The sequence below is a fragment of the Prochlorococcus sp. G4PB17 genome (assembly GCF_059772445.1).
Window position 1 is genome coordinate 1,287,025 of sequence record NZ_CM186288.1, and the last position, 230,686, is coordinate 1,517,710.

Below are 230,686 nucleotides of genomic sequence, written 5' to 3' on the forward strand. Positions count from 1 at the left end.
TTTGAATAAGTTGCGGAATCCATAAGCTCTTGTAATTGATCAGGGTTATCAGGACGAATTATTAATAACCATCCTTCACCATGAGGATCATTTTGAAGTTCCTCTGGGCTTGCCAAAACAGAATTGTTTATATGGACAATTTCTCCACTAACTGGAGCATACATATCTTCTACAGCCTTTACTGATTCCACTGAACCAAAGCTTTCTCCCTTAGATATTGAAGTTCCTTCATCTGGTAGATCAACAAAAACGATATCTCCCAACTGATCCACAGCAAATTCACTGATGCCAATTCGTACTAAGGCATCATCAGCAAAAGCATATTCATGACTGTCAGCAAAACGAAAATGATCTGGGAAGGAAAAAGCCATTGCGTCAAAACGAAAAACGCTTAATCATTCTGGGGCAAGTTGACCAATCCTGCCTGAATTAAATTGGATAATGCATGAATCAAAGCAATTTTGACATGAGAGCGATGGGATCCTCCTTGAATAAATAAATCAAATGGAGGTTTCATAGGAGCATCTGCAGAAAATTCACTCGTACTACCATCTATGAAAGTTCCTCCAGCCATGACTAAGTTATTTTCATAACCTGGCATTGGAGCAGGTATTGGATCCAGAAAAGAACCAATAGGTGATTTTTCCTGAAAAGACCTACAAATAATCTGTAAAATTTCTGGATCGCCTATTCTTACTACTTGTATCAAATCAGTTCTCTTAGAACATGGTGTTGGCAAAACTTCAAAGCCCAATTCGCTAAACGTAGTTGAAATAATTTCAGCGCCTATAAGGGCCTCTGCGACCATTTGAGGGGCAAGAAAAAGTCCTTGCAAAATAGTTCTATTCAAATCAAAAGTAATACCACCATTAGATCCAATACCTGGGGCAGTCAAGCGGCAACATGCTTTATCAACTAAATCAGCTTTCCCCGCAATATATCCACCAGTAGGAACAATAGTTCCTCCTAAATTCTTTATTAAAGAACCTGCAATTAAATCTGCCCCGACTGAAGTTGGTTCCTTATTTTCGACAAATTCTCCATAACAATTATCAACGAAACAAATACAGTCAGGTTGAATCTTATGGCATAAATTACAAATCTCTTGAATAACTTCAATACTCAAAGATGAACGCCATGTGTAACCACAACTACGTTGTATAAAAATTAATTTTCTAGGTGTATTTAAAGCTTTTTCTAAAGCTGCGAAATCTATATTTCCATCATTATTTAGAGATATCTCTTCATAGTTAATTCCAAACTCAATCAAAGATCCTTGACCATTACCCCTCAATCCAATGACTTCTTCAAGTGATTCGTAGGGCCTTCCAGTGACAGATAACAAATCATCTCCTGGTCTTAAGATGCCAAACAAAGATGATGCAATAGCATGAGTACCGCTTACAAGCTGAAGCCTTACCACTGCTTTTTCTGCTTCTAAAACATCTGCAAAAATTTTATCAATTATATCTCTCCCTAAATCTCCATGCCCATATCCAGTTAATGATGCAAAATGTTGCACATTTAAATGAGAATTAGAAAAAGCTTTTAATACTTTTTCTAATTTAAATGTTACACTTTCAGTCTTTTCCTGAATTGATAAGTATAATTTTTTCTCTATATTATCAACAAACTTTTTAGCAGATTTTTGTAACATATTATTTTTCATTAAGCATAAGAAAGTTTCATAAAATTAATCTGAAAAAATAATTTCTAATTTTTCTTGATCTTTCAGTAATAACCCTCTTTGGCGAAGATTCTCCAAAAAGTCATCCGCACCTTGCAAATGATTTGTATTTAACAATTTATTTGTGGCATGTAAATCTAGCAATTCACCATCAAGTTCTTCGGCTGTGTAATCTTTTAAACCCGCCATAACTGCTTCAAATCTTTCTCTACGTTGCTTTTTACTGACTGGATATGCAGACATAACTTTTTCTCTACACATTCTCCACGACTTTCCTTTGCATAAATAGTCAGCCAAAGCAGCGCTGAGCACAGGGGCCTCAGCATCCTCAATAAACCAATCAAAGGAGGAAGGTAAAGACGCTAAACCAACAAAAATCTCAAAAAAGTCACCTGCAGAAAGAGGATGATTGTCGTTTCCTTCAACAGCAATAGCTGATTCTTGAAGCGATCTATGCAACTCGGGATGAACGCTCAATATTTGACTTTCTATATTTTCTAACCCACGAGAAAGTACTTGATTTACCTTCCCCAAAGCAAAAAATACTTCAGGACTTGGAGATACCAGTTTCCCATTTCGTAGATTTGAGATTTGAGAACTATGAACTCTCCCCAGATCCAAACATTCAGCCAAAGCAGGAAGAACTTTATGAGACCAGCCATTACGCTCATGCCATACATGCACTAGATGAGCCATCGCCCTTCTACCTGCAGTCAATTGGTCCCGAAAACTAGAGGTCACAAATCACATTCAAGATTGATAGATAGGCCTGATTAGGATCCTTATCGTATATTATATACACCAAGTAGACGGATCACTAATGGTTTCAAGTTTAATCGAGGCTTCGGCTCCATTAAAAAGACCAGTTGCTGCCGATAAAGCGATGGCTGCATCAAAGAAGCTCCAAGGGCATGTACCAAGAAGGGTTCACAACCAAAGGGCCAGAAGAAGATGGGGAACAGTCATATTCATGCTGACAATACATGCTCTAACAATATTTACCCTACAAGCTAAATTTTGGAGCTGGTTAGCATTCTCTGGATTTATTTTTTTATATTGGGTAACTGCTTGCTTGGGAGTCACTACAGGATATCATCGCCTTCTTTCTCATCGTTCTTTTCAAGTTCCAAAGTGGCTTGAACGATTTTTTGCAACTTGTGGAGCATTAAGTTGCCAACATGGACCAATTGATTGGGTTGGTCTTCATAGGCATCATCATACTTTTTCCGATACTGAAGCTGATCATCATGACAGTAATAAAGGGTTTTGGTGGAGTCACATGGGATGGATGTTTGAAGATGTACCTGCGATGAAAGCTGTTCCAAGACTCTCTGGCGATTTAATCAAGGATCCTTACTATCGATTCTTAAATAAAAATTTTTTACTTTTGCAATTACCCTTAGGCGCGACGCTTTATTTAATTGGCCAATCAGCTGGTGTTGGGGGATGGGCAATGGTTCTATGGGGAATCCCGCTAAGACTTGTTTTCGTTTATCACATCACGTGGCTCGTAAATTCAGCAACTCATTGCTGGGGAAGCATTGCCTATGAAAGTGGGGATAATTCAAAAAATAATAAATGGGTTGCGGCACTGACATTTGGAGAGGGATGGCACAATAATCATCATGCTTTCCCTAATTCAGCAAAACATGGACTTCAAAGAAACCAAATAGATTTAACTTGGCAACACATACGTTTTTTGAAAGCAATCGGATTAGCAAAAAAAATTCGACTCCCTATCGCATCGTAAGATTGTCAACAAGACTAAACAGTATTAATTTATTTTCGATCCATGGCTAAGAGAGTTCAAGTTGTTCTAAATGAAGACATCAAAAGTCTTGGTAAAGATGGTGACCTTGTTGAGGTAGCTCCAGGTTTTGCAAGAAACTTTTTATTGCCCAATAAAAAAGCATTGCCTGTAACTCCAACAGTTTTAAAACAAGTTGAATATAGAAGAGCTAAACAAGCGGAAAAAGAGGCTGCTAAAAAGCAAGAAGCAATTGATTTCCAAACAGCACTAACAACTATCGGAAGATTTACTGTTAAAAAACAAGTAGGAGAGGATGGAGTCTTATTTGGAACCGTTACAAATGGTGATGTAGCAGAAGCTGTAAAAGAAGCTACTAAAAAAGAAATAGATCGTCGTGACATTTCTGTCCCTGAAATCCATGGTGTTGGCAAATATAAAGTGCAAATCAAGCTTCATAGCGAAGTAAATGCTGAAATTAACCTTGAAGTTACAAGTTACTAATAGTTGCATCTTGGTCTGAACAAGCCAAAGTAGGTGTTCTTGGCTAACAAGCAATACATGATCAGCACCCCCTCATCAAATAACGGGGATTTTTCAAAACAAACTAGAGATTTTGGAGCCTTTAATAATTCCAAGATTGATAAACCTCGTTTTGAAGCTCAACCTGACCAAATACCACCACAAAATTTAGAGGCAGAAGAATCTGTTCTTGGTGGTATTTTGTTGGATCCTGATGCAATTGGACGCATAGCTGATTTATTACAAGCTGAGGCTTTTTATATATCTGCTCATCGAGAAATTTATCGAACTGCCTTAATGCTTCATAGCCAAGGCAAACCAACAGATTTAACAGCAATGAGTGCTTGGCTGGCAGATACAAATTCTTTAGAAAAAGTTGGAGGAAATAATCGATTAGTTGAACTAGTTGAGAGGGTTACCTCAACAGCATCAATAGAGCAAGTTGCTAAATTAGTTAGTGACAAATTTCTACGCAGACAATTAATCAAATCTGGAAATGATGTAATCAAATTAGGTTTTGATCAAAGTCTTCCCATGGAGGAAGCTATCGATCAAGCTGAGCAAAAGATTTTTGCAATTAGCCAAGAACAGCCATCCAAAGGTTTGACACCTACCGGGGAAATCCTCACAAGCACTTTTAATGAAATAGAAAGTAGATCTCTCGGCACATCAGTTGCAGGTATACCAGTCAATTTTTATGATCTAGATGCAATGACACAAGGACTTCAGAGAAGTGATCTGATAATTGTGGCTGGAAGACCAGCGATGGGAAAAACTTCAATTGTTTTGAATCTTGCTAAAAACGTAGCTCAACTTCATGACTTACCTGTTTGTGTATTTAGTCTTGAGATGAGTAAAGAGCAACTGACTTACAGATTGCTATCAAGTGAAGTAGGTATTGAAAGCAGTAGATTAAGAACTGGTCGTTTACAACAAGATGAATGGCCTCTGCTGGGGCAAGGGATTAATACTCTTGGGCAGTTACCCATATTTATAGACGACAAGCCAAATTCAAGTGTCCTTGAAATGAGGTCATTGTGCCGACGCTTAATGGCAGAGCAAGGTAAAGAACTTGGTCTTATTGTTATTGATTATCTACAACTCATGGAAGGTACTTCTCCTGATAATCGAGTTCAAGAAATCTCAAGAATTACTCGGGGTTTAAAAGGTATGGCAAGAGAGCTTAAAGTTCCAGTAATTGCGTTATCTCAATTGAGTAGAGGAGTTGAATCAAGAACCAATAAAAGGCCAATGCTTAGCGATCTGCGAGAATCTGGATCCATTGAGCAGGACGCTGACTTAGTACTAATGATTTATAGAGATGAATATTACAACCCAGAAACTACAGATAGAGGAATTACAGAAGTAATAGTGACAAAACACCGAAATGGACCTGTTGGAACAGTTAAATTACTATTTGAACCACAATTCACCAGATTTAGAAATCTTGCTGCTTAATTTTTTAAAAAAGTAATTCTCAATTGATGATTAATAAACAATCTTCAAATGAAAGTTTTGATGTAATCGTTGTAGGCGGTGGCCATGCAGGTTGCGAAGCAGCGCTGACTTCAGCAAGACTAGGATTGAATACAGCTTTGTTTACCCTCAATTTAGATCGTATTGCATGGCAACCATGTAACCCTGCAGTCGGAGGACCAGCGAAAAGTCAATTAGTGCATGAAGTCGATGCGCTTGGCGGAATAATTGGAAAATTAGCCGATTTAACTGCTGTTCAAAAAAGAGTTCTCAATGCAAGCAGGGGTCCTGCAGTTAGAGCATTAAGAGCACAAACAGATAAGCGCTTATATGCAAATGAAATGCTAAAAATCCTTCAAAATACGAAAAATTTGAAGATTAGAGAGGCAATGGTTACTGGGTTAGAAATTGAATATTATTCAAACAGTTTGAAAAAAGACAAATCAGAAATTCAAGAGAGAATTGGATATATAAAAGGAATTAAAACCTATTTTGGAAGCGTTTTTCATGGAAAAGCAGTTGTACTTACAACAGGAACTTTTTTAGGCGGCAGAATATGGATTGGTAATCAATCTATGAGTGCTGGTCGTGCAGGAGAGCAAGCCTCAGAAGGTTTAACGGAAGAATTGCAAAAATTAGGCTTTATCACTGATCGTTTAAAAACAGGAACCCCTGCTCGGGTTGATAGGCGAAGTATTAATTTTGATTCTCTAGAAGAGCAAGTTAGCGATGCTTCAGATAAATTCTTTTCTTTTGATCCACTTTCCTGGCAAAGCGGGGAACAAATGAGTTGTCACATAACTCGAACAACAAAAGAAACTCACAAACTTATTAGAAATAATCTTCATTTAACCCCTATTTATGGAGGTTTTATAGATAGTAAAGGTCCCAGATATTGCCCTTCAATTGAAGATAAAATTGTACGTTTTGCCGATAAAGATTCACACCAAATTTTCTTGGAACCCGAAGGAAGAGAAACTCCAGAAATCTATGTACAAGGTTTCTCTACCGGACTGCCCGAAAACTTGCAACTAGAACTTTTGCGAACTCTTCCTGGTTTAGAAAATTGCATAATGCTTAGACCTGCTTATGCAGTGGAATATGATTACATACCTGCCACTCAATTAGAGGCAACATTAGAAACAAAAAAAATAAGAGGCCTTTTTAGTGCAGGGCAACTTAATGGAACAACTGGATATGAAGAAGCTGCTGCTCAAGGTTTAGTAGCAGGTTTAAATGCTGCAAGATTAATCAACAATGAAGATGCAATTATTTTTGCAAGAGAAAGTAGTTATATAGGAACTATGATTGATGATTTAGTTACAAAAGACTTAAAAGAGCCATATCGAGTATTAACTAGTCGAAGTGAATATAGATTAATACTTAGAGGTGATAATGCTGATAGAAGGTTAACTCACATAGGTTATAAATTAGGTTTAATTGATCAAAGAAGATGGGAAATTTTTAATAACAAACAAAAATTGATAGATCAAGAGAAATCAAGGTTAGAAAAAGAGCGAATTAAAGAAAATGATAAGTGTGCAAAAGATATATATTCTTCAACAGGAACACCAGTCAAAGGTTCTATAACCTTGGCAAACTTTCTAAGAAGAACAAATATTCATTATAAGGACTTAAGCAACTATAATCTAACTAATAAAAATATACCTTTAGATGTTCAAGAAGGAGTTGAAATAGATATCAAATATAGTGGTTATTTAGAAAGACAGAAAGCTCAAATAAATCAATTAAAACAACAAAGTAAAAAAATATTACCTAGAAATCTAAATTATAATGAAATAAAAACACTATCTAAAGAAGCTAGAGAAAAATTGACCATTTCTCAACCCAAAAGCCTTGGGCACGCTGCGCAACTTCCAGGCGTAAGCAAAGCTGATCTCACAGCACTTCTTGTATGGTTAAAGATAGAGCAAATGAAAAAAACTGACAGCAAGGAACCTCTTCATATCAAAAGCTAATTCTCGTGAAATCAAAACAATCTCAATTATCTTCACCAGAAGTAATTTGGCAAGCATCAAAGGAAAATGTTCTTTCAGGAAAAGGAAATAATAATCTCTCTGGACCATGGCAATTAATGCTCTTAGGAGATGGCAGTCCGACAAGACATCTCAAACTATTAACAGGTCATGAAGTCGCTATCAAGGTTATCTCAATGGCTAGGGAAAAAAATATTGAAAATGGAGCGCCAGAAGAAGTCCATGAGCTAGAACCACCTTTGCTAAGAAGACAAGTATGGCTGACATGTGGCGATTTAACTCTGGCATGGGCTGAAAGCTGGTGGAATTATCAAGAGGCAGAAAAACATCTACGAAATAAAAATCAGCCAATCTGGAGAAGCCTTACCCAAGGACGTTCTGAGCTTTTTAGAGAGGTAGATGGATTGGCATTAGTAAATGCAAATTGGCTGAAATCAGAATTTCAAGAAGATGGCCCTTTCTGGAGCAGACACTATCGATTTTTTCGTCAACAAAAAGAATTAACTGTAATTAGAGAAGTTTTCAGCCCTAAAATAGAAAAATGGCTAGGACCAATACCAAGAAGGGCTGTTTAATAAAAACTAGTATTTTCTTCTACTAGATCTTGGAATATTTCTTCTGTTAGATTGATCAACTTCAGAAGATTCGCTTGAATTCTGTTCATTTTCTTTAATCAAAATATCTTTTCTTTCCCATTTGTTTAATTTAAAAGATTGATCATCTGGCCATTCATCCATTTCATTGGGGTTAGTTGTTTGTTTGTCAATTTGCTGAGGTAAGGCTTTAGGAGCTCTCAATGAAATAGCTCCTAAAGGCCTTTTTGCATGCTTTATGTTTTCTTGCAAAAGATCATCATCTAATTCTTCATTATCCAACCAATCTTCATCATCCTCAAAAAACCAATCAATTTTTTCTTCCATCCATCGACCAACCTTTTCAAAATTTGGAGCAGTAGTTTGATCCTGCCACCTTCGCCTTTTTTGACCAGGGCGGTTCCCTGAAACTCCATCCACTACTTGTTTACCAGTTTCTATCCATTTATCCATTCGGCGATCAAGCGGGTCTCGAGATCGCTGCCGACTTTGATTGCGATTTTTATATGAGCTCATCCCTTAAATTTAACGCTTTTAAACCAACTAATAAAAGACCTTAATAATGAAATTTTTTAAAAATTTCGACAAAAGCCAATAAAAATGCAAATTGTTTATTGAATATCAGAAAAAGGTTCATAAATAAGCAAACATTTTTCATCCCATCGGCCTCCAAAAAAATTATCACAACATCTTCTACATGCAGCTCCTTTGACAATACGTCTATAAGGAAAACTTTTTTTACATGAAGGACAAATTGCCTTCCATTTAGGAAGTTTTTTTAATATTGGGAAAGAATGTCGAACTGTTACCTTGAAATCAGTTTGAGAGGAATTGATCTCTTCCATGCGCTTGCGAAAATTAGGTCCATGTCCCTCTTCAATATTCAAAACAAGATCGATCCAGGCATGAATCATTTCGTGACATAAGGTGCTCATTAATGCTTTTTCAGGAAGATTCTCAAGTATTGGTTTAGATAAAATTATTTGACCAGATTTCATTCCAAAAAAATTAGTTTTACGTCTATACATGCCTGCCGTAGTTCGCATCCGACCATCACTCCATCGAATAGAGACTCTGGGAACTTCGTTCTCAAACAAAGAATTCTGAAAATGCTGTCTGTTGAATTTAAGAAATAATGGCAAAACAGGTATTAAAGACATTGATGCAGAAAACTCATTGGCTTTATTATTCCGATAACATTCTGTCTGACTATCAATAACAAACAAGCTAACCTCTTAGCTAGTAAGTCAGAATCTCTAATTAAACCGAGTTAAACACATGGATAGTGCTCTTATCAAAGCAATTGGATTAAAAGCTCTCTTAGTTGGAGTTGGTGCACTTCTCCTTTTTTGGACCTTTAATGCAATTAAACTTGTCATAAGTGCTAGAGGTATCAATCCTCTTGTAAAAAGATTTTTTGATCAAATTGCGGCTGGTCGAATAGATGGTGCATATAGACTCACTACAAAAGCTTATAAACAACATGTAAACAGACAAGACTTCATCAAATTTTTGGGCAGCTTGCAATTAAATAGATATAGAAATTTAAAGTCAGGGCGTCCAAGAATAGAAGATAATCAAATAATGCTAACGCTAAATTTGAAATCAGAAGACAAGAAAAATGAAATGCCACTTGACTTTACTTTTATTAAAATTGAAGAGAGCTGGCAAATCGATCGGATTGCTAAAGCAAATAGATAATCACAAAAATGTTATAAGTGAAATCAAACCTCAATCAATATTCTGAACGTGCCAAAGAGCTGAGAGCTTTAATTAATAAAGCAAATCACTCTTACTATGTATTAGATTCGCCAAAAATAGCAGATTCTATTTATGATCAGTTATATAGAGAATTAATTGAAATTGAAAATAATAATCCATCATTGATAACAGTTGATAGTCCATCTCAAAGATTGGGTGGTATCCCATCTAAGGGATTTAAAAGTATCTATCACAATATTCCTCTTTTAAGTTTAGACAATGCTTTCAATATTGACGAATTAAAAGCATGGTATTCAAAAGTAATTAAATTAATTGGGACAGAAGATAAAAGCACTAAAGAAATTAAAAAACCTGAATTAATATGTGAATTAAAAATTGATGGTAATGCAATTTCACTTCGCTATGAAAAAGGAATTTTAATTAGTGGTGCCACCAGAGGAGACGGAGAAACTGGAGAAGATATCACGTCAAACATCCGAACAATTTCATCAATACCTCTGCGCTTATTATTAAACAATCCACCTCCTTGGATTGAAATCAGAGGCGAAGCGTTCATGCCAAATGAAATATTTAATAAACTCAATCTCGAACGAAAAAAAACGAATCAATCACTATTTGCTAATCCTAGAAACTCATGTGCAGGAACATTAAGACAATTAGATTCAAAAATAGTTGCATCTAGAAAACTTGACTTCTTCGCTTATAGTGTTCATTTACCAGAAAATTGGGAGCCTATTGATAGTAATTTAAAAAAACCAATATCCCAATCTGAAGCAATTAAATTTTTAAAAAATATTGGTTTTAAAGTAAATACTACCTCTGAAATTAAAAAAGATTTAAACGGAGCAAATAAATATTATAAATACTGGAAAATTAAAAAAGATTCTTTAGATTATGCAACGGATGGAATAGTTGTAAAAATTGATCAATTTAATATTCAAAAAAATTTAGGGTCAACTAATAAAGCTCCAAGATGGGCAATTGCAGTTAAATATCCAGCAGAAGAGAAAGCAACTAAATTAAAAAAGTTAATTTTCCAAATAGGACGTAGTGGTGCTGTTACGCCTGTAGCAGAGTTTGAGAAAATAGAGCTAGCAGGAACATCTGTCAACAGAGCAACCCTTCATAACGCAAAAAGACTTACTATATTAGATCTTCATTATGGAGATACAATAGTTGTTCGTAAAGCTGGGGAAATTATTCCTGAGGTAATACGAGTTATCAAAGAATTTAGAAAAGTTGATAGTGAATTAGTTCAACTACCACTTAATTGTCCAGAATGTCATTCAAAATTAGTGCAAGAATCTAATGAGGCAATAACAAAATGTATGAATCCTAAATGCCCTGCGAAAATAAGAGGAATTTTACTTCATTGGGTAAGTAAAGGGTCTATGAATATAGAGGGATTGGGTGAAAAGATTATTAATCAACTAGTAAATATAGGATATGTGAAATCAATCCCAGATTTATACAAAATTAAAATTAATTCACTGTTAAGTCTCGAGAGATTTGGTAAAAAATCTGCAAATAATTTACTTAAAGAAATCAATGAGTCTAAAAACAAAAATTGGCATAAACAACTATACGGTTTAGGGATACCACATATAGGAGAGGCAAATGCTAAATCTCTCTCTAAAAACTTTCTAAGTATAGAGGAACTTATGATGACTGCAAAAGAATCTCCTGAAAATATCTCTAATATATATGGATTTGGGAGCGAGATTACAGATGCAATAATTAAATGGTTTGAAGATCCTGATAATCAAAATTTGATTAAAGAATTAAAATCTCTAGGGTTCTCTCTTAAAGACAATCTAGAGTCAAAAGAAATGAATTTAAAAGATAATTCCAAGCAGATAAATATTTTGAACAATAAGATTTTTGTCTTAACAGGAACTTTGGATTCACTTACAAGAGATGAAGCAAAAGAATTGATAGAAAGTGCTGGAGGAAAAATCAGCTCCTCAATTAGTAAAAAAACTGATTTCTTGTTATCAGGAGAAAAAGCGGGGAGTAAATTAAAAAAAGCAGAAGAGCTTGGAGTAAAAATAATTAACGAAAATGAATTTAGGCTATTATTATAAAAATTATTAGAAATTTAAAATGGATAAGAATCCAATCTTTTCTCTAATCAAAACAGAATGCGGACGTGCAAAATATGAGGTGCTAGCTTCTAAAAAAGGTATATTTAATCGAATAAGATTTTATTGGTTTATCCTATTTGCAGCGATTGAAGATTGGAATTTAAAAGCTGATGATTAATCTAGTAATTGAGAGTCCTGATTGAGTTTTTTTGTTGAACGTAAAACTAAAATAACAACTAAAATAGTCGACAAAATACTAATTAAGCTCCAAATAAATGAACTAGTATCAGATCTTCCTGAGAGTACTTCGCCGAAATTTGAAACTTTGAGTGCTAAAGAACCTAAGCTGCAATATAAAATTGTGCCAGGTAATATACCAATCATTCCAAGAGTAAAATCACGAACTTTCACCTCACTCAAGCCATATGTAAAATTAAGTAAGCCAAATGGAAAAAGAGGAGAAAGTCTTGTGAGAAGAATGACTTTTAGACCCTCGCGTTTAACAGCTTTCTCCATGATTTGAACTTTTGGAAAATTTGAGACCTTTTTTTGAGCCCATGCTTTTAAAAAAGTTCTACCTAAATAAAAAGTTAGATGAGCTCCAATAAAAGCACCTACAAAAACAACCAAACTTCCAAGCCAGGTGCCATAAAGAAAGCCAGACAACATGGAAAGCCATGAGCCTGGCAACAAACAAGATACCCAAAAGACATAAACCAAAGCAAAAACTAAAATTCCAAAAGGGCTACTTAAAAAAGGAATGAAATTATTAATCAGAGGTTCTAAGTTATAAGACATAGTTTAAAGAGTTCAATCCAATCCCATTAGACGCTCTTTGACTAGGCGCACTTGCGCTTCTGACTCCGTTAAGTTTGCTCTGCATTCCTGAACAACCTCTTTGGGAGCTTTGTCAACAAAATTCTTATTTGCTAGACGTCCAGAAAGACTTTCTATTTCCTTTTGTGCTTTATTTAAATCTTTTTCAAGCCTTGTTCGTAAAGAAGCTATGTCTATCAATCCTTCAATAGGAAGAACGACTTCTAGCTCCCCACTTACGCCTGCTAAAGCTTTCATAGAAGGTAATGATTTTGCTTGCTCTGGAGATATAATTTGGACGTCCTTAGCCCTAGCCAAAACAGCAATATCATTAACGGATGTTTTTAGAGTATTTTGCAAAACTTCCTTACCAGAAATCAACATGACAGGAACTTTTTGAGAGGGCTTCAAACCGGCAACTGCTCGTAGATTGCGAATCAATCTGATAGATGCAAATAAATCAGAGAAAGAACTCTCTAAATCAATATTCAGGTCTTGTTCATTTAATTTTGGCCAAGGCTGCAAAGCTAGAAATTGATCTTCAGCGGAACCTGTTAATCCATGCCAAAGCTCCTCTGTCAAATGAGGCATGAGAGGATGAAGCATAATCAACAGATCACTTAAAACTTTGTATAAGACACTTTTCGCTATTTTTTGATCTAATAATTCATCGGGAGATAGGTTTGCTGCACTGTTCAATCGACGTTTAATTAGTTCTAAATACCAATCACAAAAATCATTCCAAGCAAATTCATATAATCCCTTAGCTGCCTCTCCTAAAGCATAATTTTCATATCGATGAGAAGTCTCACGGTTGACTCGAGCAAGTCTTGATAAAATCCACTTATCTGATAATTGCAACTTCGATAAATCATATTTCTCCAAATTTTTATAATCTTGATCCTCAAGATTGATGAGAGCAAATCTAGTTGCATTCCAAAGCTTGTTAGCAAAATTTCTAGAGGCCTCAACCGTAGCTGATGTTTGATTTTTGCGATCAAAGTCAAGACGTATATCTTGGCCCGCGCCTGCAACTTCACGAACAAGAGCAAACCTCAAAGCATCAGTTCCATACCTTTCTATTAGTAATAAAGGATCAATACCATTTCCCGCACTTTTACTCATCTTTCGATTTTGCTCATCTCTAACAAGTCCATGAATATAGACGTCAGAAAATGGCATCTTTTCCGTAAAGACTCCAGCCATCATTGTCATTCTTGCTACCCAAAAGAAAATAATGTCAAAGCCAGTAACCAGGGTATTTGTGGGATACCAACGTTGAAAATCAGGATGAGTTTCATCAGGCCAACCTAAGGTGGAAAAAGGCCATAATCCGCTAGAGAACCACGTATCTAGAACATCTTCATCTTGCTCAATTTTGACTGCATCTCCATATTGTTCTCGTGCTAATTTCTTAGCTTCATCTTCTGTTCGAGCGACAATATACGGTGTTTCATTAACAACTTTATTATCTGTTTGACTAATCACAAACCAAGCCGGAATGCGATGTCCCCACCATAATTGTCTACTAATACACCAATCTCTAATATCAGTTAACCAATCTCGATAAACTTTAGACCATCTATTAGGAATAAATTTAGGTTGTCCTTTCTCAAAAAATTCAGAACAACTATTTGCCAAAGTATCCATTTTGACAAACCACTGAGTTGAAAGCAATGGCTCTACTGGGACTTTACCTCTGTCAGAGAAAGGAACACTGTGTTTATAGGCTTCAATTTTGGTTAAGAGACCAATCTCCTTTAAAGCATCAATAACTGCTTGACGAGCTTCAAAACGATCCAAGCCTTCAAATTGACCTGCATTGTGATTCATTGTTCCTTTTTTAGTCATGACGGTTATTTGAGGTAAGTCATGTCTCTGACCTATCTCAAAATCATTAGGGTCATGAGCTGGAGTAACTTTGACACATCCAGTTCCAAAATCTTTATCTACATGAGGGTCTCCAATAATGGGAATAGTTCTGCCAACTATAGGCAAAGTAAGTTTCTCCCCTATGAGATCTTTATACCTTTCATCTGATGGGTTCACAGCAACTGCAACATCACCAAGCATCGTCTCAGGACGTGTAGTCGCTACCTCTAAGTAACTGATTTGTTTAGCACTTGATACAGATGATGTGACTAGCGGATATCTAAAATGCCAAAGATGTCCATCTACTTCCTTCATCTCAACTTCTAAATCACTCACAGCCGAACCAGAGGCAGGACACCAATTCACTAAATATTCTCCTCGATATATCAATCCCTTTTCATATAAACGAACAAATGCCTCAGAAACAGCTTTACTAAGACCCTCATCCAATGTAAATCTCTCTCTACTCCAGTCTACGGAATATCCCAAACGCTTTAATTGATCAACAATTCTTCCACCACTTTTTTCTTTCCACTCCCAAGCTCTTTCAAGAAAGGAAGCTCTACCAAGATCACGACGATTTTTGCCTTCTTCCTTAAGTTGTCTCTCTAAAATAGTTTGAACCGCAATTGAAGCATGGTCTGTCCCTGGAAGACAAAGAACATTATTTCCTTTTAAACGCTTATATCGGACAACTGTATCGATTAAGGCAGTATTAAAAGCATGCCCCATATGCAGACTACCTGTGACATTTGGAGGAGGAATAACTACGGAGAATGGTTCTCCGGGGGCTGATGGATCAGGTTTAAAAGCTCCTTTTTCGTCCCAAGCTTTCTGCCAGCGATTTTCAGTACCAACTGGATCATATGTTTTAGGAAGCCCTGAGGCTTCAGATAATTTTGTAGTTTTTGCCCGCTCTATCACAGAAAAAAAATGTGTTTAATTTAATTTACTCATTCCGGACAACAGTTTTACATCATTCTTGCTTTTCCTAAATTCAAATGTCACTTTTCACGTTCCAAGGAATCGAAACTATTGCATCATGCCTTTCCCATTCAGCAGAAGATAAAGAAACCTTTTCACTTAAACCAATCTTTTGTATGGCTTGAACTACCTCTTTATCAAGAATTCTCTTATCTCCATCCATTGGCATTATCAAAACTTGCGCTTCTGCAGGATCAGCCATCACATGTAATGATAAATCTTCTAAAGCTCTTTCAAAAAAAATTTTTCTCATTCGACTTGTTAAAGGAGAACCCATCGCTTGAGCAAACAATTCCAGACTTTCTTTGTCTCCAGAAAGCCCACAATTTAAACTTAACCAAATTAAAAATTTGACCCAGCTATCTACACTCCACAGTGGCAGAAAGCTATCTCGCCTACTATAAATTAATTCCAACAATGCGAACTCAAATACTTTTGCTTGAATTGAAGTGCGCGATATTTGTTCCATAGAAGACATTTTCTCCAACTACAGTCAAACTAGTGTTTATTGTTCATTATCTGTTTATTTGTCATGGATCTGAACGACCCTGAACTTGAGTTTTCCGATCTTGTTTACGCATATCAAAGCTGGGTAATCGCTGTAATCAACGATGAAAAATTGAATAGTAAGGAACAGTTACTTACAGAGGAAATATCAGATGATGCTTTAAATGCTATGAGATTCTTACCCGGTGAAGTAACTAGCGCAATAGAGACAAGTTTAGCTCGTGTGTATGAAGTGGATTCTGATGAGCTCTCTACGATCTTGTTTCCAGAAGAATAAAATCATTTCTCCATTTATTGGATGAAATTATTGAACTTTTGTAAGTTTTCTAAAGCCTGATCCACATGGAGAAGCTTCTGCCCCTTTTGGCGTGCTAATCAAAAATCCACCTCCACTTAAATCACCAAAATAATTCAGCTTAAGACCCTGAAAAAATTGGATTTGATCTTGGCGTGCATACAAAGTAATTCCATCAGCTCTAGCAAGTGGAACACCATCATTTTTTCCTGGCCTAATTCTGAGAAATTTCCAGCCTTCTCCACACTTATCATCCAATAAATCAATATGCATAACTCCTGGAGTGCCAGTAAAAGCAGCTTGCCTGTTTAACTCTGCTACTGCTGTTGCTGAAATTTTTAATCCAGATCCATTTTGCATAAATAAAGAATAATTTAGATGGGCGATCCAGGGTTCGAACCAGGGACATCCTGCTTGTAAGGCAGGCGCTCTACCGCTGAGCTAATCGCCCATACAACTTTTAGTCCTTGGACTAGTTCATGTACTTTATACCTCAAGCTGCTTTGTTGCTGAGAATTAATCATAATTAGATCAACGATTCAAAAAAAATCGTTTTCTGAGCTTAGTTACAGCTCTCTTTAAACAACAAGAAATGACAAAAACAAACCAAATAAACTCAGAAAAAAAAATCAATAAACTTCTTGACGTAGTTTCAGACCTTCGAGATCCAATCAATGGTTGTCCTTGGGATCTCAAGCAAACTCATCTTTCTTTGATCCCATATGTTCTAGAGGAAGCCTATGAAGTTGCTTACGCAATAAGAGAAGACAACCCTGATGAATTAAAAGAAGAGCTTGGAGATCTCTTATTACAAATAATTTTGCATGCTCAAATAGCAAAAGAAAAAAACTTATTTGATATGACAGATATCATTGACATAATCACTGAAAAGCTAATTCGAAGGCATCCACATGTATTCCAAAAAAAAGAAGTAATTAGTATAAAAGAAGTGGAGGAATCATGGGAAAAAATCAAGCATAAAGAAAGACCAATAAATAATTCACAAACTCCAATTAGTGACAGGTTAAAGTTAAAGATACGACCCCAGCCTGCAACGAGAGCAGCACTAATTATCTCTAAAAAAGCTTCAAAAAACGGATTCGAATGGGAAAAAAGTGATCAAATTTGGGATAAATTGTATGAAGAATTAGAAGAATTAAAAGATGCATTAAAAAAAGAAAAAACTTCTGAAGCTGAAGCTGAAATTGGAGACGTATTATTTACTTTGATAAATATTGCAAGGTGGCATAAAATATCTATAGAACAAGGATTAGCAAAAACTAATCAAAGATTCCTTGAACGATTTACGTATATAGAAAAAAATATAGAGGGCGAATTATATTCCCAACCAAAAAAGAAATTAAAGCGATACTGGGAATTAGCCAAGATTAATCTCAAACATTAATATTATAATTATGAATAATAAACTAAAAACAAGGTCAGGTTGGCTTGACGAGTATCATCAAGGTGTTAGATATGGACTACAGGGAAAATTAATACTAGAAGAGTCTAGTCCTTTTCAAAAAATTACCATATTCGAAAGCAAAAGGTATGGCAAAGCATTATTACTTGATGATTGTTGGATGACAGCTGAAAAGTCTGAAAAGTGGTATCACGAATGTCTTATTCATCCTGCTTTATGTTGTTCTAAGCAAATAGATAATATTTTAATCATTGGAGGAGGTGATGGGGGTAGTGCAAGAGAATGTTTAAAATATAAAAAGGTTAAGTCTATAGATTTAGTTGAAATCGATCTAAGAGTTATTGAATTAAGTAAAAAGTATTTACCTACTATCGGAGAAAAAGCATGGTCTGATTCAAGATTAAATTTAAAAATTAAGAATGGTATTGATTGGGTAAAACATACAAAAGATAATTCATATGATGTAATTGTTATTGATGGCGCAGATCCTATTGGACCCTCCAAAGAATTATTCAGCAATTCTTTTCTCACTGATTGCAAACGAATACTTAAACCAGGAGGGGTTTTTGCAACACAAAGTGAATCGCCAGAATCTTTTCAGAAACTTCACATAAATATTGTCAATGTTCTTCGTGAAATTTTTGACTACGCAGATCCAATGTATGGATCTGTATCGATATACCCAAGCGGTTTATGGAGCTGGACATTTGCATCTATGGAAAAGCCAAAATATATGCATCCAAAAAAAAGTCGAGTAGAAGAGATCTCCAAAAATTGTCAGATTTGGAGTGAGCGATGGCAACGAGGTGCATTTAACACTATTCCTGCATTCATGGAAAGGAAGCTCGCAAAAACATGACCAAATCCAATCTCAAAGATCTATCACTATTTAATAATGACGGTGCAATATTTATGGGTGCACAAAGAGGTATCGATCAATGCAGAGTATCGCTCTTAGGAGTTCCTTATGATGGAACTTGTTGCTTTAGACCTGGTGCAAGATTTGGTCCTTCTGCTATTAGGGAAGATAGTTATGGAATTGAAACATATTGTCCACAATTAAATTTAGATTTAGAGGATATAAGCTTTGCTGATGTTGGTTCATTAGATGTTCCCCTTGGAGATGCAAAGCTAACACTTGATTATATAAGAGATGCTATCGATATTTTACTTAAAAATAATTTAAAGCCTCTTATTATTGGCGGAGAACATTCAATAACAAGTGGGGTTATTAAATCAATAATTACTAATTATCCTGATTTAATTATGCTTCATTTAGATGCTCATGCAGACCTTAGGGATGAATGGTTAGGTAGTAAATTTAGCCATGCATGTACTATGAAAAGATGTTTAGAAATACTACCTAGCCAAAAGATCTTTCAAATAGGAATAAGAAGTGGAACAAAATCAGAATTTCTTGAAATGAATAATACCAAACGATTAATTCAACATAGTTTGGGAGAGAATGCAAAATCTTTAGAAGACGCTCTGAAAAGTTTTAAAGGAACGCCAATCTATCTATCTTTTGATTTAGACTGGTTTGATCCATCCATAATGCCAGGAACAGGCACTCCAGAGCCTGGAGGTTATTTCTGGGGAGATTTTGCAGCAATAATAGATGTGATTAAATCTCATAACTTAATTGGTGCTGATGTAGTCGAATTATCTCCCAAACTTGATAACACTGGTATTAGTAGCATCCTGGCTGCAAAAGTTATACGTTCATTAATTATGTTATTGGACAAATCTTCCTTAAAATTTTGAATTTAAATTCTCATTCAACTAGTACCTTTCCAAAATCGAGTTGTTGATGAACAAATTTTTCAGAAATCTTTGGGAAATTAGGTTGTTTTTTTATCCAATGACCACAAGAAACAAATGAAGATATCTCAGAATGTATTTTTATCTTTCTAAGTTTGCACCATAAGAATGAATCAAAATGACTTGAACCACACTGATTGCAACTCCTACAAGATCTTTTTGCAGTCATTAAGTCTTAACCCAAGACTCATAGAGTAGTAAAACTTTCCGGATCGAGCCACAAAGCATTAAATTTAGTTTTAGAAATACTTATAGGTTCACGTTATTACTTGTGAATTGCTTTTAACGTTTAACAAAAAATGAAATTACTGCAAACTCCTCTTTATCAAGAATGCAAAAAATTAGGCGGTAAAATGGTCCCTTTTGCAAATTGGGAAATGCCTGTTAGTTTTTCTGGATTAATAGAAGAACACAATGCAGTAAGAAAAAATGTTGGAATTTTCGACATATCTCATATGGGTGTTATCCAATTAAAAGGTAAAAATATCAAAAGCGCATTACAAAATTTAGTTCCTTCAGACGTGTTTCGAATAGGACCTGGTGAAGCGTGTTATACAGTTTTTTTAAAAGAAAATGGAGGAATTCAAGACGATCTAATAATTTATGATCAAGGAATCTTAGATACACAAGAAGAAAGTATAGTTCTAGTGATTAATGCTTCAAGAAAAGAGTCTGACATTGAATGGTTGAGTTTAAATCTGTCTAAAAAGGAAATCACAATATCCGAATTCATGCCAGAGGGTGCATTAATTGCCCTCCAAGGTCCAGAATCAATCCATACGTTTGAGAAAATTCTTCAAGAGCCTTTATTGAATTTGCCACGTTTTGGTCACAGAACTATTACTACTAAACTCGAAATAAGCAATTCAAAAGAATCAATTTTTATTGCTCGAACTGGTTATACAGGAGAGGAAGGTGTCGAATTTTTATCATCGCCAGACACAGCAAAGTCCATCTGGAAAAATCTAATTGAATCAGGAGTCACTCCATGCGGGCTTGGAGCAAGAGATACACTGCGATTAGAAGCTTCTATGCATCTATATGGCAACGATATCAACTTAGATACAACTCCCTTTGAAGCTGGCTTGGGTTGGTTAGTTCATTTAGAAATGCCCCATGATTTCATTGGTAGGAAAGCTCTAGAAAAGCAGGCCGCAGATGGAACGCGAAAAAAACTTGTTGGTATAAAAATCCAGGATAAAGGAATTGCAAGAAAAGGATATTCAGTTTTATACAACAACCAAACTGTTGGAATTGTAACAAGCGGAACTTGGTCTCCAACATTGAAAGAACCTATAGCTCTTGCCTATGTGCCAAGCGAAATTGCAAAAGTAAATACTCAATTAGAAGTAGAAATTAGAGGGAAACGACATCCTGCGATAATCGTAAAAAAACCTTTCTATCGAAAAGATTTTTGAGCAAGTAGAAACTGTGTTGTGCATAAAAGCCGGTCTTTGTGGGAAACTCATTACTCATGATGATTGAGAGTTTCATGCGCGATAAGACTTGTGGAGAAATACGAGCTTCCGCAATAGGCGCAAATATTCAACTATGTGGTTGGGTAGATCGCAGAAGGGATCATGGCGGAGTAATTTTTATTGATCTAAGAGACCGCTCTGGAACGCTTCAAATCACAGTTGATCCCGATCAAGGGGCGGATCTTTTTAGCCTTGCTGAAAGTCTAAGAAATGAGACTGTTCTTCAAATCAATGGATTAGTAAGAGCAAGGCCTGAAGAAGCTATTAATACTAAAATCTCAACCGGTGAAGTAGAAGTCTTAGCTAAAAATATAAAAATTCTCAATCCTGTAACTACTACACTCCCCTTTTCCGTTTCAATTCATGATGAGGAGAGTATTAAAGAAGAAATCAGGCTAAGGCATAGATATTTAGATCTTAGAAGAGAGAGGATGAATAATAATCTGCGATTGAGACATAACACTGTCAAAGCCGCTAGAAGTTTTCTTGAAAATGAAGGATTTATAGAAGTTGAAACACCTATCTTGACTCGATCAACTCCTGAAGGAGCCAGAGATTACTTAGTCCCCTCACGTGTATGTGGTGGCGAGTTTTTTGCTTTACCGCAATCCCCACAATTATTCAAACAATTGTTGATGGTTGGTGGAGTTGAACGTTATTACCAAGTCGCACGTTGTTTTCGTGATGAAGATTTACGCGCAGACAGGCAACCAGAATTTACGCAATTAGATATTGAAATGAGTTTTATGGAGGAAAAAGAGATCATTGAATTAAATGAAAAATTAATCGTAACCATATGGAAAAAAATTCAAGGGATTGATCTCCAAACTCCATTTCCAAGAATGACTTGGCAAGAAGCTATGGATCGCTTTGGAACTGACAGACCTGATACTCGATATGGAATGGAACTTGTCAACACAAGTGATTTATTTTCGAAAAGTGGGTTTAAAGTTTTTTCAAATGCTATTTCCTCTGGTGGCTGCGTTAAGTGCATTACCATTGAGGATGGCAATAGTTTAATTAGTAATGTCAGAATAAAACCAGGTGGAGATATTTTTAGTGAAGCCCAAAAGGCTGGGGCTGGTGGACTGGCATTTATCAGAGTTCGAGATAATGAAGAAGTCGATACTATTGGAGCCATAAAAGATAATTTAACTACCTCGCAAATAAAAGAACTCTTATTAAAAACCCAAGCTAAACCTGGTGATCTAATCCTTTTTGGTGCAGGGCCCACAAACATTGTTAATAGAACTTTAGATAGAATTCGTCAATTTATTGCGAAAGATCTACAAATAATCTCAGACAACGAATTAAAAGCTCAATGGAATTTTCTTTGGGTGACTGATTTTCCTATGTTTGAATTCAATTCTGATGAAAATCGACTAGAAGCAATTCATCATCCTTTCTGCGCTCCTAAGCCTGAAGATATTGGTGAATCAGAAAGCTTATGGAAAGACAAATTACCCAATTCAAATGCTCAAGCGTATGATCTAGTTCTTAATGGATTAGAAATTGGTGGAGGATCTTTAAGAATTCACAACTCAGAACTTCAAAAAACCGTACTAGAAGTAATTGGTCTATCTAAAAATGAAGCAGAAGAGCAATTTGGTTTTTTAATTGATGCACTTTCAATGGGTGCTCCTCCACATGGCGGGATTGCATTTGGACTCGACAGAATAGTTATGCTCTTATCCAATGAAGATTCAATTAGAGATACTATTGCTTTTCCAAAAACACAACAAGCTCGGTGTTCCATGGCGAAAGCCCCTGCAAACGTTGAAAACAAACAATTAGAAGACCTCCATATAGCTTCTACTTGGATAGATCCTGATTGAATTGATAGAAATTAGCGGTAAACACATTATCGTAAAGAGAAAATATGTTAATTTCTTGGCGTTTACCTAGATCAAGGTAGCTTAAAGAATGATTGAAAAGTAAATGGCAAAATTTGTTTTCGTCACTGGTGGTGTAGTTTCAAGCATTGGCAAAGGAATTGTTGCCGCAAGTCTTGGCAGACTACTTAAATCAAAAGGGTACAGTGTTTCGATTTTGAAGCTTGACCCATATTTAAATGTTGATCCTGGGACCATGAGCCCTTTTCAACATGGAGAGGTTTTTGTAACTGAAGACGGGGCTGAAACTGATTTAGACCTTGGGCATTATGAGCGTTTTACCGATACGGCAATGTCAAGATTAAACAGCGTCACGACAGGTTCCATTTATCAAGCTGTTATTAATAAAGAAAGAAGAGGTGACTATGACGGAAGAACAGTTCAAGTCATCCCCCACATCACCCGTGAAATTCGCGAAAGAATTAAGCGTGTAGCAGACAATAGTAGTGCAGATGTAGTGATATCAGAAATTGGAGGAACAGTTGGAGATATTGAATCTCTACCTTTTCTAGAAGCAATAAGAGAATTTAAAGGGGATGTAAAAAGAAACGATGTTGTTTATATTCACGTCACATTATTACCTTACATAGGGACCTCTGGAGAAATTAAAACCAAGCCAACACAGCACTCAGTAAAAGAATTACGTTCTATAGGTATTCAGCCAGATATTTTAGTTTGTCGCAGTGATAGGCCCATTAATGATGATTTAAAAAATAAAATAGGGGGTTTCTGTGGAGTTAACTCTGATGCGGTCATAGCATCCCTTGATGCTGACAGTATTTACTCAGTACCATTAGCACTAAAAGATGAGGGACTTTGCAAGGAAGTATTAGATTGCTTGGATCTGACTGATCATGAAAGTGATTTAAAAGACTGGGAACGATTAGTCCATAAATTGCGCAATCCAGGACCTTCTGTCAAAGTTGCATTAGTTGGCAAATATGTACAATTAAATGATGCCTACTTATCAGTAGTCGAAGCATTACGTCACGCATGTATCTCGCAAGATGCATCTTTAGATCTTCACTGGATCAATGCGGAGAACATAGAATCACAGGGAGCTGAAAAACTACTTCAGGGAATGGACGCTGTTGTCGTTCCAGGAGGTTTTGGTAATCGTGGCGTCAATGGAAAAATAGCTGCTATTAGATGGGCAAGGGAGCAAAGAGTACCTTTTCTTGGACTTTGCTTAGGTATGCAATGCGCTGTAATTGAGTGGGCTCGCAATATAGCTGGTTTAGAAGATGCATCTAGTGCAGAACTAAATCCGAATTCAAAACACCCTGTAATTCACTTGCTTCCAGAACAACAAGACGTGGTTGATCTAGGTGGAACAATGAGATTAGGAGTATATCCTTGTAGACTTCAAACGAACACAACCGGACAAAGTTTATACAACGAAGAAGTTGTTTACGAAAGGCATAGACATCGTTATGAGTTCAATAATTCATATAGGACTCTCCTAATGGAATCTGGTTATGTAATTAGTGGCACTTCACCTGATGGTAGGTTGGTAGAACTAATAGAATTAAAAAATCATCCTTTTTTTATTGCATGTCAATATCATCCAGAATTTCTCTCTAGGCCAGGGAAACCACACCCTTTATTTAGTGGCTTGATACAAGCGGCACAATTACGCGTACCATCCTCACCAAATGAGGCATTCAATCCAAAATCAAAAATTATTGAAAAAAAATCTATAGAACAGCAATAAATGGAACCATCTCTACCAGTAGTGGAATGTTTTCATTCTCTACAAGGAGAAGGAGAACATGCTGGTAGAAGCGCATACTTCATTAGATTAGCTAGTTGTAAAGTTGGCTGTCCTTGGTGTGATACGAAACATTCATGGAATTCCGAACTTCACCCACAAAAAAGTTTGATAGATTTATCAATTAACACAGCTAAAGCCCAAAAAGAAGGTGCAGCTTTTGTTGTAATCACTGGAGGTGAGCCATTACATCATAATTTAGATCATCTATGCAGAGAAATTAGAAAGTCTACACTCAACCCAGAGAAAAAATCTATTCCAATTCATCTCGAAACCAGTGGCGTAGATAGATTAAGTGGCAACCCAGATTGGATAACATTATCTCCCAAACGGCATTCTCCTCCACGTCTTGATAATCTCTTGTCGTGCCAGGAATTAAAAGTTGTTATACAGAACGCTGAAGATTTACTTTTTGCTAAAAAAATGAATAATTTAATAAAAAATAATGGAAACATTAAACCTCAATTGTTTTTACAAGCAGGATGGGACAATGAAGAGGGGCAAACACTCGCAATTAAGTTTGTAAAAAATAATCCTGATTGGAGATTAAGTATGCAAACTCACAAATGGCTAGGTGTACTCTAACCATCTAGATAAATGAGATTTTGCCTCATTGGATTAAAAAAAAATAATGATTAAACAGACAACAATTGCATTACTTTCCGGAGGAATTGATTCGGCTACAGCTGCTTGTATCGCGATAGAAGCTGGGCAAAAAGTAATTGGTTTATCATTTAATTATGGCCAACGACATTTGAAAGAATTACAAGCAGCAGCTGATTTAGCAAAAGATTTAAATCTTGAAGATCATATAACAATCAAGATTGATTTATCTTCCTGGGGTGGGTCCTCCTTAACCGACACGTCACAAAAAATACCCACTAAAGGCATACAAAAAAATACCATTCCTAACACTTACGTTCCAGGTAGAAACACAATCTTTGTTGCTATTGGGTTGAGTCTTGCAGAGGCTCGTGGTGCAAATCGAATAGCATTAGGTATTAATGCAATGGATTATTCTGGATATCCAGACTGTAGACCGGATTATTTAAAGGCATATCAAGAATTAGCCAACTTATCCAGCAGAGTAGGGCGCGAAGGGAAAGGTATAAAACTGTGGGCTCCACTACTGAATTGGGAAAAAACAACAATCTTTAAAGAGGCATTACGCTTACAAATTCCTGTAGAAAAAACATGGAGTTGCTATAAAGGTGAAAGTCAACCGTGTGGTAAGTGTGATAGTTGTCGTATTAGAGATAGAGCATTAAAAGAAATAGGTCGCGAAGATCTATGTAATCAAGATATCTAGTGAATAAGATTAAACGACAACTATGTCAGTGGCAATCACCTGAGCTAGTAGCTCACAAATTGATTCAAGAATGGGGAGAGGCTGGATTTATATGGCTTGATGGTGATGGGAGTGATTTAGGTCGATGGGTTACTTTGGGAATTAATCCTTTAAAGCAGTTTTGTTCTAGAGAATTAGGAATTTCAAAAACAAATTCAAATCCTTTTAAAATTTTACGCGAATTACCACCAGGACATTGGACTGGTTGGCTGAGTTATGAAGCTGCATCTTGGACAGAACCACAAAATCCTTGGAAAGCAAGTTCTATGGCAACTTTATGGATAGCCTCCCATGACCCTATATTAAAATTTGATCTGCAAAAGCAAGAGCTATGGCTAGAGGGCCATGATCAAAAACGCCTATCAATAATGAAGAATTTTCTAAATAGCACTTTTCATAAAAAGCTTTCTAAAACAGACACTGAAACGACAGAACAAACAAAATGCCAGCATCAAATCCCCCTAGGATCCTGGGAATGGAAGTTAACAAGTCAAGAATATTCTGAAAGAGTTGATGAGATCAAAAAATGGATTGCCAACGGTGATATTTTCCAAGCTAATCTAACCACCTCTTGCCAAGCCCCATTGCCAGAATCCATGCGTCCAATAGACGTATACTCAAAACTAAAAAAATACTCTCCTGCACCATTTTCAGGAGTAATTATCGGAGATCAATTAGCAAAAGGAGAAGCTATTATATCCAGTTCACCAGAACGATTTCTGAAAGTTTTACCAAGTGGTGAGGTAGAAACAAGACCAATCAAAGGAACTAGACCCAGAGACAAAGATCCAGAAAAAGATGCTGATTGGGCAGCAGATCTTATTTGTAGCACAAAAGATCATGCAGAGAATGTGATGATTGTAGATTTACTAAGAAATGATCTTGGAAGAGTATGCCAACCTGGTTCAATTAAAGTCCCTCATCTACTTGTTTTAGAGAGCTATTCTCAAGTTCATCATCTAACTTCAGTAGTTAAAGGTACGCTAAATACAAATAAAACATGGGTTGACTTACTTGAAGCCTGCTGGCCAGGTGGATCAATAACAGGAGCGCCCAAGCTTAGAGCGTGTAAAAGATTGTATGAACTTGAACCAACAGCGAGAGGTCCTTATTGTGGATCAATATTAAATATCAATTGGAATGGAGTCTTTGATAGTAATATTCTAATTCGATCCTTAATGATAAAAGAATACTCCATCACTGCTCATGCTGGGTGTGGGGTTGTTGCAGATTCAGATAGTCAAAAAGAAGCTGAAGAAATGAATTGGAAATTAATGCCACTTTTACAAGCATTAACATGATTAAAAGTAAAAGAAAAAAATTAGGCTGGATTAATGGTCACTGGGGAATCTTCAAAGATTTAAAAGTACCAATTAATGATAGAGGACTAAACTTTGCGGATGGCATCTTTGAAACGATTTTAATTTTGAATGGCATTCCGCAGCTTCTAGATGAGCATTTAAATAGATGGGAAAAAAGTGCAATTATCTTAGGAATGAATTCCCCACCATCAAAAAAATGGTTGATTTCACTCATTGAAGATGGCATTAATCGAACAAAATTAAATAACATCGATGGAGTCATTAGAATTAATTGGACAAGAGGAGAATCCGGGCAACGTGGAATTGATATAAATCACACAAGCCATCATAATTTTTGGTTGGAAATAGATTCTTATCAACCAAATTTTGAATCTATATCTACAATGATTAGTCAAACTGAAAGAAGAAATTCTTTTAGCCGTTTAAGTCATTGTAAAACATTTTCTTATAGTCAAGGAATTCAAGCACGCTTAGAAGCAAAAAATGCAGGCTTTAATGACGCAATATTATTAAATAGTCAAGGTGAAATATGTTGCTCCACTACAGCAAATATATTAGTAAAAAGAGCAAATCATTGGTTGACCCCACCATCTAATAGTGGTTGTCTACCTGGCATAATGCGTCAACGAGGAATTGATTTAAATATAATAAAAGAGAACATCATTGAGACAATACCTCAAGATAATGATGAATGGTTCCTAATTAATAGTTTGAGTTGTCGGCCAATTAAACAGATAAATAAAAAAAAGTTGAGGGTCATAACAAACCCTAAAGACTTTTGGCTAAACCTATTGAAATCTACAGAGAGTGATTGACGCTTTTAACTAGATTGGAATTGGGAACGTAACATCAGCAGGTGGAGGAGAACAAGCCTCTACTTGGAAATCAACAACAGACCCTATTACAACGATAGAGGGAGAGATGAAATTTTCGGCTTCTACTCGATCAAAAAGAGTCTCTAATGTTGACTTTATGAAGCGTTGTCCAACAACAGTTCCCTGCTGAATTACAGCTGCAGGTGTGGTTGGATTCATTCCCCCAGCAATTAATTCTGTAGAGATAAACTTTAAATTATAAACACCCATATATATGACTAATCCATCAGTAGATTGAGCTAGAGAGCGCCAATCAACTGCTGGACGCTTTTTATCAATTCCTTCATGTCCAGTCACAAAAGTTACTGAAGATCCAGCAAGCCTATGAGTAATAGGTATACCTAAATAAGCTGGAGCAGCGATGCCAGATGTAACTCCGGGTACAACTTGAACTGGCACACCTTTTTTAGCGAGATAGGCAGCTTCTTCCGCGCCTCGACCGAATAAGAATGGATCACCTCCTTTTAATCGGACTATGCAAGAACAACTCTTAGCTAAATCATAAAGAATATCATTCGTTTTTCTTTGAGGAACTGAATGGTGACCACGTCTCTTACCAACTGAGTGAAGTTGGCAGTTTGCAGATACTAAGTTAAGCAACTCAACTGGAACTAAAGAGTCGTATACAAGAGCATCACATTGCCTAATTAATCTTTGTGCTTTAACTGTTAACAAATCAGGGTCGCCAGGCCCTGCTCCCACCAGATAAACAGTACCAAGCTGCTCTGTGGTCATGGCAAGTTTCCTAAGATATTTATAAGACCTCGATGAATCATTTCAATTTCAAGCAAAGATTTGAGCTGTTTCCCTTTACTATCAATTTCGACATTTTTATTTGGGGTTAAAAAATAAGGAATAGGAAAATAGTTCTTTTCACCATACAAAATATCTTGGTTCCATCTGGTCCATGAATATAATGGAATGTCTAAGACATTTTCCAATGATTTTACGAAAACACTAGAGGTCTCTGAAGAAACAGGATGATGAATCAATGCAGGTTTATCAAAAGAACTATGATTATTTATCCAATCACCTATTAATGATAGCCATGGGTGAAAAGAACCTAAAAAAGGAAACAATTTAATATTTTTACCATCGTCCTGAAAACGTTTGAATATTTTTGGAACGTCATTACAGACATGAGTGCCAGGTAACAAAAACAGAGGAACCAATAACATTGATTTTTTACCAATCTCAACTTTAGGTGGCACTTCTTGAGTCAAAGCCTCTATAGAAACAGATCTATTCTTATATCTTTTTAATTGTTCTATTGTGGAAATGAGAGATGAATGAATTTCCCCACCTTTAGAGCCATGCACAAGTAAATGTAAATGATGATGAGTCTTCAGATCAGTTCTGTTCGGTAACAAAGACAACCCTTCACTAATACCTGTCAATGTATTACTAATTCCAGTTAACTCATCAAAAGCCAAATCATGACAAACTTTAGACGCTTCAGAACTAATAGTTTCATTTGAGGAGGAAGTCCTTGTTGGAATACTATCAAGAACCAAAGAAGCAAAAGATTTAAAAGTACTTTTCATCGAGACCTATTTGCAGTGCAAGAAGTATGGAAAATGCTCAAAAATCAAACAATTAGGAGCATTAAAGAAAAATGGAAGATAATACTAAAAAAAATTGAGACCAATTGAGACCGATCAATCAAAGCGATAATCTTGCTTTAGATTTTGATAAAATTAAAAAAATACTCAACGCAACGAACTTGCATACAAAACTAAACTTTCAAAACACACACACGAATGTCATATAAATACGAAGAATTTAAAACTTATTTAAGAAAAATAGGGAGTGGGCAATTTACAGGAAAAAGTCTAACTCGTGGAGAAACTAAAGCAGCTATCAAACTGATGCTGAAAGAAGAAGCAAGTGCAGCGCAAATTGGTGGTTTCATGATTGCACATAGAATTAGACGTCCTATCCCGGAAGAATTAGCCGGGATGATTGATGCATATATAGAGCTGGGACCAAAAATTCAATCACCCAGTAATCAACGTCAACCTATATTTTTTGGGATGCCTTTTGATGGTCGCAAAAAAACTGCTCCTCTATATCCTCTAACAACCTTACTATTACTAACGCAACAACAGCCTGTTATTTTGCATGGTGGTTCTCGCATGCCTGTGAAATACGGCGTTACTCATAACGAACTCTTTCAAGCCTTAGGATTAAATTTAACTGGTCTATCAATTTCTCAACTACAAAGTTTTTTCAACCATAACGAACTTGCTTTAATCCATCAGCCAGATCATTTTCCACTAGCTGAAAATTTAATACCTTATAGAGATCAAATAGGTAAACGACCACCGCTATCCAGTATGGAATTAATCTGGACATGTCATCAAGGAAAGCATCTACATATAAGTGGCTATGTTCATTCTCCAACTGAAGAAAGGCACTGGAAAACACTTGAGCTTATGGATGAAGAAAACGTAATTACTGTTAAAGGACTTGAAGGTGGGATCGATCTTTCAATAAGTCGTTCATCAACAATTGGTCATTATAAAAATCAAAATGGAACTAGAGCGGTTTATCATCCCAAAGACTTTGAATATTCGGGACAAGATCTTGAATGGACCAACATCGAAGACTGGCAGAGATTTGCTTTCCAAGCTCTTAATGGAGAGGGCCCGTTAATTAAAGCACTAGAATGGAATGCTGGTATTTACTTTTTTTATGCTGGCTTAAGTTCTGATATTAAAGTTGGAATCAATAAAGCAAAGGAAGTAATCAATTCAGGATATGCTTTAGAGCACTTAGAAAAATTAATCAAGTGGAGACAAGCAAATATTGATTCATAAGAGGACCTTTTAAAAAGCCATTCAATGCAAAGTTTTTGCCATTAAATAGCGTAAAAAATGAACACCTCCTATTTGAATTTCCTCAGGAGCAGTAATTGTCCATCCATGACGTAAAAGCAATTTATAGCTACATAAACTTGCCTCTGTTTTTAAATTTATAGGTCTATCTTTGAGAGTATCTTCTTCAATTTGATGTAATAAAGCTGTAGCGTGACCCTGTCGTGAAGAACGCCCTCGGCAATAAAGTAATGCTAAGCGATTAGTTGGATATCTCAAAGCAAATGCTTCAATCGTCTTATTAACACAACTCACCCAACCAACTCCTTCCTTAAGAGGTTTATCTAAAATCCCAGGGAGATAAGCCAAGGAAGACCAAGCATCAATCTGTTTTTGACTGTATAAGGATTTATCACAAGTTCGAATAGCATCTTCATAAACTTCTCTCAAAGCCATTTCATCGGAACTCTCACAAGGTCGCAAATATCGATTTAGACTGTGTCTACCTAAAGATGTCAAACTCACTGACAGTATGAGAGGGTGAATAAATTATGAGCTATTTGCTTTGAGAAGGCTAAAAATTCCCACACTTTTAGGAGCTTTCATAACACTTCTAGATGATCGATTAGGTGAAACTATTGTTTTACCTCTCTTACCTTTTTTATTAGAACAATTCACCACAAGCGCAACAACTCTCGGTTTTCTAACGGGAACTTATGCAATATCTCAGTTTGCTGCGGCCCCGCTAATTGGTGCCATGAGTGATCGTTTTGGACGTAAGCCTATCATGATCACATGTGTATCAGGTTCTGTAATTGGCATATGTTTATTTGCAATAACCGTGAGTCTAGATTGGGATAATTATTTACCTTTATGGGCCTCCACTTTACCTTTATCTTTACTATTTTTGGCAAGAATAATTGATGGCATAAGTGGAGGTACTGCATCTACTGCAACTACCATACTTGCAGATATATCAACTCCCGAAAATCGCGCAAAAACCTTTGGTTTGATTGGAGTAGCCTTTGGTTTGGGTTTTATTCTTGGGCCAGGATTAGGAACAGCCCTTGCTAAATTTAGTGTTACTTTACCGGTATGGGTCGCAAGCGGATTTGCAATATTTAATTTGATTTTTGTAATTTTATTTTTACCAGAAACACTACCTAAAAATAACAGAAATCTATTACCAAGAAAAAGAGATTTGAACCCAATTAGTCAGTTACTAATTGTATTTAAAAACCCCTTAGCTAGAAGACTTTGCTTATCATTTTTTATCTTCTTTATGGCATTTAATGGTTTTACAGCTGTTTTAGTCCTTTATTTAAAAGAAAAATTTGGATGGAGTCCTGAATTATGTAGTGCTGCTTTTATTGTAGTCGGAGTTATCGCGATGATTGTCCAAGGAGGACTCATCGGTCCTCTTGTAAAAAGATTTGGGGAATCGAGATTAACTTTTACTGGTATTGGATTTGTAATGGCAGGATGTATTCTTTTAACTCTCGCAAATACAGATACATCAATTCCTCTTGTATTCAGTGGCGTCGCAATACTTGCCATGGGAACTGGACTAGTAACACCTAGTTTGAGAGCATTAATTTCGAGAAGACTAAGTTCTATAGGTCAAGGAGCAGTATTAGGCAATCTGCAAGGGTTACAAAGTCTAGGAACTTTTCTTGGAGCAATAGCCGCAGGACGCTCATATGATCTTTTTGGACCGAGAAGTCCATTCTTTGTTACTATTTTGCTTCTATTAATTGTTATGTTTTTAATCTCAGGAAAAAGTCTTACCCAGAAAAAAGCAATTTCCTAGACTTATAGATGATCAAGATATTAAAATAAGAATTAAAAATTGAATAAATTTGTTGTAGATATGACTACTCTAAAAATCAATAATGAAAATTATATAAACCGTGAACTGAGTTGGATTGATTTCAATAAACGTGTTTTAGAACTTGCTATAGAAGAAGAAACGCCATTACTAGAAAAAATTAAATTCAGTTCAATATTTAGTAATAATTTAGATGAGTTTTTTATGGTTAGAGTCGCTTCATTAAAATCACAAGTAGAAGGTGGGATCTCAAAAAGAAGCCAAGACGGAAAATCTCCTGAAGAACAACTTATTGAAATTCGTAATTATTTAGATCCTATTTTAAAGACGCAGCAACATAAAACCAGACAATATATAAAAAAAGATTTTAAAAAAAATGATATATTTATACTTGAATATAATGAATTAAATGAAAGGCAAAAAGTTTGGATAGATAATTATTTTACAACTGCAATTTTTCCTATATTAACTCCCTTAGCAGTTGACCCTTCTCATCCATTCCCCTTTATAAGTAATCTTAGTTTAAATTTAGCTGCAATTATCGTCGATAGTGAATCAGATAAAGAACAATTTACGCGCATAAAAATTCCTAGGGAGAGTATTTCTAGATTTATAAGTATTCCAATTGAACTTCATGAGAATGAATCAACAAAATACACAGGAATTGCCATTGAAGAAATCATTGCAAATAACCTATCCATGCTTTTCCCTGGAATGGGTGTTAAAGAATATTCGTTCTTTCGTGTTACGAGAGACGCAGATCTAGAGCTGCGCGACATTGAAGCTGATGATTTAATGAGTGCGTTAGAAAAAGGTCTACGCAAGCGGCGCAAAGGAGGTGAGGTGGTGAGGCTAGAAGTCTCCACAAATACGCCATCAGTAATTCTTGAGCTTTTACAAGAAGGGATGAATATTGACAAGGAAAATTTATATCAAATTGAAGGGTTCCTAGCATTAGATGAATTAATAGAATTAACAACTTTCAATCTTCCAAAATTAAAATTTAAAGAGCATCAGGGGATCACTCATAATTCACTTAAGCATAGTCAGTTGCGAGAACAAGAAGAATTAGATACTAGAAATAAAAGTAATTTTAAAAGTATATTCTCTATCATTCGCCGTAATGATTTACTAGTTCATCACCCATACAATCTTTTCTCGACATCAGTCGAAGAGTTTATAAATCAAGCTGCAGAAGATAAGCAAGTCATGGGAATCAAAATGACTTTGTATAGAATTTCTAAAGACTCTTTAATTATCGATGCACTAATAAGAGCTGCTGAGAAAGGGAAACAAGTCATGGCTCTAGTTGAACTAAAAGCAAGATTTGATGAGGATAATAATATCCAATGGGCAAAACAATTAGAGCAAGCTGGAGTTCATGTTGTCTATGGAGTGATTGGACTAAAAACTCATACAAAAATCGCTTTAATCATCAGAAAAGAAAAAAACAGATTACGAACATACTTTCATATTGGAACTGGTAATTATAATTCAAAAACTTCTAAAACATATACAGATTTTGGATTGCTGTCTTGTCAACCTGAGCTTGGTCAAGATCTTATTGAGCTATTTAATTACCTGACTGGATTTGCTAAACAACAATACTACAGAAAATTATTAGTTGCACCGGTAACTCTTAGAAATGGAATAGAAAAACTAATAAAAAGAGAAATAAATTATGCAAAAAATGGCTTGCCGGCCAGGATAATAGCCAAAATGAATTCCCTAGTAGATCCAGAAATTATAAAACTTCTATATATAGCATCTCAAGAAGGAGTAAAGATTGAACTTATAGTTAGAGGAATGTGCTGCCTATATCCTCAGAAAAAAGGGTTAAGCGAAAACATACAAGTAACAAGTATCATTGGTAGGTTTTTAGAGCATTCAAGAATCTTTTGGTTTAACAATAATGAAGATGCAGAAGTATTTATTGGCAGTGCAGATTGGATGAGGCGTAATTTAGATAGAAGAGTTGAAGCAGTTACACCTATTGAAGACAATACAATCAAAAAAGAAATTAAACATTTATTAGATTCTTATTTAGAAGACAATAAAGACTCCTGGAACATGCAAAGTGATGGCAGCTACTCCAAAAATCAGATGAAAAATGACAAGAAAAAATATATTCAAGAAAAAATTATTAAGCTATACAAAAAAGAAGAAAACTAAAAATTTCCAATTTTTTTCAAAATATTTAATCTATTTTTTTGATGCGCTTTATACCTAATTAGGCAAAAAGTCATGAATTTTTCGTTTCAATTAGTCAACTTCTCCTTATAAGTGCTAACTTCTTAATAAATCTAATTTCAAGAGGCCAGGGTGATGGGGATCCCGCTGGAATCTGCCAAGGAAATTTCTGATATTTCATCAGAAAAGTCCATTTCGGCAAGCACAAATCAAAAACTATCTACATCAACTGTAAGTAGTCAAAAATCTCGTGGTTCGCGAAGGCAATCTAATCGTCTAACCACAGATGCAATAGGTTTCTATCTTACAAGTATTGGAAGAGTCCCACTTTTAACTCCTGCAGAAGAAATTGAGCTTGCTCATCACGTGCAACAAATGAAAGATTTGTTGAGCCTTCCTCTAGAGCAAAGAACTGTGCGTCAAAAACACAAAATCAAAATGGGTAAACGAGCCAGAGATCGTATGATGGCTGCAAATCTGAGACTAGTTGTTAGTGTGGCAAAAAAATATCAAAATCAAGGTCTTGAATTACTTGATTTAGTCCAAGAAGGTGCAATTGGTCTAGAGAGAGCTGTTGATAAATTTGATCCCGCAATGGGTTATAAATTCTCAACCTATGCATACTGGTGGATACGACAAGGTATGACTCGTGCAATTGATAACAGCGCTAGAACTATTCGCCTACCAATTCATATAAGTGAAAAGCTCTCAAAAATGCGCCGTATCTCACGGGAATTATCACATCGATTTGGTAGACAACCAAATCGCCTAGAGCTTGCCAATGCGATGGGAATTGAAGCTCAAGATCTAGAGGATCTAGTATCCCAAAGTGCTCCATGCGCCTCTCTAGATGCGCATGCGAGAGGTGAAGAAGATCGAAGTACCCTAGGAGAATTAATTCCAGATCCTAATTATGATGAACCCATGGAGGGAATGGATAGGAATATTCAAAAAGAACACCTCGGTGGATGGTTAGCTCAATTAAATGAAAGAGAACAAAAAATCATGAGACTTCGATTTGGTCTTGATGGAGAAGAACCTTTAACTCTTGCTGAAATAGGAAGACAAATCAATGTTTCGAGAGAACGTGTAAGGCAACTGGAGGCAAAGGCTATTTTAAAATTGCGAGTAATGACTACTCATCAAAACGCTGCTTAAACATTGCCTGTTCAAATAGCTATTTTTGTTATTGCTTTATGGATAATTATAATTTTATTAATTGCATTTTTATGTAAAAGATATTTTCCAAAAAAAGAAGAATTAAGTAGAAAAATTATTCATATTGGAACAGGCCCCGTAATTCTTTTAGCCTGGTTATTTGATATTCCAAAAAATATAGCGTTCTTATGTGCATTATTGATCACCATAGCCTTAGGTATTAATTATCAATATCGTTTATTACCTGCCATTGAAGATATTGAAAGAAAAAGTTTTGGAACAATTGCATATGGCATCAGTATCACTCTTTTACTTTTACTTTTTTGGCCTCACTACGCATCATCTATTTCTATAGGAGTACTATCAATGGCTTTTGGTGATGGATTAGCAGGTTTAATCGGAAAATCTATTGATTCTCCAAATTGGTCAATACTAGGTCAAAAAAAATCGATTATTGGAACATTAACAATGGTATCAGTAGTAGCTATAATGACCTCAATTACCTCTTCAACAAATAATTTAGGAATACAACCTCTAGAGATTATAGTTATTTCACTAGTAGCAACTTTTCTCGAACAAATCAGTCCTTGGGGTATTGACAATCTAACTGTTCCTATTGGAGTAACTTGTATAAGTATATGGTTAATAGGAATATAAAAAACTAACTAAATATTTTTGGCTGATTCAGCTAGTTCCTCCAATAAAACTTGAGTTGTGGAAAAGTTTATGCATGCATCCGTAACACTTTGTCCATAAGTAAGTTTTGACAAATCTGAATTTAATTTCTGATTACCCTCAACAAGATGACTTTCGATCATTACACCCATTACATTCTTTGATCCACCTTTTAACTGTGATGCAACATTGCGCAAAACTTCTGATTGTCTACGAAAATCTTTGTTTGAGTTGCCATGACTACAATCAACCATAACTCTTCCAGGCATTTTAAATTGTGCCAATTCATCTGCAATTAAATTAATTGCATCAACATGATAATTCGTTCCATTCTTACCACCTCTTAAAACAAGATGGCCATCTGGATTTCCAGTTGTACTTACTATCGAAGCATGACCATCGTTATTAATTCCTAAAAAATGATGCGGTTTTGAAGCCGCTTGCATTGCATTAATCGCTATCGTTGCTGTCCCATCAGTACCATTCTTATAACCAACCGGCATTGATAATCCAGATGCCATTTCACGATGCGTCTGACTCTCTGTCGTTCTTGCACCAATAGCAGTCCAACTAATTAAATCAGCAATATATTGAGGGACAACTGGATCAAGTAGTTCAGTTGCTGCGGGCATTCCTTGTTTGGCTAAATCAAGCAATAAACCTCTTGCTTTTCTTAAGCCAGTATTAATATCATAAGAATCATCAAGATGGGGGTCATTAATAAGTCCTTTCCAACCAACAGTTGTGCGAGGTTTCTCAAAGTAAACACGCATAACAATTTCTAACTGCTGACTATATTTCTCCCTTAATGGAGCTAAACGATTTGCATATTCAAGAGCAGCATCAACATCATGAACCGAACATGGTCCAACAATGACCAAAATTCTTGGATCAATACTATGAAGAATTGATTGGATCTTTTTTCGAGTAGTTGAGACAACCTCAGAGGCCGCCTTATCTAAAGGCAAATCACTATGAAGTAATGCTGGTGACATTAATGGACGAGTCTCGACCACATGAAGGTCAGAGGTGCTATCCACCATTGAAAAATATGATGAGGTGGACATTTAAAGCATGTTCATAGATATAAGATTAGAGAAGTATCAGTCATAGGGGGTAATAAGTTGCATTATCTGAATGTTTGTTCAAGAAACATGCAGTTGTTAAAAATGAAAACAAAAGGCTCTCACTTAAATTCATTCTCTATTGAAATTTAAAAATGCTTAAAAATTATTTATCACATGTTGCAGAAAGAGAAGCATTAGGAATCCCTCCTCTTCCTTTAGATGCAAAACAAACTCAAGCTTTAACAGAGTTACTAGAAAAACCAGATAAAGAAATCGATCAAAACTTCTTACTTGATCTTCTTATCAATCGAATTCCTCCTGGAGTTGATCAAGCTTCTTATGTCAAAGCTACTTGGCTTAGCTCAATTGCTCAAGAAGAATCAACAAGTCCGTTAGTCAGCCCTTTAAGAGCAACTAAGCTTTTGGGAACCATGATTGGCGGATATAATGTAGCAGCATTAATTGAAATACTAAAATCAAATAATAAAGAATTAGCAGCTACAGCCTGTGATGCATTGAGTAATACTCTTTTAGTTTACGATGCTTTAAACGACATTTTAGAATTAGCAAAAAATAATATTTATGCAGAAAAAGTTATCAATAGCTGGTGTAATGGAGAATGGTTCACAAATAAACCACCTTTGAATGAGGAAATAACATTAACAGTCTTTAAAGTTGAAGGAGAGACAAATACAGACGACCTCTCTCCCGCAACTCATGCCACAACAAGACCGGATATTCCTTTACATGCTTTAGCGATGCTAGAAACTCGAGATCCGAATGGTGTAAGCACTATTGAAAAATTAAAAAAGAAAGGACATACAATTGCATACGTGGGCGATGTAGTGGGAACAGGAAGCTCTCGAAAATCAGCAATAAACTCTGTTCTTTGGCATACAGGAGAAGATATACCATTCGTACCAAATAAAAGAGGGAGTGGAGTTGTAATAGGAGGCAAAATTGCTCCTATTTTTTTTAATACTGCTGAAGATTCAGGTGCACTTCCAATTGAATGTGATGTAAGCAAGCTAAAAACAGGAGATGTAATCACTATTTACCCTTACAAAGGAGAAGTTAGAAGAAGTAAGGATCAAACCAACGGTGGGGAACTGTTATCAACATTTGATCTAAAACCACAAACTATTACTGATGAAGTGAGAGCAGGTGGACGTATTCCTTTAATGATTGGAAGAGCTTTAACAGACAAAGTAAGAACAAAATTAAAACTTGCACCCTCTACTCTTTTTATTCGTCCAGGACAGCCACCTGCATCAAAGCAGGGGTTTACACAAGCTCAAAAAATAGTTGGAAAAGCCTGCGGATTAACAGGCGTTCTCCCTGGTGCGAGTTGCGAGCCAATAATGACAACAGTTGGTAGTCAAGACACTACTGGTCCAATGACTAGAGATGAAATGAAAGAATTAGCCTGTTTAGGATTTTCTGCTGATTTAGTAATGCAGAGTTTCTGTCATACAGCCGCATATCCTAAGCCCGTTGATATCAAAACTCAAAAAGAACTCCCTGATTTTTTTGCTGCAAGAGGAGGGATCGCATTAAAACCCGGTGATGGAATCATTCACAGTTGGCTCAATAGGATGCTTTTACCGGACACAGTCGGGACAGGAGGCGATAGTCATACTCGATTCCCATTGGGGATTTCATTTCCAGGAGGTTCAGGAGTTGTGGCATTTGCTGCAGCCATTGGTTCCATGCCTATAGATATGCCGGAGTCAGTTCTTGTACGTTTTAAAGGATCTTTACAAACTGGTGTCACCTTAAGAGATGTGGTTAATGCCATTCCTTGGATGGCCATACAAAAAGGTCTTCTAACCGTCGCAAAAGAGAACAAAGTTAATGTGTTTAATGGAAAAATATTAGAGATTGAAGGTTTACCAAACCTAAAATTAGAGCAAGCTTTTGAGTTGACTGATGCGAGTGCAGAAAGATCCTGCGCTGGATGTACTATTCAACTCTCGGAATCAACAATCAGTGAATATTTAAAAAGCAATATTGTTTTACTTAAAAATATGATTGCAAGGGGATATAAAGACGCAAGAACAATAAGTAGAAGAATTAAAGAAATGGAAAATTGGTTAAAAAAACCAGATTTACTATCAGCCGACTCAAATGCTGAATACTCCGAAATCATTGAAATAGACTTAAATGAACTCAAAGAACCTGTTTTAGCTTGTCCTAATGATCCTGATAACGTCAAACTTTTAAGCGAAGTAGCAGGAACACCCATTCAAGAAGTTTTTATTGGTTCGTGTATGACGAATATTGGACATTATCGAGCTGCTGCAAAAATTCTTGAAGGAGAAGGGACGATATCATCTCGATTGTGGGTATGTCCTCCAACACGTATGGACGAGGAAATTTTGAAAAAAGAAGGATACTATGAGATTTTTGAAAAAGCTGGTAGCCGAATGGAAATGCCTGGTTGTTCTCTATGCATGGGCAATCAAGCTCGTGTAGAGGATAATTCAACTGTTTTCTCAACCAGCACACGAAATTTCAACAACAGATTAGGGAAAGGAGCTCAGGTATTCTTAGGAAGTGCAGAACTGGCTGCTGTTTGTGCTTTATTAGGTCATATTCCTTCAACTGATGAATATCTTGAAATAGCTTCCAAAAAAGTTTCTCCTTTAACTGACGAAATATACAGATACTTAAACTTTAATGAAATACCAAACTTTATCGAGGATGGTCGAGTAATAACAAAAGATCAAGAAGCCTCAATTCTACAAATCTAATTTGATTTAAATGATCACAAATAAAAATCAAACTACAACACACAAGAAATCGAATCAAAGTATTAAAAAACTTCTTCAGAAGAAATGGCTAATCGTAATTCTTGCTCTCATCCTTACAGGGTTAGGAGCAGCATTAACAGGAATATTATTTAAAACAGGAATCCACACATTAGAAAATTATCGATCAAAACTTTTAATTTATATGCCTAGATGGATAGTTTTGCCAATTTTAGGAGGATTAGGAGGATTAATTGCTGGATCACTCGTTAAAAACTTTTCTCCCTCTGCAAAAGGGGCAGGCGTCAGCCACATCATTGCTTTTCTTCGTCACAAACCAGTCCCAATGGGATTAAGAGTGGGGATAGTCAAACTTTTTGCTGGAATAATTGCAATTGGGAGTGGATTCCCTCTGGGGCCAGAAGGCCCTGCAGTTCAAATGGGAGGGTCTGTAGCTTGGAAAATGGCTAGATGGCTAAAAGCCCCTATCTCATTTCGTAGAGTTATTGTCGCTGCAGGAGGTGGTGCTGGAATTGCAGCTATTTTTAGTGCGCCAATTGGAGGTTTTATTTATGCAATCGAAGAGCTTCTAAATTCAGCTAGACCAGTAGTCCTATTACTAGTAGCAGTAACAACTTTCTGGGCTGATAGTTGCGCTGATATTTTACAAGCAATTGGATTTGATCAAAAAGCTGGTGGGTTTGTTAATAATCTAGGTTTTCAATTAGAAAAAGCATATTCACCGATAATTAAATTCTTCCCAATAGATTTTTTATACCTAATAGTTTTAGGGATTTTGCTTGGTTTCTTAGCGGAGATGTATTGCCAATATGTTCTAAAAATGCAAGTAATGGGTAACAGATGGTTTAAAAATAAAAGTATTGAAAGAATGAGTTTGTCAGGTTTATTACTTGGAACAATGTATTCAATTATTCCAGAAAATTTTCATAATATTGAAGGATTGCAAAAGATCATTGTTAACGAAAATAATAGTTTTACACTCGCAATAAGTATATTTTTAGTTTTGTTCTTTTCCTCCGGTCTAGCTGCTGCTTCAGGAGCTCCTGGTGGTTTATTTTATCCAATGCTCACACTTGGCGGAGCTATGGGTTTAGCAAGTGGTATTGGAGTAGAAGCTTTAACAGGCCATGTACCTACAACATATATTTTTGCTGGCATGGGAGGATTTGTAGCTGGTTGCTCTAGAACACCATTAACAGCAATGTTTTTAGCATTTGCTTTAACTAAAAATCTACTGATACTAAAACCACTTTTAATTACATGTATTTCAAGTTTTTTAACTGCAAGAATATTGAATGAACATTCAATTTATGAAAGACAAATTGAAATTGAAAAAGTAGAATTAATTGAATAAATTTTAACTTTCTTTAAATGAAATTTCATCAGCACTTTTATTATTAATAATACATCTAAGACCTATTAATAATATCCAACCTAAAATATTAATCCTGCTATCAAATAGAGGTATATCTGTTGCATGAAAACAAATTAGAATCAAAGTAGATGTCCACCATGACCTATCAATGATAGATTTTTGGTGAGTATTAACTTTATTAAATACCATATAATAAGCCGAACCTATTAATAAGCTAAAGACAAAAATATTCAGCAAAAAAGAAACCAATATTCCATGACTAATAGCTAATTCTAAAGGTAAATTATGAGAATGACCATGAGCTAAACCTGTTCTCAAAGGATAAATAATTGAAAAAGCAGCTGCGCCCCATCCCCATAAAGGTTTTTCAAAAATTAAATTTATTGCAAATTTCCATTGACCAATACGTGTTGCTTCAAAAGTTCTAGTGTTAACAAATTGCATATCATTTAATCTGCTCCAGATAGATTCAGGAACAATACTTCTTGCGAACTGTTGAATACCTAAATCAACGACTGGCAATACAGCAATAGCAACTGGAATCAAACAAATGAGCATCAGGGGTATTAACCAAACCCATGTGGCTGAACCAAAAACCAAGGGTATTCCTAAAACAATTGCACCCCATGCATTGCGAGAATCAGTCAAAATCAATGCAACAACAAATGCAATCAAAAGAGCAAAAGGAATACCTCGCTTTCTGCCAAAAATATAAGGATCTAAGACAGAAGCCAAACAAAATGGCCATACCCCAGATAACCATGCAGCAGTGATATTTGCGTAATCAAACAATCCAGAAAATCTTCCTACAGGTTCTCCACCCGGAGCCATAAACCAAACAATCAAACCATCAAGCAACTCCCAAGGCCCTTCCCATCCAAGCCATACCTGACCAAAACCAGTAATCAAAACAGGTAGACTTCCTAAGACAAGCAAAGAAGCACATTTTCTTCTTCTTACAGAAGTTTGCAAATATGGTTGCATTCCCCAAAAGCACCAAAAAAATGGAATCCAATTAAAAAGGCCAATCCAAGCTAGCCAACCAGTTTGAGAACGAAGACAACCAATTATCATCAAAAAAGATATAAGTAAAAGCGGATAATTCCAATATTCCTTCCAATACAATTCTCTTCTACTAAAACTTCCTGCAAAAAGAGCTATCAGCAAAAATAAATAAGAAATTAAAGCACTTGAAGGTAAACAAAATATTCCTATCTGAAAAGTCCTCCATCCAATATCAACTGAAAAATTATTATTTAAATTAAAGAGTTCGACTTTATTTTTCATATAAATACAGCCGTTCTTCCCCTATATACAATAACCTGCCTGCGTAAATGCAATCTTAATGCTCTTGCTAAAGCCACTCGCTCCAAATCTCTACCCTTTCTTATTAAATCTGCTACTTCATCACGATGACTAACATTAGATATAGTTTGTTCGATAATAGGACCAGCATCAAGATCCTTAGTGACATAATGTGCTGTTGCACCAATCAACTTAACCCCTCTTTCCCAGGCTTGATGATATGGTTGAGCACCTTTAAAAGCCGGCAAAAAAGAATGATGAATATTAATTAAATGAGGAAACTTTTCTAAAAATGAACTGCTTAAGATCTGCATATATTTAGCCAAAACCCCTAAATCAATTTTATAATCACTCAACAAATCTAGAATTTTACTTTCTGAATCCGATTTATTATTTTTATCTACTTCTATAAGCTTAAAAGGAATACCAAAGCCATCGCAAATATCCTCTAAATCTGAATGATTAGATATGACTAAAGGAACATTCATACGTAACTCACCTTCCTTAACTCTCCATAAAAGATCAACTAAACAATGGCTTTGCTTGCTAACGAAAATTGCGACATTAGGAAAATCATCAGAAAAGCTCAAAACTCCTTTTCCGTTCAAGCGTTGCTCAAGTAAAGCTACCTCAAAATTAATTTCATCTTTATCAAGCAAAAAACCATCTAAATCCCACTCAATACGACTAAGAAACAATTTGGCATCAGCATCTGTATGGTGATCAGCATGTCTAATATTTCCATTTTTACTTGCAATCCAACTAGCCAAATCACTAACAAGACCTGGCTTATCTGGGCAAATGAACTGCAAGATAACTGTTTTGATGCTCACTCCAGCTATATCCTTGAACTATCCTCTTTTTTAAACCAACAATAGCCAATTAACAAGCCAATTTCATGGCATTTGTGAAATGAATAGCCAAAAAGCAAAAAAAAATCAAATCGAAATCTCAGTAATTGGAGCTGGAATAGCCGGAATCACGACTGCATTTCACCTGACAGAAAAAGGTTATAAAGTTAATTTGATTGACCCAAAAATTAAATCAGAAATAAATAATTTAAATCCTCAAAATGGATCTCAAGCTGCTTTGGGAATACTTATGGGTCATAGCTATAGAAGATCAAAAGGAAGAGGTTTTTTATTACGCAAAAAAAGTATGAAATTATGGAAAGAATGGCTTATTAAATTAGATCCATCTTCATCGAATTTAATACTCGAAAAACCATTAATTAAACTATCAACTTCAGAAAAAGAATATCAAGGTATGATTGAAATATATAGAAATAAAAAAGAATATGGAATTGAACTTTTAGATAAAAATGCAATAGATTTTTGGAGTTCAGTCTTTGAAAAAAAATTATTAGGTGGCTTAATTTCTTATAATGATGGTCGATTAAACCCCATAAAGTTACTAAAGTTATTCATGAAAAATTTAGAGAGGACAAAAGTAAATAAGATAAGTGACAATGTAATTAAAATAAGGAAAAATAATAATTTATCAAAAAAAAATTGGACAGTTTACTTAGAAAAGAATCAATATATAAATCAAGATTATGTCATAATTTGCTCTTCATTAAATACACAAAATCTATTAAAGCCATTAGGTCATAAAATAATTCTAGAGCCAGTATTAGGACAAGTTATTGACTTAGAATTAAAGGAAAAAGATAAAGATTGGATCAAATGGCCTGCAATATTAAATTATCAATCTATAAATTTTTTACATTATGATCATAATCATATTCTTATGGGAGCAACTATTGAAAATGGTATTGAACCAAGTTTATTCAAAAAAAAAGATATGTTAACTATTTACAATACTGCTCCGGAATGGATAGCGAAAGCATCAATCAGCAATGAATGGAATGGAGTAAGAGCTAGACCAAAAAACGAACTAGCTCCATTATTAAAAGAATTAGATACTGGTCTATTGATCAACACAGGTCACTACAGAAATGGTATTTTATTAGCACCATCATGCGCTGAATGGATTGGAATTAAAATAGAAGAACAAATAAAGAATTAATTTATTTGGTCTCAGTAAATTCAGCATCAATAACATCATCTCCATCATTTTTATTATCAGTATTAGAATCATCTGCGGCTTGAGAAGCAGCATTTGCTTGTTGGTATACAGATGCACCTAATGAATACAACTCTTGTTGCAATTCCTCAACTAAAGATTTCATAGATTCATAATCATCTTTTTCAGTTGCCTCTTTCAATTTAATACGTTTCTCTTCAACTTTATTTTTGGCGGCTTCATCTACTTTATCGCCAAGCTCACCTATTTGTTTTTCAGCTTGATAAACAAGAGTTTCAGCTTGATTTTTTATATCAATTTTCTCACGTTTTTCTTTGTCAGCAGAAGCATTCATCTCAGCATCTTTAACCATTTTGTCGACTTCGTTATCTGACAAAGTTGATGCGCCAGTAATAGAGATGCTTTGCTCTTTACCACTACCTTTATCTTTTGCAGTTACACTGAGGATTCCATTGGCATCAATGTCAAAGGTAACTTCAATTTGAGGAACACCTCTAGGAGCAGGAGGAATTCCATCCAAACGAAAGGTACCCAAACTCTTATTATCAGAAGCCATCTCTCGTTCACCTTGTAAGACGTGAATTTCTACATTCGTTTGACCATCAACTGCAGTTGAATAGGTTTCAGCCTTTTTAGTAGGAACAGTAGTATTTCGTGTAATCATTTTTGTCATCACGCCACCCAATGTTTCAACTCCAAGGGATAAAGGAGTTACATCAAGAAGCAAAATATCTTTGACTTCACCAGCAAGAACTCCTCCTTGGATAGCAGCACCAACGGCAACAACTTCATCAGGATTAACCGTTTGATTTGGATCTTTAGTTGTAACTCTTTTGACCAACTCTTTAACTGCTGGCATACGAGTAGACCCTCCAACCATAACAATTTCATCTATTTCTCCAGTAGATAGCTTTGCATCTTTCAGCGCCTGCTCTACAGGGACCCTGCAGCGATCTATAAGTTTAGATGCTAATTCCTCAAATTTTCCTCTTGTGAGTGTTAAATCAAGATGTTTTGGTCCCTCTGGAGTAGCAGTGATAAATGGAAGATTTATTTCACTTTGTGTTGCATTAGATAACTCTATCTTGGCTTTTTCAGCTGCTTCAGTTAAGCGTTGAAGAGCCTGCTTGTCTTGACGTAAATCAATACCTTCATTGCCTTTAAATGTGGCAGCCAAGTGATCAACAATCACTCTATCAAAATCATCACCACCTAAATGAGTATCTCCAGAAGTAGAGAGAACTTCAAATACTCCATCTCCTACTTCCAGAACGGATACATCAAAAGTACCACCACCTAAATCAAAAACTAAGATTCTTTCATTGCTTTTTTTATCTAAACCATATGCCAAAGCTGCAGCAGTTGGCTCATTTATAATTCTAAGAACCTCTAAACCTGCAATTTTTCCAGCATCTTTAGTTGCTTGACGCTGAGAATCATTAAAGTAAGCGGGAACTGTTATTACAGCTTGAGTTACTGTTTCACCTAAATATTTTCCTGCATCATCAGAGAGCTTTCTCAAAACTTGAGCACTTACTTCTTCAGGCGAAAATTGTTTGTCAAGAATTGGGCATTTTAATTTAACGTTCGATCCGGCTTTTTCCACGCTATAGCTTACTTCTTTAGACTCATCATTGACTTCATCCACTCGACGACCAACAAATCTCTTTGAGGAATAAAAAGTATTTTCTGGATTCATTACCGCCTGACGCTTGGCGATTTGACCAACTAACTGATCCTGATTTTTAGTGTAAGCAACCACAGATGGTGTTGTTCTAAACCCCTCAGCATTTGCTATTACAGTGGGCTTACCACCTTCCATAACAGCGACACAACTATTTGTAGTACCAAGATCGATTCCAACAACCTTCCCCATGAGTGATGTGCTCCTAAATTTCTTTCTTTGGTTATCATCCTCGTCAGTGAAACCTATTTGAGGCGAGGCGTGGTTCCCGAACAGTCTTCTAGCATTTTCGTCTAAACATCAGAACAAAATGAGTACTATCACTGGAAAAACTAACCTGGTAGGGCTTCTTGGACAGCCAGTAAATCATTCTCTTTCCCCAATTATGCACAACGCCGCATATAAAGAAATGGGGCTTGATTGGTGTTACATTGCAATTCCTTGTGACAAAACAAATTTAGAAAAAGTAACTAGAGCATTAAGACTAATAAATTGCAAAGGTTTAAATGTAACTATTCCGCACAAACAGGAAATTTTAAAAGCCTGTAATAAATTAACTACAGTTGCAGAGGATATTCAAGCAGTTAATACCTTAATACCAGAAAAAGATAAACAATGGTTAGGCGCTAATACAGACGTTGAAGGATTTCTAACGCCATTAAAAAATGAAAATTTATGCAATAAAAATATTGTGATAATAGGTTGCGGAGGTAGCGCTAGAGCAGTAGTTATGGGTTTAAGTAATTTGCATATTAAAAAAATAACAGTCATTAGTCGTAATGAAAATTCATTAGCTGATTTTGTAAAAAATATGAAAGCTTTATCAACAAAAAGAAAAATATCAATTGCAGGTATCAATAATAAAAAATTAAACGTCACGCCATTTATTGGAGAAGCCGATTTAATAGTAAATACAACTCCAGTCGGAATGATTAAACAGAAAACTGAAGAAAATATTCCTCTTGGCAATAAAGTATGGGAGAGTCTGTCTAACAAAACTATTTTATATGATCTGATTTACACACCAAGACCTACAAATTGGTTACAGCTAGGAAAACAAAAAAATTGTTTGACAATCGATGGTCTTGACATGCTTGTAGCTCAGGGTGCTTTATCAATTAAACTATGGAGTGGTTTCAATAATGTTCCTACTCAAATAATGAAATCATCTGCAGAAAAACATTTAATGGTTTAATCTAAGTAAAAATAAAATGCTTATGCCATCGCTAGGAGGAAAAATATTAGGTGTACTTCTCTACATGATTCCATGGGCAGATTCTCTAACTTTTGGTAATCATTTATTTATAAAATATCCTTTTATTCAAATTATCCAAATACCGGCTATTCCTATAATAATTATAGAAAGATCGATACCTTTTGGAAATTTATTATTATTTTTAGCTATCTTTATTGGATTAGTCAGAAATAACAAAGTATCTTATTTTATACGTTTCAATGCACTTCAATCTCTATTAATAAATATAGGAATAATCATCATAGGTTTTATATTTGAAATTTTATTTAGTCCCTTTGCTAACTCATTAATTATAAGAACTTGCTCAAGTACTTTATTAATCAGTCTTTTTTCAATGATTACTTATTGTACCTGGTGTTGCATTCAAGGTGAAGAACCAAATCTGCCAGGAATCAGCCAAGCAACGAAAATGCAATTGTAAAAAGTTACCACTTCGGTATAAGATTAGAAATCCGCCGCTCTTCATGAGCCATTAGTCCTAGTCGGAAATTTTTATGTCTGAAAAACCTTATTACGAAACCATGTACATTCTTCGTCCGGATATACCGGAAGAAGAAGTTGATAGCCATCTAAAAAAATATAGTGAACTCCTTGAAAAATCAGGTACAGAAGTTTTAGACAGTCAAATGAGAGGTAAAAGAAGACTTGCCTATCCTATTGCAAAACATAAAGAGGGGATTTACGTACAACTAAGCCACAAAGGCGATGGACAGCAAGTGGCCATTCTAGAAAGAGCAATGAGGTTGAGTGAAGACGTCATACGTTATCTCACAGTTATACAAGATGGTCCTTTGCCGACTCCAAAATCGACCTCAAAGGATGATACTAAGACTGAAAAACCTGAGAAAGACAAGGAAGAAGTAAAACCAAATGAAGAGAAAGCTGCACCTATAAGCAAAGAAGAAAAGAAAGAAGAAAAAGAAGAAGCTAAAGAATAAAATTAGAAGCTAAACAATTAAAGAAATTATTTGTTTTACTTGTTTATCCAAGACCAAATTCGACTGGGCAATCCCCATACATAGATAAAACCTTCTGCCGCCTTATGGTCAAACTTGTCCTCTCTTCCATAAGTAGACATGTCTGAAATATATAAACTATTATTTTCTGACTTGCGACCAATCACATCAGCATTACCCTTAAACAGCCTAATCCTCACAGTTCCATTAACTTGCTTCTGAGAAAGATTAATAAATCCATCCAAGGCTTCTTTTAAAGGACTAAACCAAAACCCTTGATAAACCAAATCAGCCCATTGTCTTTCCAGTCTGAATTTAGTATTTAATAAATCTGCAGGTAAAGTTAAACTTTCCATCTCTTGATGAGCTTTTATCAATAAAAGCAAGCCAGGTGTTTCATAAATTTCCCGACTTTTGATTCCAACGACTCTGTCTTCAATAATATCTAAACGTCCAAAACCGTGCTTTCCAGCAAGAGTATTAGCTTTTTTTATCAGAGATACTGGGTCCAGTCTTTCTCCATTGATTGAAACTGGATTACCTTTTTCGAAAAGTATATCTACCATCTCTGGCTCATTAGGTGAATCAGAAAAAGATGCGGTAATGCCAAAAACCTCCTCGGATGGCATCTCAAAGGGATTTTCAAGTGGACCAGCTTCAATGCTTCTGCCTAAAAGATTTAAATCAATCGAGTAAGGATTCTTTTTACTTACTGGAGGGACTATTCCATATTTTTCTCCATATGCAATAGTTTCTCCACGACTCATACCCCATTCCCTTGCTGGCGTCAGTAATTTCAAATCAGGCGCTAAAGCACCAATAGTTACATCAAAACGAACTTGATCATTACCTTTTCCAGTACATCCATGCGCGACTCCATCAGCATTTAATTCTCTTGCAATTTCAACAAGTTTTTTCGCAATTAGCGGTCTAGCTAAAGCAGTTGAAAGAGGATATTTACCTTGATATAAGGCATTAGCCCTAATTGCTGGAAAAGCAAAATCTTCAATAAAAGGCTTTACCAAGTTTCCAACAAGTGATTGAGAAGCTCCCGCTGAAATAGCCTTTTTTTTGATTAAATCAAGCTCATCACCCTGACCAAGATCTGCTGCAAAAGCAATTACTTCCTCCACCCCATATTCTTTTTTCAAATAAGGAATGCAAACACTTGTATCCACTCCTCCTGAATAAGCCAAAACAACCTTTTTTGCTCTTCCCATATGATTCTCTCCTTTAAGGATTTTTCGATTCTTCCTAATAAATATAGAGAACCATTGGACAATATCTCTGATTTAGATTAGCAAACCAGATTCAAAATTTTTAAAGGCATACAAAAACAGCAAAATAGTAGAAAAACTATTCCCATGGTTGCTTAATAGATTTTCCTGATTGCCTTTCAGCTAAGAACCCTGTAATCCATACCAAAACAAAAGCCAAAGAGGTGAAACCAAAAAAGACAAGTACATAAATTAACCAAGTATTAATATTGCGACCAAAAATCAATAAATCCTGAATATCGTGATTTGAAGTAAAAATAAAGTAAACAACTAAAGAGTAGAAAGACACTTAAACCTCAAATTTATATTAATGAATCTAGAGAAAAAGTCCTTTTTATCAAAAAAAAGATTAAAAGAAAAAACGAAGGACCAAAAACCAAGCCCCAGACTAAGAAATGATTGATATGAAAGGCTTGTGGATGGATAATACCAGCAGTTCTTAAAGCAATACTGACCAATAAAGATAAGCCCCAAGTAAAAGTGAGAAGTATCAGCTTTGATGTCAGCATAAAAATTAGAAAATTAATACATGATGCATTATGTTAATTCATTGATCATAATCTTAATATGAGCGAACTAAAAAAAATCAACTTATCTAATTTAGACGGTATTAACCCGGCACTAACTCGGTATGGAAGAGAAGAACCGGCTCCCGTTCTCCCACTTCGAGAAGAACCGGATTTATTGTCGTGGTTAGAAACGAGTGGAAGATTGGTTTCTGACGAAGATTCAAACGATCAAGAGATAAGCACAGTTGAAGAAGAAGAACTTTCCGCATTAATGGGGGAAAAAGAAGACTATAAAGCTGAAGAAGAGCAATCAGATGATGAATGGGAAGAATAAATAAAAGATTAAACTTTGAATAAATCTAAACAACTTTTAGATAGAAAAAAGATATTTTTTTTCCAAAATATTAATAAACAAGTATTAATACTATTTGGATTAATAATAACTGTTTGTATATTTATTGATTTTTCTTTTCAAAATAGCAATTTAACAATTCCTTTTATAATTACTACTATAGTTTCGTCATTTATTACTTCTATAAATATACCGAGATTAAAAAAAATTAAAATAAAGCAAATAATTAGAGAAGAAGGACCAAAAAATCATTATCAAAAACAAGGAACTCCAACAATGGGAGGGGTTTTTTTTATTCCTGTAGGAATAATAATTAATAATATTTTATATTTTAGTAGCGAGAACTACAAGATGATTATAAGCCTTAGCTGCCTTATTCTATTATTTATGTTCATTGGCTTCATTGATGACTTTCTGAGTTTAAAAAAACAATTTAATGTTGGTCTTACTGCTAATCAAAAGTTAATTTTACAATTAATTGTTAGTCTTATTTTTGTTATTATTTGTGCATCATATAATTTTATTCCAAATAATATTCAAATAGGGAATAAGATTTATAATATAGGAAATTTAATTTATCCATTAGGAATATTTGTATTATTAGCTGAAAGTAATTCAACTAATTTAACAGATGGTTTAGATGGTTTATTAAGTGGATGTAGTATATTAATTTTTACAGGTTTAGCTATTAATATATTAATAGAAAATCCAAGTAATAATTCATTAGCCCCGGCTTGCATAATCATGGCTGGGGCATCTATGGGATTTCTTTTCCTTAATAACTATCCTGCAAAATTGTTTATGGGTGATTCTGGTTCACTAGCCCTAGGAGCCTCACTTGGTGGTATTGCGTTAATATCAAATAATCTTTGGTCCCTGTTAATTATGGGAGGGATACTGGCAATAGAATCTATCTCAGTCATTATACAAGTTAGTGTTTTTAAAATTTCTAAGAAGCTAAAAGGTAAAGGTCATAAATTATTTTTAATGACCCCCATACATCATCATTTTGAACTTAAAGGTAACAATGAAACTCAAATTGTAATGAGCTTTTGGCTGGTTACATTATTATTGGTAATAATAAATCTAATCTTTTTCACAAACGCTTAAATCTTCCTAATCAACTAATGACTTATTTTACTTGGAAAGAAGAAGGATTAACTAACGATTGTGAAACGCTAGATTCTATGGCCGCGCGGTTTGAAGAATCTGCGAATCTAATGAGAAAAATGTCGGCTGATGGTTTTAAAGTAGAAAAAAGAAATAAACGTCAAATAATCACGCATAAAGACACAAAAATTTTTAACGATTGGGGGTTTATTAGTGAAGAGCCACCATATCAACAACTTACATTGATACCAGAAGAAAATTAAATATTAATTACTATTTAAAAATCGAAAATATTTTAATCCCTCTAAAACGCCATCTTCTACCTCAGAAAATAAAACTCTTTGTTCTGATCTCAGATGATCTAATGAAGAATCATGATCAAAAGGAATAACACTTGTCGTTAAGCCTTTTATTAACTCAGCATCACCTTGTTGACTGGCAACAATAAGAATTTTCTCTAAAGACAAATCCCAGCGTAAAGTTAAAAATCTAATAGCTTCTGCTCTGGATGCTCGCAAAGGAACTATATCCAAGTACCAGTGGCATTTCAAATGTGGAGTAGCAGCCAATCCAGCCTGTCTTAGTCTTTTACGTACTAAAGGTAAAATTGCATCACTAGGTTCCTTTAACAGATAACTAACTTTAAATGGACCTTGATTTTCAGATGCTTGAAGCTCTAAATAATCTTTTAAATCAAATAAAACTTTTTCTACACCTTTTCGATTCCAATCAACAGTAATTGAATCTTGCCAAAAAATATCTGATTTACTATTTCCAGCATAATAAATTTCCGTACCAGCTTGACATATCCAAACTACAGGTTTAGGTAATTTTGTTTCTTGATATCGATAGCGTGCAGCTTTAATAGATCTCCCAGTTAAAATTCCTAATTGAATTTCGAAATCGAAAAACTTATCTTTTAACTGATTTCTCAATATTGATAAGCCTTGAGATTGATCTAGATAGTTATCTAAATCCAAAAGCAATAGTTTTTGACCAAAAGGACTTTTTTCTTGAGTGTTTTCGAATGTCCAATATCGAGGAGCAAGAAATTTCGATCGCTTTTGCATCAATGCAATGTAATTACAAACATGTGCATCCCAACTGAAATGCCTACTTACACCTTCAACTCCATTATTACTCCAAGTTTTCCATAAAGAATAATTTGAACCAGCAGTCTCTAAGCCATCTCGCAATGCCTCTAGATCAGTGACGTCTACAAGTAGACCATTTTCACAACGAGACAAAATATCTCTTGGTCCACCATCATCAGTAGTCACCATAGGTAGCCCACATGCAGCAGCCTCTAACAATGTCAAGCCAAATGGTTCTGTTAAAGCAGGATTAACAAATAATCCCTTTCTATGTGCAGCCCAACGATAAATTGATGGGATTTGCTCTCTTCTGTGTTGTTTTGGAAAAGCTACTTTTCCATATAAATTATATTTATCCACCAATTCAAAAATCTGTTGGAATACATCTCTTTGCTGTTTTTCAAGCTGACGTGAATCTTCTCGACAACCTAAAATTAAAATAAGATTGTGTCTTTGCTGCAATATTGACGAACGTCCATAAGTCTCAATCAATGCAGGAATATTTTTTCTTCTTACTGCCCTTGATATAGCCAAAAGAGGAGGAAGTTTTGTATCTCTTAAAAATGGTTTAAAAAGTTTATCTAATTCTTTCTCTTCTTCCTCTAAATTTTGATCTGATGAATGAAAGCGATTTAAATCAACTCCTGGAGGGATAATTTCTACGTTCTCAGAACTAAATCGTCCATATCGAGCATATTGTTCCTCTGATTCCTGCTTAGTACTTGTTATAAGTAAATTTGCATGAGCTAAAGCCAACTCCTCTGCATCAATTCTTTTACTTATTGAATAAGTTTGCTCTATTTGATCGTGATCTATTCCAGCAGCTAATAATCTTCTCAATTTTTCCCGACCTAGTGAATGACCAGTAAAAACTAATGGCAAACCTAATCGTCTACTAACCAAAGCTCCAACATAACCAGCGTCCGCATAATGTGCATGAATCCAATTTGGTAGGTTTTTATTATCTTTTTGCAATCTTTGAACTATTTGATCAGCCAAATCATCTAGATAAGGCCACAATAATTCTTTCCGCATATAACGCTTAGGCCCAAAAGGTAATCGAATAATTTCAGCAGAGCTTGATATCTTTTCAACAGGTTTTGAATAGTCAGATGATACTCTTCTATCAACAATTAATCTGGTAATAAGTTCAACTTTTTCAACCTCTGGTCTTACTGCAAGTCCTTTTACTAATTCTAAAACATATAAAGTTTGGCCTCCAGTATCTGAATCTCTTCCCAATTCAAGATTTTGTGAACGGATTAAACCATGCAAATTTAAATGTAAGAGTTTTAATCCCAAGAAAAATGTATTAAAAGGATGGGTTTTAATTAGTACATTTTGCCACACTCAAATATAAAGAAAGAATAATATTTTTATTCAAATAAATTAAAATATTGAAAGCCCTGTCTATCACTGAATTTTTAGATATCAAGAATTTGAAATTACTAAACCAATTTTTGAAGATTAAGGAATATTAATAAAAATAAGTTGAAAAAATATTCAAGCTTCTTTTGGTTTATGCAGAGCCAATACTTTTTTTAAATAATTACCAGTGTAACTATTTGAATCTAATGCGACTTCTTCGGGAGTTCCCATAGAAATAATTTCTCCACCTCGATTGCCACCCTCAGGGCCCATATCGATAATCCAATCTGAACATCTAATAACATCCAAATTATGCTCAATGACAATGATGGAATTTCCTTTATCTACAAGTCTTTGTATCACATCCATTAATTTATGAACATCATAAAAACTTAAACCCGTTGTAGGTTCATCAATTAAATACAGAGTTTTACCAGTAGCTCTTCTAGATAACTCAGTAGCAAGTTTGACTCTTTGAGCTTCACCTCCAGATAAAGTTGGAGCAGGTTGACCAAGTTTGATATATCCAAGACCAACATCTAAAAGTGTTTTTAATCGATCTGCTGCTTGTGGTATTGCAGAAAAAACTTCAACAGCTTGTTCAACAGTCATTTCTAATACGTCTGAAATAGAAAAATTTTTATATTTAACTTGCAAAGTTTCTCGATTAAATCTAGCTCCTTTGCAGACATCACATTGAACATAAACATCTGGAAGAAAATTCATCTCAATAACATTTACCCCCTGACCACGACAAGCTTCGCATCTTCCACCTTTAACATTAAAACTAAATTGACCTGCTTGATATCCTCTAGCTTTTGCTTCGACAGAAGAAGCAAAAATTTGACGTATAGGATCAAATGCACCTGTATAAGTAGCCGTATTTGATCGTGGTGTTCTCCCAATTGGTGATTGATCAATAACAATGACTTTGTCAATAGATTTTATACCTTTTAATTCTTTTAAGCCTTTTGGAAAAGGAACTTTTAATCCTAGTGAATGATTTAAAGCAGGATGAAGCAATTCATTTACTAGAGTACTTTTACCACTTCCACTCACTCCAGTCACAGCAACTAGTCTACCTAATGGAAAATCTACTGAAACATTTTTTAAGTTATTTTTATCACAACCAATCAGACGTAATTTTCTCTGTACTGAGTCTCTTCGATGAAGTGGAGTAGGAATAGATGAGCGACCACTAAGATAAGCACCTGTCAAGGATTCTTTTGCAGTCAACAAATGATCTAAAGACCCTTCGGCAATAATTTCCCCTCCATGGACACCGGCTCCAGGGCCTATATCGACTAAGTAATCAGCAGCCCTTATAGTATCTTCATCATGTTCAACAACAACCAAGGTGTTACCTAGATCACGTAATTTTTTTAATGTAGACAATAATCGATCATTATCTCTTTGGTGTAGTCCAATACTAGGCTCATCTAACACATATAAAACTCCGGTCAAGCCTGCACCTATTTGAGTCGCTAATCGTATTCTTTGGGCTTCCCCACCAGACAATGTCATCGCAGGTCTATCTAAAGTTAAATAGTCAAGTCCAACATCCAAAAGGAATTTAAGACGTAATCGAATCTCTTTTAAAACTAATTCTCCAATCTTTTGTTGTTTATTAGAAAGTAACGATTTGGACTTTTTGGACTGTTCAAACCCCATTAATTCTTCGACATTCTCAAGAGTTTTAGAAACACTTGATGATGTCAGATCATTTATTGAATAAGGTCCGAGTTTTACAGCAAGAGCTTCTGCACGTAATCTCTTACCATGACAGGTTGCACAAGGTACTAATTCAAGATATTTTTCTAATTTTTGACGAACAGCTTCACCATTTGCGTCCTGTAACTGTCTTTCTAAAATTGGTAAAATACCTTCAAAGGGTCTTTTGAATCCAGAATCTTGCTTATATCTACTATCAACTTTTATTAAAATCGGTTCTTTACTACCGTTTAACAAAATATTTTTTTGCTCCCCTTTTAAATCTTTCCAAGGAGTTTTTATCTCGAAACCAAATGCTTCGCCAACTGAAAACAATAATGAGAAATAATATGAATTATCCTTATCACTCCAGGGTGCAACAGCTGCATATACCGGTAGAGAAGGATCAGGTATTACTCTCTCGCAAGTAAATTTTTTTAAATGACCTAGGCCGTGACAATCTGGACATGCACCGTATGGACTATTGAATGAAAATAACCTAGGAGATAATTCTTCGATAACTGCACCATGCACTGGACAAGCAAAATTTTCAGAAAATAATCTTTCTCTTTCAATATTTTTTGGAAGTTCTTCATTCTTTTTAGGAACGGCTTCAACTATTGCTAAACCATCACCCCTTTTCAAAGTAGTACTTAATGAATCAGTTAATCTTTCTTCTATCCCCTCTCTTGCAATCAATCTATCAACAACTACCTCAATAGAATGTACTTGATTTTTATCTAACTCAATATTATCTGCTAATTCTCTAACTTCTTTATTAATTCTGACTCGAACGAATCCTTCCGCAGCGAGTCCAGATAATAATTTCGAGTGAGTACCTTTTTTACCTCTCACCACTGGAGCAAGTAATTGATAACGAGTTCCTTCTGGAAGGGTCTTTATTTGATCAACCATCTCATCGATGGTTTGAGGCTTAATAGGTCTAGAACATTCTGGACAATGAGGTTCTCCAGCTCTCCCAAAAAGCAAACGAAAATAATCTTGTATTTCTGTAACCGTTCCAACTGTTGAGCGAGGATTATGACTAGTTGACTTTTGATCAATAGAAATCGCTGGTGATAATCCATCAATTGAATCAACATCTGGTTTATCAACCTGACCTAAAAATTGTCTTGCATAAGCAGACAAACTCTCTACATATCGTCTTTGTCCCTCGGCAAAAATAGTGTCAAACGCTAAAGAACTTTTACCACTGCCACTGACGCCAGTAAAAACAACCAGTTGATTTCTTGGAATTGATAGATCAACATTTTTTAAATTGTGCTGTCTTGCACCACGAATAGTTATGACTTCTTCATTCGAAGCACAAGTATTTAATGTCTTTTTTTTTGGCTTAGAGTCTGAAATTCCCATAAGGGAAAATTACTAATGTTTAATTGTATAAAAAAATATGCTCATCAGGCAGCTTTATGTTCCAGCAAACTCGCCGCATAGGCATTTGCTTCTACAATTTCACCACCAGCGAGCGAAGCTAATTCCTTCTGTCTGTCTGCTTTTTCCTTCAAATTAGTTAGCTTGGAAATGGTATTACCATCGATCACTTTCTTTATAAAAGTAAAATGATTATCAGCAAATGCTGCAATTATAGGTTGATGAGTCACGCAAAAAACTTGTCGATGAATAGATAACTGACTAAGCAAATTCGCTACATAACTGCTAACTGATCCACTTACACCTGAATCTATTTCATCAAAAATTAAAAGACTAGTTGGATCAAATGATGCAAAGATAGCCTTTATTGCTAAAAGAACTCTAGATTTTTCTCCACCAGAAGCAATTTCTGAAAGAGGAGCCAATGGAAAACCTGGATTTGCTGAAAACATAAAATTAACTCTATCAATTCCATTAACAGTTGGTTCACATTCTTCAAAAAAAACTTTAAAACGAACATTAGGTATACCTAATTCTTTTAAACTCTTGATCAATTTTGATTCAAGTTTCAAGGCATTTGCTTTTCTTATACTTGATAATTCTTGATTCAATTTATCTCTTATCATTCTTTTGTTGCTCTCTAAAGAAGAAAGTTCTTCAATGTTATTAGAATTAGATTTAAGAGATAAGTTAGTAATTAACTCATTTTTATAACTAATAAGTTCTGGCAAACTTCTATGATATCTTTTTTGATAAAGCTTAAGATTAGACAATCTGATTTGTAAATCGTTTAAAATTAAAGGGTCTATATCTAAAGAATTCTCATAATCTTTAATTTGGTAAATTAAATCATAAAAATTATTAGTTAATGAAGAAAACTTATTAAAAATGGGTTCCAAAGATGAATCAATTTGTGATAAAAGTTTTAATTCTTGAATACAAAAATTAGTGTGATCTAAGAGTGATGGATACTCATCTAAGCTCTCATTTAAACGAAGTAATAAAGATTGAACACCCTCCTTTAATCTTAATATATGTGAGAGACGATTCTGATCAATTTCTAACTTAATATCTTCATTTGGATCTTCCAATTCTAATTTTTCTAAATCTTGATAAATATCTTGCATGTCTTCAAATTCTTTTTTGAAGTCAACAACTATTGCTTCAGCTTCCTTTAATCGTAAAAAAGATATGTTCCAACTCTTCCAGGCTTGCCTGACATTAAGAATGGATTTTTCAATTTGGTTTAACCCTAAAGAATCCAATAAATTCAATTGATGGCTTGAATTATTTAAAACGAATGTATCGCCCTGAAGGGTAAAGTCTAACAAAAATATTCTCAACTTTTCAATTTGATCCCTATTAGCTAATACTCCATTAACTCTAAATCTAGACTTATATTTATTTTCTTTTAAACGCCATTCTCTAGTAACTATCAACTCATCATCAACATCAAATCCCTGATTGATAAGCCAATCTTTTAGTGATGGCTCTATCAAAAATACACCTTCTATTGATGAAAATGCGGAACCTTTGGCTACCAATCTATTATCAATCGGAGTTTTTTTTGAAGCAAGGAGAGCGTTTAATGTATCAATAAATATTGATTTACCTGAACCAGTTTGACCTGTAAAAACAGTAAATCCCTGATGAAAGTCAATCTCTATGCTCCCAAATAAAGCTATATTTTGAAAACGAAGACTATTTAGCATGACTTAAAGCAATCAAAAAGACGCAAACTAGACCTAGAATGGACTAGAAGGGATGTGAAACATTGCCATAATAAAATGGCGGAAGAATTAAGCGATTTCATTGAAGCCTCAGGTCTGCTTGAGTATGACCCTGTCGCTATTGCCTCAATCTACAAAAAAAATCCAATTCGTCTACTTCGGAGACTTTGGCAAACACTTTTACCAATAGGATTATTTTTACTGGGCGTTGGATGGGAAAAATTAATTGGATCTTTAAAAAAAAATGAAAGAAAGACGTTCAGAGCTAAAGAATTTACGAAATTACTTGTAGATTTAGGACCAGCTTTTATAAAAGCAGGACAAGCTTTATCTACTAGACCAGATATAGTGCCACCAATTGTTTTAGAAGAATTAGCTCAGCTTCAAGATCAATTACCTGGTTTTGAAAGTAAACTTGCAATGGCATGTATTGAAGAAGATCTTGGAGATAAAATTAATAACATTTTTTTAAATATAGAAAAAGAACCTATATCAGCAGCCTCCTTAGGACAAGTTCACAAAGCAACTCTAAAAACTGGAGAAAAAGTTGCTGTTAAAATTCAAAGACCAGGATTAAGAGAACAAATTACATTAGATTTATACATAGTAAGAAATATAGCTATATGGTTTAAAAATAATATTGGCATAATAAGAAGCGACTTAGTCGCATTAATAGATGAACTTGGAAAAAGAATTTTTGAAGAGATGGATTATATTAATGAGGCCAATAATGCAGAAAAATTTAAAAAGCTTCATAGTCATAATAAAAAAATCGCAGTTCCAAAGATCTACAGAAAAGCTACAAGTAGAAGAGTACTTACAATGGAATGGATAGATGGTATAAAACTGACAAATATTAAAGCTGTAAAAAAATTAGGTATTGATCCTAATGAAATGATTGAAATTGGAGTAAGTTGTAGCCTTCAACAATTAATCGAACACGGTTTCTTTCACGCAGATCCACATCCAGGTAATATCTTAGCAATGAAAGATGGTCGATTATGTTATTTAGATTTTGGCATGATGAGCGATATTACACAACAATCTAGAGTTGGCTTAATTAGAGCAGTTGTGCACCTTGTTAATAGGAAATTTGATAAACTTTCATACGACTTTGTTCAATTAGGTTTTCTTGCTGAAGAAGTTGATCTAGCACCAATTGCTCCAGCATTTGAGAGTGTTTTTACTAGTGCTCTAGAAATAGGAGTAAATAAAATGGATTTTAAGGCTGTAACTGATGATATGTCGGGAATTATGTATAAATTTCCATTCAAATTACCACCATATTATGCTCTAATCATAAGATCTTTAATTACTTTAGAAGGTATAGCACTTAGTGTTGATCCAAATTTTAAAATACTTGGAGCGGCATATCCTTATTTTGCTAGAAGATTAATGGAAGATGAAAATCCTGAATTAAGAGATAGTTTAAAGGAAATGCTGTTTGATGAAAATAACTTAAAATTAGAACGATTAGATGATCTTTTAACAAGCGCTACTAAAGAAAAAAAATTAGACAGTGAAAAAATATTAGATCAAACAATAGATTTTTTATTTTCTAAAAAAGGCATAACTCTCAGAAATGAATTGGTAAATATTTTAGCTATAAAAATAGATTCTGTTGGATGGAAAACTATAGTGAAAATAAATGCGAAACTTCCACTTCGCTTTCGCTCAAAAACAATAGAAAAGTCATCAACAATTACTTCAAGACAAATTTTAAATATATCCTCAATAAAAAAAATGTTTAAATCATCAAAAATGAAGCCAGGATTTAAAAGAAAAATAATATTTAAAAAATTACCTAAAATCTTAACTAATAAAGATACTTACCAAATGGGTTTTGGGTTAATGAAAAAAACCTCGGAAAAAGGTATTATAAGATTAGTAAAAGTTGCAGCAGGTGTAGAGCAATAAATGATTTTAAAACATAGCTACTTTATATTATTAACATCTTTGTTATTAATTCCAAATGTTAAATCAGCAGAAACAATATTTCTTTATAAAGGAACTTTTAGTAGAGAAATCAATATTGAAGAGCTATATAAATTTAAAATAACAAAAATACCAAGTGTTAAATTAAAAAATCTAATAAAAATTACAAATCAAAATGAAAAAGAACTACACAAAATATTATCAAAAAAAATAGAAGTTCCCATAAAAACAAGTAGCAAATTAATGAATAGTAAAATAGGTGAAGTTTTTTTAAAGAGATTAAGTAAAATTATTTATCCAAATAAAATAACAAATAAAAATATAGGTACAAAAGCGATAAGATCTGGAATTATTATAAGTGCATATAATAATAATCAAAAAATTAATCTGATAGATTTTTTTAAAGCTTATCCAAATAAAAACATTGCTATAAATCTAAATTCATTAAATCAAGCTCTTAAAAAAACAGAATCATTGAAAGAATTAATCAAATTCTATTCAGATTCACCTTTTAAAAAGCTGAAAGATGGAAGGTCTAAGACTTAGATTGTTTAAAACTACTAGTTGAAGAAGTGGCATTTTCAAAAAAATTAAAACAGCTTTTCACTTCTCCTCCCAAAAAAAACAACTGGGATGGACTGATACACGCCTATAAACCCTGGTTACCAGTAACAAATAAAACACCTATTATCACTTTAAATGAAGGTGCAACTCCTCTTATAGAAGTTAAATCAATCGCTGATCGAATTGGAAAGGGAGTAAAAGTTTATATCAAATATGACGGATTAAATCCCACAGGATCATTCAAAGACAGAGGAATGACAATGGCAATAAGTAAAGCTAAAGAGTCAGGTTGCGAAGCTGTAATTTGCGCAAGCACAGGGAATACTTCCGCTTCTGCTGCTGCTTATGCAAGCAAAGGAGGAATGAGGGCTTTCGTTATTATTCCTGACGGTTATGTGGCTCAAGGAAAATTAGCTCAAGCATTAGTTTATGGAGCAGAGGTATTAGCTATCAAAGGAAATTTTGATAAAGCTTTGGATATTGTTAGAGAACTATCAGATAATTATCCAATAACTTTAGTTAACTCTGTAAACCCTTACAGATTACAAGGTCAAAAGACAGCTGCTTTTGAGATAATTGAAAGACTTGGAAACGCTCCGGATTGGTTATGTATTCCAATGGGAAATGCTGGAAATATTAGTGCTTACTGGATGGGATTTCAAGAGTATTTTCGTGCAAATAAATCAAAACAACTTCCTAAAATGATGGGGTTTCAAGCAAGCGGTTCTGCTCCCTTAGTTGATGGTAAAAGTGTAAGCAATCCAGAAACAATTGCCACTGCTATTAGAATTGGGAATCCTGTCAACAAAGAGAAAGCTCTTTTAGCTAAAGAATCTAGCAATGGTAAATTTTCAGCAGTTACTGATTCAGAAATAATAGATGCATACAAACTTCTTGGTAAAGAAGAAGGTATTTTTTGTGAACCAGCTAGTGCAGCATCTGTTGCTGGATTATTAAAAGTTAAAAATGATGTACCGAAGAATTCAACTATCGTTTGTGTTCTAACTGGTAATGGTCTAAAAGATCCTGATTGTGCAATAAATAATAATGATTCCGTTTTTCATACTGGTCTAGAAGCAGAAATAAATTCAATAACAAAAAAAATGGGCTTTTAAGAACATTCAGATATCCAAACTTAAAACTGTCTGTGAAATGCAATCACTTACTGATTTTTTTATTGTGGAAAAACCATAAAAACCCACAACCATTTTTCTACTGAATTTCCACAATAATTAAATTCGGTGGATAAGTGTCTTTTTTTCCCCTGTTAGAATTTGTTTTCAACAACTAAATTTTCTAGTTTTTCTGTTATCAATTGACTTTTTTTGAAAAACCACAGAAACCACAAGAACTACTACTACTAATTCAATTTCATATCAAGAAAGAAAGAAAAAGAATCGAAGTCAAAAATTTCGTTTTTTTTAACGGTATTGCCTTTTTGAAATAGCTATGAAATTCTTATATCAATGGATTTTTATTTGAGATAACTGGATGAAATTAAATTGTTCCCAATCAGAATTGAATACTGCACTTCAATTAGTTAGCAGAGCTGTTTCTAATAGACCGACACATCCCGTATTAGCCAATGTTTTGTTAGCAGCCGATGAAGTAACAGGAAAACTTCGCTTAACCGGATTTGATTTAAGCTTGGGAATACAAACTTCTATATCTGCTTCAATAGAAAATAGTGGTGCTATTACTCTGCCAGCAAAGTTATTTGGTGAAATAGTTTCTAAACTATCTAATGATTCTCCATTAATTTTAACTTCTGATGATGATAATCAACAAGTTGAACTGACAAGTAAAAGTGGAACATATCAAGTTAATGGAATGCTAGCTGACGATTTTCCTGAGTTACCTTTAGTAGAAAGTGGAACATCATTGAAATTAAATCCTTTATCTTTATCTAGTGCTATAAAATCAACTTTATTTGCAAGTAGCACAGATGACGCTAAACAATTACTGACAGGTGTTAATCTTACATTTGATGGTTATGGGATTGAATCTGCAGCAACCGATGGTCACAGATTAGCTGTGTTGAATCTAAGTAATGTTTTATCTCAATCAAAAGATAATGATATTTCTACTAATGTAGATAAATTTTCTATAACATTACCATCTAAATCATTAAGAGAAGTTGATAAATTTTTAAGTACTTGTGATATTAGTCAGCCAATTAATTTTTTTATTGATAAAGGACAGGTAGTTTTTATTTCTGTCGATGAAATTATTACTATAAGAGCTTTAGAAGGATCGTATCCTAATTATTCTCAATTGTTACCAGATTCATTTTCAAACGTATTAGAATTTGATAGAAAAGAATTTATAGCTTCATTAGAAAGAATAGCTGTTATCGCTGATCAACATAACAATGTTATAAAAATAACTACTAGTGCTTCAGAAAAATTAATTAAAATAAGTACTGATGCACAAGATATAGGAATGGGTTCAGAGTCATTACCTGTTTCTTTTACAGGTGAATCCTTTCAAATAGCTTTTAATGTAAGATATTTATTAGATGGTCTTAAAGTTATAGATTCAAATATGATTAAATTGAGTTGTAATGCACCTACAACACCTGCTGTTTTTTCTCCTGTTAATAATGATGTTAATTTTATATATTTAGTTATGCCAATACAAATTAGAAATTAATTTTGGGAATACCAACTAAATTATTTTTAAGTGATTTAATGAAACATAATGTCCGCTGTGACAAAGGTATTGATCATGGTCCAGTTGTTAGAGCATGGATGCATCCTCCTGCTCATAGAATATTAGGTTGGATTAGTCGACCATCAAATTTAAGACTGCAAAGAGAAGTTTGGAGATTAGATCAATTAAAAGGAATAAATCAGGAAGAAGTTTATGTAAAAGGTGACTGTTCTATCTCAGATGATCAAACTTTGGATCGTTTTCCTACTTTAATGAATACAAATGTTTTTAATAGAAATGGTAAGAAACTAGGATTAGTAGCCGATTTCTTTTTTGAACTTAAAAAAGGAAACATACAATATTATTTAGTTAGCCGTTCTAATCCATTAATACCTGGAACAAGTCGTTGGCGTTTGTCTATATCCCAAATTATTGATAAACAGCCAGGATCTATTTCATGTGATATTGAAACCTTTGAAGATTTACCCATTCAGAGAGCAAGTTTAAGAGAAGAATTTCTTAATAAGAGTCGAAAATGGAAATTACAATTTCAAGATTTGACTTATCAGGCTTCTGATAGGCTTGAAGGATGGATAGATGAAAAAATCATTGAAAATGAAAATGAAAATGAAAACGTTGGTAACCTTGATGATCCTTATATTTCAGAGAATAATATTGATTCATATGATGATTGGATAGACAATTTAGATATAGATACTTCTGAAGAATTTAATACAATGAATAAAAGAAGCAGAAAAAAAAGTTCAACTAATGAAAGAGACCTTGATCCTTGGATTTAATTAATGTCATTCTCTAAAAATAAAGATTTTAATCAGTTAATTAATTCATCAAAATTTTCTGTTGAATATGATGTTCAATCCTCACTTGTGCAAGAGGGTTTAAAATCATCAGACTATATGGAAATTTGTCGAAGATTAAATAGACCACCTAATAGAAATGAACTAGGAATGTTTGGTGTTATGTGGTCTGAACACTGCTGTTATCGTAATTCTCGTCCTTTATTAAAAAAGTTTCCTACAACTGGGCCAAAAATTCTTGTAGGTCCAGGTGAAAATGCTGGAGTAGTAGATATTGGTTTAGGTCAAAAATTAGTTTTTAAAATTGAAAGTCATAATCATCCATCAGCAGTGGAACCTTTTCAAGGAGCAGCAACTGGAGTTGGAGGTATTTTGAGGGACATTTTTACAATGGGAGCTAGACCAATAGCTTTATTAAATGCTTTAAGATTTGGACCTTTAGATGATGAAAAAAATATTAGTTTGATGGAAGGTGTTGTCTCAGGAATTTCACACTATGGAAACTGTGTCGGTGTTCCTACAGTTGGTGGAGAAATTGGCTTTGATAGTAGTTATTCTGGTAACCCCTTAGTCAATGCAATGGCATTAGGCTTAATGGAAACTGATGAAATAGTTTGTTCAGGTGCTAGTGGAATAAATTTTCCAGTTTTATATGTAGGGAATACAACTGGTAGAGATGGAATGGGAGGAGCAAGTTTTGCCAGTTCTGAGCTTTCAAAAACTTCAATAGATGATCGACCTGCTGTACAAGTGGGTGATCCTTTTCTTGAAAAAGGATTAATTGAAGCGTGTTTAGAGGCATTTAAAACAGGGAATGTAATAGCAGCTCAGGATATGGGAGCGGCCGGTCTTACTTGTAGTTGTTCTGAAATGGCTTCAAAAGGTGATGTTGGAATCGAGTTGAATCTCGATCTTGTTCCAGCCAGAGAAAAAGGAATGACTGCTTATGAGTTTTTGCTATCAGAATCACAAGAACGAATGTTATTCGTTGTTAAACCTGGTTCAGAGGAAGAATTTAGACAATTATTTATGAAATGGGGATTATACGTTGAAGTCGTTGGAAAAGTTTTAAAAGAAAAAGTTGTAAGAGTCCTACATAAAGGAAATGTAGTAGCAGATTTACCAGCTGCTGCTCTCGCTGATGATACACCTATAGAAGAACACTTATTAATAAACTCAGTACCTCAATATTTACAGGAACATTGGAAATGGACAGAAAAACTATTGCCTAAAGAGGTAAAAAAAGGCATTATAAAAATCAAAAATAATTTATTCGTAACTTGGAATAGTGTTTTATTAGATTTATTAAGTACACCATCATTAGCATCAAAAAACTGGATATATAAACAATATGATTATCAAGTACAATCTAATACAGTTGTTTTTCCTGGTGAAGCTGATGCAGCTGTAATCAGGATTCGTTCTCAAAATAAGTTTAATAGTAGCTTAAATCAAGAGAGAGGAATTGCATCTGTAGTTGATTGCAATGATAGATGGGTTTTCTTGGATCCGGAACGTGGAAGTATGTCTGCTGTTGCAGAAGCTGCTAGGAATTTAAGTTGTGTTGGAGCTGAACCTTTAGCAATTACTAATAATTTAAATTTTTCTTCACCAGAAAAACCTATTGGTTTTTGGCAATTATCAACATCATGTAAAGGAATTACAAATGCTTGTAAAATATTAAATACCCCTGTTACTGGTGGAAATGTGTCATTGTACAATGATACAAAATTGTCAAATAATAAGGTTATACCAATACATCCAACACCAGTGATTGGTATGGTTGGATTAATAGAAGATATAAAAAATGTTTGTAAAAAATCTTGGCATAATGCTTGCGATCAAATATGGATGATGGGATTACCGTTAGAAACTAATAATATTCAAGATAGGAGAATTTCACTAGCTGCTTCTTCTTTTTTAGAGCATATACATGGTTTGAAAACTGGAAGACCACCAGAAATTGATTTATATTTAGAAAAGCAAGTTCAATTGTTTTTAAGACAAATAATTAAAAAACAAATTATTAATTCAGCTCATGATTTAGGAGATGGAGGCTTGGCAGTAGCTTTAGCTGAATGTTGTATTACTTCTGGATTGGGAGCTAAAATTGTTCTTCCTCCAAGTGAGTCGAGATTAGATCGTATTCTTTTTGCAGAAGGAGGTGCAAGAGTTTTAATTAGTTGTTCTGATAAACAAAGCTTAGAATTAAAAAAATATTATAAACAAATATCTTCTGAAGAATCTATCAACTTTTCAATATCTCATTTAGGCATTGTAAATAATGAAAAAAAATTATCAGTCTATCAGTCTGATGATCTAATTATAGATATTAATATTTCTGATTTGAAAGATACATATAAAAATACTATTTCTAAAAAAATATCTAAGTAAAATCTCTATGATTTATAATTATCAAATTAAAATTAATTTAGCTAGCGAGGGAATATAATTATGTGTGGAATTGTAGGAGTTGTTTCAACAGATCAATGTAACCAACAAATTTACGATAGTTTGTTGTTGCTACAACATAGAGGTCAAGATTCTACTGGCATTGCGACAATGGATGGTAGTGTTTTTCATATTAATAAATCCAAAGGTCAAGTACGAGAAGCTTATAGAACTAGAGATATGAGAGGTTTGATTGGAAAAATTGGATTAGGCCATGTCAGATACGCTACTAAAGGAGCAGCTCATAGAGAAGAAGAAGCTCAACCATTTTATGTGAATGCACCTTATGGAATTATTCTTGTTCATAATGGAAATTTAACTAATACTAGAGAATTAGAAAAAGAACTTTTTAAAGTTGATAGAAGGCATACAAACACTTCAAGTGATACAGAAATGTTATTAAACGTGTTAGCAACAGAATTAAATAGTGCCATAAAAGGAAAAGATATAAATCCAGATGATCTTTTTGATGCTGTTAAATCACTTCATTCAAGAGTAGAGGGATCTTATGCTTCAATTGCTTTAATTGCAGGTCATGGTCTTTTAGCTTTTCGAGATCCTTTTGGAATACGTCCTTTAGTAATTGGTAAAAGGATTGCAGAAAATAATAAATCTGAGTGGGTAATTGCTAGTGAATCTTTAGTTATTGAAAATAATGATTATCAAATTGTTAGAGATGTTGAACCTGGGGAGGCTATTTTTATTAGCTGTGATGGTCAGCTTTTTTCTAAACAATGTTCAGACAATCCTCAATTATTTCCTTGTTCATTTGAATATGTTTATTTAGCAAGACCTGACTCAATCATGAATGGTATTTCTGTCTATGAGTCTAGGTTAAGGATGGGAGATTTATTAGCAGAAACAATAAAAAAGCAAATTTCACTTGGTGATGTAGATGTTGTAATGCCAATACCGGATTCTTCCAGACCTGCTGCAATGCAAGTGGCAAGACAGTTAGGAATTGAATATAGGGAGGGGTTTTTTAAGAATCGCTATGTTGGAAGAACGTTTATAATGCCAGGTCAATCTTTAAGAAAACGTTCTGTTCGTCAAAAGTTAAATGCAATGAGTACTGAATTTAAAAATAAAAATGTATTGATAGTTGATGATTCAGTTGTCCGAGGAACGACCTCTCAACAAATAGTTCAAATGGCAAGGACAGCTGGTGCAAATAAAGTTACTTTTACATCTGCAGCACCACCAATTAGATATCCGCATGTTTATGGAATTAATATGCCCAGTAGAAATGAATTGATTGCTTACAATAGAAATATAAATGAAATCGAAGATAATTTATATATTGATAAAATGATTTATCAAGAAGTAGGAGATCTTACAAAAGCTATAACTAAAGGTTCTAAAATTAAAGAATTAGATTTATCTTGCTTTACTGGAAAATATGTAACTGGAACAGTTACAAATGAATATTTAGATTGGGTTGAAAAGACATCTTTATCTTAATTATTTTCCGGAATGATCATTGAAAATATTGACTTTATAACTTCATTCTCATTTAATTTTATCTTTAACTTTGTTTCTTTTTTATAAGGACTCATATTAATTTGATCTGTTTCTAATCGTTCATATTTTTCTTGATTAGTTTTGACAAATACGAATTGATTATATAAAAAACAACTAATTACTCTTTCGTTAAATTTTTTATTATAATTGATACCTAGTGTTCCTAACTCTCCTTTTTTAGATAGTTTTATTTTTTTTGTTTTATGTTTTATAAAATAACCTTTATTTGTTATTAGAATTAAGTCTTTAGCCTGTTCTTCATTAATTTTTAAAACTTCAATTATATTTTCTCCTGGAAATAATTTTATTATATTATTACCTTGAGCTAATTTGCCCATAAAAGGAAAGTCCGTTTCTGTTATTTTGAATTTTATAATTCTTCCTATATCGGTTATGATTAAGATATAGCTATTCTCTTCGCATAGAAAACAACATTTAAGTTTAATATCATCTTTTAATTTTAATATAGTTGTTGCCCTATTTGAAATATCTGTGATTTCGTTAATTCCAATTCTTTTAAACTTTCCATCATTACTAATTAATCCTAAACTTACATTATTTTTTTCTGATAATGGGATAAAATTAATGATTTTATCATTCTCTAAGCCCGAAGGTAAAAATTGTTCTATTGGGCCAGGCTTTTGCCCTGCAAATTCCCATTTAAGCAGACCTATTTTTCCTAGTTCGCTCACAGCTAATATTTTTGGTTCATTTTTGATAGGCCATATTAGTTTTGTAGGTAAATTATTTTTTCTTTCTTGATTATTTTCTTTTAATCCTAATTTTTTAATTGTTATTGAAGAGACTATTTTTACTTCATTATTTGATTGAATAATAATTTCAGAATCTACTGATAATTGTTTTAAAGCATTTATTCTTTGCAGTTCTTTATTAGGCCTTTGATTTGCAATACGTTCAGCAATTAGTGCGTCTCCACCTTCTATTAATTTTGTTTTTCTATTACTTCCAAATCTTTTTTTTAGTTCTTTTAGTTCTTTAATCATTAGGTTCATTAACTTATCTCTATTGTCAATAATTTCTTCGAGTTCCTCTCTTTCTAAATTTAAGTTTTTTATTTCATCTTTTAATGATTCTTTCTCAAGACTAGTGATTTTTTTTAAAGGCATTCCCAAAATTCCATCTGCTTGTCTTTCATTTATTTTTAACTTATTAATTAAATTATTTTTTGCTTCAGATGTATCTTTTGACCTTTCAATTAAACTGATAATATCTCTAAGATTATTAAGTGCTTCAATAAGTGCTTCTACGATTTCTTGTCTGTTTTTAATTTTTTTTAATAAAAAATTGCTTCTAAGTAAAATTGTTTTTTCTCTAAATTCTAGAAAATTATCTAATAAGTTTTTTAATGTAAGTTGTACCGGCTGACCATTTACTAAAGCAAGTAAAATAGCGCCAAAATTGCTTTGTAATGACGTTTTTTGAAATAAGAAATCAAGAATTTTTTTGGGATCTGAATCTCTCTTTATTTCAACAACGATTCTCATTCCATCTCGATCACTTTCATCTCGTATATCTGCAATTCCAGAAACTTTACCGTTATTTACTAGTTCAGCTAATTTTTCAATCCAATTAGCTTTGTTTAATTGATACGGTAATTCAGTAATAATAATACCGTTGCGTTTGTGCTTACCTTTGCCAGGATTGACTTCTTCAATATGAGCTATACCTCTCATGGTTATGCTTCCTCTTCCTTTCGTATAAGTTTCTTTTATTCCATTACTAATTAAAATTTCACCTCCAGTTGGAAAGTCTGGTCCAGGGACGATTTTTAATAGTTTTTCTTCATCTAAGGAAGGTTTTTTTATTACTGCTATTAAAGCCTCTACTACTTCGTTCAAATTATGAGGAGGAATGCTTGTTGCCATTCCTACAGCAATACCTGCACTTCCATTTAATAGTAAAAAAGGTAATTGAGCTGGCAAGACATCTGGTTCTTGCTGGGACCCATCAAAATTTGGAGAGAAATCAACAGTTTCCTGGTCTATCTCTTTTAAAATTGCATCGTTCGAGATAGGTGCTAATCGCGTTTCTGTATATCTCATTGCAGCGGGAGGATCATCATCTATTGATCCAAAGTTTCCATGACCATCAAGAATTGGGTATCTCGAACTAAAAATTTGTACCTGTCTCACTAATGCGTCATAAACTGCTTGATCTCCATGAGGGTGATATTTACCAAGAACATCACCTACAACACGAGCACATTTTCTATAGGGCCTATCTGGCGTAAGTCCTAATTCATGCATTGCAAAAAGTATTCTTCTTTGTACTGGTTTCAATCCATCTCTAGCGTCTGGCAATGCTCTTCCAACGATTACGCTCATTGCGTACTCGAGATAAGAACGTTGCATCTCTTGATGCAACGATATTGGTTTCAGGCGTTCCTTGGCCATCTTTGATTATTTAAGAGGCCTAAATTTCTTTATTTAGGCTACTAACTAATCTGTTAAAAACCAGTTTTTTGTTAAACATTAATTCATTGACTTTTTTCTTTAGCTTCCATAACTACTTTTTTCATTTCTGCAGTTTTAAATAAAAGTTGTCCTGATTTCTGTAATTTCTCTCCCCACAATTGTTTTTTTTGATAGTCTCTAGAAACATATTTAGGGTTTAATGTTAGAGCTTTTTTTGCTAAGTTTATTGATTCAATAGATTTATTATCTTTAGAAAATAATACTATTGCTAGGGCTAACATTGGTTCAGCATTATTACTAATTTCAAGTGCTGATTTAAACTTTGATATAGATTCACTTTTGTTATTTAATTCAAATAATATAAGACCTTCATTATTAATTGATTGCCAAAATTTTGCATTAATCCTTGATGATTTTTTAAATGCAATTAGTGCTGATTTATAATTATTCAGCATTATTTCAGCATTGCCTAATTGAAAATAACCTTTTTCGTCATCTTGATTAATTGATAAACCTTTTATGATTAATATCTTAGCTTTTTTTGCATCATTTAAATCCATATATATAGAAGCTTTTGTAAAATATATATCTTCTTCTCTTGGCTTTAATTCTAGTGCTTTATTTAATGAAGATAATGCTAGATATTTTTTATTTGATCTTATTTGAGCTTCTGCAAGACTTCTCCAAAGGTTAGACTCTTTAGGGTTTAATTTCACAGCTAGTTCTAAAAGCTTAACGGCTTCTTCGTTTTGACCAAATTGAATTAGTTGTATGGCTGTTTTTCCAATTTGTATCGAAGTTTCTTTTAGTTCTATTTTATTTGGCTCGTTAATTTTTGGAAAAAAAGCTTTTGATGATTTAGTAAAAATTGAATATTGAAATAGACTTATCAAAATTAAAAATCTAAGAATTTTTGGAATTGTATTTTTCATATTTACTTATTATTTGATATTGAACTTATATTCCTCCTCCACATCCAAGGCTTGATTCTTTTTAATGCTGAGCCATTTAAATGTTCTTTCCATTTTTCATCATTCCATGACAATGCATCTTTTTTGGTTATATTCAATATCCATTCAGATGGTTGAAGATCAGGTTCATCTGTTGTTGGTATATTTTTTTGATTCCAAGGACAAACTTCTTGGCAGATATCGCAACCAGCAACCCAAGTCCCCATTTTACTAATAATATTTTTTGGCAATTCTTTTTCCCTATTTTCTAACGTATGATATGCCAAACATTTATTTGAGTTGACGATAAAAGGTTCTTCAATTGCTTTAGTTGGACAGGCTTCAATACATTTTTCACATTCGCCACAAAGAGGTCTTGAAGGATTGTCAGCTTCCAAAACCTCGGTAGTTAGAAGATGACCCAAAAACATCCATGATCCTATTTTAGGGTTAATTATATTGCTATGTTTTCCAATCCACCCAATTCCAGCTTCTTCAGCCCATGCTTTATCTAAAAATGCGCTTGTATCAATACAAATTTTCCATTTCGAGTTAGGTCTTTCTTTTTCTATGAAACGAGCAAGTCTTGTTAATTTTTTTTCAATAACTTTGTGATAATCTTTCCCCCAACCATATCTTGCGATTGAGATATCCTTGGAAACTTTTTCTGTATTTACATAATAATTCAGACCTACTGCTAGAACACTTTTTACCCCATCAAGCATATTTTCTATGTTTTTTCGTCTTGGGCTTTTCATCCATTCCATTTTTGCTTGATGACCCGCTTCGAGCCATCTGTCTAAGGAATCAGTTCTGAGTTTGATTCTTGAAGATCCAGGGACTTTTGCAATTCCGACCGCATCAAACCCTTCTGCAAAAGCTTCTTCTTTAATTCTTTTTGTTAGATTAATAGATTTTTGCAAACTCACAGTTAGTTTTCGTGAAAAATTTTTCTACCTTTAAGTAAAAGGTTTTACCCTATTTTCGACATTTTTTGGGAGAGTGAAAAGCTTTCTTTTAATGTTTTATTTCTATTAATAGCTTAAATTATTTAATTAATGCACTGAATTTGGTTAGATTGTATATATATACATTTTTCGGACTCTCTTTATTTGGTGCAGTCCTCTCCAAAGCAAGACCTGACTCTTGCCTCACGGCTTCAGCAGGATTTAAAAAATGACCTTATAGCTGGTCTTTTGGTGGTTATTCCCTTAGCTACCACTATTTGGTTGTCTACGATTGTCAGTCGCTTTGTTCTGGCAATACTGACTTCAATCCCTAAACAATTAAATCCTTTTATTACTCTTAATCCTTTATTGCAAGATCTAATTAATCTTGCTTTGGGTTTAACGGTTCCACTTCTAGGTATTTTATTGATTGGTCTTATGGCCAGAAATTTTGTAGGGAGATGGTTGCTTGAATTTGGTGAGGGTACTCTTTCGCGTATTCCTCTTGCAGGCTCTGTTTATAAAACTCTTAAACAACTTTTAGAAACTTTCCTTCGAGATAACTCAACTAGGTTTAGAAGAGTAGTTTTAGTTGAGTATCCTCGTGAAGGCTTATTTAGTGTTGGTTTCGTTACTGGTATTGTTGGACCATCTCTTCAAACTGAGCCTGATAAACCATTGCTAAGCGTCTTTATACCTACAGCACCAAACCCTACAACAGGTTGGTACACTCTTGTACCAGAAGGTTCAGTTAAAGATTTAGATATTTCTGTTGAAGATGCATTTAGAACAATTATTTCTGCTGGAATTGTAAATCCTGATGATAGAAGTAACTCTACAAATACTTCTTTTTCTAGTTTATTTTCTCAGTTAAGAGCCTCATCTTCGTAATAATTTAGTTATGGCTATGCAACTAAAATCACTCTCAAGAGAATTAGCGTTATTACTTTTAGGACAAATTAAAAAAAATGATATTAGTAAGATTAATATTGAAAGTTTACTTGGTAAAGCTATTGAATCTTTAACTCAACATTGGAGAGAGCAATTAGATTTTTGCGCTATAAAATTAGAAAAAGCAAATCAGAAATTATTAGATAGTGAATTACAAGAAGATGCCGGATTATTAAAAAAATCTCGTAGTTATTTAAAAACTTGTTTAGCTGATTCAGAGAATATATTAAATAGTCTTTCTGAAAGTATTGAATTACCAAGATTAATAGCACTGGTTGATCAAAAGAAACTACGAGAGTTAGCTCTTGAGCGTGTTTATTTGGTAATTGAAAAGCAAGATGAAATAGATAATAATCTTGATTTTGTTATGGAGGGTTGGCGATTAAAAAGATTACCTAGAATTGATAGAGATATTTTGAGATTGGCTTTTGTTGATTTGATTGACTTTAATACTCCCACTGCTGTTACGTGTAACGAAGCTGTAAATCTTGCTAATCGTTATAGTGACGAACAAGGACGAAGAATGATTAATGGAGTTTTAAGGAAACTTCAGAATTCTACTTTAAAATTAAATTAGAAAATGAAAGACGATTTTACTCAGGATGAAATAACTTCTGTTAATGACGAATCTTTAGATTGGGCTAAACAAGCTTATTTACAATTAAAGCAAAAGCAAAAAGAGCAGAAAGAAATACGTGAGAAAGAAATCAAAGAAGAAGAAACAATTAATATGACAGAGGTAGATATTGCTATTCAAAAAACTCAAATAGAAAATATTGAATCAGTTGTTTCGAGTGAAGAAAAATTTCAAATTAGTAAAAATTTAAAGGAAGAGGATGTTCCTCGACTTGGTGATTTTGACGATACCTTTACTTGGTCAGCTGAAGTTTTAGCTGCACAAGGTAAAAAAATAGACCAGTTTTCTTTAGATGAAATCGATTGGCTAGGTAGGTTAAAGCAAGGATTAGAAAAAACTCGTAAAGGATTTGTTACTGATTTATTAGATAAATTAGGTGATGATCCACTTACTCCCGAAGTTCTTGATGATTTAGAAACCTTGTTACTTAGAGCAGATGCTGGCGTTTCAGCTACTGATCAAATTTTAGATTCATTGAGAACTAAGTTAAATGAGGAAGTTGTAGAAGCGTCTGAAGGGTTGCGTTTTTTAAAAGAACAATTAGTTAATGTCCTAGAGAAGCCGATAAAAGATAGTGGTGTTGATTTACTTTCACCAAAAAAAGGTTGTTTAAATATTTGGATGTTAGTAGGAGTCAATGGAGTTGGTAAAACAACTACCCTCGGCAAATTGGCAAGTGTTGCGAAAAGGAGTGGGTTTTCTGCAATGATTGCTGCAGCAGATACTTTTAGAGCTGCAGCTGTTCAACAAGTAAAAGTATGGGGAAAGAGAACGGGAGTTGAAGTTATTTCAAATGAATCTAAGAATGCTGACCCAGCGTCAATAGTTTTTGATGCTATTGGCGCAAGTAAATCAAAAAATATTGATTTATTATTGGTTGATACTGCTGGAAGATTACAAACGAAAAATAATTTAATGGAAGAACTAAAAAAAATTAGAAAAATAATTGATAAACTTGCGCCTAATGCAAATGTTGAATCTTTATTAGTGCTTGATTCTAGTCAAGGTCAAAATGGGCTTAGGCAGGCTCTTGCTTTTGCTGACTCAGCAGAATTAACAGGCGTCATACTTACAAAACTGGATGGATCTTCTAGAGGAGGTGTTGCGATGGCTGTTGCATCAGAAGCGAAACTACCTGTAAGATTTATTGGTGCTGGAGAGAAACTTAGAGATTTAAGACCATTTAATAGTTTTGAATTTATAGAGGCTCTTCTAACTAATCGATGATACTTCAGAAATTTATTGTAAATCTTGCTAAATTTTAGTTTCTTTATTGATAGTAAATGGTGAATAAAAATTCTCCTATTTCAGAAGAAAAATATCAACGCTCATCTAATTCTTTATCAAGTGCTGCTTCTCAGTCTCTAACAGCTCTGATCAATAGTATTTCTCAAGAACAAGTTGTTAATCAAGATTTATTGCTTTCCTTGAGCTTTGCTTTGCGAAGCTTTACTAATCTAAAGCGGTTTCTCGAACTCATTCCACTGTTTGTCACTGAATTAGTTGGTGTTCACGGAGCATTGTTAATTCCTTTTCAAGATAACGGGAGTCTTTGGCGCGAACAATTACAAATATTTCCTATTGATGAGGATCAGGAAATACTTAGACAATTATTCCTTTTAGAAGAGGGAATGAAAACTGGATTTGGGATGCAGGAAGAGAATATTGTTATGTTAGATCGTTTGGTTCAAAGACATTTTCACTCTTTCAATGTTATTGCTACATCAATAGTTTCTCGAGGCAGACAACGAGGGCGTTTATATGCATTTGATAAAAATGAAATTGATTTTGGAAGTAATATTCATCGAAAACATATTCAATTGATAGCTGATCTAACTGGAGTAGCTATAGAAAATGATGTCATTTTTCAAGTAATTCGGAATCATGAAAAAGTTGATCGACAAATAAGTATTGGTGCTGAAATTCAAGCACAATTATTACCTGATCAATGTCCAATCATCGAGGGAATTGAATTGGCTGCTTGCTGCAGACCTGCTCTTCAAGTAGGTGGAGACTATTACGATTTTATGCCTACTCGACCAGATTTAACTGATACAGCAAAAGCCAATGGTCGATGGGCTTTTGTAATTGGAGATGTTATGGGTAAGGGAGTTCCTGCTGGATTGTTGATGACTATGCTTCGCGGGATGCTTAGAGCGGAAGTTTTAACTGGATTACCTCCTGATCGTATTTTACATGATTTAAATCAATTGGCTCTTGATGATTTGGCTCAATCACATCGTTTTGTGACTTTGTTTTATTCAGACTTTGATGCAAGAACAAGGAAATTACGTTTTGCCAATGCGGCACATAACCCTCCTTTACTTTGGAGTGCTAAGTCAAAATCCATAAATAGATTAGACGCTCCCGGTTTATTGATAGGACTTCAGCCTGAAGCTGAATATGGATGTGGAGAGATAATTCTTCAGCCTGGTGATGTTTTGCTTTACTACACGGATGGTGTTACAGAGGCACCTGGGATTTCTGGCGAACGTTTTGATGAAAATCGTTTAATAACTTTTTTAGATAGATTTTCTAGAGAGGGTTTAGGAGCTCAACAAATATTAAATAAACTCTTTGAACGATTAGATGGTTTTGTTGGGGTTAGTGATCATCATCTTGAGGATGATGCCTCAATGGTTGTTTTAAAAGTCAATGAAGAATTAACGCTTCCTGATTTAACTTAGTAAAGCTCCTGACAATTGTTAATACTCTTGCTTTATTTGTATTAGTAATATGGAAAATGCATTGAGTAAAACGTGGAGCGATAGATTTGATCAAGGACTGAATCCTTTCATAGAAAAATTTAATGCTTCAATAGAATTTGATATTTGTCTACTTGAAGAAGATTTGGATGGATCAATTGCTCATGCACGTATGCTAGGAATTCAAGGGATAATTAGCAGGGAAGACGCTATTGCATTAGAAAATGGTCTTCAACAGATTAAAAAAGAGGCTGCTGAAGGCCTATTTAAGCCAGAAATTTCAGATGAAGATGTGCATTTTGCTGTAGAAAAAAAATTAATAGATTTAATAGGTCCAATTGGAAAAAAACTACATACAGGCCGTAGCCGTAATGATCAAGTTGGAACAGATCTCAGATTATGGCTGAGAAAGCGTATTGATGAACTTGATAAGGATTTAGAACGTTTTCAAGTATCTCTCTTTCTATTGGCAGAGGAAAATCTTTATACACTTATTCCCGGTTATACTCATTTGCAAAGAGCTCAACCTTTGTCTTTAGCACACCATTTATTGGCATATGTTGAGATGGCACAAAGAGATAGAAATAGATTAAAAGATGTAAGAAAACGAGTTAATATTTCTCCTTTGGGAGCAGCTGCTTTGGCCGGCACATCTATTTCTATTGATAGACAGAAAACTGCTTCAGAATTGAATTTTCAAGATATCTATTCTAATAGTTTAGATGCTGTAAGTGATAGAGATTTTGTCGTAGAATTTCTGGGAGCCTCATCATTAATTATGGCTCATTTAAGTAGATTATCAGAGGAAGTAATTTTATGGGCATCAGAAGAATTTGGTTTTATAAAATTAACAGATAGATGTGCTACTGGAAGTAGTCTTATGCCTCAAAAAAAGAATCCGGATGTTCCAGAACTAGTTCGGGGTAAGTCAGGAAGAGTATTTGGACATTTACAAGCAATGCTCACCATGATTAAAGGATTACCACTAGCCTATAATAAAGATTTTCAAGAGGACAAAGAAGCAATTTTTGATAGTGTAAAAACAGTCCAGAATTCATTAATAGCTATATCAATTTTGTTTGAAGAGGGTTTGATTTTTAGAAAGGATAATCTCAATCTTGCAGTCTCATCAGATTTTTCAAATGCAACTGATGTTGCAGATTATTTAGTGGCTAAGGAAATACCATTCAGAGAGGCCTATCAATTAGTCGGACGAATTGTTAAGACCTCTTTAGAAGAGGGAATCTTATTAAAAGATATTCCTTTAGAAAGATGGAAAACATTTCATAAAGATTTTGAAGAAGATATTTATGAAAAGCTTTTGCCTGCAAGTGTGGTTAAGTCACGTTTGAGCTCTGGTGGAACTGGATTTGAGAGGGTTCATGAACAACTTCTTTTATGGCGCGAAAAATTATTTAAGTAAAAACATTGTTTTCAATCTATTTGAGGGCTTTCGGTATTAAAGTGTTTAATGATGACTCATTTTAGAGTTATTAATTTTGGCTATTCATAGCCTATTAGTTACATTTTATTTTCAGTCCAATTTTCAAGTGAGTATTTTTGTCGGCAACTTACCCTTCCGCGCTGAGCAGGAAGATGTCATTGAATTGTTTTCTCCTTTTGGGGAGGTGGCAAACTGTTCTTTACCTTTAGAACGAGATACAGGTCGCAAAAGAGGTTTTGCCTTTGTTGAGATGGCTGATGAAGCAGTTGAAGCTTCAGCAATTGAATCTCTACAAGGTGCTGAACTAATGGGTCGTCCTTTAAGAATTAACAAAGCTGAACCTCGCGGAAGTGCTCCAAGAAGAGGTGGCGGCGGTTACGGCGGTGGCGGTTACGGCGGTGGCGGCCAAGGTGGCGGTTACGGCGGTGGCGGTTACGGCGGTGGCGGTTACGGCGGTGGCGGCCAAGGTGGCGGTTACGGCGGTGGCGGTTACGGCGGTGGCGGCCAAGGTGGCGGTTACGGCGGTGGCGGTTACGGCGGTGGCGGCCAAGGTGGCGGTTACGGCGGTGGCGGTTACGGCGGTGGCGGCCAAGGTGGCGGTTACGGCGGTGGCGGTTACGGCGGTGGCGGCCAAGGCGGCGGTTACGGTGGTGATCAATCAGCTCAAGATCGACCTTCCGGAGCTAAAGGATGGGAAGATCGTAGTCATGGCAATGCTTCACAAGATGCTAATGGCTTTGATCAAGGTCGTAGTAGAAGAAGAAGAGGTGCTTCGCCTGAAGGGGGAGATGACACTACTGCAGATTATGGTGGAGCAGAATCTTAAAGAATTGTTGTTTCTTATTAATGTCCAGCATCTTCAAGTTGCTGGGCAATTTTTTTTAAAATAGAAATATCAGCTTTGCTTTTTTGACATTTTTCGCTTAATTCTTGCCTCAACTTTTTTGCATTGGGTATATTTTCGATCAAATTCACAATATGTCTAGCCATATGCCAAAGACGCCCATTAGTTTCTAAATGTTTTTGAGCAAATGGTATTACTTGTTTAATTATTTTTGACCTTGATAGATTTTTTTCTTTTTCTCCAAATATAGTTGAATCTATTTTTTTCCATATATATGGATGAGAGTATGCAGCTCTACCAACCATTACTCCATCTAATATCTTTAGTGTTTGAATACATTCACTTACTGTATTTAAACCACCATTAAGTTCAATAATTAATTCAGGTCTTTCTCTCTTTAGCTTTTTAACTCTTTCATAATTTAGAGGTGGAATTGTACGATTTTCTTTGGGATTTAATCCATTGAGCAAAGCTTTTCTTGCGTGAACTATAAATCTGTCTGCTCCTGCAATTGAACAAGCGTCAACAAAATCCATAAGGTGATTGTCGCTATCAAGATTATCAATACCAAGCCTGTGTTTAACAGTAATTGGGACATTGCATGATCTTTTCATTGCTTCAATACACTTGGCTACTATGTTTGGTTTTGCCATTAGGCAAGCACCAAAGTTGCCTGACTTTACTTTTGGACTTGGACAACCAATATTTAAATTGATTTCGTCATAACCCCAATCCTCTGCCATTTGTGCTGCTTCAGCTAAAAGATTTGGATCGTCTCCTCCAAGTTGTATGGAAATTGGATGCTCAATTTCATCAAAATCCAATAATTTGTTTCTATTTTTGTTGTAATGGAGTGCTTGAGCCACAATCATTTCTGTGTATAAAAGTGATCTTTTTGTTATCTGACGCATCAAGACACGAAAATGCCTATCTGTGCAATCCATCATTGGGGCAATACTTAATCGGTAGTGAGCTATTTCATTTGTTTTGGGAGAATTGGAAATCATTTTTTATCAATTAATTTTTTTCAACTTTTAAGAAGTAAATTTTATTAGTATTAGTTAGATTTAAAAATTTCTTTGAACCGTAGATTTTTAATGATTGGATTCTTTAATACTCTGTTAGGTTTGATTATCAAACCTAAAAATGCTGCAGCTGAATCTAAACCTATGAAAAATTATAAAACTTTAACGGATTCAGATTGGGAAAATCGTTTATCTAAGGAAGCATATTATGTGTTGCGAAAAGAAGGCACAGAGAGACCTTTTTCAAGTCCCCTGAACAATGAAAAAAGGAAAGGGATTTTTCGCTGTGCAGGATGTGGGCTTGCATTATTTTCCTCAACGAAAAAATTTGATAGTGGAACTGGTTGGCCAAGTTTTTGGGATCCTTTACCTGATGCAATCGAAACAAAAACAGATTTTAAATTAATTGTTCCTAGAACGGAATATCACTGTCTTCGCTGTGGCGGCCATCAAGGACATGTTTTTAATGATGGTCCAAGGCCAACAGGTAAACGTTATTGCAATAATGGAGTTGCTTTAATATTTGAAGTTGATCAGTAAATTATCTTTTAAGTTCTTATAGGTGTGGGCTTCCGTAGCTTGTGTAAAAAACCCTTAGGTATCAACATGTATTAATAGCTAATTAAACTATATGAATTCAGACTCCCCCTCCTCAGAACTTGATTTATCTCAGGATGGTTTATCAGATGAAGATTCCAAAGAAAATTTAGTAACTCCTCATACAAATAACGAATCATCAAATTCAGTTGAACTTTCTGAGTCTCCTCAAGATGAGACTAAATCTGAAGAGAATCTTGAAGATACCTCAAATGATCAAGTTTCAACTAATTCTGATTCGAATTTAAAAGTTTCAGATACCGAAGCAAGATTATTGCAATTAGAAAAAGAGTATGAAACTCTCAATAGTCAATATATGAGAATAGCTGCTGATTTTGATAATTTTCGAAAGCGTCAGACTCGTGACCAGGATGATCTCAAAATTCAACTCACTTGCAGCACTCTCAGCGAAATCCTTCCTATTGTTGATAATTTTGAAAGAGCAAGACAGCAATTAAATCCCGAAGGAGAAGAAGCTCAGGCCTTACATAGAAGTTATCAGGGACTTTATAAGCAATTGGTTGAAGTTCTTAAGCAACTTGGTGTTGCTCCGATGCGTGTAGTAGATCAACCTTTTGATCCCACATTGCATGAAGCTGTTATGCGAGAGCCAAGTGATGAAAGAGCTGAGGATATTGTTATTGAAGAATTACAGAGGGGTTATCACTTGAATGGACGGGTTTTAAGGCATGCTTTGGTAAAAGTTTCTATGGGGCCGGGACCGAAAGCGGCTGATGAAGATATTGCTGATAAGAGTGATTCTGATCAGCTACAAAATACATCTTCAGAGGATGCAACTAACGATGAGAATTAACTACATGGTGATCGAAATGCAAAGGAATTTGTTTAAATGTACTAATGGCTGATTTTTACGAATTATTGGGGGTCAGTAGAGATGCTGATGCTGACACATTAAAGAGAGCTTATAGACAACAAGCTCGCAAATATCATCCTGATGTAAACAAGGAAGCTGGTGCAGAGGACAAATTTAAAGAAATAGGAAAAGCATATGAAGTTTTAAGTGATTCACAAAAGCGAGCTCGTTATGACCAATTTGGAGAAGCAGGATTAGGAGGTGCAGCTGGAATGCCAGACATGGGGGACATGGGTGGCTTTGCAGATTTGTTTGAGACCTTTTTTAACGGTTTTGGAGGTTCTGGTTCTCCTGGAGGTTCTCGCCCTCAAAGACGTGGTCCTCAGCAAGGTGAAAATTTACGTTACGACCTAAATATTGATTTTGATAAAGCTGTTTTTGGACAAGAAAGAGAAATCAAGGTTCCTCATTTAGAAACTTGTGATGTTTGTAGAGGGAATGGAGCAAAGAAAGGAACTGGTCCTGTGACTTGCAATACATGTGGTGGCGCTGGTCAAGTAAGAAGAGCTACTCGCACACCTTTTGGGAGCTTTACTCAAGTAGCGGAATGTCCAACTTGTTCTGGAACTGGACAAGTTATTAAGGATCCTTGTAATTCTTGCAATGGGAAAGGTGTAAAACAAGTAAGAAAACAATTAAGAATTAATATCCCTGCTGGAGTTGATAGTGGAACACGTTTAAGAGTTGCAGGAGAGGGTAATGCAGGACTGAAAGGAGGACCATCTGGAGATTTATATGTTATTTTAAAAGTTAAAAATCATCCAAATCTTAAGAGAGATGGGATAACTATATTTTCTGAAGTAAACATAAGTTATCTTCAGGCAATATTGGGAGATACCATTGAAATAGATACTGTAGATGGACCTACTAAATTACAAATACCTCTAGGAACACAACCAAACTCTGTTTTGAATTTAGAAAATAAAGGTGTACCAAAAATTGGTAATCCTGTTGCTAGAGGCAATCATCAAGTCACAGTAAAAATTAAATTACCTACGAAATTGTCAGATTCTGAAAGAAATTTACTTGAAGAATTAGCTGGGCATTATTCTGCACGTGGACGTCAATATCATTACCATAAAAGTGGTTTATTTAGTAGGTTATTTGGCAAATAATAGTGGATAAAGATATATTTACTGATCACTATTTAGATCTTCGTGGTATTTTTTGCCCACAAAATTTTGTAAAATGCTGCTTAGCTTTAGAAAGTTTATCTTTAGATGAGGTGCTAAGAGTAGACTTGGATAGAGGTGAACCTGAAGTTAGTGTTGTCGAAGGTTTGCAAGAGAAGGGTTTTAAAGTAAAAATAATTGGAAAAGACTCAAAAATGATATCTTTAATTATATCTAGTGAAAAAAAATAGTTCTAATACTATTAGAGGAATTGTTGTAGCTTTAAAAGCCAACTTTTTTATTGTAGACATTCAGTATAAAAATACTTATGAAGATTGTGTTGAACAATTCTCCGAAAAAAATAGATTCTTATGCACAAGGAGGAGTAAATTAGATTATCAGGGTCTTTTTATAGATGTAGGGGATATAGTTTTTGTTGAGTCGATAGATTTTAAAAATAAGCGTGCTGTAATCTCCCAGGTCGAACCTAGAAAAAGTTTTTTAAAACGCCCTGCAGTAGCAAATGTTACTTTAATTGCTATTTGTATTTCTGTTGATGACCCTTCATTTGATAGTGAGCAAACTAGTCGATTTTTAATAGCAGCTGAGTCTGCAAAAATAAAACCTTTGATTGTTTTAACTAAAATTGATTTGATTCAAAAAAATGATTTGAATGTATATATTAATAAATTAAAATTATGGGGTTATGATTCTGTACCAGTATCTATAAAGAATTCCTCCGGAATTGATTTGTTATTAAATAGATTTAGACAAACTAGATTAACTGTTCTTTCTGGGCCTTCTGGGGTCGGAAAGACAAGTTTAATAAATTATTTAATTCCATCTATTTCATTACCTACTTCAGCAGTGTCAAAAAAATTACGACGAGGAATAAATACTACAAGACATGTTGAACTTTTTTCTATTGGAAAAAGTTCACTTTTAGCAGATACGCCAGGTTTTAACCGTCCAGAAATAATTTCTAATCAATTTGATTTTGCCGATTTGTTTCCTGAATTTCGTTCACAACTAATTAACTCTAAATGTAAGTTTCGTAATTGCTTGCACAGAGATGAGCCTGGTTGTTTAATTAACAAAGATTTTGAGCGATATTCTTTTTATCGTACTTATCTCGAGGAAATCATTAATTCTCGTCACCCATACCAGGGAGATTCAGTTTGAATCCACCAGTCAAATCTTCCATGCGCTCTTTCATTGTTGAAGTTGAGATTTCATGAGCAGATTGCATGGCATCAAGTATGGCTTCTTCCACTATTACTTTTTCTTCAGAAAGTAGAGATCTATCTATTTCGACTCGTAAAGGCTTTTGATTCCCTGACATCCATATTTTTGCGCGATTGTCTTTATTTGTCCCCTCTATTTCCATAACTTCAAGCTCTTCTTGAAGTTTTTGAGCATTCTGCTGAATTTGTTGTGCTTTTTTAAAAGCTTCAGTTAGTTGTCCAAAATTTGGTAGTCCGAATCCAGCCATGAGATTTACCTATTGATCGTAATTTTAGGGTTTAAAACTAAAATCCACATTGTTTGACTTCTGTTTCTAACAAGATTCCATACGAATCAAAAACTTTTTTTTGAATATGTTTTATTAATTCTTGTACGTCATGAGAAGAAGCTTTATTTGCATTAATTATAAAGTTTGAATGAATTGTGGATATTTCAGCTCCACCAACACCAAATCCTTTTAAACCAAGTTCATCTATCAACTTTGCAGCTTTCAAAGGTTCAGGATTGCGAAAAACACTACCGCAGCTCTGGTGTTTGTATGGCTGAGTTCTTAAGCGATGATTTAGGTTTTTATTGGTGATTTGACGAATTTTTTCTGCATTACCAGATTTCAGTTTCAATCTTGCAGATACGACAATTAATTTTTCATGTTGAAGAAGACTATATCGATATCCAAAATTGAGATCAGCTGCTTTGATTATTTTGTATTCACCATTTAAAGATAGTGTAGTAATACTCTCGAGATAGTCAGATATGGAATGTCCTTGCGCTCCAGCATTCATTACTACCGCTCCACCAATAGTTCCTGGTATGCCCACAGCCCATTCGAGTCCATGAAGTCCATTGGCAGCAGCTTTTCTGGCCAAAGTTGGAAGCATTTCTCCACTAAGGACCTCGATAATTGCATTACTTTTATCAATTTTAATTCCTTTAAGCTCACGCATACAAAGGCTTAAACCTTTAATTCCTTTGTCATTGATTAAAAGATTTGAGCCTGCGCCAATAATATTGCAATTAACTTGTTTGTTACTTATCCACGTAAGTAAAAATTTTAGTTCTTCGTTATTTCTTGGTTGAGCAATCCATTCTGCAGGACCACCTATTCTCCAAGTGGTGAAATTCGATAAGGCAATATTTTTTTTTAATTCAATTGATTTCATTTATTAAGCGGCCAAATTACTTTGAATTGACTTAGTATTAATTACTTCTAAAAATAGATTCGCACATATATTATTAATATCGCCTGCACCCATAATTAAAATTAAATCTTTTTCAATTGTTTTTTCTTTTATTAGCTTTTTTAATTCTTGATTGTTATTTGGAGTATATATTTCTAGATGCGATTTTAATCTTTTCAATTCAGATCTAATCGAGCGATTGCTTATTCCTTCAATTTCATCTTCTCCAGCAGAATAAATTGGGGTTATGAATACTAAATCGGATTTGCTGAGACTTTTTGCAAATTCTTTTTGAAATTGTTGAGTTCTACTAAATCGATGAGGTTGAAATATAGTTACTAATCTATTAGGTGAGATTTTTGAAATGTTATTTTTAGTTTTAATTATAAGGGAGGCTAGTGATATAGCTGCGTCAATCTCACTAGGATGATGAGCATAATCTTCAATTATTAATCTATTTTTCCATAAGCCTTTATAGTCGAATCTTCTAACAGGTAATTTTAAATGCTCAATTCCTTTTTTTATATCCTCAATAGGAATACCAGATGTTCTGCATGCAGCAATAGCAGCTATTGTATTACTTAAATTGTGTGTTCCAGGAATTGGTACTTTTATGATATCAATAAATTTTTCATGTTCATAATATTTTGCTATTGTTTCACATCCGTTAGATTCTTTTGCAATTAATGCAAAATCTACATTATCAATTTTTTGTGTTGAGAACCAGATAGAATTTTGTATATTTTTTTTAAGATTAGCACAGTCAAAATTGGAAATTAGATATTTGCATTTTTTACTAAATTCTTTCATAGTTTCTATGATAGAATCTAGATTTTTGTAATGGTCAACATGTTCTAATTCTATATTTAGTATGATTCCAATATGTGGATTAAATTGTACTAATGATCCATCTGATTCATCTGCTTCGGCTACTAGTATTTCACTATTACCAATATTGTAATTCTTTTTGTAAAGAGGAACTATTCCACCAATGATAGCAGTAGGATCTTTTTTCAATATGGAAAGAATAGTTGTTATGTAAGTACTTGTTGTAGTTTTACCATGTGAGCCCGAGATTACTATTGACTTTTTTCCGTCGATGAATAATTTTAATATTTCTGAGCGATATTTAATTTGTAAATTAGATATTTTAGCTTTTTTTAATTCTCGATTGTCTGGACGTATTGCAGAACTTATGATTACTAAAATATTTTCTATCTTTTTCCCCTTAATCATTTTGTCAATATTATATTCCTCTTGAGTTTCAAAGATTTTAACGCCATTAATTGATAAATCTTTTAAAGTAGAACTTTTTTTTGTGTCCGAACCTGATACTGAATATCCATTTTTTGCGAGAACCATTGCTAAAGCAGACATACCAATACCCCCAATTCCAATAAAGTGGATATGAGAAGGTAATTGGCGTGTCTTTGTCAATTTTGCTTGGATGTCGAGTGAAAGATAACTCTTCATCTCTCTAAAGGCACATTTTTTAAAGAATTACAGAGTTTTTGTACTTTTTATTTCCTTAACACTTCAATTATTTTTCAAAATGCTCAGAAAATGATCATCGTTCTGTATGATCAGCGGCCAGTAGCTTATGCGGTTTAACCGTTTTTGAAATGACTTTGCGTGTTGCGATTAATGGATTCGGAAGAATTGGACGCAATTTTATGCGTTGTTGGTTGAGTAGGGGGGCAAATACAAATATTGAGGTGGTAGGTATTAACGTCACCTCTGATCCAAAGACATGTGCCCACTTACTTAAGTACGACTCTATTCTTGGCGCAATAAACGATGCTGAAATTTCTCATACAGACGATACATTTCAGATTAATGGAAAAACGATTAAATGTTATTCGGATAGAAACCCTCTAAATCTTCCATGGAAAGAGTGGGGGATTGATCTAGTGATTGAGTCAACAGGTGTTTTTAATACAGATGTTGGTGCAAGTAAACATTTACAAGTGGGAGCTAAAAAAGTAATTCTTACTGCTCCTGGCAAAGGTGATGGTGTTGGTACATATGTCGTTGGTGTTAATGCTGATAAGTATTCTCACGATGATTTCGATATTCTTAGCAACGCTAGTTGTACTACTAATTGTTTAGCTCCAATTGTCAAAGTACTTGATCAGAATTTAGGCATTAATAAAGGTTTAATGACAACCATTCATAGTTACACTGGAGATCAAAGAATTTTAGATAATGCTCATCGTGATTTAAGAAGAGCTAGAGCTGCTGCAATGAATTTGGTTCCCACCTCAACTGGAGCGGCTAAAGCTGTTGCTCTTGTTTATCCACAAATGAAGGGAAAATTAACAGGAATTGCAATGAGAGTTCCAACACCAAATGTTTCTGCTGTCGATTTAGTTTTTGAATCAAGTCGCAAAACTAGTGCTGAAGAAGTAAACGCATTGCTCAAAACTGCTTCACAGGGTGAAATGAAAGGAATTATTAAATATGGTGATTTACCTTTAGTTTCAACTGATTATGCTGGAACTAATGAATCAACTATTGTTGATGAAGCATTAACTATGTGTATTGATGACAACATGGTTAAAGTTTTAGCTTGGTATGACAATGAGTGGGGATACAGTCAAAGAGTTGTAGATTTAGCTGAAATTGTTGCCAAAAAATGGAAATAATTTCCAAAATTTAGAAATGTTGAAATAGGCTTGATTGTTCATTAATTTCTTCTAAGTTATCCCAGAAAATATTAGGTTTGCCTTTTTTTATAAACCCAATTATCTGGGCTGATTTTAATTTTATTGATAAAGCTTCTGCCCATTCTTTAGGAATACACAGTATTAATTTGTAGTCCTCTCCTCCATTCAGAATCCATTCATTCCAAGCTGAATCTTGAGGCCAATCAGGATTTTTAAGCACTGAATCTTTTGACAAAACTGCTTGACAATTACTACTTTGACAAATTCCTCGAATTGATTCAAGAAGTCCATCGCTACTATCAGTCCCTGCCACTCTCCAGCTCGTTTTGTCAGGCTTGCTCTCGATTAGTGCCTCAAGTGCCTTGATGGCTGGGTAAGGGCGTTTATGTGCCTTTATAGCTCTTTGAATAAGTTGATCACTAAGTTTAGCTTCGCTTGGAAGTTTTTCGGATGTCAATAACGCTAATCCTAATCTGCTTAATCCATGGACTCCAGAGCTAACAATGTAATCGCCAGGTAAAGCATTGCTTCTATGAATTCTTGGTCGACTCATTTCTCCAATTGCAGTAATTGAAATCATTTTGATTTCTCCACTAGCGCAATCTCCACCAATTATTTCTCCTCCAAATTCTTGCATTGCTTCACTCATACCCTCGTAAAGACTTTCTACCCATTTCCAATCTGTGCAGGGTGGCAAAACCAACCCAACAGTGAAGGAGATTATATTTTTTGAGCCGCTACAAATAAGATCAGATGCATTTGAGGCAATACTTTTCCAGCCAATATCTTTGGCATTGGATATCTTGTTAGAAAAATGAATTTTTTCTACAAGTAAATCAGTATTAATTAGTAAGTGTTTATTCAATGAGTTTATTTCTGCAACATCATCGTCTATTTGGCCAGATCGCATAAATCTCTTTAATCGATTTAGTAGTTCTTTTTCACCTAACTCCTTAATGGTAGTTATCACTTTATTTGAAAATTTAAGCTTGATCTTTTAAATTTTCTGAACCATTTAATACTTTAATTGAAATGATTTTATCATCTACGCCTAGTTTATTTAATATTTCGGAACCCTCAATTACATAACCAAAAGCTGCGTTCCTTCCATCAATGAGATTACGTCCAGCAGGATTCAACTCTGCTTCATATAAGAAGAAGAAAAATTGAGATGAACCATCATTTAAATCAGAATCAGAGTGAGCCCAGCCAAGTGTTCCTAAAGTTGCAAATGGAAGAACTGGGGTTTCAGTGTATAAACCAACTTCTTCGAAAGTTTGCCCATAAAGTGTATCTTTTAAATTAGGTGTTCTTATTTCTAATGGAACTGTTCTTAACTCATTATTTTCAGGATCTACATATCCAATTGCTTCTCCTGTAGGATCACCTGTTTGAAGTATAAAAAATTCTTCAGCTCTATTAATTGGTAAACCATCATAGAAACCTTTTAAAGAAAGATCTATAAATGCTCCAGCAGTTAAAGGAGCATTGTATCCATCAATAATTGCACTCATATTTCCTTTAGATGTTTTTATTTCTACGTTTGCTCTACCTAAAAGTCGTGGCAAATTGTCGTATTCACTAGGTATTTCATATGGAAACTTATTAGTAATTAATAGTGATTCTAAATCATCAATTTTTTTTAAACTTTGACGTCTGACTTCAAGAAAAGAAACTTTATTTTTTTCATTCGCTATTTTGCCTAATTGATCAAGATTTTCTTTTAAATCAGTAAGTAGATAAATTGCTTTTTCTTTATTCTCTTGGGGTATGGAGTCAAGAATTTGATTTTTTCTATTACTCACTAAGAATTGACTCCGTGAGGTGGCTTTATTTATGGCTGACCATCGACTACCTCGAAGATCTTCGCTGGTATCTTCGAGTTTGTTTTGTAATTCACGTAATTCTTTCTGCTCTATAGGTAAAGAATTTCTTAAGATTGCATATGGATCTTTTAGTCGATTACCATTTGGAAGGCTTGCAAAAGCTGGGGAAATCCATGGAGAGCTTAAAGAAAATAGGATTGTTACCAAGGCAAGAATGCAAATCTTTTTTGCCATGTGAGTTCTCTGTTTTGCATGACTTTCGCACAGACTTATGATCGATTGGTATCTTTTGTGTGAATGATTTCAAGTAACGACTTTCGCACTGGCACAACGATCGAGTTAGACGGTGCAGTTTGGCGTGTTGTTGAATTTCTACATGTCAAGCCTGGCAAGGGTTCTGCGTTTGTAAGAACTAAATTAAAAGCAGTTGTGAGCGGAAGTGTTGTTGAAAAGACTTTTAGAGCTGGGGAAATGGTTCCACAAGCTCTATTAGAAAAATCTAAGTTGCAACACACGTATATGGATGGAGATGATTTTGTTTTTATGGATATGACTTCTTATGAAGAAACACGCTTAACTGCGAAACAAATCGGAGAAAGTAAGAAATATCTAAAAGAAGGGATGGAGGTTAATGTAGTGTCTTGGAATGAAAAACCTCTTGAAGTAGAATTACCCAATTCAGTTGTTTTAGAAATAAAAGAAACTGATCCTGGGGTCAAAGGCGATACTGCTACTGGAGGTACAAAGCCTGCAATCCTAGAAACAGGAGCTCAAGTTATGGTCCCTTTATTTATTTCAATAGGTGAGAAAATTCGAGTCGATACTCGAAATGACAGTTATCTAGGCCGAGAAACACAATGACTATGAATCTTGATCACGAAGAACTTCATCGCTTGTTGGCAACTTTAGCTGAGAGCGATATTCAAGAGTTTCGACTTGAGGGTGAAGATTTTTGCTTGGAAGTAAAACGCAATCTTGGAGTTTCTTCAGATTCAATAGCTTCTCCCAAGAAAATCTCATCAGAAGATATTGATTCACCATTGCCTCAACGTAAAATTGAATCTTCTCAAGCACCTAGCACACCGCCTCCATCAGTGGCAGGATCACGTTCTGATTTAGTTGAAGTGACTGCTCCTATGGTTGGGACCTTTTATCGTGCACCGGGCCCAGAAGAGCCCCCTTTCGTTGAAATCGGGTCGAAAATTAGTGTTGGCCAAGCTGTTTGTATTCTTGAGGCTATGAAATTAATGAACGAATTAGAGTCGGAGGTTAGTGGAGAAGTAATTGAAATTCTTGTTGAAAATGGTACACCAGTTGAGTTTGGTCAAGTTTTAATGCGATTAAAACCCTAATAAAATTTTTTAGTTATTGAGCAAGGATCCAGGCATTATTCATTGCCGCAACCATGCTTGTTTCTCTTGCTTTGAATTTACCTGCAATATCAAGAGCAGTTCCATGATCAGGAGAGGTTCTTACGAAAGGAAGTCCAAGCGTTGTATTGACCGCTTGATCAAAGGCAATCAGTTTCACGGGTATCAGACCTTGATCATGATATAAAGCAAGTATTCCATCAGGTGCATTGCTTTTTTTTGAATTAGCATTCCATGCTTCTGCTGCTGAGATCCAGCATGTGTCTGGAGGGGTTGGCCCATGAATTTTGATAGTTGGATTATCTAATCTCCATTCATTTAAAATTGGAATAATTAATTTTTGTTCTTCTATTCCGATTTTTCCTTCTTCTCCTGCATGAGGATTTAAGCCTGCTATTTGTATTAATGGCTTCTCGCGAAACTTTTGACAGAAATTCAATAAAGAATCTAATTTATATCTAATTAATTCTTTTGTTAAATTATTAGTTATTTGGTTAAGAGGTATGTGAGTTGTAGCTAGTAAAGTATTAAATCTCCATCCATTATTTGGCGATATTGCTGTAAACAGCATAGATGTTTTTTTCTTGGTCATTTCTCCTAATAATTCAGTTTGCCCAGCAAATACATGACCAGCTTTATGCCATGCAATCTTTGAAATAGGTGCTGTTACTAACGCATTAGCTTTTCCATCTAAAAGTAAATTAATAGCATTAAAAAGCCATTTAAAGCTAGCAGAACCAGAATTTTTATCTATTTTTCCTGGAATAATTGTTGTTTCTAGAGGTATATCAACAATCTCAAGATTTTTTGGATCAGGAATATTATATATTCCATAATCAATTAATTGTGAATACGTTTTATAAATATTATTTTTGCATCCAATAAGTAAAGGCGTGATATTTTTATTGAGATACTTAGAACCAAGAGCTTTTAATGTTATTTCAGTTCCTATCCCTGCAGGATCACCTAATGAAATAACAAGAGTATTTCTATTATTAGATGTTTTTAATTCTGTCATTTTTAGATTTTTGTCTGTTTTTTAATTTTTTAGTTTAAGTTTTCTTTATTATATTGTCTTTGGTTAAATTGGTTTTAATTAAATTTTCAAGATTTTTTAGAAAAAATTAATTTAAGACAATATAAAATATAAACGCAATTAATTCATTTTTAATTTTGAGAAACAATGTTTTAAGCCAGTTTTAAAATTCGGGTAAATCAGAGAATAGCCAAGTTGTTTGCATAGAAAGTTGTTGTCTACTTTTCGATTCTCTTCCCAAAAAGATATCGCCATTGGACTCATCGTCTTTTTCGCAATTTCAAAGGGTAATTTCGATGGAAGAGGTTTATTAGCTATTTTTGCTGCAAATTCAATTACCTCAAGATTACTTGATGGTAAGTCATCAGCCACATTTACCAAAGATGGATTATTGCCTTGAGAATAAAGATTGATTAGAAATAAAATAGCTCCAGCAATATCATCGACATGAATTCTTGAAAACACCTGACCTGGCTTATCGATCATTTTTGTTGTTCCATTAATAAGGCTTTCGAAGGCAGATCTTCCAGGTCCATAAATACCTGGTAATCTAAATATTTGAATGGGGAGATTTGTTTCTAACCATTTATTTTCACAGGAATATCTCCGAATGCTTCTTCCTTGTTGAGGATCAGGTGGGGTTTTCTCATTTACCCAGGCACCTTTTTTATCTCCATAGACACCAGTAGTTGATAAGTAGCCAACCCACTTTAAATTTTTAGCATTTAATAATTTAGTCTTGAGTTGTTTCAGTACAGGGTCTTCTCCACTAGGTAAAGGAGGAATACAACTAAGGACATGTGTTGCTCCTTCGAAGATCTGATTAGATAACTCTTCATCGGTATTAAAAATAAAATCAGCTCCCTTGCTTCCCTTTGTTCTTCTGCTGCACAAAATTTTTGCACCTAAACTTCTTCCTGCTTCTGCGATCCTTTGGCCAGTATATCCGCCTCCAAAAATGATGAATTTTGAATTAGGCGGCATAGGCTCCAATCGCTTGACAATATCTTGAATCATTAGTACAAATGTATTATGTTGATTATTTGGTTATGATTGCTTCTTATTTAGAGCCTAGTCTAAATTCCATCGATGGAGTTCATAGATTAAGGAACCATAAAAGATTATTGGTTCAAAAGAAAAATAATAATTTTATAAAATACATCATTGCTTCATTGTGCTTCCTTCTTTGTATCGTTCTTGTGCCTGAGAAGCCATCAAATTTGGCTTCTATTTGTGAAAAATATAATTCTTCTGTTGCATGTCAAGTTTGGTGAACCTTTAAGCTGCTTGCCAGGAATAGTCTTCATCTAGGCTGGATTTAGATTTCTCTAGATTTTTATTTTGTTTAGGCGCGGCCCACTTAAGCAATTTCAGCGCTAAACGTATGTCTCCTTCGGTCCATGCTCTTATAGCCATTGAACGCCTTGGGTCGTAAAAGCGTTGTTTTCGATACCACTCGAACGCATCATTGTCTGTTTTGCTTCCATTGCATGCGAGACAAGCAGGGACACAATTCTGAGTGATGCTTAATCCTCCTTTACTTCGTGGTAAAACATGGTCAATTGATTCTGAATTTTTTCCACAATATATACAGCTTTTACCTGTAAATTCATGCAAGGACTTTCTCCACCTTCTATCACGTAACTTTGGGCATAGATCTTCTAAGAAAACCGCATCCCTGTTGTGCATACGAATCAACTAATTTCTTAAATTTTGCCTCGACAAGGCTCCACGTCAATGTATCGAAAATTGCATTTTTTAATTTTATAAGATTCTTTTATTATTTTGAAGGTTTTTGATTGGCTAGGACTCGTTTTTAATTATTAATTAAAATTAAATTAATAATTATAACGATCCAAATTCATTCCCTTAGGTGTTTTTTCTATGTTTGATTTTACTCCATCTTTTAATTTATTATCATTATTTATATTCATTGATGTTGATTCACCTGTATATAGATCCCCCAAATAATTAATGCAATCCTCATATTTAATTGGATCTTGTACAACTTCTTCAACAATTAACGATGCTGCTTGTTTTGGAGAAGTTTTGAATAAGCCTTGTTTTTTATTCTTTATAAATTGGTAGGCTGCTTGCCAACTTGGTTCATGTGTATTACCTCCATTTCTCATAAAGCAATAAATGTCTGCTCCATTTGTTACTGCTGCCTTAGTATTTAATCCTAAAGTAGTACTGCAGATTAAACAAATTATTGAAATTGGTAAGAAGTTTCGCTTTATCCCACTTGGCATGATTTTAAGAGAATTATCAATTGTAAATTATCTATTTTTTATTCTTCTGTCTAGCTTTAGTTGGCATTAGTAGTTCTTTTTTAAAAGCTTATTTTAATGATTTTTCTCATGATAAAAGATTGTATTTGAAAATTGATGAATTATTTTTTTTCTTTTGATCTTGGTTGCTTTTTTTATACGACTAAAAAAACTATCTTTTGATATAGTATTTTCATCAAAATTTATTCATTTAAACTTTAATAATGAATGAAGTACAAGTAAAGAAACAAGCTTATTTAAAAGAGGCAGTTTATTTTTTTAAAAATGCTTCAGTTTATGCTACTGAGGGGGATTTGCAATCATGTGCTGGTTTGATTTTGAAAGCACTTGATAAAGAGAGGATGGCAGATAATGTTGGTCCTCAGATCCTACATTTAATTAAAACTAAGTAATTTTATTAATTTTAAAAAACTTTTATTGATTATTAAGTATTGAAATGGTTTTTGCGATTCCTTGTCCAGCAGGAGCTTGAAGTTTACCCATTTTATCAAGCGTACTTTCCAAAGCTGATATGACACTAATAATATCTCTATCGTTGACAAATCCCAAATGACCAATTCTAAAGATTTTTCCTTTTAGGTGATCTTGACCGCCTGCAAGGAGTATATCAAAGTCATTCTTTATTGATTTTCTGATACTTTCGGCATCTATATTAATAGGCTGAACCGCTGTTATTGCCGGGCTTCCAAAACCTTCTTTCGTAAATAACTTCAAACCCATTCCTTTGACTCCTTCTTCAGTTGCTTTTTGATGCCGCGAATGTCGAGTGAAAATATTATTTAATCCTTCTTTTTGCATCATGGTTAGTGATGCTTCCAAAGCAAAATATAAATTTATTGCGGGAGTGAAAGGGTTACTATTTTTATTTACTGTATTTAAATATTGCTTTAAATCTAAATAAAATTTAGGTAAATTTGATGAAGCATTCGCTTCCCATGCTCTTTGACTCATGGCAACGAAACCTAGCCCAGGTGGAATCATATAGCCCTTTTGAGAGCCTGAAGCAATGACATCAATTCCCCACTCATCCATTGGAATATTGCTTGCACCAATGCTTGTCACACAATCAGCAATAGTAATGGCTTTACCATGATTTTTGACTTCGTTATTAATTGATTCAAGATCGTTAATCACTCCTGTAGAGGTTTCTGAATGAGTTAGAATTACCGCTTTAATTTTTTTATTAGTATCTTCTTCAAGAATCATTTTGAATTTCTCTGGGTCTAAAGGTTGTCCCCATTCAGCTTTTACGATTTTTACATCCAGTCCATATGCTTTTGCAACTTTTACCCATCTTTCTCCAAATTTTCCATTTTCACCGCAGATGACTTGATCACCTTTACTTAAGGTATTGATTATTCCTGCTTCCATTGCAGCTGTTCCACTCCCTGTAATTGTTAGTACGTCTCCACTTGTTTGGTGAAGCCATTTGAGCTGCTCAGTCGTTTTTCGAACAATCTCTTGAAAATCTCCACTTCTGTGACCAATTGGATGTTTACTCATGCAATGCAAAACATTTTCTGGTACCGGGGTTGGTCCAGGAATCATTAGATTGAGTTTGTCTTGCATTTACTTATTTAAATCTAGATTATTATTATTTTAAAAAATTATTTAGGGAATTTCCTTTATCGTCAGCTCTTCCAAGGATTTGAATGAATTTACTCTTCCAGTTTGGATGGTTGCGGCTGCAAAGTCTGCGACAAATGTCCTTATTGGTAACAAATTTAAAGCCATTGAGATAATTGATTTACCAAATAAAGATGGGTCAATTGAAGTACCAGTCTCTACTTCTGCTTTACTTGAAAATGGTGAGAGATCTTTAGCAATCAGTTACTGTCAGTCTGGACTAACTCTGGATGTTACTAGAGGGTTGGAAATTTGGGCTTACATACAAATAATTAATGCAAATGTTGTATCAAAAAAGATAGGTGCGAATGAGTTTCCAAATTGGCTAGATTTTCAAGCCGGATATGGAGTAGGTAAATTTAAATCAACTGGTCTGCCATGTATATCTAAGTTTGCGCGTGATTTGTTATGTATTAACCTTTTACCTTTAGTACCAAAAGGTTGTTCAATTAAAGTAGAGATTGTCTTACCGGAAGGAAAAGATCGTGCGTTAATGACGAGTAATAGAGCATTTGGAGTTGTAGATGGATTATCTCTAATTGGGACCCAGGCGGAGGTTCAAATTAGTGCGTCACCCGAGCAGTTGAAAAACTGTAAAAAGATTTTGGAAGAAAAGTGTTCTGACTCAACATTTGATGGATGCTTGACTTTTGTTATTGGTGAAAATGGGATGGATTTAGCAATGAAGTTTGGGCTACCAGCTAAGCAAATTATTAAAACGGGTAATTGGTTAGGTCCTCTACTTGTTGCTGCTGCGGAAAATGGTGTAAAGAAACTTTTATTATTTGGTTATCATGGGAAATTGATAAAACTAGCTGGCGGAATTTTTCATACTCATCATCATCTTGCAGATGGAAGAATTGAAATACTTACTTCACTTGCTGTTAGAGAGGGTATTTCTTTTAATTTGATTGACTTAATTAGTAAATCAACTTCAGTTGAAAATGCTTTACTCATACTTGAAGGACATAACCCAGATGTTGTTCCTTTGATTTGGGGCAGAATGGCAAATGAAATTGAATCTAAAAGTCTTAGCTATGTGAATCGATATTTGTCTTCATCGGTGGAAATAGGGTCTGTTTTATTTGATCGAAAAAGGCAGATTCGATGGGCTGGTTGTTATGGCTTAAAACACATTAGTTCTTTGGGGTTAATTCTTAAGTGATAGGCACATTCCGATTCTCTTAATTAGTCTATTTAATAAGCATGTTTTATAAGGATTCATCTGGTTGATATGGCTTCAATGATTTCAGGGAAAAAACGTAATCCAGCAATCGTTATTCTTGATTTTGGATCACAATATTCAGAATTAATTGCTCGAAGGATTAGAGAGACAGAGGTTTATTCTTTGGTGATGAGTTATACAACATCTGCAGACCAATTACGGTCACTTTCTCCTAAGGGAATCATTTTAAGCGGAGGACCTGGGTCTGTTTACGAAGAGGGCGCTCCATATTGTGATCCAGAAATTTTTAATTTAGGCATTCCTGTTCTTGGCGTTTGTTATGGAATGCAATTAATGGTTCATCAATTAGGAGGTTCTGTGGAACCAGCCACTGGTAAAGCTGAATATGGAAAGGCACCTTTAGAAGTTGACGATCCAACAGCGTTATTAACAAACGTTATGAGTGGTTCAACGATGTGGATGAGTCATGGAGATTCAGTTCAGAAATTACCAGAGGGATTTGTCAGATTAGCTCATACTTCTAATACTCCAGAAGCAGCTATTGCGTTGCATGATAAGTGCTTTTATGGAGTGCAATTTCATCCTGAAGTGGTTCATTCAACTCAGGGAATGGTTTTAATAAGAAACTTTGTTTATCATATTTGTTCATGTGATCCAGACTGGACAACAAATTTATTTATAGATGAAGCTGTTTCTCACGTACGGCAACAGGTAGGAGATAAAAAAGTTTTGTTAGCTCTATCTGGTGGTGTTGATTCATCAACTCTTGCATTTTTATTAAACAAAGCAATAGGACCTCAATTGACCTGTATGTTTATTGATCAAGGTTTTATGAGAAAAGGTGAACCAGAATTTCTTATGTCTTTTTTTGATGAAAAGTTTAATATTAATGTTGAATATATTAATGCTAGAGAAAGATTTATTTCGAAATTAAAAGGAGTCATAGATCCTGAACAAAAACGTAAAATTATTGGAAGGGAGTTTATTAGGGTTTTTGAAGAGGAGAGTATTCGTTTGGGGCCTTTTGATTACTTAGCTCAAGGAACGCTTTATCCAGATGTAATTGAGAGCGCTGGAACCAATATTGATCCAAAAACAGGTGAAAGAATAGCTGTTAAAATCAAAAGTCATCATAATGTTGGTGGTTTACCAAAAGACTTACAATTTAAATTAGTAGAGCCTTTGAGACGTTTATTTAAAGATGAAGTTAGAAAAGTTGGAAAATCACTTGGATTACCTGATGAGATTGTTCGGAGACATCCATTTCCCGGTCCAGGACTAGCTATAAGAATTTTAGGAGAAGTAACTCATGAAAAATTAAATTGTTTAAGGGATGCTGATTTAATTGTCAGAGAGGAGGTTAATAATGCTGGTTTGTATCATGAGATTTGGCAAGCTTTTGCAGTTTTATTGCCTGTATATTCTGTTGGAGTAATGGGAGATCAAAGAACCTATGCATGGCCTATTGTTCTTCGCTGTGTTTCAAGTGAAGATGGAATGACTGCTGATTGGTCTCGTTTACCGTATGAAGTTTTAGAGAAAATTTCTAATCGCATTGTTAATGAAGTTGAGGGAGTTAATAGAGTCGTTTTGGATATAACTAGTAAACCTCCTGGAACGATAGAGTGGGAATAGTTTAGGGGGGTAAAACCCAGTCTACCACTCAAAAACCCTTTTCCACACCACTTCCACTTGGCACTTATTCACCGTCTCTGAGGAGAAATCGTTGAAAGTCGTTTTTCTCTACACTTGTTGTTTGAATATCTAGGATTTGTTGCTAAGAATTTATGAAGGACTTCTCTACATATTTTTTTATACTCAGTATTTAAAAAGGTACAAAAAAACCTGCTCGAAAGCAGGTCTGTTTGAAGATCAGTTGCAAGTGTTTCCTTATTCTAATTTTTTTAATCATCAAAATAAGAGCATGTGTAGTTTACTAATTCTAAAACCTCTAAACAAAATGAAGAATTTTTGGGGACATTGAAATCCATACCCTCTGTTATTAATGTCCAATCTTTATCACCTGCAATTTTTACATTTAGTTTTCCAGAATGGATTTGCATGAGTTCTCTTGACGCAGTTTTAAATTCGTATCCACCCTCCAACATCACTCCTAATGTTTTTTTTGAACCATCTTTTAAAAAGATGTTCCGACTAATAACTTTACCTTCAAAATAAATATTTGCTAATTTATCAACATCTACATTTTGATAGTTATCCATTGAGAAATTCCTGAATCTAATTTTCTAATCACTAATCATAATCTATAGATGTTGAGTTTTATTTACGCACTTGTTATCCCAGTACTGATCATGGGATTGCTTTATCTATTCATCATTGAAAATAATGGTCTTCCAGATTGGATGGAACGTGTCTCAAGAAATAGTGGTTCCGTTTGGACTTATGGAATTATTGCCATCGCCCTAGTTGGAATTCTTAGATATCTGATTCGATGACTAAGCAGCAGCATCACTTATCTGATGTTCCATTAGTTCCCAATCTTGGGTTAAGAGTTCATGCCAAGTTTCAATAGCAGATTCTAGATCAATTCTTCTTGTATTTTTTAACTTGGTTGGAGTTCCATCTTCAAGGCAATACCAGAGTTGTGTATACACTCTCGGAAATGCCATTTCGGATTTCGGATCACGAATAAAGAACATACAGAATTCTCTAGTAGGTGACACCAACCATCCTGTTGGAGTTGGGATTGCTTCTCTGATTGGTTGATTCATGCTTCTCTTCTTTAATTCAAGGCATCAAAAAAGCACCTTGCTCACTGGTATTACGCAGGTGCTTTATGAATTAGGACTGCTTTCGTGAGGAATGTCCTAGTACATCTATACTATTAAATCTTTTCTTGGTCGTCAAGCATACGCGCAAATTCCAACTGAACTTTCCATCCGTACTAACCAACTTTGACCTGCTGGAACGAAAGTGCTTGAACTCCTGATTTCTTTTTAATTCTTCTAAGATTCAAATTTAATCCTTAGAAGTACTTGATTAGGTCTTATGGCAAAAACTGAAAATGATCTTGATATTTACTATGCAGTTGGGAATGCCAATACTTCTAGGCAAGAAACTGAGATTGGAGAAATTATTAAAAAACGAAATTCACTGGGATGGAAATTAGTCTCTACCAGTACTGCTGTGGTTGATACGTCTAATCAATTCTCTAATTTGTATCTCTTTTGGGAAAAATAATATGAGCAAGGGAAAAGAGAAATTCAACGTGACGCAGGGTATGACTCTTTTGCTGCTAAAAAAACTTTCTTTGCCTGCAAACGTAGTCCTCTTAATGATTCTCTTTATTACTAATCCAGCAAACAAGATTGGTTATGAGGATGAGTAGGCACAAAAAAACCTGTCCTAAAGCAGGTCTTTTTGAAGATCTGTCGCAAGTTAGTCGCAACTCATTTTATTTTTGTCGCAATTTTGAAATCAGATCTTGAACTCGCTTCCCAACTCTAACTAAGCAAAGGGATTTCAAGTGATAAGAAAAGGTGCGTATTAGTCATTTCGTCGCAATATGGTCGCAATTTATTAGACGTTTTTAGTCTACTTTTTATCTAATTTCCAAAAGTACAAACCTGATCGATAACACCCAAAATCAATTCATCTCCATTGGGATCTTTCCATTCTGAATCTTGATTCTTGAACTCATTAAATTCCTTTGCTCCTACTGCAACATCTCTAAAAGAATTTTCCGAACAGTTGACATCCATAGTGTACAGAATGTCTTGAGTAATTTCAGTAGTGCCTTTAGGAATAAATTTGCTGAATACTCGTATGGATCCATCATGATTTTTTTGAACACTGTTCTTATCCCATAACTGCTCGCCATACTCACTCTTTGGAACTGCAACCCAGTCAGGCGATAGAGCATCTATTTTTGATGGATAGATAATTAGTAGAAGTGCAAAACAACTAAGACAAATACTTTTAATAATTTGAAAGGTCATTGGATAAAAAACATTATTGTTATCGTTGATGGAGACTTCACATCAGTACGTCATTTTATGAACAGACTGCTCTCTGGTGAGAGATCTAAATGGATCTTTGTAATTGGACTTGTTGCGATAGGTGTAGGATTCACAGCAAAGAATGTGATCTCATATCCAACTGAATGCACTACCCCAGATATGGTCACGTTGAGATGATTTACGGAGGAATTTGCAGAGTGGCAAACCCATCTTTATCAGGAGTAACGAGCGTTCTGATCAGTCAGATTCTTTTCGACAGACTTCCAAAGGAACATAAAGCAACATTTGAAAAATACAAGGATGTCTATAAAAAAGATTATTTGGGATTTGACGATGAAGACGGGAGATACTTTGAGGATTTAGCAAAAGATTTAGATGGAAGGCATGTCAGTTTTGAGTTATTAGATCTTGAAGAATATGGTGTTCTCTATTAGTTGAGAAGGGATTGAAGATTTAATTATTTGATTGGACGATCGATAACCCAAATGTCTTCCTCTTTGGTATCACCACGAATCCACTCTTTAAACTCTTGATAAATTGCAATTTGATCTTTCTTATCAAGGGTCATTGATCTTTCTAAAATCTCTGTCAGAGAGGAACTAATTAAGTCTTCAATATGCTCTTTCTTTCTCATTGATTAGAGTTGAACCAAGTGGTTAACAAACCAAACGGCAAATATAATTTTTCCCCCAATAAGAAAAGGAAGAACCTTAAACGCCTTCTTTTCAAATGATGCTTTGCTAGTTGAATCCATATAAGAAAACCCTCTTAGAGGAGGGTTAACTAAAAATTGTGTGAGGATATTTTGAAGGGAAAAGATTGAACATTCCATCCCTACAGGTTCTCAAAAAGTGCAGACCTAATGAACTTTTTTGAGTTGCGAAGAGAGGACAGGATTTCACCGACTGTCCCCTGATCTGATTTGATGTCGCATTCGTATTACGCCATCAATCTTTTAATAGTTTAGAAAGGACTTCTTTAATCTTGCTGTTCGGTTGAGGTAGTGCTTTCCTACAAATTCCAATGAAGAAGGGGGCGAGATTTTGGTCGCCCCCTTTGAGTCCATCACTCCAGACCTATGGAAGTGCGTTGACTCCTGAGACCTTTTTAACGTATTAGAATGAATAAGACTAGAGGTAAAAACACCAGAGTATTTTTACTAGATTATGGATATTAATTATCATTTACTTATAGATATTATTCTTGTTTCAGGAGCAGTATCTTTTGTCTTAATTGCAAGGAAAATGAAAAAGGAAAACCCCTGAAATAAATCAGGGGTTGGGGTTGTTCCGACCATTGCAGAGACCGCACGAAAGGTGTTCTCTGTCCACTCAGGAGGTGTGAGATGCCTCCTTAGAGTCAATGCACATTTCCCCTTTTAAATAACTTCGAGAGTGCTTTGACTCTTGATTTATTTCTACTCCTACTTATTCAAAATATCTATGGTATTTACCACACTTAAGCAGCATAAACACAAGCATTGAATTGATGTTCCACTAACTTCCAACCATTGCCTATGAGTTCATTCCAAGTCTCATAGGAAGAGAGGTAATCAAGTCGTCTTGTGTTCTTCAACTTGGTTGGAATACCTTGCTCATTGCAATACCAAAGTTGAGTAAAGACAGTTGGGAATGCCATGGCAGATTTGGGGTCTCGTATAAAGAGCAAAATAAAATCTTTGGCAGGTGCAAGTAACCATCCTGATGGTGTTTCTTTCATTTCTCTTACTGGTTCAGTCATGTAACTAATGTCTGATGGTGGAGTCATCTCTAAGAAGAGAAAAAAACCACGATGCTCACTTCGTGGTTCCTTTGCTTTTGGTGATGGGATTATACTAGTACAAAAGTACCAATTAGATCAAGTTGGTCAAGATAATTATTTCTAATCAGATGTTCAATAAGACAAAAGAAAACCCCCTGATGACCAAAAAAGGGGGTTTTTTAAAGTGTGAGGAGTTTTTTTGAAGGGAAAAGGTTGAACATTCCACCCCTTCTATTTTTCGAGGATTGGGACAAAAAGCACTTCTAATAAAGAAGTCCCAAACTCTGACCAGTGCCCACCGATCTGGAAATAATCTAAAAGCAACTTCTCTAAAACTGAAGTTCGGTTGAGGTAGTGCTTTCCTTCGAATTCCCATGAAGAAGGGGGCGAGATTTTGGTCGCCCCCTTTGAGTCAAGCACTCAACTGACTGAACTAAATTTCCATCCCTGTTTAACCTTGACCCACAGAAGGTGCTGTGACTCCTAACCCATTTCTAACAAATCTGGATTAAGTCAACATGAGAAAAAACTCCTGTTTAACCAACAACCCAATAATCTTTGTGTTTTCTTAGGATTAGTTTAAGAAGATCAAGAATCATTGTTTTACCTCAATATTTCAACTGAAAGTAATAAGGAATTAGGTGTGGCAGCATTCCAAAGGAAATTAATAGGACTGAAAACCAAAGAAAGATCGATGAAAGAGTATTCGACCCATTGGATCTGAAGCTACGTGTTGCTTGCATAATTAGACCTCCTGTTAGTTCAATGTTTTTTAGTAGTCCATTGAGCAGTTGCCAAACTGCAAACATTCATTCTCGTAATCGACCTCATCAAAATCAGTTTCATAATTCGAAACCAGATCGCACCAATCGTTCCCTTGGATAGGAACTCCACAAGATTTCGAAAATGTCTCCTTTACGTCTTCAATTGCATGTTTAAAAGGATTACCGCATGACATGGTTTGACCTCCTAATAGTGCCTTGATTTATATCTACTCCTACTAATTCAAAAAATCTATAGGACAAAAACCCTAAAGTATTAACTCTCATTGCCCTCATAAAGAAAGACCCCTGAAACTAATCAGGGGTTTGGGTTGTTCCTACCATTGCAGAGACCGCACGAAAGGTGACTCTGTTCACATCAGAAGGTGTGAGATGCCTCCTTAGAGTCAATGACATTTCCCCTTTTAATATCTTCGAGAGTGCGATGATTCTTGATTTATCCATACTCACCTTATTAGAAAATATCTATACAGAGAACCCAAATATAGAAATACTTTGGTGTTCTTACCCATAGCAATTTCCTTTCAGTAGTAGTAAAACAGTTTCAGGAGTCAACGCACTTCCTTAGGTCTGGAGTGATGGACTCAAAGGGGGCGACCAAAATCTCGCCCCCTTACTACTTTCAGGTATATCTATGACCAGAAAAAGAGACAAGATCTGGACAGCAATTATTGCAACTAAGCAATGGTTCACCAAACTTTTTACAAGTGAGGCAGATGCTTTAGTTGATGACTTCGGAAATAATCCACCACCAGAGATAGGAACTCAATCTTATTCAGGAGATACTCATGAAAAAGGAGATTGATTTAACTAATTAAAGTGCATTAAGAAAGGGACCCTGCTGCTTCAGCGACCTTGAGTCCCTCTCTTCATTTACAGAACGAATTTTGGTAAGGAGTTGTTCTGCTTTTCCTTTTCTAATCAATTCCACAAAGGGTCTGCATCCGAAAAAATTCCTAATTAGATATCGTCTTCACTGGTTCCGAATGGGTTGTATCTGATATCAAAAATTAAAACTACTGCTGTGCTTAAAAGCAGTAATCCAAAAATAACTTGTGGAGGTGGAAATATCATTAGACCACTCTAGAAAAGGCACAAAAAAACCGCCCAGTTCTGTTAGGACGGTTTCTTTGTGAGATCAGTCGCAAGTGTTTCCTTGTTTCCACTGCGGAGGATCTCAACTCCTCACAAAATCAATTTATTAGAAGCAACTCGGGTTCTCAAGTGTCAGCAGATGAGTTTTTCAACTGTCACATGTGCTAATTCTCTACAATCAATCATTAAAAAAGCACCCTACTTACGCGAAGTCGAGTGCTTTTTTACAACAGAACTATTGTGTGAGGAGTTGTTCTGTTATTTCATTTCTACTCCTGCATGAACCTTTTGTCACTACTAAAAAGACAAACTGATGAGAACCTGAAAAATAGAAGCAAGAACAAAGGATCCAAGAATAAAAAGTGGCAAACTTTGACGAGTTCTATAAATCATTAGATCCCTACTCAGGCATTAGGGGAAAGCAGTTTGAGAAGTTCGTTGTGATATTTGAAACCTTGATTAATGAAATATTGATAAAGTTTAGCTGCTTCTGGAATATTTCCTTTTAGCTGCAACTGAATTGCTTGATTAATTATTTGCTCTTTAAAAGGTTTCATTGGAGTATTGACCATATTTTTCTTGGTTTTCTGTAATGGGAAATCGAGCTGGGAATGTTTTCACCTCAGTAATTTTCTTCTCTTTCTTGATTAGAACTATCCATCTTTTTTTTCAATTCCAGAAGCACCTAGCAATTTTTCGATTAGCTCTATATAAAGTTCTACATTTGCTAGTGAGGATATCTTTTCTATTTTATCTTATGCTTAAGTACATGCTTTATTGATTTCTCTATAAAAGTATCATTGAGTGTATTTCCCTTGTAATTCATTGGTATGACTGGTTTTAGGGGCGCTCTTTTACGAAGGACTATTGAGTTGTACAAACAGGAACGTCTATTATAAAGTGATAACTTGATTTATATGCTTTGGTTTTGTGTGGCAGATTTTTACCATCTCGATGAAGAAATCGTAAAGTTTGTTTTCCTTACATTGAAGAAATTGACATGCATATTAGTCAAAGGAAAATTTTTCACTAAAAACGAAGTTTATAGATTTAATGGTGACAATTAGTGCAATTGACGCAAATTCAGAAAAGAAGTGGAGAGGTTTTTATAACTCTTTATCGAAGAAAGAATTGCAGGGTGGTGAGTGGGACGAATATTGGAAAACTCAAAGAAAAAAAATGGGGTGAGAATTTTGCACCCCATTTTATTATCGATTGATTAGTGAAATAATTCTGATTTCACTCTTTGATGGGATAACTACTTGCCACCATTGCAGAAGCGAACCGCCTCAGAAGAACTCTTTCCATTCAATTGAATTTCTTCAACACATGCGTTGAATACTTTTGACTCTTGTTTCACAGAACATAAACTTAAGGCGATTGCAGCAAGAGCAACAGCAGAAACAACATTAGAACCTAGTTGAATGATTCCGTATGCAAACATCGCTTTGCCTTTTCCACTGCACTTTTTTTTGTCTGTTTTATTTTCTTCAGTCATTTAATAAAAATAAAAGTTAATATCTTATTTTAATTGATTTGTTGGTCAGAGAATTTCATAAATTGTAGAGAATACCGTTCTCATTACCTTTTTTTGATTTGTTTTATCTAAGTCAAAGTAATCATAAAACCCCCCTTTTTTTGCTAGCTCGGGTTAGTTGCTGAGAGCTGATGCAATTATTTCTATGTTTTCACTGCTGAGTATCTTAATTCTCTAAGAATGGAATCTGTACTTTTCAAACAAAACACAGGACGATTCTGAATAAACAGGAAAAAGGATTTCAAGTGATAAGAAAAGGTATGTACTAGTCATGAGTCGCAATATGCACCAAATTTATTAGACGTTTTAAGTCTGCTTTTGTCTAATTCCCAATAGTGCAAACCTGATCGATAACACTCAAAATCAATTTATCTCCATTGGGATCTTTCCACTCTGAATTTTTATTTTTGAACCCATTAAATTCCTTTGCTCCTACTGCAACATCTCTAAAAGAATTTTCCAAACAGTTGACATCCATCGTGTAATAAATGTCTTGAGTAATGTCAGTAGTGCTTTTAGGAATAAATTTGCTGAATACTCGTATGGATCCATCTTGATTTTTTTGAACACTGTTCTTATCCCATAACTGCTCTCCATACTCACTCTTTGGAACTGCAACCAAGTCAGGCGATAGAGCATCTATTTTTTTAGGGTAGAAAAGAAGTAGAAGTACAAAACAATTAAGACAAATACTTTTAATAGTTTTTGAAGATCATTGAAAAAAACATTATTATTACCGTTGACGGAAAGTTCACATTAATAAATCAATTTTATGAAAAGACTGCTCTCTAGTGAGAGATCTAAATGGATCTTTGTAATTGGATTAGTTGCGACAAGTGCAGGCTTTACAGCAAAAATTGATCTCATTTACAACTGAATGCACTACTCCAGAAATTGACACTTTGAGATGAAATATAACTGGAAAGACTTTTTAGTAGATGCTGCAATCGTAGCAGTTGTGCTTGGAGCAGTGGCATTAATTGTTGGCTCGTTTCCAACAACCTTCAGCAGGTTGCTGCCATTTCTCAAATAAGTATTAGTCACCTATTTTTTCCATTAAAGAAGGGAGCGAGATTTTGGTCGCTCCCTTTTAGTAAAGCACTCAACTGACTGAACTAAATTTCTATCCTTTATTTTACTTTGACCCACAAAAGGTGCTGTGACTCCTAATTCATTAATAATAAATCCAGATCAGGTAAACATGAGAAAAAATTCCTGTTTAACCAACCACCCAATAATTTTTGTATTTTCTGAGAATGAGTTTGAGAAGATCGAGAATCATCCTTTTTACCTCGGAAGAAAGTTGACGATTATTATTTCTGTACTAAATCAAAAACAAAACATATCCGCTCTTCAGTGCTTTCAAACGGAATTGTATGGTGAAATAAAGAAGAAGGGAATATACAAATATCTCTAGTTTCTATTTTCTTAATAGTTAAATTAAAATCTTTGTCTTTTTTAGGATATCTAGGACCTTGATAACTAAAAGCTATATTACCTGCATCATTATCATTATTTTTTGGAATTTGGAGGTAAAAACTACCAGTAATCCATCCATATTCATGATTATGGCTCTTTAGAAAACCACCGGTTTTCATGCTAATCATCCATGATCGAAGTTCATAATTTTCAGGCCAATTATTTATGAAACCTTGCCCACTATGTTTGAATTTTTGTTTGTATTGATCAATCTTTATCTCTAAAGCCTTTTTCATTGCTTGAATAAATGGGTAGTCTAATGAAAATAAATTACCCGAAGTTTGTATGCCATTTGTAAGAAGACCTTGAGATCTATTTTCTCCTTTACCTAATTTACTATAAGAAATAAGTTGATTTAAGTGATTTTCGGAGTATAATTGTTCATTGATTTTTTCTATTAATACATACTTAATTGCTTCATTACAGAAAGGTGATTTGTATTGCTTTCCATAAATAATATTGGCATGCTCTACAATACCTCCAAAATCGGCATTACAAACCTTCTTTTCAAATAGTTCTTTGTACTTCTCATTAAATTCTTTTTCTCTATTAACAGATAGTAAACAACCTAGATATCCAACTTGAGAAGAATTAGATTTATTTTTACTTAGATATTTTAATGCTAATTCATATTTGCCAACAGAACATAAATTATTAGCTAAACCTATAACTAATTTGTCATCTTGAGGCTCTAATTCAGCTGACTTTATCCAATGTCTAAATGCTTCTTTTTGGTTTCCAAAATCGTTTAAAATATTTCCTATATTAAAATGAGAATTTGCACAATCAGGCTTGAGTTCAATTGCTTTGCGGTATGAGATCTCTGCTTCTTGTAAATTACCAAGATCACTCAAAATATTGCCCAGACTGTAATGAGCCTCTGCGTAATTAGGATTAAGTTCAATTGCTTTGCGGTATGAGATCTCTGCTTCTTGTAAATTACCAAGATCATTCAATATTACTCCCAAATTGAAATGAGCTTCTATGAAATCAGGTATGATTTCAATTGCTTTGCGAGTGGATATTTCGGCTTCTTTTAATTTGTCAAGATCTCTCAATATATTCCCAAGATTGTAATGAGCATTAGCGTAATCAGGTACAATTTTAATTGCTTTGCGAGTGGATATTTCGGCTTCTTTTAATTTGCCCATATCTCTCAATATGACTCCATAATTAGAAAAAACTCTATGATCATCGCATCCCAGATTTATTAATTGTTGATAATATTTTTCTGCTTCTGGAATATTTTCTTGTGAATGAAATTTAAATGCTTGATTAATTATTTCTTCTTTAGAAGGTTTGGAGGGAGCATTAGTAGAAATAGAAATATTCTCTTTACTTGCTCCTAAGGCAAATGGAACTGAGAATGTTTGTACTTCAGCAGAGCGTTTTATTTCTCTCTTTTCCTGTCCAGAGCCCTCCATTTTTCTTTTCTATTGTTGATATTGAGAATGTTACTACTAATCCTGAAGTCATAGAGCGAGAAAAAAGTTCTCAATATAATATTTATCTACCTAGAGAGATAGAACAAGAGGACAAAAAATCTAAACCGAAACAGGATGCAATATGATTTACGCAATCTCAAATCAATATTGAAAATGGAAATATTAAAGGTCAGAGATGTTTCCTACATGTTTCACGAAATTCTTGAGTAATAATAGAGCTAGTGAAGAATTTAGATTATCAGGACGATTTAGGATATTAACTATTGAGTGGGATTAGTATTAACTACTAAAATGGAGGCATATACTAAAATTTATATACCTCCTGTTACCTTGTCACCTTCTCCATAGAGAACTCGTATGTGGTTTATTTTCTGTATAAAGTGCTTGAATACTAGGCTTAAGTTTTCATAATATTTTAACGACTTCAATACGTATTAAAAACTTTGTGAAATAAACAATGCTCATTGCATGAAAAATAGGGCGAGCTTTTGGTCGCCCCCTTTGAGTTCAGCACTTATGCACCCAATTAAACTTTCATCCCTGACTAATCAACCATTTACTGCAATGGAAGTGCTGAAACTCTTAATTTATTTATAATTCTTCTCAGATTCAAATTCAATCGTTATGAGTACCTGATTGGCTTTAATGGCAACAACTGAAAATGGCCTTGACCTTTAGATTATGCAGTTGGGAATTCCAATACTTCTATGAAAGAAACAGAGATTGGAGAAATTTTTAAAAAACGAAACTTACTTGGATGGAAATTAGTTTCTACCAATACCGCAGTTGTTGATATGATGAATCACTTTTTAAACCTGTATCTCTTTTGGGAGAAAAAAGATGATCAAGAAAAAAGAGAAATTCAATGTGACGCAAGGTATGACTCTTTTGCTGCTAAAAAAACTTTCTTTGCCTGCAAACGTCGTTTTCCCAATGATTCTTTTTATTGTTAATCCAGGAAATCAAATTGGTTACCAGGATTAGTAGGCACAAAAAAACCTGCTCGAAAGCAGGTTTTTTTGAAGATCAGTCGCAAGTGTTTCCTTGTTTCCACTGCGGAGGATCTCAACTCCTCACATTTTCAATCTAATCAACATGACGACAAGAGGAATGCTGAGTATTTGAGTTCTTGAACTGTCACATGTGTCAATTATTCAGGAAAAAGTATTAAAAAAGCACCCTACTTTCTAGAAGTCGAGTGCTTTTTTGCAACAGAACTATTATGTGAGGAGTTGTTCTGTTATTTATTTTCTACTCTTGCCTGCACCTTTTGTCACTAGGGAAAGACAAACTGATGAGAACCTACAAACAAGGAGCAAAAGTTTGCAATTAAGGAAGCAATAGATTTAATGGTTTCATTGAGTGCAACTGGCACTAATTGAGAACAGAAGTGGAGAGGTTTCCATAACTCATATCGCAGACTAAATTGCATAGTGAATAGGAAGAATACTGGCAAGATTAACTGAATCAAATAAACTCTTGTTCGATTGAAAACAATTGAAGATTATGGATGAAACTTGGTTGAAAGAACTAAACATAAGAAATCTTTCTGTGGAAGGAGAGGATAGTTCTAAATGGGATTGTGTAACAGTCTCTGTTTCGTCCTCAGTTTTAAATAAATTAACTCAGGAAGAACAAGCAAAATTTGAAATCACTGAATTCAAAAGAGCAACGAATGAAATCGAGCATTGGGCAAGAGTAGAAGAAATATGTGATTTTTTTGGAGTTGAAGACCCCGATTTAGCAGGAGATATTTATATAAGAAAGTTCAAAAACTTAACTGTAGAGGAGGAGAGTAGATGGATGGATTTAAAAGATATCAATGACGAGATACCTGAGGGTTTTGGCGTAAAAATCGATCGGAGATAAGGAAAAGTAGATAATTTTAGCAGATAATATTGAGTGGTATTAATGGGAACGTCTATTTTTTGGTGATAACTAGATTTGTGTGGTTTTATCTGAGAGGAGAGATGACGAGATAACTAGATTTTTGAAGTATCAGTTTTTTATGGGTTTCATGTACGATATGTAATGATAAGGCTCTCCAGTTATGAGAGTGGTTTTAGGGTACTTTTTTGTACAGTTCTATTGACTACTTTATTTCACTGAGGTTTCGAACATACTCCTTAATGAGTCAGATTTTCGTTTTACAAACTCAGAACTAATTCCTCGACATGAAGGGATGTGGACGCTTCTTTTTAACTTTCTATTTTTGTAAGGTAGTTTGTTTTTTCTTCTGGAAAATATTACATATTTTATGGAATCGATTTTTTAATCTTTTACTTGGGATGAAATATTCTATTTAAATTATTAAATTTTTTAGGTCCTTTTATTTTCTCATTAGTTATTTTATTTACACTTTTATCTCCTATTTTCTGGGCATATGCTACCCAGTTTCTCATTATAAGAAAATTATTTAAATTAAATCCTTCAATGCTATTACTAGATTGGCCCCATTCTTTCTTACCTTTATCTATTTCATTCTCGATCTTTCTCCAGTTTTCATTATAATTCATTGGTTGATCTCCAGAAAATCTGATCTCTTTATATTGTGGAAATTCAAGTGGATATTCAGAACAACCTCTTTTTATTTTGGATATTAAATCGTTTCGAATACTTTTTTGAATAAGAACATTTAACTTTTTAGATACTTTTACTGCTTCAGTTAGATCTAAACAATATATTAGTCCTTTATAAAAACCTGAGATATTAGGGCGTGTTTCTATAATACATTTTCTTGTATTATTATTTCTCAGTTTGAATTTATTGAAAACTAAAAATAGTTTGATTAATTCAATTATTGAATCTACTTCAACATAGACTTTATAGCATCCAAAGCAAAATTCAGGAATTATTTTATGTTGATTAAATATTAGTTTATGTCTTTTACAATTTAAATTAAATTCATTTCTTTTATAAATTTGTGAAAAACTTACTTCTAAGTCTAAATTATATTTTTGATAAATTTTAAGTCCATCTTTATAAATTTTTATTGCTTCATCATTGGTTATAACAAAATTCTCATTATAAGAGAGATTGAGTTCTTTGAATTCTTCATTTATAATATATATTTGGCTTGCATTAATTTGTTTTGGTTTGTAAAAAGTTATTAAATTTATTAAATTATCTTTAATAGTTTGGTTTTTTGGGTCTAATTTAATCGCTTTACGAGTAGATAATTCTGCTTCTTGTAATTTTCCAAGATCACTTAATATGCTTCCTAGATTAGAGTGAGCATCTGCGTAATCAGCATTGAGTTTAATAGCTTTGCGAGTAGATAATTCTGCTTCTTGTAATTTTCCAAGATCTCTCAATATGCTTCCGAGATTTAAATGAGCGTTTTCTAAATCAGGATTAATTTCAATTGCTTTACGAGTAGATAATTCAGCTTCTTGTAATTTTCCAAGATCTCTTAAAATGCCTCCCAGATTGGAATAAGCATCTGCATAATTAGGATTAAGTTTAATTGCTTTGCGAGTGGATAATTCTGCTTCTTTTAAGTTTCCTTTATTTGTTAAAATGACTCCATAATTAGAAAAAATTCTGTGATCATTACATTTTTGATTTATTAACTTTCTATAATATTTTGTTGCTTCTAAAATATTACCTTGTGAATGAAACTGAATTGCTCGATTAACTATTTGTTCTTGAGAATGTCTAGAAGGAGTGTTAGTTGAAATAGGAACGCTCTCTTTTATTTCTCCTAATGTAAATGGAACTGGGAATATAGTTACTTTATGGGTCTTTGTTTTCTCCTGATTTTGGTAATCAGATTGTTCCATCTATACTGTTCTATCTTTAGATACAAGTTATTTTACTACTAATTCTAACTTTGTTTACTTTTTCTGAAATCATTCCTCAACTTATAGAGTGCGCACAAAAAAGTAGATTTTTCTATTATTTCTCAATCTAGAGATGTAGGATAAGAGTATACAATACTTAAACTACAAAAGGATGTAATAGTTTATGGAGCTTGTAAATCAATGTCTAACAATAAAATTCAAAACTGCAAAAAAGTCTCCGAAAAGTTCTTATTAGATTTGATAAAAATATTGTTTTAATGAGGTAAGGGATTATGAGTAATAGTTGAGCACGAACCAATGAGTAGGCTTGATATGTCTCTTTGATCTAGTTATATAGATTAAATTTATCAATTCATATTCTTTGATAGCAGCTTTTCGTAATTATAGAGCTAATTATTCAACTTATTATTTCTCATGCCAAATAACATGGTGATGTTTATTCTACGATTCTCATATCCTTCTTTGAATTCATAGTTATCAGTTTCATGAAATAAATTTGAATTAAAAACTACAGCCCGATTTTCTTTATAAGGAATAGTTTTTGTGCCTCCTTTGCTTTTTTTAAGCTCTTCTCTGATTCTTTTCTCATCATTATTAAAAGTTTTAAAATCCCATTCTTTTGGTGCTTCTACATCGTATACGATTAAACCACCAGAATCAGAATTTAAGTTTGCTTCGTTAGGAGTAATCCAAAAATTGACATTTACGGCTGCGAAATCTGCGTGTACATTGATGCCTTTAAGAGATGAATTAGATTGTTTAGACCGACTATCATATTTGAAAGCCCAGATTTGGGTAATAGGGTAATCCTTAAATATTTGTGGGAATTTCTTTTTCAGCTCATCTGCTATTTGAAAAATCAAAGGATTAGCTAAACCCTCTTTCAAAAATGCTCCAATATATCCATTTGGTTTAATATCAAACCAAATTGTACTTTCAAGCAGAAATTTACGAAGTGACTCCAGAGCTTTAGGACTTAAGAAATTATCTATATAAGTTAATCCAAACTTATGATTGAAATATTGAGTCGTAATTTTTTCAACGTCTAAAAAATTATTGACTACACCCTTTTCTAATTTATTACCTCCTATATTATGTAGTAAACAATTATAATTAGATTTGAGAAGATTAATATACTTATCACTGAGAGTAATCAATTCAGTTTCAGATGGCCAATTAATCTCACTCGCAATCCTTTTATATAATAAAGCTAGGTCAGTAAACTTTTGAGTTTCATAACCCTTTGATATTAAATATTCAAATTGTTCAATATCATGATCTATTTTGGCTTTACTAATTTTTTCTGATCTAAGTTGATCTAATTCCTTATTCCGTTCACCTCTAAGCAACTTAGCACTTTTTGCAAAATATTTTAGGGATAAGTCATACTCACCTTTTTGAAGGAGTATGACTCCTAGATTACTATGAGCGTCAGCGAAATTTGGATTGAGTTCAATTGCTTTGCGTTGAGATTCCTCTGCTTCTTGTAAATTCCCAAGATCATTCAATATGACTCCTAGATTGCTATGAGTATCAGCACAATTTGGATTGAGTTCACTTGCTTTGCGAGTGTATAATTCTGCCTCCTTTAATTTACCAAGATCATTCAATATGACTCCCAGATTTGAATGAGCACCTGCTAAATTAGGATTTAATTTAATTGCTTTTCGAAATGATAATTCTGCTTCTTTTAGTTTGCGAAGATCAATCATAATATTTCCCAAAGTGTAATAAGCTTTTGCAAAGTTAGGATTAAGTTCAATTGCTTTGCGAATTGATAATTCTGCTTCTTTTAACTTGCCAAGATCTTTTAAAATGATCCCATAATTCGAAAAAACCCTGTGATCATTAAATCCTTGATTGATGCAATGTTGATAATATTTTGCTGCTTCTCGAATATTTCCTTGTGAATGAAATTTAAATGCTTGATAAATGATTTGTTCTTTTGAAGGTGTGGCAGCAGAATGAGTAGTAATAGAAATTTTCTCTTGAATGACTTCTGATCCCAATGGGACTGGGTATGTCTTTATTTTAGTTATTTTTTGATTAGCCTTTTTTCTTTGACTAGATTGATTCATCTATGGCGATTCTATACTGTGATTCTTTGTATTGTAGTACTAACTTCAATGCTTTTTCTGTCTCTACAAAACAATTGTAAATGGAATACTTAATCTATCAAAGTTAAAATTTGTATTCACTTTGATGAGATAGATTTATCTTCTGACAGGCCAAAGCAAAAAAGGTTAATTATTTTCTCTACGTCCAAATAATAAAGTTACATTGATTCTACGATTCTCATATCCTTCTTTGAATTCATAACTATCAGTTTCATGAAATAAATTTGAATTGAAGACAACAGCACGGTTTTCTTTATGTGGAATTACTTTTGTATTACCCTTACTTTTTTTTAGCTCTTCGCGTATTTTCTGCTCATTCTGATTATAAGTTTTGAAATCCCAATCTTTTGGTGCTTCTACATCGTAGACAATTAATCCACCAGAATTAGGACTTAAGTTTGCTGCATTAGGAGTAATCCAAAAATTTACATTTACTGCTGCGAAATCTGCATGAATATTGATGCCTTTAATAGTTGAATTGTTATTTTTATTACGGCTATCGTATTTGTAGGCCCATATTTTGTTTATAGGATAATCTTTGAATATTTTTGGAAATTTTTTTCTTAACTCATTTGCTATTTGAATAATTAAAGGGTTAGCTAAGCCCTCTCCTAAGTATGCTCCGAGGTATCCATTTGGTTTAATATCAAACCAAATTGTACTTCCTAGTAAAAATTCTCGAAGACATTCCAGAGCTTTAGGACTTAAGAAATTATCTATGTAAGTTAAACCAAACTCATGTTCGAAATAATTGTTTGTAATTTTTTCTATATTTAATTCTGGATTAATAACTTTTTCTTTTGACTTAGGTGCTTCTGTTAAATTTATTAAACGATTAAAGCTACTTTTAAGAAGATTTGTATGCTTATTGCTCAAAGAAATTAATTGGGTTTCAGATGGCCAATTAATTTCGGCGGCAACTTTCTTATACAGAATGACTAAATCTTTAAATTTTTTAGTGTCATAATCCTTTGATATTAAATATTCTAATTGCTCAATATCATGTTCTATTTTTGCCTTACTAATCAATTTAAATTTCCAATGATTATTCTCTTCAGCCTTTGCTCCTCTTAGTAATTTAAAACTTTTTGAAAAATATTTCAAAGATAATTCATATTTACCGTTCTCTAGAAGTATTAAACCTAATATTTCATAGGCTTTAGGTAATTCAGGATTCAGTTCACTTGCTTTGTAACTATAGATTTCTGCTTCTTCTAAGTTTCCACGATCTCTCAATATGATTCCCAGATTTAAATACGCCTCTGCGTAATCAGGTTTGATTTCAATTGCTTTGCGAGTAAATAATTCTGCTTCTTGTAAGTTTCCACGATCACTCAATATTCCTCCCAGATTTGAATGCGCCTCTGCTAAATCAGCATTCAGTTCAATTGCTTTGCGAGTAAATAATTCTGCTTCTTGTAAGTTTCCACGATCTCTTAATATTCCTCCTAAATTGGAATGTGCTTTTGCGTAATTAGGATTCAGTTCGATTGCCTTGCGTTGGCATCTTTCTGCTTCCTCAAACTTGCCAAGACTTTTTAAAATCACTCCATAATTAGAAAAAACCCTATGCTCCTTAGATCCTTGATCAATGGCATGTTGATAATATTTTGATGCTTCTAAAATATTTCCCTGAGAATGAAATTTAAAAGCTTGATTAATGATTTGCTCTTTTGAAGCTATCGAACGAGTATTGGTAGAAATAGAAATATTCTCTTTAATTGCTCCTACAGCAAATGGAACTGAGAATGTTTTAACTCTAGTGCCATTTATTTGTTCTTGATCTTGTTTTTCCGACCCCTCCATTTTTTTTTCTACCTTTTAAGTTCAACTATCTTACTACTAATTCTCACCTTGTTTACTTTGCTTGAAATCATTCCTCAACTTATGGAGTACGAACAAAAAAGTAGATTTTTCTATTATTTCTCAACCTAGATATGTAGGATACGAGTATACAAGGCTTAAACTAAAATAAGATTTAATAGTTTATAGAGCTTGCAAATTAATTTCTAAAAATAAAATTTAAAACGGCAAAAAAGTGTACGATAAGTTCTTATTAGAATTGATAAAAACATTGGTTCAATGAGCAAAAGGGATTATAAGTAATAGTTTGTAGGCAATATTTTTCGAATAAAATACAAGAAAAAAATCATTTAATAGAATGAATAATAAAGCTCAATATTGAATATTAGAAACATATTTTTAATTGTTTGGCTAGTAGTTTCATAAGACTCCTTACCTATAAAAAATCTTAGCAGCGGTAATTTTTTTTATAGTTTAAAATATCTGATTGATCGTATTTTAGAAGAAACAAATTAATGCAGTAATTAGCTTGAATAACTTTATATTTATGAAATAATATTTTTTGGTTCGTATAGGTAATTCTCAAACAAAATAGAAAGGCATTTAGGAGAAAGGTGAGTGCGATCATACATATACATATTGTTATTCTCGCCATCTTTGTTAGAAGTTAAATTATAAACATCTAAGAAATATGAATCCCTAGATAAAACTTCCCTTTTTAAAATTCTATTATATAGTTTGATCATTTTAATCCTTTTTAAATCTAATTCATCAGGTAATTCTTTTTTTGTTGGCGAAGGTACACCAAAGTAATATCTTTTTGAGTAAATTGGAGATAGCGTTGTTTCCATATAATCTAAATAACTTTTAATCGTTTTTTCACATACTTCGGCAATATCTTTATTTTTCTTGATTGCGAAAGTAATTATTCCCTCGTTTTTTCTACAATCAATTTCTCCAAAAGAAATAAATACTTTGTTATTATATTTATGATTTTTTATCTGTTGAGTGAGAGAATCTTTCCATTGATTATTTTTTTTATTTCCAAAATGCCATGCTTTCCCACCAGTTATCAAAACTGGTTGAATCTTTTGTATTTGTGACGATATGGATAGAGTTTGATGAGCAAAGGATAGACAATGACTCTCTCCAATATGAGGTATTCTTTCTGAATTAGAATTTTTAATTCCTTTTTCAAGTAGAGGATAGAGTAAAGAAATTAATTGAGAGTAAATCAATGTATGCTTTTTATTCTTTTTATTCTTAATAAAACTCAGACCTCCTTGCTTTATTAATTTATTTGTTTGATTGAGATTTGATAATACTTCTGTGAAATTTCCTTGTAATAAATTAGTTATCGTGACTTGTAATGAGGCCTGTAATTTATCTCCTTGATTGATTGATCTGATTGCGAGTGTAATTTTTGATAAACGGATCAATTCTTTTAACTTTCCAAGATAACTCAATATGATTCCAAGATTATAATGTGCCTCTGCATAATCAGGTTTAAGTTCAATTGCTTTGCGATATGACAATTCTGCGTCTTGTAATTTTCCAAAATCCTTCAATATATTTCCCATATTGTAATGAGCTTCTGCGAAATTAGGTTTAAGTTCAATTGCTTTGCGATATGACAATTCTGCGTCTTGTAATTTTCCAAGATCACTCAAAATATTTCCCAGATTAGAATGAGCATTTGCAAAATCAGGTTTAATTTCAATTGCTTTACGGTAAGACAATTCTGCGTCTTGTAATTTTCCAAGATCACTAAAAATGATTCCTAGATTGTAATGGGCTTCTGCGTAATTAGGTTTAATTTTAATTGCTTTTCGGTAAGACAATTCTGCGTCTTGTAATTTTCCAAAATCTTTCAAAATATTTCCAAGATTATAATGAGCTTCAGTAAAATCTGGTTTAATTTCAATTGCTTTACGGTAAGATAATTCTGCATTTTTTAACTTTCCAAGGTCTTTAAATATGATTCCTAAATTATAATGAGCTTCGACGTAATCAGGTTTTATTTCAATTGCTTTGCGTTGTGATAATGCTGCTTCTTTTAACTTGCCAATATCGCTCAATATATTTCCTAGATTAGAATGAGCATTTGCGAAATCAGGTTTAACTTCAATTGCTTTACGGTATGACAATTCAGCATCTTTTAATTTTCCAAGATCACTCAATATGATTCCTAGGTTGTAATGGGCTTCTGCGTAATCAGGTTTAATTTTAATTGCTTTGCGGCATGACAATTCAGCGTCTTTTGATTTTCCAAGATCATTCAATATTTTTCCATAATTGGACAAAACCCTATGGTCTTTGAAACCTTGATTTATGAAATATTTATAATATTTTGCTGCTGCTTGGATGTTTCCTTGTAAGTGAAAACTAAAAGCTTGCTTGATTAATTTTTCTTTAGAATCTTTCGTAGGAGCATTAGTCATATTTTCTTGATTTTCCTTGAAAGGAAATGGAACGGGGAATGTAGTTATACAGATTTTCTTTTTCCCAGGGTCTTTGTAACCAGATTGTTCCATATATATCTTTCTATTTTTTGTTACAAGCTATTTTACTACTCATTCTTCAATCCTTGTTGTTTTTTTTGAGTATCATAAAGTATCATTATCTTTGGATTAGTCCCTAAAATATCTCTATATATTAATGCCGTCTTAGCAAAGTATTATTTAGCTTATGATCATTACTTATTAGCTTTTAATAGTATTTGAATAATATTAAAATCGTTAATTTTTCTGGTTTGGATCAATTATCTTGAATTTTTTTAATGGAAGTATTGAGTGGGAATACTAAAGACTTCATAATCGTAGCTATAGAATGGTAATTGTATTTCATCCTACCTGCCCCGTCGGGTTTAAATCATAACGGAATAAAGATATTTAACTATTTTTTCTTTTAACAGATTCAACTCTAAAATGGTATTAGTGATTTTATAAAAGATATTGAAAAAATATAAACGATTGATTCTAATTTTGTCATTTTTCTTTTTGCTAATTTATGAGCTTGAATCTCATAAAAAAGCATTTGCAGAAAAAAAACAATACACAAGTGATAGTGTCAAGCATTATAATATTGGAAATTCTAAGTTGAAAAGTAAGAAATATATTGAGGCAATAGAAGAATATACAAAAGCAATTCAATTATATCAAGATTTTTCAATGGCATATACAAATAGGGGGATAGCAAGAAAGAAATTAGGATATTTTAAAGATGCAATAAAAGACTATAATAAAGCATTAGAAATAAACTCTACTAACTTTAATGCTTATTATAATCGAGGTCTTGCAAAGTTTGAAATTAAGAAATATAGGGAGTCAATCAAGGATTATGATCAAGCAATCTTAATCAATTCTAAATATTCTCGTTTCTTTTACAATAGAGCTCTTAGTAAACTTGCAGTTAAAGAAAAGAAAAATGCTTGTTTAGATTTTGCAAGATCATTATCTATGAATAATAAAAAAGTGATCGATTTAATCACTAATGATCATAAAGTTGTATGTCCTGATATTTTTAAATAAAAGATCTAAAGAATTCAGAGAGTAAATAAAAGATAATTTTTACATTTTTTCTAATATAGATTCTCTTATAAGCAATATTGTAACCACATATTATGTGGGCAATACATTCGATCTTATGACTTCCTTATTGCACTTTATTTACACTAGAAACTATTCAGTAGGGATTGTTTTAACTATCCAAATCTAGTTATAGACTTTCAATAGAAGTTCTCCTAAGTACGGTCTTATAACAAAGGAAAATAGTCACAAACTAGTTATACATATTACTATACATTTCTATCTGAGAGTTATTAGATTGCTGATTTTCTCTCTACTTTGGATTTTCATTTTTATTTATTACCTCATAAGAATTTATTTATAACTTTTCAACCCATAGGTAGTGAAGAAAAGGTAGGATGGTTTTTTAAATTTTGTTTTAGTACATTTCTTATTATGAAAATGAGAAAAGTTGCTATTATCTTCTTCTTTTTTTTAATCCATTTAGGGCAACTAACATTCACTTTATCTAAATCTATGCTTGCAAATAATATATTAGTAGTGACCAAAAAAGAACTAAATATTTTATCTGCTAATTCTTATATAAAGGAAGGACTTAGCAAAGGCAAAAATGGCAAGTATAAAGAAGCAATTTGGGCTTTTAGTCAGGCAATTTATATTGATGAATTACATTTCATTGCTTATTACAATAGAGGTTTTGCAAAGATGAATTTGAAAAATTATGAAGGAGCAATTTCTGATTATAATCACGCTATAGAGATTAATCCTGAGTATGCAATTGCATACTTTAATCGTGGTGTTGCTAAATATTATTTAGATGATTATGAAGGGGCAATTTCTGATTACAGTAAATCTATAGAACTTCAAATTGATGATGCTGATATTTATCTAAATCGTGGTTTAATTTATTTTGAAATGGGGAATGATAAACTTGCTTGCCAAGATTTTAAGAAAGCAGCATCACTAGGTAATCAATTCTTATTATCATGGTTAAACAGTGATGATGCTGAACGATGCTTAAGCAGTCCATCTGATATTAAGAGTGTATTCCTTTTAATGAGTACTTTATAATCACTAATCATCTACCCAAGAAATAGTGATTATCTTTTAATTTACTTTTAATAAGTGAACTAAAAACACTAAAGTAGAATTAGCTGGAATCTTTTCACCTTTATTTTGATTACCATATGCAAGTTCAGGTGGAATAATTAATTTTCGGATCCCCCCTTCTTTCATATTCTTCAATCCTTTATCCCAACCTTTTATAACTTTTCCCTGTCCAATAGTGAATGAAAAAAAAGAAGCTCTTGCATAACTAGTATCAAATTCTATGCCGTCTGCGTTTTTACCTATGTACTCTACAAAAATATAATCTTTTTCGCTCGCAGTACGACCTTTTCCAATTATTAAGTCACATATAAAGAAACCAGGAGAAATTTCTTTTTTGTTTTCCTTACATTTTGTTTGGTTTTCAGATGTAATCTTTAGTATTTTATTCTTCATCTCTTTTCTTTCAATAGGCGTTAATTTACCTATTTCTTTTTCATATGCTAATTTCATTAGTTGCTTCTTAACTTCTTTCAAACAATAGTTATAAACAATTTCGTAATTTTCTAGGTAATTAGGATCATTGAAAGGTATATATGAACTTGCGTGGTTTTTGCAAAATGCAACTTCTTCGGAAATAGTATTACTTTTTACTTCGTATTTATTTAAAAAATAAATTGGAATCAAACACATCATTACAACTGATAATCCTGCTTTCCATTTTGAAAAACCATGAATAATATTTTTTGAGATTATACTATTACTTATCTCTTTATTTAAAATCATGCTAAAAAAGTACCTTTTAAAATAATTATAATGTATAAAATTCATTTGAAATCTAAAGTCGTTCACTATCGCAAAAACTATCTTATAAAGATCGTTGCCTGTAAAGAATTAGAATATTGTTCTTCCTTCAATGATTCAAAATTTGGTTTTACAAACCCAAAATTGATACATTGCTCTAAAAGTGTTTGGTTGCTGCTCTTCAAATTTACTCCAGTTATCTAAATTTGTTAGTACTTTATCTTCTGGAAAATATTTTTTATAGAGTGATTTGATTGGTTCCTTAAGTTGAAATCCAAGAAACTTCAATTGATTAGATTCAAGAGTATTTTTAAGTTCCCTAATGTTAAATCTATGTTCTTGAGTGTGAAAGCAAAGATCACGGAATTCAGATAATGAATAAAAGTCTATAAATGTTTGCAGTGAATTTAACTTTTTTAATCTACCTGACAAAATTTTATTCCTGAAATCTTGAATACTTATTCTATTAGCTTCAAATGTTTGGTCCGCAATATATTTTCTTGCTTTAATAACATCTTGTCTTCCTAGTTGACTATATAATCCTAACTTCATAAATCCGTTAGGTTTTAAAACATTCACTAATTCTTTTAATCCCTTTTTAGGATTATTCATATGGTGTAAAACACCACCACATTCAATAATGTCAAATCGTTCTTTTAGTAAATAAATTTCTAAGATATCCATTTGTATTAGATCAACATTATCAATTCCAATTTCATTAATTTTTCTTTGAGCATAAGAAAGACTAGATAAACTTAGGTCAATACCCGTAATATGTGCATTCATATATCTCTGTGTCTGCAAAATTTGGTTACCTGTGCCACAACCAGCAACGAGAACTTTTATTTTCTTATTTGTACAAACATGACTAATATAATTAGGCTTTATTTCATTATTAATTGCATTACGAATAGATAATTTTTTCGGATGACTTCCATATCTCCATCTTGGATATGGATTTTCTTCGTACTGAGATTTTACTTTTTGAGAAATAATATCTTTAATTGAACCTAATTTTTTAATTTTTTTAGTCAATTCTAATTCTTCTAAAGGTTCTGAGATTTGTGTTCTTAAAAGTTCGTTAAAGCTAGGAATAGAGGAATTGTAAGATTTTATTAATGGAACCTGATCAATAATGGTATATAATGGATAGTAACAAGCAATAATAGAAATATTGATTTCATTTATTGAGCCTTTTTTAGATATATTGAGAAGTTTTTTAATTGCAATTTTCTCTGCTTTTGACATTGAGTAAACATATTCATTTAGGAAGCATTGTTCTGCTAATCCAATTATCAATTCTATTTGATTAATATATTTATCAACATTATTGCATATCTTAGCTCTTAACATGATTAGATTATCTTCTAATTCTGGATCTTGAAATATAATTTTTTTAAGACTATTAATTATGACTCTATTACTTACTAACGATTCTAAGTGTGATTTATCTGAATCCAATTTACTTAGATTATCTATTAGTTCCTTTTTATATAAAAAATTAAATACATTAAATAGATTTATATGTGATATATCATTCCTATCTAGTAGTAAATTGAATAAACTTTTTAAGTTTTTTTTATTTAACTTGGCTAGATCATTATCTTGTAAAAAATCAGATATTTTAATATAGAGATTAGGAATATCTTGCTTAATTGTTAGTGCCTTTAGATAATAATTTAATGCCTCTTCAAATTTTCCTATATCTTTTAATACATTTGCCAGGTTGTAATGAGCATTAGCAAATTCAGGATTTATTTTTATAGCTTTTCGTTGTGCTGCTTCAGCTTCAATTAACTTACCAGATTCTTTTAACAAGTTTCCAAGATTTGAATAAGCAATGGCAAAGCTAGGATTAATTTCAATTGCTTTACGTTGCGCTATTTCTGCTTCTTCTAATTTACCTATTTCCTTTAAAATTATTCCTAGATTGGAATAGGCAACGGCAAAGCTAGGATTAATTTCAATTGCTTTGCTAATCAATTCTTCTGCTTTTTGATATTCTCCAAGATCTTTGAATATGAGTCCAAGGTTACAATAAGCATTTGCTAATTTAGGATTTATTTCAATTGCTTTTCGTAGAGAAAATTTAGCCTCTTGATAATGACCTAGTTCTCTCAAGATGTCACCTAATAGCGCGTGAGCATAAGATAAATCCGGATTCAATTCGATTGCTTTGCGAGTTGATAATTCTGCTTCTTTTAATCTCTTAAGATCTTTCAATATGCCACCTAGGTTCACATGAGCAGCGATGAATTTTGGATTAAGTTCAATAGCTTTACAAGTAGATAATTCTGCTTCTTTAAGTCTGCCAAGCTTTATTAATACTAATCCTAGATTACAATGAGCATTTGCAAATCCAGGATTAATTTCAATTGCTTTTCGTTGTGCTAATTCTGCTTCTTGCAACTTACCTAAATCTTTTAAGATTATTCCATAATTAGAAAAGACTCTCGGGTCATTTCCTCCCTGATTAATATAATCTTGATAAGTTTTGAAGGCTTCTTGAGTATTTCCGATTGAATGAAGCTTAAATGCTTGATTTAGGACTTGTTCTTTAGAAAAGCTGGAAGGGATATTGAAGCTATCAGAAAAACTTTTGTTGATTATTTTGAAATGAAATGGAACTGGAAATGTTTTTACTTTCGAAACGTTCTTGCTTTTTTTTTGATGATTTCTAGATTCCTCCATCCTTGAGCGACTTTATGTTGATAATTATTTTACTACTGATCACCAAGTTATTAATTCGTTTCATACATATAAAGAAGAACTCTTATGTAATGATTTACTTAAATATTACTATGATAAAAATGACTTACTAAAATTTTTAATCTCTTTTTCAAGTTCCTTGGATACCCTCATCATTACTTCATTCCAATTACCTTGTTCTTTTTGTCGGAATAATTTCATTGTGGGATACCAAAATGTACTCTCACCATCATCACCCCATCTCCATTCTGGGTATTGCTTCAGAAGTATCCAAATTGGTTTTCCCATTCCTCCAGCTAAATGAGCAATTGCAGTATCAGAAGTAATAATTACATCACAATTTTCAATGATAGACGCATTTTCAAGGAAATCCCAAATAGTATTAACTTGATCTTGGCATTCAACAAATTTATTGTGAAATGAGCAATCATTTAATTGCTCTGCACCAAACCCTTTTTGTAGTGATAAGAATTTGAAATTATTTTTTTCAGTAAGACATGAGAAAGCTTCTAGAGGTAAAGAGCGCCCTTTTTGGTAATTTTTTTCTGCATTTGGATTTCCTTGCCAATTAATACCAATAATTGGTTTTTTTTCCTCTGAGAGTATTTTTTTCCATTTTTTAGTTAATTCATTATTTGAGTAGATGTATGGCTTAGATACGATTGGATTTGTTGGGCTGACTTCTAGAAATCTAGGCAATGACAATAGTGGGATCCATTTACCTTCTGAAACTTTTTTCGCTTGAGCTGGTGTTATTGGATTTTGGTCAATAGCTGATGATTTTATTATGGTATGAAGTTTTTGTTGCGGACAAAAAGAAACATTGAAACCTAACTTTTTTAAATAAGGTATGTAGCGCATATATTGAAGCGTGTCTCCTATGCCTTGCTCACTAACAACTAATAGTTTTTCTCCTTTCTGTAATTTTTCAGTATTTAATTTCTTGATTGTTGTTTGGACATGAGGAATTGTTGGTTTCTTTTTTTTGAATCTAAACTCATAATTCTCTAAACCAGAGTGATAATTTCCTTGTAGGAGTTGTATCAATGAAAGATTATAATAAGCATCTGCATAATCAGGCTGAAGGTTAATAGCCATGCGAAGTGATAATTCTGCTTCCTCTAATTTTCCTACATCTATCAGGATTGATCCCAGATTGGAATGAAGTATTCCGTGGTTAGGATTCAATTCAATGGCTTTACGACTAAACAATTCTGCTTCTTCTAATTTGCCAAGAGTTTTCAAGATGGACCCTAGATTAGAATGAATTATTGCTGAGTCAGGGTTAAGTTTGATGGCTTCTCGCAGGGCTAATTCTGCTTCTTCTAATTTGCCAAGAGCATTTAAAATATCTGCTAGATTTGAGTGAAATTCTGCTTTGTCAGGTTTAATGGCAATTGCTTTGTGAAGTAACAATTCAGCTTCTTTTAATTTACCAATACCTTCCAATATGCGGCTGAGATTCGCATAAACTCTATGGTCATTAGAACCATTGTCAATTAAATACTGATAATACTTTGCCGCTTCTGCTGTATTTCCTTGTGAATGGCAGTTAAACGCTTGATAAATTATTTGTTCTTTAGAAAGAATATTTTCTATATCAATAGAAATATTATCTTTCATTGTTTCTGTCGAATATGAAACTGGGTATGTAGTTACTTCCGTTACTTGTTTACTTCTTGTCTGTTTTTTAGCAGATTTCTCCATCTTTATTTTTTGGACTTTTTATTTATTGGAATTTTACTAATAAAATCAAAATCATGTTAATGTATTACATTACAAAAATTTTCTCTTTTTATGATATTTTAATATCTGTTTATATTTATTTATCAGGAAACATATGAATTACTATATATCAATATATATTCAAATATGGTTTGAATTAATTTAGTAAATTCTTACTTATTAATTTTCTTTTTTTTTGCTTTTTGCTAAATCAAAGACTAAACATATCCGCTCTTCTGAACTTTTAAACGGAATAGTATGATGGAATAAAGATGAAGGGAATATACAAATATCTCTGGTTTCTATTTTTTTAATTGTTGAATTGAATTTTTTTCCTTTTGTCGGATATTCAGGACCTTGATAGCTAAAAGAAATATTTCCCGAATTATCATTGATATTACTTTTGGGAACATTAAGGTAAAAACTTCCTGTAATCCATCCATATCTATGATTATGAGGTTTTATAAAACCTCCAGTTTTCATAGAAAGTATCCATGATCGAAGAGTATAATTTGTAGGCCAATTTTTGATGAAACCTTCTTCGGTATTTTTAAATCTCTCTTTGTAAAGTTCAATAGAAACTTCCAGGGCATTTTTTAGTGACTTAATAAATGGATAGTCTAATAAAAATAAGTTCCCTGTACTTTGCGAGGCTTGATGAATAAGTGATTGAGGCTTCGTTTTCAATTCATCACTTTTTATATAGGAAATGAGTTGGTTGAAATCTTTCTCATTAAATAAGACTTCATTTATTTTCTCTACCATTACATACTGAATTGCATCATTGCAAAAATCTGAATCAAAATTATTTTCATAAATAATATTGGAGTGTTCAATAATGCCACTCATATCAGCATTACAGATTTTCCTTGAAGAAAGCTCTTTATATTTCTGCTCAAACTCTCTTTTTTTATCAAGACATAACAAACAACCAAGATATAAACTTTGACAGTTATCAGAGTTATCTCGACGGAGATATTTTATTGCTAAATCATATTTTTTATCAAGATAAAAGCGCCTAGCTAATTCTTCAATTGCACTCGTAAAGTTAGGTTCTAATTCAATAGCTTTGCTAAGCGATATTTCTGCTTCTTGTGGATTGCCAAGATTTATTAATATCATTCCCAGGTGGTAATGAGCTATCGATAAATTAGGTTTAAGCTCAATAACTTTTCTTATTGATAACTCTGCTTCTTTCAATTTACCAAGATCTTGTAATATCTTTGCTAAATTTGCATATGCCTCTGTGTAATTGGATTTAAGCTCAATAACTTTTCTTATTGATAATTCTGCTTCTTCTAATTTGCCTAGTTGGTGCAATATATTCCCAAGATTGTAATAAGCATCAGCAAAATCTGTCTTATATTTAATAGCTTTACGTATTAATAATTCTGCTTCTTTTAATTTACCAAGACTTTTGAGAATAACTCCATAGTTAGAAAAAACTCTAGGATCGTTATAACCTTGAGAAATAATAAATTTATAAAGTTTTGCTGCCTCTGTAATATTCCCTTTTAAATGATATGTTATTGCTTGATTAATCTTTTCTTCTATTGAAATTTTGTTGTTTAAATTAGTATCAATATTTTCTCTGATTTGATTTAAATTTAGCATCACTGGGAATGTATTCACCATATAACCTTTATTCTTTTTTCGATTTCTTTGATTAGATTCCTCCATTTTCTATTTTTAATTTGTTTTGAGATTTATTTTACTACTAACACTATTTTTATTTATAGTTTTTTTAGAAAAATTTTTTTATTTGATTTTAATCAGCTTTTTTTGATACCCAAAATCTATAGCAACCTCTGAAAGTAATAGGATGGAGCTTTTCAAACTTTTCCCAATTATATAGATTTGTTTGCAACCTATCTTCTGGAAAATAGTTTTGATATAGACTTTTAACTTCTTGAGTTATTAAGAAACCAAGAAATTTTAATTCATGTGAATCAAAGATTTTTTTTAATTCAGGAATGGTAAATCTATGTTCTTTCGAATGGAAGCAGAGATCCCGACAGGCGGATAGTGTATAAAAATCTGGACTTGATAATAATGAATTTATCTCTACTGATTTTCTTGTAAAAATTGTTTTTCTAAATGAGCGAATATCATTTTTATTAGCTTTAAGTTTTTTATTTAAAATATAATTCCTTGCTTTTACTATATCTTGTCTAGCTATTTCACTATATAAGCCTATTTTTAGAAAACCATTATCATTTAATACATTGATTAATGATTTTAATCCTTTTAACGGATCATCCATATGGTGCAAGACCCCATCACATTCGATAATATCAAATTTTTTTTTCAGTAAGGATACTTCTAAAATATCCATTTCAAATAACTTGACATTTATGATTCCAAGCTCATTAATTTTTCTTTGTGCATAAGATAGACTAGAAGAACTTAAATCTATTGCTGTTATTTCAGCATTTTTATATCTTTGAGCTTCTAATATTTGATTCCCTGTTCCACAACCTGCTATTAAAATTTTGATCTCATTTTCTATTTCTTTCGATTTTATAAGGTTAGGTTTTATTCCAACGTTAATTATTTGTGTATGAGAGGCATTTAAGTCTTTATACGGATTTCCATATCTCCATCTAGGATATGGGTTTTCTTCATATTGTGATTTTACTTTTTGGGAAATCTTATCTTTAATAGAACCTACTTTTTTTATTTTTTTAGATAATTCAATTTCTTTCAAAGGTTCTGATATTTGCAAATTCATTAGCTTTAAGAAGTTTTTATCTGTTGAACTATTTTGTTGTAAATTTTTTATTTTATCTAGAAGTTTATATAATGGAAAATAACATGCTATAATTGATATATATGATTTAGTTATATGTCCACAATTACATCTATTAATAATTTTTTTGATATCATTATCTTCTTTAATACTCATACAAAAGATATATTCATTGAAGAAACATTGTTCTGCTATAGCTATAATAAATTGTAATTGTAAGTAGTTAATTTGTTTTTTATTATTAGCTATTAAACTACTAAACTCTTCTCTAACTTTAGATAAGAAACTTTCCCATTCATAGTCTCTAAAAGTAATTTTTTTTACCCCAATAACTAGTAATTCGTCTTTTATTAATTCTTCAAAAGTTTCATTGTCTATTAATTTCGATTTATTATCAAAAGTTTTTAATTTATCTTGATATAAATAATTAAAAGCTTTGTATATTTCTTTGGGAGGTATATCATTTCTTTTTAATAACATAATTAAAATAGTCCTTAACCTTTTTTTATCAAATTTTGAAGGGTCTGCATCCCTCAAAAATCTTGATGTTATAGCATAATATTCTGATCTCTTGCTATCAATTTCAATAGCTCTCAAATAACAACTGAGTGCTTCTTCTGATTTTCCTAGTTCGGTTAAGATTGTGCCAAAAAGTATATGAGCAATTGAAAGGTTATCTTCATTTGTAATTGCTTTACGTATAGATACTTCTGCTTCTTTTAAATTACCTATGTCTACTAGTGTCGAAGCCAGTTCGTAATGCGCTATTGCTAAACCTGGTTTATATCGTACCGCTTTTCGGAAATTGATCTCAGCTTCTTTTAAATTACCACTCTCTCTCAATATTGTTCCTAAATTATAATAAGCTTTAGCATAACTAGAATCTAGTTTAATAGCTTTACGAGTAAATTTCTCAGCTTCTTTTAAATTACCAATTGCTTTCAAAATTGTTCCTAAATTATAATGAGCTATTGCCATCTGAGGGTTGATTTGAATTGCATTGCGAGTTTGTATTTCAGCTTCTCTGAAATTATTGAGATTTTTTAGGATAACTCCATAGTTTGCAAAAATTCTTGGATCTTTTGACCCTTGACTAATGCAAATTTGATAATATTTTTTTGCCTGCTCAATATTTCCTTCTGAATGAAACTTAAGTGCTTTAGTAATGTTTTCTTGTTTACTTGACTTAGAGTTTAATTCAATACAATTACTAGTATTTTTTTGATTTTCTTCTTCCGAAAATGGGATAGGAAAGGTTATAACCTTCTCAATTTGTTTTGAGTTTCTGTTTCCTGATTCGTTCATCTATCTCTTTTTCTATCCTCTTATTTTTTATTTTACTATCAATACCAAAATTATTTTAACTTTTATTATTTTCCTCCATTACAAAATCGAAGTGAATTGGAAGCACTCTCACAGCTCGCTTGCCTTTCCTCAACACGTTCAAAAGTGAGGATTTTTGGTCTTTCGAATACAAATCTAATGCTGTTGCACTAAGAGTAAGATCCATGCAGAAACGATCTTGGAGGTCAATTGGATAATGCCATAAGCAAGCATAACTTTTCTGTTATTGCCATAGTTTTTTCGCCTCTTGATTGTTGTTAGTCATTGGATTAAAGTTAGATTCCTAAAATTTACCTCATAAATCCGATTTTATTTCTCAAATAGTGTGGAGAAAACAGTTCTGAATTCTTTCGAACTCAAAATATGCATAAAAAAGTCCCTTGTAAAAATTAAGCGGTTTTTTATGAGATAAGACGCAAGTATTCCCTTGTTTCCACTGGGGATTTTCCCAACTCCTACTGAAAGAAATTTATATTCACAGGAAAAGGATCCCTACATAGAGCAGGTTATTTTCGAGCTTATCACATATGTTGATTTTCAAATTGAAGCATTAAAAAAGCACCCTGCTTATATGAAGTGGGGTGCTTTAATAACAGAACGATTGTGTGAGGAGTTGTCCTGTTAATTAATTGTTACGCATATGAGGACTTTTTGTCACTATCAAAAAGCAAAATGACTTATATTAATAAGAATTACTTGTTTTTTAATCGTTGATCTTTCTTAGTCTTCTGCATTTTCAAACTGTTTTGCTAATTTAAATCCTTTTCGGATAATTAAATATATTCCATATAAGCCAGCAACTAATGGAAGAATAATATAAGGATTAGGACTGTAGTTGGAATAATCTTTTACACCATCAACATACTCAATACCTGAGCATTTTAAAAATAGAAAACTTGTAAAGATGATGCCCCAGCCAAATATTGAGAGAATTCCTCCTTTTTTATCACCTTCATAAAATCTGTCTAATCCCCACCCCCATCCGATAGCAAGGATAACTCCTCTTGTAATTGCATTTTTTTCTTGCTTGCGAAGCATCGTCTTTGTTTGGTTATGTTCGCAATGAACATAACTGAATTATCCTTGTTTTGCAGAATTTGATTAGAAAATATACTTATTCATGTAAGAATTTGGATATCTTTTGGAACATTTTATAGATAATTAAGTATGGAGTAAGTCACTTAGCATTTAAAGTGAGATTAGTAGCGAATAGATGGAAATAAAAATTGATGGCAAGCAATTTTTATTTCCTATTAAAGTTAAGGCAATTTGATATTGCTTATTGGCAACTAGCTTGATCCTATTAAGGGGTGGTCTAGTTCAAAAAAAAAAGATAACTTAGTTCAATAGCTTATTACCTTTGACTGTTGCACAGCAGACTGATTCGCAGTTAAGCCGACGGCTCCAGAAGGATAGTATAACCATCTCAGGGAAGGTTATTTATATTAATCCTTTTCTCTATTGGCGTCGCTTCGACAATAACACTGATAGATGGTTGAGAGAGCCTGGTCAGTTAGGCGAAGAGCAGATAAATGTTAATAGAGCTCGTTTTTATCCAGAAGTTGATTGGACTTTTCTTAAAGAAGAAGAGCGGATTATTAAAGATGCTGCAGTTGAAATGTTTTTGAAAACGCTTGAATTAATAAGTACTTTTCACCCTGAGCTTACAGCAGGACAATTGTTAGAAGTAGAAAGAAAAATGGCAGTCACGAAGAAAAGGTCTTTTGAACGCTGGGTACAAAAATCTTTTCAGAAGAAAGTTAATCAAGCTTCAAGAGAAAGGAATAGATTTGCTAGAGAACGGTTCCTAAGAGGTTGGCGAGAATGGTTGACTCTTGAAACTACCCATCAAGCTTTTCTTCCATTCGCAGCAATAATAGTGATATCAACAGTCACTGGTTGGTCTATGGGTATTTCAAACAATAGTTGTACTCCTTACTTTTCATCCTCAGAAACAAGTATCCTGAAGTAGCTTATTCACAGCCATTATGGCTAAAGATCAATTAAGGGATTTGCATTCCTTTGCAATGGAGTCAGCCTTGCCTTTTGGTATCGGTTTAATTAAGAATGTAAAAACTGGTGGCTTGAAAAAAGTAATGGGTGTACTGAGATCAAAAGATCCTATTTTAGAATTTCAGGTTGAGGGAGAAACCTCTGCAAAAAACTTAAGAGATAAGATTGATCAAGTTTTTCCTGGCTTAGGTTATCCAGTAGTTTCAGTTGAAGTGACTGTTGAAGACAATGATCCTAATACTGAAACCTATGATCAAGATTCTTTACTTTCAACTTTAAATAGAATTGATAGTCAGTTAGATCACCTAAGGCATTTGATTAGCAATGACTCAAATACTTAGATGATAAAAATATATTCATGAAATGAAGAAAAATGAAAAATTTTATTTGAGTTCTAAAAAGCATGTAGGTGCTTTTAATCAACCTATAGTATTCTTTTTGTTTATTTGTTTAATTTTCTTTGTAACAGGTGCCCGTCTTTTTTGGATACAAATAATTAATGGGTCATATCATAAAAAACTTTCAGAAGAAAACAGAATTAAGCTAATTGCAAACCCACCAATAAGAGGAAGATTATTAGATCGAAATGGTGTCGTGCTTGTAGACAATAAATTAATTTACTCTTTGTCAGTTCAACCTAGACTCTTAAATGATAATTTATGGACTGAGCTGCGAAAATCTTTATCTGACTTATTAAATATCTCCTCAAATCAATTAGAGCTTGCTTTTAATAGAAATAATTCAGACACACCTTATAAAAAAGTATTATTAAATGATTTATCTGAGGAGCAAGTTATTAAATTTAAAGAACAAGAGAGAAACCTGTATGGTGCTCAGATAGATATTTCTTTAGTCAGAAATTACCCATATAAGTCTTTAGCTGCTCATGTTTTAGGTTATACACAGTTGATAACTCAAAAGGAGTTTTCTAATCTTTCAGAAAAAGGTTATAAATTATCAGATCGAATTGGCAGAAAAGGTATAGAGGCTGCTTTTGAAAAAAGATTAAGAGGTAAGTGGGGTGGAGAAATGCTCGAGATTGATTCAATAGGCACGGTTCAACGAAGTCTAGGGTTGAAGTTGCCACAGGCTGGTGAGGACATCACATTAACCCTTGATTTGGAGCTACAACGAATAGCCGAAAAAGTTTTGTCTGATAAAGTTGCTGGAGCAATAGTGGTGCTTGATCCACGAACAGGTGCAATCAGGGCAATTGCTAGCCAACCTACTTTTGACCTGAATTTTTTTTCTCAGCCTTTTACTAATAGTCAATATGACAACTTATTTTTGTCATCAAATCTCCCCCTTTTGAGTAGAGCATTTAATGCATATGATCCAGGAAGTACATGGAAACCTGTAACAGCTATTGCAGGCATGGAAAGTGGTAAATTCCCAGCAAGTCGAAAATTAAATACGGTTCCTTGTATTACTTTTGGGAGTCATTGCTTTCCTGAATATAACAAAAGAGGTTTTGGTTGGATTGGATATGAAGATGCATTGAGAGTATCTAGTAATACTTTTTTTTATCAAGTAGGAGTAGGGTCTGGCTCCAAGGCTTTATATGATGCGGCAATCAAACTTGGCTTCAATAACTATACTGGTATAGAAACTTTTCTTGAGGATAATAAGGGCTTAGTAGGCAATAAAAAATGGGCCGCGCAGGGGCGTGGGTGGGGGAATCCTGGAGAGACGCCGTGGATTGTAGAGGATATGGCTAGTGCATCTATTGGTCAGTCAGTGGTTCAAGTTACTCCATTACAATTAGCACGAGCATATGCAGTTTTTGCAAATGGAGGTTACTTGATTACGCCTCATTTAGTTGATGATAGAAAAGATTGGAGATCAGAAAAGTATTTACAAAAAGTAGATATTAAAGAAACAACAATCGAAACAATTAGGCGAGGACTTCGAAAAGTGGTAACGAGTGGGACTGGTATCGCAATGAATCAGGAGGCTCTTTCTCTACCTCCAGTAGCTGGTAAAACTGGAACTGCTGAAGATAGTAGTGGAGGTGCTGATCATGCATGGTTTGCTGGGTTTGCACCTTATGAGTCTGGAGAAATAGTTATTGTTGCATTTGCTCAGAATACTCCTGGTGGTGGTTCAGTACATGCTTTACCAATGGCAAAAAAAATTTTGCAGACATGGTATAAGTTAAATTCTAATGAGTAATTAAGTAGCGATAAAGATTGAGTGGTAGAATTAATTAGAGTGATTTAGTTGTAGTAGTTGATTTAGAATGGCGTTGATTGATTTATCATCAGCAACTTTTGATTTATTCGTAGCTAATTGACGACCTAAGACTAAAGCCCCAAGGTGAGTTAATTGAATTCGCATTGAAAGTAATAATTCCATACATCCTCCTCCTGAAAAACTTGCAATTGCAATTGGACGTTCGTTGAATAAACTTCGAAAATCTTTTCCTTGGACAGACAGCCAAGCTATCGTATTTGTAAGAATTGGAGGAATTGAGCCGTTATATTCAGGCGCACAAATAACCCAGTGTGAGTGGCTCTCCATTTGAGTATTGATCGACTTAATATTTTCTGGTGCTTTATCTTTTGAATTATGACGTGGATTAAATATAGGTAAATCATTTTTTGATTCTGTCAAATCAAGTAATTCGCATGAGTAATTTAGTTCTTTGCCTGCGACTAGAAATCTTTTGGCTAGTTTGAGATTTTCACCGTTACTAGCAGCTATAACAAGAAGCTTTTTATTAGACATTGTGAATCAAAAGGGAAGTGTGAATGGATAATGTCGTTTTTGTAATGAATCTAGTAGTTCGCTCCGGTTTTTCGATGATGAACTGCTGTTACTCCATCTTTTTTAATGACTTTTCCATGTTTAATTTCAGCATATATCAGCCAATGATCCCCACACTCCATTCGTTGACTTACTGTACCCTCCAGCCAAGCTAAAGCTTCATTTAATAATGGCTGATTGCTTGGACTTAATTTAATCTCAAGATTGGCAAATCTGTTATCTCCAGGCTTGAATGATTGGAGAAATTGTTTAAGGAGGCTTTGGTAATTGCCTTGCTCTAAAATGTTTAAAGCAAAGTTATCTCCTGTATGCAGTAAGTTTTCTACAGCTCTTTCTTTAGCGACTGCAATCGTAATACCAGGAGGAGAAAAGCTTGCTTGACTAACCCAACTTGCAACCATAGCTCCGCTAATCAGATTATCTTCATCTCCTTTTTGCGCAGTCAATATACATAGTGATCCTACAACTCTTCCTAGTGCATTAATTGTTGGATCACTTTTACTTGTATTTAAACCAACATTAGCCTTTCTTTGTTGGCGTGATTTTGCATTAATTAATTGTTTACCAAATTGGATACCTGTTTCTTCAAGTTTTTTAATGATTAAAGGATCAGGACTGAATTTGATTTTGATAGGTTCGAATCCAAATTTAAAGCCTCCATCTTTTAATTTTTTTTCAAGTAAATCAAGGGCTTCCCCACTCCATCCATAACTTCCAAATACTCCAGCAGGCTTTCCTCTATCTCCCTCAGCCAAAAGCGAGCCAAGTGCTGAAACAATCGGGGTGGGTGCATGTCCTCCTAATGTTGGCGATCCAATTAAATAACCATCTGCTTTACGAATTTCAGTGACTAAGCTATCTGATGCGGTGAATTCACAATTAATAATCTTAACCTTGACTCCTGTTTTGCTAATTCCTCTAGCAATAGCATCCGCAATAGCAGCAGTATTTCCATATGCACTAGCAAATAATAAAGCGACTCTTAAATTGCTGTATTTTTGGCTTTCTCCCCAGCTTTGGTAGTTGTTTAATAAACTCCTCCAACTACCGCTGATTGCAGGTCCATGTCCAGGTACTATCGTATCAATCTCAAAGTCTTCAAATTTTTCGATAATACTATTCACTTGCGTAGACATTGACGCCATTAGACAATCGAAGTAATGTCTTCTCTCCTCTTCGGTGCTACAACTGTTTAATTCAGCCCATTTTTCTTCATAAACATGCGCACCAAATAATTTATCACTCATCAATAAACCAGTTTGCTTTTCAAAAACAATTAGTCCACCAGGCCAGCGAGCTGTTGGCGCGGGAATTAACGTAATCTCAAAATTACTGTCGAGTGAAAGAGTTTCTAATTGTTTAATGATCTGTATATTTGGAAGAACTTCAACTGTCTCAAATGCTTCTTTAGGATTTGTATTTTGCGATGGTTTTCGTAAATTCCAAATCTCTTTGAATAATTTTGCACCTGGATTAGAACAAATAACCGTTAAATTTTTATATTTCACATTCATTCTTTTCACAAAAGCTACTTTGTTGGGATTGATATGACCCATGACTAACTTTATTGCAGACGAATCACTGCTAATTAATGTCTCAAACTCTTCTAAAAATTCTTTTTCAAATGTTAAACCAGGAGGATGAATTAAAATATAATCATGTGATTTAGAATGTTCATCTTGAGAAGAATTAAATAGAAAAGAATTAGTGCAACTACCTTTTTCAAGAGAGTATTCAACTTCAAATCTTGTTCTTTTTGGGTTTAGGCTTCTTAAGCAAATAAAGTTCTCCTCAATAGGAATCTGAATGGTTTTTTTTATGAAAGCATTTAAATTTGATGATGAAATGTTCTCTACTATCATTGTTAATAATTACTACCAACTCTTCTGTGATGAACTGCTGTTTTATTTTGAGTATTGGATAAATTACCTTTTTCAACTGATGAATAAATGATCCAATGATCTGTTGTCTCCATTCTTTTGATAACTTTACATGAAAGGAACGCTAACGCATCAGATAAAACTGGTCCCCCAGCCGCAAGATCATTCATTAATTCAACTCCTTCAAATCGATTAGCACCAGGTGGAAAACGTTTTAAGAAGTGTCTGAAGAGGTGCAAATAGTTGTTTTCTTGAAGGATATTGAGAACAAAAAGATCATTGACTTGTAATAGTGATTCAATGGCTCTATCTTTAGCTACCGCTACGGTTATTCCAGGAGGTTCGAAACTTGCTTGACTAACCCAACTTGCAACCATCGCACCGTCTCGCCTGTCCGTGCCTTCACTGTCTTTAGCAGTAACAATATAGAGTCCACCGCTTAAGCAACCCAGTGCCTTATTTAAGTCTCCATCAAGGCTTTTAGTAGCAGCTAAATTTTTCTTTCTAGTGAGAATTTGCCCTAAATCTGTACCAGCTTCTTCAAATTGTTGATAAACACTTTTGTTCGGTTCGTCACGTACTCGAAGTGGTTTAAATGCTTCTTTTTGTCCAAGCTTTCTTAATTGGTTAGTAATAAAGTCAATTGGCTCTTCATTTCCGCCATATGAATCATAAGTAGCTACCCATTGCTTTTGTTTTAATGATGCAAGTAGTGTCCCAATATTACTATGTAATTCTGAATCAGATTTGATTGGCCATGTTGGTACAACCACTGCGCTTGCATCACTAATTAGAGCACTTAATTCTTGAGTGTCTGAAGCAATAAGATCAACTAATTGCACTTGAGCATTTGCCTTGCCTATACCATGAGCAATTGCTTGACTAAGGCGATCGCAAAAACCATATTGGCTGAGATAACAAACCACAGCATAGTTATCTCCTTTACTTCTTTGCTTACTCCATTCTCTATAATTATTCAGCCATAACTGCGTATTAAAATTAAGGATTGGTCCATGTCCAACACCAATAGTTTGGACGGTTGGCAAAGCATCAATTTTTTTTAATGCTTGAACTACGCTACGGGCATTAGGACCCATTAGGCAGTCGTAATAAAATCGAAAATCTTCATTTAATAGACTTGGATTTTCGTCGTACAATTTTTCTGAACAGTAATGCAAACCAAATGCATCACAAGTATATAAAACTTGTGTACCTTGATCAAAAGAAAAAATAGTATCGGGCCAGTGTAGATTTGGCGCACTAATAAATTCAATGTTGTGCTCGATTCCGCTGATTGAATTAATTTCTAAATTTAGATTCTCACCACTTTTGACTGCTCTTGACTTAAAAGGTTGATGGATTTGGTCCTCTAGAAATTTTATAGCTACTTTAGATGCGACGATTTCAATATTTGGGTTTAATTCAATTAAGTATTTAATGAGTCCTGAATGATCTGGCTCTGTGTGACTGACTATTAAATAATCAATTTCTGTTGGATTGATTTCTTGTCTTAGTTTTTCAAACCAAATATTTTTAAACTTTAAATGACTTGTATCTATAAGTGCAGTTTTTTTGCCTCTTATTAAAAAGCTATTGTACGTAGTTCCATTTCGAAGGCCAAATTCAATATCAAACCTGCTCCGATCCCAATCCAACGATCTTAAAGTGTGTGTGTCTTCAGCGATTTTTTCATATTGCAGTGAAAGCCTAGGAGTATCCTTTTTCTGATTTTCTAAAGCTGTCGATTCAGTAAAAATCATGTTCCTAAAGCCATTAATCAGAGAGAGCTAGAAAGCTGCAACAAATTAGATTGCTGAGTGAAAATACCTAGTTCATATTTTACTATAATAGGATATTGAGGTTTGCACGTGTGATACTGCTTCCCGTAAATATTATTTGTTTGCAATAGGTATGGATCTCGACGGATTTTTTTGAATATTTTGTCTTACGAAGTCTCATGGGTTTCCATTTTGTTATTGTTTAAGGGCAAGTCGAGCCAATCTGACCATTTTTGTGATTGTTTTCAAAAACCTTTTTAAAGATAATTTTTAGGTATGGAAAAAAATTCCTCCACCTTAATGAATCCGCCATTTCTTACAGGAGATGAAATAAGAGAGGCATTTATAAACTTTTTTACCAAACATAATCATAAGAAACTTGAAAGTTCTTCTTTAATTCCAGAGGATCCAACTGTTTTATTGACAATTGCGGGGATGTTACCTTTTAAGCCTATTTTTTTAGGATTGAAAGAATCTCCTACTCCTAGAGCAACATCCAGTCAAAAATGTATTAGAACAAATGATATTGAAAATGTAGGGAGAACAGCTAGGCATCATACTTTTTTTGAGATGCTTGGTAATTTTTCTTTTGGTGATTACTTTAAAAAAGAGGCAATTCAATGGGCTTGGGAATTAACTACTGAAGTTTTTCGACTGAGTCCAAAGAATATAGTCATTAGTGTTTTTGAAGAAGACTTAGAAGCAGAGCAAATATGGAAAGAAGTTGAAGGGGTTGATGCAAAGAGAATCATCAGAATGGGTGCTTCTGATAATTTTTGGTCATCTGGAGCTACAGGACCTTGTGGTCCATGTTCGGAACTGTATTTTGATTTTAAACCCGAATTAGGAAGTGATGGTATAGATCTTGAAGACGATAGTCGATTTATAGAATTTTATAATTTGGTTTTTATGCAATACAACCGAGACTTAAAGGGCACTCTTGAACCATTGGCGAATTGTCATATTGATACAGGAATGGGCTTAGAAAGAATGGCTCAAATTTTGCAAAAAAAATCTAATAATTACGAAACGGATCTTATTTTTCCTCTTATTGAGTCAGCGGCTTTGTTAGCCAAAATTAATTACGAAACTACAAATAAAAAAAATCAAACATCATTAAAAATTATTGGAGATCATTGCAGAGCTGTCACTCATTTGATTTGTGATGGTGTAACTGCTAGTAATCTAGGGCGAGGCTATATTCTTCGTCGTCTCATACGGCGTATGATTAGACATGGTCGACTGGTAGGGATTAATCAATCGTTTTTACCTCAGCTAGCTGAAGTTGCTATTGAGCTGATGAACAATGCTTATCCTCAATTACTGGAGAAAAAGAAAATTATTCTTAATGAGTTAAAAATAGAAGAATCTCGTTTCCTTGAAACTCTTGAGCGGGGAGAAAAACTTTTGGCAGAGATAACAGCTCGTGAATGTGATCTTATCTCTGGTGCGCAGGCATTTGAGCTTTATGATACTTATGGTTTTCCTTTGGAATTAACTGAGGAGATCGCTAATGAAAAAGGTATTTCTGTTGATATTACTGGTTTTGAAAATGAGATGGCAAAGCAACGTAAACGTGCAAAAGAGGCTTCTGTCAGTATTGATTTAACTGAAGAAGGTTCCATTGAAAGAGAAATTTCTTTATTTGATGAAACAAGATTTGAGGGCTATGAAAAGTTAGAAACCACTTCTACTGTGATAGGCATTTTTAAAAATAATGAATTAGTGAAACAAGCTGTTGAGGGTGATTTAGTCAAGATTATTGTTAATAAAACGCCTTTTTATGCTGAGTCGGGTGGCCAAATCGGAGATAAAGGCTTAATAACGTCTCAAGATTTAGAGGTGTCTATAGAAAATGTTAGAAAAAAGAAGAATATTTTTATTCATTCTGGAATGATTAAAACTGGAGTTCTAAAAGTTAACTCATCGGTTCAGATGAATGTGACTCCATCTTTTCGTCAGCGAACAACATCAAATCACACTGCTACACATTTATTGCAATCTGCCTTAAAAATATTTATCGACTCAAGTGTAAGTCAAAGAGGCTCGTTAGTTTCAAATGATCGATTGAGATTTGATTTTAATGCTCCAAAACCCCTTACAAACAAAGAACTTAATGATATGGAAGTACGGATAAATCAATGGATTGATGAAGATCATCCAATTCAAATTAAAACGATGCCAATCAAGGAAGCTATGGCAGCTGGTGCTTTGGCAATGTTTGGTGAGAAATATGGTGATGTGGTACGTGTTGTGGATGTTCCAGGTGTTTCTATGGAGTTATGTGGAGGGACCCATGTGACTCGTACGTCACAATTAGGTACGTTTAAGATTATTAATGAGGCAGGTATTGCTTCAGGTATTAGAAGAATAGAGGCTATAGCTGGCCCATCCGTTTTAGATTATTTTAATGAACGTGATGTGGTAGTAAAAGAGTTAAGTAAATCATTTAAGGTGCAGTCATATGAAATTGTTGATAGAGTCGCATCTCTGCAGCTTGAACTGAAAGACAAAACAAAAGAACTTGTCAAGGTGAGGAATGAACTCGCATTAGCTAAGGCATTGGGTTTGGCGAGTTATGCAAAATCTGTTGGTAAGACTAAATTATTAGTTAGACGCTTAGATGGAGTTGATGGTTTGGGATTGCAATCTGCAGCTACAAGTTTGTTAGATCATTTAGGTGAGTATTCTGCTGTCGTTTTGGGAGGTATTCCAAATCAGGAGATCGATAATAAATTAGTTTTTGTTGCTGCATTTTCTCCTGATTTAGTCTCAGATGGTTTACATGCAGGCAAATTCATAAGTGGGGTTGCAAAAATGTGCGGTGGTGGTGGCGGTGGTCGTCCAAATCTCGCCCAAGCTGGTGGTAGTCAACCTCAATCTTTGGATCTAGCTTTAGAAAAAGCTAATGAGGATTTGACTCAACAATTGTCTTAATTTAGCTCTGTAGGTAAGTACTTTGACGGAGGCTTGCTTCTACATGCTCTATGAGTTTTTGTGCATCATGGATTTTTAGATGCCCGCCTTGAATAGCTGATTCGCTTGATTTTCGTAATCGCTCTAATAATATTTCTGGATCATGCTCCAAATATTCAAGAACATTTGATTTTGTATTCCCACGAATGACATGCTCAACTTTATATTTCCCTTTCTCTGTAAATCTTATATGGACTGCATTAGTACTCCCAAATAAATTATGTAGATTTCCCATGACTTCTTGATAGGCGCCACCTAAGAAAAGACCAATTAGATATTTTTCGTCTTGATTAAATTCATGAAGAGGTAGCAAATTTTTAATTTTTCCATTGTCAATAAATTGATCAAGCTTTCCATCTGAATCGCATGTTAAATCTGCAAAGTGACCAAGTTTGTTCGGTTCTGTGCTAAGCCGATGGATTGGCATTATTGGAAAAACTTGATCAATGGCCCAAGTGTCTGGAGCCGATCTAAATACGGAAAGATTTGCATAATACGTTACAGCTAAACTTTCACTTAATTTCTTTAGTTCTTTAGGTAGAAGTATATTTTTTGGTAATTGATTAACAATTGTTTTTGCACAGGTCCATGTCAACTGCTCAGCTTTTGCACGTTCAACTAAATCTATATAACCGAGACGAAAAGCCGCTAGTGCATCTGCTTTAAATTTAAGAGAATCATTCCATGCTTCTTGTAGTTTGGCTAAATCTTCTTCGTGCTTAAGTTCTAGAGAATTTATATGGACTAATGTTTCACGTAAATTTCTCACAGAGAGACATTCTTTTTCGTCTTCTTTAGGAATATCAGAAGGCAATGAATTTTTGCCTAAAATATTAAAGATTAAGATTGAGAAGTGACTAGCAATAGCTCTTCCACTCTCCGTAATCAAAGTTGGTAGGGGTATTTTTTTTGATTCACAACACTCTTTAATTGTTGCTACTACGTCATTTGCATAATTTTGAAGTGAGTAGTTAGTAGATGCTATTGAAGCAGTTTGACTTCCATCGTAATCAATTCCTAATCCACCTCCAACGTCTAAGTATCCCATGGGTGCTCCAAGATTAATTAATTCTGCATAAATTTGTCCAGCTTCTTGTAAGGCATCTTTTAAAATACCTATATCGTTAATTTGACTCCCTAGATGAAAATGTAAAAGCTTTAATTCATTGAGAAGTTTTGCTTCTTTTAAACTTTGGGTTGCTTTCAATATTTCTGGAATTGAAAGTCCAAATTTCGACTTATCACCAATCGAGCTACTCCATCTTCCACTGCTTTGACTTGAGAGTTTGGCTCTTATTCCTATGAGCGGAGATGCTCCAAGTGAGTTGCTTGATTTTATAATCATATCAATATCACTAGCTTGTTCTATAACTACTATAGGTTGACGTCCAAGTTGACGTGCTAAGATAGCTGTCTCAACATAACGTTGATCTTTATAGCCATTACATATGAGTAAAGCTTTAGGATCTTCTAGAATTGATAAAGCAATTAATAATTCTGGCTTGCTTCCAGCTTCTAAGCCAAAATGCCACTTGGAACCACAGGTGATTAATTCTTCAACTACGTGACGCTGTTGATTACATTTAATTGGAAATACACCTTGGTATTTTCCTTGATATTGAAAGTCACTAATGGCTTTTTCAAAAGCTTTATGCAAGTTTTTTAAGCAGTCTTCAAGAATATCGTCAAATCTAATTAAAAGAGGAAATTTTAGTTTTCGACTTTCTAGTTCATCTAAGAGTTCCATCAGATCATGAGATTTTCTTCTGGAACCATGGGGACAAATAGCAATATTCCCTTTTTCATTGATAGTGAAATAACCCTTCCCCCATCTATTAATCCCATAGAGGTCAGAGCTATTTTGGATAGTCCAAGAAGGAGATTGAATAGTATTCTTCACAGCAATTTATGCGATAAAAAAATTTTCAAGTTTTGATCATTCACGGTTAATACAATTAAATCTAAGAACAGTTTTATTAAGTGTCATGTTTTACTTGCCAAGAGGGTAGTTTTAGGAAGACTATGGCTTCATATTATTGAATATCGCAATGACTTTGGAAAGAACCTTTGTTGCTATCAAGCCAGATGGTGTGCAAAGAGGTTTAATCTCTGAGATTCTTGGTCGTTTTGAAACTAAAGGATTCAAATTAGTTGGTCTCAAGCAACTCACACCAACCAAAGAGCTTGCTGAAAAACACTACGGTGTTCATAAAGAACGCCCTTTCTTTTCAGGTTTAGTTGATTTCATAACAAGTGGCCCAGTTGTGGCAATGGTTTGGGAGGGTGAAGGTGTCATTGCAAGTGCGAGAAAATTGATTGGAGCAACAAAGCCTCTTGAGGCTGAACCTGGAACTATTAGAGGTGATTTAGCTGTGAACATTGGTCGTAATGTCATTCATGGTTCTGATGGTTCTGATACAGCAGTATTTGAAATTGATCTATGGTTCCAGAAAAATGAACTTGTTGAATGGACTCCATCAGATCAATCATGGAGAGTTGAATAAATTATTGTTGAACCTCACAATTTTTTTTGGTGGTTTTTAAAATCTGTTCCATCTGAATTTGGACAACAAAGTACTTTCCTCATTACTTAAAGAGCTCGAGCAAATTGATTTTCCAATTAATTCTGCAGTTATCGCTGCCAAAAGAACTCCATTGCGGTGATGCCCAGTAGCCAGCCAGAGGCCATTAATTGATGACATTCCCAGTAAAGGTCCTTCGTCTGGTGTGCATGGACGGAAACCCCACCATCTCTCCATATGAGGTAGTTGATTCAGTTCAGGTATGAGAGATTGTATTCCTTTTTGAAGCTCGCGTTGTCCTTTTGGAGTAAGTCCTTTTTGGAAGCCTGCCTCACGCTCACTAGTAGCTCCTACGATTATTAGACCGTCCTCTCTTGGAACTAAATAAATGCCAGGTCCAAAAATAATTCTTTTTAGAATCTGTTTTGGTCCCTGAATAGATAGCATCTGGCCTTTAACAGGAAAAATAGGGAGTGTTTTAAATATTTCTTTGCTCCAAGCTCCGCAGCAGAGAACTGCCTCTTCGCTTTTTAAATGATTGATATTTCCATTAATATCTTTAATTTTGACCCCATTAAATTTATTTGAATCTTTCATTATTTCAATTACTTCAACTCCTTCTTGAAAGTGAACACCTAATTCAACACAAGCTTTTTCAAGGGCTCTCATTAATAGTCTTCGATTATCGATTTGACCGTCCTGTCTAAAAAGTAAACCCAATTTCCATTTTTCTGAGAGTCCAGGAACTTCTTTAAGGAGCTCATTCCTGTTTAGCTTTTCACCAAATTTATATGTTGGGTAGGATTCACAGTCTTTGAGACTTTCAAATGGGACAACAATCCCACAAGTTTTGAGACCACATGACATTTTGCTATTTGTCTCAATGTTTTCTATCCATCTAGGGTGGCTTTGAAGACTACTTTGACCAAGATCTAAAAGATTACCTTGAAGCCCTTCAGCATGAGGAGCTAGCATTCCAGCAGCAACAAAGCCCGCTGCTTCACTTCTGCTTCTGCTTAAAACTTCTACTCGTTTACCTCTTTGAGCAAGTTCATGGGCTATTGCAAGACCCATTAATCCTCCTCCGAGGATTAACAATGGTTTTTCATTTAAGACACCCATTGCTTGGATTTGGAAAATGTTATTTTCAATGTTTTAGATTACGTTAGCTTCCATGACAGAGCTTTTCTTTCATAAGATTCTCATATCTAGGTCAAATTAATGACAGAATCAAATGTTTCTTGGGAAGTGGTAATCGGATTAGAGACGCATGTGCAGTTGGGGACTAATAGCAAAATATTTACAAGCGCATCAACAAATTTTGGTGATGATCCAAATACTCATATTGATCCAGTAGTTTGTGGGTTACCAGGCACTTTGCCAGTTTTAAATAAGAAGGTTTTGGAATATGCAGTTAAAGCAGCGATGGCGTTGAATCTAAATATTGCCTCTCATAGTAAATTTGATAGAAAGCAATATTTTTATCCAGACTTACCAAAAAATTATCAAATATCTCAGTTTGATGAACCTATTGCAGAAGATGGTTGGATAGAGGTAGAAGTAGCTGAAAAAGGGAAAGAGACTTATATCAAAAAAATAGGCATTGAAAGATTACATATGGAGGAGGACGCTGGAAAACTTGTTCACGCAGGTAGTGATCAATTGTCGGGCTCTACTCATTCTTTGGTTGATTACAATAGAGCAGGCGTAGCATTGGCCGAAATAGTGAGTAAACCTGATCTAAGAACGGCTAGAGAGGCTGCTGAGTATGCAGCTGAAATTAGAAGAATCATGCGTTACTTAGGAGTATCAGATGGAAATATGCAGGAAGGTTCTTTGCGATGTGATGTCAATATTTCAGTCAGACCAACTGTTAATGATCCATTTGGCACAAAAGTAGAAATAAAAAATATGAATTCATTTTCAGCAATTCAGAAAGCATGTGAATATGAAATTAAGCGGCAAATTAAAGCTTATGAATCTGGAGAGAAAGTAAAACAAGAAACGAGGTTGTGGGATGAAGGCAAGCAACTTACTAAAAGCATGAGATCAAAAGAAGGCAGTAGTGATTATCGTTATTTTCCTGATCCTGATTTAGGTCCGATAGAAGTAAGTAATGATTTAAAAGAGAAATGGCGTTCAGAATTACCAGAATTGCCAGCTGCTAAAAGAAATAGATATGCAGCAGAACTTGGTCTTTCTATTTATGATGCACGAGTTTTGACTGATGAATCTTCAATGGCTAAATATTTTGAGCAAGTTGTTAATGAAGGTGGAGCAGCAAAAGCTTCTGCAAATTGGATAACCGGAGACATAGCAGCATATATAAAATCAAATAGATTATTATTTGATCAATTATCTTTTAAACCGAATGAATTAGCAGAAATGTTAAATATGATTGATGCAGGAGAAATAAGTGGAAAAATTGCTAAAGAAATTTTACCTGAACTATTAAGTAAAGGTGGTTCACCAAAGCAATTAGTTCAAGAACGTGGTTTAGGCATGATTGGTGATCCAAAAGTTATTGAGGAAATTATTGATAAATTGATTCTAAATCATCCTAATGAGGTTGAATCTTTTAGAGCTGGGAAGAAGAAATTGTTAGGTTTTTTTGTTGGTCAATTAATGAAGGAAACAAAAGGAAAAGCGGACCCAAAACTTGCTAATAAATTATTAAATAAGAAATTACAAGGTTAGAAATTATATAATTTTTGTAATTCCATTTTCCATGTTTGATCATCGTTAGAATTATTAATTATATAATCTGCAAATTGTTTTTTTATAGAGTTTTCTAATTGTGCATCAATTCTTTGATTTGCCTCTTCAAAACTTAATTTATCTCTTTTCTGTATTCGCTCTAGTTGTTTAGCTTTAGAACAATCTATATATAAAACTTCACTACATATATTTGTATAATCTTTTTCAAACAGTAGAGGAATAATTAATATAATTACTGAATTTGATTTAAATCTTTCTAATTCCTCTTCAATTCTTTTATTGACAAATGGATGTATTATTTCTTCCAGCCATTTTTTTTCAATATTGTTTGTAAAAATAATTTTTGCTAATGCTTTACGATTAATAATTTGATCATTGCTTCTCGATTCTTGCACTACTTTCTGTCCAAATCTTAATAAGACTTGCTTTGATAGTTCGCTTCCAGGCTTTAAGGCTTCATGAGCATATAAATCAGCATCAATAATTGGCCATTGTTTGGCTTTAAAAAGAAAAGCTCCAATTAGTGATTTGCCACTAGCAATTCCTCCAGTGATACCTATTCTTTTTTGCTTGCCTTTCCATCTAAGACAAAAGTTTTTTGTTTGTTTTTTATCAATCATTAATATTGATAGTAAGTGAAAAATGCATTTTTGAACTTGAGTCTTTTGGTATCTTCTTCATGGTCTCCAATTTCCGGTGGCATTACCAGTCCTGATGGCTTTCTAGCAGCTGGTATTTCAGCAGGATTAAAGGTTTCTGGGAAGAAAGATCTTGCCTTACTTTATGCACCTGAGGGTTCTTGTTGTAGCGGGACCTTTACCCAATCATTAGTCCGTGCGTATTGTGTGGATCTATGTATTGATCGTCTTAAAGTTACTCAGGGAAAAATACGTGCTGTTGTAATTAATTCTGGACAAGCAAATGCATGTACGGGTAATAGAGGAAAAATTGATAGTGAAACTATCACATATGAACTTGCTAAACGTCTGGGGTTATCAACAGAAGAAGTATTGATATGTTCTACTGGTGTCATTGGTGAGCCAATACCAATAGATAAAGTTACAGGTCATTTAGATGATCTTATAAAGAGCTTAGATAAAAACGCATACCTGGATGCCGCCAATGCAATTCTCACCACAGATCTTAAGGTTAAGCAAATTGCATATGAAGCGAATTTAGGTGGTAGACGCGTATGTATAGGAGGCATGGCTAAGGGCTCAGGTATGATTCATCCATCAATGGCGACTATGTTGAGTTATGTCACATGTGATGCAGGTATCGATCAAGCATTATGGTCAGATATGATTCAGCGAGTAGCAGAATCTTCTTTTAATGCAATTACAGTTGATGGAGATACTAGTACTAATGATACTTTTTTAGCTTTTTCTTCTGGTACAGAATTAGATTCAAGATATTTATCAACCCTTGAAGAAGGATTACATCTTACTGCTCAATACTTGGCCAAAGCAATTGCAAGGGACGGGGAAGGAGCTAATTGCTTATTGGAGATAAAGGTTGAAGGTGCTCAGAATAATTCAGATGCTCAACTAATTGCTCGTACTATTGCTTCATCTTCCTTGGTTAAAACTGCAGTTCATGGTTCAGATCCTAATTGGGGACGAATTATTGCTGCACTTGGACGTTCAGGAAGTTTTTTTAATTTGAATGATGTGAAATTATGGATTGGACCTTATGCAATTTTTTCAAATGGAATACCTCTTGACTTTGATAGACAAATAGTTAGTAATTTTATGAAAGCGAGATTAAATGGAAAATATTTGCTTGATGATCTTATAAGGATTCGTTTATTGGTAGGGATGGGAAAAGGTTCAGCTACATCTTGGGGGTGTGACTTATCTGACCAATATGTTAGTATCAATGCTGACTATACTACTTGAAATTGTAATCGTCAAAACCTCAGTTATTGCAGTGGATTTGCTATTGTATTTATATACTATTTTGGCATATGTGATTATTTTGTGATTGTATTATATGACGAAATTCGTTCGTTTTTAATAGAGATAATCGTTGATTAAATTGATTAAAAATCTTGTGAGATTTATTTTTAAATTAGATTATATCCAACATTTAGTCTGCATCTAGAATCCTGGGGTAATTAATATTAACTAGTTAGTAGGTAGTGTCGCCAAGTACATCACCTCAAGTAAATATGGTATGTTCCAGAAAATGCTTTAAAAAGATTTAGATATTTATTTTGGATTATCACCAAAAAGTTTCTATCTTTGAGTATTCTCCTGAACTGGCAAGGCAGTTTGAAGATAAAAGGAATCTTCCACACACTGTTCATTCTTTGACTTGGAGATCATCAAAAAAGGTTTGGTGGAGATGTTATGCCCTAGTTAATGGAGTTGTTCAACCTGATCACACATGGGAAACATCTCCTGGATCAAGAACACAAAAAAGAAATTTAGAAGATAGAACTTTTACTAAATGTCCTTTCTGTTTGGGATTAAGAGCTAGTGCAAGTTATAACCTTGCAATTACTCATCCAGAGTTGGTTAAAGAGTGGCATCCAACTAAAAATGGAGATTTAAAACCAACTGATTTAACAAGAGGATCTATCACTCCAGTTTGGTGGCAGTGTTTAAAAAATCCAAAACATTTTTGGAAAAAGTCACCAAATCAAAGAACCTCTTTTAAAAAGAAGGATGGATCCCCAAGAAGAAGTGGATGTATTTATTGTCCTGAAGCAGGAGGCGGTCGAAAAGCCTCTGAAGATTATTCTTTGGCTACAGAATTTCCACATTTAATTAAAGAGTGGCATCCAACCAAGAATGGTGACAAAAACCCCAATCAATTTTTGCCTAATAGTAATGAGATTATTTTTTGGAGATGCCTTAGTGGATTAAACCATCCTGATTATGAATTAGCTATTGATCAGAGATCAAAAGGAGTAGGATGTAAGAAATGTGCAAAGATTATAAAACCAAGTTCTAAAGCAGAGTCTTGTGTTGCATTTGAGTTGTCAACAATTTTGAATATTGATATTGATGATCACACTCTTGAAATAGATAATTTACTTTATGATGTAGATATAATTGTCAGAGATAAGAAATTAGTTATTGAATATGATGGTTCTTTTTTTCATAAAGGGCAGAAAAGAAAGGATAGAGATATTGAGAAAAATAAAAGATTAGAAAAAGGAGGATATTTTGTTTTCAGAGTAAGAGAGCATCCTCTCCCTTCCATCTCTAAACATGATTTAATTGGCATTAAATCTAATAAATATTATGAGACGGCAAAGTTGATTGTCCAAGCATTAGGAAAACTTGGATTCATCCCTAATGAAGAGGTTAAGAAGTATGCAGCAGAGGGGAAATTACGAAAAAGGTTTGAATTAGAGGAGTATGTGAGAAAAGGAAACTTAGCTGTTACAGGTGGGAAAGCTCCGGTCCCTGGAAGAGGAAAGTCATTACCAGAGAAGGCAATTAAGGTTGAAAAGGTGATGAAGTTTGTAGATGAATACAAAAAAATATATGGGAAATATCCTGGCATGTTTAGTAAATCTGTCCCATCTATGGGTGAAGAATCATTTAGAAATATTGATGCTGCTCTAAGACTTGGACATAGATCTTTGCCTAAAATTGGAGGATTACCTAAATTGATACAACAAAAAAGGAAGCATTTCAATTGGGCTAATGGCAAAGATAAATCTTCGATTTCTCAAGACGACATTATTGACTTGATGATAATTTTCTATGAAAATTCTGATCCAAAAAGATTTCCCACTTATGCTGATAAAGATGTTGAAGGATTAGAAGGAGAAAAGTGGTCTAATTTAAATGCTTCATTATCAAGGGGTGGAAGAGGCCTAGACAAAGGTTGGTCATTAAAAAAATTGGAACCTTTGGCTATGAAAAAAATGAGAATGTGATTATTTTTTGAGTGAGTGTGATTATTATGTGATTATTTTCTATTATCTCTCCTCTAGTAGGCGTAAGGGTTTAGAAAGATGTTGTATATCAGAAAAGTGGATGTTGTATATAAATGCCGACTACACAACATAGGTAGTGTGATTCCCTAATAACTCAATTATTGCAACTGATTTGCTGATGTATTTATTCACTATTTTAGCATATGCGACTATTATGTGATTCTTATACAAGACGCAATTCTCTTTCTATTGATATAACTTAGCGTATTTATCCGAAAGATTAGATAGGTGGATTAATTTGCAAAATTAGAATTAGTTGATTTGATTAGAATTTCAATTAAATAGTAGTAGTTAATCTTAGATACGAAGAAGGGAAAATATAATTATGCTATTGTCTGAAAAAATAGTTTTTAGATGGCACTAATAACATGTTATGAATGCGGTAAAGAGATTTCTAACAAGGCTACATCTTGTCCTAATTGTGGAGCTCCTCAACAAGTACAGTCTCAAAAAATATCGATAATTAAAAGATCATTCCTCTCACTTGGCAATGATTTTAAACCTCTTTCAAAATTTAAAAGTCTATTTTGGAAAAATAAGAATACTTTCACGAGATCTATTCTTTTGATGAGTATTCCCTGTTTCATTTTTGTAGGCATTCGTTTTCAACAAGCAAATGGAAATATTAGTGCTTTTGTATGGCGTTTTTTCAATGAAGATTTTATTAATACACGATGCTCCTCTGATGGGATTTGGACAAGAAGGGCTCCAGGGGTTACTCCTAGACGATGTAGGTCTCTCCTTTATAAATTAGGCAAACAATCCGAAGATATTACATTAGTTATTCATAAATACTGTAAGAATTATGTAGGCCATCCTTGGTCCTCTGTTAATCCATATGAAAAATGTGTTGTGAGATGGAAATCGAATGATCAAAAAAGACGAGAAAATTTGGCACGATCCAATAACTATTCTTGTCCTCCTGGCAAAAGACTTTATCAAAACAGAGCATTTTTTGGATTAATTAAGGGAAAAAATCTTTGCCTTACAGACTATGAAGCTCAATCTTTGAAATTACAACAACAACGCAATTTTGAAGAGTCGTTGAGAAATGCGCAAAAACAATATGCTCCTACTCCTCTTCCTCAATCATCACAACCAACTATGTGTTTTAAAAGTTTTAATGCGAGTCCATCTGGATTTGGAGGATTATCTGGTACATCTACAGAAAATTGTTTTTAAAAATTAGTAATTTTTTTCATAAGTATTCAATCAATGACTAATAATTCAGACTTAATTTATATCTCTTATTTAGTAGGGGGGTGTACTCAAATACACCCCCTCTTTCATGAGTTTTGTAAGTATTAGAAAAAGGAGTGTGATTATTTTGTGAGTGAGTGTGATTATTATGTGATTATTTTTTTCTTTATAATCCCAGTAGTAGACATATGTAGTGAATCAGAAAAGGGGATGTAGTGAATAAATGCCGATTACACAACGTAATACAAAAATTAAGTTATAGCAGTCAATTTAAAGAACATAGAGAGTAGGAGTAACACTAAGGTAACAGTTTTATAAGACGTATTATCTTTCTATTTGAAGTGGGGGTATGGGGGACTCTCGATCCTCGCTCTATACGTAAAACGCCTTCAAACATTTTTGTCAAAATTTGAGTAGCTATTAGACAACTGTTTCTATTAGAAGCTAAAAAAGAAGTTCACTATGTTTTTTAGCTCTTGTCGATATCAGTAACTTCTCCTTGTCCTGAGACCACTATTGAGGAACTAGGGATTAAAAGCTGGCCAATCTGGACTTGTGAAGCAAGCTCTTTTGATTGGACTTATGACGATAAAGAGACTTGTTTGTTGCTTGAGGGTGAAGTCACAGTTACTCCTGACGAAGGAGAACCTGTGAAGTTTGGAGCAGGTGACTTAGTTGTCTTCTTAGCGGGAATGGACTGTAGATGGGATCTTCATAAGGCAGTCCGAAAGCATTATCAATTTGGTGGTTAAAAGTGATCGACCTCAAAAAGTATCGATTTATACGCATATGCTAAAAATGTTCATAGTGAACTTTTCTTGTTTCAACTAAGTAGCAATTATGTATCGCAATGTACATTTTTTATTTTGCTGCGAACTCGTATTGGAAGGTTAGGAATAGCGCTACTTGCTGTTCCTGCTATTCAGCTCATAAGCGCTGCATTTTTTCCTGCACATGCAACTGAATCTAATTTCTCAGCTGCAGACAATACTTTGATTTTGACATCATCGGCATTGGTTTTGTTGATGACACCAGGCTTAGCTTTTTTTTACGGAGGCTTTACTCAAGCTAAAAATGTGCTCAACACAATGGCAATGAGCTTTGTCATGATGGGAATAGCTACTCTTGTGTGGACATCAGTAGGTTTTAGTCTAGCCTTCTCGGATGGAGGAGCCTCTAATGCTTTTATAGGTAATCCATTAACGTATGCATTTTTTGAAAATCTTCCAAGCAATTGGGATGGTCTTCAGATACCAGGACTGAGTTTTGCACTCTTTCAAGGTATGTTCGCCATAATTACTCCGGCTTTGATTTCAGGAGCATTAGTAGAAAGAATTAGTTTTCGTTTTTGGTGTTTATTCACGCCTATATGGATTTTATTTGTTTATGCACCTCTTGCTCACATGGTTTGGGGCGGCGGTTTGCTTGGCAAAGATTTAGATTTTGCTGGAGGAACGGTTGTTCACATCAGTTCAGGAGTATCGGCTTTAGTACTCGCAGGATTAATAGGTTCGCGTAGTAATTGGCCTAAAGGTATCAAGCCTCCCCACGATATTACTCAGATTCTTATAGGAACAGGTTTATTGTGGTTTGGCTGGTTTGGCTTTAATGGGGGAAGCCAACTAAGTGTTGGCGGTGCAGAACTTCCTTTTACTACAACTCATGTTTCAGCAGCAGCTGGATTGGTAGCTTGGGCGTTGATTGAAACATTTAGAGATGGGAAAGCAACTGCGGTAGGCATGGCTACTGGAGCTGTTGCGGGCTTGGTAGGTATCACGCCAGCAGCTGGCTTCGTAAGTCCAGCTAGTGGAATGTTGATTGGTGCTATTACATCTTCTTTATGCTACATCTCAGTTCAGGTTAAAATTAAATTATCTTTTGACGACTCATTAGATACCTTCGCTGTTCACGGTGTAGGTGGAACAGTGGGGGCGATACTTACGGGATTTTTTGCAAAAGCAGAATTAATTTCATCTCATCCTGCTGGATTAGTTCTTGCAGAGCAAGGTCGTATTGGATTGGTTTTAGGACAATTTCAAGCAGTTTTAATTGCATATGGAATTGCCGCATTTGGAACTTTGATAATCGCTCTTTTATTGAAATTACTTGGCTGTGATTATAGAGTTGAAAAAGCAGAAGAAGATGCTGGCTTAGATATTTCTGAGCATGGTGAAGAGGCTTATGTGGAGAGAATTGGTTCTCCTAATGCCATATAGATTTCAAAATCCCGGATCTTCTCATTCCATGATTTGACTGAAATCTTGTTTCTGTTGATCACTAAAAACCGCCTTGTTTATAACTGGGCGGTTTTTTGTTGCCTAACCATAATGAACTCTGAATTCCTCATAAGACAAAACAGTCTTAACCTCGACTGCTTTGTCTTACTACACTCTTTATTTTTCATCTCTCTGAGAGTTAAAAATTAAATGAACAACATTCCTATGTATGTCTTGAGTCGAGTTATCCTTTTTTGTGTTGTAGGTTTGGTTATTAGGCAGATGCTGGTTGTCTCTGGGATTCTTTGAGCTTTTTAAATATTTATTCCATACTGACCAGCAATACCCTCTAGGTCATCCAACGAAAGATCAGAGAAATAACTGCAAATACATTGAAAGGCGTGAAAGCTTTCTAGCTTTCCTCTCCCTGTGTAGATTTCTCTAGCAATTTTTTGTGCGAGCTGTTCTTTTGTCATTTGATCAAGCAGCCTCGGGACACCATCCAATCTTTCTCTCTAGTCGCTGCATCCAACACTGACACTTTGAAGTCAAATGATCTCCATGAGGAATTAGACGTTGATGGAGATGACAAGTAAGAATCGTTCTGCAATGCCTGTCGCAGCAATAATTGAAATGTTGACATGTCATGCAAACGCTAGCTGAACGTGTGTGTTTAAGAGTGTCTTCTTCGAGATAGTCCCACTCCTCTGCTGGGTTGTAACGCTTCTGGGGTAGAACTTTTTGGGTGCGATACGAAGACATTGCCTTAATCCAATAGGTTCTGCTACCACTGAATTCCAATCTGATGCACGAAAAACGGCATAGGGTGAGGACGTTGGAGCCATGTGTTTATAGCAGTACATCTGTACTAGCAATGGTAAGGAGGTGTTGTCAAGTATTAATTAATTGTTTTTCAATAGATTCAGCCATTAAACATAAGATCTTTTTTGGTGAGGATTTGTTGTTTTGACTTGATTTGAAGAGAGCCATCTCTAATCCATTCTAGTGCAATGAGTTTGGGAGATCGATGTTATAATATACCGCTTTCATACCAGTAAAAGCAGTTGTACTGCATGAATTCATTTTCTCAATAGATGCAGAAAATAATTTTTTAAATTCATACTAAAATCATAACCTTAGATTAAAGTATAATATGAAAATGATTATCATTTCTATATAAATGAAGTATCAGGTATTTGTGTTGTGACATCTTCGAAAACCCCTGTTATATCTTGTGATATACAAAAAAAGTTAAAAAGCAAAGCGAATCAGACCAGTGATCATTCCTTTGAGAAGGAATGTCTTCTTGATGTTATTAGAGCGCTGGATGGTTCAACTGCGGAAACTTTTGATAAATCAAGAACCATATTTTTCCCTGGAGATTCTGCAAATAAGATTTTCTTAATCCGAAAGGGTGCTGTTCGACTCTCAAGAGTGTATGAATCAGGGGAACAAAATACAGTTGCTGTGTTAAAAGAAAATTCTCTGTTCGGTGTTCTATCTTTTCTTAATGGGTATCAAGCAGATCGAAAATATCACGCTGTTGCACTGACTTCTGTTGTGTTAGAAACTGCTCCTGCCATTTCAGTGAAAAAAGCGATTAATGATAATACAAAGATTGGATTTCTTTTGCTTCAGAGTTTGTCAAATCGTATTTTACAGACGGAAACCGTTATTGAGTCATTAACTCATAAAGATATTTATTCTAAACTCGTTAATTTTCTTTGTATTTTGTGTGACGATTTTGGAGTAGTAGGGATACAAGGTATAACTATTGATCTACATCTCACACATCAAGATATTGCTGATGCTATTGGATCTACACGAGTTACTATTACTCGTATTATTGGCGAACTCAAAAAATTAGGATTGTTAACTATCGATCGAAAAAAAATTGTTATTTTTGATTCCTCATTATTATTAAAATATTTTCAATTAAATTAATTGACTATAATTTGTAGATCATTTTAGTTGTCTATAGAAAGTGATTCAAAAATAATTTAGTGATCTTATGAGATTAAATATGAATAACATTCTCTTTTTATATACCACCTTTATACCGGTGAACCACTTATGACTGGTTTTTCAGCAGATGAATGGCAAATATACCACTAAAATACCACTAACTATATCCTTATTATCGCTTGATATGACTGGGTTTTATGGTTTATATTTGTATCCATGCCGATTATACAACGTAATCTGAGACTGCTTGCTATAAAAGGGATTTAGGGCTGCTTGAATTAGACGCTACCGCAATGCTACTACTTAATACGCACATAGTTGGAGCTGTTTAGAGGGATAGATATGTTTTCTCTCTAGATAACTAAAGATTAGCGGCGTATGGTGGTAAATGAGTGACGGTTCTATGAATAATGAGAGTGCAGAAATTTTTCTTAGATTCTGTTGAATTTAATCATGCAACTTTTTCCTCTTCTTCGTTAATTACTTCAACGACTTCTGGACTGAATGAAGAAAGTGCATCATCATCATCGTCGTCATGTTTTAGCTCTACTGATTGCTCTTTGATTTCATTAATTGGCTGGACTACATTTAATAGTGGCTCATTTTTCTTTGATAGAGTCTCTTCGACAGGGCTTGTCTCTCTTTCTTTAGGAGAAAGAGAGGTACTGATTAAGATCCCTATGAGATTTTTTAGAGAGAATAACAATTTTTTGCAAATATCAAATAAATTGCTCAGTTCTTCTTTGATTACCTCTTGAGAATCTTTTTTTATAAAGTAAGTTGTGACAGTCCATCCAGTAAGCATTATTAAAAATAAACCGATCGATATGGTAATAAGATTTAGCATTATTAAAAGATAGTGTGCACTAGTTATATCGATTCTTTGTAGGTATTTCAAGTTAGAGAAAATTTCTTAAAGCCGAAAAAAATTATTTTAGATGTTTTAGCTTCAATAGTTGTTACACACTATTTTCGTCGGCATTCATTAGCTGGCTTTATATACATATATACGATATATATGTTTAGTAGAAGATATCAAAGATGCCTGTCATTACTTATCTGAAGAGTAAGCAAAAGAAAATTCAATCCAAATATCATCGAGTTACCAAACGATTTGAGTCGCAATACGAGTTAATTCATCGGAAGCTAGTATCAAGGTTTCATAGAGAACAAACTGAAACAGAGCTCATTCGCTACAAAATTAATAATTTAATAACTCAATCTAAAGAATCTATCGAAAGCAAAATTAATTCAACAAAATTTATACCTGACTTTTCAAGAACGTCTACTATAAATAATGATATATTTTATCCAGACATTATAGATTGGTTTCAGGGTAGATTTTCGGGACAAACAATAAGAATAATTGTAAGAGAAGGCAAAATAATTGAGAAGATTTTTGTGTCTCCTAAAGGCAATAAAATTTCTGTAAAGAGAAGTAAGTTAGAGTTGCGGATTAGATCAATACCGACTATTCAAATTAAGTTGAGGTTACGGATGAGTTTAATGCCGATAATACAACGTAACCTGAGATTAATTGATATAAAACGAATTTGAGACTGATTGTTTTAGGTGCTACCGGAATATTACCACCTAATACTCACATAGTTGGATTGGTTTAGGTGGATTGATATGCTTTCTCTCTAGATAGCTAAAGACTAGCGGCGTATGGGGGTTAATGAATTGTGGTTGTATGAATAATGAGAGTAAAGAAATTTGTGCTGGAAATTTAGGTGGTTAACCAAAACCAGTCATTTCAGAAAAGAGGGTTTTGTTCTCAGTTGATTCTGCAAAGCCTAGAAGTAATTCATATCTAGTTTCGGTTCCGTTATTTAAATTACCTAACCAATAATTATATCCCTCTTGGTCATAATCTCTGCCAAGAACATTGACGTAGAGAGTTTCAACGTATTTAGCATTTGTGACATTCGATCCATAGCGTTCAGCAAATTCATCGGATACAAGAAATGATTGTGCAACTGCACGATCATCGTTCTCTCCAGAAGTATATTTCTCAATCCAATACTTCAAACCATCAGTGTCAGGAAGTCGTTTAAATGCAGCGTTATAGAGACGGAACATTTTTGCATCATCAGTATTTAATCCTGTGACTTGATCAAAGGTCCCTTTGATATCAACAATGGCACTGATATCTCTAAATGAACTTGTTGCTGCTTCCCCTGCAAAGGTCAATAGTGGAAGACCTGTGATGTCGTCATAACCAGAGTCAGTTTTTATTTTATAGACACCATTACCTTTGTTGTAGAACTTGTAGTCACTAAAATTTCCGCTATAAGTTTTTACAATATCGACTTTGGATTCTTCGACGGTTTGATCTTCGAACTGAATATATTCAATATTTGAAAGAGTATCAGTTCCTTCCTTAGTACCTGTTCTTTGGTCATTTATCTCTAAAGTGGTTGAAGTTCGTGTGAAAGAATAATCAGAAAATTTTCCACTATAAGCAACTGTATCGGTTCCTGCCCCTCCATCAATGAGTTCATTATTTGAACTACTAGTGAGTGAGTCATCACCTGCAGTTGACGATTTTATATTGCTACCCATTAAAGGATGATTTTGACATTGGTAGAAAATTTCTACTGGTGTCTCACTGTTTAAAGTGATTTCGGTATATGCACCCGTTGAACCAGCGACGCCAACTTCAGAAATGTTTGTTTGATAAGAATTTATTCTATTTGCATCAGTAAAAAACAAGATTCGATGATTGGTGTTACTGCTATTCGATTGATCGAATCTATACACAATGTTTTGTCTAAGAATCAATGAAGGGGATTCTTCTCCATCAATAAAATATCCTTTGGATGATCCTTGACCAAAATATGGGTGAGATGAACTTTTAGCTTGTACGGTTACAAGCTTAGTTTCGACATTGGAATTACTACTATCTGATTGACTAGAATTGGAGGATGAAGAATGTTGATGATAATAATTCGACATGATATTTTTGGAACTAAATCAATCGATTTAAAAGACAGATTAAAATCTTAGATAAATTACCTCTTCAGCGTGAACCTAGCTTGACTCAATCCACCTCAAACTTTCCTCTGCTGGCTTGATCTTTCTACCTTTACCAAGGATCTCGTAGACTCATCAGCTCTGTAACTTTAAAGCTTGAGGGTTAATTGATTGTGTAGAACGGGATTGTTTTGCTTCTTTTTCAACGTTGACTTTCTTCTTTTTCTTGAGCCATGTTTCTCAAGGATATTATTAGCGATGTCAAAGAAACCTGGTTTATTTCTTATCTCTTTTAGCTTTGCTCGTGCTGTCTTTGTACTAATAATTGGATCTACAATAGGGAATGGATAATTTTTTCCAAGAACGAATGATGAATCATTTTGACGCAATAGATCAATTTCCCATGGTGCATGGATGAATTTGCTTGGAAGGTATTGTAATTCTTTTACCCAAGTTCGAATAAATATTCCCTCTGGGTCATGATCATATCCTTGTTTAATTGGGTTATAAATTCTCATCGTATTAATCGATGTCGTACCCGATTGCATTTGGCATTGTGTCCAGTGAATTCCTGGCTCGTAGTCAATAAATTTGCGTGCTAGGCATAAGCCACTCTCTTGCCATGGAAGCCATAGTTGGTAGCTAGCAAATGACATAAGCATTGCTCTCATTCGAAAATTAATCCACCCATGACTATTTAGGGATCTCATGCATGCATCTATAAAAGGTATTCCAGTTAGACCTTGACTCCATGCTTTTAAAAATTTTTGATTTGACTGCCTGATACCACTCATGTATGGATGGTACTCACGATTTTCTAATTCAGGCTCTGATTCAAGCTTTTGAATAAAATGGCAATGCCAATGTAATCTTGAATCAATTGCTGTGGATCCTCTTTTCTTAGTTTTTCTAATTGTCTGGACTACCTCTCTAATTGATAGACAACCCCAAGTCAAGTAAGGCGATAAGCGAGAACATCCATTAAATGCTTTTAAAGGACTTGATAGAGAATATTGATAATTATCTATTTTGTATTTCAGAAACTCATGCAGTTTATGAAGTCCTTGACTTCTTCCTCCTTGAAGTCGATGACTACATATATCTAAATTTAACTTTAGACTTTTAGATGAGGGTAAATTATGACTTGAAATATCAATAAAGTAATTTACTCTTCTGGGACCATTAATGAGTTCCTGTGACATTTGTTGTTCCCACTTTTGAGACCAATTCTTACGTGTTTTGCGACCTCTAAAAACACCAAATTGTCTGTATTCATACCAATTTATGTTTTTATTTTTTGTAAAACGCCTTAGATCTTGATCACGTTGAAATGTCCATTCATTGCCGGTTTCTTCATGACTATAAATACCTTTAACATGAAATCTTTCCGTAAACTCTTTAATTACATCTTGAATATTCCCAACTCTTATAATTAATTTCAAACCAATATCATTTAATGAGTTGTTTAAATCAATTAAACATTCCCGCACAAATTCCCATTGTCTCGAAGAGTGATCAGGAAGTTTCCAGAGATCTGGCTCAACAACAAAGATTGGTATTACATTCCCAGTTTTTAGAGCTTCATTAAGTGCTTCATTATCGTATGTTCTTAAGTCTTTTTTAAACCAAACTAAATTTATCGTCTCCACTCTCTGAGGTAAAACAAAATTATGAACACAAAGTTCAAAACAATTTTATCTAAAAGTTGATTTAGTCGTGAGTGATTAGGAATAAAAAAGCTTTCGTTTGAATGTTCTTTTCATATTGATTTAACAAGTAATAACCACGGTGCTTTTTTAGATTGAATAAAGTTAATAAATGGATATCAGTCATCGACTAATCATTGCATGGGCTGCTCTGAGAGTAACTTACCTCGATAAGTTACATAGGTATGAAGATAGCTATGCAGTTAGCCAAGAATTTTGTGAGTGGACAACATCATTCAATGTTTACCCTGAAGGACTTCAAGCTGCAACACTTCAAGTTCCAACCTTTAATAAGGAAAACCGTACTGGTTAATCAGCTCATTAGCTAAATTACTTAGCCAAAATATTAAACACGTTGTGTAGGTAAGTCAATCGCCTACATGTGCTCAAAAAGGTTTTGCAAAGCGCCTTTTTGACACTCAACTAGAGCAAGGGGAATTGTTCTGCATAGCAATTTCCCTCTCTCACTAAGCAGTTAATCAGATTTATTTCAATGAGCTATTACAACGCTTCTCCAAACTTTTCGCATGCACCTAATAAACATAATGTTGCACTGAGCGAGAAGTCTCTGCATGAAATACAAATGCAGCTCATGAATAAACAAGATCTGAGGCTTAGATATATACAACTGATGAGTGATGCACAAAAAATACTTGGAAGAGAAGAAGCGATTGACTTGATCAAAGAATCAGAAGTTATCTGGGAAAAACTTAGTGCGTAAATAGTTTTCGTTGTTTAACTCTTGTTTTCCCAATAACTCTTTGCAGAGTCAATCATTTTTACTATCTCGCTATCAGGACAACCAGTTTGATCTTGCAGCAGTTTGCATTGAGAATTGATATCTCTCCAGATTTCTCTGATCTCTACAAATTGTTCATCAGTGAATTGAAAGTGACTCATGTTTCTTGGTTTCTTTGTCTATCAATAGATGAGAGGCATGCTAAAACCAGTAACTCATATTTTATAAGTTACTTTTATTAGGACTTGTTTATTTATAAATAGTTTCTATTCCTATCAGCTTTAAGAAGTTAACCGAACATCGAAACCTCACAGTTGGTAATAAGGTGATAGATCATATATGAAATTATAATCCTGATTATGAAAAGATTCATTCCTTATATTCTTTTTTCGGCAACTACTCTACACACAGTTATTGGTGTTTCACCAGTGATGGCAATGGGTTGTGGCTCATACTCTGATAAAGCTGAAGTTGTCTGTGAAGCAGGGGATACTGATTGTGAAGAGAAAATTTCTGCTTCTTCAATCAACTAAAACAATGTCAAAGCATATTCCAGAATTTTATGAGTCAATTTTAGAAGCTTCCGAACGAGGTGAATTTTGGGGGATAAGTACAGAACAAAGCCATTGGACTCAACTAGAAATTGACCTTGATTCTTTTGTAAAAAGTTAGTAGCTGTTGCTCTTTCGATCTGAGAATTAAAAACATCCCATAAATCTAGGACTTCCCTTGTTAGTTTGATCTTTGTCTCTCTTCTATTGTGTAAGCCAACGATTGATAATGTTTGATGGTGTGCCAAGTATTTTTAATTTTCTCTTTGTGAGTGGGAATGGAAATTCTTTTTTTCTCATAGATAAGATTTTATTCCTTCCCTCAACATCCTTATAAATTAAATTCCAACTTGCACAACACTTGCCTGATTGAGGAGGGGATTGCCAAAAACTAATTACATCTTTTTTATTTATCACCTGTTTGTTCATAACATTCAAATAAGTTGGGTGAAAATCAACCCAACATTTTTCTTTTGGTTGTTGATCGTCAAATTCGTCATTAGTTCTTTGTATATTTCTTTCGTTGTTGACGGGACATTCAAAAGTGATTCTCTCAATACCTTTGAAGCCTCCATCAAAGTCGCTAATCCCTTTTACAGGCTTAGCTTTAGCGATGATGGGCTGAAAGAACCAAAAACATACAATAATTAAGTGGAGTTTTTTCATTAAAAAAAGCCTGACTCAAGTCAGCCCATAAGATTTTGAATAGTGAATCGATATTAGTTATTTGGATTTTTCTATGGCAACTAACAATCCTCCAATTAAAGATAGGTTTCGTGCGACTGCTGCAAGTTGAAATGGTATCAAATGAAAAATTATTGTGGCTGGCACCAAGAAAATCAAAAGTAGTGAACAAGCGAGTTTGACCCGTTCTGTGAAGATCAATAAGACACTACCACCAAGAAGTAAAGCTATTGCACCTACCATGATTATCATTGAAACTGGCTCGGGAAACCCTCTGTTTGTTATGTATTCAGCTTGAGCAGCAAAGTTTGTTATTTTGCCTGGTATTGCATTTATAAAAATTGCACTCAGCAACAATCGCCCAAGAAAGTTCAAAGAATAAAATCTTGTTAAATCCATAATCGTTTAGTAGCGAATACTACATAAATAACTTAAGAAACAATTTTTGACCACTAAACAAAATTAGTAGACGGTCACTAGATAATCTAGAAAGTATAATTCAGGAATTTGGCTTCCTAGGAATGTCTAATATGGCACTTAGATAGTTGACGATTGTGAACTTAATTTGATCCAATCCACTTCAAACTTTCTTCTGCTGGCTTGATCTTTCTGCCTTTGCCAAGTATCTCAGTGGATTCATCAGCTCTGTAATGGAAGTAATGCTCTTGCTACCCAATCAGGTAGACCATTGTTCTTAATGATGAAGAGATAGAGGAATCCTAAGATTGCGATTTGGATGAAAACGGCAATGAAGAGATTTATTCGCAATTCTCCATTAAGAATTTTGTAGCATCGTCATCCCCAAGATCAGCTGCTTTTCTCCAGTCTTTGCACGCACCTTTCATATCTTCAATTTCTTTTTTTACATTGGCACGATTAAAAAATGCATCTGAATCTTTTGGGTTGATTTTTAGAACTTGTGAATAGTCTTGAATTGCACCATTAAAATCTCCCTTTTTAAACTTGGCAATACCTCTATTGAAATATCCATCGGCATATAAAGGATCAAAATCTAATGCCTTATTTTGATCAGAGATTGCGCCATCAAAATCACCTAAATTACGTTTTGCATTTCCACGCATTGAGTAGACAAGACAAATCTCACTTGGTGAAAGTTCTAATGCTTTGTTGTAATCGAGTATTGCTTCTTCATAATCTGCAAGTTCAAATTTATCTTGTGCTCTATTGAAAAAATATTCATAATTTCTTGCTTTTGTATGTAGCTCATTCTTATCTTTTAAAGCAATCATTAATCCTGCACCGAAAACTACAGCACTAGATCCAACAACCAAATCCTTATTAACTTTTAGCAGTGATAAACCAGCAGTAGTGGCAGCACCAATTCCTAAAGCAATCACTGTATTGCGGAGTTTCATATTTTATTCATGCTCCATTCACATTGACTTGAATACCTTTCATAGATACGTGCAAAACCTTTTTCAACTAGGTGTTCTTGAATATTCATAGGACCTTTCGATAATTCAGCGACTGTTCTTCCATATCGATCTTCGGTGATACGGCGTATTGTGACTGTTGACCCAGCAACTAAATCGTTGAGATAATCTCTTGCTGCTTTGGCAGGGATTGGGTCAGCTTTTTTCACTCTTAACTCAGGAGTATCAATACAAGCAAGTCTGATCTTTTCTCCTGTTGTAGTTGTACAAGTATCCCCGTCGTAGCAGTTTTGTATGGTGACCGTTGGCAGATCTGAAACGCTTGGATAAGTAGTAAGTGTCTTGAAGAGCGCAAGCATCGCTAAAATAAAGACAATAAATAATGCTAAGAAAAATCCAACAAGGAGATTCCTAATAAATCGCTGTTCAGAGTTCAGCTTTTTTATTGGCATTTTTATTTAGCCTTTTTTTCTTTTTCATGAGCTCTAGTAGGTTTTATGCCTGCAGTAAAGGCAGCTTGGTGGCTTTCTCCTGATTGTAATAAAATCAATCAATGGACAAAGAGAATTAACAAAGAGATCAAAGCCGGAGTAGTGATGCTTCAAACTGTTAGTCAACAGATAGTGGATTTGTAGTTTGTCATAATAAAGGGAAAATATTAATTCTCACGAATTAGAAAGAGAAAAAATCCTCTATTTGTCTTTCGTTAACCTGTAAAATATTATTATTTTTGGAACTATTATTAGATGATACTAAGGAATCAATATAACTAATCTTTTTTACTTTAGTTTGAGATTGATTTGATGATTTTATTTTAGCCATTGATAATAAAGATTTTGTCGATTGATTTTCTGTCTTGAGTTTGACGTGACTAGTGTTCATTCCTTGATATGATTTTTGGATAGATTGGATCCTTAAAATACTTGATCCTCCTATGGCTACAATAGCCAAACTACCAATTCCCCAAAATCTCGAAGGGGATAAAAAATTTAGTTTTTTCATATTTGGCTTTTCTGATTTTTTGTGATTCACTATTGTTTTTTCCAGAGTTAATGCATCTTCTGGCTTTTCTTTAACTAATTCAAAATGTGAATTATCGTCTACTTTTTCAATAAATTGATTTGTTTGATTGTCTAGGATTTTGTGAAAGAAATAACCCAGTAAGGCGATGATACTTAATAGAAAGAGTATCAATATCGCATCTGTAGGAATTGAAATTGTACTAGTATCGGTCAACTGAAGCTTAGTGATTCCAGGGGACATGAAAAATCTATAACTCTGTGTATTAAAACTACATCTAAAAAACATAGCTAGACTTCTTTACTTATCTATTTAATTTTAATGCGTATTAATACTTTCTAAATAACTTGAAAGTGTGAGCTTGTCTACTCTTTAAGAGGCTAGATATAATTTTAGATAGTTATAGATGTAGTAGTAGTTATTTAATTTTTAGAAAAAACAAAAGGTTAATGTATCTCCTGACCACAGTACTCACATTTAGAAAACTGTTGATGAATTTCAATTTTGGAATTTGCGCCACAGAAACGGCACTGTACAATTTTTGTCTGAATAAGTGAATTCGCTTCATTATGAGCATCATCATATGACTGGTGATTTTCAACTTTAAGGAAAATATATAAATCTCCTCTTTTTCTTGATGATGGATGTTACCGCCTCCTTGTATTCTTAGTTTTGTGCCCGTCTCGACTTTAAAAGTTGCTGTCCTAGGAATTTTAATTTTTGATGTATCTTTGTATTAACTAAATCCATCTGTGTAGGGATAAGAAATTGTCACTTCGGCTCCTTCTTCAGCTTGTGATTTTGATATCAAAAGATCGCATCTTAAGTCGTCGCCTTTTTTTGTGAGTGTCTAATCCTTTTTCCACACCACGTTAGGAAGGCTCCTCAAACTAAAAATAATATTCCTATTTCCAACATAAGCAGATTACATATGAATTTTTAGGATTATATAACTTAATCTGAGATAGCTTGGTATAAATAGGATTTTGGACTCCTTGATTTAGCTGATCAGCCTTTTTTCACATTACTTACATTTGATTGCCAGCATCACTTAACCTCATCAACTTTTTTTATTCTCATCAGTAAAGGTTTCGATTCTTCTTTCATTAACAGCATCTATATTTAAGTCTTCGATCATTTCATAACCGAAGAACTCCAGTAATTCCTTTTGATTTTTAAAACATTTATCACTCCATTCATAATTTCTGTTTCCTTTTGAATTCTCATACTCATAGCACTCATAAAAATAATCAGTTCTATATCGCTCTAATAATGTAAACTCCTTTTGCTCTTTCTCATGGAGTTTGTAGTAAATACTCCAGCCAATTTTTAAGACTGGCATTTGTCTATGTCCTCAATTTTTTTATTCCACTCCTGAAAAGTTGAACTGCAATCAGGTTTAGGCTTTTCTCTGATACCTTTAAGTTTTTTCCATCTGGTGTAAAGAACACCAAGTAACCAACTATCAGTTAACGACTTGGTGGCATGCTTCAATAGGTTCTCTTGCTTTTTATTGAACTTCGCTGAATCAAGAACTTCTTGTTTCCAATCTATTTTGTTAGTCATTGATTTTTGCCCTTCACATGTAAAAGGTTTCTTCATAGCGATAAGCAATATCCTTGTATTCATCAAGGATCGATTTCATCTAAGTAGGAATTGTCATCGTGACTAGACGAACACTTTTTATAGAAAAGACAACCTCTTTGTTTCCTTCATCGATGAAATGCGGAGTAAGACTCATTCTGCTAACTAGTCATTTCATCAATACCTTCCTATTGACTACTCTGCAAAAGGGATTTCTTGATTTTGCGACCTTATCTACATCCTCAAATTTATCTACATGAACTATTTCTTTGATGACCATCCCTCCAACGAAACAAGAAACTTCAACTTTCACTGTTGACCTCCTTCTGGTTGGTGATAAAGAGTTCATCTTTAATTGATATGTTTATGAAAACCTATTTACCTTCTTCAAGCAATAGAGTCTTAAATTAATAATTATGTTTCATAGATTATTTTTTGGAAATTTTTGCTTGATAAAAAAATGAGTGAACTCTTACTAAATTGTGATCGGTTTTTGTGTACAAAATCTTTCCAATACGTTTATAAGAATTGTAATAACTTGAACTTAGCTGTTGATTTTGTTTCTCTGAAGGCCAATAACAATTCTTTCGATATATTTTATGCTCTAATTAGAGAAGATAAATTTATTTTGTTTTTTTAAGCTTTTATCTTAGATCTTCACTTAATCTAATTCTGGGAAAAGCATATTGATATAAGCCATTATTATCACAACTAATGGAGGCATATTTGTCTTATCTTCTTTTGTGACTCGCTTTATTTCTGATAAGAACCCCTTAGCCTCTTGTTCGCTAATTTGGTATTCTGGGTTCTTTTCTACTTGGTCAACGAGGGATTGGATTTGATTAGCAGAATCCATTAACTAAAGCATTATTCTTTACTAATAAAACAAATGAGATATTGGACTACAAGAATAGAGCATGAAAACTTATCATCTCTTTACGTTAGGGGTATAGCTTCATATATTTTGCTCAAAAATATGACGAGTTATCTGATAACTATTAATATTATGTAAATCAACCTTAGTAGGATAAACGCCTCTAATTTTTAGTTTAATTTTGTAATATGACACATGATTGTTGTTGACTCAATTTAAGCAGCAATTTTATCGTTATATAATAACTTAGCAATATCAATATCTACAGCATCACCTTCTTCTTTCCGCTTTATAAATTTATCAAAGTCAATAACATTATTTTTTTTTCTTTCCAACTCATTATTTTTGTTTAAATAATCAAGCGAGACTAGAAATACAGGAATAGTACAGAACGGAATAACTAAAAAGTAGAACTCGACAGGCATTTGAATTTATCAAGATAAACTAAGCTTCACTTAGTTAAGAACTTTTCGCAATAGAGGTTTAGCTAATTTGCGCCTTTCCATATACGTTTTTTATTCAAATTAGCTTTCTCCATGTTTACTTGATTATATCTACTCAACATTTTATGCAACGTGATCCTCAATCTGACCATACCGATATCTCATCAAATCTATTACTTGATCTTTGGTACTCCAATTTTTAATGCGATCCTTAATGCAAAGTAGTTGTGATTCAGTTAGTTCAAGACGCGCTTTTTCAAGATTTGTCATTAGTTAAATGCTCGTAATAGTGATGATGATTATTTGTAAGCAGAGTAAACAACAAAGGGTAACCATGAAGCCTCACAAATTATGTTTGGATGAATTAATTTTTACATGCGAATAAGGCTTGTCAATTCTCTTTAGGAAGTCATGAATAACGACTTTTATAAGATTATGTATTTAATAAATTTCTTTGGTTGTGCATTTCTGATTCATTCGAACTAATTATGACTCAATTTTAAAGTGCTTAGAGCTCTTGTTATGGAGTACTCTTATTATGCAACACGTTGATCTTTTTCTTCTTCTAATACTTCTTTGACTTTAGAATACTTCCTTCCAATCTTATATTGTCTATGGAATAGATTTAATTGGTTAGTGTTATCCTTCGTAATCTTAGTTTCTATTTCTGCTACTGGTTTGGTTATTTGACTCCATATAAAAAGCATTGCAAGTGCAGATACTAGTAATGGTAGATACGCTTTAATTAAACTAACGACTACTAAGGTGCTAATAAAACAAAAAGAAAAGATAGTCCAATGAGGAATGCTATGATCTATTTTCTTTTTCTTTTTCTTTTTTGAATTTGAAGAAGTAATGATTGGTAAATCAGTAGTCATTAGTTATTGAGCTGTTGTTGTATTTGCTTAGAGGATGTAGTGATTGTGTGAATGGTTGTGATAAGAAAACCTTTGTATAATCAATTTTATTTTCTATATCTTCTGCTAAAAGATTTGGGCCGCTTAAAATCTGCGGTCCCTTTTGATACCGGAGATATTGCTTGAGATAATGACACAGAGATTCTATCTTCACTAGATGATTTTTAACAAATAGAATCAAGCTTGTAAATGTTTTTGGACGAATCGTCTAAGTATTTAGGAACTTTGTTTGTTTTCATATATGTTTAATGACATTCTAATATATCTATTTGTTTAGTTAATTTCGCATTGGAGTTCTGCAAGAGCTTCATTTGGAAGATCAAGGAAGGTATCCAAAATTATGTTTCCAGTTTTAGGAATTTTGGCAATACCAACTAATTTGGCTCTACCATTTCCCTGGAGAGCTAAACCCTGTCCTTCTTGTAGCTTACCTTGCACTTTTCCTGTCTGAAGTGAGGTTTTAACAAACAATGCGGGAAATTTAATTATATCTCCAATGCTAAATAAGAACTTTGATTCAAATTTAAATAATATTTCGCCAGAATTTTTATCAATACTTCCTTCTAGCTTATTCATAGATATATCTATTTTTAGACCAGGAGGTAGTGGAAGAGACAAAAATTTTGTTGTTTTATAAGTTAGGGGGGGAATAGAAAATGTTTTAGATGAAAAGCTCAAATAAAGGGTATTCAGTTTTTTACTCGGAAGTAATTTTCCTTTACCTCCTCCTCCATAGGCATTGTATGTAAAAGGTGGATATGAACCAATTTTTAATTGACATCCATCTAAACTTTTTAGTTGCATACGGCAATCAATAATTTGTGGTCAATAATTTCAAAGATATGAATTATTTCAACCAAGGAAATCATATACAATTTTATTCATTATTAAAGTAAGAGTAATAAAAGAGTGTCTAGCCATCGATTTAATCTTACTTAAACAGATAGATAGATATGAGGAAAGTTTACTACAAAAAGTTTTTAGGAATATTTATGTGATTTTGACGATGACAGTTAGTCTTTTTTATACTTATCTTTATTGATATGATTTGTGTTAAAGTTGAAGTCTATCATTATGTTCATTTGGCCATTGGACTTATGACTAGTTACTGAGTAATTTATAATGATGTAATAAAATCATTTATTTATGTCCTCAAACTTAACTCCAGATTGGTCCTCAGAATTTGAACACTATAAGAAATTATCTAGAGAAGTAGTTACGAATGAAGATAGAATAAATTTTTTTAATCAGCATCAGAAAGCGTTTTACCTTGATAGCTTTTCTTCAAGTTGGGCAAATATGATGGCTGCATATGAAGAGAAAGAGAGTTTAACTTCCGATCAATTAAATCAACTTGAAGAGATGCAATGGCAGGAAATGCCTGAATCTTTAAAACTATTTGCTTATGATTTTTGTATTAAGAATGGATTTTGTTTTACTGGAACCTCTAATTAAATTGATAAATCTTAAAAGGCAATCAGAATTTTTAAATCATTGTTTTTGTAATTGCGCTATTTATATTAGTATCTATTACTGTGATGCTTATCTTTAATCTAAATAATATTGTTTATTAGAAATGTAGATTTTCGTTTTTTGTTTATCGATTTAATTAGATATATCAAAGACTTAGAGATTGTAATTATTATTATTCGCTTGATTTATCTTTTTTTTATCTTTTAATCTTTCTCTATTGGAAAGCCATGATTTAAAGCTTTCATCTTCTACTTTCTCTCTCCATTCTTTAGAAGATATAGGTAGTTTTGTTTTTTTCTTTTGTATTCTTATTTTCTTAAATGTTAAAAATAAATTTACATAAGCAGCGATGACTAGTAGAAAAAGCAAAATAGTATTGATTGTCATTTCTGCCTAAATTTCTTAGTTACTTAAGGAAAGGATAATATACTGCATGAAAGAAGTATATCAATTAACAAGTGTTAGTTTTTCATTAGCCTAAACCAGCCATTTTTGAGAAGAGGCCTTTGTTCTCGATTGATTCTGAAAAGCCTAAAAGTACTTCATATCTAATTTCTAAACCACTGTTTAAGTTACCCAACCAATAGGACAAACCACCGCTATCTACCTCTCGATCTAAAACATTTTTATAAAGAGTATTAACATAAGTTGAATCAGATACATTATCCCCGTAACGCTCTTTAAATTCAGCGGAAGCTAAAAATGATGATGCAACTGCTCGTTCGTCGTCTTTACCAGAACTAAAATTACTAATCCAATAACTCAAGCCAACTGGATCAGGTAGACGTTTAAAAGAAGCATTATAAAGACGAAACATTTTTCCAGAGTCTTGATGAAAACAGTTTCTTGATTTTCTAGGTATAGTATTCTTATCAATAGTTACTTTATAACTACTAATAGTGGCAAATCTTTTCTTTGAAAAGTTAGTTTAAATTTTTTTCTTATGAATAAAATTCTACAAGAATCCTTCAGGATCATGATTATTATATTATTTTTTATTTGTTTCTTAAATGCACCAACGTTAGAAGCAATTGACTTGGATTTAGCGGCAGCACAAGATGCAGTAGGTAAGAGATTTGCAAGTAAATTTTGTGAAGCGAAAGAAAAGGGCTTCTCTTCCGACTCTTCAAGTGAGTTTGCGTTAAATAATACTTATCTGAAATTTGTTGCTTTTCCAGATGATGAGAAATTTATAGAAGATCTTTGGAAATTTACTATAAAAATAATAAGAAAAGAGTGTGGTGATTATATCACTGCTTATGAGGAAACTAATTTAAAAAATTTCTTTGAAGAGGAAGGAAATATTGCGAGGAATCGTGATTTATATTTACCTCAATAATGAATAATTTTTATGATTTTATAGTTATAGGTGCTGGTATCTCTGCATGCACTTTTGTATCATCCTTGCATAAAAGATATTCTGATGCTTCTATATTATTAGTTGAACAAGGACGCAGACTTGGTGGAAGATCTACAACGAGAAAATCTAGAAAAAATATAATTCTTGAATTCGATCATGGGTTACCATCAATTAGCTTTGGTAAAACCATTTCAACAGATTTATCATCATTAATAACTCCATTAATAAAGTCAAACAAACTTTTAGATATTACAAAAGATATTTTATTTCTTAATGAATTTGGTGAGATGAAGTATCTATCTACTAATGAGAGGATTTATAGAGGATTTCCTTTTATGATAAATTTCTGTGAGGAAATAATTAAACAAGCTTTAAATTCAAAGAAAATTCATTTTTTATTTGACACTGTTGCTAAATCAATTACTCGTAAAAACAATTTATGGGAGATAAAAGTTAATAATGAAATGCTAGTACAATCAAAAAATCTTGTGCTATCTAGCTCTTTAATAGTACATCCTAGATGCTTAGAAATTATGAAGATAGATTCTCTACCCCTACGTGAAGCCTTAGATAAAGGTAAAGATAAGATCCTGGATTTGGTAATAAGTAAAGTTAGTCAACAAGATTATATGCAGAGGAGAAATTTTATTTTATATATTAAGAACTCTTCAGAGGTTGAAAATTTTGCATATAATTATTTACAAATATGCTTTTCACAAGTAATAAGAAATAATTTTTCTTTTGAAAGAATTGTTTTTCAAAAACAACGTGATGGATCTTTGATTTTAGTTTTACACTGTTATTATGAAAAAAAACACTTTAATAGTAACTTAGAATATATCTTAAAGTCTTTAAATATTATTTTCGCTAATCATCAAAAGTTTTTAGAATTATTTTTACAAGCAAGGTTAATTGAGCAAATGCACTGGAGAGCGTCTCAACCTATTAATAATTTATTACCTGTTGAACTCCAGTGGTCTTCCAACAGTAATCTTGGCTTTTGTGGTGATTGGTTTGATATGAATGGTCGTGGTGGGGTGGAGGGAGCAATGAATAGTTCAATTAGATTGGCTAAATTAGTTATGTGAATTTCTACTTTTTTTAATCTATTATAACTAATTATATATTTTAGTTATTTTCAATTTATGACTCATGTGTTATCGGGAATACTCATAGTGAATTTATCATTAATTTAGGTTGTATAAATCAGAACTAATTTCTCTATATATTTATTAAGTCTTTTACGAGCATTAGTATTTTGTTCGTTTCTATTGACTAGTCTTAATAATTTACTATCTTGATTCTATAGTTTGATTGTAACTTGAAAGAATGTATGTTCCGAGTACATATAGGTTTAAAGAAATACGTATCTTTGATATACACACTTTAACTGAGGCAGTAAGAATGATTGTTATTAACGGTATATTAGCTTTTATTTTTTTATTCCTTATTCTGGAGCAGATTGATTGGTCTATTTTTTCATTTCAAGATACTATAGAAGATAATATTGTTGATAATACATCATGGAATATAAATAAAATATTTAACGTTTATTAGAATTTCAAAGAATTTTGTCTTTGAGCTTGCTTTATCTTTGAGTACTAGATATATATGATTTGTATGAGTATTTATTATGTTTACGCTTGTTATTCTGTTGGCTTTAGGCCTTACTGCTTGGACTGTTTCAACATTAATGAGTCAAGGGAAGCATCAAGAGGAAATTAAGCAAGAGTTGGGAAATATTTTTGAAAGTTTGAAGCATCTATCTGCTTCTCTTTCTGCTCTAGTCAAGCTTTTAATGAAGGATTCTATTGCTTCTGCTAAAGAAGATAACTTTGAACCAATCAAGTCTAATGTTATAGATCTACTAAACCTTAAAGATAAAGAGGAAGCAGCATGATTATCCTTTATAAATAATTTAAATATTCAGACTTCTCTTTTAAATTTTGCCCTTTCTTTTGTTTTCATTCCTAGCTTCTTCTAATCCAAGATGGTGAACCTGAGAACCATTCTCCAAGATCATCGTGTTTTGGATTAAATGTTGAGTCGGGTTCAGATGAATATAAATTAAGTCCATTTAGTAATTCATCTATTGGATTAGAAGCATGTTTTTTTCTTTGAAGAAACGAGGCTTTTCGTAACCAACTAGATACATTTTGATTCTTCGAAGCATACTTATTAATATAAATTCTTTCTTCAAGAGTTACGCTATTGCCCATAGACATTCTATTTAATATTTCTTGTATTCGAAGACGCGTCGCTGTGCTTAGCATGAGAAATTTTCTATCTTGTTCTTTCTAGCTTGGAATGCATTAAGTGCAAGTTGACTTTATTGAATGTTCAATCTTTTTAAGAAATTGATGGTTAAAGCTTTTCTCTATTTCTTGTGTGAAAATTTTTTTAAAGTTTCTATTTCAATAATGTTTAAAGTACTTTCTTCTGTTGCTTCAAGGTCAATTAAAGGAGCCATTCCATCTTCAAATGCTTGTTTCCATCGGGGAGCACAAAGACACCAGTGATCACCTTTTTTTAATCCTGGAAATCCCATTTGAGGAGAAGAGAGATCATTGCCTTGAGCTTTGCTGTATGTAAGAAACTGATTAGTCATCACAGCACATATAGTGTGCATCCCGTGATCAGATGTATCTGTTCTACATGCCCCATCTCGATACCAACCAGTCATTGGGTTACAACTACAAGATTTGAGTTCAGTGCCTAAAACGTTTTTTTGCGACATGCCTGATTTTATTCCTTATGGTTATATTATGTCTTTTATCTAATTGTTTCTCGAATATTAAAGGTAAAAGAAGATGACAGCGCCATTAATAAAAGGTGCCTCTGGTACCGGAGGAGAAAAATTAACTTCTGTCAACACTAATGAAAATAAGAAGGATATTTACACTTTTACTGCTAACGAATCAGTTTCATGGTCAATAAATGGTGGAGAGAAAAGTCTTTTTACTATTGATAAAGATACTGGAAAATTAAGCTTCATAGATGCTCCTGATTATGAATCAATTAAGAAATTAAATGGAACAACCTTAAAATTCACTACTAATTATTCTACGCAAAGTATAGGTGAAAGTTTTTATGTAGAGCTTTATGATGATCAAAATCAAACTAATAATAGTACACCAATTACAAGCAATAATTTTATTCAATATGTAAGTGATGGTTCTTACAATAAGACTCTAATTCATAGAGCAGTTTCTAATTTTGTTATACAAGGTGGTGGATATACATGGCCCTCCAAAGCATCGGATCAAGTAGGTGGACATCCATTAACAATTACTTCAAAAGGTGAAATAACTAATGAACCTATAAATTCTAATTTCATTGGGACAATAGCTATGGCAAAAGTCTCTAATAAACCAAATAGTGCAACTTCTGAGTGGTTTATAAATTTATCTGATAATAAGCATCTTGATTCTCAAAATGGAGGATTTACTGTATTTGGACATCTTCTAGGTGATAGTATTTTAAACCCCTTATTATTAAACAGTCAAACAATATATAATGTAACTTATAGTGATGTTGGTCTAAATTTGCCAGAGATACCTTTAAGTAATGTTCAGGGTAATGTTATCAAAGATAATAATTATTTTGCAATTCATTCCATTTCTGTAATTAATCAAAGACCCAGCAAAATTGCAAATGCATTTAATGTAATTGTTACTGCTGAAGATTCAGATGGAAATCAATCAAATCAATGTGTCATTGTTAAAGTACAAGATATTCAAGGTGAAAATCTTAATGGCATAAATGGACCAGACATTCTAAAAGGAGGTATTGGTAATGATGTCTTTCAAGGAAATTCTGGGAACGATACAATTGATGGTGGAGCTGATTATGATATTGCCACTTACTCAGGTAATTTTTCAGACTATACATTTCAAATCACAAATAAAATAGTGACTGTTACCGATAATCGTTCATCCACTAATGATGGAATAGATACATTATCTAATATAGAAAAATTAATTTTTGCTGATAAAAATGCTTTAGTAACAAGTAAAGAAATTAAATCAATTACATCTTTAGGCTTTCGATCAGAAAAGGTATATTCAGGAAAAAGTGATACTTTTAAATTTTATAATTTAGGTAATGATAAGTATGGCGTAGGAACCTCTTCGGGTATTGATGAATTAACTGGTGAATCTATTCTTAAATTTGATGATAAGAATATGAATCTAAAGAATGATATCAAGGCAACATTTGATCAAGTAACTGGTTTAAATACAGACTCTGGAAAAATGTTTCGTCTTTATAATGCTTCTTTTAAACGTCTACCTGATCCAGTTGGCTTGAGTTATTGGATTAGTAATTTTAGTTCTGGTAAAGACGACGAACGAGCAGTTGCATCATCATTTTTAGCTTCCGCTGAATTTAAAGAGCGTTACGGGGATAATGTATCTGATTCAACTTATGTTAATACTCTTTATAAAAATGTTTTAGATCGAGAGGCAGATAGCGGTGGTTTGTCCTATTGGTTGGGTAACTTAAACAGTGGTTTAGAAACTAGATATGAAGTACTTTTAGGCTTTTCAGAATCAATCGAGAACAAAGGCCTCTTCTCTGAAATGACTGGTTTATATTAGTGACTTTATTTGTATGTATAAGGTATAAAATATCTAAAGTATAGTTTTCAATTTTCAACTCAGCTTTCATTTCAAATTTCAACTAATAATTGAAAAAAGTTTAGATAAGGTTCAAATTTATTTCTTTGAATTAGATAATTTTATCCTAAGAGGTATAAAAGTATTTATTGAGTCTTTTACAATCTTTCATTGATTTTATTTCGCAACGCATCAGGCACTTAATTGAAAGTAAAAGGTTCAAGTTTTATGCGAAAAATTTTTGCATTTTTCCGTTTGAAAATTTGAGGATCTTGCCAAAAGACTCAGTCATAGTACACTAGTACTATTACTGAGTCTTTTGCTTCGTGGAAATTCTTTCTATTCTTTTAATTTTGCAATGTATTCTTTTGCTCGCTTCAGGTTCTGTTACTCCTCCTTTTTCTAGTTGAGTTCCTATTTGATTGCTCAATGATAATGGGTATAAACAGTTCATAAAGCAGAAATGTTGACTACTGTCTGAGTTTATTGATCTAGTAGTTCGGTCTTCCGCTCCTGTCTGGATTGATTGTGTTGTTAAGATTAAATCTTTAAATCACTATGAATTCGGGTGCTGAACGTTTTAATGGTCTGATGGCTATGTTGGGGATAGTCGCTGGTATTGGTGCATATGCTACAACTGGTCAGATTATCCCAGGAATTTTTTAGTTCTAATTAAAAAAGCTTTAAAAAATGTGAATAAGTTAGATAAACAAAATGTTCTTCTAACTTATTCTTATAAATCAATCAATCTTATTTCTTATCTTTTGAATTGCCCAATGCTGGAGCATTCATTCCGTCATAGTCTGGCCCGACCATCACACCGACTATTGCGAACAAAGCGATAAAAGCAATTCCAATAATCGGCGCTGTTGGTGCAGGTGTTGATAGCAAACCACCAAAAAGTGTTTGACTCATTTGAGTAAAGAAAGGATTAATGTTTTAGCTACTCATAATCAGTAGCGTGTAAAAGAGGGTAATTTCTACTTTTTTTTTTATTTTTTCTCAAATCTATAATTTGTCATTGAATAATTTCTATGGACCAGCGTAATTCTTGTAAAATTACCTTTAATAGCTTTTATCTAATAGCTTCGTTTAATAGCTGAAGTAGTATTAAATCTTTGAATTTTCGAAAATTGTTATCTGTATTACGGACTAAGAGAATTTTTTAGCTATTATTTGGGTATGTTTATCTAAGGAGGTGATCCATTGTCGCATCTACCAATCGGTCAAGAGTCAATGGAAATGAAAAAAATGTTTTCATCTATTGCTCCTGCCTTGAAGGGTTTTATTATTAATAGATTTATATAGGTACAATTATCTATTAATTCCTCAGCCAGCTGCATTGTAGCTGGCTTTTTTATGTCGTACCTATACCATTAAGAACTATTTTTATTTGACAGATCTATGGAGTTAAACTTTTTTCTAATTTTCTATTGATATATATAATAAAAAGGTTATTCTTAAAATAAGTAATTAATTCTTTTATTTCGATGTCTAATGAAGAAAAAATTAAAGTAGCCGAAAAAAGAATTATTGAATTAAAAACTTTAATTAATCATTGGAAGACAAGTAATATTTCATCAAGAAAAGCAACCGTAGATTTTGTCGAAGCAATGCTTTCCGATAAGCAAAATGCAAAGGCAGCTTGATGTTTACTAAAGTTAAATACTGTATACTCATATTGAATTTTTTGTGTTGATTAAGTACTAATTGATTTAAGTATTGAATACAACCAAAAAAGATATTGATAATAAAATTTACAGTAAATTCTTCTAAATTAATTAGAATCAAGTGAAATTAAAGTAAATGAAAAAATGAAGTTAGCTCGTGTTTTTAATGTAAAAGAGTATTTCTGGAATAACGTCAAAAAAATTACTAACACTTTCAGCAATTTGACAGTTAATGATCTCGGTAATGGTAATATTAAATGTGCTTGGGAGATTAGCCCCATTGACAATTTACGAATTGAACTTAGTAAAAGTTGTTTTTATGCTATTAGACTATTTGATATAAGTAATAATAGAAATATAAATACTTCAACTTGTATTATGAAAGAAATACAAGTAAATAAATTTCAATCTTCGATTTCATTTCCTATCCCTATAAATAAAGGTGTATATTATTTCGAGCTTGGCTATCGTAAGAAAAATGGTGAATGGAGAAAACTTGCATATCAAGATCTAAACTTAGGTTATAGAATAAAAAAAATAATTCAAAGTTTTGATAAAGATAATTGGTTTAATTCTCAAAAAATTATAGAAAATAATAATTCAACCCAGCATGAAGAGGCTTATCAGCTTTCATTAAATACAAATATTGGGGGGTCAGAAAAATTATTCTTAGAAAAGTAGCATTTTTTATGATTATCTCAAAGATATAAATTAAAATTTATTAATTTTAAACTTTTCAATATTAATTTTTTTATATGTGTGTCTTTATAGTATAATAGTTTCATGTATTTACAGAATGAAGGAAGAATTTGCTATTAGAAAAACTTTGGAAATAAATGCTTTTAGTAACATTGAGATTGATCAAGTTTTTAATTATTTAGAGACGTTAGATTATGATCTTGAGAATACAAGATATATAGGTAAAATTGTTTCAAAAAACGAACGGTTAGCTAAATATTTTTTTTTGAGAGATCAATTAAAAATTGATGTCAATTACTTAGACGAAACTTTTCATATATATGAGATTTTAGATCAATGTGTAGACTGGTCTGAATTTTGGCGATTACTTGTTATTAAAAAAGGTTTTTGTTGCATCCGTTTGTCTAGTGAGTTAAGTAAGAGAATCAAATTTGTATTTTTAGCTGGTCCTAATATTCTTTCAGGACCTACAGCAGATGAATCTGATTCAATATACGAGGAGGATAATTAATCAGCAAATCTTTATATTGAATTATGCTTAATAAAATTTTATTATTTCTTAATTCAGATGAATTACTTTGTTTTTATTATTTTGTTTTAGTCTTATTGGAGTTTAGCTTTTATTGTGTCTACTTATTTAATTACAGGAGCCAATAGAGGTATTGGTTTAGAATTGGCTCGTCAATTAAAAAATAGAGGGGAAGATGTAATTGCTACTTGCAGATCTACATCTTCAGAATTGAATTCTTTGTCAGTAAGAGTTGAAACTGGAATAGATATTACTTCTATTGACTCGATAATTAGGCTTAGAGAGAAGCTAAGTGAAACTAAAATCGACGTTTTGATACAAAATGCTGGAATAGCAGAATCGAATTCTCTTTCTAATTTAGATCGGCAAAGTATCTTTAATCAATTTGATGTGAATGCTCTGAGTCCTCTCTGCTTTGTACAAAGTATGCTCAGTCATTTAAGTAAATCTGCAAAAATAGCTTTAATAACTAGTCGTATGGGTTCAATAGAGGATAACAATTCTGGCGGTTCCTATGGATATAGAATGTCTAAAGTAGCTTTGTGTATGGCCGGTAAATCTTTATCTGTAGATTTAAAGTCTCAGGGTATTGCTGTAGCAATTTTACATCCAGGTTTAGTCAGTACTCGAATGACAGGATTTACTTCAAATGGTATTGAACCCAGAAAATCTGTTAAAGGACTTATTGAGAGAATTGACGAACTTACAATAAATAATACTGGAACTTTCTGGCATTCAAATGGAGAAGTTTTGCCTTGGTAAATTTCGTGACTTGGAGTTCTCAATTGATTACGTTAGTTTAATTATGCTCAAAATTTCTTTTATTGGTTTTTGAATTTAAATTAAACTAAATTCTTCCTTTTGTTTTTCTAAGTCTTTTGATAAAGCTAATACCAACTCCAGGAATTGTTAAAAGTTCCTCATCAGAAGCAGAAATAATTGATTCTGGTGTCATATATCCAGCTTCATAGAAATTATTACAGTTTTTTGCTCCTATTCCTGGAATGGAGGTAAGATTTACGCATCTATCTGAAAATTTTTCTCCTTGTTTATTGAAGATGTTAGAAATTTTATAAAGCTTTTTTTTTGTATTCAATAAAATCTTTTTGATTAACATTTTTTTTCTAATAGATATAATTAAATATGCATTAGAAAAAACTTCTCGCAAGCATAAATATTTTCTTTTGATGATCAATTTACTATTAATTGCGCAAAAATGTATTTAAAAATACAAAATAAACTTCTATACATTTGTTTTTCTTATATCCCAATTCTAGGAATATTAGTATTACTTGATTAATCTTACTTTTGCTACTTGACTTTGCAATTAGATCCTGCAGATTATTTTTAGATGTAAACCCTTCCTTTGTTCATAACCGTATGTGGCCAAAAAGGTGGAGTGGCGAAAACTTGTACCTCAATCCATCTTGCAAGTGTTTGGTCTTCTCAAGGGAAAAATGTTTGCTTAGTCGATGCTGATAGAAATCGATCTGCTCTTGCATATGGATCAAGAGGCAATCTAAAGTTTGATATTGTCCCTGTAGAGGCCGCAGCTAAGGCAACAAGATTTTCAGAAATTGTTATCACCGACGGTCAAGCTAGTACTGATGAAGAGGAGTTGAAACATTTGGCAGCTGGCTCTGATCTTGTGCTCTTACCTACAGCTCCTAAAGCAAGATCCGTTGAATTAACGGTAGAACTAGCAACATTACTTAAACAGTTAAATATTCCTCATGCAGTTTTACTAGTAAAAGTTGATTTTCGCCAAAAGAGAATTGCAAACGAAGCAAGAGAAGCTTTAGAAAAATTTGATTTAACTGTATTAGATGGTGATATTCCGTTGCTATCAGCTTTTGATAAAGCAGAAAACCAAGGAGCTGCAGTAATTGATGCTGTTGATGATAAAGGTCGATCCGATCCCAGGCGAATGTCTGGTTGGTCGGCCTATTGTTCCATTGCTAAACAAATTCAATGCCTGATTTCGAAGCACTTGTTAAACATCAACAAACAAGTCGCAGACCTGCCACTGAGCGCTTAAAAGTAGTTGAAAAACTTCCTGTTTCTAGTCTAAACCCTACTACTGATGGCAAAAACTTAAGTACCTTATTTTTTGGCTTTATAGGCGGTCTTTTAGGATCAATTATTGGTACAGGTTTGATGTTTTATCTTTCAGCTCAAGAATTAATAGATTACAAATTTCTTTTTTAATATTTGATTGCTCATCAATATTTTTTTAAGAAATCCTAGTAGCAAAAAATTATATATTTGATTCATATGTTCTTTTTGCAATATCGACCATATCAAAGAATGTTTTAGATTTTTGAAGTAGTTCTTTATAATTCCCAAAAGCTATTATTTCTCCATTCTTAAATTCATAAATGCAATCTGATCTTTCAATGGTAGATAATCTGTGAGCAATAGTTACTATCGTGCATCGCCTCCCAATAATTTCAATTGCATCCATTACTTCTGCTTCTGTTCTGTTATCTAACGCACTAGTTGCTTCATCTAAAACTAATAATTTGGATTGTCTATAAAAGGCTCTTGCAATAGCTAATCTTTGTCTTTGGCCTCCAGATAATCTAATGCCATTATCGCCAACTTGTGTGTATAAACCCATAGGCATCTCAGATACTAACTCTGCTAACTGAGCAGCCTTCAGTGCATCCCATACTCTTTCATTATCTATTAATTCTTTATCTAAACCATATGCAATATTTTCAATAATATTGCTATTTAATAAAGAAATAGATTGTGGAACATAAGCACAACAACCTTGCCAAGCTGGTACTTCAGTGTCATTAACTTCAACCCCATCTAATAATATTTTTCCTTCTGTTGGTCTAAGCAGACAAAGTAATTGATTTGCAGTCGTTGTTTTTCCACTACCCGTTTCTCCAACAAACGCTATTCTGGCTCCAACTGGTATTGTAAGATTTATATTTTTTAGAGTGTATTCTTCACTATTGGGATATTTATAACTTAGTTGTTCAAGCTTTATATTATTTCTTGGCTCTATTCCTTTTTTTGTTGGAACACCTATTGATCTTTTAGTTAACCTATTAGATGGTAGTTCTATCAATTTGAGGATTTCTTCTAAATCAGGTATTGATGAACGCAAAGATGTTAATGCTCTAAAGGAATCTTGTAATGGAGGTGTAAGTTTTAATGCAGCTACTGCAATTGTCGCTAGGAATGGAACTATTTCGATAAGGATTGAATTGTTTTTTCCAGTTATATATGGAAAAAGACCAATAGAAAATATTAATGTTATTCCAAAAGGTTCTATTAATGATCTAGGAAACTCAGGTAAAACTTCAGCTTTCCAAATAAAAGGGAAAGAATTCTTACCCGCTAATTTATATCGCTTTTCAAAATAAGATTCTGATCCAGTGAGATGGACATCTATAATTGTCTTCATGGATTCCGTTAGAATATTATTTGTCTCATTCTCTAACTTTATTCTCTGACGAGAGGAATACCGTATAAAAGGTGTCACAAATAATGAAATAAATATGTAAAAGATTAATAGACTTATAATTAAATAAAGTGCAATAGATTTTGCTATAAAAAGAACAGCGATACAAATAAAAGTAATAACACATATACCACTAGAAATTTGAAGGATTGGTCTTACAAGGAACTCTGAAACTCTTGAAATATTGATTAAAACTTTTGAAGATAGATCAGATTTTTTTTTGTTTAAAAAAAATTCATAGGGTTGAGAAAGTAATTTTTTTTGGGCTAGTTCTGATAAGTCTCTCCATATCGCCACGCGAAGTCTTTCTTGGGCAGCTTTAAGAAATAATTTAGAAAATGAAGCGAACCAATTCATCGCGATATATATGGCGACTAGGCTAATAACTTTTATTTTTGGATCTTCAGGGATAAAATTTTGTAATGGTAAAGGGGGTTGATTAGGCTGCCCAATAAAAACAGTAAATAATCTAGAGACAATTCCAACTACAATTACATCTACCAAGCCAGTCAAGGCAGCTACAGGAATTAATTTTAATAGAGACTTTCTTCTCCTTACTGGTAGAGCCTTGAGTAGACGCACCAATAGATAATAAGTTTTGCTAGTGCGTATCATTTTACAAAATTACTTAATTATGAGAAATTATTTATCCTTATTCAGCCAGTTCCTTGGGTGTTTTTTATGAGTTGTTTACACCAATGGGACATAACTCATTTAAAAAAATTCTGAAACAGTGTTATTGGGTGATAAATCAATTTATTTTAATTGGATCATGAGTGAACATTAATTAACAGTAAAATTCAGATAATTACTTTTTAGATGCTAATAAATAGAAAAAGAAAATTAATATTATTAATGGTAGTAAATAAACAATAATCATAAAACCTGATAAAAAGATAAATAGACTTAATAATGAAAGAACTCCTATTAAAATAATTGCAAGAAATCTTTTAATTCTATTTAGCCAGTAAATACCTTTCATTTTTTCAAGGAAAATCTGTAATTCTCTTCGTTTGGTATATAATTCTTTGAGTTCTTTTTGATGCCAAATAATCGATTCTTCTAATTTTGTCTTATAAATATTTTTACCTATATTTTCTATCAAATTATTTGAATTTGAGAATGTTGATCTTAATTTGGTAATTTGTGCTTCAAGTAAAGCTTTGCTAACTTCAGAAATTTTTTGATCTATTTCTGTGATTTGATTATTTTTTTGAGTATAAAAATCAAACTCTTTATTTGAATTGTATTTAACTATCTTATGGCTATTAATTTTTTTATATCTAAAAAATTTATACAAAAGGTTTGACCTAAACATTTGACTTACTATTATCTTAAATAGATTTGCTATGCGCATATTATAACCATGCCCTCCATAGTTTTTAATGGCAGCTACATAACAAAAAAAAATACTGGTATTGGTGTGGTTTCGAAGGATTTACTGACTTCTTTATCTCCAAACAAGATAACTACACTTATACCAGAGGGGCTAGGAATTGGTGGTGATATTTATATTCCTAATAACCTTTCTCCAGGGCAAGGTATAAAAAGTCATTTGAAACGTTTGTATTGGCTACAAAAAACTGTTCCAAGAATTATGAAAAAATTGAATGCTGAATATTTTCTATCCCCATTATTAGAAGCCCCATTATTTACGAATGTAAAATCTATTGTTTTGGCTCATGATTTGATACCACTAAGATATCCCTCTATTTCATTTTTAACTTTATTTTATTTAACATATATTCCATTGATTTTAAAGCAATCTAAGTTAATTCTATGTAATTCTATATCTACCGCAGATGATTTGAATATTTTTTATAACATACCTAGGCATAAATTATTTCCAATTAAATTGGGTTTTAATAATAAAAATTTTTATCCATTAAACAAAAAAAGAAAAAAATTTTTTCTTATTATCGGAAGACATAACCCACATAAGAATTTAGAAAGAGTTATCAAAGCATTTTCATTTGCCAAAATTTATGATTATCAACTTGTTTTTGTAGGTTCTTTTGATAAAAGATATACACCAAAGTTAGTAAAGATAATTGATGAATTAAATATTAGACATTTATGTGTTTGGAAAGGTTGGATTGATGATAATGAAAAATTATCTTTATTAAACGAATGTCATGCACTAATCATTGCAAGTCTCTGGGAAGGATTTGGACTCCCAGCTCTTGAAGCAATGGCTTGTGGAACCCCTGTCATAGCATCAGACAGAGGCGCTCTTCCTGAGGTCATTGGAAAGTATGGTTATTTGGTTAATCCATTTGATATTCAATCAATAGCTTTTGCGATGAATGCAGTTATTAGAGATAAAAAATGTTTTGAGAATGCTCTTCATGAGGGCCCTGCTAGAGCTGCTTCTTATAATTGGTTTGATACTGCCCGAGAAATAGAACAAATTATTCAACAAATCGATTAATCATTCTTTTTCTAACAAGAATAAAAATCTTTAAAAATTTAATAAGTATACAATTACTATATATCTAGTTTTCTGCTTAATTTGAATTTAGATTCAGTAAATTTATAGCCATATTGTACGTAATAAATTTTTCTAATAATGTTTTATTTAAGTTAAAATAATACTATAGTTTTAAAAGTCTATTTTTACAATATGCCTACTAAAAAATCTAAAAAGAAACTAACTTCCCAGACCATTGATCCAAATGGAGACCAAAAAACAACACCTAGAACTGCAAAAATTGTCCTTTTTGTATTTGGTGTTGGACCTTTAATCCTTATGTGTGCATTTTTATTCTCAAATGGATTTTTTAATTCACCTTAATAATTTATTTATTTTTAAGGGAGGCAGCGAGAGAACCTATCTTTAGATATTGATAAAAAAATCAATGCTAATGACTTTATTCTTCTTATATCTTCTTTTTAAAACATGATTTGTTTATTGATTGATATAAGAATCAATTATTTTGCGTTTCTAGCTAAAATTAACTTTTATTGTATTACAAATGCAACTCTATTTAGTTGATTGCCAGTTTCCCAATATTGAGAATCAACTTTCTGCCTATAAGCAATTTGTTGAATTTTGGGAAAATGGTGAGATGTCTAAGCAAGATAATTTTAATGGGTTTGAGATGCTTTTTCGTGTGCATGCTCCTGGAGAAGGACGGGTAGTAATTCTATGCAATGCAAATGGTGATAAGGAGCTTTTTCTACACTTTGCCCCGTGGAGAGCTCAGTTTGGTATCGATATGGAAATTACTCCTGTGATAAGTTGTCAAAATGTTGTCGATTATCACAAAGATCTTTTTGAAAAAATGTCGTAATTGTGTTAATGATTCTATTGGTAGTTTTTACTTAAATTAAAAAAATTAGTTAATTATCGATTTGATAATGCATTTTCGCTAGACCATATACTTTTTAATTGTGCTTTGTTTTTAAGTAATAGAATAGGAAGGCTAGCTAAAATCCCTAAGGAGATTAAAGCAAAAGAGTCAGTCGTAAATCTAGCAATGCCCCATTCAGATGAGACTAGCGCGATAATTGATAACTGCATGTCGAGTAAAAAATTTTAAAAAATATTATCAAATTATTTATTTTTAATTTAATTAGTTATTAAAAATTATTGTATTTATTTAATTTGTAAGAAATGTACAAAAGATAAATTTCCTATTGATTTTATGATAGCCAAATCCCTCCGTTTTTTATAGCCTCTAAAAAGTAATTAGAACTTCTTTCTTTTTTTATAGAAATTTCTTCTACTTTGTCCCTCTGATTGGATTCATTTTCTACTTTTGATATTGCCGGCAAACAAATTTTTGAAAAAATTGATTTTGCTTTGGCTCTTGCAAAAGCAACCATAGAGTTAAGTACGAGTAACTATTTCATAGCAATTTCAACAAGAAACTTGAAATTTCATAATCTTCCTTTTGGGATCACTCAGATTTTAGGTAAAACAAACTTTATTTTAAATTTTATACTTATTAATAAATGAGTAATTAATTATGCGTTGTTTTTTCTTTCTTGCACTAACAGCTGGAATATCCCTTCCAATAGTTGCATGCAATCCCAAGCCTGAAGCAACTCTTGAACCTGTTGTTGTGGAAACTCTGATTAGCGCAACTCAATCGTGGAATGGAGACTCCTTCAAGTATCCAAGAGGCCAAGCAGAAATGAAACTCCAAAAAATAATTGCTCAACCTGGTTTTAAAACACCTCTTCACTTGCATCCACAACCGGGAATTGTTTTTGTACAAAGCGGTACCCTGTATTGTGAGACTAGTGATGGGAAATCTTTAAGCGTGGGAGCTGGAGAAAGTTTCGCGTCATCCCAGAATACAGTTCATTACTGTCAAAATAATGGAGATGAAGAGGGCATAGTTTTTGTTGCATCAGCTGGTGCTAAAGACAAAAAAACCACTATTACTACTGAATAAAAAATTATGCTATTAAAAGTTGGTTTCTAAATACTATTCTTCTACAAATCATTGGCATCATAGATGAATAAAATAACTTAAATTTTTCTGTCTTAATCTTGCTTTAGCTATATTTGTTGCTTTTACAGGTTGGTATTTGCATTGATAGAAGTCGAAGGTAATGTAAATTATTTTTCTTGAATGACATACTTTATTTTATTTGCCAATAAATGTTTTAGAGCTGTAATCCTATGGACATTTTTTGTAATTAAGTTCTGGCAATAATAATTTCATGTTATTATATAAAATAGCTAATTATTTAATTTTTATAAATTTGAAAAATATTTTTGTAATAAATCAGTTCACTATGATAAGGATCTAATGATTTGAATTTAAAGCTCGTAAGACAAATTTTATTTTAATCAATAAGTTGAACATAGGTCACTCTGTTTTGTTTTGAGATATTTGAAAATTACTTTTCAAAAAAATTCATGGATTTACTTCTCAAAGCTTATTCCACTTTTTTTTATATGATAAATTCCATTACAACGTAATAAAAAAGCACGCCTTCCAGCGTCCATGAATCAATTGGGTAATACGTGACCTCTATCTTTTAGGTCTAATTTCACTAGATCAGCTAGAAAGTAGAAAGAATTAGATATTTATGGCTTTTGTTGTTGTTATCCTTTTAGGGGTTTTTTCAGGATTCTTAGCTTCATCTGTTGCTTCTGATAAAGGTCACGATGGCTTTAGCTGGTTTGTAGCGGGATTATTACTTGGTCCATTAGGATTAATTGCAGCAGCAGGTTTATCAGATAGAAAACTGCGGAGATACATTAGACAGATTGGGGAGAAGCAAGATGCAATAAAGCCTTATCAAAGTAGAGAGAAAGAATCAGAAAATAAATCAGTTGGATCTTTTCTTATTCCAAAAGAAGCTAATGAAGAAGAAGTTTTTGAAAAATTAGCGGAATTGCTCGAGAAAAAAAATTATTCAGGGGTTATTGAAAATATTGATAAGAAAAAGCTGAATTTCAATAACCCTTTGTTTGGTGGAAAGGAATTAATTGTTCAAGATAAAAATGGAGAGACTCTCGTTTTAGTGTCTTCATCTGGTTCTTTGCCAGATGGAATTATGTGGCAAGTTCAATTAATCTGATATTGGTTGACAGCCGATTGCTATCGGATCCAGAAGGGCTGACTTAGGTCAGTCCTTTTTTATGTTTTTGAGACGATTGACAATTTCTTCTAATAGAATTTCTGAGAATTGTCCCTAAAATTGTCCCTATATTTTTTAAAAAATAATTGTCCCTAAACGATATTTTGAAGATTATTGAGACTCTAAGACCCATTGCGGCGCAATTAAAAAGGAGCCCTTCCAGGCTCCATGGATCAATTGGGTAATAAGGATTGGGGTTTGGCGACGTATCAATTGATTCTTTCTTGGCCAAAACAATATCCAATTATTAATAAAAGGTTATTCATTGCACTAGAGCAACTATATAAGCTAGATCTGAAATTTTTAGGGTAAGTATGAAAAGGCTTTCTGCAGGTCTTGCTACAACTTTGCTCTTAACAGCGACTGGTCTAGCTCAAGCTGGAACTTATGAGGCAATGTGTGGAGAAACAAAATGCACTGTAAATATCAATGGGAGGCAAATTAATACTCCTTTGGGCAGTATTCCTGCCAAGCGCGTTACTCAGTGGGGGTTAACAGGTAAATCTAAAACCAATATCAGTACTGGTGTTTGGACCACTGTTCTTTTTGGTCCTATTGGTCTCCTTGGTTTTACAGCTAAACACAGCGACTACAATTTTCTGGTCAATGGATATAACAAGAAAGGGGATAAAACATCTCTTCAATTCAAATTCAAAAACAACAAGCCAGTTGAGAGCTTGATGCAAGAAATGCCTATGGTAACTGGGATCGGCATGGGTGAGATACGTACTGCTTTGGAGATAAAGAAGAATGAAGGGCTGCTAAAAAAATGTTGGTGGGGTCCTTGGAATTGTTCTGATCCTTTAGAAGGCCAAACCATAGAACCAGAAAATCTTTTTGAGACAAATGATTTAGAGCAATCTTTTCCTAAAACAGCAATAGGTATAGGTGCTGTATTAGCATTGCTTGTGGGCTTCTTGTTCTTGAAGAAAAAGAAGAAAGAAGAACCTAAGGAAAGCAACTAGTGCATATCTAATTCAGAAGAGATGTTTATCGGAGCCGGAAGGACTGGCTTAGGTCAGTCATTTTTCATGCTTTTGAGACGATTGAGAATTGCTTTTGAAGAGAAATATTGGATTTTGTCCCCAGTTTTGTCCCCACTTTTTGGAACATATTTTGTCTTTCAATTTTGTCCCCGTTTTTGTCCCCAAAGCTCATTTCGACTTTTTATGAGACCTTGAAACCCATTGCAGCACAATTAAAAAGGAGCCCTTCCAGGCTCCATGGATCAATTGGGTAATAAGGTTGATCTGACCCCATCTCCGTTAAAAGATCAAGCAGCAACAGGGGCTGTTTGACGGGAGAAACTAACGATGTTGTTAGCAGTTATGGTTTTGCTCTAACCGAGCAGGCTTCAGTCACTCGCCTGATACCCCGTCGAAGCCATTGCAGCCCCATTGATGGAGCTGAGCGGAATCGAACCGCTGTCCGAGATATTGGTGTGAATCACCTAGTCCATTAAAAATAGACAAGTCTATTCTTACAGATATTTTGGAATTAATCGATTAGGGTTTCAAGAAGATTTCCATCGTTTTCAATAACTAGAAAATAATGAAACTTGTAGCATCGATTTCACAAGGTCTTGAAAAAGAAGGTGCTCAAGAGTTGATAGAACTTGGAGCAATCGCAGTTAAGGCCTCAAGGAGGCATATATTTTTTGAAGCTGATATGGCTTGTTTATATAGATTGCATTTAAGGTCTCGCTTGTCTTTTAGATTTTTAAGAGAGATTTGCAGATTTTCTTGTCATGGGCGTCATGACTTATATCAAGGAGTACAAAAAGCAATTGATTGGGAAAATTGGCTCAAGCCTAATAAAAGTTTTCGTGTAGATGTGACGGGATATGGTGAAGGGTTATCACACTCTCATTACACTGCCTTACAAGTTAAAAATGCAATTGTTGATTTACAAAGAGAACGATGGGGCTTCCGCTCAAATATTGATTTGAGTAATCCAGATATTTGTTTTCATTTGCACTTAGCAAATGATGAAGCTGTTTTAAGTGTTGATGGTAGCAATTCAAGTTTGCATAAAAGAGGATATAGACCCGCTATTGGCTTTGCTCCGATTAAAGAGACATTAGCTGCGGGTTTAATGCGAATGACTGGATGGGATGGAACTAATAATTTGGTAGATCCATTATGCGGCTCTGGAACATTTTTAATTGAAGCAGCTAGTAATTTGCTTGGAATCGCAGCTGGTGCTGATAAACATTTTCTATTTAAAAATTGGCCTGACTTTAATAGCTCTCTTTGGGATAGAGAATTAAAAATGGCAAAGAAGGTGAAAACTTCGAGTAAGAAATTACCAAAAATAATTGGATGTGAAATCGACGAAATTATTGCTCATTCTGCTTCTGAGAACATTAAAAAAGCAGGTTTAGAAAATTTTATAAAGATAATTAACTGTCCTTTTCAAGAATTTCAATTACCGCCTGGATTGGGATTTTTAATTTGTAATCCTCCTTATGGCAAAAGGATAGGAGATGAAAAGCAACTACCTAATCTTTATAAAGAATTAGGTCAATATTGCAAAAAACAAGCCTCTGGTTGGGATCTTTGGTTGCTAAATGGGAATCCAGAATTAAGTAAATATATAGGTATGAAAGCAAATCGACGTTTTCAAGTAAATAATGGCTCTATCGATTGCAGATGGTTGAATTATAAAATTAAATAATTTAATTTTTTCCTAGAACAGCTTTTGTGGTTTTTGCAATTCCCTCCAATGTTTCTGGAAGATAGGGTCCTTTTGCCAGATGACCTCCAATTCTTAGACTCATCCCTGCCAATAAAAGATTGATAAAAACTAAAATCAAAATTGTAAATTGAATATCTAATTCAAGAAAGTCACTAATCCAAAATCCAAGAATCAATTCAGAACCAAGTAAGGAAAAGAACATAAATATCCCGCCTGTGGCTAAGAAAATCCCACCACTTATTAGACGACGTTTCTCTCTATCCATTTCTTGTAGTGCAATGCGCACATGAAGATCCATCACTGAACTTGCCAATGCAGTAACTCTTGCTGCGGCACCTAATTTTGTTTTGCGATCTGAGTTGGACATTAATTTCTACGACCCCCACCAAGAAGTATGCCAAACAGCACACCAATGCCAGCGGCTATCCCAATAGCCATGAGAGGCCTTTCCCTGACTGGTTTTTCAATTCGAGGTCTCAATGTAGTGTTTAATTCGTCAAGAAGGTCCTCAAGTTGTTTTTCTAGTGGTTCCAGGGATTCTGCTAATCCTCTCGTTGTATCAGTTGCAGAATGAAAAATTTCTTCTAATTGTTCTTTTACTCCAAAGGTGTTTTTACCTGAGTGTATTGAGATGACATGAATCAATTCGTTCAGGCTTCCTTTGGTGGCTTCTAATGTTTGTTTGGCCAAGTCAGGCCATTTTTCTTGGATTTTTGGCAATAAATTGTCAAATTGCTCAGTGAACCATTGCTCTGAAGATTTTTCAGCAAAAGATTCTTCAGTTTCAACTGAATTTGAAGATGTGGAAGATGAGGAATTCACTGATTCCATAAACCCAAAGGTTTAATTAAGAATAGAGAGAGATTGTCCTAATCGAAACCCCTTAATTGAATTCAATTTTTAAAAGTAATCTAAAAAGAAAGCTGTTTTTAGAGTTTTAAATGTTTTAAGTCCAAAATTTGCAAAGAATTTTTCGTCGTCTTTGCTTACAAATATTGCTATTCGAATACTTATAGTGCTAAACGTCATTGGTATCTCCTTAACAACCCATGGGCGTCGGAATTTCATCAATGGTTTTTGCTTCTAATACAGTCCCTACTGATTTTGGCTTAGTATTAGCTTCAATAGCAGGAGCTGGAAGCCTTCTTTTAATTGCCTTAAGGTTTGTTCCTGAAGCCAAAAGCTAAAAGTTTTGCGCTAGGGAATTTGTTTTACGGGAATTTCTCTCGTGAGAGATTTTTATGGAAATTTCTTCTTTAGTTTTTAGTTGAATCCTGCTAACTCTAAAAAAACTTATAGGTGGGTTTTATTAAGACATACAGGCGCGCCAGATGATTTGAGAGGCATTCATTTTGATTTGCTGCTGGAAGATCAGGAATTTTGCAGAACTTGGCGCTTAAGCGATATTCCTTTAATAGATGGGCCGTATGTAGATTCCCTTTATATTGCTCCTCATAAACTTGAATGGCTTGATATTAAACAGAAGGTTTTATCTGGTAATCGAGGAGTTGTAACAAGAATTAAAAAAGGAATTTTTTTTAAAACTTTGCCAAGAATTGAACATAGTTTCATGAAGCTATCCTTGAAATGGGAAAATGTTGATGGTGATTTGGTGATCAATGAAAATGGTTGCAGAATTTTCGCCAAAAAATAGGAATTATTGCTTCTGAACTCGGAGGACTTGAGTTTCTCTGATACTTCGCTAACGTCATTCATATCGTGGATGCATTCTGTTGGTCCATATCAACCACGTAGATTTGTCTCATTTCAAGTCCTTTGGCGGATCGATGTCGATTCCATTGGAAGAGGGCTTCACTGTTGTCACAGGTCCTAATGGCTCAGGTAAAAGTAATATTCTGGATGGAGTCTTATTTTGTCTAGGTCTTGCCAATAGTAGAGGTATGAGAGCAGATAGATTGCCTGATCTAGTTAATAGTGGCGTTTTAAAAGCTGGCAAATCCTCGGAAACAAAAGTAACTGTTAAATTTGATTTAAGTGATTGGCAGCCTGATGATGCTGAAGATGGCATAGATCCTGCAGAAGAAGGACCTTGGATTAAGCCTGGTCAAAAAGAATGGATAGTATCGAGGAGGTTAAAGGTGATGCCAGGCGGGTCATATGCTTCCACTTATAGCGCAGATGGTGAGACTTGTAATTTACAGCAATTACAAACTCAATTACGTCGTCTCAGGATTGATCCTGAAGGTAGCAATGTTGTTATGCAGGGAGATGTCACCAGGATTGTTTCCATGAGTAATAAAGATCGGAGAGGTTTAATAGATGAACTTGCTGGTGTTGCATTATTTGATACTCGTATTAATCAAACTCGTTTGAAGTTAGATGATGTTTATCAAAGACAGGAGCGCTGTCGAATTGTTGAACAAGAATTAAGTCTCTCAAAACAACGTTTGCAAAAAGATTGTGAAAAAGCAAGCTTATATAAAGATCTAAAAAGTAAATTATTAATCGGTAGACAGCAAGAATTAGTTTTATCTTATGAAGATGCAAAAAATTGTTTAGAAAAATTAGATATAGCTCATCAGCAATTGATTAAAAAAGAAAAAATAGATTTAGATAATATTCTTAATCATGAAAATGATTTGAAGCAATCTATAGAAAAATTAAATACACTACAGAAAAATGTTAAAGAACTTGGGGAAGATCAATTACTTGTAATTCAAGGAGAGATTGCTGGAATTGAGTCTCAACATAGAGAGTTGGAAAGACAGGGGCTAAATCATAAAAATGAGGGCGCAAATTTACAGGAATGTAGAAATAATCTATTACAGAAAAAGAGGGATTATCAAACTGAATTAAAAGGTAGAATCAATGCTCTTGATCCAAAAGATTTAGAAGAAGCTGAGTTGAAGTGTAAGGAAGCTAAAGCTTGGGTTGAATCATCTAGACGAAAACTTTCAGAAGTAGCTGGCCAATCAGGCGCTTGTATTGAAAAACATCAGAAGGTAAGATTTGATATTAATCAAATTCAATTAGAATTAAATCCTAAGAGATTAGAAAAACACAATATTGAAGAAAACTTATTGCAATTAAATGTTATTTTAAAGGAATTAGATAGTGATCAGAAAGCTGATGAATCTGCTAATAAAAAAGTACATCTAGAAATTAATAAGTTGAATCATGAGTGGGAAAATATTTTAGATTTGATTTCAATTAAAAAAGAACAATTTCAAGAGCTAGTTTCTGAAAAAGGTATACAAGAACGAACTAGATTTAGATTAGAAAAAGAACAATCAAAGCTTGAAAATGATATTGCCCGTTTAGAAAGTAGGAAGGAAATTATTTATGAAAGTAGAGGGACAAGCGCACTAACCTTGTTATTAGAATCTGGTTTGGAAGGAATACACGGTCCAGTTGCCAATTTAGGTGAGGTTGAAGATCGTTATAGGATTGCTCTCGAGGTTGCTGCTGGTGCAAGGCTGGCTCAAGTTGTTGTTGATAATGATCGCATTGCTGCACAGTCAATTGACCTTTTAAAACGTAAAAGAGCAGGAAGATTGACTTTTTTGCCTCTTAACAAAATTTTAAAAAATTCTCAAATTAAATCTGAAGTTTTACAGAGATCGTCTTCTACTAATCTCAATACAAATACTGGTTTGCTAGGAAAAGCAATTGATTTGATTCAATTTGATCCAATATATAAACATGTATTCGGATATGTATTTGGTGAGACAGTTGTATTTGCTGACCTATCATCAGCGCGTGATCAACTAGGTATAAAAAGAGCTGTTACTTTAGAGGGTGAATTGTTGGAGAAGAGTGGAGCGATGACGGGTGGAAGTTTAAATAATAGAGCCTTAGGATTGAGTTTTGGAAGAGTAAAAGATCATGATGATTGTGATCCATTGAAGAATAGATTATTAGAAGTTGGTGAGACTTTATTTAATTGTCAAAAGAAAGAAAATCAACTTATTAAAACACTTGATAATTTAAGAAATGAGCTAAGTAAATTGGAACAGAAAAAAGCAGCTCTAGATGCAGAAAGAATTACTTCTAAAAGATCAAATTCTCCATTATTAGAGCGAAGTAATCTTCGTTCAAAAAGAATCCAAGATCTTCTTAAGTCTAAAAAAGAAAAATTATTGCAATTAGAATCAATTAACTTGAATATTAAACCTTTAGAATTAGATCTTTTGAAACTTGAGAAAGAAGTCAAAACTATTGATCAATCAAGTGATCTATCGGTTTGGTCTGAATTACAAAAGGAACTAGAAGATGCTGATAAAAATCTTTTTGATATTCGAGAAAAGAGAGATGAGATTTTAAATCGTCAATCACAAAATAAGCTTGCTATTGATCGTTTAAATGATCAAGAAAAGTCTTTAATAAGCGAAGAAAAACGCTTAAAGGATTCAATAGATAATCTTGCTGTTGCTCATGTCAATTGGCGTGAGCAAAGTAATAAACTTAATTCACGTCGACAAGATTTGATCAAAGAACAAAAACAACTTGAAACTAACTTTGGGGAAAGAAGACGTGAAAGAGATTCGGTTGAAGCTGAGGTATCCCAAAAGAGGCTAAATTTACAAGAATTCCAATGGTCTCTTCAACGTTTAAGGGAAGATCAAAAAAACATGAAGGAAGAGATGCGCATGCAGTCGACTCGGTGTATTGAACTTGAGAAGAAGCTGCCTAATCCTCCCCCTTTTATCTCAGATGAACTTCGACTGAATGGTCTTCAGTCTTTGTTAGCTGAATTGGAAGCTTTGCAGACAAAAATGGAAGAATTAGAACCTGTAAATATGCTTGCTTTAGAAGAATTGGCAAAATTAGATGAAAGGCTTAACGAGCTTGAGAATAGACTTCAAGTGCTAACAGATGAGAGATCTGAGCTATTACTTCGCATTGAGACTGTTTCTACTTTGCGTCAAGAGGCTTTTATGGAAGCTTTTGAGGAAGTTGACAAACATTTTCGCGAAATATTTGCAAGTCTTTCTGAAGGAGATGGGCATTTGCAACTTGAAAATCACGATGAACCACTGGAGGGCGGCTTAACTTTGGTCGCTCATCCAAAAGGTAAACCTGTCAGAAGGCTTGCAGCGATGTCAGGAGGAGAAAAATCTTTAACTGCCTTGAGTTTTCTTTTTGCACTTCAACGTTTTAGACCTTCTCCTTTTTATGCCCTGGATGAGGTAGATAGTTTCTTGGATGGAGTGAACGTTGAAAGATTAGCAGCTTTAATTGCTAGACAAGCTGAGCATGCACAATTTCTTGTCGTCAGTCATAGAAGACCTATGATTGGGGCTTCTATGAGGACTATTGGAGTTACACAAGCAAGGGGGAACACTACTCAAGTTGTTGGGTTGCCAATCGCAGCTTGATTGAATTTACTAAGATGGTCCAATATGGTTCTAACAATATCATTTCTGAATATTTGAGTTGACCAATACTCAAGCGCCACAAGGATCAACACCCTCTGTCCCAAGTGACAGGTTATGGCTTCGTTCTGAGTTAATGGGGACTCAGGTCATCACTCGAGACACAGGACGCAGATTGGGTCTCGTTGGGGAAGTAGTTGTAGATATCGACCGTAGGGAAGTTGTTGCTTTGGGATTACGTGATAATCCTTTGACACGTTTTTTACCAGGCTTGCCAAGATGGCTTCCTCTTGATCAGATTCGACAAGTAGGTGATGTTATTTTGGTTGACACAGTAGATTCTTTAAGCGAAAAGTTTGTTCCTGAAAGATTTAATAAAGTTATCAATTGCCAGGTGATCACTGAATCAGGAGATCAGTTAGGGAGAGTGCTGGGATTTTCTTTTGATATTGAAACAGGAGAATTACTTACTTTGGTCATGGGTGCACTTGGTGTTCCTTTATTGGGTGAAGGGGTTTTAAGTACATGGGAAATGCCAGTTGATGAAATTGTGAGTAGTGGTCCAGATCGAATAATTGTTTATGAGGGAGCAGAGGAAAAATTAAAACAATTAAATAGCGGTTTTCTTGAAAAGCTTGGTGTTGGGAATTCGGGATGGGAGGAAAGTGAAAGAGAAAGGTATAGAGTCAATCTTGTACCAGTTGAAAATCAATTAACCTCTGGTGAAGATTCAAATGATGAGCAAAGGCTTTTAGAACAATCCCAAGAGGAAGTATTTGAAGAAGAGGAGATGGAATACGTAGAATTACAAGAAACTGATGAAGATCAATATAATCAAGAATTAAGATACCTAGATGAACCTAATGAATCTTCAATTTATTCAGAAATTGAAGAAGGTAATTCAAACTTTAATGATTCAAAATTAATAAATAGATATGAAACTTATCCAAATAAAATTTCACCTCGAAGTGTTAATAACAGATCCAAAACTTCAAGAAATGATGAACCTATGGATATAGAACCAATAGAAGAAAAATCTAATAAAAAATCTAAAGATCTAATTCCTAATGATAAAGAATCTTTGGATATTGAAGATCCATGGTGACTAATTTATCAGTTTTTTCTCTGCCATTAGTTTAATAATTTCTTTGCAAAATTTCTTGGTTGCTCCTTTAGTTCCCCTGAGTGCTTTAAGATCTTCTTTTTGGCCCAAAAGCCTTGCAGGTGAATTTATCCAATCTATTGCTTCTAGAGCTATTTGATTAGGAGTTATATTACCAACTCGTTCTGGGATAATCATCTTTTTTGCAGATATATTTGGCCAAGCCATAAAACCTCTTTTTCGTAGTTTTAAAAAGCTAATTAATAGACCAAGGCACCTTTTTAGAATTGGTAATCTAGCTATTAAACCTACCAAACCATCCCATGCCTCCATAACTAAAATATGTTGAGTAGGTACCACAACGATCATAGGGATATTGAGTGCTCCCAGTTCAGAAGTATTTGCACCTACTGTTGTTAATGCTATTTCACATTGACTTAGATCTCCATAAGCTGGATGCTTTTCTTGTATAAAAATTACTGTAGAGTTTATAGTGATTAATCTTCCCCTTTTCTCTGGATTTGTTGCTTTAGTAATTGATTTTATCCCAGATTTATATTGTTTTGAAATTGGATTTTTTCTGCTGCCAAAGTAGCTGATTTCATCTATATTTGTTGTAGGAGCAATAGGTATTAGAAACTTACAATCTGGGATTGATTTTGATATTTTATCAGCTACTTCCAGAAAAAAAGGTATTCCAATTTTGAGTTTGGTGCTTTTTGAACCTGGCATGAGAGCGATCCATTTTCCAGGAGGAAGTGGATCATCAATTTTTGCGGTTTCTGCTAAGTCAGCGGTCAGGTCCCCTATAACTGAGCAACGATTGTGAAAACGTCTTGGTAATTTTTCAATTATACTTTCTGACATCGCGACAATACGATTATTCCAAAAAGGCCATCTTGCGATCCATTCTGCGTATGTCATATGTAAATATCCCAATCTTGCTGAAAGGAGAACACTCCAAAATTGATCTCCTCCTAAGAAGATGACTAATCCATTGGATGGCCATGAACCATATTTTTTTGGTTTTATAAGAAGCTTCCAGAAATTTTTTGCTTTTATTATATTTTCAAATTGCAACCATTTTTTCGCCACGAAATTTTCATTGCCAGTTGCGTTGGGGCATGGAACCAAAACAAGATTTAATGATAGTGAAGATGCCTTTGCTCTAGGTCTTAGCCCAATTTGTTTATGAAGCTCTTTAGCAAGTGGCTTAACCCAAGTAGCGAGTTCACCTGGTCCATTTGATACAAAGATAATTGCTAAAGGATCATTACTCATTTATTGATGAGCATAAGTTTTGAAAAATGCGGATGGCGAGACTTGAACTCGCAAGGCCGAAGCCACATGTTCCTTAGACATGCGCGTATACCAATTCCGCCACATCCGCAAGTTAACTCAGTTAAACACCAAGTAACCATGATCATAATGCTAAACCTATTAAGCTTCTACTTAATGCGTTTCTGTCTTGGGCACTAATACTGATACGATCCGCCTGAGGCCTTAAAAAATTTGAATGCCCATAGGCAAATTGCTGATAGCTAATCGTGGCGAAATAGCTTTAAGAATTCTCCGTAGCTGTAGAGAGATGGGGATTGCAACTGTTGCTGTCTACAGTACTGTTGATAAAAATGCGCTACATGTTCAATTGGCTGATGAGGCTGTTTGCGTTGGAGATTCCCCTAGTAGTAAAAGTTATCTAAATATTCCAAACATATTAGCTGCAGCAACATCACGACGGGTTGATGCCATACATCCTGGTTATGGCTTTTTAGCTGAGAATGATCGCTTTGCAGAGATTTGTGGAGACCATGGCCTGATTTTTGTAGGTCCGTCTCCTCATGCAATACGTTCAATGGGCGATAAGTCGACAGCTAAATCGACTATGCAGAAGGTTGGAGTCCCTACCGTCCCTGGAAGTGAGGGTTTATTAGAGAGCGTTTCAGAGGCGTCTCAGCTTGCCTCTGAAATGGGCTATCCAGTGATGATTAAAGCAACAGCTGGAGGGGGTGGAAGAGGAATGCGTTTAGTTGGACATGTTGATGAATTGGATAATCTTTTTAAGGCTGCACAAGGGGAAGCAGAAGCTGCCTTTGGTAATCCAGGTTTGTATATGGAGAAATTTATCGATCGCCCAAGACATGTAGAGGTTCAGATTCTTGCTGATCGTTTTGGAAATGTTGTTCACCTTGGAGAGAGAGATTGCTCGATACAAAGACGGCATCAGAAATTGTTAGAGGAATCGCCAAGTCCAGCTTTAGATGATCAGTTGAGATTGGAGATGGGAGAAGCAGCAGTTTCAGCTGCAAAAAGTATCAATTACGAAGGTGCTGGGACAGTGGAATTTTTGCTAGATCGCCAAGGAAACTTCTACTTTATGGAAATGAATACTCGAATACAAGTGGAGCATCCTGTAACGGAATTAGTTACTGGTATGGATCTGATATCAGAACAACTACGAATTGCAGGAGGAGAAAAATTAAAATTTAGTCAATCAGAGATTAAGCTTCAAGGTCACGCAATTGAATGCAGAATTAATGCTGAAGATCCTAGTCATAATTTCAGACCCTCTCCAGGCAAAATCACAGGTTGGTTGCCTCCCGGTGGACCTGGTGTCAGGGTAGATAGCCATGTTTATACTGGTTACGACATACCGCCTTTTTATGATTCTCTAATAGGAAAATTAATTGTTTGGGGAAGAGATAGAGAAGCTGCAATAAAACGCATGGAAAGGGCTTTAAACGAGTGTGCAGTCACAGGAATTACAACCACTATTGATTTTCATTTGAAATTACTTAAGAGAAAAGAATTCACTAAAGGTGATGTTCATACAAAGTTTGTAGAACAAGAAATGTTGTAAATAAATCTAAAGATCAAAAGATAATTTGAGTTAGTAAACCTTGTTGACCAAGAAACAATTCGCGAAAAAGGCTTAAGAGACCTACCCAAATAATTGGTGTAACATCTACACCTCCTATCGGAGCTACAATTTTTCGAGTTGCTATGAGTGCAGGTTCAGTTGGTAAGAAGATAATTGGCCAAAAACCAGTTCTTAAATCTATTTTGGGATACCAAGTCAAAATAATTCTGAGAAGGAAGGCAAGGGTTAGCGAACCTATTAAAAACCCCAGTAAAAAATGTAGGGTTGGAAGACTTTTAAGTAACAGAGGCATCACAAAGCTCAAAGCATTATTTAATAGATGGTATAAATCATCTTTTATTGCGTAAGATTACTCGGTATTGCATAAGAATTAGTTGAAATGACTTTTCAATTTTTAAATTTGTTCCTTAGTGCTGGAGCTTCTAGTCAAGCTGCTACAAGTTCTGCTGTTGGGATGATAGGGAGTTTTCTTGCCGCTGGAGCTTTGGTAGTTGCACCTGCTGCTGCTGCGTTGATTTGGGTGAGTCAAAAAGATGCATTGAGTAGATAGCCCTAGCAAACACCTAGTTATGCCATAGACTGATAAATATAAGGTTGTTTGCAACCTGAAAATCTTTATTTAAGAGGGCAAACTTGGTCAATGCCAGTCTAAATTGGGCCAGCATTGTTGGCATAGTTCTAGCTGTATGCGGAGCTGGCTTATATTTTCTTAGATCTTTTAAGCCAGCATTGGCAAGAGATTACGATGTATTTTTTGCCGCCATTGGTTTGCTCTGTGGTGGAATACTTTTTTTTCAGGGTTGGCGTTTAGATCCCATTCTTCAGTTTGGACAGTTTTTGCTTGCAGGAACCACAGTTTTCTTTGCTTATGAAAGTGTTCGACTTAGAGGTATTGCAACAGATCAAGCACGAAGATCTTCATATTTTGATGATGAACCTGAGTTACCAAGATCTTCAAGAGGAGGTTTATCTGATGCTGGATCTGATAGGAATTATGATCGATTTGAGGAATCTCAACCCATTAACAGAAGATTCTCAGGAAGAGAGGATTATGAAGAAGAATATGCAGATGACGAAAATTATGGAAGACGTCCATCTAGGGCTGCAATCCCTGAGCAGGCTGTAAGTAGAAGGCCCAGAAATATTAGTTCTTCAGAAGTTAATTCTCGAGGGGCTGAGAGAGATAGGAGAATGGAACGATTTAAGAATCCAGAGTCTTCTTTAGATAGAGCATCAAGCTTTGGTGATAGGCGAACTAGCCGACAAGAAAGTAGGCGAGGCACTCGTCCTTCAGCGAGTGGTCAAACATCAAGTCGAAGAAGAAATGGAGCCCCTAATTCCACTCAAGCAACATCTTCACGATTAAATTCTGATATTGCAAATAGGCCTTCTACAAGATCTAATAGGCCTTCTAAAACGAACAATAGTATTGAAGATGCAGCTTTTTCTAGTTCTGAAAAAGGTGTCAACAGAGCTGGCAGAAGACCTTCAAAGAATTCTGATGCAAACCCTGTTAATCAAAGATCATCTTCTAAAAGCTCTTATTCATCTTCTTCAAGAAAGTCGAGACCAAGAGATAACAGCTCAAGATTTGATGATTAATCAAACAATCATTATTAATTAATTATTCCTGCCCATTTCAAAAAAGATATCTTGCTAATTGCTTCAACAAGCAGAACTGCAAGTAGACCAATCATTGCAAATCTTCCATTTATTCTCTCTGCATAGTCACTCCATCCAAATTCTGGAATATCATTTGTAGTTGCGCTAGGTGAAAGATTTTTAATTTCTGAATCAGTTTTTTCTTGTTCTATTGACTGATTATCTTGGTTGGTTGCAGTATTTGAGTCCATAGAAATACACTAGCTCTCAGTAAATTGGTAACTTGCAGCGGGCAATAATCGCCAACCTTTGTTCTCTGTGATTTCAAGAACTGTTTCATGATAGTTCTTTAGGGTTGGCCTATGACCAACGCTAATGCATGACATATCTCGTTGGTGAAGAAGTTCATAAAGATGTTTTTCTGTATTTACGTCTAGTGCACTTGTTGCTTCATCTAAAACAACATATTTAGGTGAATTTAGCAAAAGTCTTGCGAAAGCTAACCTTTGTTGCTCTCCAAGTGATAGTAGCCTTTGCCAATCTTGTTTGATATCTAGATCAGGATACCTTTGGATAATTTGAGGTAACTTGACTTCTTCTAAAACGGCTTTTAGATGATCATCACTGAATCTATTTTTATCTAATGGGTAACAAAGCTGTTCTCTCAAAGAGCCAAGAGTCATGTATGGTTTTTGCGGAATAAAGAGCAAATCACCATTTGAGGGTGTTTCTATCTCACCAGATTGGATTGCCCAGAGACCGCTAATAGCTCGAAGTAAAGAAGTCTTGCCGCATCCCGAAGGTCCTACTACAAGTAAACTTTGACCTGACTCAATACTTAGATTTAAGTTATTTATTAGAAAATTCTCTTTTCCTGGAGTTTTAATACTTACATTTTTCAGAATAATAGAATTGTTTGTTTTAATTGCTACCTTAAAGTCGTCAAATTGGTCATTTCTGATCTCATTCATGTTTGATTGAAATCCTTCAAGTCTGCCTATGGAGGCGGAGAATCTAGCTAAAGCCTCTATTTTGTAAATAATAAAAAATAATGATCCTTCGAGAAGGTTATAGTTCAAATTGGCTTGTTGAAAACTTCCATAGTCCATTTGGCCGCTTAGAATTGGTCCGGCAAGAATAATGAAAGGGATAAAGACACTTCCGTAAATTCCAGACCTTTGGAGGACTCTTAATAAAGCTTCCCAAATAATTAAAAGATTAAAGTTTTCAACTACAGACTTAAGCCTTCTACTGACTTCTTTTTCTTCTTGATTTTCACCAGAATAAAAAGCAATTGATTCTGCATTATTTCTTACATGAACAAGACCATAACGAAAATCAGCTTCAAATCGTAACTGATCATAATTTAATTTAAATAATTTTCTACTAGCAAGAAGTAGCAAAGATGATACTAATGTGGCGTAAACGATCAGAGCAATTGTTAGCTCTTTGCTTATACTTAGTAAAATGAAAATGTTTAAAGAAAATACTAATAAAGAATCAAAAATATTAAGCGATAAATCAATTGTTTGGGCAGTAAAGTCTCTGGCATCTTCTGTAATTCTTTGATCTGGATTGTCGACATTCGTTTCAGATTCATCATTGGGATTTAATATATAATATGTCCTATCATCTAAATAGTCCGTTATTAGGCTTTTGGATAACCACTCTCTCCATAAAAGCTGAAGCTTTGCTGAAAAATAAAATTGGAAACTTCTTATTGGAAGAGCTGCAATAAAACAAATTCCAAGAATCCACAAATTTTTATAACTTTCATTTTCATCTTTTTGTATTAAGGCATTAGTTATATCTCTGACCAGAAAAGTAATTCCAGCGTTAATTCCATTTACAGACAATAACATCAATATAATTACTCCTAGCAAAAGCCAAGGAAGCCATCTTCTTTGCCTTAACTGACCTCGAACCGTGATAAATGAAAAAATGCCTAAGGCAAACAAACTGGAAATTACTATTCCTGAAGGACCATCCCAAATGACTTTTAAGGAATTTTGAACACCTCCTAAAAATTGGTTTGTTATCTCTGGAGCTGAGTTTGTTAACAGGCTCATTAAACCTGTTAATAAAAATAGAACTGTTCCGCCTACACAAAATAATAAAGCTATTAATAAATAGACAAATAGCCAGCCATTGTTCTTTGTGTAAGGTAGAAAATATGGCTGAGTAAGCTTTCTTAATTTAATGAGTTGGCTTACTAGTCCTTTTTGAGCTTTCGAAATTGATGAAGTCATATTAATTTGATTATCTCAAAGTCAATAAATAATTGATTAGCAATAAGGCTAGCTTATTTTTTTAAAGTTAAATTTGACACTTTTGAGAGCAGAAACTCATCAAAGTCATTTATTTGTTTATCTTAGCTAAAACCCAAATATGTTTTTATTATCGTTGGTAATGGTAGCGAGGAAATAAGCTTCATATCAAAAGAGTGAACTGCAGGAATATTTTGATCTAAAACCCAAATAATCAAGAAAGGGGCGTTTAAAATTACCTGCCATTGCCATTTGTAAGTTAAAATTGACCATATTTTTTTTAAAATAGATTTCTGGTTATCACTAAGATTAGACCAAAAATCTTGTAAATTTGTCTTTACTTTATTAATTATGCTGTTTTTATTTGCAGCAGTTTGGGAATCCATTGGATGCGATTAATTGAATATCTTATAGCGCATTTATGGGTGAAGTTGAGTCAGCAACTAAGCCAGTAATACAATCGTGTGTAATGATAAAAAATGATGAAAATCCAAAACTTATCCAGGTGGCCAACTTAATTTCCTTCCGCCAATGATATGAATATGCAAGTGAAATACTGTTTGGCCTGCTTCTTCCCCTGTATTAATAATGGTTCTCCAACTTTCTAAACCAGCAGCATTGGCAATTTCGGTCCCTTTTAGAAGTAAGTGACCTAGTAATTCTTGATCCTCTTTTTTTATATCTTTCAGACTTGGAATAGGTTTTCTAGGAATTATTAAAATGTGAGTAGGTGCTTGGGGGGTAATATCTTTGAAAGCTAGGCATTGGTTATCACTAAAAACCTCATCACAAGGTATTTCACCACTGAGGATTTTATTGAAAATTGTTGTCATTGAATTTAAGGAGAGATCAATAATAAGAATCTAATGCGATTCTTTATAGTTGAAATTAAAATGATTCTTTCAATTCGGTTTTTTTATTACATCGTTTGGATTGAAGTTATGCTCATTTAATTGTTTTTTCAATTCTTCTTCATCAGTTACTTTATCAACAAAACAGACGCCATTTAGGTGGTCTATTTCGTGCTGGATGCATCTTGCCATTAGACCATCTGCATTCATTTTTTTTGGTCTACCCATTTCATCTCGAAAACTTAATTTGATTGAGGCGGGTCTTAAAACATTAAGATAAACGCCAGGGATACTAAGACAACCTTCTTCATATGTATCTAAGCTTGCACTAGACGAAATTATCTCAGGATTTATAAATACCATTGGTGGGGCATTTGGATCTTCAAAATTTAAATCAATAACTAACAATCTCTTTTGTATTCCTACTTGAGGTGCTGCTAAGCCAATACCTTTGGATGAATACATAGTTATGAGCATATCTTTTGCTAACTTTCGAATTGAATCATCAACTTTGACTATACGATTAGCTGGAGTTCTTAAAGCCTCGTGTCCCAGTTGATATACCCTTAAAGGAGGATTCTTGACAGGTTCTTTCGAAACTGAAATTGAGGGCTTCTTTTTTTCTGCATTTTTTGCAAGTTGAGCAAAACTGCCAGCCAAAGGAGTCTCAGGACAACAACTTTTATACTTTACTTTGTTTTAAGTTCCATGAGTGAATTAATCATTGACTCTCAACATCAATGAAGAACAAAACAATGAGAATCTTGGATGCTGAAAAAGTTTATGGAAAAGCACCCATATTCAAAGAGCCTCGGATAATAGGTGAGTGGGTTCTTTGGTTAGAACAAAGACCAAACGAAAAGGGAAGAACTACAGCTTTAATTAGACCTTGGGGAGAAAAAGATTTATTACCTCAGGAGTTAACACCTTATCCAAGTGATTTGAGGACAAAAATTCATGGATATGGTGGTGCGCCTTTAATTGCTACTCTCGATGGATCAGATCTGCTATTGATTTGGGTCGATAATAAAGACAACTGCCTATGGATGAGAACCTGGTCTTCTGAGAAAGAAAATGATAAATCTTCTTCTTTTAAATTAATACCAAAAACACAATCAATTTGTCTTTCAAAAAAACATAAAAATTTTCTTGCATGTGGCGCAATTTACCTTGAAAAAAATATATGGATTGGATTGATGGAAAATGAAGAAGGAGATCATATAGTTTCATATTCTCTAGTAAAAACTGATCAAAATCCAAAATTTATTTATTCATCTGAGGGCTTATTAGGTTATCTTGCGCTGAATTCTAAAGATAGAAAGTTGGCATGGGTTGAATGGAAAAATACTTCAATGCCTTGGGATTTAAATGAATTAAAATTAGCTAAATTGGATGAGAAAGAAAATATTATAAAAATAGTAACCTTAAATAGTGAAAATTTTAAATTTACGGAAAAAATATCATTTTTTAATCCAATTTGGTCCGATACAGGCGATCTTTTTGTAGCTGAAGATACTAGTGGGTGGTGGAATATCACACAAATTAAAACTGATACGAATAATAATTCAATTACTATTTCTCAGAACAAATGGACTATTGAAGCTGAAATTGCTTTTCCGCAATGGGTCCTTGGTATGTCGAGCTTTTCATGTATGGGGGATAATGTCGTTGGGGCTTTTGCTAAGGAAGGGATTTGGACTTTAGCTTTATTTAAAAAAAATGGATCTATCATAATTATTGATCAGCCTTTTATTGATTTTTCAGGTCTTCATTCGTATCAAAATCGAGTTGTTGCAATTGCCAGTAGTTCAGAAATTAGTGAAGGGATTTTTGAAATAGATTTATTGACTAAAAGATGGGAACATACTCCTGCCTCTTCATTTAGCTTGGATCCTAAGCAAATAAGTATTGGCGAATCTTTTTGGTTTATCGGATCAAATAAGGAGAATGTCCACGCTTGGTATTATCCACCTCTGAATAGACAAAACTTTTTACCGCCTTTATTAGTTAAAAGCCATAGCGGACCTACTGGTATGGCTCGTTGTGGATTGGATCTGGAGGTGCAATTTTGGACATCGAGAGGTTGGGCGGTTGTCGATGTTAATTATGGAGGCTCTTCTGGTTTCGGTCGGGAATATAGAGATCGATTGAGAGGGAAATGGGGTGTGATTGATGTTTTAGATTGTACTAAGGCAGCTCAGTCATTGATTGCATCTGGCAAGGCTGATAAGGAGCGAATAGCGATTATAGGGAGTAGTGCATCGGGATTTACAGCTTTAGGTTGCCTAATATCTAATGACATATTTAGTATCGGAGCGTGTAAATACGCTGTAACTGATTTGATAGGGATGGCTAATTCAACGCATAAATTTGAAGAATTTTATTTAGATTATTTAATAGGTAATATCAAAACTGATTATGAACAATATCTTAAAAGATCGCCAATTGAAAATGTCAAATTTATCAAGAAACCTTTGATTTTGTTTCATGGATTAAAAGATAAAGTTATAGGAGCTGAACAATCTATTGCAATTAAAGATGAATTATTAAAACGCAAAATTCCTGTGCAAATTAATTTATTTGAGAACGAAAGTCATGGATTTAAGGACGGCAAAATAAAAGTTGATGTATTAAAAAAAACGGAGGCTTTTTTTAGACAATATTTAAATATTTAAGAATTTTTCTTTAAAAAAGAAATTACTGATTTTAATTCTTCAGTAAGAGAATCAATTTCTGATGGAGTAGATATAAAGCTCAAGCTTGCTCTGGCGGTGCTTTTTATCCCATAGAAGCGATGGAGAGGTTGACAACAATGATGACCACTTCTTATGCAAATATTGCTGTTATCAAGTAACTCTGCAACATCATTTGAGTGAATTCCTTTTATATAAAAAGTTGCTAATGGTCCTCTATCAGGCTGAATTAAAGGGCTAGGACCCAAAATCTTTAAATCATCAATTTCCTCTAATTTTTCAAAAAGATATTTTGTTAATTCTTTTTCGTAATTATGGATTTCCTGTAATCCAATAGATTGTAAGTATTTAAGTGCGGTTCCCATCCCTATTGCTTCCCCTATTGCTGGAGTACCCGCTTCGAATTTATGTGGTAAGTCTGCCCAAGTACTTGTATCATTAAAAACTTCATTAATCATTTCTCCTCCACCAAGGAAAGGAGGAATTTTTTCTAAAATTTCTTCTCTACCCCATAAAAAACCTATTCCAGTAGGACCGCAAAGTTTATGAGAAGATCCTGCTAGAAAATCAATACCTAGTTTTTTAATATCTACCGGTTTATGAGCCAGACTTTGGCAAGCATCTAAAAGAACTAAGCTACCTTTTTGATGTGCAAGGTGTGTAATTTCCTCGATAGGATTACAACAACCTAGTGTATTACTTACATGAACAAGACTTACTATTTTAGTTTTATTACTCAATTTTTTTCTAAAATCATTAAGATCTAATTCTCCATTTTTATCAATATTAATATAAATGAGCTTGCACTTTTTTACGTTGGCTATTAATTGCCATGGAACTATATTACTATGATGCTCCATTAAACTTATTAATATTTCGTCATTTTCCTGAAGTTCATAATGTCCCCATGTATATGCAACAAGGTTGATAGCTTCCGTTGCATTTCTTGTAAAAATAATCTCTTTTTCATTATTACTATTAATAAAATTCCCTGTTAACTTCCTGGAATTTTCAAATTTTTCTGTTGCGATTGCACTCAGCTGATGAGCACCTCTATGAACATTAGCGTTTTCAAAGCTGTAGTATTTTTTTAAAGAATCAATAACTTCTTGCGGCTTTTGACTAGTAGCTGCATGATCTAAATATATTAAATTATTATGATTTCCATTAAATAGTGGAAAATCATTTCTACTTTTTTCGGCAATCGTATTTACTAAATGGTTCACTTTTTTATATCTTGTATTAACTTCTCAATAAAATTCCACTTTTCAGCACTTTTAGGAAAGTGTGAAATTACTTCATCATAATATCCTTTTAATAACAAAGAATTAGCATGTTTATTATCAATGCCTCTACTAAGTAAATAAAATAATTCCTCATCTTGGAGTTGGCTTACAGTTGCTCCATGAGTACACCTAACATCATCTGCAACTATTTCAAGCTCTGGTTTTGTATCTATTCTGGCGCGTTTGGAAAGTAATAAATTTCTACTTAGCTGCGCAGCTTCTGTTTTTTGGGCTTTTTGAGGAACCTCAATCGAACCATTAAAAATGCAGTGGGAATATTCAGAAGCTACGGCTTTTTGTAATTGGTCAAGCTTTCCATTTGGGCCTTCAAATCTAATTAAAGAGTGTGTGGATATTTGCTCTTTTGATTTAGTAACCTGAAGCCCTTTTATATTTGTTGAAGCTTCTCCTTCACTTTGAATTATTCTGGGTTCAAATCGGGCATAATCCCAACCATGATGAATTGAATTAAGAGAATAGTTGCTATTTTTTGCTTGTTCTACAGCTAGCGTGCAAATTGAGGAGGATTCTTTCTCTTCACCCAAAGAAATCAAACCATGAGTTAACTCTACTTTAGATTCTAATTTTATTTCGATTAAATGATTTTGTGCTGAATTATTATTACCTAGAACAATTTGCAAAAGATCTAATTTTGCTCCCTCTTCTATAAGGAGAAAAATTCTTGTTGATATTGACTTTTCCTCTATTGATGGAATTACTATTTCTAATGATTGATTGAAATCACTTTTAACTTTTAAAGCTAAAAGGTCTAAGCTTGAAGCCTGATTAAGACATACTGAAATGTCATTTTTTATATTAGTTGACTTAACTATTTTGCCGAGATTCTCTTCAATTTCTCTATTATTGAGCTTCTCAATCCCATTAGGCAAATTAATATTCAAAATTGGATTTTTGTTAGGATTAATTATAATTCTTTCTCTGTTCTTATCCTTTTCTGGAAAGATAGATTTAATATCTTTGCTGTTAATAATTGTTGGTAATGAAAAAAAATTATTTAACTTATTGAAGTTGGATAATCGCCACGCTTCATCTTTCTTAGAGGGCATACCTTGCTCCAGGAGGAATTTTCTTCCTATTGATTGTTCGTTTTTTAAATAACCTTCATTTACAGGCAGTGAGTCAAGCCAATCTTGGCAAATAGTTGATAATTTCATTTTGACATTTCCTTGTCGTTGATATTTTTGTCAATAAAGTCATATCCTGATTTCTCAAGATCAATTGCTAGTTCTTTGTTGCCAGTTTTTATTATTTTTCCAGCAGCCATTATGTGTACAAAGTCAGGAGTGATCTCATTGAGCAATCTTTGATAATGGGTTATTAAAATTGTTGCAGAATTTGGTTGAGAGAGTCTATTGATTCCAGATGCAACAATTCTAAGAGCATCAATATCAAGCCCTGAGTCAGTTTCATCGAGTATTGATATGACTGGTTCAAGAAGAGCCATTTGAAGAATTTCGTTACGTTTTTTCTCTCCGCCAGAAAAACCCTCATTTACGCTTCTTTCAAGAAAGGCTGCATCCATTTCAACTATTTTCAATCTTTCTTTTACTAGATCTTCGAATTCAAAAGTGTCTAGTTCACTTTTAAGTAATTCTTTTCTTCTTGAATTGGTGGCAACTCTTAAGAACTCTAGATTACTAACACCAGGAATTTCTACTGGGTATTGGAAACCTAGGAAAATACCAATTCTTGCTCTTTCCTCAGGTGCTAGCTCAAGAATATCCCTACCTTTAAATTGGATAGATCCCGATAGAACTTTATAAGAAGGATGACCAGCTATAACTTTTGAAAGCGTACTTTTTCCGCTTCCGTTGCGACCCATAATCGCATGGATTTCACCTTCTTTTACTAACAGATTGACTCCATGAAGTATCTCTTGTTCCTCAACACTTGCATGAAGATCTTCAATAGATAATATTGTTTCTGAAGTTGATGAAATCACTAAATTAGGGAGAAAGTTGTAAAGAGCAAAAGTATGGTTTTAATATATTTCTATCCAACCGAACCCTCCAATTTTAAAGCTAAAAGTTTATCTGCCTCAGATGCAAATTCCATAGGTAATTCATTGAAAACATCACTACAAAAGCCACTAATTAGCATTGAAACTGATTCTTCGAAATCAATTCCTCGACTTTGTAAGTAAAAAAGTTGATCTTCTGAAATCCTACAAGTACTAGCTTCATGTTCAATATTTGATTGAGGTTGTTTGGATTGAATATATGGATATGTATTTGCGCTGGCTTTGTCACCGATCAACATGGAGTCACATTGACTGTAATTTCGAGAGCCCTCAGCATTTGGGCTTATGGAGACAAGGCCTCGATAGCTATTCTTAGATTGTCCAGCACTGATACCTTTACTTACGATTTTTGATTTTGTATTTTTTCCTATGTGGATCATTTTTGTCCCAGTATCCGCTTTTTGACAATTATTAGTTAGTGCAATTGAATAAAACTCACCAATGGAGTTGTCTCCTTGTAGTACGCAACTTGGGTATTTCCATGTAATTGCAGATCCTGTTTCGACTTGAGACCAGCTTATTTTGCTTTTCTTTCCTCTACATTCTCCTCTTTTAGTTACGAAGTTATAGATTCCTCCAATTCCCTTCTCATTTCCTGCATACCAATTTTGTACGGTTGAATATTTAATGGAGGCATTATCGAGTGCGACAAGTTCAACAACAGCAGCATGAAGCGTATTGGTATCAAACATAGGCGCTGTACAGCCTTCTAGATAACTCACAGAGGAAGATTCTTCTGCGATAATTAAAGTTCGTTCGAATTGGCCAGTGTCGCCAGAATTGATTCTAAAATAAGAGGATAATTCCATTGGACATTCGATACCTTTAGGTATGTAAACAAACGAACCGTCACTGAAAACCGCCGAATTTAGGGCTGCAAAAAAGTTATCATTTATAGGAACAACTGTCCCCATATATTTCTCAATTAAATCTGGATATTCGCTAATTGCTTCACTAATAGAGCAAAATATTACTCCATGTTCGGCAAGTTTTTCCTTATATGTAGTAGCTATAGAAACGCTGTCAAATACAGCATCTACGGCTACATTAGATAATCTTTTCTGCTCACTAAGTGGTATTCCGAGCTTTTCAAAAGTTTCGAGTAGCTTAGGATCTACTTCATCCAAACTCTGCTTCTTGATGTCTTGTTTTGGCGCCGCATAATAAACTAAGTCCTGATAATCTACTTTGGAATAAGTTAATCCAGACCAGTCAGGTTCTTTCATTTTCAACCATTGTTCATAAGCTCTTAGACGAAATTTTAATAAAAAATCTGGCTCATTCTTTTTTTTGGAAATCAACCTAATAACTTCTTCATTTAATCCTTTTGGGATCTTTTCAGTTTCAATTTCAGTTATAAAACCATATTTATAAGGTTGGGAAACAATTTCTTCGACAGTATTAGTTTGGGTCATTTTATTTTGATTAAATCAAGTCTTAGTAGTGATTTTTTATTTCTGAAAAGTTTGGCTTTAAGATCCCAGAGAAGTGTCAATGATGACATTGGCAACCAATCATAGGATAAGAGTGTTTTGATAGTTGGATCGCCAACCTCATTCTAATTCAAATCACGGAGTAAAAACTCAGTTTTAAAAAAGTAGTTTTATCTTCTATTACCTTAAACCAAGATACTTAGAAACGTTTGAGTTTGTAATTTTGCTTGAATAAAATTCTAAATCTTCTCTAGATTACCCTAAGACCTTAAAATTATTTAAATAGCTATCTAAACCCTTATCAATGCTTAAAATAGAATTTACTGAATTTTTTTTAGTATTGATAATAGGTAATGAATTAGACTAGAATTATATTGAAATTTCAAAGAAACCTAGATGAAATCTATCAAAAGATAAATATTCTTTTAAACTTTGCAAGTGTTAGATGCTCCCTGCCAGTTAATGATGGAATCTATTTTTCTGGAGAATTTTGAAAAAAGTCCATTAAGTAGAGAGGATATTAATTTGATTGGATCGACCAGTCTTTCGACAAGTCAAAAGCATCATCTAAGAATGCTTTTACATTGCTTGGAGTGTTTTAAATCAATGAAAAAGGTTAATGATAAAGGTGGGATCCCTGATAAAGAGATTTGGCTTGAATGGTGTTTGGAAAACCCCCTGATGGTTGAGGATGATGAGTTTGTTCAGGTTTTATTTGAGCAATTTTCTGGAGCAGCTCTCCAATTAGAAAAATTGTCAAGTGCTTTAAAAATTGCTCCTTTGCATTTGACATTGAGAGAGCTAATTGATTCATATGAGGCTTGAGATCGTTCTCTTTGATCGATGAAAAATATGGATTTGACAAAGATGATCCCACAGAAAGCAGATCTTATAATTTTGAAAAATTTGGATTTATTCTTTTATTCAATTCGATTTAATTTTTTTCTTGGAAATTTTTTGATTGGACATGAACTCGTACTTTCTAGTGATTGCAAAGCTTTTTAGCTAACGATCCCACTGTTTGATCTTTTCTTGGAGTCAGTAGATGCTGACCACATCAACGAGAAGCGCACATTTCATCACATACTTATCGCACTGATCCCAAACAAAAAATGGAGGTTTATGGGCGTGACTTTTGATCAAGAATCCCTGTCACGTTTAACACTTCGTCAACTTCGTCTTAAGGCGAGTGAGTTAGGTATTCCTCTTTATAGTAGAAAATCAAAGGCTGATCTTGTTAGAGGTGTTTTTCTCTATGAAGAGAAAAAGGAATTAGAAAAACAGTTAATAAATGATGAAAACCAATCATCTGTTGAAACCACATATTCAAATTCTTCACAAACTAAAGTTGTATTTCTCCCTCGAGATCCGGAGTGGGCATATGTATTTTGGGAAATATCAGATTCGGATCGTGCCAATGCTCAAAATAAAGGAGCTAATAGGCTTTGTTTGCGTTTAGCTGACGTCACGCATGCAAGTAATGGAGAAGCCAACCCTGGAACTCTTCAAGAAGTTGTTGTTGATAGTCATAGTACCGAGTGGTATTTGCCTATCCCATTAGGAGGTAGAGATTACAAGGTTGAGCTGGGTTATCGAATTGGTCACAAATGGATGTCTTTAGCATTTTCTTCTTCAGCTAAAGTTCCCTCACTTCATCCAAGTGATCAAATTCTTGATCAATTTGTTCCATTTAGCTTGGAAGCACCAACCTCGACTTTTGAGCCTAAAGAAGAAAATTTGTCTTCTGACCAACCAGATAGTGGCCTTCACGAGCGTTTATATCAATCAGCGACTACAAAATTTAGAACTAGAAGAGTCGGTTCCGAAGAATTTCAAGAGGGGCCACAAGGTGATTTGAATGCAAATAATGAATCTGGTAGTGGCCTTTGGGCGAGTGGATTGAATGAATCTGGTATTGGAGTTGTTCCTCAAGCACGCTCTTTTTGGCTTATAGCTGATGCTGAATTAATTGTTTATGGTGCGACTGATCCCTCAGCTAAGTTATTTATTGAAGATGAAGAAGTTCCTCTTGCAAATGATGGAACTTTTAGATTACAAGTCCCATTTAGGGATGGAACTCAGAATTATTCAATAAAAGCAGTGGATAAAGGTGGAGTTGATTCAAGGAATATTACAATGAAATTTGAGAGATCTACTCCAGTTGATAATACAAATCCAAATTCCAAATCTGAATCAGAATGGTTTTGAAAATATTCTCAGTTAATTAATGGTTCGCTTCATTGTTGCTTTTACACCTTTGGTAGGAGCTATAGCTTTCCCTTTATTAATTCCTACTACGATTGAGCGCCTAGGATTAGGTCCTGGTGTATTAACTGCATTGATCTTAAGTACTCTTTGGTTTGTCGCTATGCTTCGTACTTCTGAAATGCCTCACTGAATTCACAGTGTTGCCATTTCATATTCGATTCATTTTTATATCATTCACTAATTTATTTTCAAAGTGTTTTCTACAGAATTTAGCAAACTTACAGTTAAGTTAAACTCACCTTTTACTGATCAGAAACCAGGCACTTCTGGATTAAGAAAAAGTACTTTACAGTTCGAAGAGGCTCATTACCTTGAGAGTTTTATTGAATCAATCTTGTGTTCTCTGCCTGGGGTAAAGGGAGGTGTTTTGGTTGTGGGAGGTGATGGTAGATATGGCAACAAAAGAGCGATTGATATTATTATTCGGATGGCAGCTGCACATGGAATTCAAAAAGTCATAACAACTGAAGATGGGATTTTGTCGACTCCTGCGGCTTCTAATTTGATTCGAATTAATAAAGCAATAGGTGGGATTATTTTATCTGCTAGTCACAATCCAGGTGGACTTGAAGGTGATTTTGGAGTCAAGCTAAATGCCTCAAATGGTGGACCTGCATCAGAATCTTTAACTGATCAAATTTATAATTACTCTAAGAATCTTAAAGAATATAAAATCATACAATGTCAATCAAATAATTCTTATTCACCTGGTAAATATAAATTATCTTCAATGATTATTGAGATCATTGATGGAATAGAAGATTACATAGATTTAATGAAGAAAATATTTGATTTTGATTTGATTAGTTCCTATATCAATGAAGATTTTCGGATCGTTTTTGATGCATTAAATGCTGTTACAGGCCCATATGCAAAGCGACTTTTTGTTGATCATTTAGGAGCTAATTCAGACACAGTAAGGAATGGAATACCTTTGGAAGATTTTGGAGGTCTTCATCCAGATCCCAATTTGACTTATGCAAAAGATCTTGCTGATTTGCTTTTAAAAGGGAATTTATTTTCCTTTGGAGCAGCATGTGATGGGGATGGCGATAGAAATATGATTTTAGGACGTGGTTGCTTTGTAAACCCCAGTGATAGCCTTGCAATTCTGGCTGCGAATTACGATTGTGTGCCAGGGTATGCCAATGGTTTATCTGGTGTTGCTCGTTCTATGCCGACGAGTTCAGCTGTAGATGTTGTGGCAAAACATTTAGGGATAAATTGCTTTGAAACTCCTACTGGATGGAAATACTTTGGTAATCTTTTGGACGCCAATCAAATTACTCTGTGTGGAGAAGAGAGCTTTGGGACTGGCAGCGATCATGTAAGAGAAAAAGATGGTTTGTGGGCTGTTCTATTTTGGTTGCAGATATTAGCGTCTAAGAAAAAGTCTGTTTCTGAGATAATGAGAAATCATTGGTTATTTTTTGGTCGGCATTATTATTCTCGTCATGACTATGAATCTATTTCATCTGAAGTTGCAAATTCTCTTTATTTCAGATTGAGCAATATGCTTCCGACTTTGATAGATAAATCTTTTGCTGGAAAGATAATTAAAAATGCTGATGATTTTAGCTATACAGATCCAATTGATGGTTCGATTACGCTTAATCAGGGTTTAAGAATTTTATTGGATGATGGTAGTCGAGTTTTATTGAGACTTTCTGGCACTGGTACTCAAGGAGCTACATTGAGGGTTTACTTTGAAAGTTTTGTTCCAAGTGATGGTGATATCACTCAAGATCCACAGTTGGCTTTGGATCCTTTAATTAAAAGTATTGATTCTCTTGCAGAGATTTCAAAACGAACAGGCATGTCCTCTCCAACTGTTATTACTTAAATCACAAACCTTCCAATTGGAAATCATCAAAAACTACTTTATAAGTTTTTTTTGCTTTTAAAGTAAAAAAAATTTTGTTTATTAGCTTTGGCCAAAGATCTGTTTGCTTTTAGCGGTGAACAGCTAATACAGAATAATGCCCCTTTAGCTGATCGCTTACGACCTCAAACACTTGATGAATTTGTTGGTCAAGATCACATTCTTGCTGAAGGACGTTTATTGAGACGTTCAATTGTTGCTGATAAAGTAGGCAATTTATTGCTTTACGGACCACCTGGAGTTGGTAAGACTACTTTGGCTAGGATTATTGCCTCAAATACACTATCTCACTTTAGTGTCGTAAATGCTGCCTTGGGTGGCATCAAGGATTTGAGATCTGAGATTGAAGCTGCAATAGATAGATTAAATAAATATCGTAAACGCACGATTTTATTTATTGATGAGGTTCATAGATTTAATACTGCTCAACAAGATGCGTTATTGCCTTGGGTTGAAAATGGAACTTTGACCCTTATTGGGGCAACTACGGAAAATCCATATTTTGAAGTAAATAAAGCGTTGGTAAGCAGATCTCGATTATTTCGGTTAAACAGTTTGAATCCAAAAGCATTACATCAATTACTGCAAAGGGCTTTGACGGATAAGGAAAGGGGTTATGGGTCGAAAGTAATCAATTTAGCTATTGAAGCTGGAGATCATTTGATTGATGTGTGTAATGGCGACGCGCGCGTTTTGCTTAATGCGCTTGAACTTGCTGTAGAGAGCACCGTTGCAAATCCAGATAGTTCAATCAATATTGATATCAAGATTGCTGAGGATTCAATTCAAGAAAGAGCAGTTTTATACGACAAAAAAGGTGATGCTCATTTTGATACGATCAGCGCTTTTATTAAGTCATTAAGAGGCTCGGATCCTGATGCAGCTTTGTTTTGGCTGGCTCGAATGTTGGAAGCGGGTGAAAATCCACGATTCATTTTTAGACGTATGCTCATCGCTGCAGGAGAAGATATTGGTCTTGCTGATCCCAATGCAATTGTCATAGTTGAGTCATGCGCTGCCGCTTTTGATCGAATAGGTTTGCCAGAAGGTATTTATCCTCTCGCTCAAGCAACCTTGTACTTGGCTTCAACTGAGAAAAGTAATAGTGTGAAGGCAATTTTTAAGGCAGTTCAGAAAGTTAAAGATTCCCAAAAGCAAAATGTTCCTTCTCATCTTAAAGATGCAAATCGAGATCAAGAAGCTTTTGGTGATGGAATGGGTTACTTGTATCCCCATTCATTTTCAAAAAATTGGATTTCACAGCAATATTTACCAGATAGTTTGCGAAATGAGATTTTTTGGGAGCCAACTAGTCATGGATGGGAAGGACTAAGACGATCTCTCTTGAATGAGAGAAGATCTGAACAGTTAGCTTCATTGGTTGAAGTTGAGCAACAAAATCCTTTAACTATCACATCTGGAAAAGTTGATGATGAGTTGCAGAAATGGTTATCTCGCCAAGTTTTTCAAGAGGGGGAACGCTTAAAAAACTTAATGACTAAATTATGGTCTGGTATTACTTGGAAAAAAAATCATAGAGTTTTAGTCTTAACTCCCAGTTCTTTGCTTTGGTCATTAAAGCCTTTAGTTGAGGTGTCTGAAGGTGGAGTTGTTTTGGCTGTATCAGAAGATAATCATCAAAGGTTATTAGCTGAATTAGAAGTTTTGGCTCCTATGGAGCGACCTGTTTTAATTGATTCACAAGTTGAATCAATTAAAAAATTAGAAGACAATCTCAAATTTGAGGTGATTGGAGGAAGGATCCCTTGGAAAGTTCTTTCTGAAACAAATTTTTCTAAATTGTGGCCGACTTTAACTGAAAAATGTACAGCGAATACAGAATTAAGTTTGATTATAAGTAACCCATGTTATGGCCCTGCTCTTTCTTTAAAGGAAAGCTTAGAAGTTTTTAGTAATAATAAACAGGCTGATTTTTCATTCTTGAGTGATTTAATTTGTAAAGAAAAGAAGTGGTTAAATAGTCAAGATTATAAAAAGAAATTTATTTTACAATTAGAAAAATTAGGTTGGGATATTTCTCTTGAAGAATGGACTGAGTTTGTATATCAAAAAGTTGATAGCTCTATAATTAATAGGTGGTTTAATCAAGGAAGTCAGTATCAAGAAATTATTCTAAAAAATTCTGAGGAAGAAACATTGAATAGATTAAAAAAATTATTTAAAAGATTGGATGGCCTTACTATAAAACAGAAGCTTATACATACTAAGTTGCTGGCTAAAAATAAGAATTAATTAAGGCAAATTATTGGTTTATTTGTTACTGAATCTCCATCTAATGCAATTGCAAAAGCCCATTTGTCATGATTTTGTTCGTAAACTTTTACTTTGAGTCCAAGTTTTTTATGATATGCAAATGATGATTTATTTTTCCAAATCCATTGATTTATATTCGTTGCTATTTTTCCACTTTGCCATTTGATTGCGGCTTCTTTTATCACCCATCTTTTTAGCACTAGTTCTTGAGCTTGGCTTGGCGTCAAACTTTCTATTTCGCAATTTTCATATTGGTTGAAAAAACGTTTTGATATTTTGCGAGCTTGAAACTGTCTATCCTTTCTTTCTATGTCTACCCCAATTTTTGCTGAAGACCAACCTATTAATAAAGCATCAGAGCAATGACTCATGCTGATATGACCCAATCCTTCAGCCAATAAAGGTGGTTTGCCTGGATCAGCTTTAAGAGGTATCTCAAGAGGTTCTAAGCCTGTCATTTTGGAAATGGCTTGTCTAAGACAGCCTCTGGAGAAGTGGTAAATAAACGCTCTCTTTGGTGCTAACTTTTTAACCCATTCTTTTTCTTCAGTACTTATTGGTAAAAGTTTTGAAGGCATCAAAAAAAGCCAAAGACCTAGTACGCTTTTATTGTTTATTTGAGTTGTAATCATGACTCTCTGTATAGGCGATTCTGCACCAGATTTCACTCTCCCTAATCAAGATGGTATTGATACCAGTCTCTCATCATTCAAAGGATTGAGAGTGGTGATTTACTTTTATCCAAAAGATGATACCCCTGGATGCACGAAGGAAGCTTGTAGCTTTAGAGATAATTGGGAACTATTTAAATCGAACAATATTCAAGTTTTAGGTATTAGTAAAGATGCCTCAAAATCGCATATAAAATTTATTGATAAACATAAATTACCTTTTACACTTTTAACTGATAGTGAACCTTGTCCTGTCGCCTCTTTATATGAAAGTTATGGCTTAAAGAAGTTTATGGGTAGAGAGTATTTTGGAATGATGAGACATACTTTTGTTATAGATCAAGAAGGGAAAATCGAATTGATTTACTTGAAAGTAAAATCAGAAAATATGGCTAATCAGATTTTAAGTGATCTTAAATTGAATTGATACGTTGGTCCACATCAATCAATCCTTCTAAAACCAGATTTGGAGAATGATTTATATTAATATTTTTATTTTCAAGTTCACTTAATATTATTGGTGCATCACCTCCGCACATCCATATTGGTAAATTTGTCTCTTCAAAAATTTTCAAAATAAATCCTATTAATCCATTCATTGAGCCTCTTATCATTGCATTATTAGTCTCGTATTGAAACGTTTCATATGGGATTGTTTGAACAATAGGAGTTTTTAAATTGAATGCACCATTTGCCATCGATGATAATTGAAGTTTGAAGCCTGAAATTAATTGACCGCCGGCAAATTCTCCTTTTTTTGTTATTTTCGTGACGCTTAGGATTGTCCCTGCATCTATAACGATTAAACCTGGTTCTTTGCTTTTTAAAGATGATTGCTTTTTAAACGCACTCCATGCAGCTAGAGCTCTGTCAATTCCTAAATTAGAAGGAAGATTGTGTAGAGGAATATTATCTAATATTATCTTTTTTTTAGTACATAATTTAATATCTTCAGGAACGGGACCTACTGAGGCCCAAGTTAATTTAGAATAATCTTTATTTTTAAATTTTATGGGGTTTGGAGAGGTATGAAAATATTTCCAATCTTCTTTGGTCTTTGATGCCCAATGCCATCTTGTATTACCAATCATTAAGTAATTTTTTTCTAAAAACACTAGCTAGATTCCTTCTCCCAAAAAATTATTTTCATCAACATGAATCCCACACTCTTCACTCACCCCTCCAAATCTGGTTGATCTTCCTTTGGAATTATTATTTTCAGCTTCGCTTGAATGCCAATCCCCAACAGAAGAATAGCCTTTTTCAAATAAAGGGTGTTGAGGTAAATCGTTATTTTTCATGTAATAGAAAATATCTTTTTTAGTCCAGTTTAAGAGAGGTCGTAGAGTTAAACGTTCTCTAATGTAATCAATATGAGACATGGATTCTCTATTTTTGGTTTGACCTTTACGAACTCCGCTAGCCCAACAAAGAGCGCGGAGTTCTGATAAGGCATTCTCTAAAGGTTCAATTTTTCGTATTTGGTGATATTTATTTAGATCTTTTAGTTCGCCAGTTTCCCAAAGTTTTCCATACAATGCTTCCATCCTTGCGGGAGAGATAGGGCTTTGGGCCACAATTAAATCTAATTCGAATAGTGTTGTTAGTTCTTCTGCATAGTTATAAGTTTCTTCAGGTAGATAACCCGTATCAATCCATATTACCCTTGGTTTTTTTCTAGATTTTAAAGCCACCGTCATATGCAGTAATACAGCAGATTGGATTCCAAAACTGGTTGTTAAAACAAATTTCTCGTCAAATTTCTCATAGGCCCATTGAAGTTGATCTTGTGCAGAAAGTTTTTCAAGATATTTACTTGTTTCATCAATTGATTTCACCAGAAAAGGTTGAGCAAATTTAGTTGATTCTCTCAAATCACTGGTGTAATTGTCTTGGGATTCTTTCTGCATGTTTGAGAATTTAATGCCGAATCGGTCAAAGTTTGTTTAGGGTCTTTTAAATCATCTTAAATCTTGTCCCTATGGACTTGAACAATTTAAAATCTGACCCCATAGTTGTTGTAGGTGGTGGCTTTGGAGGACTGGCTACTGTTCAAGCTTTGTTAGCCAAGTCAGATGGAACCTTGGTTATTTTGATTGATAAAGGTAATAGATTCCTTTTTAAGCCATTGCTCTATGAGTTATTAAGCGGTGAGCTTCAATTATGGGAGGTGGCACCTAAGTATTCTGATTTAGCTTCAGAATTAGGATTTATCTTTTTACAAGAATGTGTCGTTGAAATTGATGAAATAGAACAAAAGTTAATTACCTCATCTGAGATTGAAATATCTTATTCTCAACTTGTTATTAGTACAGGAGTAACAACTGATTATTCCTTGCAAAAAAATTTACAAGACTATGCTTGTAGCTTTTCTAATTTAAATGACTTACGAATAATTAAAAAGTTAATAACTAAAATAAATAATTCTTCTGAATATACCAATCCTATAGTGATTGCTGGAGCTGGTCCAACTGGCGTTGAGCTTGCATGTAAAATTTCTGATTTAATAAAAGATCGGATTGAAATATATTTAGTTGATAAAGGAGAGAAAATTCTACCTGCCTGTAAATCATTTAATAGAGAGAAAGCAATCGATGCAATAGGTAAGAGAAATATTAGAGTTTATTTAGACCATTATATAAAATCTGTTGATAAAACTTTTTTAGAACTTTCCAGTACTGATAATCAAACAAATAATTGCATGAAAATTGATTATTCTACTTTAGTATGGACTGCAGGCTTAAGACCTTGTAAATCAAAATTCGTAAATACTTTTTTGAATAAAAATCATAAGATAAAAGTAAATGAATTTATGCAAATGGATGAATATCAAAATATTTTTTTCGTTGGAGATATCACATTTTATGAAAATGACCCTTTCCCCTCTTCCGCTCAAGTTGCAATGCAGCAAGGTTCTTTAGTAGCTCAAAATATTCTTAATTTAAGAAAGGGAAATGAACTGAAACCATTTCAATTTGAAGATCTTGGAGAAATGTTGAGCCTTGGCATTGGCAATGCATCTATTACTGGATATGGAATGACCTTGGCAGGACCCATTGCATTTGAAATTAGGCGATTAGCATATTTAATAAGAATGCCAGGCTTTCTTCTATCGTTTAAATCCTCTTGTTCATGGTTATTTAGTAAAAAAATAATTAATCGTCTATTTTCCCAATCTCCTTAGCTCCTTTACGCAGTAGTCTTGAAATTAATACTTGAACACAGTCAGTTTGAAAAGTTATTAATTAAATAATATGAATGAGATATTAACTGTTTTTGAGAATCCAAAAGCTGTCATAACTTTGGCAGTTTTAATTAGTGCAGTTTTTTTATTCATAAGTAGTGCTCTAGCCCCTGAATTGACTGGACTTTTGAGTGTTGCACTATTAATGGCAACAGGAGTTCTTTCGCCTCAAAAAGCATTGGCTGGTTTTGGAAGCCCTGCTTTGATTACATTGATGGGCTTATTTGCTGTCTCTGCTGCACTTTTTAAAAGTGGAGCTCTTGATCGTTTAAGAGAGTTAATTGCTTCTGAAAGTATTCGAACTCCACGTAGGTTGATAGCTTTACTTGGATTGGTTGTTGCTCCTATTTCAGGAGTTGTTCCTAATACTCCCGTGGTTGCCTCGCTTTTACCCGTTATTGAGGCTTGGTGTGTAAAGCGAAAATTATCTCCTTCTCGTGTTTTGTTGCCACTATCTTTCGCAACGGTCTTGGGTGGCACTTTAACTCTTTTAGGGAGTTCAGTAAATTTGTTGGTGAGCGATATTAGCGATCAACTTGGCTATGGTCCTTTTGATCTTTTTACTTTTACTGCAATAGGTATACCCATATGGTTGTTTGGAACAGCGTATATGTTGTTCGCTCCTCAATCTCTTCTACCTGATAGAGGAAGAATCAGTTCAGAGTATGGAGGTAGTTCTGATCAGACTGGCTATTTTACCGAAGTTACAATTCCTTCTGGTTCTGAATTGGTTGGGAATTCCCTGAGAAATAGTCGCTTACAAAGAAGATTTGATGTCGATGTTTTAGAAATACAGAGAGAAAATGAAAGACTTTTACCACCTCTAGCTGATCGAATAATTCAATCTTATGATCGCTTGTTGATAAGAATTACGCGCTCAGATCTTTTGCGTTTAAAACAAGAACATACAGTTCAATTAACAAAAAATTTAAACACTGAAAAGAATTTTTTTCTATCTAATACTGATGAAGGCCAACAAACTGTAGAGGTCCTTTTGCCAGCTGGCTCAACCTTGGCTGGAGCGAGTTTGCGAGAACTTCGATTTAGGCAAAGGCATAATGCAACTGTTTTAGCTTTAAGACGAGGGCAGCAAACTGTTCAAGAAAGATTGGGACAAGCAATTTTAAGAGAGGGGGATGTATTACTTCTCCAAGCACCCAGAGATTCAATTAGAGGATTGCAAGATAGTAATGACCTTCTCGTTTTAGATCAATTTGATAATGATCTACCAACTGTTACGAGAAAACCAATAGCAATTGGTATTGCTATTTCTATGTTGATTCTCCCTTCACTTACTGACTTGCCTTTGGTTGCTTCGGTTTTATTGGCTGTAATTGGGATGGTTTGGGGTGGATGTTTAAGGCCCGCAGAGGTTCAAAGATCAATTCGACTTGATGTCATTCTTTTGCTTGGATCTCTTTCTAGTTTTAGTGTCGCAATGCAAAACACAGGTATTGCTGACGCTTTTGCAAATATTTTAATTTTTATATTGCAAGACTTATCTAATTATTCCGCTTTACTAGTGATTTTCCTCTCTACTACAATATTTACTCAATTTGTCAGTAATGCTGCTTCAGTAGCTCTTTTGGCGCCAATTGCTGTTCAATTGGCGCCAAGTATGGGATTGCCTCCTTTGGCTTTATTGATAACAGTTCTTTTTGGCGCTAGTCAATCTTTTCTGACTCCAATGGGTTATCAGACAAACCTTATGGTATTTGGTCCTGGGCGTTATAAGTTCTTAGATGTCACTAAATACGGAGCTGGTTTGACTATCTTGATGACGTTTCTTGTCCCAGGGTTGATTTTGTTAAACTATGGTAATTCTTAAAATATGTTGGATATGATTATTAATTTAGAAAAAAATTCAAGGTTTTCTTTTGATTTTGATTATTTAATCTTTTCAGAATTAGTCTCTATTTTTTGTTAAAAAAGTGAGCATTAGGCAAGAAACTTACAGAAGGCTTACGGTTCCACAGTTCACAGTGGTAACGGGTTTACTTGTGATTACTTGTGGAACATTATTATTAGCTTCACCTCTATGTTCTAATGCAAATGTAGGCTTGTGGGAGGCATTATTTACGGCAACTTCTGCTGTTACTGTGACGGGATTATCTATTATTGATATAGGAATAGATTTGACATTTTTTGGGCAAGTAATTTTAGCGATTATGTTGTTAACGGGGGGTCTTGGCTTAATGGCTATTACTACATTTTTACAGGGCTTTATTGTGAGTGGAACCGAATTGAAAACACGTCTAGATAAAGGAAAAACTCTTGATGAATTTGGAGTTGGTGGTGTAGGAAGAACATTTCAAGGGATTGCGATCACAGCATCTATTCTTATTTTTCTAGGTGCTATTACTTTATATTTTTTTGGTTTTAATAATATAACTAGCTCAAGTCAAAGGATTTGGGCATCAATTTTTCATAGTATATCTGCTTATAACAATGCTGGTTTCAGTTTATGGTCAAATAGCATACAAGATTATAGAAGCAATTGGGTAGTGAATTTTGTTTTAATTACTTTAATCATTCTTGGTGGTTTTGGATGGAGAGTAACTAATGACATTTGGATAAATCGTAGATCTTTAAAATTAAGAAACTTAAGTCTTCATACACGTTTGGTAATTAGATCATCTTTTATATTAATTTCTTTAGGATTCTTTGGATTGATTTTTACTGAATCATTAGCTAGGGGTAGTTTCTTTTCGTTAATTAATTTTGATGATCGTATTTTAACCGCTCTATTTACTTCTGTAAGTGCAAGAACTGCAGGATTTACTAATCTGCCAATATCAATTGAGAGTGTCTCTGATTCAGGTCTTCTGTTGATAATGTTTCTTATGTTTATTGGGGCCAGTCCAGGTGGCACTGGAGGAGGAATTAAGACTACAACTATTGCTGCATTAATGGCTGCTACAAGAGCAACCTTGCGTGGCCAAAATGAAATTATTATTCGTAATCGTCAAATATCTGACAAAGTAATTCTTAAAGCAGTTGGTATCACGGTTGGTTCATTTTTATTTGTGTTGATTATGGCCCTATTATTAAGTTTGAGTAATGGATTCAATAGTGGAGAGAATTTTTCATTTTTAGAAATGCTTTTTACTTGTATTTCTGCCTTTGCAACTGTAGGTTTTGATCTTGGCGTGACCTCTAAGCTAGGACACTTAGGTCAATTAATTCTGATTATTGGGATGTTTGTTGGCAGACTGGGCATCCTTTTATTCTTGAGCGCTTTGTGGCAAGCTCTTAATAAAAGCAAGCTTCAACATCGAAGTCGAATTGGTTATCCGAGGGAGGATCTCTATGTTTAAGGAGGATAAATCATGAGTGATTGGTGGCAGTGGTCTCCCATAAAAGCAAACCAGAAACTTGGGTTTGCTGTAGTTGGAATTGGTCGTTTTGGAAGTGCTGTGTGTAGAGAGCTATTGAGAAATGGTGCTGATGTTTTGGCTGTTGATTTCTCAGAGAAGGCCATAGAGGAATTACGTCAACTCGAGCCAACAATTGAAGCGAGGGTGGTTGACTCAACGGATGAAGAGTCGATGAAAGAGGCAGGTATTCTTGAAATGGGGACTGTAGTAGTAGGTATTAGTGAGCCAATTGAAGCAAGTATTACGACAACTCTTATTGCTAAAGACACAGAGGGAAGTTTAGTGAAGCAGGTTATTGCTAGAGCAACAAGTGATCTGCATGAAAAAATGCTGAAAAGAGTTGGTGCTGATCGTGTGGTATTCCCTTCAAGAATGCAAGGAGAAAGATTGGGCTTGGAATTGGTTAGACCTAATCTGATTGAAAGATTAGAACTCGATGATAAAACAGGTATTGATGAGATTAAAGTGCCTGAGGTATTTGTAGGTCGTTCTTTACGAGATTTGAATCTTAGAAAAAATTATTTTGTCAATGTCTTAGCCGCTGGTCCTGCTCAATTACTCACGGTTAATCCTCCAGCTAAATATATATTGGAAAAAGACCATGTTCTTGTAGTTATGGGTTCAATGGAAGATCTTCAAAAGCTGCCTCAAATTTAATTTATGCGGGTATTGGGTTTGATGAGTGGTACAAGTGCAGATGGAATAGATGCAGTTTTAGTTGAATTTAAAGGGGATCCTTCAAAGCCAAAATGGCAAATTTTAAATACTGGTTCTTATGAATATCCATCTTCAACTAGAAACAAAATTATAAAAGTTGGTCAAGGATTACAAATTAGTAGCAAAGATTGGCTTGAGTTGGCTGAGGAAATTACTGAATTGAATGCCAAAGCCGCAAGGAGGTGTGATCCTTTTGCTACTGCAGAGGTTGTTGGATGTCATGGTCAGACAGTTTTTCATAGAAGTGCAAAAAACTGTAGAAGAGGAGGAAGTCTTCAAATTCTTTTAGGACCATTACTTGCTCATCTTTTAGGTCAAAGTGTTATTTATGATTTCAGGTCAAAGGATATAGCTTCAGGTGGGCATGGTGCTCCTTTAGTGGCTTTAGTAGATGAAACTTTAGTTGGACGATTATATGGATGGAGAGGGATTCTTAATCTTGGTGGAATTGCAAATCTCACTATTATTCCACCAAAAACTGGAATTGATAAAAATTCTGAATGTTTAGGATGGGATTGTGGACCGGCGAACTCTCTAATTGATTTGGCAATTCAAGAAAGTACTAAATCATCATTAAAGTTTGATCACAACGGATCTTTGGCATCAGTTGGGATCCCTAATTCAAATATTATCAAAAATTGGTTGAAGGAACCTTTTTTTCATATAGAACCTCCCCGATCTACAGGAAGAGAGCAATTTGGTTCTCAAGATTTAAAAAAAAGAAAAAATGAAGCTGGTAATTTATCACTAGAAGATTTACTTTCAACCCTAACTCAATTTACTTCATCAATAATTTCTCAAGATTTAGAAAATCTTTATAGGAGTAAAAAAATACGTTTGATTGAGCTTTTAGTTGCTGGAGGTGGAGCTAATAATTTATTTCTAATGAACCAATTAGAGAAACAATGTTGTGGTGTTCGTATCCGCAAAATAAATGAAATAGGTATTCCTTCTCAATATAGAGAGGCTCTTGTATTCGCAACTTTATCCTGGTGGAATTTGGTAGGGAAAAAAGTTAATCCTAAGTACATCACAGGAGCAAATAAATCTTTATTGTATGGAGTTAGAGTTGATCCTTAATATTGATTTAATTAAACATTAATTTCTTTTAAATCTTAATCTTTTTGGAATACCTTTTAATCTTTGTGTTTTTTGTTTTTCTAATGCATTTATAAAATTTTGAGTTTTAGTGTTTTTCTTTTCTAATTCATTAGATGATGAATTCTCTATCAACCTGTGACGCTTAATTCCTTCCTGAATTAACACTT

231 protein-coding genes and 2 tRNA genes (2 of these 233 running past the window's edge) are annotated in these 230,686 nt (G+C 33.8%); 123 read left to right on the plus strand and 110 right to left on the minus strand.

The genetic code is table 11. The annotated features are described in order from the left end of the window. The 3 genes in view from gcvH to AC6EJB_RS07500 are tightly spaced (at most 36 nt apart) and all read right to left on the minus strand, a layout consistent with a single transcriptional unit that may run on beyond the window. Positions 1–371: the 5' portion of a glycine cleavage system protein GcvH gene (gene gcvH / locus AC6EJB_RS07490; RefSeq protein WP_498490707.1), read on the minus strand. It extends 16 nt beyond the left edge of the window; 371 of the gene's 387 nt are visible here — the first part of the coding sequence; its start codon is at positions 369–371; its stop codon lies off the left edge, out of view. A gap of 20 nt (positions 372–391) precedes the next feature. After that, positions 392–1,657: a methionine gamma-lyase family protein gene (locus AC6EJB_RS07495; protein ID WP_498492988.1), complete on the minus strand. Its 1,266-nt coding sequence runs from the start codon at positions 1,655–1,657 to the stop codon at positions 392–394. A 36-nt stretch (positions 1,658–1,693) separates the two neighbouring features. Next, positions 1,694–2,428 carry a DUF8644 domain-containing protein gene (locus AC6EJB_RS07500; RefSeq protein WP_498490708.1) on the minus strand — a complete coding sequence of 245 codons (735 nt, stop codon included), beginning with the start codon at positions 2,426–2,428 and terminating at the stop codon, positions 1,694–1,696. A gap of 79 nt (positions 2,429–2,507) precedes the next feature. Between AC6EJB_RS07500 and AC6EJB_RS07505 the strand changes: the two genes are divergently transcribed. Genes AC6EJB_RS07505 through AC6EJB_RS07525 form a run of 5 tightly spaced genes read left to right on the plus strand, consistent with a single transcriptional unit; the run spans position 2,508 to position 8,004 of the window. Continuing rightward, a complete protein-coding gene (locus AC6EJB_RS07505) occupies positions 2,508–3,437 on the plus strand; it encodes an acyl-CoA desaturase (RefSeq protein ID WP_498490709.1) in 930 nt (309 codons plus the stop codon). Positions 3,438–3,479: 42 nt separating this feature from the next. Further along, positions 3,480–3,938 (plus strand): 50S ribosomal protein L9, encoded by a 459-nt coding sequence (rplI, locus tag AC6EJB_RS07510; protein WP_498490710.1) that lies wholly within the window; start codon positions 3,480–3,482, stop codon positions 3,936–3,938. Positions 3,939–3,995: 57 nt separating this feature from the next. Further along, the gene (gene dnaB / locus AC6EJB_RS07515; protein ID WP_498490711.1) at positions 3,996–5,414 is read left to right on the plus strand and encodes a replicative DNA helicase; all 1,419 of its coding nucleotides are present in this window, start codon (positions 3,996–3,998) and stop codon (positions 5,412–5,414) included. Positions 5,415–5,440: 26 nt separating this feature from the next. Then, positions 5,441–7,411, plus strand: a complete 1,971-nt coding sequence (gene mnmG, locus AC6EJB_RS07520; protein WP_498490712.1) for a tRNA uridine-5-carboxymethylaminomethyl(34) synthesis enzyme MnmG — start codon at positions 5,441–5,443, stop codon at positions 7,409–7,411. A 5-nt stretch (positions 7,412–7,416) separates the two neighbouring features. Further along, entirely contained in the window at positions 7,417–8,004 is a 588-nt protein-coding gene (locus AC6EJB_RS07525) for a chorismate lyase (RefSeq protein WP_498490713.1), read from the plus strand. A gap of 6 nt (positions 8,005–8,010) precedes the next feature. Here the strand turns inward: AC6EJB_RS07525 and AC6EJB_RS07530 are convergent, their stop codons facing one another. Further along, positions 8,011–8,538, minus strand: a complete 528-nt coding sequence (locus AC6EJB_RS07530; protein WP_498490714.1) for an RNA helicase — start codon at positions 8,536–8,538, stop codon at positions 8,011–8,013. Positions 8,539–8,633: 95 nt separating this feature from the next. After that, complete coding sequence (locus AC6EJB_RS07535) at positions 8,634–9,182, minus strand: SprT family zinc-dependent metalloprotease (protein WP_498490715.1); 549 nt, start codon at positions 9,180–9,182, stop codon at positions 8,634–8,636. A gap of 118 nt (positions 9,183–9,300) precedes the next feature. On the opposite strand from AC6EJB_RS07535, the gene AC6EJB_RS07540 reads away from it, so the two are divergent. From AC6EJB_RS07540 to AC6EJB_RS07550, 3 genes are read left to right on the plus strand one after another with little or no spacing between them, the layout of a single operon-like run. Further along, positions 9,301–9,723: a hypothetical protein gene (locus tag AC6EJB_RS07540; protein ID WP_498490716.1), complete on the plus strand. Its 423-nt coding sequence runs from the start codon at positions 9,301–9,303 to the stop codon at positions 9,721–9,723. 17 nt (positions 9,724–9,740) lie between these two features. After that, complete coding sequence (ligA, locus tag AC6EJB_RS07545) at positions 9,741–11,828, plus strand: NAD-dependent DNA ligase LigA (RefSeq protein ID WP_498490717.1); 2,088 nt, start codon at positions 9,741–9,743, stop codon at positions 11,826–11,828. Between the two features lie 19 nt (positions 11,829–11,847). After that, positions 11,848–12,006, plus strand: a complete 159-nt coding sequence (locus tag AC6EJB_RS07550) for a hypothetical protein (protein ID WP_498490718.1) — start codon at positions 11,848–11,850, stop codon at positions 12,004–12,006. On the opposite strand, the gene AC6EJB_RS07555 is transcribed toward AC6EJB_RS07550, so the two are convergent. The 3 genes from AC6EJB_RS07555 to AC6EJB_RS07565 all read right to left on the minus strand — a co-directional run bounded on the left by AC6EJB_RS07555 (position 12,003) and on the right by AC6EJB_RS07565 (position 15,969). Further along, positions 12,003–12,626, minus strand: a complete 624-nt coding sequence (locus AC6EJB_RS07555; protein ID WP_498490719.1) for a TVP38/TMEM64 family protein — start codon at positions 12,624–12,626, stop codon at positions 12,003–12,005. The genes AC6EJB_RS07550 and AC6EJB_RS07555 overlap by 4 nt on opposite strands. Before the next feature lie 12 nt (positions 12,627–12,638). After that, complete coding sequence (locus AC6EJB_RS07560) at positions 12,639–15,440, minus strand: valine--tRNA ligase (RefSeq protein ID WP_498490720.1); 2,802 nt, start codon at positions 15,438–15,440, stop codon at positions 12,639–12,641. 73 nt (positions 15,441–15,513) lie between these two features. Next, a complete protein-coding gene (locus AC6EJB_RS07565; RefSeq protein ID WP_498490721.1) occupies positions 15,514–15,969 on the minus strand; it encodes a protein phosphatase in 456 nt (151 codons plus the stop codon). Between the two features lie 63 nt (positions 15,970–16,032). Between AC6EJB_RS07565 and AC6EJB_RS07570 the strand changes: the two genes are divergently transcribed. Then, entirely contained in the window at positions 16,033–16,284 is a 252-nt protein-coding gene (locus tag AC6EJB_RS07570; RefSeq protein WP_498490722.1) for a hypothetical protein, read from the plus strand. A 27-nt stretch (positions 16,285–16,311) separates the two neighbouring features. Here AC6EJB_RS07570 and AC6EJB_RS07575 read toward each other — a convergent pair whose 3' ends face one another. Both AC6EJB_RS07575 and AC6EJB_RS07580 read right to left on the minus strand, forming a co-directional pair. Next, the gene (locus AC6EJB_RS07575) at positions 16,312–16,662 is read right to left on the minus strand and encodes an AIR synthase (RefSeq protein WP_498490723.1); all 351 of its coding nucleotides are present in this window, start codon (positions 16,660–16,662) and stop codon (positions 16,312–16,314) included. Between the two features lie 19 nt (positions 16,663–16,681). Then, a tRNA-Val gene (locus AC6EJB_RS07580) sits at positions 16,682–16,753 on the minus strand. 141 nt (positions 16,754–16,894) lie between these two features. Between AC6EJB_RS07580 and mazG the strand changes: the two genes are divergently transcribed. From mazG to AC6EJB_RS07630, 10 genes are all read left to right on the plus strand, one after another. Then, entirely contained in the window at positions 16,895–17,707 is an 813-nt protein-coding gene (gene mazG / locus AC6EJB_RS07585) for a nucleoside triphosphate pyrophosphohydrolase (protein WP_498490724.1), read from the plus strand. A gap of 10 nt (positions 17,708–17,717) precedes the next feature. Continuing rightward, positions 17,718–18,584, plus strand: a complete 867-nt coding sequence (speE, locus tag AC6EJB_RS07590; protein WP_498490725.1) for a polyamine aminopropyltransferase — start codon at positions 17,718–17,720, stop codon at positions 18,582–18,584. Further along, positions 18,581–19,489, plus strand: a complete 909-nt coding sequence (speB, locus tag AC6EJB_RS07595; RefSeq protein ID WP_498490726.1) for an agmatinase — start codon at positions 18,581–18,583, stop codon at positions 19,487–19,489. The genes speE and speB overlap by 4 nt, the downstream gene beginning before the upstream one ends. A 356-nt stretch (positions 19,490–19,845) precedes the next feature. Next, positions 19,846–20,964: a glycine cleavage system aminomethyltransferase GcvT gene (gcvT, locus tag AC6EJB_RS07600; protein WP_498490727.1), complete on the plus strand. Its 1,119-nt coding sequence runs from the start codon at positions 19,846–19,848 to the stop codon at positions 20,962–20,964. A 74-nt stretch (positions 20,965–21,038) separates the two neighbouring features. Next, positions 21,039–22,859: an aspartate--tRNA ligase gene (gene aspS, locus AC6EJB_RS07605; RefSeq protein ID WP_498490728.1), complete on the plus strand. Its 1,821-nt coding sequence runs from the start codon at positions 21,039–21,041 to the stop codon at positions 22,857–22,859. A gap of 103 nt (positions 22,860–22,962) precedes the next feature. Next, positions 22,963–24,630 carry a CTP synthase gene (pyrG, locus tag AC6EJB_RS07610; RefSeq protein ID WP_498490729.1) on the plus strand — a complete coding sequence of 556 codons (1,668 nt, stop codon included), beginning with the start codon at positions 22,963–22,965 and terminating at the stop codon, positions 24,628–24,630. Beyond that, complete coding sequence (locus tag AC6EJB_RS07615) at positions 24,631–25,272, plus strand: 7-carboxy-7-deazaguanine synthase QueE (RefSeq protein ID WP_498490730.1); 642 nt, start codon at positions 24,631–24,633, stop codon at positions 25,270–25,272. It begins immediately after the preceding gene. 46 nt (positions 25,273–25,318) lie between these two features. Then, a complete protein-coding gene (gene queC / locus AC6EJB_RS07620) occupies positions 25,319–25,996 on the plus strand; it encodes a 7-cyano-7-deazaguanine synthase QueC (RefSeq protein WP_498490731.1) in 678 nt (225 codons plus the stop codon). After that, positions 25,996–27,336 (plus strand): anthranilate synthase component I family protein, encoded by a 1,341-nt coding sequence (locus AC6EJB_RS07625; RefSeq protein WP_498490732.1) that lies wholly within the window; start codon positions 25,996–25,998, stop codon positions 27,334–27,336. Before queC ends, AC6EJB_RS07625 begins: the two co-directional genes overlap by 1 nt. Then, positions 27,333–28,172 carry an aminotransferase class IV gene (locus tag AC6EJB_RS07630; protein WP_498490733.1) on the plus strand — a complete coding sequence of 280 codons (840 nt, stop codon included), beginning with the start codon at positions 27,333–27,335 and terminating at the stop codon, positions 28,170–28,172. Before AC6EJB_RS07625 ends, AC6EJB_RS07630 begins: the two co-directional genes overlap by 4 nt. 9 nt (positions 28,173–28,181) lie before the next feature. Here AC6EJB_RS07630 and cobA read toward each other — a convergent pair whose 3' ends face one another. Both cobA and AC6EJB_RS07640 read right to left on the minus strand, forming a co-directional pair. Then, the gene (cobA, locus tag AC6EJB_RS07635) at positions 28,182–28,967 is read right to left on the minus strand and encodes a uroporphyrinogen-III C-methyltransferase (RefSeq protein ID WP_498490734.1); all 786 of its coding nucleotides are present in this window, start codon (positions 28,965–28,967) and stop codon (positions 28,182–28,184) included. Further along, positions 28,964–29,776: a CbiX/SirB N-terminal domain-containing protein gene (locus tag AC6EJB_RS07640; RefSeq protein ID WP_498490735.1), complete on the minus strand. Its 813-nt coding sequence runs from the start codon at positions 29,774–29,776 to the stop codon at positions 28,964–28,966. Before AC6EJB_RS07640 ends, cobA begins: the two co-directional genes overlap by 4 nt. A 216-nt stretch (positions 29,777–29,992) precedes the next feature. On the opposite strand from AC6EJB_RS07640, the gene AC6EJB_RS07645 reads away from it, so the two are divergent. Beyond that, a complete protein-coding gene (locus AC6EJB_RS07645) occupies positions 29,993–31,051 on the plus strand; it encodes an anthranilate phosphoribosyltransferase family protein (protein ID WP_498490736.1) in 1,059 nt (352 codons plus the stop codon). Positions 31,052–31,072: 21 nt separating this feature from the next. Here the strand turns inward: AC6EJB_RS07645 and AC6EJB_RS07650 are convergent, their stop codons facing one another. Next, complete coding sequence (locus tag AC6EJB_RS07650) at positions 31,073–31,504, minus strand: GNAT family N-acetyltransferase (protein ID WP_498492989.1); 432 nt, start codon at positions 31,502–31,504, stop codon at positions 31,073–31,075. 109 nt (positions 31,505–31,613) lie between these two features. Here AC6EJB_RS07650 and AC6EJB_RS07655 point away from each other — a divergent pair, with 109 nt between their 5' ends. The 4 genes from AC6EJB_RS07655 (at position 31,614) to AC6EJB_RS07670 (ending at position 36,881) form a co-directional block, all read left to right on the plus strand. After that, a complete protein-coding gene (locus tag AC6EJB_RS07655; protein ID WP_498490737.1) occupies positions 31,614–32,858 on the plus strand; it encodes an MFS transporter in 1,245 nt (414 codons plus the stop codon). A 60-nt stretch (positions 32,859–32,918) separates the two neighbouring features. Beyond that, the gene (gene ppk1, locus AC6EJB_RS07660; RefSeq protein WP_498492991.1) at positions 32,919–35,048 is read left to right on the plus strand and encodes a polyphosphate kinase 1; all 2,130 of its coding nucleotides are present in this window, start codon (positions 32,919–32,921) and stop codon (positions 35,046–35,048) included. Positions 35,049–35,201: 153 nt separating this feature from the next. Continuing rightward, positions 35,202–36,224: an RpoD/SigA family RNA polymerase sigma factor gene (locus tag AC6EJB_RS07665; protein ID WP_498490738.1), complete on the plus strand. Its 1,023-nt coding sequence runs from the start codon at positions 35,202–35,204 to the stop codon at positions 36,222–36,224. 3 nt (positions 36,225–36,227) lie between these two features. After that, positions 36,228–36,881, plus strand: a complete 654-nt coding sequence (locus AC6EJB_RS07670) for a diacylglycerol/polyprenol kinase family protein (protein WP_498490739.1) — start codon at positions 36,228–36,230, stop codon at positions 36,879–36,881. Positions 36,882–36,889: 8 nt separating this feature from the next. Here AC6EJB_RS07670 and AC6EJB_RS07675 read toward each other — a convergent pair whose 3' ends face one another. Further along, on the minus strand, positions 36,890–37,966 hold the full coding sequence (locus AC6EJB_RS07675) for a 3-deoxy-7-phosphoheptulonate synthase (protein WP_498490740.1): 1,077 nt from the start codon (positions 37,964–37,966) through the stop codon (positions 36,890–36,892). Between the two features lie 152 nt (positions 37,967–38,118). On the opposite strand from AC6EJB_RS07675, the gene acnB reads away from it, so the two are divergent. Together acnB and AC6EJB_RS07685 are read left to right on the plus strand one after the other, a co-directional pair. Next, a complete protein-coding gene (gene acnB, locus AC6EJB_RS07680; protein WP_498490741.1) occupies positions 38,119–40,719 on the plus strand; it encodes a bifunctional aconitate hydratase 2/2-methylisocitrate dehydratase in 2,601 nt (866 codons plus the stop codon). A 10-nt stretch (positions 40,720–40,729) separates the two neighbouring features. After that, the gene (locus AC6EJB_RS07685; protein ID WP_498490742.1) at positions 40,730–42,091 is read left to right on the plus strand and encodes a ClC family H(+)/Cl(-) exchange transporter; all 1,362 of its coding nucleotides are present in this window, start codon (positions 40,730–40,732) and stop codon (positions 42,089–42,091) included. Positions 42,092–42,094: 3 nt separating this feature from the next. Here the strand turns inward: AC6EJB_RS07685 and AC6EJB_RS07690 are convergent, their stop codons facing one another. Together AC6EJB_RS07690 and purU are read right to left on the minus strand one after the other, a co-directional pair. After that, the gene (locus tag AC6EJB_RS07690) at positions 42,095–43,399 is read right to left on the minus strand and encodes an O-antigen ligase family protein (protein WP_498490743.1); all 1,305 of its coding nucleotides are present in this window, start codon (positions 43,397–43,399) and stop codon (positions 42,095–42,097) included. Beyond that, complete coding sequence (gene purU, locus AC6EJB_RS07695; RefSeq protein WP_498490744.1) at positions 43,396–44,250, minus strand: formyltetrahydrofolate deformylase; 855 nt, start codon at positions 44,248–44,250, stop codon at positions 43,396–43,398. The genes AC6EJB_RS07690 and purU overlap by 4 nt, the downstream gene beginning before the upstream one ends. A gap of 79 nt (positions 44,251–44,329) precedes the next feature. Between purU and AC6EJB_RS07700 the strand changes: the two genes are divergently transcribed. Next, a complete protein-coding gene (locus tag AC6EJB_RS07700) occupies positions 44,330–45,445 on the plus strand; it encodes an NAD(P)/FAD-dependent oxidoreductase (protein ID WP_498490745.1) in 1,116 nt (371 codons plus the stop codon). 1 nt (position 45,446) lies between these two features. On the opposite strand, the gene dnaK is transcribed toward AC6EJB_RS07700, so the two are convergent. Next, entirely contained in the window at positions 45,447–47,339 is a 1,893-nt protein-coding gene (gene dnaK / locus AC6EJB_RS07705) for a molecular chaperone DnaK (RefSeq protein ID WP_498490746.1), read from the minus strand. 118 nt (positions 47,340–47,457) lie between these two features. Here dnaK and AC6EJB_RS07710 point away from each other — a divergent pair, with 118 nt between their 5' ends. The 3 genes from AC6EJB_RS07710 to rpsF all read left to right on the plus strand — a co-directional run bounded on the left by AC6EJB_RS07710 (position 47,458) and on the right by rpsF (position 49,340). Further along, positions 47,458–48,342, plus strand: coding sequence for a shikimate dehydrogenase (locus tag AC6EJB_RS07710; RefSeq protein WP_498490747.1), 885 nt, complete (start codon positions 47,458–47,460; stop codon positions 48,340–48,342). Between the two features lie 16 nt (positions 48,343–48,358). After that, on the plus strand, positions 48,359–48,823 hold the full coding sequence (locus AC6EJB_RS07715; RefSeq protein WP_498490748.1) for a Tic20 family protein: 465 nt from the start codon (positions 48,359–48,361) through the stop codon (positions 48,821–48,823). Positions 48,824–48,896: 73 nt separating this feature from the next. After that, positions 48,897–49,340: a 30S ribosomal protein S6 gene (rpsF, locus tag AC6EJB_RS07720; protein ID WP_498490749.1), complete on the plus strand. Its 444-nt coding sequence runs from the start codon at positions 48,897–48,899 to the stop codon at positions 49,338–49,340. A gap of 35 nt (positions 49,341–49,375) precedes the next feature. Here the strand turns inward: rpsF and AC6EJB_RS07725 are convergent, their stop codons facing one another. Both AC6EJB_RS07725 and AC6EJB_RS07730 read right to left on the minus strand, forming a co-directional pair. Beyond that, positions 49,376–50,578 carry an argininosuccinate synthase gene (locus AC6EJB_RS07725; RefSeq protein WP_498490750.1) on the minus strand — a complete coding sequence of 401 codons (1,203 nt, stop codon included), beginning with the start codon at positions 50,576–50,578 and terminating at the stop codon, positions 49,376–49,378. A 136-nt stretch (positions 50,579–50,714) separates the two neighbouring features. After that, on the minus strand, positions 50,715–50,924 hold the full coding sequence (locus AC6EJB_RS07730) for a hypothetical protein (protein ID WP_498490751.1): 210 nt from the start codon (positions 50,922–50,924) through the stop codon (positions 50,715–50,717). Positions 50,925–51,202: 278 nt separating this feature from the next. Between AC6EJB_RS07730 and AC6EJB_RS07735 the strand changes: the two genes are divergently transcribed. Genes AC6EJB_RS07735 through AC6EJB_RS07745 form a run of 3 tightly spaced genes read left to right on the plus strand, consistent with a single transcriptional unit; the run spans position 51,203 to position 52,869 of the window. Further along, positions 51,203–51,478, plus strand: coding sequence for a DUF3134 domain-containing protein (locus AC6EJB_RS07735; protein ID WP_498490752.1), 276 nt, complete (start codon positions 51,203–51,205; stop codon positions 51,476–51,478). Between the two features lie 15 nt (positions 51,479–51,493). Next, a complete protein-coding gene (gene mraY, locus AC6EJB_RS07740) occupies positions 51,494–52,606 on the plus strand; it encodes a phospho-N-acetylmuramoyl-pentapeptide-transferase (RefSeq protein WP_498490753.1) in 1,113 nt (370 codons plus the stop codon). A gap of 17 nt (positions 52,607–52,623) precedes the next feature. Further along, a complete protein-coding gene (locus AC6EJB_RS07745) occupies positions 52,624–52,869 on the plus strand; it encodes a hypothetical protein (protein WP_498490754.1) in 246 nt (81 codons plus the stop codon). A 3-nt stretch (positions 52,870–52,872) separates the two neighbouring features. Here the strand turns inward: AC6EJB_RS07745 and AC6EJB_RS07750 are convergent, their stop codons facing one another. From AC6EJB_RS07750 to AC6EJB_RS07760, 3 genes are all read right to left on the minus strand, one after another. Next, entirely contained in the window at positions 52,873–55,002 is a 2,130-nt protein-coding gene (locus AC6EJB_RS07750; RefSeq protein ID WP_498490755.1) for an HAD family hydrolase, read from the minus strand. 201 nt (positions 55,003–55,203) lie between these two features. Further along, the gene (gene uvrA, locus AC6EJB_RS07755) at positions 55,204–58,152 is read right to left on the minus strand and encodes an excinuclease ABC subunit UvrA (protein ID WP_498490756.1); all 2,949 of its coding nucleotides are present in this window, start codon (positions 58,150–58,152) and stop codon (positions 55,204–55,206) included. 44 nt (positions 58,153–58,196) lie between these two features. Beyond that, positions 58,197–59,882, minus strand: a complete 1,686-nt coding sequence (locus AC6EJB_RS07760; RefSeq protein ID WP_498490757.1) for a DNA repair protein RecN — start codon at positions 59,880–59,882, stop codon at positions 58,197–58,199. Between the two features lie 75 nt (positions 59,883–59,957). On the opposite strand from AC6EJB_RS07760, the gene AC6EJB_RS07765 reads away from it, so the two are divergent. The 7 genes from AC6EJB_RS07765 (at position 59,958) to purF (ending at position 69,781) form a co-directional block, all read left to right on the plus strand. Next, positions 59,958–61,817: an ABC1 kinase family protein gene (locus tag AC6EJB_RS07765; RefSeq protein WP_498490759.1), complete on the plus strand. Its 1,860-nt coding sequence runs from the start codon at positions 59,958–59,960 to the stop codon at positions 61,815–61,817. After that, positions 61,818–62,381 (plus strand): alpha/beta hydrolase, encoded by a 564-nt coding sequence (locus tag AC6EJB_RS07770; protein ID WP_498490761.1) that lies wholly within the window; start codon positions 61,818–61,820, stop codon positions 62,379–62,381. It begins immediately after the preceding gene. 26 nt (positions 62,382–62,407) lie between these two features. Further along, positions 62,408–63,514, plus strand: a complete 1,107-nt coding sequence (thrC, locus tag AC6EJB_RS07775) for a threonine synthase (RefSeq protein ID WP_498490763.1) — start codon at positions 62,408–62,410, stop codon at positions 63,512–63,514. A 376-nt stretch (positions 63,515–63,890) separates the two neighbouring features. Continuing rightward, positions 63,891–65,051, plus strand: coding sequence for a DNA polymerase III subunit beta (dnaN, locus tag AC6EJB_RS07780; RefSeq protein ID WP_498490764.1), 1,161 nt, complete (start codon positions 63,891–63,893; stop codon positions 65,049–65,051). Positions 65,052–65,053: 2 nt separating this feature from the next. Beyond that, positions 65,054–65,851, plus strand: coding sequence for a PRC-barrel domain-containing protein (locus AC6EJB_RS07785; protein WP_498490765.1), 798 nt, complete (start codon positions 65,054–65,056; stop codon positions 65,849–65,851). Positions 65,852–65,854: 3 nt separating this feature from the next. Continuing rightward, positions 65,855–68,263 (plus strand): phosphoribosylformylglycinamidine synthase subunit PurL, encoded by a 2,409-nt coding sequence (purL, locus tag AC6EJB_RS07790; RefSeq protein WP_498490766.1) that lies wholly within the window; start codon positions 65,855–65,857, stop codon positions 68,261–68,263. A gap of 60 nt (positions 68,264–68,323) precedes the next feature. Beyond that, positions 68,324–69,781, plus strand: a complete 1,458-nt coding sequence (gene purF, locus AC6EJB_RS07795) for an amidophosphoribosyltransferase (protein WP_498490767.1) — start codon at positions 68,324–68,326, stop codon at positions 69,779–69,781. Here purF and AC6EJB_RS07800 read toward each other — a convergent pair. From AC6EJB_RS07800 to queG, 3 genes are all read right to left on the minus strand, one after another. Next, positions 69,778–72,255, minus strand: a complete 2,478-nt coding sequence (locus AC6EJB_RS07800; RefSeq protein ID WP_498490768.1) for a DNA gyrase/topoisomerase IV subunit A — start codon at positions 72,253–72,255, stop codon at positions 69,778–69,780. The genes purF and AC6EJB_RS07800 overlap by 4 nt on opposite strands. Before the next feature lie 83 nt (positions 72,256–72,338). After that, positions 72,339–73,208, minus strand: a complete 870-nt coding sequence (locus AC6EJB_RS07805; RefSeq protein ID WP_498490769.1) for a tetratricopeptide repeat protein — start codon at positions 73,206–73,208, stop codon at positions 72,339–72,341. 2 nt (positions 73,209–73,210) lie between these two features. Then, complete coding sequence (queG, locus tag AC6EJB_RS07810) at positions 73,211–74,149, minus strand: tRNA epoxyqueuosine(34) reductase QueG (RefSeq protein ID WP_498492993.1); 939 nt, start codon at positions 74,147–74,149, stop codon at positions 73,211–73,213. Positions 74,150–74,338: 189 nt separating this feature from the next. On the opposite strand from queG, the gene AC6EJB_RS07815 reads away from it, so the two are divergent. The 6 genes from AC6EJB_RS07815 (at position 74,339) to AC6EJB_RS07840 (ending at position 80,736) form a co-directional block, all read left to right on the plus strand. Continuing rightward, entirely contained in the window at positions 74,339–75,064 is a 726-nt protein-coding gene (locus AC6EJB_RS07815) for a DUF502 domain-containing protein (protein WP_498490771.1), read from the plus strand. A gap of 16 nt (positions 75,065–75,080) precedes the next feature. Continuing rightward, the gene (gene nusB / locus AC6EJB_RS07820) at positions 75,081–75,701 is read left to right on the plus strand and encodes a transcription antitermination factor NusB (protein ID WP_498492995.1); all 621 of its coding nucleotides are present in this window, start codon (positions 75,081–75,083) and stop codon (positions 75,699–75,701) included. A 3-nt stretch (positions 75,702–75,704) separates the two neighbouring features. Next, complete coding sequence (gene ftsY / locus AC6EJB_RS07825; RefSeq protein WP_498490772.1) at positions 75,705–76,988, plus strand: signal recognition particle-docking protein FtsY; 1,284 nt, start codon at positions 75,705–75,707, stop codon at positions 76,986–76,988. A 56-nt stretch (positions 76,989–77,044) separates the two neighbouring features. Next, the gene (locus tag AC6EJB_RS07830) at positions 77,045–78,448 is read left to right on the plus strand and encodes a PP2C family protein-serine/threonine phosphatase (protein WP_498490774.1); all 1,404 of its coding nucleotides are present in this window, start codon (positions 77,045–77,047) and stop codon (positions 78,446–78,448) included. A 49-nt stretch (positions 78,449–78,497) separates the two neighbouring features. Beyond that, the gene (gene argH, locus AC6EJB_RS07835; protein WP_498490776.1) at positions 78,498–79,889 is read left to right on the plus strand and encodes an argininosuccinate lyase; all 1,392 of its coding nucleotides are present in this window, start codon (positions 78,498–78,500) and stop codon (positions 79,887–79,889) included. Between the two features lie 127 nt (positions 79,890–80,016). Next, positions 80,017–80,736 (plus strand): RNA recognition motif domain-containing protein, encoded by a 720-nt coding sequence (locus tag AC6EJB_RS07840; RefSeq protein WP_498492997.1) that lies wholly within the window; start codon positions 80,017–80,019, stop codon positions 80,734–80,736. Positions 80,737–80,753: 17 nt separating this feature from the next. Here the strand turns inward: AC6EJB_RS07840 and dusA are convergent, their stop codons facing one another. Continuing rightward, positions 80,754–81,761 (minus strand): tRNA dihydrouridine(20/20a) synthase DusA, encoded by a 1,008-nt coding sequence (gene dusA, locus AC6EJB_RS07845; RefSeq protein ID WP_498490777.1) that lies wholly within the window; start codon positions 81,759–81,761, stop codon positions 80,754–80,756. Positions 81,762–81,851: 90 nt separating this feature from the next. On the opposite strand from dusA, the gene msrB reads away from it, so the two are divergent. The 5 genes from msrB (at position 81,852) to rsgA (ending at position 85,544) form a co-directional block, all read left to right on the plus strand. After that, the gene (gene msrB, locus AC6EJB_RS07850; RefSeq protein ID WP_498490778.1) at positions 81,852–82,319 is read left to right on the plus strand and encodes a peptide-methionine (R)-S-oxide reductase MsrB; all 468 of its coding nucleotides are present in this window, start codon (positions 81,852–81,854) and stop codon (positions 82,317–82,319) included. 91 nt (positions 82,320–82,410) lie between these two features. Further along, a complete protein-coding gene (gene grpE / locus AC6EJB_RS07855) occupies positions 82,411–83,190 on the plus strand; it encodes a nucleotide exchange factor GrpE (protein WP_498490780.1) in 780 nt (259 codons plus the stop codon). Positions 83,191–83,234: 44 nt separating this feature from the next. Beyond that, on the plus strand, positions 83,235–84,365 hold the full coding sequence (gene dnaJ / locus AC6EJB_RS07860; protein ID WP_498490781.1) for a molecular chaperone DnaJ: 1,131 nt from the start codon (positions 83,235–83,237) through the stop codon (positions 84,363–84,365). A gap of 2 nt (positions 84,366–84,367) precedes the next feature. Then, positions 84,368–84,613, plus strand: coding sequence for a sulfurtransferase TusA family protein (locus AC6EJB_RS07865; protein ID WP_498490783.1), 246 nt, complete (start codon positions 84,368–84,370; stop codon positions 84,611–84,613). Further along, the gene (rsgA, locus tag AC6EJB_RS07870; protein WP_498490785.1) at positions 84,600–85,544 is read left to right on the plus strand and encodes a ribosome small subunit-dependent GTPase A; all 945 of its coding nucleotides are present in this window, start codon (positions 84,600–84,602) and stop codon (positions 85,542–85,544) included. The genes AC6EJB_RS07865 and rsgA overlap by 14 nt, the downstream gene beginning before the upstream one ends. On the opposite strand, the gene AC6EJB_RS07875 is transcribed toward rsgA, so the two are convergent. Genes AC6EJB_RS07875 through murC form a run of 3 tightly spaced genes read right to left on the minus strand, consistent with a single transcriptional unit; the run spans position 85,507 to position 88,222 of the window. Then, positions 85,507–85,854, minus strand: a complete 348-nt coding sequence (locus tag AC6EJB_RS07875; protein ID WP_498490786.1) for a YbaB/EbfC family nucleoid-associated protein — start codon at positions 85,852–85,854, stop codon at positions 85,507–85,509. The genes rsgA and AC6EJB_RS07875 overlap by 38 nt on opposite strands. Positions 85,855–85,891: 37 nt before the next feature. Continuing rightward, positions 85,892–86,767, minus strand: a complete 876-nt coding sequence (gene murB, locus AC6EJB_RS07880; RefSeq protein ID WP_498490787.1) for a UDP-N-acetylmuramate dehydrogenase — start codon at positions 86,765–86,767, stop codon at positions 85,892–85,894. Positions 86,768–86,770: 3 nt separating this feature from the next. After that, a complete protein-coding gene (murC, locus tag AC6EJB_RS07885) occupies positions 86,771–88,222 on the minus strand; it encodes a UDP-N-acetylmuramate--L-alanine ligase (RefSeq protein WP_498490788.1) in 1,452 nt (483 codons plus the stop codon). A 185-nt stretch (positions 88,223–88,407) separates the two neighbouring features. Here murC and gap point away from each other — a divergent pair, with 185 nt between their 5' ends. Next, the gene (gene gap / locus AC6EJB_RS07890; RefSeq protein WP_498490789.1) at positions 88,408–89,430 is read left to right on the plus strand and encodes a type I glyceraldehyde-3-phosphate dehydrogenase; all 1,023 of its coding nucleotides are present in this window, start codon (positions 88,408–88,410) and stop codon (positions 89,428–89,430) included. 10 nt (positions 89,431–89,440) lie between these two features. Here the strand turns inward: gap and thiL are convergent, their stop codons facing one another. Together thiL and AC6EJB_RS07900 are read right to left on the minus strand one after the other, a co-directional pair. Beyond that, positions 89,441–90,421, minus strand: coding sequence for a thiamine-phosphate kinase (thiL, locus tag AC6EJB_RS07895; RefSeq protein WP_498490790.1), 981 nt, complete (start codon positions 90,419–90,421; stop codon positions 89,441–89,443). 13 nt (positions 90,422–90,434) lie between these two features. Continuing rightward, on the minus strand, positions 90,435–91,511 hold the full coding sequence (locus AC6EJB_RS07900; RefSeq protein WP_498490791.1) for a peptidylprolyl isomerase: 1,077 nt from the start codon (positions 91,509–91,511) through the stop codon (positions 90,435–90,437). A gap of 63 nt (positions 91,512–91,574) precedes the next feature. Between AC6EJB_RS07900 and efp the strand changes: the two genes are divergently transcribed. Together efp and accB are read left to right on the plus strand one after the other, a co-directional pair. After that, complete coding sequence (gene efp / locus AC6EJB_RS07905) at positions 91,575–92,138, plus strand: elongation factor P (protein WP_498490793.1); 564 nt, start codon at positions 91,575–91,577, stop codon at positions 92,136–92,138. After that, entirely contained in the window at positions 92,135–92,629 is a 495-nt protein-coding gene (gene accB, locus AC6EJB_RS07910; RefSeq protein ID WP_498490794.1) for an acetyl-CoA carboxylase biotin carboxyl carrier protein, read from the plus strand. Before efp ends, accB begins: the two co-directional genes overlap by 4 nt. A 13-nt stretch (positions 92,630–92,642) precedes the next feature. Here accB and pdxA read toward each other — a convergent pair whose 3' ends face one another. Both pdxA and AC6EJB_RS07920 read right to left on the minus strand, forming a co-directional pair. Next, the gene (pdxA, locus tag AC6EJB_RS07915) at positions 92,643–93,665 is read right to left on the minus strand and encodes a 4-hydroxythreonine-4-phosphate dehydrogenase PdxA (protein ID WP_498490796.1); all 1,023 of its coding nucleotides are present in this window, start codon (positions 93,663–93,665) and stop codon (positions 92,643–92,645) included. Positions 93,666–93,803: 138 nt separating this feature from the next. Then, positions 93,804–94,700 carry an SDR family oxidoreductase gene (locus AC6EJB_RS07920; RefSeq protein ID WP_498490798.1) on the minus strand — a complete coding sequence of 299 codons (897 nt, stop codon included), beginning with the start codon at positions 94,698–94,700 and terminating at the stop codon, positions 93,804–93,806. Between the two features lie 32 nt (positions 94,701–94,732). Between AC6EJB_RS07920 and AC6EJB_RS07925 the strand changes: the two genes are divergently transcribed. After that, positions 94,733–94,957 (plus strand): hypothetical protein, encoded by a 225-nt coding sequence (locus AC6EJB_RS07925; protein WP_498490799.1) that lies wholly within the window; start codon positions 94,733–94,735, stop codon positions 94,955–94,957. 4 nt (positions 94,958–94,961) lie between these two features. On the opposite strand, the gene AC6EJB_RS07930 is transcribed toward AC6EJB_RS07925, so the two are convergent. Then, positions 94,962–95,372 carry an HNH endonuclease gene (locus AC6EJB_RS07930; protein ID WP_498490801.1) on the minus strand — a complete coding sequence of 137 codons (411 nt, stop codon included), beginning with the start codon at positions 95,370–95,372 and terminating at the stop codon, positions 94,962–94,964. 149 nt (positions 95,373–95,521) lie between these two features. Continuing rightward, positions 95,522–95,935, minus strand: coding sequence for a DUF6554 family protein (locus AC6EJB_RS07935; RefSeq protein WP_498490802.1), 414 nt, complete (start codon positions 95,933–95,935; stop codon positions 95,522–95,524). Positions 95,936–96,177: 242 nt separating this feature from the next. Here AC6EJB_RS07935 and AC6EJB_RS07940 point away from each other — a divergent pair, with 242 nt between their 5' ends. Continuing rightward, complete coding sequence (locus AC6EJB_RS07940; protein WP_498490804.1) at positions 96,178–96,366, plus strand: hypothetical protein; 189 nt, start codon at positions 96,178–96,180, stop codon at positions 96,364–96,366. A gap of 22 nt (positions 96,367–96,388) precedes the next feature. Here the strand turns inward: AC6EJB_RS07940 and AC6EJB_RS07945 are convergent, their stop codons facing one another. Further along, positions 96,389–97,543 carry a pyridoxal-phosphate-dependent aminotransferase family protein gene (locus AC6EJB_RS07945; RefSeq protein WP_498490805.1) on the minus strand — a complete coding sequence of 385 codons (1,155 nt, stop codon included), beginning with the start codon at positions 97,541–97,543 and terminating at the stop codon, positions 96,389–96,391. Between the two features lie 79 nt (positions 97,544–97,622). Between AC6EJB_RS07945 and cbiD the strand changes: the two genes are divergently transcribed. Beyond that, positions 97,623–98,765, plus strand: coding sequence for a cobalt-precorrin-5B (C(1))-methyltransferase CbiD (gene cbiD / locus AC6EJB_RS07950; protein ID WP_498490807.1), 1,143 nt, complete (start codon positions 97,623–97,625; stop codon positions 98,763–98,765). Positions 98,766–98,834: 69 nt separating this feature from the next. Next, the gene (gene guaA, locus AC6EJB_RS07955) at positions 98,835–100,421 is read left to right on the plus strand and encodes a glutamine-hydrolyzing GMP synthase (RefSeq protein WP_498490809.1); all 1,587 of its coding nucleotides are present in this window, start codon (positions 98,835–98,837) and stop codon (positions 100,419–100,421) included. A 269-nt stretch (positions 100,422–100,690) separates the two neighbouring features. On the opposite strand, the gene AC6EJB_RS07960 is transcribed toward guaA, so the two are convergent. Beyond that, positions 100,691–101,008: a pyrimidine/purine nucleoside phosphorylase gene (locus tag AC6EJB_RS07960; RefSeq protein WP_498490811.1), complete on the minus strand. Its 318-nt coding sequence runs from the start codon at positions 101,006–101,008 to the stop codon at positions 100,691–100,693. Between the two features lie 48 nt (positions 101,009–101,056). On the opposite strand from AC6EJB_RS07960, the gene AC6EJB_RS07965 reads away from it, so the two are divergent. Further along, positions 101,057–101,242 carry a hypothetical protein gene (locus AC6EJB_RS07965; protein WP_498490812.1) on the plus strand — a complete coding sequence of 62 codons (186 nt, stop codon included), beginning with the start codon at positions 101,057–101,059 and terminating at the stop codon, positions 101,240–101,242. On the opposite strand, the gene AC6EJB_RS07970 is transcribed toward AC6EJB_RS07965, so the two are convergent. After that, a complete protein-coding gene (locus tag AC6EJB_RS07970) occupies positions 101,243–101,518 on the minus strand; it encodes a DUF1651 domain-containing protein (RefSeq protein ID WP_498490814.1) in 276 nt (91 codons plus the stop codon). It abuts the gene before it with no gap. Positions 101,519–101,795: 277 nt separating this feature from the next. Here AC6EJB_RS07970 and AC6EJB_RS07975 point away from each other — a divergent pair, with 277 nt between their 5' ends. After that, entirely contained in the window at positions 101,796–101,987 is a 192-nt protein-coding gene (locus tag AC6EJB_RS07975) for a hypothetical protein (protein ID WP_038650473.1), read from the plus strand. A 365-nt stretch (positions 101,988–102,352) separates the two neighbouring features. Here AC6EJB_RS07975 and AC6EJB_RS07980 read toward each other — a convergent pair whose 3' ends face one another. Next, on the minus strand, positions 102,353–102,745 hold the full coding sequence (locus AC6EJB_RS07980; RefSeq protein ID WP_498490816.1) for a hypothetical protein: 393 nt from the start codon (positions 102,743–102,745) through the stop codon (positions 102,353–102,355). Between the two features lie 57 nt (positions 102,746–102,802). On the opposite strand from AC6EJB_RS07980, the gene AC6EJB_RS07985 reads away from it, so the two are divergent. Further along, positions 102,803–102,943, plus strand: a complete 141-nt coding sequence (locus AC6EJB_RS07985; RefSeq protein WP_498490817.1) for a hypothetical protein — start codon at positions 102,803–102,805, stop codon at positions 102,941–102,943. Continuing rightward, a complete protein-coding gene (locus AC6EJB_RS07990) occupies positions 102,910–103,200 on the plus strand; it encodes a hypothetical protein (RefSeq protein ID WP_498490818.1) in 291 nt (96 codons plus the stop codon). Before AC6EJB_RS07985 ends, AC6EJB_RS07990 begins: the two co-directional genes overlap by 34 nt. Positions 103,201–103,223: 23 nt before the next feature. On the opposite strand, the gene AC6EJB_RS07995 is transcribed toward AC6EJB_RS07990, so the two are convergent. The 4 genes from AC6EJB_RS07995 to AC6EJB_RS08010 form a co-directional block, all read right to left on the minus strand. After that, positions 103,224–103,400 carry a hypothetical protein gene (locus AC6EJB_RS07995; protein WP_498490820.1) on the minus strand — a complete coding sequence of 59 codons (177 nt, stop codon included), beginning with the start codon at positions 103,398–103,400 and terminating at the stop codon, positions 103,224–103,226. A 546-nt stretch (positions 103,401–103,946) separates the two neighbouring features. Next, positions 103,947–104,129 carry a hypothetical protein gene (locus tag AC6EJB_RS08000; protein ID WP_498490821.1) on the minus strand — a complete coding sequence of 61 codons (183 nt, stop codon included), beginning with the start codon at positions 104,127–104,129 and terminating at the stop codon, positions 103,947–103,949. A 95-nt stretch (positions 104,130–104,224) separates the two neighbouring features. Further along, complete coding sequence (locus AC6EJB_RS08005; protein ID WP_498490822.1) at positions 104,225–104,533, minus strand: DUF1651 domain-containing protein; 309 nt, start codon at positions 104,531–104,533, stop codon at positions 104,225–104,227. Positions 104,534–105,299: 766 nt separating this feature from the next. Further along, positions 105,300–105,485 carry a hypothetical protein gene (locus AC6EJB_RS08010; RefSeq protein ID WP_036906327.1) on the minus strand — a complete coding sequence of 62 codons (186 nt, stop codon included), beginning with the start codon at positions 105,483–105,485 and terminating at the stop codon, positions 105,300–105,302. Positions 105,486–105,943: 458 nt separating this feature from the next. Here AC6EJB_RS08010 and AC6EJB_RS08015 point away from each other — a divergent pair, with 458 nt between their 5' ends. Beyond that, the gene (locus AC6EJB_RS08015; RefSeq protein ID WP_498490823.1) at positions 105,944–106,114 is read left to right on the plus strand and encodes a hypothetical protein; all 171 of its coding nucleotides are present in this window, start codon (positions 105,944–105,946) and stop codon (positions 106,112–106,114) included. A gap of 694 nt (positions 106,115–106,808) precedes the next feature. On the opposite strand, the gene AC6EJB_RS08020 is transcribed toward AC6EJB_RS08015, so the two are convergent. Next, on the minus strand, positions 106,809–106,961 hold the full coding sequence (locus AC6EJB_RS08020; RefSeq protein WP_498490824.1) for a hypothetical protein: 153 nt from the start codon (positions 106,959–106,961) through the stop codon (positions 106,809–106,811). 496 nt (positions 106,962–107,457) lie between these two features. On the opposite strand from AC6EJB_RS08020, the gene AC6EJB_RS08025 reads away from it, so the two are divergent. Beyond that, entirely contained in the window at positions 107,458–107,592 is a 135-nt protein-coding gene (locus tag AC6EJB_RS08025) for a hypothetical protein (protein WP_498490825.1), read from the plus strand. A gap of 70 nt (positions 107,593–107,662) precedes the next feature. Here AC6EJB_RS08025 and AC6EJB_RS08030 read toward each other — a convergent pair whose 3' ends face one another. The 3 genes from AC6EJB_RS08030 to AC6EJB_RS08040 all read right to left on the minus strand — a co-directional run bounded on the left by AC6EJB_RS08030 (position 107,663) and on the right by AC6EJB_RS08040 (position 110,844). Beyond that, positions 107,663–107,902 carry a hypothetical protein gene (locus tag AC6EJB_RS08030; RefSeq protein ID WP_498490827.1) on the minus strand — a complete coding sequence of 80 codons (240 nt, stop codon included), beginning with the start codon at positions 107,900–107,902 and terminating at the stop codon, positions 107,663–107,665. A 361-nt stretch (positions 107,903–108,263) separates the two neighbouring features. Further along, positions 108,264–108,563: a hypothetical protein gene (locus tag AC6EJB_RS08035; protein WP_498490828.1), complete on the minus strand. Its 300-nt coding sequence runs from the start codon at positions 108,561–108,563 to the stop codon at positions 108,264–108,266. A 691-nt stretch (positions 108,564–109,254) separates the two neighbouring features. Further along, positions 109,255–110,844 (minus strand): tetratricopeptide repeat protein, encoded by a 1,590-nt coding sequence (locus AC6EJB_RS08040; RefSeq protein WP_498490830.1) that lies wholly within the window; start codon positions 110,842–110,844, stop codon positions 109,255–109,257. A 728-nt stretch (positions 110,845–111,572) separates the two neighbouring features. On the opposite strand from AC6EJB_RS08040, the gene AC6EJB_RS08045 reads away from it, so the two are divergent. Together AC6EJB_RS08045 and AC6EJB_RS08050 are read left to right on the plus strand one after the other, a co-directional pair. Further along, positions 111,573–111,818, plus strand: a complete 246-nt coding sequence (locus AC6EJB_RS08045; RefSeq protein WP_498490832.1) for a hypothetical protein — start codon at positions 111,573–111,575, stop codon at positions 111,816–111,818. Between the two features lie 553 nt (positions 111,819–112,371). Continuing rightward, a complete protein-coding gene (locus AC6EJB_RS08050) occupies positions 112,372–112,734 on the plus strand; it encodes a hypothetical protein (RefSeq protein WP_498490834.1) in 363 nt (120 codons plus the stop codon). Between the two features lie 410 nt (positions 112,735–113,144). On the opposite strand, the gene AC6EJB_RS08055 is transcribed toward AC6EJB_RS08050, so the two are convergent. The 4 genes from AC6EJB_RS08055 to AC6EJB_RS08070 form a co-directional block, all read right to left on the minus strand. After that, positions 113,145–114,647, minus strand: a complete 1,503-nt coding sequence (locus AC6EJB_RS08055) for a tetratricopeptide repeat protein (protein WP_498490836.1) — start codon at positions 114,645–114,647, stop codon at positions 113,145–113,147. 410 nt (positions 114,648–115,057) lie between these two features. Further along, positions 115,058–116,746 carry a tetratricopeptide repeat protein gene (locus tag AC6EJB_RS08060; protein ID WP_498490837.1) on the minus strand — a complete coding sequence of 563 codons (1,689 nt, stop codon included), beginning with the start codon at positions 116,744–116,746 and terminating at the stop codon, positions 115,058–115,060. Between the two features lie 165 nt (positions 116,747–116,911). Next, entirely contained in the window at positions 116,912–118,591 is a 1,680-nt protein-coding gene (locus AC6EJB_RS08065; protein ID WP_498490838.1) for a tetratricopeptide repeat protein, read from the minus strand. A 542-nt stretch (positions 118,592–119,133) separates the two neighbouring features. Continuing rightward, the gene (locus AC6EJB_RS08070) at positions 119,134–121,029 is read right to left on the minus strand and encodes a tetratricopeptide repeat protein (RefSeq protein ID WP_498490839.1); all 1,896 of its coding nucleotides are present in this window, start codon (positions 121,027–121,029) and stop codon (positions 119,134–119,136) included. Positions 121,030–121,572: 543 nt separating this feature from the next. Here AC6EJB_RS08070 and AC6EJB_RS08075 point away from each other — a divergent pair. Continuing rightward, positions 121,573–122,118 (plus strand): tetratricopeptide repeat protein, encoded by a 546-nt coding sequence (locus AC6EJB_RS08075; RefSeq protein ID WP_498490840.1) that lies wholly within the window; start codon positions 121,573–121,575, stop codon positions 122,116–122,118. Between the two features lie 438 nt (positions 122,119–122,556). After that, positions 122,557–123,186, plus strand: coding sequence for a tetratricopeptide repeat protein (locus AC6EJB_RS08080; RefSeq protein WP_498490841.1), 630 nt, complete (start codon positions 122,557–122,559; stop codon positions 123,184–123,186). 36 nt (positions 123,187–123,222) lie between these two features. Here the strand turns inward: AC6EJB_RS08080 and AC6EJB_RS08085 are convergent, their stop codons facing one another. The 6 genes from AC6EJB_RS08085 to AC6EJB_RS08110 all read right to left on the minus strand — a co-directional run bounded on the left by AC6EJB_RS08085 (position 123,223) and on the right by AC6EJB_RS08110 (position 133,531). After that, on the minus strand, positions 123,223–123,948 hold the full coding sequence (locus AC6EJB_RS08085) for an FKBP-type peptidyl-prolyl cis-trans isomerase (protein ID WP_498490842.1): 726 nt from the start codon (positions 123,946–123,948) through the stop codon (positions 123,223–123,225). A 135-nt stretch (positions 123,949–124,083) separates the two neighbouring features. Further along, the gene (locus AC6EJB_RS08090) at positions 124,084–126,657 is read right to left on the minus strand and encodes a tetratricopeptide repeat protein (protein ID WP_498490843.1); all 2,574 of its coding nucleotides are present in this window, start codon (positions 126,655–126,657) and stop codon (positions 124,084–124,086) included. Between the two features lie 108 nt (positions 126,658–126,765). Next, positions 126,766–128,382: a tetratricopeptide repeat protein gene (locus tag AC6EJB_RS08095; protein WP_498490844.1), complete on the minus strand. Its 1,617-nt coding sequence runs from the start codon at positions 128,380–128,382 to the stop codon at positions 126,766–126,768. A 198-nt stretch (positions 128,383–128,580) separates the two neighbouring features. Next, entirely contained in the window at positions 128,581–130,080 is a 1,500-nt protein-coding gene (locus tag AC6EJB_RS08100) for a tetratricopeptide repeat protein (protein WP_498490845.1), read from the minus strand. Positions 130,081–130,168: 88 nt separating this feature from the next. Beyond that, complete coding sequence (locus AC6EJB_RS08105; RefSeq protein ID WP_498490846.1) at positions 130,169–132,454, minus strand: tetratricopeptide repeat protein; 2,286 nt, start codon at positions 132,452–132,454, stop codon at positions 130,169–130,171. A gap of 759 nt (positions 132,455–133,213) precedes the next feature. Next, positions 133,214–133,531, minus strand: a complete 318-nt coding sequence (locus AC6EJB_RS08110) for a hypothetical protein (RefSeq protein ID WP_498490847.1) — start codon at positions 133,529–133,531, stop codon at positions 133,214–133,216. A 322-nt stretch (positions 133,532–133,853) separates the two neighbouring features. Between AC6EJB_RS08110 and AC6EJB_RS08115 the strand changes: the two genes are divergently transcribed. Genes AC6EJB_RS08115 through mrdA form a run of 3 tightly spaced genes read left to right on the plus strand, consistent with a single transcriptional unit; the run spans position 133,854 to position 136,678 of the window. Then, positions 133,854–134,465 carry a DUF8672 family protein gene (locus AC6EJB_RS08115; protein ID WP_498490848.1) on the plus strand — a complete coding sequence of 204 codons (612 nt, stop codon included), beginning with the start codon at positions 133,854–133,856 and terminating at the stop codon, positions 134,463–134,465. 16 nt (positions 134,466–134,481) lie between these two features. Further along, positions 134,482–134,847 (plus strand): hypothetical protein, encoded by a 366-nt coding sequence (locus AC6EJB_RS08120; protein ID WP_498490849.1) that lies wholly within the window; start codon positions 134,482–134,484, stop codon positions 134,845–134,847. Between the two features lie 22 nt (positions 134,848–134,869). Next, the gene (mrdA, locus tag AC6EJB_RS08125) at positions 134,870–136,678 is read left to right on the plus strand and encodes a penicillin-binding protein 2 (protein WP_498490850.1); all 1,809 of its coding nucleotides are present in this window, start codon (positions 134,870–134,872) and stop codon (positions 136,676–136,678) included. A gap of 30 nt (positions 136,679–136,708) precedes the next feature. Here mrdA and AC6EJB_RS08130 read toward each other — a convergent pair whose 3' ends face one another. The 3 genes from AC6EJB_RS08130 to AC6EJB_RS08140 are packed head-to-tail and all read right to left on the minus strand — an operon-like array spanning position 136,709 to position 140,912. After that, positions 136,709–137,233, minus strand: a complete 525-nt coding sequence (locus AC6EJB_RS08130; protein ID WP_498490851.1) for an NADPH-dependent FMN reductase — start codon at positions 137,231–137,233, stop codon at positions 136,709–136,711. A 50-nt stretch (positions 137,234–137,283) separates the two neighbouring features. After that, positions 137,284–139,134, minus strand: coding sequence for a flavin reductase (locus AC6EJB_RS08135; protein WP_498490852.1), 1,851 nt, complete (start codon positions 139,132–139,134; stop codon positions 137,284–137,286). A 2-nt stretch (positions 139,135–139,136) separates the two neighbouring features. Next, a complete protein-coding gene (locus tag AC6EJB_RS08140; RefSeq protein ID WP_498490853.1) occupies positions 139,137–140,912 on the minus strand; it encodes a flavin reductase in 1,776 nt (591 codons plus the stop codon). A 294-nt stretch (positions 140,913–141,206) separates the two neighbouring features. On the opposite strand from AC6EJB_RS08140, the gene alaS reads away from it, so the two are divergent. Next, entirely contained in the window at positions 141,207–143,867 is a 2,661-nt protein-coding gene (gene alaS / locus AC6EJB_RS08145; protein ID WP_498490854.1) for an alanine--tRNA ligase, read from the plus strand. A 1-nt stretch (position 143,868) separates the two neighbouring features. Here the strand turns inward: alaS and speA are convergent, their stop codons facing one another. Further along, positions 143,869–145,812, minus strand: coding sequence for a biosynthetic arginine decarboxylase (gene speA, locus AC6EJB_RS08150; protein WP_498492998.1), 1,944 nt, complete (start codon positions 145,810–145,812; stop codon positions 143,869–143,871). 142 nt (positions 145,813–145,954) lie between these two features. On the opposite strand from speA, the gene ndk reads away from it, so the two are divergent. Continuing rightward, positions 145,955–146,410 (plus strand): nucleoside-diphosphate kinase, encoded by a 456-nt coding sequence (ndk, locus tag AC6EJB_RS08155; protein WP_498490855.1) that lies wholly within the window; start codon positions 145,955–145,957, stop codon positions 146,408–146,410. Between the two features lie 36 nt (positions 146,411–146,446). On the opposite strand, the gene thiO is transcribed toward ndk, so the two are convergent. Further along, entirely contained in the window at positions 146,447–147,550 is a 1,104-nt protein-coding gene (gene thiO / locus AC6EJB_RS08160; protein ID WP_498490856.1) for a glycine oxidase ThiO, read from the minus strand. A gap of 99 nt (positions 147,551–147,649) precedes the next feature. Here thiO and gatB point away from each other — a divergent pair, with 99 nt between their 5' ends. Continuing rightward, complete coding sequence (gatB, locus tag AC6EJB_RS08165; RefSeq protein ID WP_498490857.1) at positions 147,650–149,125, plus strand: Asp-tRNA(Asn)/Glu-tRNA(Gln) amidotransferase subunit GatB; 1,476 nt, start codon at positions 147,650–147,652, stop codon at positions 149,123–149,125. On the opposite strand, the gene coaE is transcribed toward gatB, so the two are convergent. After that, positions 149,122–149,766: a dephospho-CoA kinase gene (gene coaE, locus AC6EJB_RS08170; protein ID WP_498490858.1), complete on the minus strand. Its 645-nt coding sequence runs from the start codon at positions 149,764–149,766 to the stop codon at positions 149,122–149,124. The two genes, gatB and coaE, sit on opposite strands and share 4 nt — an antisense overlap. 15 nt (positions 149,767–149,781) lie before the next feature. Between coaE and argJ the strand changes: the two genes are divergently transcribed. The 5 genes from argJ (at position 149,782) to AC6EJB_RS08195 (ending at position 156,517) form a co-directional block, all read left to right on the plus strand. Continuing rightward, a complete protein-coding gene (argJ, locus tag AC6EJB_RS08175; protein ID WP_498490859.1) occupies positions 149,782–151,044 on the plus strand; it encodes a bifunctional glutamate N-acetyltransferase/amino-acid acetyltransferase ArgJ in 1,263 nt (420 codons plus the stop codon). 317 nt (positions 151,045–151,361) lie between these two features. Continuing rightward, positions 151,362–153,041 carry a zinc-ribbon domain-containing protein gene (locus tag AC6EJB_RS08180; protein ID WP_498490860.1) on the plus strand — a complete coding sequence of 560 codons (1,680 nt, stop codon included), beginning with the start codon at positions 151,362–151,364 and terminating at the stop codon, positions 153,039–153,041. A 414-nt stretch (positions 153,042–153,455) separates the two neighbouring features. Beyond that, positions 153,456–154,283, plus strand: a complete 828-nt coding sequence (locus AC6EJB_RS08185; RefSeq protein WP_498490861.1) for a hypothetical protein — start codon at positions 153,456–153,458, stop codon at positions 154,281–154,283. 494 nt (positions 154,284–154,777) lie between these two features. Continuing rightward, on the plus strand, positions 154,778–155,053 hold the full coding sequence (locus tag AC6EJB_RS08190) for a cupin domain-containing protein (protein ID WP_498490862.1): 276 nt from the start codon (positions 154,778–154,780) through the stop codon (positions 155,051–155,053). A 114-nt stretch (positions 155,054–155,167) separates the two neighbouring features. Next, a complete protein-coding gene (locus AC6EJB_RS08195; RefSeq protein WP_498490863.1) occupies positions 155,168–156,517 on the plus strand; it encodes an ammonium transporter in 1,350 nt (449 codons plus the stop codon). 314 nt (positions 156,518–156,831) lie between these two features. Here AC6EJB_RS08195 and AC6EJB_RS08200 read toward each other — a convergent pair whose 3' ends face one another. Next, entirely contained in the window at positions 156,832–156,993 is a 162-nt protein-coding gene (locus tag AC6EJB_RS08200) for a hypothetical protein (protein ID WP_498490865.1), read from the minus strand. 4 nt (positions 156,994–156,997) lie between these two features. After that, entirely contained in the window at positions 156,998–157,279 is a 282-nt protein-coding gene (locus tag AC6EJB_RS08205) for a galactose oxidase (protein WP_498490866.1), read from the minus strand. A gap of 477 nt (positions 157,280–157,756) precedes the next feature. Between AC6EJB_RS08205 and ntcA the strand changes: the two genes are divergently transcribed. Beyond that, positions 157,757–158,461, plus strand: a complete 705-nt coding sequence (gene ntcA / locus AC6EJB_RS08210; RefSeq protein ID WP_498493000.1) for a global nitrogen regulator NtcA — start codon at positions 157,757–157,759, stop codon at positions 158,459–158,461. A gap of 472 nt (positions 158,462–158,933) precedes the next feature. Here the strand turns inward: ntcA and AC6EJB_RS08215 are convergent, their stop codons facing one another. The 3 genes from AC6EJB_RS08215 to AC6EJB_RS08225 form a co-directional block, all read right to left on the minus strand. Next, positions 158,934–159,287, minus strand: a complete 354-nt coding sequence (locus AC6EJB_RS08215; protein ID WP_498490868.1) for a hypothetical protein — start codon at positions 159,285–159,287, stop codon at positions 158,934–158,936. A 932-nt stretch (positions 159,288–160,219) separates the two neighbouring features. Further along, a complete protein-coding gene (locus AC6EJB_RS08220; protein ID WP_498490869.1) occupies positions 160,220–161,440 on the minus strand; it encodes a DUF4214 domain-containing protein in 1,221 nt (406 codons plus the stop codon). A 167-nt stretch (positions 161,441–161,607) separates the two neighbouring features. Further along, positions 161,608–163,107, minus strand: coding sequence for an FAD-binding domain-containing protein (locus tag AC6EJB_RS08225; RefSeq protein ID WP_498490870.1), 1,500 nt, complete (start codon positions 163,105–163,107; stop codon positions 161,608–161,610). Positions 163,108–163,276: 169 nt separating this feature from the next. Here AC6EJB_RS08225 and AC6EJB_RS08230 point away from each other — a divergent pair, with 169 nt between their 5' ends. After that, the gene (locus AC6EJB_RS08230; RefSeq protein ID WP_498490871.1) at positions 163,277–163,477 is read left to right on the plus strand and encodes a DUF8673 family protein; all 201 of its coding nucleotides are present in this window, start codon (positions 163,277–163,279) and stop codon (positions 163,475–163,477) included. 180 nt (positions 163,478–163,657) lie between these two features. After that, on the plus strand, positions 163,658–163,885 hold the full coding sequence (locus AC6EJB_RS08235) for a hypothetical protein (protein WP_498490873.1): 228 nt from the start codon (positions 163,658–163,660) through the stop codon (positions 163,883–163,885). Positions 163,886–163,899: 14 nt separating this feature from the next. Here AC6EJB_RS08235 and AC6EJB_RS08240 read toward each other — a convergent pair whose 3' ends face one another. Beyond that, positions 163,900–164,064, minus strand: coding sequence for a hypothetical protein (locus AC6EJB_RS08240; protein ID WP_498490874.1), 165 nt, complete (start codon positions 164,062–164,064; stop codon positions 163,900–163,902). Positions 164,065–164,262: 198 nt separating this feature from the next. Here AC6EJB_RS08240 and AC6EJB_RS08245 point away from each other — a divergent pair, with 198 nt between their 5' ends. Next, the gene (locus AC6EJB_RS08245) at positions 164,263–164,436 is read left to right on the plus strand and encodes a hypothetical protein (RefSeq protein ID WP_498490876.1); all 174 of its coding nucleotides are present in this window, start codon (positions 164,263–164,265) and stop codon (positions 164,434–164,436) included. Positions 164,437–164,440: 4 nt separating this feature from the next. Continuing rightward, entirely contained in the window at positions 164,441–164,575 is a 135-nt protein-coding gene (locus tag AC6EJB_RS08250; RefSeq protein ID WP_498490877.1) for a hypothetical protein, read from the plus strand. Positions 164,576–164,658: 83 nt separating this feature from the next. Here AC6EJB_RS08250 and AC6EJB_RS08255 read toward each other — a convergent pair whose 3' ends face one another. From AC6EJB_RS08255 to AC6EJB_RS08270, 4 genes are all read right to left on the minus strand, one after another. Then, complete coding sequence (locus tag AC6EJB_RS08255) at positions 164,659–165,120, minus strand: hypothetical protein (protein ID WP_498490878.1); 462 nt, start codon at positions 165,118–165,120, stop codon at positions 164,659–164,661. A gap of 57 nt (positions 165,121–165,177) precedes the next feature. Then, positions 165,178–165,537 carry a DoxX family protein gene (locus AC6EJB_RS08260; protein WP_498490880.1) on the minus strand — a complete coding sequence of 120 codons (360 nt, stop codon included), beginning with the start codon at positions 165,535–165,537 and terminating at the stop codon, positions 165,178–165,180. 359 nt (positions 165,538–165,896) lie between these two features. Further along, positions 165,897–166,514, minus strand: a complete 618-nt coding sequence (locus tag AC6EJB_RS08265; protein WP_498490881.1) for a tetratricopeptide repeat protein — start codon at positions 166,512–166,514, stop codon at positions 165,897–165,899. Continuing rightward, positions 166,511–166,984: a thermonuclease family protein gene (locus tag AC6EJB_RS08270; protein WP_498490882.1), complete on the minus strand. Its 474-nt coding sequence runs from the start codon at positions 166,982–166,984 to the stop codon at positions 166,511–166,513. Before AC6EJB_RS08270 ends, AC6EJB_RS08265 begins: the two co-directional genes overlap by 4 nt. Before the next feature lie 45 nt (positions 166,985–167,029). Here AC6EJB_RS08270 and AC6EJB_RS08275 point away from each other — a divergent pair, with 45 nt between their 5' ends. Continuing rightward, the gene (locus AC6EJB_RS08275; protein WP_498490884.1) at positions 167,030–167,167 is read left to right on the plus strand and encodes a hypothetical protein; all 138 of its coding nucleotides are present in this window, start codon (positions 167,030–167,032) and stop codon (positions 167,165–167,167) included. Positions 167,168–167,204: 37 nt separating this feature from the next. Here the strand turns inward: AC6EJB_RS08275 and AC6EJB_RS08280 are convergent, their stop codons facing one another. From AC6EJB_RS08280 to AC6EJB_RS08320, 9 genes are all read right to left on the minus strand, one after another. Continuing rightward, positions 167,205–167,795, minus strand: coding sequence for a hypothetical protein (locus AC6EJB_RS08280; protein ID WP_498490885.1), 591 nt, complete (start codon positions 167,793–167,795; stop codon positions 167,205–167,207). A gap of 817 nt (positions 167,796–168,612) precedes the next feature. Next, positions 168,613–168,894: a hypothetical protein gene (locus tag AC6EJB_RS08285; protein ID WP_498490886.1), complete on the minus strand. Its 282-nt coding sequence runs from the start codon at positions 168,892–168,894 to the stop codon at positions 168,613–168,615. Then, on the minus strand, positions 168,882–169,118 hold the full coding sequence (locus AC6EJB_RS08290) for a hypothetical protein (RefSeq protein ID WP_498490887.1): 237 nt from the start codon (positions 169,116–169,118) through the stop codon (positions 168,882–168,884). The genes AC6EJB_RS08285 and AC6EJB_RS08290 overlap by 13 nt, the downstream gene beginning before the upstream one ends. A gap of 187 nt (positions 169,119–169,305) precedes the next feature. Further along, the gene (locus tag AC6EJB_RS08295) at positions 169,306–169,485 is read right to left on the minus strand and encodes a hypothetical protein (protein ID WP_498490889.1); all 180 of its coding nucleotides are present in this window, start codon (positions 169,483–169,485) and stop codon (positions 169,306–169,308) included. A 312-nt stretch (positions 169,486–169,797) separates the two neighbouring features. Beyond that, positions 169,798–169,992 (minus strand): hypothetical protein, encoded by a 195-nt coding sequence (locus AC6EJB_RS08300; RefSeq protein ID WP_498490891.1) that lies wholly within the window; start codon positions 169,990–169,992, stop codon positions 169,798–169,800. Positions 169,993–170,225: 233 nt separating this feature from the next. Next, positions 170,226–170,435: a hypothetical protein gene (locus AC6EJB_RS08305; protein ID WP_498490892.1), complete on the minus strand. Its 210-nt coding sequence runs from the start codon at positions 170,433–170,435 to the stop codon at positions 170,226–170,228. 141 nt (positions 170,436–170,576) lie between these two features. Next, positions 170,577–170,723, minus strand: coding sequence for a hypothetical protein (locus AC6EJB_RS08310; RefSeq protein WP_498490894.1), 147 nt, complete (start codon positions 170,721–170,723; stop codon positions 170,577–170,579). Between the two features lie 266 nt (positions 170,724–170,989). After that, positions 170,990–171,331, minus strand: a complete 342-nt coding sequence (locus tag AC6EJB_RS08315; RefSeq protein WP_498490896.1) for a hypothetical protein — start codon at positions 171,329–171,331, stop codon at positions 170,990–170,992. 312 nt (positions 171,332–171,643) lie between these two features. Then, positions 171,644–172,174: a hypothetical protein gene (locus AC6EJB_RS08320; RefSeq protein WP_498490898.1), complete on the minus strand. Its 531-nt coding sequence runs from the start codon at positions 172,172–172,174 to the stop codon at positions 171,644–171,646. Positions 172,175–172,516: 342 nt separating this feature from the next. Here AC6EJB_RS08320 and AC6EJB_RS08325 point away from each other — a divergent pair, with 342 nt between their 5' ends. Then, positions 172,517–172,825: a hypothetical protein gene (locus tag AC6EJB_RS08325; RefSeq protein ID WP_498490899.1), complete on the plus strand. Its 309-nt coding sequence runs from the start codon at positions 172,517–172,519 to the stop codon at positions 172,823–172,825. Between the two features lie 171 nt (positions 172,826–172,996). Here the strand turns inward: AC6EJB_RS08325 and AC6EJB_RS08330 are convergent, their stop codons facing one another. Together AC6EJB_RS08330 and AC6EJB_RS08335 are read right to left on the minus strand one after the other, a co-directional pair. Further along, positions 172,997–173,230: a hypothetical protein gene (locus AC6EJB_RS08330; protein ID WP_498490900.1), complete on the minus strand. Its 234-nt coding sequence runs from the start codon at positions 173,228–173,230 to the stop codon at positions 172,997–172,999. Between the two features lie 85 nt (positions 173,231–173,315). Continuing rightward, positions 173,316–173,660: a DUF4214 domain-containing protein gene (locus tag AC6EJB_RS08335; protein ID WP_498490902.1), complete on the minus strand. Its 345-nt coding sequence runs from the start codon at positions 173,658–173,660 to the stop codon at positions 173,316–173,318. 126 nt (positions 173,661–173,786) lie between these two features. Between AC6EJB_RS08335 and AC6EJB_RS08340 the strand changes: the two genes are divergently transcribed. The 3 genes from AC6EJB_RS08340 to AC6EJB_RS08350 all read left to right on the plus strand — a co-directional run bounded on the left by AC6EJB_RS08340 (position 173,787) and on the right by AC6EJB_RS08350 (position 176,103). Next, the gene (locus AC6EJB_RS08340) at positions 173,787–174,182 is read left to right on the plus strand and encodes a hypothetical protein (protein WP_498490904.1); all 396 of its coding nucleotides are present in this window, start codon (positions 173,787–173,789) and stop codon (positions 174,180–174,182) included. Further along, a complete protein-coding gene (locus tag AC6EJB_RS08345) occupies positions 174,182–175,291 on the plus strand; it encodes an NAD(P)-binding protein (RefSeq protein WP_498490906.1) in 1,110 nt (369 codons plus the stop codon). The genes AC6EJB_RS08340 and AC6EJB_RS08345 overlap by 1 nt, the downstream gene beginning before the upstream one ends. Before the next feature lie 545 nt (positions 175,292–175,836). Beyond that, on the plus strand, positions 175,837–176,103 hold the full coding sequence (locus tag AC6EJB_RS08350) for a hypothetical protein (RefSeq protein ID WP_498490908.1): 267 nt from the start codon (positions 175,837–175,839) through the stop codon (positions 176,101–176,103). Between the two features lie 70 nt (positions 176,104–176,173). Here the strand turns inward: AC6EJB_RS08350 and AC6EJB_RS08355 are convergent, their stop codons facing one another. Both AC6EJB_RS08355 and AC6EJB_RS08360 read right to left on the minus strand, forming a co-directional pair. Continuing rightward, entirely contained in the window at positions 176,174–176,476 is a 303-nt protein-coding gene (locus AC6EJB_RS08355; protein WP_498490909.1) for a DUF8638 family protein, read from the minus strand. 104 nt (positions 176,477–176,580) lie between these two features. Then, positions 176,581–176,940: a DUF2237 family protein gene (locus AC6EJB_RS08360; protein WP_498490911.1), complete on the minus strand. Its 360-nt coding sequence runs from the start codon at positions 176,938–176,940 to the stop codon at positions 176,581–176,583. A 73-nt stretch (positions 176,941–177,013) separates the two neighbouring features. On the opposite strand from AC6EJB_RS08360, the gene AC6EJB_RS08365 reads away from it, so the two are divergent. Beyond that, positions 177,014–178,801, plus strand: coding sequence for a DUF4214 domain-containing protein (locus AC6EJB_RS08365; RefSeq protein ID WP_498490913.1), 1,788 nt, complete (start codon positions 177,014–177,016; stop codon positions 178,799–178,801). 576 nt (positions 178,802–179,377) lie between these two features. Beyond that, positions 179,378–179,485, plus strand: coding sequence for a high light inducible protein (locus tag AC6EJB_RS08370; RefSeq protein ID WP_498490915.1), 108 nt, complete (start codon positions 179,378–179,380; stop codon positions 179,483–179,485). A gap of 84 nt (positions 179,486–179,569) precedes the next feature. On the opposite strand, the gene AC6EJB_RS08375 is transcribed toward AC6EJB_RS08370, so the two are convergent. After that, positions 179,570–179,734: a hypothetical protein gene (locus AC6EJB_RS08375; RefSeq protein ID WP_498490917.1), complete on the minus strand. Its 165-nt coding sequence runs from the start codon at positions 179,732–179,734 to the stop codon at positions 179,570–179,572. A gap of 575 nt (positions 179,735–180,309) precedes the next feature. Between AC6EJB_RS08375 and AC6EJB_RS08380 the strand changes: the two genes are divergently transcribed. The 4 genes from AC6EJB_RS08380 to AC6EJB_RS08395 all read left to right on the plus strand — a co-directional run bounded on the left by AC6EJB_RS08380 (position 180,310) and on the right by AC6EJB_RS08395 (position 182,479). Next, positions 180,310–180,468, plus strand: a complete 159-nt coding sequence (locus AC6EJB_RS08380) for a hypothetical protein (protein ID WP_498490919.1) — start codon at positions 180,310–180,312, stop codon at positions 180,466–180,468. Positions 180,469–180,633: 165 nt separating this feature from the next. Beyond that, positions 180,634–181,170, plus strand: a complete 537-nt coding sequence (locus AC6EJB_RS08385; RefSeq protein WP_498490920.1) for a DUF4912 domain-containing protein — start codon at positions 180,634–180,636, stop codon at positions 181,168–181,170. A gap of 115 nt (positions 181,171–181,285) precedes the next feature. After that, positions 181,286–181,699 carry a hypothetical protein gene (locus tag AC6EJB_RS08390; protein WP_498490921.1) on the plus strand — a complete coding sequence of 138 codons (414 nt, stop codon included), beginning with the start codon at positions 181,286–181,288 and terminating at the stop codon, positions 181,697–181,699. A gap of 114 nt (positions 181,700–181,813) precedes the next feature. Continuing rightward, entirely contained in the window at positions 181,814–182,479 is a 666-nt protein-coding gene (locus tag AC6EJB_RS08395) for an SDR family oxidoreductase (RefSeq protein ID WP_498490923.1), read from the plus strand. Between the two features lie 85 nt (positions 182,480–182,564). Here the strand turns inward: AC6EJB_RS08395 and AC6EJB_RS08400 are convergent, their stop codons facing one another. After that, positions 182,565–182,834: a helix-hairpin-helix domain-containing protein gene (locus tag AC6EJB_RS08400; protein ID WP_498490925.1), complete on the minus strand. Its 270-nt coding sequence runs from the start codon at positions 182,832–182,834 to the stop codon at positions 182,565–182,567. Between the two features lie 249 nt (positions 182,835–183,083). Here AC6EJB_RS08400 and AC6EJB_RS08405 point away from each other — a divergent pair, with 249 nt between their 5' ends. Together AC6EJB_RS08405 and AC6EJB_RS08410 are read left to right on the plus strand one after the other, a co-directional pair. Next, positions 183,084–183,755: a nucleotide-binding protein gene (locus AC6EJB_RS08405; protein WP_498490927.1), complete on the plus strand. Its 672-nt coding sequence runs from the start codon at positions 183,084–183,086 to the stop codon at positions 183,753–183,755. After that, positions 183,689–183,925: a hypothetical protein gene (locus AC6EJB_RS08410; RefSeq protein WP_498490929.1), complete on the plus strand. Its 237-nt coding sequence runs from the start codon at positions 183,689–183,691 to the stop codon at positions 183,923–183,925. The genes AC6EJB_RS08405 and AC6EJB_RS08410 overlap by 67 nt, the downstream gene beginning before the upstream one ends. 49 nt (positions 183,926–183,974) lie before the next feature. Here the strand turns inward: AC6EJB_RS08410 and AC6EJB_RS08415 are convergent, their stop codons facing one another. Continuing rightward, positions 183,975–185,810, minus strand: a complete 1,836-nt coding sequence (locus tag AC6EJB_RS08415) for an ABC transporter ATP-binding protein (RefSeq protein ID WP_498490930.1) — start codon at positions 185,808–185,810, stop codon at positions 183,975–183,977. Between the two features lie 193 nt (positions 185,811–186,003). Beyond that, complete coding sequence (locus tag AC6EJB_RS08420; protein WP_498490932.1) at positions 186,004–186,513, minus strand: hypothetical protein; 510 nt, start codon at positions 186,511–186,513, stop codon at positions 186,004–186,006. Between the two features lie 48 nt (positions 186,514–186,561). On the opposite strand from AC6EJB_RS08420, the gene AC6EJB_RS08425 reads away from it, so the two are divergent. The 3 genes from AC6EJB_RS08425 (at position 186,562) to AC6EJB_RS08435 (ending at position 188,488) form a co-directional block, all read left to right on the plus strand. Further along, the gene (locus tag AC6EJB_RS08425; protein ID WP_498490933.1) at positions 186,562–187,626 is read left to right on the plus strand and encodes a glycosyltransferase family 4 protein; all 1,065 of its coding nucleotides are present in this window, start codon (positions 186,562–186,564) and stop codon (positions 187,624–187,626) included. Positions 187,627–187,818: 192 nt separating this feature from the next. Then, entirely contained in the window at positions 187,819–187,989 is a 171-nt protein-coding gene (locus AC6EJB_RS08430) for a hypothetical protein (protein ID WP_498490934.1), read from the plus strand. Between the two features lie 181 nt (positions 187,990–188,170). Next, positions 188,171–188,488, plus strand: coding sequence for a DUF3303 domain-containing protein (locus AC6EJB_RS08435; RefSeq protein WP_498490936.1), 318 nt, complete (start codon positions 188,171–188,173; stop codon positions 188,486–188,488). Positions 188,489–188,541: 53 nt separating this feature from the next. Here AC6EJB_RS08435 and AC6EJB_RS08440 read toward each other — a convergent pair whose 3' ends face one another. Further along, positions 188,542–188,718: a hypothetical protein gene (locus AC6EJB_RS08440; RefSeq protein ID WP_498490938.1), complete on the minus strand. Its 177-nt coding sequence runs from the start codon at positions 188,716–188,718 to the stop codon at positions 188,542–188,544. Positions 188,719–188,840: 122 nt separating this feature from the next. Further along, complete coding sequence (locus AC6EJB_RS08445) at positions 188,841–189,023, minus strand: hypothetical protein (RefSeq protein WP_498490940.1); 183 nt, start codon at positions 189,021–189,023, stop codon at positions 188,841–188,843. Positions 189,024–189,166: 143 nt separating this feature from the next. Between AC6EJB_RS08445 and AC6EJB_RS08450 the strand changes: the two genes are divergently transcribed. The 4 genes from AC6EJB_RS08450 (at position 189,167) to AC6EJB_RS08465 (ending at position 193,472) form a co-directional block, all read left to right on the plus strand. Next, positions 189,167–189,598, plus strand: a complete 432-nt coding sequence (locus AC6EJB_RS08450; RefSeq protein WP_498490941.1) for a cupin domain-containing protein — start codon at positions 189,167–189,169, stop codon at positions 189,596–189,598. A gap of 643 nt (positions 189,599–190,241) precedes the next feature. Then, positions 190,242–190,736 (plus strand): hypothetical protein, encoded by a 495-nt coding sequence (locus AC6EJB_RS08455; protein WP_498490942.1) that lies wholly within the window; start codon positions 190,242–190,244, stop codon positions 190,734–190,736. Positions 190,737–191,110: 374 nt separating this feature from the next. Next, on the plus strand, positions 191,111–191,761 hold the full coding sequence (locus tag AC6EJB_RS08460) for an LPXTG cell wall anchor domain-containing protein (RefSeq protein ID WP_498490943.1): 651 nt from the start codon (positions 191,111–191,113) through the stop codon (positions 191,759–191,761). A 586-nt stretch (positions 191,762–192,347) separates the two neighbouring features. After that, positions 192,348–193,472 carry a THUMP domain-containing class I SAM-dependent RNA methyltransferase gene (locus tag AC6EJB_RS08465; RefSeq protein ID WP_498490945.1) on the plus strand — a complete coding sequence of 375 codons (1,125 nt, stop codon included), beginning with the start codon at positions 192,348–192,350 and terminating at the stop codon, positions 193,470–193,472. A gap of 1 nt (position 193,473) precedes the next feature. Here the strand turns inward: AC6EJB_RS08465 and AC6EJB_RS08470 are convergent, their stop codons facing one another. Together AC6EJB_RS08470 and AC6EJB_RS08475 are read right to left on the minus strand one after the other, a co-directional pair. Then, complete coding sequence (locus AC6EJB_RS08470) at positions 193,474–193,860, minus strand: phage holin family protein (protein WP_498490946.1); 387 nt, start codon at positions 193,858–193,860, stop codon at positions 193,474–193,476. Then, a complete protein-coding gene (locus AC6EJB_RS08475) occupies positions 193,860–194,324 on the minus strand; it encodes an ElaB/YgaM/YqjD family protein (RefSeq protein ID WP_498490947.1) in 465 nt (154 codons plus the stop codon). Before AC6EJB_RS08475 ends, AC6EJB_RS08470 begins: the two co-directional genes overlap by 1 nt. A gap of 218 nt (positions 194,325–194,542) precedes the next feature. Between AC6EJB_RS08475 and AC6EJB_RS08480 the strand changes: the two genes are divergently transcribed. From AC6EJB_RS08480 to AC6EJB_RS08495, 4 genes are all read left to right on the plus strand, one after another. Beyond that, positions 194,543–194,680: a hypothetical protein gene (locus tag AC6EJB_RS08480; RefSeq protein WP_498490948.1), complete on the plus strand. Its 138-nt coding sequence runs from the start codon at positions 194,543–194,545 to the stop codon at positions 194,678–194,680. Positions 194,681–194,760: 80 nt separating this feature from the next. Further along, positions 194,761–195,147 carry a hypothetical protein gene (locus AC6EJB_RS08485; protein ID WP_498490950.1) on the plus strand — a complete coding sequence of 129 codons (387 nt, stop codon included), beginning with the start codon at positions 194,761–194,763 and terminating at the stop codon, positions 195,145–195,147. Positions 195,148–195,226: 79 nt separating this feature from the next. After that, a complete protein-coding gene (gene smc / locus AC6EJB_RS08490) occupies positions 195,227–198,832 on the plus strand; it encodes a chromosome segregation protein SMC (RefSeq protein WP_498490951.1) in 3,606 nt (1,201 codons plus the stop codon). A 58-nt stretch (positions 198,833–198,890) separates the two neighbouring features. Then, complete coding sequence (locus AC6EJB_RS08495; protein ID WP_498490952.1) at positions 198,891–199,934, plus strand: PRC-barrel domain-containing protein; 1,044 nt, start codon at positions 198,891–198,893, stop codon at positions 199,932–199,934. Here AC6EJB_RS08495 and AC6EJB_RS08500 read toward each other — a convergent pair whose 3' ends face one another. Both AC6EJB_RS08500 and AC6EJB_RS08505 read right to left on the minus strand, forming a co-directional pair. Further along, positions 199,935–201,212: a glycosyltransferase family protein gene (locus AC6EJB_RS08500; RefSeq protein WP_498490953.1), complete on the minus strand. Its 1,278-nt coding sequence runs from the start codon at positions 201,210–201,212 to the stop codon at positions 199,935–199,937. 27 nt (positions 201,213–201,239) lie between these two features. Further along, positions 201,240–201,321, minus strand: a tRNA-Leu gene (locus AC6EJB_RS08505). Positions 201,322–201,447: 126 nt separating this feature from the next. Between AC6EJB_RS08505 and accC the strand changes: the two genes are divergently transcribed. Then, positions 201,448–202,791: an acetyl-CoA carboxylase biotin carboxylase subunit gene (gene accC, locus AC6EJB_RS08510; protein ID WP_498490954.1), complete on the plus strand. Its 1,344-nt coding sequence runs from the start codon at positions 201,448–201,450 to the stop codon at positions 202,789–202,791. A 13-nt stretch (positions 202,792–202,804) separates the two neighbouring features. Here the strand turns inward: accC and AC6EJB_RS08515 are convergent, their stop codons facing one another. Then, a complete protein-coding gene (locus AC6EJB_RS08515; RefSeq protein ID WP_498490956.1) occupies positions 202,805–203,104 on the minus strand; it encodes a YggT family protein in 300 nt (99 codons plus the stop codon). An 87-nt stretch (positions 203,105–203,191) separates the two neighbouring features. On the opposite strand from AC6EJB_RS08515, the gene psbX reads away from it, so the two are divergent. Together psbX and AC6EJB_RS08525 are read left to right on the plus strand one after the other, a co-directional pair. Beyond that, entirely contained in the window at positions 203,192–203,362 is a 171-nt protein-coding gene (gene psbX / locus AC6EJB_RS08520; protein WP_498490958.1) for a photosystem II reaction center protein PsbX, read from the plus strand. Between the two features lie 83 nt (positions 203,363–203,445). After that, positions 203,446–204,414, plus strand: coding sequence for a Ycf66 family protein (locus tag AC6EJB_RS08525; RefSeq protein ID WP_498490959.1), 969 nt, complete (start codon positions 203,446–203,448; stop codon positions 204,412–204,414). A gap of 14 nt (positions 204,415–204,428) precedes the next feature. Here AC6EJB_RS08525 and AC6EJB_RS08530 read toward each other — a convergent pair whose 3' ends face one another. The 5 genes from AC6EJB_RS08530 to def all read right to left on the minus strand — a co-directional run bounded on the left by AC6EJB_RS08530 (position 204,429) and on the right by def (position 208,192). Next, positions 204,429–204,665, minus strand: coding sequence for a CAB/ELIP/HLIP family chlorophyll-binding protein (locus AC6EJB_RS08530; protein WP_498490960.1), 237 nt, complete (start codon positions 204,663–204,665; stop codon positions 204,429–204,431). A 9-nt stretch (positions 204,666–204,674) separates the two neighbouring features. Then, the gene (locus tag AC6EJB_RS08535; protein WP_498490961.1) at positions 204,675–206,663 is read right to left on the minus strand and encodes an ABC transporter ATP-binding protein/permease; all 1,989 of its coding nucleotides are present in this window, start codon (positions 206,661–206,663) and stop codon (positions 204,675–204,677) included. A gap of 122 nt (positions 206,664–206,785) precedes the next feature. Then, entirely contained in the window at positions 206,786–207,067 is a 282-nt protein-coding gene (locus AC6EJB_RS08540) for a hypothetical protein (RefSeq protein WP_498490963.1), read from the minus strand. A gap of 111 nt (positions 207,068–207,178) precedes the next feature. After that, on the minus strand, positions 207,179–207,514 hold the full coding sequence (locus AC6EJB_RS08545; RefSeq protein ID WP_498490965.1) for a histidine triad nucleotide-binding protein: 336 nt from the start codon (positions 207,512–207,514) through the stop codon (positions 207,179–207,181). A gap of 69 nt (positions 207,515–207,583) precedes the next feature. Then, positions 207,584–208,192: a peptide deformylase gene (gene def / locus AC6EJB_RS08550; protein WP_498490967.1), complete on the minus strand. Its 609-nt coding sequence runs from the start codon at positions 208,190–208,192 to the stop codon at positions 207,584–207,586. A gap of 80 nt (positions 208,193–208,272) precedes the next feature. On the opposite strand from def, the gene AC6EJB_RS08555 reads away from it, so the two are divergent. Next, on the plus strand, positions 208,273–210,207 hold the full coding sequence (locus AC6EJB_RS08555; RefSeq protein ID WP_498490969.1) for an alpha/beta hydrolase family protein: 1,935 nt from the start codon (positions 208,273–208,275) through the stop codon (positions 210,205–210,207). On the opposite strand, the gene AC6EJB_RS08560 is transcribed toward AC6EJB_RS08555, so the two are convergent. The 4 genes from AC6EJB_RS08560 to sufB are packed head-to-tail and all read right to left on the minus strand — an operon-like array spanning position 210,204 to position 214,967. Beyond that, entirely contained in the window at positions 210,204–211,451 is a 1,248-nt protein-coding gene (locus AC6EJB_RS08560; protein ID WP_498490971.1) for an aminotransferase class V-fold PLP-dependent enzyme, read from the minus strand. The genes AC6EJB_RS08555 and AC6EJB_RS08560 overlap by 4 nt on opposite strands. Beyond that, the gene (gene sufD, locus AC6EJB_RS08565) at positions 211,448–212,686 is read right to left on the minus strand and encodes a Fe-S cluster assembly protein SufD (RefSeq protein ID WP_498490972.1); all 1,239 of its coding nucleotides are present in this window, start codon (positions 212,684–212,686) and stop codon (positions 211,448–211,450) included. Before sufD ends, AC6EJB_RS08560 begins: the two co-directional genes overlap by 4 nt. Continuing rightward, positions 212,683–213,474, minus strand: a complete 792-nt coding sequence (sufC, locus tag AC6EJB_RS08570) for a Fe-S cluster assembly ATPase SufC (protein ID WP_498490974.1) — start codon at positions 213,472–213,474, stop codon at positions 212,683–212,685. The genes sufD and sufC overlap by 4 nt, the downstream gene beginning before the upstream one ends. A gap of 50 nt (positions 213,475–213,524) precedes the next feature. Then, positions 213,525–214,967, minus strand: a complete 1,443-nt coding sequence (sufB, locus tag AC6EJB_RS08575; protein ID WP_498490976.1) for a Fe-S cluster assembly protein SufB — start codon at positions 214,965–214,967, stop codon at positions 213,525–213,527. A gap of 456 nt (positions 214,968–215,423) precedes the next feature. On the opposite strand from sufB, the gene AC6EJB_RS08580 reads away from it, so the two are divergent. The 5 genes from AC6EJB_RS08580 to AC6EJB_RS08600 all read left to right on the plus strand — a co-directional run bounded on the left by AC6EJB_RS08580 (position 215,424) and on the right by AC6EJB_RS08600 (position 221,388). Further along, entirely contained in the window at positions 215,424–215,810 is a 387-nt protein-coding gene (locus tag AC6EJB_RS08580; RefSeq protein WP_498493002.1) for an NDH complex assembly factor CRR9, read from the plus strand. A 303-nt stretch (positions 215,811–216,113) separates the two neighbouring features. Next, complete coding sequence (locus tag AC6EJB_RS08585; protein ID WP_498493004.1) at positions 216,114–217,193, plus strand: DUF4912 domain-containing protein; 1,080 nt, start codon at positions 216,114–216,116, stop codon at positions 217,191–217,193. Between the two features lie 19 nt (positions 217,194–217,212). Continuing rightward, positions 217,213–217,383: a DUF8677 family protein gene (locus tag AC6EJB_RS08590; RefSeq protein ID WP_498490977.1), complete on the plus strand. Its 171-nt coding sequence runs from the start codon at positions 217,213–217,215 to the stop codon at positions 217,381–217,383. Positions 217,384–217,446: 63 nt separating this feature from the next. Continuing rightward, entirely contained in the window at positions 217,447–219,096 is a 1,650-nt protein-coding gene (locus tag AC6EJB_RS08595; RefSeq protein ID WP_498490979.1) for an alpha-D-glucose phosphate-specific phosphoglucomutase, read from the plus strand. An 87-nt stretch (positions 219,097–219,183) separates the two neighbouring features. Continuing rightward, positions 219,184–221,388 carry an AAA family ATPase gene (locus AC6EJB_RS08600; protein WP_498490980.1) on the plus strand — a complete coding sequence of 735 codons (2,205 nt, stop codon included), beginning with the start codon at positions 219,184–219,186 and terminating at the stop codon, positions 221,386–221,388. On the opposite strand, the gene AC6EJB_RS08605 is transcribed toward AC6EJB_RS08600, so the two are convergent. Next, positions 221,385–221,987, minus strand: a complete 603-nt coding sequence (locus AC6EJB_RS08605; protein ID WP_498490982.1) for a 4'-phosphopantetheinyl transferase family protein — start codon at positions 221,985–221,987, stop codon at positions 221,385–221,387. The two genes, AC6EJB_RS08600 and AC6EJB_RS08605, sit on opposite strands and share 4 nt — an antisense overlap. Before the next feature lie 52 nt (positions 221,988–222,039). Between AC6EJB_RS08605 and bcp the strand changes: the two genes are divergently transcribed. Continuing rightward, complete coding sequence (bcp, locus tag AC6EJB_RS08610) at positions 222,040–222,507, plus strand: thioredoxin-dependent thiol peroxidase (RefSeq protein WP_498490984.1); 468 nt, start codon at positions 222,040–222,042, stop codon at positions 222,505–222,507. Here the strand turns inward: bcp and AC6EJB_RS08615 are convergent. Together AC6EJB_RS08615 and AC6EJB_RS08620 are read right to left on the minus strand one after the other, a co-directional pair. Next, a complete protein-coding gene (locus AC6EJB_RS08615; protein ID WP_498490986.1) occupies positions 222,494–223,195 on the minus strand; it encodes a type III pantothenate kinase in 702 nt (233 codons plus the stop codon). The two genes, bcp and AC6EJB_RS08615, sit on opposite strands and share 14 nt — an antisense overlap. A gap of 3 nt (positions 223,196–223,198) precedes the next feature. Further along, positions 223,199–223,990 carry a phosphoadenylyl-sulfate reductase gene (locus AC6EJB_RS08620; RefSeq protein ID WP_498490988.1) on the minus strand — a complete coding sequence of 264 codons (792 nt, stop codon included), beginning with the start codon at positions 223,988–223,990 and terminating at the stop codon, positions 223,199–223,201. 71 nt (positions 223,991–224,061) lie between these two features. Here AC6EJB_RS08620 and AC6EJB_RS08625 point away from each other — a divergent pair, with 71 nt between their 5' ends. From AC6EJB_RS08625 to AC6EJB_RS08645, 5 genes are all read left to right on the plus strand, one after another. After that, positions 224,062–225,264: an NAD(P)/FAD-dependent oxidoreductase gene (locus tag AC6EJB_RS08625; RefSeq protein ID WP_498490990.1), complete on the plus strand. Its 1,203-nt coding sequence runs from the start codon at positions 224,062–224,064 to the stop codon at positions 225,262–225,264. Positions 225,265–225,334: 70 nt separating this feature from the next. Continuing rightward, positions 225,335–227,152, plus strand: a complete 1,818-nt coding sequence (locus tag AC6EJB_RS08630; RefSeq protein WP_498490991.1) for an SLC13 family permease — start codon at positions 225,335–225,337, stop codon at positions 227,150–227,152. 103 nt (positions 227,153–227,255) lie between these two features. After that, positions 227,256–228,641 (plus strand): TrkH family potassium uptake protein, encoded by a 1,386-nt coding sequence (locus AC6EJB_RS08635; protein WP_498490993.1) that lies wholly within the window; start codon positions 227,256–227,258, stop codon positions 228,639–228,641. A gap of 12 nt (positions 228,642–228,653) precedes the next feature. Beyond that, positions 228,654–229,358 carry a potassium channel family protein gene (locus AC6EJB_RS08640; protein ID WP_498490995.1) on the plus strand — a complete coding sequence of 235 codons (705 nt, stop codon included), beginning with the start codon at positions 228,654–228,656 and terminating at the stop codon, positions 229,356–229,358. Positions 229,359–229,361: 3 nt separating this feature from the next. Then, complete coding sequence (locus AC6EJB_RS08645) at positions 229,362–230,498, plus strand: anhydro-N-acetylmuramic acid kinase (protein WP_498490997.1); 1,137 nt, start codon at positions 229,362–229,364, stop codon at positions 230,496–230,498. A gap of 18 nt (positions 230,499–230,516) precedes the next feature. On the opposite strand, the gene AC6EJB_RS08650 is transcribed toward AC6EJB_RS08645, so the two are convergent. Then, positions 230,517–230,686 carry the 3' portion of a ribbon-helix-helix domain-containing protein gene (locus tag AC6EJB_RS08650; RefSeq protein ID WP_498490999.1) on the minus strand. Its footprint extends 133 nt past the window's final position, so 170 of the gene's 303 nt are visible here — the last part of the coding sequence; the start codon falls outside the window, past its right edge; the stop codon is at positions 230,517–230,519.

Bases quoted from the DNA above. Each gene is read 5' to 3' on its own strand.
- AC6EJB_RS08110 (WP_498490847.1), bottom strand. From the start codon at position 133,531: ATGCTTCGCAAGCAAGAAAAAAATGCAATTACAAGAGGAGTTATCCTT.
- murB (WP_498490787.1), bottom strand. From the start codon at position 86,767: ATGAAATCAATTGAATTAAAAAAAAATATTGCCTTATCGAATTTCACC.
- dnaB (WP_498490711.1), top strand. From the start codon at position 3,996: ATGATCAGCACCCCCTCATCAAATAACGGGGATTTTTCAAAACAAACT.
- dusA (WP_498490777.1), bottom strand. From the start codon at position 81,761: ATGATTTCCAATTCTCCCAAAACAAATGAAATAGCTCACTACCGATTA.
- AC6EJB_RS08275 (WP_498490884.1), top strand. From the start codon at position 167,030: ATGCCTGCAGTAAAGGCAGCTTGGTGGCTTTCTCCTGATTGTAATAAA.
- guaA (WP_498490809.1), top strand. From the start codon at position 98,835: ATGGCTTCAATGATTTCAGGGAAAAAACGTAATCCAGCAATCGTTATT.
- AC6EJB_RS08425 (WP_498490933.1), top strand. From the start codon at position 186,562: ATGCCCTCCATAGTTTTTAATGGCAGCTACATAACAAAAAAAAATACT.
- AC6EJB_RS07650 (WP_498492989.1), bottom strand. From the start codon at position 31,504: ATGGCTTTGAGAGAAGTTTATGAAGATGCTATTCGAACTTGTGATAAA.
- AC6EJB_RS08380 (WP_498490919.1), top strand. From the start codon at position 180,310: ATGTCTAATGAAGAAAAAATTAAAGTAGCCGAAAAAAGAATTATTGAA.
- AC6EJB_RS08310 (WP_498490894.1), bottom strand. From the start codon at position 170,723: ATGACAAATCTTGAAAAAGCGCGTCTTGAACTAACTGAATCACAACTA.
- AC6EJB_RS08285 (WP_498490886.1), bottom strand. From the start codon at position 168,894: ATGCCAGTCTTAAAAATTGGCTGGAGTATTTACTACAAACTCCATGAG.
- AC6EJB_RS07940 (WP_498490804.1), top strand. From the start codon at position 96,178: ATGAATGAAGTACAAGTAAAGAAACAAGCTTATTTAAAAGAGGCAGTT.
- AC6EJB_RS08315 (WP_498490896.1), bottom strand. From the start codon at position 171,331: ATGACTACTGATTTACCAATCATTACTTCTTCAAATTCAAAAAAGAAA.
- AC6EJB_RS08465 (WP_498490945.1), top strand. From the start codon at position 192,348: ATGAAACTTGTAGCATCGATTTCACAAGGTCTTGAAAAAGAAGGTGCT.
- aspS (WP_498490728.1), top strand. From the start codon at position 21,039: ATGCGCGATAAGACTTGTGGAGAAATACGAGCTTCCGCAATAGGCGCA.
- AC6EJB_RS07495 (WP_498492988.1), bottom strand. From the start codon at position 1,657: ATGTTACAAAAATCTGCTAAAAAGTTTGTTGATAATATAGAGAAAAAA.
- AC6EJB_RS08345 (WP_498490906.1), top strand. From the start codon at position 174,182: ATGAATAATTTTTATGATTTTATAGTTATAGGTGCTGGTATCTCTGCA.
- bcp (WP_498490984.1), top strand. From the start codon at position 222,040: ATGACTCTCTGTATAGGCGATTCTGCACCAGATTTCACTCTCCCTAAT.
- AC6EJB_RS08050 (WP_498490834.1), top strand. From the start codon at position 112,372: ATGGATGAAACTTGGTTGAAAGAACTAAACATAAGAAATCTTTCTGTG.
- AC6EJB_RS07930 (WP_498490801.1), bottom strand. From the start codon at position 95,372: ATGCACAACAGGGATGCGGTTTTCTTAGAAGATCTATGCCCAAAGTTA.
- AC6EJB_RS08630 (WP_498490991.1), top strand. From the start codon at position 225,335: ATGAATGAGATATTAACTGTTTTTGAGAATCCAAAAGCTGTCATAACT.
- AC6EJB_RS07990 (WP_498490818.1), top strand. From the start codon at position 102,910: ATGCACTACCCCAGATATGGTCACGTTGAGATGATTTACGGAGGAATT.
- AC6EJB_RS08640 (WP_498490995.1), top strand. From the start codon at position 228,654: ATGAGTGATTGGTGGCAGTGGTCTCCCATAAAAGCAAACCAGAAACTT.
- AC6EJB_RS08265 (WP_498490881.1), bottom strand. From the start codon at position 166,514: ATGAAACTCCGCAATACAGTGATTGCTTTAGGAATTGGTGCTGCCACT.
- AC6EJB_RS07735 (WP_498490752.1), top strand. From the start codon at position 51,203: ATGAGCGAACTAAAAAAAATCAACTTATCTAATTTAGACGGTATTAAC.
- AC6EJB_RS08080 (WP_498490841.1), top strand. From the start codon at position 122,557: ATGAGAAAAGTTGCTATTATCTTCTTCTTTTTTTTAATCCATTTAGGG.
- AC6EJB_RS08255 (WP_498490878.1), bottom strand. From the start codon at position 165,120: ATGAAAAAACTCCACTTAATTATTGTATGTTTTTGGTTCTTTCAGCCC.
- AC6EJB_RS07665 (WP_498490738.1), top strand. From the start codon at position 35,202: ATGGGGATCCCGCTGGAATCTGCCAAGGAAATTTCTGATATTTCATCA.
- AC6EJB_RS08385 (WP_498490920.1), top strand. From the start codon at position 180,634: ATGAAGTTAGCTCGTGTTTTTAATGTAAAAGAGTATTTCTGGAATAAC.
- AC6EJB_RS07920 (WP_498490798.1), bottom strand. From the start codon at position 94,700: ATGATTCAAGATATTGTCAAGCGATTGGAGCCTATGCCGCCTAATTCA.
- AC6EJB_RS07675 (WP_498490740.1), bottom strand. From the start codon at position 37,966: ATGTCCACCTCATCATATTTTTCAATGGTGGATAGCACCTCTGACCTT.
- mazG (WP_498490724.1), top strand. From the start codon at position 16,895: ATGACAAAAACAAACCAAATAAACTCAGAAAAAAAAATCAATAAACTT.
- AC6EJB_RS07530 (WP_498490714.1), bottom strand. From the start codon at position 8,538: ATGAGCTCATATAAAAATCGCAATCAAAGTCGGCAGCGATCTCGAGAC.
- AC6EJB_RS08290 (WP_498490887.1), bottom strand. From the start codon at position 169,118: ATGACTAACAAAATAGATTGGAAACAAGAAGTTCTTGATTCAGCGAAG.
- speB (WP_498490726.1), top strand. From the start codon at position 18,581: ATGACCAAATCCAATCTCAAAGATCTATCACTATTTAATAATGACGGT.
- AC6EJB_RS08330 (WP_498490900.1), bottom strand. From the start codon at position 173,230: ATGACAATCAATACTATTTTGCTTTTTCTACTAGTCATCGCTGCTTAT.
- AC6EJB_RS07805 (WP_498490769.1), bottom strand. From the start codon at position 73,208: ATGAAAAATACAATTCCAAAAATTCTTAGATTTTTAATTTTGATAAGT.
- AC6EJB_RS07630 (WP_498490733.1), top strand. From the start codon at position 27,333: ATGATTAAAAGTAAAAGAAAAAAATTAGGCTGGATTAATGGTCACTGG.
- AC6EJB_RS08335 (WP_498490902.1), bottom strand. From the start codon at position 173,660: ATGTTTCGTCTTTATAATGCTTCTTTTAAACGTCTACCTGATCCAGTT.
- AC6EJB_RS08340 (WP_498490904.1), top strand. From the start codon at position 173,787: ATGAATAAAATTCTACAAGAATCCTTCAGGATCATGATTATTATATTA.
- AC6EJB_RS08025 (WP_498490825.1), top strand. From the start codon at position 107,458: ATGGTGACAATTAGTGCAATTGACGCAAATTCAGAAAAGAAGTGGAGA.
- AC6EJB_RS08645 (WP_498490997.1), top strand. From the start codon at position 229,362: ATGCGGGTATTGGGTTTGATGAGTGGTACAAGTGCAGATGGAATAGAT.
- AC6EJB_RS07975 (WP_038650473.1), top strand. From the start codon at position 101,796: ATGGCAAAAACTGAAAATGATCTTGATATTTACTATGCAGTTGGGAAT.
- AC6EJB_RS08350 (WP_498490908.1), top strand. From the start codon at position 175,837: ATGTTTACGCTTGTTATTCTGTTGGCTTTAGGCCTTACTGCTTGGACT.
- AC6EJB_RS08450 (WP_498490941.1), top strand. From the start codon at position 189,167: ATGCGTTGTTTTTTCTTTCTTGCACTAACAGCTGGAATATCCCTTCCA.
- AC6EJB_RS08500 (WP_498490953.1), bottom strand. From the start codon at position 201,212: ATGAGTAATGATCCTTTAGCAATTATCTTTGTATCAAATGGACCAGGT.
- AC6EJB_RS08045 (WP_498490832.1), top strand. From the start codon at position 111,573: ATGAAAGAAACAGAGATTGGAGAAATTTTTAAAAAACGAAACTTACTT.
- AC6EJB_RS08245 (WP_498490876.1), top strand. From the start codon at position 164,263: ATGAAAAGATTCATTCCTTATATTCTTTTTTCGGCAACTACTCTACAC.
- speE (WP_498490725.1), top strand. From the start codon at position 17,718: ATGAATAATAAACTAAAAACAAGGTCAGGTTGGCTTGACGAGTATCAT.
- AC6EJB_RS08070 (WP_498490839.1), bottom strand. From the start codon at position 121,029: ATGACTAATGCTCCTACGAAAGATTCTAAAGAAAAATTAATCAAGCAA.
- gap (WP_498490789.1), top strand. From the start codon at position 88,408: ATGACTTTGCGTGTTGCGATTAATGGATTCGGAAGAATTGGACGCAAT.
- AC6EJB_RS08375 (WP_498490917.1), bottom strand. From the start codon at position 179,734: ATGAGTCAAACACTTTTTGGTGGTTTGCTATCAACACCTGCACCAACA.
- dnaJ (WP_498490781.1), top strand. From the start codon at position 83,235: ATGGCTGATTTTTACGAATTATTGGGGGTCAGTAGAGATGCTGATGCT.
- cobA (WP_498490734.1), bottom strand. From the start codon at position 28,967: ATGACCACAGAGCAGCTTGGTACTGTTTATCTGGTGGGAGCAGGGCCT.
- purF (WP_498490767.1), top strand. From the start codon at position 68,324: ATGTGTGGAATTGTAGGAGTTGTTTCAACAGATCAATGTAACCAACAA.
- AC6EJB_RS07900 (WP_498490791.1), bottom strand. From the start codon at position 91,511: ATGGCAAAAAAGATTTGCATTCTTGCCTTGGTAACAATCCTATTTTCT.
- AC6EJB_RS08480 (WP_498490948.1), top strand. From the start codon at position 194,543: ATGGGCGTCGGAATTTCATCAATGGTTTTTGCTTCTAATACAGTCCCT.
- AC6EJB_RS08460 (WP_498490943.1), top strand. From the start codon at position 191,111: ATGAAAAGGCTTTCTGCAGGTCTTGCTACAACTTTGCTCTTAACAGCG.
- AC6EJB_RS07925 (WP_498490799.1), top strand. From the start codon at position 94,733: ATGATTGCTTCTTATTTAGAGCCTAGTCTAAATTCCATCGATGGAGTT.
- AC6EJB_RS07550 (WP_498490718.1), top strand. From the start codon at position 11,848: ATGGATAAGAATCCAATCTTTTCTCTAATCAAAACAGAATGCGGACGT.
- sufD (WP_498490972.1), bottom strand. From the start codon at position 212,686: ATGAAATTATCAACTATTTGCCAAGATTGGCTTGACTCACTGCCTGTA.
- AC6EJB_RS08625 (WP_498490990.1), top strand. From the start codon at position 224,062: ATGGACTTGAACAATTTAAAATCTGACCCCATAGTTGTTGTAGGTGGT.
- AC6EJB_RS08205 (WP_498490866.1), bottom strand. From the start codon at position 157,279: ATGTCTTCGTATCGCACCCAAAAAGTTCTACCCCAGAAGCGTTACAAC.
- AC6EJB_RS08135 (WP_498490852.1), bottom strand. From the start codon at position 139,134: ATGATAGTAGAGAACATTTCATCATCAAATTTAAATGCTTTCATAAAA.
- AC6EJB_RS08420 (WP_498490932.1), bottom strand. From the start codon at position 186,513: ATGTTTAGGTCAAACCTTTTGTATAAATTTTTTAGATATAAAAAAATT.
- rplI (WP_498490710.1), top strand. From the start codon at position 3,480: ATGGCTAAGAGAGTTCAAGTTGTTCTAAATGAAGACATCAAAAGTCTT.
- AC6EJB_RS08085 (WP_498490842.1), bottom strand. From the start codon at position 123,948: ATGATTTTAAATAAAGAGATAAGTAATAGTATAATCTCAAAAAATATT.
- msrB (WP_498490778.1), top strand. From the start codon at position 81,852: ATGATTGGATTCTTTAATACTCTGTTAGGTTTGATTATCAAACCTAAA.
- AC6EJB_RS07875 (WP_498490786.1), bottom strand. From the start codon at position 85,854: ATGGCTGGATTCGGACTACCAAATTTTGGACAACTAACTGAAGCTTTT.
- AC6EJB_RS07640 (WP_498490735.1), bottom strand. From the start codon at position 29,776: ATGAAAAGTACTTTTAAATCTTTTGCTTCTTTGGTTCTTGATAGTATT.
- accB (WP_498490794.1), top strand. From the start codon at position 92,135: ATGACTATGAATCTTGATCACGAAGAACTTCATCGCTTGTTGGCAACT.
- AC6EJB_RS08295 (WP_498490889.1), bottom strand. From the start codon at position 169,485: ATGAACTCTTTATCACCAACCAGAAGGAGGTCAACAGTGAAAGTTGAA.
- AC6EJB_RS07960 (WP_498490811.1), bottom strand. From the start codon at position 101,008: ATGGATAACTATCAAAATGTAGATGTTGATAAATTAGCAAATATTTAT.
- AC6EJB_RS08390 (WP_498490921.1), top strand. From the start codon at position 181,286: ATGAAGGAAGAATTTGCTATTAGAAAAACTTTGGAAATAAATGCTTTT.
- AC6EJB_RS07690 (WP_498490743.1), bottom strand. From the start codon at position 43,399: ATGAAAAATAAAGTCGAACTCTTTAATTTAAATAATAATTTTTCAGTT.
- AC6EJB_RS08605 (WP_498490982.1), bottom strand. From the start codon at position 221,987: ATGCCTTCAAAACTTTTACCAATAAGTACTGAAGAAAAAGAATGGGTT.
- AC6EJB_RS08400 (WP_498490925.1), bottom strand. From the start codon at position 182,834: ATGTTAATCAAAAAGATTTTATTGAATACAAAAAAAAAGCTTTATAAA.
- AC6EJB_RS07615 (WP_498490730.1), top strand. From the start codon at position 24,631: ATGGAACCATCTCTACCAGTAGTGGAATGTTTTCATTCTCTACAAGGA.
- efp (WP_498490793.1), top strand. From the start codon at position 91,575: ATGATTTCAAGTAACGACTTTCGCACTGGCACAACGATCGAGTTAGAC.
- AC6EJB_RS07685 (WP_498490742.1), top strand. From the start codon at position 40,730: ATGATCACAAATAAAAATCAAACTACAACACACAAGAAATCGAATCAA.
- AC6EJB_RS07540 (WP_498490716.1), top strand. From the start codon at position 9,301: ATGGATAGTGCTCTTATCAAAGCAATTGGATTAAAAGCTCTCTTAGTT.
- AC6EJB_RS08530 (WP_498490960.1), bottom strand. From the start codon at position 204,665: ATGGACTCAAATACTGCAACCAACCAAGATAATCAGTCAATAGAACAA.
- AC6EJB_RS08015 (WP_498490823.1), top strand. From the start codon at position 105,944: ATGACCAGAAAAAGAGACAAGATCTGGACAGCAATTATTGCAACTAAG.
- AC6EJB_RS07725 (WP_498490750.1), bottom strand. From the start codon at position 50,578: ATGGGAAGAGCAAAAAAGGTTGTTTTGGCTTATTCAGGAGGAGTGGAT.
- AC6EJB_RS08140 (WP_498490853.1), bottom strand. From the start codon at position 140,912: ATGATTTTTACTGAATCGACAGCTTTAGAAAATCAGAAAAAGGATACT.
- AC6EJB_RS08540 (WP_498490963.1), bottom strand. From the start codon at position 207,067: ATGGATTCCCAAACTGCTGCAAATAAAAACAGCATAATTAATAAAGTA.
- AC6EJB_RS08305 (WP_498490892.1), bottom strand. From the start codon at position 170,435: ATGCCTGTCGAGTTCTACTTTTTAGTTATTCCGTTCTGTACTATTCCT.
- AC6EJB_RS08060 (WP_498490837.1), bottom strand. From the start codon at position 116,746: ATGAATCAATCTAGTCAAAGAAAAAAGGCTAATCAAAAAATAACTAAA.
- AC6EJB_RS08470 (WP_498490946.1), bottom strand. From the start codon at position 193,860: ATGTCCAACTCAGATCGCAAAACAAAATTAGGTGCCGCAGCAAGAGTT.
- AC6EJB_RS08355 (WP_498490909.1), bottom strand. From the start codon at position 176,476: ATGCTAAGCACAGCGACGCGTCTTCGAATACAAGAAATATTAAATAGA.
- AC6EJB_RS08555 (WP_498490969.1), top strand. From the start codon at position 208,273: ATGAAGAACAAAACAATGAGAATCTTGGATGCTGAAAAAGTTTATGGA.
- AC6EJB_RS08005 (WP_498490822.1), bottom strand. From the start codon at position 104,533: ATGACTCCACCATCAGACATTAGTTACATGACTGAACCAGTAAGAGAA.
- AC6EJB_RS07970 (WP_498490814.1), bottom strand. From the start codon at position 101,518: ATGAATCAACCAATCAGAGAAGCAATCCCAACTCCAACAGGATGGTTG.
- AC6EJB_RS08215 (WP_498490868.1), bottom strand. From the start codon at position 159,287: ATGCTTACTGGATGGACTGTCACAACTTACTTTATAAAAAAAGATTCT.
- AC6EJB_RS07995 (WP_498490820.1), bottom strand. From the start codon at position 103,400: ATGAGAAAGAAAGAGCATATTGAAGACTTAATTAGTTCCTCTCTGACA.
- AC6EJB_RS08280 (WP_498490885.1), bottom strand. From the start codon at position 167,795: ATGTCCCCTGGAATCACTAAGCTTCAGTTGACCGATACTAGTACAATT.
- gatB (WP_498490857.1), top strand. From the start codon at position 147,650: ATGACAGAATCAAATGTTTCTTGGGAAGTGGTAATCGGATTAGAGACG.
- AC6EJB_RS08250 (WP_498490877.1), top strand. From the start codon at position 164,441: ATGTCAAAGCATATTCCAGAATTTTATGAGTCAATTTTAGAAGCTTCC.
- AC6EJB_RS08620 (WP_498490988.1), bottom strand. From the start codon at position 223,990: ATGCAGAAAGAATCCCAAGACAATTACACCAGTGATTTGAGAGAATCA.
- grpE (WP_498490780.1), top strand. From the start codon at position 82,411: ATGAATTCAGACTCCCCCTCCTCAGAACTTGATTTATCTCAGGATGGT.
- argH (WP_498490776.1), top strand. From the start codon at position 78,498: ATGGAAAATGCATTGAGTAAAACGTGGAGCGATAGATTTGATCAAGGA.
- sufB (WP_498490976.1), bottom strand. From the start codon at position 214,967: ATGACCCAAACTAATACTGTCGAAGAAATTGTTTCCCAACCTTATAAA.
- AC6EJB_RS07945 (WP_498490805.1), bottom strand. From the start codon at position 97,543: ATGCAAGACAAACTCAATCTAATGATTCCTGGACCAACCCCGGTACCA.
- ftsY (WP_498490772.1), top strand. From the start codon at position 75,705: ATGAAAGACGATTTTACTCAGGATGAAATAACTTCTGTTAATGACGAA.
- psbX (WP_498490958.1), top strand. From the start codon at position 203,192: ATGACTTTTCAATTTTTAAATTTGTTCCTTAGTGCTGGAGCTTCTAGT.
- ndk (WP_498490855.1), top strand. From the start codon at position 145,955: ATGACTTTGGAAAGAACCTTTGTTGCTATCAAGCCAGATGGTGTGCAA.
- AC6EJB_RS08475 (WP_498490947.1), bottom strand. From the start codon at position 194,324: ATGGAATCAGTGAATTCCTCATCTTCCACATCTTCAAATTCAGTTGAA.
- AC6EJB_RS08020 (WP_498490824.1), bottom strand. From the start codon at position 106,961: ATGAAACCTTTTAAAGAGCAAATAATTAATCAAGCAATTCAGTTGCAG.
- AC6EJB_RS08300 (WP_498490891.1), bottom strand. From the start codon at position 169,992: ATGGATTCTGCTAATCAAATCCAATCCCTCGTTGACCAAGTAGAAAAG.
- AC6EJB_RS08120 (WP_498490849.1), top strand. From the start codon at position 134,482: ATGGCTAAAGATCAATTAAGGGATTTGCATTCCTTTGCAATGGAGTCA.
- AC6EJB_RS07710 (WP_498490747.1), top strand. From the start codon at position 47,458: ATGAGTACTATCACTGGAAAAACTAACCTGGTAGGGCTTCTTGGACAG.
- acnB (WP_498490741.1), top strand. From the start codon at position 38,119: ATGCTTAAAAATTATTTATCACATGTTGCAGAAAGAGAAGCATTAGGA.
- AC6EJB_RS08320 (WP_498490898.1), bottom strand. From the start codon at position 172,174: ATGCAACTAAAAAGTTTAGATGGATGTCAATTAAAAATTGGTTCATAT.
- pyrG (WP_498490729.1), top strand. From the start codon at position 22,963: ATGGCAAAATTTGTTTTCGTCACTGGTGGTGTAGTTTCAAGCATTGGC.
- AC6EJB_RS08360 (WP_498490911.1), bottom strand. From the start codon at position 176,940: ATGTCGCAAAAAAACGTTTTAGGCACTGAACTCAAATCTTGTAGTTGT.
- AC6EJB_RS07565 (WP_498490721.1), bottom strand. From the start codon at position 15,969: ATGGAACAAATATCGCGCACTTCAATTCAAGCAAAAGTATTTGAGTTC.
- pdxA (WP_498490796.1), bottom strand. From the start codon at position 93,665: ATGACAGAATTAAAAACATCTAATAATAGAAATACTCTTGTTATTTCA.
- AC6EJB_RS08270 (WP_498490882.1), bottom strand. From the start codon at position 166,984: ATGCCAATAAAAAAGCTGAACTCTGAACAGCGATTTATTAGGAATCTC.
- AC6EJB_RS08240 (WP_498490874.1), bottom strand. From the start codon at position 164,064: ATGAGTCACTTTCAATTCACTGATGAACAATTTGTAGAGATCAGAGAA.
- AC6EJB_RS07830 (WP_498490774.1), top strand. From the start codon at position 77,045: ATGGTGAATAAAAATTCTCCTATTTCAGAAGAAAAATATCAACGCTCA.
- AC6EJB_RS08235 (WP_498490873.1), top strand. From the start codon at position 163,658: ATGAGCTATTACAACGCTTCTCCAAACTTTTCGCATGCACCTAATAAA.
- AC6EJB_RS08220 (WP_498490869.1), bottom strand. From the start codon at position 161,440: ATGTCGAATTATTATCATCAACATTCTTCATCCTCCAATTCTAGTCAA.
- rpsF (WP_498490749.1), top strand. From the start codon at position 48,897: ATGTCTGAAAAACCTTATTACGAAACCATGTACATTCTTCGTCCGGAT.
- AC6EJB_RS08435 (WP_498490936.1), top strand. From the start codon at position 188,171: ATGCAACTCTATTTAGTTGATTGCCAGTTTCCCAATATTGAGAATCAA.
- AC6EJB_RS07700 (WP_498490745.1), top strand. From the start codon at position 44,330: ATGAATAGCCAAAAAGCAAAAAAAAATCAAATCGAAATCTCAGTAATT.
- AC6EJB_RS07760 (WP_498490757.1), bottom strand. From the start codon at position 59,882: ATGCTAAATAGTCTTCGTTTTCAAAATATAGCTTTATTTGGGAGCATA.
- thiO (WP_498490856.1), bottom strand. From the start codon at position 147,550: ATGGGTGTCTTAAATGAAAAACCATTGTTAATCCTCGGAGGAGGATTA.
- AC6EJB_RS08030 (WP_498490827.1), bottom strand. From the start codon at position 107,902: ATGACTGAAGAAAATAAAACAGACAAAAAAAAGTGCAGTGGAAAAGGC.
- AC6EJB_RS08010 (WP_036906327.1), bottom strand. From the start codon at position 105,485: ATGTCATGCGGTAATCCTTTTAAACATGCAATTGAAGACGTAAAGGAG.
- AC6EJB_RS07745 (WP_498490754.1), top strand. From the start codon at position 52,624: ATGACTTATTTTACTTGGAAAGAAGAAGGATTAACTAACGATTGTGAA.
- AC6EJB_RS07985 (WP_498490817.1), top strand. From the start codon at position 102,803: ATGAACAGACTGCTCTCTGGTGAGAGATCTAAATGGATCTTTGTAATT.
- accC (WP_498490954.1), top strand. From the start codon at position 201,448: ATGCCCATAGGCAAATTGCTGATAGCTAATCGTGGCGAAATAGCTTTA.
- gcvT (WP_498490727.1), top strand. From the start codon at position 19,846: ATGAAATTACTGCAAACTCCTCTTTATCAAGAATGCAAAAAATTAGGC.
- ppk1 (WP_498492991.1), top strand. From the start codon at position 32,919: ATGACTACTCTAAAAATCAATAATGAAAATTATATAAACCGTGAACTG.
- AC6EJB_RS08415 (WP_498490930.1), bottom strand. From the start codon at position 185,810: ATGATACGCACTAGCAAAACTTATTATCTATTGGTGCGTCTACTCAAG.
- mrdA (WP_498490850.1), top strand. From the start codon at position 134,870: ATGAAGAAAAATGAAAAATTTTATTTGAGTTCTAAAAAGCATGTAGGT.
- AC6EJB_RS07570 (WP_498490722.1), top strand. From the start codon at position 16,033: ATGGATCTGAACGACCCTGAACTTGAGTTTTCCGATCTTGTTTACGCA.
- AC6EJB_RS08100 (WP_498490845.1), bottom strand. From the start codon at position 130,080: ATGGAGGAATCTAATCAAAGAAATCGAAAAAAGAATAAAGGTTATATG.
- AC6EJB_RS07965 (WP_498490812.1), top strand. From the start codon at position 101,057: ATGTTGAGTTTTATTTACGCACTTGTTATCCCAGTACTGATCATGGGA.
- AC6EJB_RS07535 (WP_498490715.1), bottom strand. From the start codon at position 9,182: ATGTCTTTAATACCTGTTTTGCCATTATTTCTTAAATTCAACAGACAG.
- AC6EJB_RS08230 (WP_498490871.1), top strand. From the start codon at position 163,277: ATGGATATCAGTCATCGACTAATCATTGCATGGGCTGCTCTGAGAGTA.
- AC6EJB_RS08445 (WP_498490940.1), bottom strand. From the start codon at position 189,023: ATGGTTGCTTTTGCAAGAGCCAAAGCAAAATCAATTTTTTCAAAAATT.
- AC6EJB_RS08455 (WP_498490942.1), top strand. From the start codon at position 190,242: ATGGCTTTTGTTGTTGTTATCCTTTTAGGGGTTTTTTCAGGATTCTTA.
- purL (WP_498490766.1), top strand. From the start codon at position 65,855: ATGTCATTCTCTAAAAATAAAGATTTTAATCAGTTAATTAATTCATCA.
- AC6EJB_RS08440 (WP_498490938.1), bottom strand. From the start codon at position 188,718: ATGCAGTTATCAATTATCGCGCTAGTCTCATCTGAATGGGGCATTGCT.
- AC6EJB_RS07555 (WP_498490719.1), bottom strand. From the start codon at position 12,626: ATGTCTTATAACTTAGAACCTCTGATTAATAATTTCATTCCTTTTTTA.
- AC6EJB_RS07770 (WP_498490761.1), top strand. From the start codon at position 61,818: ATGATTTTAAAACATAGCTACTTTATATTATTAACATCTTTGTTATTA.
- AC6EJB_RS08130 (WP_498490851.1), bottom strand. From the start codon at position 137,233: ATGTCTAATAAAAAGCTTCTTGTTATAGCTGCTAGTAACGGTGAAAAT.
- AC6EJB_RS08515 (WP_498490956.1), bottom strand. From the start codon at position 203,104: ATGCCTCTGTTACTTAAAAGTCTTCCAACCCTACATTTTTTACTGGGG.
- AC6EJB_RS08065 (WP_498490838.1), bottom strand. From the start codon at position 118,591: ATGGAGGGGTCGGAAAAACAAGATCAAGAACAAATAAATGGCACTAGA.
- AC6EJB_RS08590 (WP_498490977.1), top strand. From the start codon at position 217,213: ATGGTTCGCTTCATTGTTGCTTTTACACCTTTGGTAGGAGCTATAGCT.
- dnaK (WP_498490746.1), bottom strand. From the start codon at position 47,339: ATGGGGAAGGTTGTTGGAATCGATCTTGGTACTACAAATAGTTGTGTC.
- AC6EJB_RS07980 (WP_498490816.1), bottom strand. From the start codon at position 102,745: ATGACCTTTCAAATTATTAAAAGTATTTGTCTTAGTTGTTTTGCACTT.
- uvrA (WP_498490756.1), bottom strand. From the start codon at position 58,152: ATGGGAATTTCAGACTCTAAGCCAAAAAAAAAGACATTAAATACTTGT.
- AC6EJB_RS08430 (WP_498490934.1), top strand. From the start codon at position 187,819: ATGCCTACTAAAAAATCTAAAAAGAAACTAACTTCCCAGACCATTGAT.
- AC6EJB_RS08055 (WP_498490836.1), bottom strand. From the start codon at position 114,647: ATGGAACAATCTGATTACCAAAATCAGGAGAAAACAAAGACCCATAAA.
- queC (WP_498490731.1), top strand. From the start codon at position 25,319: ATGATTAAACAGACAACAATTGCATTACTTTCCGGAGGAATTGATTCG.
- AC6EJB_RS08365 (WP_498490913.1), top strand. From the start codon at position 177,014: ATGACAGCGCCATTAATAAAAGGTGCCTCTGGTACCGGAGGAGAAAAA.
- AC6EJB_RS08105 (WP_498490846.1), bottom strand. From the start codon at position 132,454: ATGAACGAATCAGGAAACAGAAACTCAAAACAAATTGAGAAGGTTATA.
- nusB (WP_498492995.1), top strand. From the start codon at position 75,081: ATGCAACTAAAATCACTCTCAAGAGAATTAGCGTTATTACTTTTAGGA.
- AC6EJB_RS08040 (WP_498490830.1), bottom strand. From the start codon at position 110,844: ATGGAGGGCTCTGGACAGGAAAAGAGAGAAATAAAACGCTCTGCTGAA.
- AC6EJB_RS07575 (WP_498490723.1), bottom strand. From the start codon at position 16,662: ATGCAAAATGGATCTGGATTAAAAATTTCAGCAACAGCAGTAGCAGAG.
- dnaN (WP_498490764.1), top strand. From the start codon at position 63,891: ATGAAATTAAATTGTTCCCAATCAGAATTGAATACTGCACTTCAATTA.
- AC6EJB_RS07505 (WP_498490709.1), top strand. From the start codon at position 2,508: ATGGTTTCAAGTTTAATCGAGGCTTCGGCTCCATTAAAAAGACCAGTT.
- AC6EJB_RS08545 (WP_498490965.1), bottom strand. From the start codon at position 207,514: ATGACAACAATTTTCAATAAAATCCTCAGTGGTGAAATACCTTGTGAT.
- AC6EJB_RS08535 (WP_498490961.1), bottom strand. From the start codon at position 206,663: ATGACTTCATCAATTTCGAAAGCTCAAAAAGGACTAGTAAGCCAACTC.
- AC6EJB_RS07645 (WP_498490736.1), top strand. From the start codon at position 29,993: ATGTCATATAAATACGAAGAATTTAAAACTTATTTAAGAAAAATAGGG.
- AC6EJB_RS07715 (WP_498490748.1), top strand. From the start codon at position 48,359: ATGCTTATGCCATCGCTAGGAGGAAAAATATTAGGTGTACTTCTCTAC.
- AC6EJB_RS07765 (WP_498490759.1), top strand. From the start codon at position 59,958: ATGGCGGAAGAATTAAGCGATTTCATTGAAGCCTCAGGTCTGCTTGAG.
- AC6EJB_RS08095 (WP_498490844.1), bottom strand. From the start codon at position 128,382: ATGGAGAAATCTGCTAAAAAACAGACAAGAAGTAAACAAGTAACGGAA.
- AC6EJB_RS08200 (WP_498490865.1), bottom strand. From the start codon at position 156,993: ATGACAAAAGAACAGCTCGCACAAAAAATTGCTAGAGAAATCTACACA.
- AC6EJB_RS07935 (WP_498490802.1), bottom strand. From the start codon at position 95,935: ATGCCAAGTGGGATAAAGCGAAACTTCTTACCAATTTCAATAATTTGT.
- AC6EJB_RS08325 (WP_498490899.1), top strand. From the start codon at position 172,517: ATGTCCTCAAACTTAACTCCAGATTGGTCCTCAGAATTTGAACACTAT.
- AC6EJB_RS08370 (WP_498490915.1), top strand. From the start codon at position 179,378: ATGAATTCGGGTGCTGAACGTTTTAATGGTCTGATGGCTATGTTGGGG.
- AC6EJB_RS08090 (WP_498490843.1), bottom strand. From the start codon at position 126,657: ATGGAGGAATCTAGAAATCATCAAAAAAAAAGCAAGAACGTTTCGAAA.
- coaE (WP_498490858.1), bottom strand. From the start codon at position 149,766: ATGATTGATAAAAAACAAACAAAAAACTTTTGTCTTAGATGGAAAGGC.
- alaS (WP_498490854.1), top strand. From the start codon at position 141,207: ATGGAAAAAAATTCCTCCACCTTAATGAATCCGCCATTTCTTACAGGA.
- AC6EJB_RS08260 (WP_498490880.1), bottom strand. From the start codon at position 165,537: ATGGATTTAACAAGATTTTATTCTTTGAACTTTCTTGGGCGATTGTTG.
- mnmG (WP_498490712.1), top strand. From the start codon at position 5,441: ATGATTAATAAACAATCTTCAAATGAAAGTTTTGATGTAATCGTTGTA.
- AC6EJB_RS07800 (WP_498490768.1), bottom strand. From the start codon at position 72,255: ATGGCCAAGGAACGCCTGAAACCAATATCGTTGCATCAAGAGATGCAA.
- AC6EJB_RS08185 (WP_498490861.1), top strand. From the start codon at position 153,456: ATGGCACTAATAACATGTTATGAATGCGGTAAAGAGATTTCTAACAAG.
- AC6EJB_RS08410 (WP_498490929.1), top strand. From the start codon at position 183,689: ATGCCTGATTTCGAAGCACTTGTTAAACATCAACAAACAAGTCGCAGA.